Origin of the sequence: Polynucleobacter necessarius, from assembly GCF_900095175.1 — a bacterium.
GTDB classification, from domain to species: Bacteria; Pseudomonadota; Gammaproteobacteria; order Burkholderiales; family Burkholderiaceae; genus Polynucleobacter; species Polynucleobacter necessarius_I.
Genome location: NZ_LT606946.1, coordinates 1146050 through 1376735 on the forward strand (window position 1 = coordinate 1146050; position 230686 = coordinate 1376735).

Annotated in this window: 244 protein-coding genes, 3 tRNA genes, 1 other RNA gene and 18 pseudogenes (2 of these 266 cut by a window edge); 90 read left to right on the forward strand and 176 right to left on the reverse strand. The window is 46.3% G+C overall.

The annotated features are described in order from the left end of the window. From lpxA to rpsB, 14 genes are all read right to left on the reverse strand, one after another. Positions 1-152: the start of an acyl-ACP--UDP-N-acetylglucosamine O-acyltransferase gene (lpxA, locus tag DXE44_RS05960; RefSeq protein WP_114653446.1), read on the reverse strand. Its footprint begins 646 nt before the window's first position; the window shows 152 of its 798 coding nt (coding positions 1-152); the start codon lies at positions 150-152; the stop codon falls past the left edge of the window. Further along, a complete protein-coding gene (fabZ, locus tag DXE44_RS05965) occupies positions 149-601 on the reverse strand; it encodes a 3-hydroxyacyl-ACP dehydratase FabZ (protein WP_114653448.1) in 453 nt (150 codons plus the stop codon). Before fabZ ends, lpxA begins: the two co-directional genes overlap by 4 nt. A gap of 49 nt (positions 602-650) precedes the next feature. Then, positions 651-1706, reverse strand: coding sequence for a UDP-3-O-(3-hydroxymyristoyl)glucosamine N-acyltransferase (gene lpxD, locus DXE44_RS05970; RefSeq protein WP_114653450.1), 1056 nt, complete (start codon positions 1704-1706; stop codon positions 651-653). 5 nt (positions 1707-1711) lie between these two features. Next, complete coding sequence (locus DXE44_RS05975) at positions 1712-2239, reverse strand: OmpH/Skp family outer membrane protein (protein WP_114653452.1); 528 nt, start codon at positions 2237-2239, stop codon at positions 1712-1714. 17 nt (positions 2240-2256) lie between these two features. Beyond that, positions 2257-4605 (reverse strand): outer membrane protein assembly factor BamA, encoded by a 2349-nt coding sequence (bamA, locus tag DXE44_RS05980; protein ID WP_114653454.1) that lies wholly within the window; start codon positions 4603-4605, stop codon positions 2257-2259. Beyond that, positions 4602-5282, reverse strand: coding sequence for a M50 family metallopeptidase (locus tag DXE44_RS10690; protein WP_231970600.1), 681 nt, complete (start codon positions 5280-5282; stop codon positions 4602-4604). Before DXE44_RS10690 ends, bamA begins: the two co-directional genes overlap by 4 nt. A 20-nt stretch (positions 5283-5302) precedes the next feature. After that, on the reverse strand, positions 5303-5734 hold the full coding sequence (locus DXE44_RS10695; protein WP_231970601.1) for a site-2 protease family protein: 432 nt from the start codon (positions 5732-5734) through the stop codon (positions 5303-5305). Positions 5735-5745: 11 nt separating this feature from the next. Then, the gene (ispC, locus tag DXE44_RS05990; RefSeq protein ID WP_114653456.1) at positions 5746-6936 is read right to left on the reverse strand and encodes a 1-deoxy-D-xylulose-5-phosphate reductoisomerase; all 1191 of its coding nucleotides are present in this window, start codon (positions 6934-6936) and stop codon (positions 5746-5748) included. Then, positions 6936-7763, reverse strand: coding sequence for a phosphatidate cytidylyltransferase (locus DXE44_RS05995; RefSeq protein WP_114653458.1), 828 nt, complete (start codon positions 7761-7763; stop codon positions 6936-6938). The genes ispC and DXE44_RS05995 overlap by 1 nt, the downstream gene beginning before the upstream one ends. 16 nt (positions 7764-7779) lie before the next feature. Beyond that, positions 7780-8553 carry a polyprenyl diphosphate synthase gene (uppS, locus tag DXE44_RS06000; protein ID WP_114653460.1) on the reverse strand — a complete coding sequence of 258 codons (774 nt, stop codon included), beginning with the start codon at positions 8551-8553 and terminating at the stop codon, positions 7780-7782. A 30-nt stretch (positions 8554-8583) separates the two neighbouring features. Next, complete coding sequence (gene frr, locus DXE44_RS06005) at positions 8584-9144, reverse strand: ribosome recycling factor (protein ID WP_114653462.1); 561 nt, start codon at positions 9142-9144, stop codon at positions 8584-8586. A gap of 11 nt (positions 9145-9155) precedes the next feature. After that, a complete protein-coding gene (pyrH, locus tag DXE44_RS06010) occupies positions 9156-9866 on the reverse strand; it encodes a UMP kinase (protein ID WP_114653464.1) in 711 nt (236 codons plus the stop codon). A 189-nt stretch (positions 9867-10055) separates the two neighbouring features. Continuing rightward, positions 10056-10934, reverse strand: coding sequence for a translation elongation factor Ts (gene tsf / locus DXE44_RS06015; protein ID WP_114653467.1), 879 nt, complete (start codon positions 10932-10934; stop codon positions 10056-10058). Further along, positions 10934-11683: a 30S ribosomal protein S2 gene (gene rpsB / locus DXE44_RS06020; RefSeq protein ID WP_114654372.1), complete on the reverse strand. Its 750-nt coding sequence runs from the start codon at positions 11681-11683 to the stop codon at positions 10934-10936. The genes tsf and rpsB overlap by 1 nt, the downstream gene beginning before the upstream one ends. A 256-nt stretch (positions 11684-11939) precedes the next feature. Between rpsB and map the strand changes: the two genes are divergently transcribed. Together map and DXE44_RS06030 are read left to right on the forward strand one after the other, a co-directional pair. Further along, on the forward strand, positions 11940-12776 hold the full coding sequence (gene map, locus DXE44_RS06025; RefSeq protein ID WP_114653469.1) for a type I methionyl aminopeptidase: 837 nt from the start codon (positions 11940-11942) through the stop codon (positions 12774-12776). A 43-nt stretch (positions 12777-12819) separates the two neighbouring features. Beyond that, entirely contained in the window at positions 12820-15402 is a 2583-nt protein-coding gene (locus DXE44_RS06030; RefSeq protein WP_114653471.1) for a [protein-PII] uridylyltransferase, read from the forward strand. On the opposite strand, the gene DXE44_RS06035 is transcribed toward DXE44_RS06030, so the two are convergent. The 6 genes from DXE44_RS06035 to smc all read right to left on the reverse strand — a co-directional run bounded on the left by DXE44_RS06035 (position 15399) and on the right by smc (position 23790). Next, a complete protein-coding gene (locus DXE44_RS06035; RefSeq protein ID WP_114653473.1) occupies positions 15399-15872 on the reverse strand; it encodes an NUDIX hydrolase in 474 nt (157 codons plus the stop codon). The two genes, DXE44_RS06030 and DXE44_RS06035, sit on opposite strands and share 4 nt — an antisense overlap. Beyond that, a complete protein-coding gene (locus DXE44_RS06040; RefSeq protein ID WP_114653474.1) occupies positions 15872-16414 on the reverse strand; it encodes an MFS transporter in 543 nt (180 codons plus the stop codon). Before DXE44_RS06040 ends, DXE44_RS06035 begins: the two co-directional genes overlap by 1 nt. 3 nt (positions 16415-16417) lie before the next feature. After that, positions 16418-17101, reverse strand: a complete 684-nt coding sequence (locus DXE44_RS06045) for an MFS transporter (RefSeq protein ID WP_114653476.1) — start codon at positions 17099-17101, stop codon at positions 16418-16420. 71 nt (positions 17102-17172) lie between these two features. After that, positions 17173-19188 (reverse strand): NAD-dependent DNA ligase LigA, encoded by a 2016-nt coding sequence (gene ligA / locus DXE44_RS06050; protein WP_114653478.1) that lies wholly within the window; start codon positions 19186-19188, stop codon positions 17173-17175. A 9-nt stretch (positions 19189-19197) separates the two neighbouring features. Next, positions 19198-20250 (reverse strand): cell division protein ZipA C-terminal FtsZ-binding domain-containing protein, encoded by a 1053-nt coding sequence (locus DXE44_RS06055; protein WP_114654373.1) that lies wholly within the window; start codon positions 20248-20250, stop codon positions 19198-19200. Between the two features lie 18 nt (positions 20251-20268). Continuing rightward, positions 20269-23790, reverse strand: a complete 3522-nt coding sequence (gene smc, locus DXE44_RS06060; RefSeq protein ID WP_114653480.1) for a chromosome segregation protein SMC — start codon at positions 23788-23790, stop codon at positions 20269-20271. Between the two features lie 175 nt (positions 23791-23965). Here smc and dapD point away from each other — a divergent pair, with 175 nt between their 5' ends. The 3 genes from dapD to prmB are packed head-to-tail and all read left to right on the forward strand — an operon-like array spanning position 23966 to position 26887. Beyond that, positions 23966-24793 carry a 2,3,4,5-tetrahydropyridine-2,6-dicarboxylate N-succinyltransferase gene (dapD, locus tag DXE44_RS06065; protein ID WP_114653482.1) on the forward strand — a complete coding sequence of 276 codons (828 nt, stop codon included), beginning with the start codon at positions 23966-23968 and terminating at the stop codon, positions 24791-24793. 9 nt (positions 24794-24802) lie between these two features. Continuing rightward, positions 24803-25954: a succinyl-diaminopimelate desuccinylase gene (gene dapE, locus DXE44_RS06070; protein ID WP_114653484.1), complete on the forward strand. Its 1152-nt coding sequence runs from the start codon at positions 24803-24805 to the stop codon at positions 25952-25954. A 36-nt stretch (positions 25955-25990) separates the two neighbouring features. Then, complete coding sequence (gene prmB, locus DXE44_RS06075) at positions 25991-26887, forward strand: 50S ribosomal protein L3 N(5)-glutamine methyltransferase (protein WP_114653486.1); 897 nt, start codon at positions 25991-25993, stop codon at positions 26885-26887. A gap of 12 nt (positions 26888-26899) precedes the next feature. Here the strand turns inward: prmB and radA are convergent, their stop codons facing one another. From radA to DXE44_RS06090, 3 genes are read right to left on the reverse strand one after another with little or no spacing between them, the layout of a single operon-like run. Further along, positions 26900-28258 (reverse strand): DNA repair protein RadA, encoded by a 1359-nt coding sequence (gene radA, locus DXE44_RS06080; RefSeq protein WP_114653488.1) that lies wholly within the window; start codon positions 28256-28258, stop codon positions 26900-26902. A 45-nt stretch (positions 28259-28303) separates the two neighbouring features. Then, on the reverse strand, positions 28304-28795 hold the full coding sequence (locus tag DXE44_RS06085; protein ID WP_114653490.1) for a hypothetical protein: 492 nt from the start codon (positions 28793-28795) through the stop codon (positions 28304-28306). Positions 28796-28809: 14 nt separating this feature from the next. Next, on the reverse strand, positions 28810-30654 hold the full coding sequence (locus DXE44_RS06090; RefSeq protein WP_415065264.1) for a potassium transporter Kup: 1845 nt from the start codon (positions 30652-30654) through the stop codon (positions 28810-28812). Between the two features lie 254 nt (positions 30655-30908). Between DXE44_RS06090 and DXE44_RS06095 the strand changes: the two genes are divergently transcribed. Together DXE44_RS06095 and DXE44_RS06100 are read left to right on the forward strand one after the other, a co-directional pair. Then, positions 30909-30985: transfer RNA gene (locus DXE44_RS06095), tRNA-Met, on the forward strand. 178 nt (positions 30986-31163) lie between these two features. After that, complete coding sequence (locus tag DXE44_RS06100; RefSeq protein WP_114653492.1) at positions 31164-32132, forward strand: tripartite tricarboxylate transporter substrate binding protein BugE; 969 nt, start codon at positions 31164-31166, stop codon at positions 32130-32132. Between the two features lie 141 nt (positions 32133-32273). On the opposite strand, the gene DXE44_RS06105 is transcribed toward DXE44_RS06100, so the two are convergent. The 3 genes from DXE44_RS06105 to DXE44_RS10100 all read right to left on the reverse strand — a co-directional run bounded on the left by DXE44_RS06105 (position 32274) and on the right by DXE44_RS10100 (position 33626). After that, positions 32274-32555 (reverse strand): hypothetical protein, encoded by a 282-nt coding sequence (locus DXE44_RS06105; protein ID WP_162785890.1) that lies wholly within the window; start codon positions 32553-32555, stop codon positions 32274-32276. Positions 32556-32565: 10 nt separating this feature from the next. Continuing rightward, a complete protein-coding gene (locus DXE44_RS06110) occupies positions 32566-33099 on the reverse strand; it encodes a hypothetical protein (RefSeq protein ID WP_162785891.1) in 534 nt (177 codons plus the stop codon). A 176-nt stretch (positions 33100-33275) separates the two neighbouring features. Next, a complete protein-coding gene (locus DXE44_RS10100) occupies positions 33276-33626 on the reverse strand; it encodes a hypothetical protein (protein WP_162785892.1) in 351 nt (116 codons plus the stop codon). A 192-nt stretch (positions 33627-33818) separates the two neighbouring features. Between DXE44_RS10100 and DXE44_RS06115 the strand changes: the two genes are divergently transcribed. Continuing rightward, entirely contained in the window at positions 33819-34196 is a 378-nt protein-coding gene (locus DXE44_RS06115) for a glycosyltransferase (protein WP_114653498.1), read from the forward strand. Positions 34197-34237: 41 nt separating this feature from the next. After that, positions 34238-35344, forward strand: a complete 1107-nt coding sequence (locus tag DXE44_RS06120; protein ID WP_114653499.1) for an HAD-IB family phosphatase — start codon at positions 34238-34240, stop codon at positions 35342-35344. Between the two features lie 55 nt (positions 35345-35399). On the opposite strand, the gene DXE44_RS06125 is transcribed toward DXE44_RS06120, so the two are convergent. The 6 genes from DXE44_RS06125 to DXE44_RS06150 are packed head-to-tail and all read right to left on the reverse strand — an operon-like array spanning position 35400 to position 41343. Then, positions 35400-35792, reverse strand: coding sequence for a type II toxin-antitoxin system HicB family antitoxin (locus DXE44_RS06125; RefSeq protein ID WP_114653502.1), 393 nt, complete (start codon positions 35790-35792; stop codon positions 35400-35402). Then, the gene (locus DXE44_RS06130; protein WP_114653504.1) at positions 35789-35983 is read right to left on the reverse strand and encodes a type II toxin-antitoxin system HicA family toxin; all 195 of its coding nucleotides are present in this window, start codon (positions 35981-35983) and stop codon (positions 35789-35791) included. The genes DXE44_RS06125 and DXE44_RS06130 overlap by 4 nt, the downstream gene beginning before the upstream one ends. A 44-nt stretch (positions 35984-36027) precedes the next feature. Next, positions 36028-38517 (reverse strand): DNA internalization-related competence protein ComEC/Rec2, encoded by a 2490-nt coding sequence (locus DXE44_RS06135; RefSeq protein WP_231970602.1) that lies wholly within the window; start codon positions 38515-38517, stop codon positions 36028-36030. Between the two features lie 4 nt (positions 38518-38521). Next, entirely contained in the window at positions 38522-39382 is an 861-nt protein-coding gene (locus DXE44_RS06140) for a TatD family hydrolase (protein WP_114653505.1), read from the reverse strand. Beyond that, complete coding sequence (locus DXE44_RS06145; RefSeq protein ID WP_114654376.1) at positions 39379-40050, reverse strand: ABC transporter ATP-binding protein; 672 nt, start codon at positions 40048-40050, stop codon at positions 39379-39381. The genes DXE44_RS06140 and DXE44_RS06145 overlap by 4 nt, the downstream gene beginning before the upstream one ends. A gap of 30 nt (positions 40051-40080) precedes the next feature. Then, positions 40081-41343, reverse strand: coding sequence for a lipoprotein-releasing ABC transporter permease subunit (locus tag DXE44_RS06150; RefSeq protein WP_114653507.1), 1263 nt, complete (start codon positions 41341-41343; stop codon positions 40081-40083). A 67-nt stretch (positions 41344-41410) separates the two neighbouring features. On the opposite strand from DXE44_RS06150, the gene DXE44_RS06155 reads away from it, so the two are divergent. The 4 genes from DXE44_RS06155 (at position 41411) to lysS (ending at position 46830) form a co-directional block, all read left to right on the forward strand. After that, complete coding sequence (locus tag DXE44_RS06155; protein WP_231970604.1) at positions 41411-42370, forward strand: hypothetical protein; 960 nt, start codon at positions 41411-41413, stop codon at positions 42368-42370. Then, positions 42367-44112, forward strand: coding sequence for a single-stranded-DNA-specific exonuclease RecJ (gene recJ, locus DXE44_RS06160; RefSeq protein ID WP_114653511.1), 1746 nt, complete (start codon positions 42367-42369; stop codon positions 44110-44112). Before DXE44_RS06155 ends, recJ begins: the two co-directional genes overlap by 4 nt. Before the next feature lie 28 nt (positions 44113-44140). Next, positions 44141-45245 (forward strand): peptide chain release factor 2 gene (gene prfB, locus DXE44_RS06165; RefSeq protein WP_114653512.1). Its coding sequence is split into 2 segments (ribosomal slippage): positions 44141-44221 and positions 44223-45245, totalling 1104 coding nucleotides; the frame shifts between segments, so codons are not numbered across the junction. Between the two features lie 34 nt (positions 45246-45279). Beyond that, positions 45280-46830: a lysine--tRNA ligase gene (lysS, locus tag DXE44_RS06170; RefSeq protein WP_114653514.1), complete on the forward strand. Its 1551-nt coding sequence runs from the start codon at positions 45280-45282 to the stop codon at positions 46828-46830. 83 nt (positions 46831-46913) lie between these two features. Here lysS and DXE44_RS06175 read toward each other — a convergent pair whose 3' ends face one another. The 4 genes from DXE44_RS06175 to DXE44_RS06190 form a co-directional block, all read right to left on the reverse strand. Then, positions 46914-47042: a DUF3149 domain-containing protein gene (locus DXE44_RS06175; RefSeq protein WP_114654377.1), complete on the reverse strand. Its 129-nt coding sequence runs from the start codon at positions 47040-47042 to the stop codon at positions 46914-46916. Between the two features lie 176 nt (positions 47043-47218). Then, positions 47219-47575, reverse strand: coding sequence for an OsmC family protein (locus DXE44_RS06180; RefSeq protein WP_331851838.1), 357 nt, complete (start codon positions 47573-47575; stop codon positions 47219-47221). A 40-nt stretch (positions 47576-47615) separates the two neighbouring features. Next, positions 47616-47996: a rhodanese-like domain-containing protein gene (locus tag DXE44_RS06185; protein ID WP_114653516.1), complete on the reverse strand. Its 381-nt coding sequence runs from the start codon at positions 47994-47996 to the stop codon at positions 47616-47618. Between the two features lie 47 nt (positions 47997-48043). After that, positions 48044-48529 carry a methyltransferase family protein gene (locus tag DXE44_RS06190; protein WP_114653518.1) on the reverse strand — a complete coding sequence of 162 codons (486 nt, stop codon included), beginning with the start codon at positions 48527-48529 and terminating at the stop codon, positions 48044-48046. A 174-nt stretch (positions 48530-48703) separates the two neighbouring features. Here DXE44_RS06190 and DXE44_RS06195 point away from each other — a divergent pair, with 174 nt between their 5' ends. Then, positions 48704-49066: a sirohydrochlorin chelatase gene (locus DXE44_RS06195; protein ID WP_114653520.1), complete on the forward strand. Its 363-nt coding sequence runs from the start codon at positions 48704-48706 to the stop codon at positions 49064-49066. Here the strand turns inward: DXE44_RS06195 and cobA are convergent. The 4 genes and pseudogenes from cobA to DXE44_RS06215 all read right to left on the reverse strand — a co-directional run bounded on the left by cobA (position 48989) and on the right by DXE44_RS06215 (position 52610). Further along, complete coding sequence (cobA, locus tag DXE44_RS06200) at positions 48989-49849, reverse strand: uroporphyrinogen-III C-methyltransferase (RefSeq protein WP_114653522.1); 861 nt, start codon at positions 49847-49849, stop codon at positions 48989-48991. The two genes, DXE44_RS06195 and cobA, sit on opposite strands and share 78 nt — an antisense overlap. Before the next feature lie 20 nt (positions 49850-49869). Next, positions 49870-50307 (reverse strand): DUF934 domain-containing protein, encoded by a 438-nt coding sequence (locus tag DXE44_RS06205; protein WP_197712855.1) that lies wholly within the window; start codon positions 50305-50307, stop codon positions 49870-49872. Between the two features lie 118 nt (positions 50308-50425). Continuing rightward, a pseudogene (locus tag DXE44_RS06210) lies at positions 50426-52153 on the reverse strand (nitrite/sulfite reductase). Positions 52154-52337: 184 nt separating this feature from the next. Next, complete coding sequence (locus tag DXE44_RS06215) at positions 52338-52610, reverse strand: hypothetical protein (protein ID WP_114653524.1); 273 nt, start codon at positions 52608-52610, stop codon at positions 52338-52340. A gap of 151 nt (positions 52611-52761) precedes the next feature. Here DXE44_RS06215 and DXE44_RS06220 point away from each other — a divergent pair, with 151 nt between their 5' ends. Both DXE44_RS06220 and DXE44_RS10165 read left to right on the forward strand, forming a co-directional pair. Continuing rightward, positions 52762-53538 carry a ferredoxin--NADP reductase gene (locus DXE44_RS06220; RefSeq protein WP_114653526.1) on the forward strand — a complete coding sequence of 259 codons (777 nt, stop codon included), beginning with the start codon at positions 52762-52764 and terminating at the stop codon, positions 53536-53538. Positions 53539-53647: 109 nt separating this feature from the next. Further along, complete coding sequence (locus DXE44_RS10165; RefSeq protein WP_174221122.1) at positions 53648-53812, forward strand: hypothetical protein; 165 nt, start codon at positions 53648-53650, stop codon at positions 53810-53812. Between the two features lie 4 nt (positions 53813-53816). Here the strand turns inward: DXE44_RS10165 and DXE44_RS06225 are convergent, their stop codons facing one another. From DXE44_RS06225 to DXE44_RS06245, 5 genes are read right to left on the reverse strand one after another with little or no spacing between them, the layout of a single operon-like run. Next, positions 53817-54809 carry a YeiH family protein gene (locus DXE44_RS06225; protein WP_114653528.1) on the reverse strand — a complete coding sequence of 331 codons (993 nt, stop codon included), beginning with the start codon at positions 54807-54809 and terminating at the stop codon, positions 53817-53819. A gap of 5 nt (positions 54810-54814) precedes the next feature. Further along, a complete protein-coding gene (locus DXE44_RS06230) occupies positions 54815-55534 on the reverse strand; it encodes a GntR family transcriptional regulator (RefSeq protein WP_114653531.1) in 720 nt (239 codons plus the stop codon). Between the two features lie 9 nt (positions 55535-55543). Continuing rightward, a complete protein-coding gene (locus DXE44_RS06235) occupies positions 55544-56716 on the reverse strand; it encodes a UxaA family hydrolase (RefSeq protein WP_114653533.1) in 1173 nt (390 codons plus the stop codon). A 41-nt stretch (positions 56717-56757) separates the two neighbouring features. Beyond that, positions 56758-57039, reverse strand: a complete 282-nt coding sequence (locus DXE44_RS06240) for a flagellar biosynthesis protein FlgA (RefSeq protein ID WP_114653535.1) — start codon at positions 57037-57039, stop codon at positions 56758-56760. Between the two features lie 31 nt (positions 57040-57070). Then, on the reverse strand, positions 57071-58081 hold the full coding sequence (locus tag DXE44_RS06245) for an Ldh family oxidoreductase (RefSeq protein ID WP_114653537.1): 1011 nt from the start codon (positions 58079-58081) through the stop codon (positions 57071-57073). 301 nt (positions 58082-58382) lie between these two features. On the opposite strand from DXE44_RS06245, the gene DXE44_RS06250 reads away from it, so the two are divergent. Further along, positions 58383-59369 (forward strand): Bug family tripartite tricarboxylate transporter substrate binding protein, encoded by a 987-nt coding sequence (locus DXE44_RS06250; protein ID WP_114653539.1) that lies wholly within the window; start codon positions 58383-58385, stop codon positions 59367-59369. 62 nt (positions 59370-59431) lie between these two features. Here DXE44_RS06250 and DXE44_RS06255 read toward each other — a convergent pair whose 3' ends face one another. The 8 genes and pseudogenes from DXE44_RS06255 to DXE44_RS06290 form a co-directional block, all read right to left on the reverse strand. Then, positions 59432-59791 (reverse strand): TSUP family transporter, encoded by a 360-nt coding sequence (locus DXE44_RS06255; RefSeq protein WP_114653542.1) that lies wholly within the window; start codon positions 59789-59791, stop codon positions 59432-59434. A 29-nt stretch (positions 59792-59820) separates the two neighbouring features. Next, positions 59821-60132, reverse strand: a pseudogene (locus tag DXE44_RS11410) (sulfite exporter TauE/SafE family protein); the annotation flags it as partial. Between the two features lie 53 nt (positions 60133-60185). Continuing rightward, positions 60186-61904, reverse strand: a pseudogene (locus DXE44_RS06265) (L-aspartate oxidase). Next, a complete protein-coding gene (locus DXE44_RS06270; RefSeq protein ID WP_114653546.1) occupies positions 61901-62512 on the reverse strand; it encodes a fumarate hydratase C-terminal domain-containing protein in 612 nt (203 codons plus the stop codon). The pseudogene DXE44_RS06265 and the gene DXE44_RS06270 overlap by 4 nt, the downstream one beginning before the upstream one ends. An 8-nt stretch (positions 62513-62520) precedes the next feature. Further along, a pseudogene (locus DXE44_RS06275) lies at positions 62521-63371 on the reverse strand (fumarate hydratase). Between the two features lie 12 nt (positions 63372-63383). Then, positions 63384-63743, reverse strand: a complete 360-nt coding sequence (gene sdhC, locus DXE44_RS06280; protein ID WP_114653548.1) for a succinate dehydrogenase, cytochrome b556 subunit — start codon at positions 63741-63743, stop codon at positions 63384-63386. Further along, positions 63740-64090, reverse strand: coding sequence for a succinate dehydrogenase (locus tag DXE44_RS06285; protein WP_114653550.1), 351 nt, complete (start codon positions 64088-64090; stop codon positions 63740-63742). The genes sdhC and DXE44_RS06285 overlap by 4 nt, the downstream gene beginning before the upstream one ends. Beyond that, positions 64087-64818: pseudogene (locus DXE44_RS06290) on the reverse strand (succinate dehydrogenase/fumarate reductase iron-sulfur subunit). The gene DXE44_RS06285 and the pseudogene DXE44_RS06290 overlap by 4 nt, the downstream one beginning before the upstream one ends. Before the next feature lie 84 nt (positions 64819-64902). Between DXE44_RS06290 and DXE44_RS06295 the strand changes: the two are divergent. The 6 genes from DXE44_RS06295 (at position 64903) to DXE44_RS11205 (ending at position 67506) form a co-directional block, all read left to right on the forward strand. Next, entirely contained in the window at positions 64903-65811 is a 909-nt protein-coding gene (locus DXE44_RS06295) for a LysR substrate-binding domain-containing protein (RefSeq protein WP_114653552.1), read from the forward strand. A gap of 277 nt (positions 65812-66088) precedes the next feature. Continuing rightward, positions 66089-66511: a DUF3300 domain-containing protein gene (locus DXE44_RS11015; protein WP_162785894.1), complete on the forward strand. Its 423-nt coding sequence runs from the start codon at positions 66089-66091 to the stop codon at positions 66509-66511. Then, positions 66471-66851 carry a DUF3300 domain-containing protein gene (locus tag DXE44_RS11020; protein ID WP_269460675.1) on the forward strand — a complete coding sequence of 127 codons (381 nt, stop codon included), beginning with the start codon at positions 66471-66473 and terminating at the stop codon, positions 66849-66851. Before DXE44_RS11015 ends, DXE44_RS11020 begins: the two co-directional genes overlap by 41 nt. Before the next feature lie 90 nt (positions 66852-66941). Continuing rightward, positions 66942-67109, forward strand: coding sequence for a hypothetical protein (locus DXE44_RS06310; RefSeq protein WP_197712856.1), 168 nt, complete (start codon positions 66942-66944; stop codon positions 67107-67109). Positions 67110-67161: 52 nt separating this feature from the next. Further along, a complete protein-coding gene (locus tag DXE44_RS11025; protein WP_269460676.1) occupies positions 67162-67293 on the forward strand; it encodes a hypothetical protein in 132 nt (43 codons plus the stop codon). Continuing rightward, positions 67294-67506 carry a Rap1a/Tai family immunity protein gene (locus DXE44_RS11205; RefSeq protein WP_331851855.1) on the forward strand — a complete coding sequence of 71 codons (213 nt, stop codon included), beginning with the start codon at positions 67294-67296 and terminating at the stop codon, positions 67504-67506. It abuts the gene before it with no gap. A gap of 102 nt (positions 67507-67608) precedes the next feature. Here DXE44_RS11205 and fdx read toward each other — a convergent pair whose 3' ends face one another. The 8 genes and pseudogenes from fdx to uvrB all read right to left on the reverse strand — a co-directional run bounded on the left by fdx (position 67609) and on the right by uvrB (position 75280). Continuing rightward, positions 67609-67947 (reverse strand): ISC system 2Fe-2S type ferredoxin, encoded by a 339-nt coding sequence (gene fdx, locus DXE44_RS06320; protein ID WP_114653559.1) that lies wholly within the window; start codon positions 67945-67947, stop codon positions 67609-67611. A gap of 18 nt (positions 67948-67965) precedes the next feature. Continuing rightward, positions 67966-69831: a Fe-S protein assembly chaperone HscA gene (hscA, locus tag DXE44_RS06325; protein ID WP_114653561.1), complete on the reverse strand. Its 1866-nt coding sequence runs from the start codon at positions 69829-69831 to the stop codon at positions 67966-67968. Between the two features lie 18 nt (positions 69832-69849). Next, complete coding sequence (gene hscB, locus DXE44_RS06330) at positions 69850-70389, reverse strand: Fe-S protein assembly co-chaperone HscB (RefSeq protein ID WP_114653563.1); 540 nt, start codon at positions 70387-70389, stop codon at positions 69850-69852. After that, positions 70355-70678, reverse strand: a complete 324-nt coding sequence (iscA, locus tag DXE44_RS06335) for an iron-sulfur cluster assembly protein IscA (RefSeq protein WP_015421521.1) — start codon at positions 70676-70678, stop codon at positions 70355-70357. The genes hscB and iscA overlap by 35 nt, the downstream gene beginning before the upstream one ends. Before the next feature lie 19 nt (positions 70679-70697). Continuing rightward, a complete protein-coding gene (gene iscU / locus DXE44_RS06340; RefSeq protein WP_114653565.1) occupies positions 70698-71084 on the reverse strand; it encodes a Fe-S cluster assembly scaffold IscU in 387 nt (128 codons plus the stop codon). Between the two features lie 55 nt (positions 71085-71139). After that, entirely contained in the window at positions 71140-72399 is a 1260-nt protein-coding gene (locus tag DXE44_RS06345) for an IscS subfamily cysteine desulfurase (protein ID WP_114653567.1), read from the reverse strand. 38 nt (positions 72400-72437) lie between these two features. Further along, positions 72438-73007 (reverse strand): Fe-S cluster assembly transcription factor, encoded by a 570-nt coding sequence (locus DXE44_RS06350; RefSeq protein ID WP_114653569.1) that lies wholly within the window; start codon positions 73005-73007, stop codon positions 72438-72440. Positions 73008-73121: 114 nt separating this feature from the next. Then, positions 73122-75280, reverse strand: a pseudogene (gene uvrB / locus DXE44_RS06355) (excinuclease ABC subunit UvrB). A 182-nt stretch (positions 75281-75462) separates the two neighbouring features. On the opposite strand from uvrB, the gene DXE44_RS06360 reads away from it, so the two are divergent. The 5 genes and pseudogenes from DXE44_RS06360 (at position 75463) to DXE44_RS06380 (ending at position 79823) form a co-directional block, all read left to right on the forward strand. Next, on the forward strand, positions 75463-76662 hold the full coding sequence (locus DXE44_RS06360; protein WP_114653571.1) for an amino acid aminotransferase: 1200 nt from the start codon (positions 75463-75465) through the stop codon (positions 76660-76662). A 42-nt stretch (positions 76663-76704) separates the two neighbouring features. Further along, complete coding sequence (locus DXE44_RS06365) at positions 76705-78003, forward strand: polyhydroxyalkanoate depolymerase (protein ID WP_114653573.1); 1299 nt, start codon at positions 76705-76707, stop codon at positions 78001-78003. 55 nt (positions 78004-78058) lie between these two features. After that, the gene (rsxB, locus tag DXE44_RS06370; protein WP_114653575.1) at positions 78059-78751 is read left to right on the forward strand and encodes an electron transport complex subunit RsxB; all 693 of its coding nucleotides are present in this window, start codon (positions 78059-78061) and stop codon (positions 78749-78751) included. Continuing rightward, positions 78751-79407, forward strand: a complete 657-nt coding sequence (nth, locus tag DXE44_RS06375) for an endonuclease III (RefSeq protein ID WP_114654378.1) — start codon at positions 78751-78753, stop codon at positions 79405-79407. The genes rsxB and nth overlap by 1 nt, the downstream gene beginning before the upstream one ends. Continuing rightward, positions 79400-79823: pseudogene (locus DXE44_RS06380) on the forward strand (DUF1841 family protein). Before nth ends, DXE44_RS06380 begins: the two are co-directional and overlap by 8 nt. 9 nt (positions 79824-79832) lie before the next feature. Here DXE44_RS06380 and DXE44_RS06385 read toward each other — a convergent pair. The 5 genes and pseudogenes from DXE44_RS06385 to clpB form a co-directional block, all read right to left on the reverse strand. Further along, complete coding sequence (locus tag DXE44_RS06385) at positions 79833-80489, reverse strand: hypothetical protein (protein ID WP_114653577.1); 657 nt, start codon at positions 80487-80489, stop codon at positions 79833-79835. 23 nt (positions 80490-80512) lie between these two features. Continuing rightward, positions 80513-80953: an HIT family protein gene (locus DXE44_RS06390; RefSeq protein WP_114653579.1), complete on the reverse strand. Its 441-nt coding sequence runs from the start codon at positions 80951-80953 to the stop codon at positions 80513-80515. Positions 80954-81060: 107 nt separating this feature from the next. Beyond that, positions 81061-82359 (reverse strand): annotated as a pseudogene (aceA, locus tag DXE44_RS06395) (isocitrate lyase). 310 nt (positions 82360-82669) lie between these two features. Then, a complete protein-coding gene (locus DXE44_RS06400) occupies positions 82670-83899 on the reverse strand; it encodes an MFS transporter (protein WP_114653581.1) in 1230 nt (409 codons plus the stop codon). A 48-nt stretch (positions 83900-83947) separates the two neighbouring features. Then, entirely contained in the window at positions 83948-86542 is a 2595-nt protein-coding gene (clpB, locus tag DXE44_RS06405; protein WP_114653583.1) for an ATP-dependent chaperone ClpB, read from the reverse strand. Positions 86543-86657: 115 nt separating this feature from the next. Between clpB and DXE44_RS06410 the strand changes: the two genes are divergently transcribed. Then, on the forward strand, positions 86658-86900 hold the full coding sequence (locus tag DXE44_RS06410; RefSeq protein WP_114654379.1) for a GIY-YIG nuclease family protein: 243 nt from the start codon (positions 86658-86660) through the stop codon (positions 86898-86900). A gap of 54 nt (positions 86901-86954) precedes the next feature. Here the strand turns inward: DXE44_RS06410 and DXE44_RS11210 are convergent, their stop codons facing one another. The 7 genes from DXE44_RS11210 to DXE44_RS06430 form a co-directional block, all read right to left on the reverse strand. Beyond that, positions 86955-87164: a tetratricopeptide repeat protein gene (locus DXE44_RS11210; protein ID WP_331851839.1), complete on the reverse strand. Its 210-nt coding sequence runs from the start codon at positions 87162-87164 to the stop codon at positions 86955-86957. Then, complete coding sequence (locus tag DXE44_RS06415) at positions 87074-87424, reverse strand: hypothetical protein (RefSeq protein WP_197712857.1); 351 nt, start codon at positions 87422-87424, stop codon at positions 87074-87076. Before DXE44_RS06415 ends, DXE44_RS11210 begins: the two co-directional genes overlap by 91 nt. A gap of 17 nt (positions 87425-87441) precedes the next feature. Next, entirely contained in the window at positions 87442-88008 is a 567-nt protein-coding gene (locus DXE44_RS06420; RefSeq protein WP_114653585.1) for an RrF2 family transcriptional regulator, read from the reverse strand. 99 nt (positions 88009-88107) lie between these two features. Next, a complete protein-coding gene (locus DXE44_RS10705; RefSeq protein ID WP_231970605.1) occupies positions 88108-88362 on the reverse strand; it encodes a DUF2244 domain-containing protein in 255 nt (84 codons plus the stop codon). Next, positions 88331-88537, reverse strand: coding sequence for a DUF2244 domain-containing protein (locus tag DXE44_RS11415; protein ID WP_415065284.1), 207 nt, complete (start codon positions 88535-88537; stop codon positions 88331-88333). Before DXE44_RS11415 ends, DXE44_RS10705 begins: the two co-directional genes overlap by 32 nt. 32 nt (positions 88538-88569) lie before the next feature. Then, positions 88570-88722 (reverse strand): hypothetical protein, encoded by a 153-nt coding sequence (locus DXE44_RS10105; RefSeq protein WP_162785895.1) that lies wholly within the window; start codon positions 88720-88722, stop codon positions 88570-88572. Positions 88723-88793: 71 nt separating this feature from the next. Further along, positions 88794-88973, reverse strand: a complete 180-nt coding sequence (locus DXE44_RS06430; protein ID WP_114653588.1) for a hypothetical protein — start codon at positions 88971-88973, stop codon at positions 88794-88796. 91 nt (positions 88974-89064) lie between these two features. On the opposite strand from DXE44_RS06430, the gene DXE44_RS06435 reads away from it, so the two are divergent. Beyond that, positions 89065-89688, forward strand: coding sequence for an alpha-ketoglutarate-dependent dioxygenase AlkB family protein (locus DXE44_RS06435; protein ID WP_114653590.1), 624 nt, complete (start codon positions 89065-89067; stop codon positions 89686-89688). Between the two features lie 11 nt (positions 89689-89699). Here DXE44_RS06435 and moaE read toward each other — a convergent pair. The 7 genes and pseudogenes from moaE to DXE44_RS06465 form a co-directional block, all read right to left on the reverse strand. Continuing rightward, positions 89700-90158: pseudogene (gene moaE / locus DXE44_RS06440) on the reverse strand (molybdopterin synthase catalytic subunit MoaE). Position 90159: 1 nt separating this feature from the next. Then, entirely contained in the window at positions 90160-90276 is a 117-nt protein-coding gene (locus tag DXE44_RS11215) for a MoaD/ThiS family protein (protein WP_331851840.1), read from the reverse strand. Positions 90277-90294: 18 nt separating this feature from the next. Next, positions 90295-90417 (reverse strand): MoaD/ThiS family protein, encoded by a 123-nt coding sequence (locus DXE44_RS11220; RefSeq protein WP_331851841.1) that lies wholly within the window; start codon positions 90415-90417, stop codon positions 90295-90297. An 18-nt stretch (positions 90418-90435) separates the two neighbouring features. Next, positions 90436-91677 carry a molybdopterin molybdotransferase MoeA gene (locus DXE44_RS06450; RefSeq protein ID WP_114653592.1) on the reverse strand — a complete coding sequence of 414 codons (1242 nt, stop codon included), beginning with the start codon at positions 91675-91677 and terminating at the stop codon, positions 90436-90438. A gap of 17 nt (positions 91678-91694) precedes the next feature. Next, a complete protein-coding gene (gene thrC / locus DXE44_RS06455; protein ID WP_114653594.1) occupies positions 91695-93137 on the reverse strand; it encodes a threonine synthase in 1443 nt (480 codons plus the stop codon). A 9-nt stretch (positions 93138-93146) separates the two neighbouring features. After that, the gene (locus DXE44_RS06460) at positions 93147-94457 is read right to left on the reverse strand and encodes a homoserine dehydrogenase (RefSeq protein WP_114653596.1); all 1311 of its coding nucleotides are present in this window, start codon (positions 94455-94457) and stop codon (positions 93147-93149) included. Continuing rightward, a pseudogene (locus DXE44_RS06465) lies at positions 94454-95713 on the reverse strand (pyridoxal phosphate-dependent aminotransferase). Before DXE44_RS06465 ends, DXE44_RS06460 begins: the two are co-directional and overlap by 4 nt. Positions 95714-95792: 79 nt before the next feature. Here DXE44_RS06465 and DXE44_RS06470 point away from each other — a divergent pair. The 10 genes from DXE44_RS06470 to DXE44_RS06515 all read left to right on the forward strand — a co-directional run bounded on the left by DXE44_RS06470 (position 95793) and on the right by DXE44_RS06515 (position 105898). Next, positions 95793-96170: an Mth938-like domain-containing protein gene (locus DXE44_RS06470; protein WP_114653598.1), complete on the forward strand. Its 378-nt coding sequence runs from the start codon at positions 95793-95795 to the stop codon at positions 96168-96170. Further along, positions 96170-97864, forward strand: coding sequence for a glycosyltransferase family 39 protein (locus DXE44_RS06475; RefSeq protein WP_114653600.1), 1695 nt, complete (start codon positions 96170-96172; stop codon positions 97862-97864). Before DXE44_RS06470 ends, DXE44_RS06475 begins: the two co-directional genes overlap by 1 nt. Positions 97865-97879: 15 nt before the next feature. Further along, complete coding sequence (locus DXE44_RS06480; protein WP_114653602.1) at positions 97880-99052, forward strand: DegT/DnrJ/EryC1/StrS family aminotransferase; 1173 nt, start codon at positions 97880-97882, stop codon at positions 99050-99052. Positions 99053-99083: 31 nt separating this feature from the next. Then, a complete protein-coding gene (locus DXE44_RS06485; RefSeq protein ID WP_114653604.1) occupies positions 99084-100055 on the forward strand; it encodes a glycosyltransferase in 972 nt (323 codons plus the stop codon). Beyond that, positions 100056-100925 (forward strand): formyltransferase, encoded by an 870-nt coding sequence (locus DXE44_RS06490; protein WP_114653606.1) that lies wholly within the window; start codon positions 100056-100058, stop codon positions 100923-100925. 44 nt (positions 100926-100969) lie between these two features. Next, the gene (locus DXE44_RS06495) at positions 100970-102016 is read left to right on the forward strand and encodes a bifunctional UDP-4-keto-pentose/UDP-xylose synthase (RefSeq protein ID WP_114653608.1); all 1047 of its coding nucleotides are present in this window, start codon (positions 100970-100972) and stop codon (positions 102014-102016) included. Positions 102017-102028: 12 nt separating this feature from the next. Further along, the gene (locus DXE44_RS06500; RefSeq protein WP_114653610.1) at positions 102029-102946 is read left to right on the forward strand and encodes a polysaccharide deacetylase family protein; all 918 of its coding nucleotides are present in this window, start codon (positions 102029-102031) and stop codon (positions 102944-102946) included. A 47-nt stretch (positions 102947-102993) separates the two neighbouring features. Beyond that, complete coding sequence (locus DXE44_RS06505; protein ID WP_114653612.1) at positions 102994-103461, forward strand: peroxiredoxin; 468 nt, start codon at positions 102994-102996, stop codon at positions 103459-103461. Positions 103462-103695: 234 nt separating this feature from the next. Beyond that, positions 103696-105372, forward strand: coding sequence for a PhoH family protein (locus DXE44_RS06510; protein WP_114653614.1), 1677 nt, complete (start codon positions 103696-103698; stop codon positions 105370-105372). Continuing rightward, on the forward strand, positions 105329-105898 hold the full coding sequence (locus tag DXE44_RS06515; RefSeq protein WP_231970606.1) for a C40 family peptidase: 570 nt from the start codon (positions 105329-105331) through the stop codon (positions 105896-105898). Before DXE44_RS06510 ends, DXE44_RS06515 begins: the two co-directional genes overlap by 44 nt. 1 nt (position 105899) lies before the next feature. On the opposite strand, the gene DXE44_RS06520 is transcribed toward DXE44_RS06515, so the two are convergent. Next, positions 105900-107957, reverse strand: coding sequence for an autotransporter domain-containing protein (locus DXE44_RS06520; protein ID WP_114653618.1), 2058 nt, complete (start codon positions 107955-107957; stop codon positions 105900-105902). Positions 107958-108120: 163 nt separating this feature from the next. Between DXE44_RS06520 and DXE44_RS06525 the strand changes: the two genes are divergently transcribed. Both DXE44_RS06525 and DXE44_RS06530 read left to right on the forward strand, forming a co-directional pair. After that, the gene (locus tag DXE44_RS06525) at positions 108121-108855 is read left to right on the forward strand and encodes a mechanosensitive ion channel family protein (protein ID WP_114653620.1); all 735 of its coding nucleotides are present in this window, start codon (positions 108121-108123) and stop codon (positions 108853-108855) included. 30 nt (positions 108856-108885) lie between these two features. Further along, positions 108886-109152 (forward strand): hypothetical protein, encoded by a 267-nt coding sequence (locus DXE44_RS06530; protein WP_114653622.1) that lies wholly within the window; start codon positions 108886-108888, stop codon positions 109150-109152. A gap of 66 nt (positions 109153-109218) precedes the next feature. On the opposite strand, the gene dnaB is transcribed toward DXE44_RS06530, so the two are convergent. The 6 genes from dnaB to DXE44_RS06560 all read right to left on the reverse strand — a co-directional run bounded on the left by dnaB (position 109219) and on the right by DXE44_RS06560 (position 113372). Then, positions 109219-110658, reverse strand: coding sequence for a replicative DNA helicase (dnaB, locus tag DXE44_RS06535; RefSeq protein WP_415065292.1), 1440 nt, complete (start codon positions 110656-110658; stop codon positions 109219-109221). A 24-nt stretch (positions 110659-110682) separates the two neighbouring features. Beyond that, entirely contained in the window at positions 110683-111135 is a 453-nt protein-coding gene (gene rplI, locus DXE44_RS06540; RefSeq protein ID WP_114653624.1) for a 50S ribosomal protein L9, read from the reverse strand. A gap of 13 nt (positions 111136-111148) precedes the next feature. After that, positions 111149-111421, reverse strand: coding sequence for a 30S ribosomal protein S18 (rpsR, locus tag DXE44_RS06545; protein WP_011902267.1), 273 nt, complete (start codon positions 111419-111421; stop codon positions 111149-111151). Positions 111422-111434: 13 nt separating this feature from the next. Then, complete coding sequence (gene priB / locus DXE44_RS06550; protein ID WP_114653626.1) at positions 111435-111728, reverse strand: primosomal replication protein N; 294 nt, start codon at positions 111726-111728, stop codon at positions 111435-111437. Between the two features lie 59 nt (positions 111729-111787). Beyond that, positions 111788-112162 (reverse strand): 30S ribosomal protein S6, encoded by a 375-nt coding sequence (rpsF, locus tag DXE44_RS06555; RefSeq protein ID WP_114653629.1) that lies wholly within the window; start codon positions 112160-112162, stop codon positions 111788-111790. A 133-nt stretch (positions 112163-112295) separates the two neighbouring features. Next, positions 112296-113372 (reverse strand): asparaginase domain-containing protein, encoded by a 1077-nt coding sequence (locus DXE44_RS06560; protein WP_114654381.1) that lies wholly within the window; start codon positions 113370-113372, stop codon positions 112296-112298. 61 nt (positions 113373-113433) lie between these two features. Here DXE44_RS06560 and lexA point away from each other — a divergent pair, with 61 nt between their 5' ends. Then, positions 113434-114150, forward strand: a complete 717-nt coding sequence (lexA, locus tag DXE44_RS06565) for a transcriptional repressor LexA (protein ID WP_114653632.1) — start codon at positions 113434-113436, stop codon at positions 114148-114150. Positions 114151-114214: 64 nt separating this feature from the next. On the opposite strand, the gene DXE44_RS06570 is transcribed toward lexA, so the two are convergent. From DXE44_RS06570 to uvrC, 5 genes are all read right to left on the reverse strand, one after another. Further along, the gene (locus DXE44_RS06570; RefSeq protein WP_114653634.1) at positions 114215-114670 is read right to left on the reverse strand and encodes a hypothetical protein; all 456 of its coding nucleotides are present in this window, start codon (positions 114668-114670) and stop codon (positions 114215-114217) included. Positions 114671-114700: 30 nt separating this feature from the next. After that, positions 114701-114774, reverse strand: a tRNA-Cys gene (locus tag DXE44_RS06575). 49 nt (positions 114775-114823) lie between these two features. Next, positions 114824-114899 (reverse strand) — tRNA-Gly (locus DXE44_RS06580). A 117-nt stretch (positions 114900-115016) separates the two neighbouring features. Next, positions 115017-115592 carry a CDP-diacylglycerol--glycerol-3-phosphate 3-phosphatidyltransferase gene (gene pgsA, locus DXE44_RS06585; RefSeq protein WP_114653636.1) on the reverse strand — a complete coding sequence of 192 codons (576 nt, stop codon included), beginning with the start codon at positions 115590-115592 and terminating at the stop codon, positions 115017-115019. Between the two features lie 57 nt (positions 115593-115649). Then, positions 115650-117569 (reverse strand): excinuclease ABC subunit UvrC, encoded by a 1920-nt coding sequence (uvrC, locus tag DXE44_RS06590; protein WP_114653638.1) that lies wholly within the window; start codon positions 117567-117569, stop codon positions 115650-115652. Between uvrC and earP the strand changes: the two genes are divergently transcribed. From earP to DXE44_RS06605, 3 genes are all read left to right on the forward strand, one after another. Continuing rightward, a complete protein-coding gene (gene earP / locus DXE44_RS06595; RefSeq protein WP_114653640.1) occupies positions 117568-118647 on the forward strand; it encodes an elongation factor P maturation arginine rhamnosyltransferase EarP in 1080 nt (359 codons plus the stop codon). The genes uvrC and earP overlap by 2 nt on opposite strands. 87 nt (positions 118648-118734) lie before the next feature. Beyond that, a complete protein-coding gene (gene efp / locus DXE44_RS06600) occupies positions 118735-119295 on the forward strand; it encodes an elongation factor P (RefSeq protein ID WP_114653642.1) in 561 nt (186 codons plus the stop codon). 135 nt (positions 119296-119430) lie between these two features. Next, complete coding sequence (locus DXE44_RS06605) at positions 119431-120423, forward strand: GNAT family N-acetyltransferase (RefSeq protein ID WP_331851856.1); 993 nt, start codon at positions 119431-119433, stop codon at positions 120421-120423. On the opposite strand, the gene nagZ is transcribed toward DXE44_RS06605, so the two are convergent. From nagZ to DXE44_RS06690, 17 genes are all read right to left on the reverse strand, one after another. Continuing rightward, on the reverse strand, positions 120378-121454 hold the full coding sequence (nagZ, locus tag DXE44_RS06610) for a beta-N-acetylhexosaminidase (protein ID WP_114653646.1): 1077 nt from the start codon (positions 121452-121454) through the stop codon (positions 120378-120380). The two genes, DXE44_RS06605 and nagZ, sit on opposite strands and share 46 nt — an antisense overlap. A gap of 48 nt (positions 121455-121502) precedes the next feature. After that, positions 121503-121895 (reverse strand): holo-ACP synthase, encoded by a 393-nt coding sequence (acpS, locus tag DXE44_RS06615; protein ID WP_114653649.1) that lies wholly within the window; start codon positions 121893-121895, stop codon positions 121503-121505. 7 nt (positions 121896-121902) lie between these two features. Next, a complete protein-coding gene (gene pdxJ / locus DXE44_RS06620) occupies positions 121903-122667 on the reverse strand; it encodes a pyridoxine 5'-phosphate synthase (protein WP_114653651.1) in 765 nt (254 codons plus the stop codon). 12 nt (positions 122668-122679) lie between these two features. Continuing rightward, positions 122680-123414, reverse strand: a complete 735-nt coding sequence (gene recO, locus DXE44_RS06625) for a DNA repair protein RecO (protein ID WP_114653653.1) — start codon at positions 123412-123414, stop codon at positions 122680-122682. Between the two features lie 6 nt (positions 123415-123420). Next, positions 123421-124356, reverse strand: coding sequence for a GTPase Era (gene era, locus DXE44_RS06630; protein ID WP_114653655.1), 936 nt, complete (start codon positions 124354-124356; stop codon positions 123421-123423). A 2-nt stretch (positions 124357-124358) separates the two neighbouring features. Continuing rightward, the gene (gene rnc, locus DXE44_RS06635; protein ID WP_114653658.1) at positions 124359-125150 is read right to left on the reverse strand and encodes a ribonuclease III; all 792 of its coding nucleotides are present in this window, start codon (positions 125148-125150) and stop codon (positions 124359-124361) included. A gap of 4 nt (positions 125151-125154) precedes the next feature. Beyond that, entirely contained in the window at positions 125155-125961 is an 807-nt protein-coding gene (gene lepB, locus DXE44_RS06640; RefSeq protein ID WP_114653660.1) for a signal peptidase I, read from the reverse strand. Continuing rightward, positions 125961-127766 carry a translation elongation factor 4 gene (gene lepA, locus DXE44_RS06645; RefSeq protein WP_114653662.1) on the reverse strand — a complete coding sequence of 602 codons (1806 nt, stop codon included), beginning with the start codon at positions 127764-127766 and terminating at the stop codon, positions 125961-125963. The genes lepB and lepA overlap by 1 nt, the downstream gene beginning before the upstream one ends. Before the next feature lie 144 nt (positions 127767-127910). Beyond that, positions 127911-129356 carry a DegQ family serine endoprotease gene (locus DXE44_RS06650; RefSeq protein WP_114653665.1) on the reverse strand — a complete coding sequence of 482 codons (1446 nt, stop codon included), beginning with the start codon at positions 129354-129356 and terminating at the stop codon, positions 127911-127913. Positions 129357-129427: 71 nt separating this feature from the next. After that, entirely contained in the window at positions 129428-130675 is a 1248-nt protein-coding gene (fabF, locus tag DXE44_RS06655) for a beta-ketoacyl-ACP synthase II (protein ID WP_114653667.1), read from the reverse strand. A gap of 28 nt (positions 130676-130703) precedes the next feature. Next, complete coding sequence (gene acpP, locus DXE44_RS06660) at positions 130704-130943, reverse strand: acyl carrier protein (RefSeq protein ID WP_046330561.1); 240 nt, start codon at positions 130941-130943, stop codon at positions 130704-130706. 102 nt (positions 130944-131045) lie between these two features. Next, the gene (fabG, locus tag DXE44_RS06665; protein ID WP_114653669.1) at positions 131046-131789 is read right to left on the reverse strand and encodes a 3-oxoacyl-ACP reductase FabG; all 744 of its coding nucleotides are present in this window, start codon (positions 131787-131789) and stop codon (positions 131046-131048) included. A gap of 52 nt (positions 131790-131841) precedes the next feature. Then, positions 131842-132777, reverse strand: a complete 936-nt coding sequence (gene fabD / locus DXE44_RS06670) for an ACP S-malonyltransferase (protein ID WP_114653671.1) — start codon at positions 132775-132777, stop codon at positions 131842-131844. Positions 132778-132858: 81 nt separating this feature from the next. Beyond that, positions 132859-133845 carry a beta-ketoacyl-ACP synthase III gene (locus tag DXE44_RS06675; protein WP_114653673.1) on the reverse strand — a complete coding sequence of 329 codons (987 nt, stop codon included), beginning with the start codon at positions 133843-133845 and terminating at the stop codon, positions 132859-132861. Positions 133846-133847: 2 nt separating this feature from the next. Beyond that, positions 133848-134858, reverse strand: a complete 1011-nt coding sequence (gene plsX, locus DXE44_RS06680; RefSeq protein WP_114653675.1) for a phosphate acyltransferase PlsX — start codon at positions 134856-134858, stop codon at positions 133848-133850. Between the two features lie 81 nt (positions 134859-134939). Beyond that, complete coding sequence (rpmF, locus tag DXE44_RS06685) at positions 134940-135119, reverse strand: 50S ribosomal protein L32 (protein ID WP_011902241.1); 180 nt, start codon at positions 135117-135119, stop codon at positions 134940-134942. 105 nt (positions 135120-135224) lie between these two features. Beyond that, the gene (locus DXE44_RS06690) at positions 135225-135803 is read right to left on the reverse strand and encodes a YceD family protein (protein ID WP_114653677.1); all 579 of its coding nucleotides are present in this window, start codon (positions 135801-135803) and stop codon (positions 135225-135227) included. A gap of 43 nt (positions 135804-135846) precedes the next feature. Between DXE44_RS06690 and DXE44_RS06695 the strand changes: the two genes are divergently transcribed. Together DXE44_RS06695 and DXE44_RS06700 are read left to right on the forward strand one after the other, a co-directional pair. Next, on the forward strand, positions 135847-136440 hold the full coding sequence (locus DXE44_RS06695) for a Maf family nucleotide pyrophosphatase (protein WP_114654382.1): 594 nt from the start codon (positions 135847-135849) through the stop codon (positions 136438-136440). A gap of 18 nt (positions 136441-136458) precedes the next feature. After that, positions 136459-137232 (forward strand): SAM-dependent methyltransferase, encoded by a 774-nt coding sequence (locus DXE44_RS06700; RefSeq protein WP_114653679.1) that lies wholly within the window; start codon positions 136459-136461, stop codon positions 137230-137232. 34 nt (positions 137233-137266) lie between these two features. On the opposite strand, the gene DXE44_RS06705 is transcribed toward DXE44_RS06700, so the two are convergent. From DXE44_RS06705 to DXE44_RS06715, 3 genes are read right to left on the reverse strand one after another with little or no spacing between them, the layout of a single operon-like run. After that, entirely contained in the window at positions 137267-138226 is a 960-nt protein-coding gene (locus DXE44_RS06705) for a S49 family peptidase (protein ID WP_114653681.1), read from the reverse strand. 19 nt (positions 138227-138245) lie between these two features. After that, on the reverse strand, positions 138246-138938 hold the full coding sequence (locus tag DXE44_RS06710) for an HAD-IIIA family hydrolase (protein WP_114653683.1): 693 nt from the start codon (positions 138936-138938) through the stop codon (positions 138246-138248). Beyond that, complete coding sequence (locus DXE44_RS06715) at positions 138931-139950, reverse strand: RluA family pseudouridine synthase (RefSeq protein WP_114653684.1); 1020 nt, start codon at positions 139948-139950, stop codon at positions 138931-138933. Before DXE44_RS06715 ends, DXE44_RS06710 begins: the two co-directional genes overlap by 8 nt. A 460-nt stretch (positions 139951-140410) precedes the next feature. On the opposite strand from DXE44_RS06715, the gene DXE44_RS06720 reads away from it, so the two are divergent. From DXE44_RS06720 to DXE44_RS06740, 5 genes are all read left to right on the forward strand, one after another. Continuing rightward, positions 140411-143056: an Rne/Rng family ribonuclease gene (locus DXE44_RS06720; RefSeq protein WP_114653686.1), complete on the forward strand. Its 2646-nt coding sequence runs from the start codon at positions 140411-140413 to the stop codon at positions 143054-143056. An 82-nt stretch (positions 143057-143138) separates the two neighbouring features. Beyond that, positions 143139-144251 carry a GTP 3',8-cyclase MoaA gene (moaA, locus tag DXE44_RS06725; RefSeq protein ID WP_114653688.1) on the forward strand — a complete coding sequence of 371 codons (1113 nt, stop codon included), beginning with the start codon at positions 143139-143141 and terminating at the stop codon, positions 144249-144251. Next, complete coding sequence (gene mobA, locus DXE44_RS06730) at positions 144251-144865, forward strand: molybdenum cofactor guanylyltransferase MobA (RefSeq protein ID WP_114653690.1); 615 nt, start codon at positions 144251-144253, stop codon at positions 144863-144865. Before moaA ends, mobA begins: the two co-directional genes overlap by 1 nt. After that, complete coding sequence (gene moeA, locus DXE44_RS06735; protein ID WP_114653692.1) at positions 144853-146184, forward strand: molybdopterin molybdotransferase MoeA; 1332 nt, start codon at positions 144853-144855, stop codon at positions 146182-146184. Before mobA ends, moeA begins: the two co-directional genes overlap by 13 nt. A gap of 11 nt (positions 146185-146195) precedes the next feature. Then, positions 146196-146489 carry a hypothetical protein gene (locus DXE44_RS06740; RefSeq protein WP_114653694.1) on the forward strand — a complete coding sequence of 98 codons (294 nt, stop codon included), beginning with the start codon at positions 146196-146198 and terminating at the stop codon, positions 146487-146489. Between the two features lie 46 nt (positions 146490-146535). Here the strand turns inward: DXE44_RS06740 and DXE44_RS06745 are convergent, their stop codons facing one another. After that, entirely contained in the window at positions 146536-147549 is a 1014-nt protein-coding gene (locus DXE44_RS06745; protein WP_114653696.1) for a 2-hydroxyacid dehydrogenase, read from the reverse strand. A 119-nt stretch (positions 147550-147668) separates the two neighbouring features. Between DXE44_RS06745 and fdxA the strand changes: the two genes are divergently transcribed. From fdxA to DXE44_RS11040, 7 genes are read left to right on the forward strand one after another with little or no spacing between them, the layout of a single operon-like run. Further along, positions 147669-147992: a ferredoxin FdxA gene (gene fdxA, locus DXE44_RS06750; protein WP_114653698.1), complete on the forward strand. Its 324-nt coding sequence runs from the start codon at positions 147669-147671 to the stop codon at positions 147990-147992. Position 147993: 1 nt separating this feature from the next. Next, positions 147994-149040: an NAD(P)/FAD-dependent oxidoreductase gene (locus DXE44_RS06755; RefSeq protein ID WP_114653700.1), complete on the forward strand. Its 1047-nt coding sequence runs from the start codon at positions 147994-147996 to the stop codon at positions 149038-149040. Between the two features lie 38 nt (positions 149041-149078). Next, a complete protein-coding gene (locus DXE44_RS06760) occupies positions 149079-149873 on the forward strand; it encodes a thymidylate synthase (RefSeq protein ID WP_114653702.1) in 795 nt (264 codons plus the stop codon). 14 nt (positions 149874-149887) lie between these two features. After that, positions 149888-150385 carry a dihydrofolate reductase gene (locus DXE44_RS06765; protein ID WP_114653704.1) on the forward strand — a complete coding sequence of 166 codons (498 nt, stop codon included), beginning with the start codon at positions 149888-149890 and terminating at the stop codon, positions 150383-150385. Positions 150386-150445: 60 nt separating this feature from the next. Next, the gene (locus tag DXE44_RS06770; protein ID WP_114653706.1) at positions 150446-150643 is read left to right on the forward strand and encodes a hypothetical protein; all 198 of its coding nucleotides are present in this window, start codon (positions 150446-150448) and stop codon (positions 150641-150643) included. A 4-nt stretch (positions 150644-150647) separates the two neighbouring features. Further along, positions 150648-151625, forward strand: coding sequence for an amidohydrolase (locus DXE44_RS11035; protein WP_114653708.1), 978 nt, complete (start codon positions 150648-150650; stop codon positions 151623-151625). Between the two features lie 20 nt (positions 151626-151645). Then, the gene (locus DXE44_RS11040; protein WP_114653710.1) at positions 151646-152155 is read left to right on the forward strand and encodes an amidohydrolase family protein; all 510 of its coding nucleotides are present in this window, start codon (positions 151646-151648) and stop codon (positions 152153-152155) included. A gap of 88 nt (positions 152156-152243) precedes the next feature. On the opposite strand, the pseudogene DXE44_RS06785 reads toward DXE44_RS11040, so the two are convergent. Together DXE44_RS06785 and pmbA are read right to left on the reverse strand one after the other, a co-directional pair. Next, positions 152244-153352 (reverse strand): annotated as a pseudogene (locus DXE44_RS06785) (TRAP transporter substrate-binding protein). A 45-nt stretch (positions 153353-153397) separates the two neighbouring features. Further along, entirely contained in the window at positions 153398-154744 is a 1347-nt protein-coding gene (gene pmbA / locus DXE44_RS06790) for a metalloprotease PmbA (protein WP_114653712.1), read from the reverse strand. Between the two features lie 26 nt (positions 154745-154770). On the opposite strand from pmbA, the gene mog reads away from it, so the two are divergent. Further along, positions 154771-155394: a molybdopterin adenylyltransferase gene (mog, locus tag DXE44_RS06795; protein ID WP_114653714.1), complete on the forward strand. Its 624-nt coding sequence runs from the start codon at positions 154771-154773 to the stop codon at positions 155392-155394. A 74-nt stretch (positions 155395-155468) separates the two neighbouring features. Here the strand turns inward: mog and orn are convergent, their stop codons facing one another. Beyond that, a complete protein-coding gene (gene orn, locus DXE44_RS06800) occupies positions 155469-156056 on the reverse strand; it encodes an oligoribonuclease (protein ID WP_114654383.1) in 588 nt (195 codons plus the stop codon). 15 nt (positions 156057-156071) lie between these two features. Here orn and DXE44_RS06805 point away from each other — a divergent pair, with 15 nt between their 5' ends. Next, entirely contained in the window at positions 156072-157331 is a 1260-nt protein-coding gene (locus DXE44_RS06805) for a M48 family metallopeptidase (RefSeq protein WP_114653716.1), read from the forward strand. Positions 157332-157345: 14 nt separating this feature from the next. Continuing rightward, positions 157346-158359, forward strand: coding sequence for a ribosome small subunit-dependent GTPase A (gene rsgA / locus DXE44_RS06810; RefSeq protein WP_114653718.1), 1014 nt, complete (start codon positions 157346-157348; stop codon positions 158357-158359). Here rsgA and DXE44_RS06815 read toward each other — a convergent pair. The 6 genes from DXE44_RS06815 to rpsP all read right to left on the reverse strand — a co-directional run bounded on the left by DXE44_RS06815 (position 158304) and on the right by rpsP (position 162272). Next, positions 158304-159263, reverse strand: coding sequence for a CobD/CbiB family protein (locus DXE44_RS06815; RefSeq protein ID WP_114653720.1), 960 nt, complete (start codon positions 159261-159263; stop codon positions 158304-158306). The genes rsgA and DXE44_RS06815 overlap by 56 nt on opposite strands. Next, the gene (locus DXE44_RS06820; RefSeq protein ID WP_114653722.1) at positions 159260-159997 is read right to left on the reverse strand and encodes a CoA pyrophosphatase; all 738 of its coding nucleotides are present in this window, start codon (positions 159995-159997) and stop codon (positions 159260-159262) included. Before DXE44_RS06820 ends, DXE44_RS06815 begins: the two co-directional genes overlap by 4 nt. A 64-nt stretch (positions 159998-160061) precedes the next feature. After that, positions 160062-160460, reverse strand: a complete 399-nt coding sequence (gene rplS, locus DXE44_RS06825; RefSeq protein WP_114653724.1) for a 50S ribosomal protein L19 — start codon at positions 160458-160460, stop codon at positions 160062-160064. A gap of 126 nt (positions 160461-160586) precedes the next feature. Beyond that, the gene (gene trmD, locus DXE44_RS06830; protein WP_114653726.1) at positions 160587-161333 is read right to left on the reverse strand and encodes a tRNA (guanosine(37)-N1)-methyltransferase TrmD; all 747 of its coding nucleotides are present in this window, start codon (positions 161331-161333) and stop codon (positions 160587-160589) included. Positions 161334-161369: 36 nt separating this feature from the next. Then, complete coding sequence (gene rimM / locus DXE44_RS06835; RefSeq protein ID WP_114653728.1) at positions 161370-161933, reverse strand: ribosome maturation factor RimM; 564 nt, start codon at positions 161931-161933, stop codon at positions 161370-161372. Positions 161934-162026: 93 nt separating this feature from the next. Then, positions 162027-162272: a 30S ribosomal protein S16 gene (gene rpsP / locus DXE44_RS06840; protein WP_114653730.1), complete on the reverse strand. Its 246-nt coding sequence runs from the start codon at positions 162270-162272 to the stop codon at positions 162027-162029. A gap of 253 nt (positions 162273-162525) precedes the next feature. On the opposite strand from rpsP, the gene DXE44_RS06845 reads away from it, so the two are divergent. Together DXE44_RS06845 and DXE44_RS06850 are read left to right on the forward strand one after the other, a co-directional pair. Beyond that, positions 162526-163050, forward strand: a complete 525-nt coding sequence (locus DXE44_RS06845) for an META domain-containing protein (RefSeq protein WP_231970607.1) — start codon at positions 162526-162528, stop codon at positions 163048-163050. A 100-nt stretch (positions 163051-163150) separates the two neighbouring features. Continuing rightward, positions 163151-163540 carry a hypothetical protein gene (locus DXE44_RS06850; protein ID WP_231970608.1) on the forward strand — a complete coding sequence of 130 codons (390 nt, stop codon included), beginning with the start codon at positions 163151-163153 and terminating at the stop codon, positions 163538-163540. A 41-nt stretch (positions 163541-163581) separates the two neighbouring features. Here the strand turns inward: DXE44_RS06850 and DXE44_RS06855 are convergent, their stop codons facing one another. From DXE44_RS06855 to DXE44_RS06875, 5 genes are read right to left on the reverse strand one after another with little or no spacing between them, the layout of a single operon-like run. Continuing rightward, a complete protein-coding gene (locus DXE44_RS06855; protein ID WP_114653734.1) occupies positions 163582-165369 on the reverse strand; it encodes an acyl-CoA dehydrogenase in 1788 nt (595 codons plus the stop codon). Positions 165370-165413: 44 nt separating this feature from the next. Continuing rightward, positions 165414-166349, reverse strand: coding sequence for an electron transfer flavoprotein subunit alpha/FixB family protein (locus tag DXE44_RS06860; RefSeq protein WP_114653736.1), 936 nt, complete (start codon positions 166347-166349; stop codon positions 165414-165416). Further along, on the reverse strand, positions 166350-167099 hold the full coding sequence (locus tag DXE44_RS06865) for an electron transfer flavoprotein subunit beta/FixA family protein (RefSeq protein ID WP_114653738.1): 750 nt from the start codon (positions 167097-167099) through the stop codon (positions 166350-166352). It abuts the gene before it with no gap. Between the two features lie 58 nt (positions 167100-167157). Further along, complete coding sequence (locus tag DXE44_RS06870) at positions 167158-168810, reverse strand: acyl-CoA synthetase (protein WP_114653740.1); 1653 nt, start codon at positions 168808-168810, stop codon at positions 167158-167160. Between the two features lie 49 nt (positions 168811-168859). Continuing rightward, positions 168860-169780, reverse strand: a complete 921-nt coding sequence (locus tag DXE44_RS06875; protein ID WP_114653742.1) for a histone deacetylase family protein — start codon at positions 169778-169780, stop codon at positions 168860-168862. An 83-nt stretch (positions 169781-169863) separates the two neighbouring features. On the opposite strand from DXE44_RS06875, the gene DXE44_RS06880 reads away from it, so the two are divergent. Next, entirely contained in the window at positions 169864-171132 is a 1269-nt protein-coding gene (locus DXE44_RS06880; protein ID WP_114653744.1) for a lytic murein transglycosylase, read from the forward strand. 19 nt (positions 171133-171151) lie between these two features. Here the strand turns inward: DXE44_RS06880 and cysM are convergent, their stop codons facing one another. From cysM to gyrA, 15 genes and pseudogenes are all read right to left on the reverse strand, one after another. After that, a complete protein-coding gene (gene cysM / locus DXE44_RS06885) occupies positions 171152-172063 on the reverse strand; it encodes a cysteine synthase CysM (protein WP_114653746.1) in 912 nt (303 codons plus the stop codon). 41 nt (positions 172064-172104) lie between these two features. Continuing rightward, positions 172105-172500 (reverse strand): ComEA family DNA-binding protein, encoded by a 396-nt coding sequence (locus DXE44_RS06890; RefSeq protein WP_114653748.1) that lies wholly within the window; start codon positions 172498-172500, stop codon positions 172105-172107. Between the two features lie 97 nt (positions 172501-172597). Continuing rightward, entirely contained in the window at positions 172598-173617 is a 1020-nt protein-coding gene (gene rfaD, locus DXE44_RS06895; RefSeq protein ID WP_114653750.1) for an ADP-glyceromanno-heptose 6-epimerase, read from the reverse strand. Then, entirely contained in the window at positions 173614-174543 is a 930-nt protein-coding gene (rfaE1, locus tag DXE44_RS06900; protein WP_114653752.1) for a D-glycero-beta-D-manno-heptose-7-phosphate kinase, read from the reverse strand. The genes rfaD and rfaE1 overlap by 4 nt, the downstream gene beginning before the upstream one ends. 50 nt (positions 174544-174593) lie before the next feature. Further along, the gene (locus tag DXE44_RS06905) at positions 174594-175958 is read right to left on the reverse strand and encodes a UDP-glucose dehydrogenase family protein (RefSeq protein ID WP_114653754.1); all 1365 of its coding nucleotides are present in this window, start codon (positions 175956-175958) and stop codon (positions 174594-174596) included. 21 nt (positions 175959-175979) lie between these two features. Then, the gene (lapB, locus tag DXE44_RS06910; RefSeq protein ID WP_114653756.1) at positions 175980-177191 is read right to left on the reverse strand and encodes a lipopolysaccharide assembly protein LapB; all 1212 of its coding nucleotides are present in this window, start codon (positions 177189-177191) and stop codon (positions 175980-175982) included. A 108-nt stretch (positions 177192-177299) separates the two neighbouring features. Beyond that, positions 177300-177596, reverse strand: a pseudogene (locus tag DXE44_RS06915) (integration host factor subunit beta); the annotation flags it as partial. Positions 177597-177648: 52 nt separating this feature from the next. Continuing rightward, complete coding sequence (gene rpsA / locus DXE44_RS06920; protein WP_114653761.1) at positions 177649-179322, reverse strand: 30S ribosomal protein S1; 1674 nt, start codon at positions 179320-179322, stop codon at positions 177649-177651. A gap of 143 nt (positions 179323-179465) precedes the next feature. After that, positions 179466-180128 carry a (d)CMP kinase gene (gene cmk / locus DXE44_RS06925; RefSeq protein ID WP_114653763.1) on the reverse strand — a complete coding sequence of 221 codons (663 nt, stop codon included), beginning with the start codon at positions 180126-180128 and terminating at the stop codon, positions 179466-179468. A 15-nt stretch (positions 180129-180143) separates the two neighbouring features. Then, on the reverse strand, positions 180144-181463 hold the full coding sequence (aroA, locus tag DXE44_RS06930) for a 3-phosphoshikimate 1-carboxyvinyltransferase (protein ID WP_114654385.1): 1320 nt from the start codon (positions 181461-181463) through the stop codon (positions 180144-180146). 8 nt (positions 181464-181471) lie between these two features. Continuing rightward, a complete protein-coding gene (locus tag DXE44_RS06935; RefSeq protein WP_114653766.1) occupies positions 181472-182353 on the reverse strand; it encodes a prephenate dehydrogenase in 882 nt (293 codons plus the stop codon). A 32-nt stretch (positions 182354-182385) separates the two neighbouring features. Further along, a complete protein-coding gene (gene hisC, locus DXE44_RS06940) occupies positions 182386-183516 on the reverse strand; it encodes a histidinol-phosphate transaminase (RefSeq protein WP_114653768.1) in 1131 nt (376 codons plus the stop codon). Beyond that, entirely contained in the window at positions 183513-184607 is a 1095-nt protein-coding gene (pheA, locus tag DXE44_RS06945) for a prephenate dehydratase (protein ID WP_114653770.1), read from the reverse strand. The genes hisC and pheA overlap by 4 nt, the downstream gene beginning before the upstream one ends. After that, entirely contained in the window at positions 184607-185704 is a 1098-nt protein-coding gene (gene serC / locus DXE44_RS06950; RefSeq protein WP_114653772.1) for a 3-phosphoserine/phosphohydroxythreonine transaminase, read from the reverse strand. Before serC ends, pheA begins: the two co-directional genes overlap by 1 nt. Positions 185705-185735: 31 nt before the next feature. Beyond that, on the reverse strand, positions 185736-188459 hold the full coding sequence (gene gyrA, locus DXE44_RS06955; RefSeq protein WP_114653774.1) for a DNA gyrase subunit A: 2724 nt from the start codon (positions 188457-188459) through the stop codon (positions 185736-185738). Positions 188460-188618: 159 nt separating this feature from the next. Between gyrA and ompA the strand changes: the two genes are divergently transcribed. The 4 genes from ompA (at position 188619) to ssrA (ending at position 191088) form a co-directional block, all read left to right on the forward strand. Further along, entirely contained in the window at positions 188619-189188 is a 570-nt protein-coding gene (gene ompA, locus DXE44_RS06960) for an outer membrane protein OmpA (RefSeq protein ID WP_114653776.1), read from the forward strand. A gap of 98 nt (positions 189189-189286) precedes the next feature. Continuing rightward, positions 189287-189976 (forward strand): bifunctional 2-polyprenyl-6-hydroxyphenol methylase/3-demethylubiquinol 3-O-methyltransferase UbiG, encoded by a 690-nt coding sequence (ubiG, locus tag DXE44_RS06965; RefSeq protein WP_114653778.1) that lies wholly within the window; start codon positions 189287-189289, stop codon positions 189974-189976. Continuing rightward, positions 189973-190650, forward strand: coding sequence for an HAD family hydrolase (locus tag DXE44_RS06970; protein WP_114653780.1), 678 nt, complete (start codon positions 189973-189975; stop codon positions 190648-190650). Before ubiG ends, DXE44_RS06970 begins: the two co-directional genes overlap by 4 nt. Positions 190651-190729: 79 nt before the next feature. Then, positions 190730-191088: a transfer-messenger RNA gene (ssrA, locus tag DXE44_RS06975) on the forward strand. A 61-nt stretch (positions 191089-191149) separates the two neighbouring features. Here ssrA and DXE44_RS06980 read toward each other — a convergent pair. Then, a complete protein-coding gene (locus tag DXE44_RS06980) occupies positions 191150-192901 on the reverse strand; it encodes an IlvD/Edd family dehydratase (protein WP_114653782.1) in 1752 nt (583 codons plus the stop codon). A 113-nt stretch (positions 192902-193014) separates the two neighbouring features. On the opposite strand from DXE44_RS06980, the pseudogene DXE44_RS06985 reads away from it, so the two are divergent. Beyond that, a pseudogene (locus tag DXE44_RS06985) lies at positions 193015-193436 on the forward strand (VOC family protein). A gap of 37 nt (positions 193437-193473) precedes the next feature. On the opposite strand, the gene DXE44_RS06990 reads toward DXE44_RS06985, so the two are convergent. Together DXE44_RS06990 and DXE44_RS06995 are read right to left on the reverse strand one after the other, a co-directional pair. Further along, a complete protein-coding gene (locus DXE44_RS06990; protein WP_114653783.1) occupies positions 193474-194658 on the reverse strand; it encodes a 50S ribosomal protein L11 methyltransferase in 1185 nt (394 codons plus the stop codon). Between the two features lie 3 nt (positions 194659-194661). Next, the gene (locus tag DXE44_RS06995; protein ID WP_114653784.1) at positions 194662-195213 is read right to left on the reverse strand and encodes a carboxymuconolactone decarboxylase family protein; all 552 of its coding nucleotides are present in this window, start codon (positions 195211-195213) and stop codon (positions 194662-194664) included. Positions 195214-195316: 103 nt separating this feature from the next. On the opposite strand from DXE44_RS06995, the gene DXE44_RS07000 reads away from it, so the two are divergent. Then, on the forward strand, positions 195317-196084 hold the full coding sequence (locus DXE44_RS07000) for a sulfurtransferase (RefSeq protein WP_114653785.1): 768 nt from the start codon (positions 195317-195319) through the stop codon (positions 196082-196084). Positions 196085-196095: 11 nt separating this feature from the next. Here DXE44_RS07000 and DXE44_RS07005 read toward each other — a convergent pair. After that, positions 196096-196403 (reverse strand): annotated as a pseudogene (locus DXE44_RS07005) (antibiotic biosynthesis monooxygenase family protein). A 75-nt stretch (positions 196404-196478) separates the two neighbouring features. Here DXE44_RS07005 and DXE44_RS07010 point away from each other — a divergent pair. Genes DXE44_RS07010 through DXE44_RS10380 form a run of 4 tightly spaced genes read left to right on the forward strand, consistent with a single transcriptional unit; the run spans position 196479 to position 198462 of the window. Then, positions 196479-197453, forward strand: coding sequence for a D-2-hydroxyacid dehydrogenase family protein (locus DXE44_RS07010; protein ID WP_114653786.1), 975 nt, complete (start codon positions 196479-196481; stop codon positions 197451-197453). A 7-nt stretch (positions 197454-197460) separates the two neighbouring features. Further along, the gene (locus DXE44_RS07015; protein WP_114653787.1) at positions 197461-198000 is read left to right on the forward strand and encodes a chromate transporter; all 540 of its coding nucleotides are present in this window, start codon (positions 197461-197463) and stop codon (positions 197998-198000) included. Beyond that, positions 197997-198308, forward strand: coding sequence for a chromate transporter (locus DXE44_RS07020; protein WP_197712858.1), 312 nt, complete (start codon positions 197997-197999; stop codon positions 198306-198308). The genes DXE44_RS07015 and DXE44_RS07020 overlap by 4 nt, the downstream gene beginning before the upstream one ends. Then, entirely contained in the window at positions 198268-198462 is a 195-nt protein-coding gene (locus tag DXE44_RS10380; RefSeq protein WP_331851842.1) for a hypothetical protein, read from the forward strand. The genes DXE44_RS07020 and DXE44_RS10380 overlap by 41 nt, the downstream gene beginning before the upstream one ends. 84 nt (positions 198463-198546) lie before the next feature. Here the strand turns inward: DXE44_RS10380 and crcB are convergent, their stop codons facing one another. The 4 genes from crcB to DXE44_RS10110 all read right to left on the reverse strand — a co-directional run bounded on the left by crcB (position 198547) and on the right by DXE44_RS10110 (position 200073). After that, on the reverse strand, positions 198547-198846 hold the full coding sequence (gene crcB / locus DXE44_RS07025) for a fluoride efflux transporter CrcB (protein ID WP_331851843.1): 300 nt from the start codon (positions 198844-198846) through the stop codon (positions 198547-198549). 88 nt (positions 198847-198934) lie between these two features. After that, positions 198935-199714: a 4,5-DOPA-extradiol-dioxygenase gene (gene ygiD, locus DXE44_RS07030; RefSeq protein WP_114653788.1), complete on the reverse strand. Its 780-nt coding sequence runs from the start codon at positions 199712-199714 to the stop codon at positions 198935-198937. A gap of 9 nt (positions 199715-199723) precedes the next feature. Beyond that, positions 199724-199861 carry a hypothetical protein gene (locus DXE44_RS10170; protein ID WP_174221123.1) on the reverse strand — a complete coding sequence of 46 codons (138 nt, stop codon included), beginning with the start codon at positions 199859-199861 and terminating at the stop codon, positions 199724-199726. 44 nt (positions 199862-199905) lie between these two features. Continuing rightward, positions 199906-200073, reverse strand: a complete 168-nt coding sequence (locus tag DXE44_RS10110; RefSeq protein ID WP_162785898.1) for a hypothetical protein — start codon at positions 200071-200073, stop codon at positions 199906-199908. Positions 200074-200101: 28 nt separating this feature from the next. On the opposite strand from DXE44_RS10110, the gene DXE44_RS07035 reads away from it, so the two are divergent. Both DXE44_RS07035 and DXE44_RS07040 read left to right on the forward strand, forming a co-directional pair. Next, positions 200102-200764, forward strand: a complete 663-nt coding sequence (locus tag DXE44_RS07035; protein WP_114653789.1) for a site-2 protease family protein — start codon at positions 200102-200104, stop codon at positions 200762-200764. An 89-nt stretch (positions 200765-200853) separates the two neighbouring features. Further along, positions 200854-201292: pseudogene (locus DXE44_RS07040) on the forward strand (c-type cytochrome). On the opposite strand, the gene DXE44_RS10715 reads toward DXE44_RS07040, so the two are convergent. The 3 genes from DXE44_RS10715 to DXE44_RS07050 all read right to left on the reverse strand — a co-directional run bounded on the left by DXE44_RS10715 (position 201293) and on the right by DXE44_RS07050 (position 202952). After that, positions 201293-201676 carry a hypothetical protein gene (locus DXE44_RS10715; protein WP_231970609.1) on the reverse strand — a complete coding sequence of 128 codons (384 nt, stop codon included), beginning with the start codon at positions 201674-201676 and terminating at the stop codon, positions 201293-201295. It lies immediately after the preceding pseudogene. A gap of 65 nt (positions 201677-201741) precedes the next feature. After that, positions 201742-201972: a cytochrome b/b6 domain-containing protein gene (locus DXE44_RS10720; protein ID WP_231970610.1), complete on the reverse strand. Its 231-nt coding sequence runs from the start codon at positions 201970-201972 to the stop codon at positions 201742-201744. A 38-nt stretch (positions 201973-202010) separates the two neighbouring features. Further along, entirely contained in the window at positions 202011-202952 is a 942-nt protein-coding gene (locus DXE44_RS07050) for a 3-hydroxyacyl-CoA dehydrogenase family protein (RefSeq protein WP_114654386.1), read from the reverse strand. Positions 202953-203035: 83 nt separating this feature from the next. Between DXE44_RS07050 and DXE44_RS10385 the strand changes: the two genes are divergently transcribed. From DXE44_RS10385 to DXE44_RS07070, 5 genes are all read left to right on the forward strand, one after another. Beyond that, complete coding sequence (locus DXE44_RS10385; RefSeq protein WP_197712860.1) at positions 203036-203224, forward strand: hypothetical protein; 189 nt, start codon at positions 203036-203038, stop codon at positions 203222-203224. A gap of 5 nt (positions 203225-203229) precedes the next feature. Continuing rightward, on the forward strand, positions 203230-204048 hold the full coding sequence (locus DXE44_RS07055; protein ID WP_197712924.1) for a 2-hydroxyacid dehydrogenase: 819 nt from the start codon (positions 203230-203232) through the stop codon (positions 204046-204048). Further along, complete coding sequence (locus DXE44_RS07060; RefSeq protein WP_114653791.1) at positions 203984-204910, forward strand: dihydrodipicolinate synthase family protein; 927 nt, start codon at positions 203984-203986, stop codon at positions 204908-204910. Before DXE44_RS07055 ends, DXE44_RS07060 begins: the two co-directional genes overlap by 65 nt. A gap of 29 nt (positions 204911-204939) precedes the next feature. Further along, entirely contained in the window at positions 204940-205890 is a 951-nt protein-coding gene (locus DXE44_RS07065; protein ID WP_114653793.1) for a TAXI family TRAP transporter solute-binding subunit, read from the forward strand. Positions 205891-205960: 70 nt separating this feature from the next. Continuing rightward, complete coding sequence (locus DXE44_RS07070) at positions 205961-207973, forward strand: TRAP transporter permease (protein WP_114653795.1); 2013 nt, start codon at positions 205961-205963, stop codon at positions 207971-207973. A gap of 76 nt (positions 207974-208049) precedes the next feature. On the opposite strand, the pseudogene DXE44_RS07075 reads toward DXE44_RS07070, so the two are convergent. Then, positions 208050-209078 (reverse strand): annotated as a pseudogene (locus tag DXE44_RS07075) (mandelate racemase/muconate lactonizing enzyme family protein); the annotation flags it as partial. A gap of 37 nt (positions 209079-209115) precedes the next feature. Here DXE44_RS07075 and DXE44_RS07080 point away from each other — a divergent pair. Both DXE44_RS07080 and DXE44_RS07085 read left to right on the forward strand, forming a co-directional pair. Next, positions 209116-210042, forward strand: coding sequence for a 3-hydroxyacyl-CoA dehydrogenase NAD-binding domain-containing protein (locus tag DXE44_RS07080; protein WP_114653797.1), 927 nt, complete (start codon positions 209116-209118; stop codon positions 210040-210042). A gap of 71 nt (positions 210043-210113) precedes the next feature. Then, positions 210114-211574: a M23 family metallopeptidase gene (locus DXE44_RS07085; protein ID WP_231970611.1), complete on the forward strand. Its 1461-nt coding sequence runs from the start codon at positions 210114-210116 to the stop codon at positions 211572-211574. A gap of 93 nt (positions 211575-211667) precedes the next feature. On the opposite strand, the gene DXE44_RS07090 is transcribed toward DXE44_RS07085, so the two are convergent. Continuing rightward, entirely contained in the window at positions 211668-212108 is a 441-nt protein-coding gene (locus DXE44_RS07090) for a universal stress protein (RefSeq protein WP_114653799.1), read from the reverse strand. An 88-nt stretch (positions 212109-212196) separates the two neighbouring features. Here DXE44_RS07090 and DXE44_RS07095 point away from each other — a divergent pair, with 88 nt between their 5' ends. From DXE44_RS07095 to DXE44_RS10730, 3 genes and pseudogenes are all read left to right on the forward strand, one after another. Then, complete coding sequence (locus tag DXE44_RS07095; protein ID WP_114653801.1) at positions 212197-212598, forward strand: DUF2177 family protein; 402 nt, start codon at positions 212197-212199, stop codon at positions 212596-212598. A gap of 129 nt (positions 212599-212727) precedes the next feature. Next, positions 212728-213585: pseudogene (locus tag DXE44_RS10725) on the forward strand (SulP family inorganic anion transporter). After that, positions 213524-214252, forward strand: coding sequence for a SulP family inorganic anion transporter (locus DXE44_RS10730; protein WP_269460697.1), 729 nt, complete (start codon positions 213524-213526; stop codon positions 214250-214252). The pseudogene DXE44_RS10725 and the gene DXE44_RS10730 overlap by 62 nt, the downstream one beginning before the upstream one ends. On the opposite strand, the gene DXE44_RS07105 is transcribed toward DXE44_RS10730, so the two are convergent. Continuing rightward, entirely contained in the window at positions 214245-214976 is a 732-nt protein-coding gene (locus tag DXE44_RS07105) for a sulfite exporter TauE/SafE family protein (RefSeq protein ID WP_114653803.1), read from the reverse strand. The genes DXE44_RS10730 and DXE44_RS07105 overlap by 8 nt on opposite strands. A gap of 81 nt (positions 214977-215057) precedes the next feature. On the opposite strand from DXE44_RS07105, the gene DXE44_RS07110 reads away from it, so the two are divergent. Further along, a complete protein-coding gene (locus tag DXE44_RS07110) occupies positions 215058-215816 on the forward strand; it encodes a helix-turn-helix domain-containing protein (RefSeq protein WP_114653805.1) in 759 nt (252 codons plus the stop codon). Positions 215817-215825: 9 nt separating this feature from the next. Here DXE44_RS07110 and DXE44_RS07115 read toward each other — a convergent pair whose 3' ends face one another. From DXE44_RS07115 to DXE44_RS10740, 14 genes and pseudogenes are all read right to left on the reverse strand, one after another. Beyond that, positions 215826-216086 (reverse strand): hypothetical protein, encoded by a 261-nt coding sequence (locus DXE44_RS07115; protein ID WP_114653807.1) that lies wholly within the window; start codon positions 216084-216086, stop codon positions 215826-215828. Then, entirely contained in the window at positions 216083-216286 is a 204-nt protein-coding gene (locus DXE44_RS07120) for a FixH family protein (RefSeq protein WP_174221124.1), read from the reverse strand. Before DXE44_RS07120 ends, DXE44_RS07115 begins: the two co-directional genes overlap by 4 nt. A gap of 30 nt (positions 216287-216316) precedes the next feature. Next, positions 216317-217774 carry a cytochrome c oxidase accessory protein CcoG gene (gene ccoG, locus DXE44_RS07125; RefSeq protein ID WP_114653811.1) on the reverse strand — a complete coding sequence of 486 codons (1458 nt, stop codon included), beginning with the start codon at positions 217772-217774 and terminating at the stop codon, positions 216317-216319. Between the two features lie 3 nt (positions 217775-217777). Continuing rightward, complete coding sequence (gene ccoP, locus DXE44_RS07130; RefSeq protein WP_114653813.1) at positions 217778-218701, reverse strand: cytochrome-c oxidase, cbb3-type subunit III; 924 nt, start codon at positions 218699-218701, stop codon at positions 217778-217780. Further along, a complete protein-coding gene (locus DXE44_RS07135) occupies positions 218698-218865 on the reverse strand; it encodes a cbb3-type cytochrome oxidase subunit 3 (RefSeq protein ID WP_114653815.1) in 168 nt (55 codons plus the stop codon). The genes ccoP and DXE44_RS07135 overlap by 4 nt, the downstream gene beginning before the upstream one ends. Before the next feature lie 36 nt (positions 218866-218901). Next, positions 218902-219552 carry a cytochrome-c oxidase, cbb3-type subunit II gene (gene ccoO, locus DXE44_RS07140; protein WP_114653817.1) on the reverse strand — a complete coding sequence of 217 codons (651 nt, stop codon included), beginning with the start codon at positions 219550-219552 and terminating at the stop codon, positions 218902-218904. 11 nt (positions 219553-219563) lie between these two features. Beyond that, positions 219564-221006, reverse strand: a complete 1443-nt coding sequence (gene ccoN, locus DXE44_RS07145) for a cytochrome-c oxidase, cbb3-type subunit I (protein ID WP_114654388.1) — start codon at positions 221004-221006, stop codon at positions 219564-219566. Positions 221007-221180: 174 nt separating this feature from the next. Next, the gene (gene ccoS, locus DXE44_RS07150) at positions 221181-221351 is read right to left on the reverse strand and encodes a cbb3-type cytochrome oxidase assembly protein CcoS (protein WP_114653819.1); all 171 of its coding nucleotides are present in this window, start codon (positions 221349-221351) and stop codon (positions 221181-221183) included. A 9-nt stretch (positions 221352-221360) separates the two neighbouring features. Further along, positions 221361-223799 (reverse strand): heavy metal translocating P-type ATPase, encoded by a 2439-nt coding sequence (locus DXE44_RS07155; RefSeq protein WP_231970612.1) that lies wholly within the window; start codon positions 223797-223799, stop codon positions 221361-221363. Positions 223800-223827: 28 nt separating this feature from the next. Further along, entirely contained in the window at positions 223828-224748 is a 921-nt protein-coding gene (locus tag DXE44_RS07160; protein WP_197712861.1) for an MFS transporter, read from the reverse strand. Then, complete coding sequence (locus DXE44_RS10390; protein WP_197712862.1) at positions 224724-224888, reverse strand: hypothetical protein; 165 nt, start codon at positions 224886-224888, stop codon at positions 224724-224726. The genes DXE44_RS07160 and DXE44_RS10390 overlap by 25 nt, the downstream gene beginning before the upstream one ends. 168 nt (positions 224889-225056) lie before the next feature. Then, positions 225057-225811, reverse strand: a pseudogene (locus DXE44_RS07165) (2OG-Fe dioxygenase family protein). Between the two features lie 29 nt (positions 225812-225840). After that, the gene (locus DXE44_RS10735; RefSeq protein ID WP_231970613.1) at positions 225841-226548 is read right to left on the reverse strand and encodes a type 2 periplasmic-binding domain-containing protein; all 708 of its coding nucleotides are present in this window, start codon (positions 226546-226548) and stop codon (positions 225841-225843) included. A gap of 14 nt (positions 226549-226562) precedes the next feature. Further along, positions 226563-227144, reverse strand: a complete 582-nt coding sequence (locus DXE44_RS10740) for a TAXI family TRAP transporter solute-binding subunit (RefSeq protein WP_231970614.1) — start codon at positions 227142-227144, stop codon at positions 226563-226565. Between the two features lie 116 nt (positions 227145-227260). Between DXE44_RS10740 and DXE44_RS07175 the strand changes: the two genes are divergently transcribed. After that, complete coding sequence (locus DXE44_RS07175; protein WP_114653821.1) at positions 227261-228025, forward strand: SDR family oxidoreductase; 765 nt, start codon at positions 227261-227263, stop codon at positions 228023-228025. Here DXE44_RS07175 and DXE44_RS10745 read toward each other — a convergent pair whose 3' ends face one another. The 6 genes in view from DXE44_RS10745 to DXE44_RS07195 are tightly spaced (at most 53 nt apart) and all read right to left on the reverse strand, a layout consistent with a single transcriptional unit that may run on beyond the window. Further along, positions 228026-228577, reverse strand: a complete 552-nt coding sequence (locus DXE44_RS10745) for a tetratricopeptide repeat protein (protein ID WP_231970615.1) — start codon at positions 228575-228577, stop codon at positions 228026-228028. A gap of 15 nt (positions 228578-228592) precedes the next feature. After that, complete coding sequence (locus DXE44_RS10750; RefSeq protein ID WP_231970616.1) at positions 228593-228754, reverse strand: hypothetical protein; 162 nt, start codon at positions 228752-228754, stop codon at positions 228593-228595. 19 nt (positions 228755-228773) lie between these two features. Further along, complete coding sequence (gene ccmI / locus DXE44_RS10755; RefSeq protein WP_231970617.1) at positions 228774-229214, reverse strand: c-type cytochrome biogenesis protein CcmI; 441 nt, start codon at positions 229212-229214, stop codon at positions 228774-228776. Continuing rightward, positions 229207-229653: a cytochrome c-type biogenesis protein gene (locus DXE44_RS07185; protein ID WP_114654390.1), complete on the reverse strand. Its 447-nt coding sequence runs from the start codon at positions 229651-229653 to the stop codon at positions 229207-229209. Before DXE44_RS07185 ends, ccmI begins: the two co-directional genes overlap by 8 nt. A gap of 53 nt (positions 229654-229706) precedes the next feature. Continuing rightward, positions 229707-230231 carry a DsbE family thiol:disulfide interchange protein gene (locus DXE44_RS07190; protein ID WP_114653824.1) on the reverse strand — a complete coding sequence of 175 codons (525 nt, stop codon included), beginning with the start codon at positions 230229-230231 and terminating at the stop codon, positions 229707-229709. Next, positions 230228-230686 carry the 3' portion of a heme lyase CcmF/NrfE family subunit gene (locus tag DXE44_RS07195; RefSeq protein WP_114653826.1) on the reverse strand. It continues 1458 nt past the right edge of the window, so 459 of the gene's 1917 nt are visible here — the last part of the coding sequence; the start codon falls outside the window, past its right edge; it ends in the stop codon at positions 230228-230230. The genes DXE44_RS07190 and DXE44_RS07195 overlap by 4 nt, the downstream gene beginning before the upstream one ends.

Below are 230686 nucleotides of genomic sequence, written 5' to 3' on the forward strand. Positions count from 1 at the left end.
GTGGTGTAACCCTCGATCACAGTATGAGATCCGATCCTGCTACCAGCACCAATTTTGACATTTGGTCCAATAACGGAATATGGGCCAATCTCTACGTCGCTAGCGATCTCTGCCTTGCTATCAACTACAGCGGATGCATGAATCCGAGTCATTGCGCGCCTTTCGTACGAACAGCACAAGTAATATTTGCTTCAGCAGCAAGTTCACCGTCAACAGTGGCTTTTACTTGAAACTTGTAGATACCTGCACGTTCACGCTCTAGCTTAGCCGTCATGATCAGCTGGTCGCCAGGCAATACTGGTTTCTTAAAGCGAGCACCATCAATACCGGCAAAGTAATAGATAGCGTTTTCTTCGCGCACTTCTGAAAAAGTAAGAAGGGCAGCGGTTTGAGCAAGTGCCTCAATAATTAAAACACCCGGCATGATCGGAAAATCTGGAAAGTGTCCCTGAAAAAATGGCTCGTTCATAGTGACATTCTTAAGTGCAGTAATACTTTGGCGAGGCTCAATCTCCAACACGCGATCAACCAATAAAAAAGGATAGCGGTGTGGTAACAACTTCAAAATTTGATTGCTGTCGATAGCGATGGGTTTGCTCATGTATTTACCTACTGGATAAAGTTTTTAATTTTTTAATATGGTGACGAATTTATTTAGATTTATCTAATAAACGTAAGCGTTGACGTATTTTATCGAGGCCACGCAAAATAGCTGCATTTTTCTCCCAGGCGCCATGAAGCATTGAAGGGTAAACGCCCGTGAAGTGCTGGCCCGGCTCTGTGATAGAGCGAATAATGGAGGTATTTCCAGAAACAGTGGTTTTATCAGCAATGGTGAGATGACCTGCAAAATTGGCGGCACCACCAATGATGCAGAAGTTACCAATTTTGGTACTACCAGAGATAGCAGCACAACCCGCAATCACGCAACAGTTGCCCACCACTACGTTATGAGCAATCTGAACTTGGTTATCAATCTTAGTTCCATTGCCTATGATGGTATTACTCATGGCACCACGATCGATAGTGGTTGACGCACCGATTTCAACATCATTACCAATCACTACAGCACCAGTTTGCGGGATCTTGACCCACTCAGCACTAGTTGCAGAAAAATCAGGAGCGAAGCCAAAGCCATCCGCACCAATCACAGCACCACTATGAATAATACAGCGTTCGCCTATGGTGGTTTCTGAATAAACGGATACATTTGGGTAGATTAAAGCGTCATTGCCAATAGCGGAATTTCTACCAATAGAAGTATTGCCCAATAACACAACCCGCTCGCCCAATTTCACGCCGGGGCCGATTTGGACAAACGGACCAATGTGACATGAAGCAGGAATAGTTACAGAAGAATCAATGGCAGCGCTAGGGTGCACTCCAGGCGCATAAACGGGAGCCAAGGTCTTGGCAAAGTACTGCGCCATTCTGGCAAAAGTAGCGTACGGATTCTTGGAAACAAAATAGACGCGCCCTACTGAGCCACTCCCAGGATTTGCCTGAAGAAAATCCGCATCAGCTTGATTAACAATCAACCCACCAGCAACACTATCGCTAGCCTGTTGACGGTATAACGGATTTGAGAGAAAGGAGATCTGACTAGATTGAGCTCGCTCGAGCGGAGCGAGACCCTGAAGCGCGAGGGAGCCATCCCCCACCAAGCTTACTTGAAACTGTTCGGCCAGCTCGATGGCGGTGGGCATAAAACTTACTTGAGACTATTCAAAGCCTTGATGACATCATCAGTTACATCAACCTTAGGATTGGCATAGGCTGGATCTTGAATAATGACATCAATTTTTCTTTGGTCAGCGATTTGCTTGAGGGCTTGGTTTGCTTTTTCAGCAATCTTGGCACGCTCTTCAAAATTACGCTGATTCAGATCTTCCGTGTATTCGCGTTGTTTGCGTTGCAGCTCACGATCTTGATCAACTAACTCGCGCTGACGACGAACACGATCCGCCTCAGACATCACCGCTGAATCGCGATCTAATTTTTCTGCTGTAGCCTTAATTCTTTCGGCGCTACTACGAATCTCATTCTGACGCTTCAGAAATTCATTTTGTAACTTAGTCTGACTTGCTTTAGCCATATCCGATTCGTTGAATACTTTTTCAACGTTCACAGCCGCAACGCGAGTGCCGGCATCTTGCGCAAATGCCTGCGGCAAAGCGATTAGTGAAGAAACAGCAATTAAGCTGTATTGAATCCATTTTGAAGAATGATGAAGATTCATAAACTTTCCTTAAACAATTAAAACGCTGTACCAACTTGGAACTGCAAACGCTGGATATTATCCGTTGGTAACAACTTGATTGGAATACCGTAACTGAATTTTAGTGGGCCAAGTGGTGATATCCATGATAAACCTAAGCCATAAGAATATCGCAAGACGAGATTGATATTTTCGTTATAAACATTACCACCGTCTACGAAGCCAAATACGCGCAAGGTTTTATCAACGCCAGAGCCGGGAACTGGGACGGTGTACTCAACGTTGCTGACAATTTTGGACTGACCGCCGGTAGGTTGATTCAGACCGGTATAGGTATTGACGTAGGTAGGTCCAAGTGATCCTGGAGCGTAGCCTCGAACAGATCCAATACCACCCACATAGTAGTTTTTGGTAATCGGGAATGGGTACTTACCGCATGCTTCACCGTAGCCAACCTCTCCGTTAAAGGACAGGATATTACCCTTTGAGAAAGAGTGATATTTTTGATATTGACCAAACAGGCGGTAGAACATCATATTTCCAACCGGCGTACCCACTTCAGCATTCAGTTGCTGCAAAGAACCTGTTGATGGAATCAGCGCGCTATCTCGACCATCACGTGACCAACCAATTGTGATTGGAATGTTGTAAGTGTTGAGTGTTGCAGGATAGCCTGGGGCAGCAATGCCATAGTCCTGCATGTAATTCAAATATGGTGTTGGCGTGTTAATACTGGACTGGATTTGGAACACCTCAAAGCCAGCACCGAAGAAGACCCTGTCCACTTCGGTATAGGGAACGCCAAACTTGATATTGCTACCAACAGATTTGATTTGGTAATCAGGATCACCTGTGTAGTGCAGCGGCTTGGATGAGCGGTAGTACAAATCGGTGAAGAGGCTAATACCATCCTCAGTGAAGTAAGGGTCATAGTTTGATAAAGCCAAACTTTGATTAATCTTATCGAGGGAGATATTCAATCCGACTGCAGTACCGGTACCGAAGGCATTTTCTTGATTAATACCAGCGGAAAGAATCAACTTCTCAGTAGATGAGAAACCGGCACCCAGAGTAATTGCACCAGTGGGCTTCTCGGTGACCTTCACGTTCACATCAACCTGATCCGCAGATCCTGGAACATCTTGCGTAGATATATCAGTCTCCATGAAATAACCTAAGCGACCCAAACGCTTTTTAGACAGGTCAATCTTTTCGCTGTCGAACCAAGAGCTTTCAAACTGCCGCATCTCGCGACGAATCACCAGGTCACGAGTCTTAGCATTACCAGTAACGTTGACCTGGCGAACATATACGCGACGACCCGGATCAACCACTAAAGTCAAGTCTACTTCACTTAATTCACGACGAATGTCTGGTTGTGGATTAATGGTTGCAAACGCATAACCGTATGAGCCTAGAATTTCTGCAATGACTTTAGTACTCTCAGTCAACTTAGCGGATGAGAAGGTATCGCCTGGCTTAAGACTGACAAGCTGAATTAGCTCAGCCTCTTTGCCCAACAACTCACCAGCTAGACGAACATTTTTGACTGTGAACTTATTGCCTTCACGAATACTAATCGTGAGATAGATACCTTTTTTATCGGGGGTAATAGAAACCTGAGTTGACTCAATCACAAACTCAAGGTAACCGCGATTGAGATAGTAAGAGCGAATATTCTCTAAGTCAGCCGTGAGTTTTTGCTTGGAATACAAATTGTCTTTGCTATACCAAGAAAGCCAGCCACCAGTTTTCAACTGCACCTGGCTCTTGAGGGTGCTCTCACTAAACACGTTATTACCAATGAAATTGATCTCTTGGATCTTGGCTACAGGGCCTTCATCGATATTGAAATAAATCGCAACTTGATTGCGCTCTATTGGGGTAACGGTTGCAACTACCTCGGCTGCATACATGCCCTTGCCAACATACTGTCGCTTCAGCTCTTGCTCTGCTTTGTCAATCAAAGCTTTGTCATAGAAGCGAGCTTCAGCAACCCCGACAGCTTTGAGCGACTTCCGAACAACCTCTACATCAAACTCCTTCATGCCCGTAAACTCAATTCGGGAGATGGTAAGACGCTCTTCGACGATCACAATCAAGACGTTACCCTGAGCCTGAATTTGCACATCTCGGAAAAAGCCAGTGCTGTATAGCGCCTTAATGGCCTCAGCACTCTTCTCTTCAGAGAATGTGTCGCCTACCTGAACCGGCAGATAACTAAATACAGTGCCAGGCTCCACACGCTGCAAACCTTCAATTCGAATGTCTTTAATAACGAAGGTATCGGCTGCTTGTGCGTTTACACAAAAACCTGCCGCAACAATAAGAACGACTTGAGCAATAAATCGAGTTGCGGTGCGAAAAGAAGAGGTCAAAAAATTCAAGGTGAAAGGTAGCGTTGCAAATCGTTAAACAAGGCTAGCAAGGAAAGACCTATCAGCAGCAAAAAACCCACTTTTTGGAGCTTTTCCTGTAGAGATATTGAAATTCGCTTACCAGCAACCAACTCCCATGCATCATACAGGAGCTGACCCCCATCTAGCATTGGTAAGGGCACTAAATTCAAGAGTCCAATGCTGATGCTCATGAGGGCCAAAAAGGCTACAAATGGCTGCCAGCCGACCTGAGCAGACTTCCCAGCCATATCGGCAATACTAAGGGGTCCGCCAAGCTGTTTTAAGGTCGTTTTGCCGGTAAATAAACCCACCATGAGCCTCGCCGAGACCTTACTTATCAAATAGACCCGCTGACTAGCAAAGCCGAGGGCATCGATAGGACCCAATTTGAGCTGATTCCACTCTGAAGCCGGGTTGATCTGGGGAAACAAGCCCAGCGCTTGAAGTGGGTCTGATTCTGGTGTAACTGGCGGTAAATCACTCTGTCTAAAGGATTTAATATGACGCCCACCAGAAACATCCTGCATTTCCAGGGCGAAGCCCTGCTCTCCAGTTACGGCGTCTAAAAGCTGCCAACGCAGTGCATTCCAACTTGGAACTGGATCAAACTCCTCAAGAATTGGGGCGCCGCTATAGTCAGATGGCAGCGATTGCCAACCAATCACTTGATCGCCTGCTGCTACGCCTAGTTTGGCAGCAATCGATTGCTCAGGGGGGTCTGAAGTTTTGCCGGCAACTGAGGTACGCCTGTGACGTAAATGATCGAAAATAAGATGACTGCCAAAAGGCAATTAGCAAATGGTCCAGCAGCCACAATGACAGATCGTTGCCAAAGCGGCTTTACATCAAAAGAATGAAGGCGATCCTGCGCCGAAATACTTTGCTGACTATCGCGGCCATCCAATAATTTGACATAGCCACCTAAAGGGATTGAAGCTACAACCCACTCAGTACCGCTCCTGGCGCGAAAAGTAAATAATGGCTTGCCAAAACCCAAAGCAAAACGAAGTACTTTGACGCCGCATAAACGGGCTGCTAAAAAATGACCATACTCATGAAAGCTGACCAGCACACCTAAGGTGACTAAGAATGAAGCAAGAGTGATTAAAGCCTTCACAAATCGCCGATCTATCTTTTGATATCGCGAATGAAATCATTCGCAGTGCGACGAGCCAGAGCATCAGCCTCAAGAATCGTTTCCAGGGAGCTCGCAGCAACTGAAGGCAAGGCATTTAAGCAGTGCTCCACTACATTAGGAATGCTTAAGTATGGCAAGCCATCATCCAAGAAAGCGGCCACAGCAACTTCGTTCGCCGCATTCAAAACAGCGGGAGTGGTGCCCCCTGCTTTTGCCGCAGCAAAGGCCAAGCTAAGGCAGGGGAATTGAGCAAAATTTGGTTCAGTGAAACTGAGGCCACTCAACTGGGTCAGATTTAAAGGGGCAACACCAGCATCGATGCGTTCAGGCCAGGCAAGACCATAAGCAATGGGAGTGCGCATATCAGGCTGACCCATTTGCGCGAGCACTGAGCCATCACGATAATGCACCATCGAGTGCACTACGCTCTGCGGATGAATTAATACCTTAATCTTTTCTAGCGGCAAGCCAAACAACCAATAAGCTTCGATCACTTCCAAGCCTTTATTCATCATGGTCGCTGAATCAACTGAAATTTTTCTACCCATCACCCAGTTTGGGTGTGCACAAGCTTGCTCAGGTGTAATGCCGGATAAATCTACAAGCGGTCTATCTCTGAATGGTCCACCAGAGGCAGTTAACCAAAGCTCCTCAACGCCTAAATGCGCAGATGGATTTTTTGTAAAGCGATCTGGCAGACATTGAAAGATCGCGTTGTGCTCACTGTCGATGGGCAGCAATTCTCCGCCGCCAACTTGCATGGCTTGCATAAATAAATTACCTGACATCACCAGTGCTTCTTTATTAGCCAACAATATCCGCTTACCTGCTTTTGCCGCAGCCAGGGCCGGCACTAGGCCAGCCGCACCCACAATCGCTGCCATAACGGTATCGCATCCTGATTCGGTGATGGCTCTTGCTAATGCCTCAGGCCCATACAGAACTTGAGTCGCGATCTTTTTTGCTTGTAGGAGTTGAGTCAGCTTAGCGGCGCCCTCAGCGTCAGCCACCACTGCGATAGTCGGCTTGAACTCAATACATTGCTCAGCTAGACGTTCAATCTGCTTAGCAGCAGTCAAAGCGACCACCTCGAAGCGATCAGGATGAGCACGAATGACGTCTAAGGTATTAACGCCAATCGATCCCGTAGATCCTAGGATAGCAATCTGTTTAAGAGGCATCAAATCAATCCAGCTAGTAATGCGGCAATTGGCATTGTTGGGATGAGGGCATCAACCCGATCTAAAACGCCGCCATGGCCAGGCAACAAATGACTGCTGTCTTTGACGCCAGCTAAGCGCTTCAACTGAGACTCAAACAAATCACCAAAGATGCTGAACGCCGCTAATACGGTAACCATCAAGAACATTGGCACCCAACCAAATCGAATGGCCCAAGCACCAAATAAGGTATCACCTAGAGGCAAATAGACCACACATAAAAATGCATAGAGATAGCAAAGAACTAGGCCGCCTAGGGCTCCCTCAATCGACTTTCCAGGACTGATATTCACAGCCAACTTATGTTTGCCAAACGCTTTACCAACAAAGCAAGCACCAATATCAGCAATCCAAACCAAAGCCATGCTACTCAATAAAAAGACTAAGCCTAGCTCGCGTAAAAAGACCAAAGCAAACCAAGTGGCTGGAAGAATGATTAAACCCAGAATGCTATAGAAAGGTTTGAATTTTTGGAGCGAGAGGTTCATCCCCTTTGCCAAAATAAATGGTGCCAGAAAGAACCAAAATAGGACTGCCATCATGAGCAGAGAGAACTGCCATGAAATCGCCTGAGTAGCCAGCAAAAACAAAATGATGGCTAAACAAAAGGCAGCATAGAGCCATGCCGCCTTTTTTGCCTCGGGGGCAATCATGCGACTCCATTCCCAAGCAGCTGCAACTAACGCTACAAGAAAAAATCCGCCTAAGCAGATTGGGGGCAGTAAAAATAAGATGGGCAATAGCACTGCCATCAAGATGGTGGCAGTAATGATTCGGGTTTTTAGCATAAGAGGGTGAGAGTACTTAAACTGCGTCGCTCAAGGGCTCGGAAGCCAGTTGAGCACTAGTGCGTCCAAAACGACGCTCGCGCTGACTAAACCAGTCAAACGCTTTATGCAATTCAGCCTCATCAAAATCAGGCCAAAGGATATCCGTGAAATACAACTCGGTATAGGCCAATTGCCATAGCAAGAAGTTGCTGACCCTTTGCTCGCCACCAGTACGAATAAACAAATCTGGTTCTGGAGCATACGCCATGGATAAATGGGGTTGCAATAACTCCTCTGATACTTGCTCCGGCTTTAAACCAGGATTAGCAGCCAAACATTGGCGCATCGCCTGCAAAATATCCCAACGACCACCATAGTTAGCGGCAATCGTAAAAGTTAAACTTTTGCAGCCAGCAGTTTTTTCTTCAGAGAATTGCACCATTTCCTGAATCGCTGAGTCAAAGCGGCTAAGGTCACCAATGAGGCGTAAGGCAATATCGTTTTCAGCGAGACGAGAGACTTCACTTTTTAATGACTTGAGGAACAGCTTCATTAAAAAACCGACCTCTTCTGGTGGCCGGCGCCAATTTTCAGAGCTAAATGCAAATACAGTAAGGTATTCAACGCCGAGACGACGACACTCTTGAACAATCTTTCGTACTGCGCCCAATCCTTCTGAGTGCCCCGCTACCCGCGGCATGAAACGCTTACTAGCCCAGCGCCCGTTACCATCCATGATGATGGCAACATGGCGAGGAATAGCGCTCACCTCGGGAACAACTAAGGTTGAGCTAGTGTGCTGGATCATGAAGCGAATAATAAAAAATGAATCTGACGATTAAACCGTCATGATCTCTTTTTCTTTTTCAGAAACGATCTTATCGATTTCAACAACGGTACGATCGGTCATCTTCTGAATCTCATCAGTTGCACGACGCTCATCATCCTCAGAAATTTCTTTATCTTTAGTGAGGCGCTTGAGGTGCTCATTGGCATCACGACGTAAGTTACGTACGGCGATTTTGGCATCTTCACCCTCGTTCTTAACCACCTTAGTTAAGTCGCGACGACGCTCTTCTGTCAATGCTGGCATTGGTACACGAATCACCGTACCTTGGGAGGCGGGATTAAGACCTAAGTCAGAATCACGAATCGCCTTCTCAATAGCGCCAACCATGGTCTTTTCAAATGGTTGAACGTTAATTGTTCTAGCGTCAGCCAAACCTAAGCTAGCCACTTGGCTTAGCGGTGTTGGGTTACCGTAGTAATCCACTTGGATGTGTTCCAAGATTCCAGGATTTGCACGGCCAGAACGAATTTTTGCCAAATTGGATTTCAAAGCCTCAAGAGACTTCTGCATCTTTTGATCGGTAGTGGATTTAATTTCTGCTGCGGACATCAAGCCTCCTATTAAACGTGTACTAAAGTGCCTTCAGATTCACCCTGAACCACACGCATCAATGCGCCTGGCTTGAGAATTGAAAACACTTTGATGGGTAATTTGCGATCACGACACAATGCAAAAGCAGTTGCATCCATCACTTGCAAGTTTTTGATGATGGCCTCATCAAAAGTAATTGTCTTGTAAAGAGTAGCCGTTGGATCCTTCATTGGATCGGCGCTGTAAATACCGTCTACCTTAGTGGCCTTCAGAACAATCTCTGCCGCCATCTCAGCACCGCGTAAGGCTGCTGCCGTATCAGTAGTAAAGAATGGATTGCCTGTACCTGCAGCAAAAATCACTACCTTGCCTTCAGTCAATGCACGAATTGCACGAGGGCGAATGTAAGGCTCAACTACTTGATCCATTCTGAGAGCAGATTGCACTCGCGCTTCAACACCTTTTTGGCGCAAAGCATCTTGCAGTGCAAGTGAGTTCATCATAGTGGCAAGCATTCCCATGTAGTCAGCAGTTGCACGATCCATACCTGCCGCACCACCTGCTACACCGCGGAAAATATTTCCGCCGCCGATCACGATTGCCAACTGAACACCGCTATTCACTACATCGGCAATTTCTTTCACCATGGAATCAATAGTGACTGGATTGATGCCAAAAGCATCATCCCCCATGAGGGCTTCACCAGAGAGTTTTAAGAGAACACGTTTGTAGGCTGGCATCGTTTTATTTTCCGTAATTTGCCAAGCAATTTACTTGCTTAGCTTATTGATCTTTAAGTACTTTTTAATAACTTGCCCAAATTATAAAGGGCTTGGCATAGATCAAACAAAAGGGCATAGAAACCAAGATTTCCATGCCCTTTTGGGTATTACAGCCTTACTGGGCAAGCTCAGCAGTTTTTGAGCTAATTAAGCGCCTTTAGCAGCGGCAACCTGAGCAGCAACTTCAGCTGCAAAGTCGTCTTGACGCTTCTCAATGCCCTCACCCACAACAAACATGGTGAAACCCTTGATTGTGGTGTTGGCGGCCTTGAGCATTTGCTCAACAGTTTGCTTGTCGTTTTTAACGAAAGTTTGGTTCAACAAAGAAACCTCTTTGAGGTACTTCTGAATAGAACCTTCAACCATCTTCTCAACGATTTCTGGTGGTTTGCCAGACTCAGCAGCTTTTTGAACAGCAACACTACGCTCAACAGCAATTGCTTCAGCAGGAACATCAGCCATCGACAAAGCCACTGGCTTCATTGCAGCAATATGCATTGCCACGTCTTTAGCTGCAGTCTCGTCGCCTTCAAACTCAACCATCACACCAATACGAGTGCCGTGAAGGTAAGAAACCAACTTGTTGCTACCAGCAAAACGCTTGAAGCGACGTGGCATGATGTTCTCGCCGATCTTACCGATCAAGGCGCTACGAACTTCATCAACAGTTTGACCATTCATTGGCAATGCAAGTAATGCAGCAACGTCAGCTGGATTCTTTTCAGAAATCAGGTTTGCGCAGGCTTGTGTAAATGCCAAGAAATCATCGTTCTTTGAAACAAAGTCAGTCTCGCAGTTCACTTCAAGCAAAGCACCTGTAGTGCCATTAATAGATGAAGCAACAATACCTTCAGCAGTAACGCGGGATGCCGCCTTACCAGCCTTGCTACCAAGCTTTACACGCAAAATTTCTTCTGCACGAGCCATGTCGCCATCAGCTTCAGTCAATGCTTTTTTGCACTCCATCATCGGAGCATCAGTCTTGGCGCGTAACTCGCCAACCATTGCAGCGGTAATAGCAGCCATTATTCAGCTTTCCCTTCTTCAACAAACTCTTCTTCGCCTTCTTTAACAGCAGTCAAGATTTCTTGAACAGAGTTTGATTTACCTTCGAGGATTGCGTCAGCAATGCCACGAGCGTAGAGAAGAACAGCCTTGCTGGAGTCATCGTTACCAGGAATGATGTAATCAATACCTTCTGGTGAGTGGTTGGTATCAACCACAGCGATAACAGGGATACTAAGCTTGTTAGCTTCGGTAATGGCAATCTTATGATAGCCAACGTCCACTACGAAAATCGCATCAGGAAAGCCGTTCAAATCTTGAATACCGCCAAGCGCTTTTTGCAACTTGTCGAGATCGCGATCGTTAGTCAAAGCTTCTTTCTTAGAAAGCTTTTCCCAATCGCCAGCTTCTTTAGCAACTGCCATATCCTTCAAACGCTTGAGGGAGCCTTTAACAGTTTTAAAGTTAGTGAGCGTACCGCCCAACCAGCGGCTGTCGATGTAAGGCATACCAGCACGAGCAGCTTCTTCAGCAATGATCTCGCGTGATTGACGCTTAGTACCAACGAATAAGATAGTTCCACGATTAGCAGCAACGTGTTTTGCAAATTTCAGGGCGTCCTGAAACATTGGCAATGTTTTTTCTAAGTTGATGATGTGAATTTTGTTGCGATGGCCGAAAATGTAAGGGGCCATTCTTGGGGACCAGAAACGGGTTTGGTGACCAAAATGGCAACCGGCTTCCAGCATTTGACGCATGGTTACTGACATAACTTCTCCTAAGGGTTCGTTTCTAAGATTGAGTCCTAGCTGCGCTAAAAAACGCCACCCTGGAAGGCTCAACCCGCGATTTCAGATCTAAATTGACCTGAGAACGGAATTATAGCTTAAATATCAATGATCTAGACACCCCACCCCTAGTTTTTGACCAGAAAGGCTACTCAGAAATGCCGTTAAATGGTGCATCTGCCTATTAATTAGGCGCTACGACTCTGCCAAAAAGCCCCAAGTCGTTGATAATCAAGGCATGAATAGTGTATTTACCGCCGAAAAAGACATCCAAGGGATGCGCGAGGCTGGCCGCCTAGCCAGTGAAGTTCTTGACCACGTAGCCCCGCACGTTAAAGCCGGCGTGAGCACAGCTGAATTGGATCGCATTTGCCACGAGTACACGCGCGATGTCCAAAAGACCATTCCAGCCCCGCTGAACTATCAGCCACCAGGCTACCCACCCTTTCCGGCATCTATCTGCACTTCAGTCAATGATGTGATTTGCCATGGCATTCCTGGCGAGAAGATTTTAAAAACTGGTGACGTCGTGAATCTCGATATCACTGTGATTACGCCAGATGGCTACTACGGCGATACCAGCCGTATGTTTATGGTTGGTGAAGTTTCAGTATTAGCGAAACGTCTTACTCAAATTACTTTTGAATGTATGTGGCTTGGCATTGCCCAAGTTAAGCCTGGTGCATCGCTTGGTGATATTGGTCACGTCATTCAACAGCATGCAGAAAACGCTGGTTACTCCGTCGTACGAGAATATTGTGGGCACGGCATTGGCAAGGTATTTCATCAAGACCCTCAGATTCTTCACTATGGCCGCCCTGGCACTGGCGAAAAATTGAAAGAAGGCATGACCTTCACTATCGAGCCGATGATTAATGCTGGCAAGCGCGACATTCGCACCATGCCCGATCAGTGGACAGTGAAGACTAAAGATCGCAGCCTCTCTGCACAATGGGAGCACACGCTTTTGGTAACGGCTACTGGTGTTGAGGTACTCACTTGGTCAGAGGGTAGCAATCCCGCTCCTGATTGTGTGAAAGGTCTTTCATTTAGACCAAGCATAGCCAACGCTTAATTAATCAATTAGTTCAAACGCAATAGGTCAACCTCTCGCAGCGATGAAACCTATTGCAGACGTTGCTAGCTTAAGAGCTGCTCGAGAGTTGGTCTATGCTGATTTTCGTGAGCATCAAGTTGTTGGACGATTAACCAAGCAATTGAGCAAGCTCAGTGATGAACTCCTGATGAGTTTATGGAATTCATGTGACCTAAATACAGATGCTTCTCTGGTAGCGGTAGGTGGGTTCGGTAGAGGCGCACTGTTTCCCTACTCCGATATCGATATTCTGATTCTGCTGCCTGAGGATAAGAAATTCTTCGAAGAAGTATTAGTCGCCAAGATTGAAAAGTTTGTAGCGCAATGTTGGGATACTGGCTTAGAGATTGGCTCATCCGTTAGAACCGTTGCTGAGTGCGTCTCTGAGGCTGAGCAAGACATCACCGTTCGCACCTCCCTACTGGAATCACAACTCATTTGCGGTAAGAAAGCCCTCTTCAAAGAATTTGAATCTGTTTATGAAAAGACTTTAGATCCCAAGTCATTCTTTCAGGCCAAGCTAGCAGAGCAAATCCAACGTCATTACAAATACCAAGATACGCCCTACTCTTTAGAACCCAATTGCAAAGAGAGTTCTGGTGGACTGCGGGACTTACAGGTCATCTCCTGGGTCAGTAAAGCAGCGCACCTAGGCAATACGTTTAAAGATCTTAGCCTTGCTGGCCTGGTAACTCAACGTGAGTTAACTGAACTCAATCGCAACCAGCGTTTTTTAGAAACCCTACGCGCTAACTTGCATCTCCTTGCAAAGCGTAGGCAAGATGTATTGGCGTTTGACTTACAAGCGCCACTTGCCGCAGCGATGGGGATTAAAGAAGAATCCTCCAGACTAGCCAGCGAAGCCATCATGCGTCGCTACTATTGGGCAGCTAAAGCGGTTAATCAATTAAATGATGTGCTGCTACAAAATATTGAAGCACTTCTCTTCCCCCAAGAGTCCAAAACAACTCATGCAATTGCTGGTGAAGGTAATGAGTGCTTTATTGAACGTCAAGGTGTCTTGGATATCAACGACCCCGAACTATTTCAGAAGCATCCAGAGAAAATTCTGAGAACCTTTTTGGTGTTTGCACAAACAGCAAATGTTAAGAGCTTGTCTGCAACGATCTTTAGAGCGCTATACAACGCCCGCCAGAAGATGGATAGTAAATGGCGCAAAGATCCAGTCAACCGCGCACTATTTATTGAGATTCTGAAAGAGCCAGAAGGAGTGAGTCGGGCCTTCCAGCTCATGAATCGCACCAGTGTTCTCGGCCGCTATTTGCCCGCCTTTAGAAAAATTGTTGGTCAGATGCAGCATGACTTGTTTCACGTTTACACAGTCGACCAGCATATCTTGATAGTGCTGCGTAATGTGCGCCGCTTTATGGTGGTTGAGCATACCCATGAATTCCCTTTCTGCAGTAGCCTGATTGCCCATTTTGAAAAACCTTGGCTATTGGTGATTGCCGCCCTATTTCATGACATTGCCAAAGGACGTGGTGGTGATCACTCCGAGCTTGGCAAAGCAGATATGCGTAAGTTCGCAAAAGATCATGGTTTGGATAAAGCGGATACCGAGTTATTGGTATGGTTGGTTGCAGAACACTTGAATATGAGTCAAGTTGCTCAGAAGCAAGATATTACCGATCCAGAGATAGTCCAAGCCTTTGCTAAAAAGGTGGGTGATGAACGTCACCTTACTGCGCTATATCTTTTAACTGTTGCCGACGTCCGCGGAACTAGCCCTAAAGTCTGGAATGCCTGGAAAGGCAAACTATTGGAAGACCTCTATCGCGTAACCTTGCGAGTATTGGGTGGCGCAAAACCAGATGCTTCTTCCGAACTCGCTCAGCATCAAGAAGAATCCCGTGCCAAGCTACGTCTCTATGCAATTGAGGACTCTGCCTACGAGAATTTATGGAAGCAATTAGATGTTGCATTCTTCTTGCGTCAAGATACGGCAGATATTGCCTGGCTTACACGTCATCTCTACAACAAGGTGGATAGTGAAATTCCAGTTGTACGGGCTCGCCTCTCTCCAGTTGGCGAAGGCTTGCAAATTGCTGTCTACGTCAAAGACCAAGAAGATCTCTTCGCCAGAATTTGTGCTTACTTTGAGCGTCATGGCTTCTCGATTTGGGATGCACGCATTCACACAACAAAGCACGGGTATGCACTGGATACATTCCAAATCTCAGGTAGTAATTTGGTAGATGAAGGCGGCAGTTACCGCGACCTCATACAGTTAGTGGAATATGAACTGACAGCCGCGCTGCAAAACAATGATCCACTGCCCTCACCCAGCATGGGAAGACTCTCAAGACAGTCTCGTACATTCCCTATCCAGCCACGCGTTCATATGATTCCAGATGAACGTGGTCATTACTACGCACTGTCTCTCTCAGCCAGCGATCGCACCGGCCTACTGTATGCAATATCTAGAGTCTTGGCCAAATACCAAGTCTCATTACATACCGCACGCATTAACACCCTGGGTGAGCGAGTAGAAGACGTATTCCTATTGGATGCAGCTAACTTGAGCAAGAATCCAAAATTACAGATCTTGTTGGAAACGGATTTACTAGAGGCTTTAGGGGCCTAAGTCTGGCCTTGTAGTTTTAGCAATGCTCGCTGAATACGTGAGCTGCTAACTTGAGCAAAAGGTACCCATGCCTTTTTAATCTCTTCAGGAGATTCTTGCTCTTCAATCACCTGCAATGCAAATAAAAGATCGATGTGTAAATGTGAGTCTTCACCCTTCTTTGGATTCTCGGGAATCTCATGCAAATCAATATCTATAGGATCTAAGAATCCGCTGAGAGATTCACAAACCACACCAGTCTCTTCAAAGACTTCACGAATCGCTGCCTGAATGCCCCCCTCCCCATCATCAATATGGCCACCAGGCTGGAACCATTGCTTAATATAAGGATGAAAGATAAGGAGAATGCTTCCATCCCTGATAACCAGACCACTTGCTGTGATGTGACCCATCCGATTGGCTCTTGAGAATGGATTTTCAGAGGCAAGTATTTTCCGTGAAAGTGCTGCAAAAGTTAATTGGGGATCCATCACAAAATCTTTTTTGTACGGCGACCGATGAGCCTGAAGCTTGAAAACCGATCTAGACAAGTTATAGCAACAATCATGAGGGCGCCACATAGCATCAGCAGCGAGGTAGATACCCATGAGGCACTAGAAAAGCTCGAAAGAATAAAACTCGCAAATGCACCAAACATCATCTCAACAGAGTAAAACAATCCTGAAATTAATCCAATATCTGTTTTAAATGACCTCGTCACACCTGCTTGAGTAGCAGGGAAAATGATGCCAACTCCAAATAATGCAAGAAAAATGCAAGGCAATAATATAAGGAGTGAGTCTATATTTAGCAAAGAGAGTATGGCAAGAAAGGATGTTGAAATTAAAATTATGAACCCGGAAAAGCAAATCAAATCCTTAAGATCCATGCGCTCAATATTGCGACGAATAAAGACCGTACCAAGTATGTACCCACTAATCGATAGGGAAAAGAGATAGCTGTACTCCAAAGGGCTCAATTTGTAGATTTTTTGAATTAATCCTGGAGAGGAAGAGATAAATGAAAAGTACACGGTCTAGGCAAAGCTAATAACTAGTGTATGAAAAAGGAATTCATGGTATGTTAGCAGTTTTAAGTACTTCTTGAAAATATTACCGATCAACAAGTCACTACCACCGAGCTCAATCGGCTTAGACTCTTTCATAAACATATAAATAAGTCCGAATGAGATAAATGAAAATAATGTAAGCGCATAAAATACAGATCTCCAGCCATATTGCATGGTTAGATTCGCCCCAATAATTGGGCCCAAAATTGGAGATGCAATTAGACCTGCTGCCAAATAACTTAGAACTCGCACTTGAGATTTGAAATCATACAAATCCCTGACGATTACCCTAGCCAAAAGAGTGCTACATCCCCCACCAAGAGCCTGAAAAAATCGACACCAGGTCAACTGCTCGACTGAAGTAATAAAACAGCTTGCCAGGCTAGCCAGGGCAAATATTAAAATGCCGCACAGAATTATTAGTCTTCGCCCATATACATCTGAAAGCACTCCCGAAAGCAGTAGGCTAATAGAGTAACCAGCCATATAAGAAGTCAAAGTCAACATTAATGCGGAGTGGTCAGCAATCAGATCTTCTCCCGCAGATGAAATAGCAGGTAAATATATGTCGGTTGCTAACATAGAGATTACAACTAAAACCATTAGAAGTGGCAATAAAAAAGGATTTTTTGATTCAGAATATCGTGTCATTTTTTCCCCAAAGCCTTAAGCTTATCGACGGGAAACATAAATGCCTACCTGATGTTTATGTAGGAAATAGCCTACTTGAGGAGCGCTACCATAGCCGCTTCATCAATGACAGGAATACCCAACTCTTCTGCTTTAGTGAGCTTGCTACCAGCGTCAGCTCCAGCAACTACATAGTCGGTTTTCTTGGAGACTGATCCAGCAACCTTAGCACCAGCCTTTTCGAGCAAGTCTTTTGCTTCATCTCTTGTCATGGTTGGGAATGTGCCTGTGAGTACAAAGGTTTTTCCTGCTACAGCTGCACTGATGACTTTTTCTTCGACAGAGAGCTGCATTCCCGAGGCTAGGAGTTGCTCAATGACTTCGCGGTTATGGGCCTCTTCCATAAAGCTGGTAATGGAGTCAGCTACTACGGGGCCAACATCTTTAACTGTTAGCAAGTCCTCGAGACTGGCATCCATCAGGGCGTGCATGGATTGGTAGTGATTAGCCAAGTCTTTAGCGGTAGTCTCGCCTACATGACGAATACCTAAGGCAAAGATAAATCTCGCTAGCGTTGTGTTTCTGGATTGATTAATTGCCTGTATGAGGTTATCTGCAGACTTCTCACCCATGCGCTCCAGATTCGCAATGGCGGTAAAACCGAGACGGTAAAGATCAGCCGGCGTTCGAACTAAATTGTGATCGACTAATTGGTCAACGATCTTTTCACCCAAACCTTCAATATCCAATGCACGTCTATGAACAAAATGAATTAACGCCTGCTTGCGTTGTGCCCCGCAGAATAATCCGTCACTACAACGGGCAACTGCTTCATCAGCTAAACGCTCAATATGTGAATCACATACAGGGCAATGTGTTGGCATTACAAACTCTGCTGCATTAGCTGGTCGACGCTCTTTTACTACCGAAACCACCTCAGGAATCACATCCCCTGCTCTTCTAACAGAAACGGTGTCGCCAATACGTACATCTTTACGCTTCACTTCATCTTCGTTGTGGAGCGTAGCGTTGGTGACGGTAACACCTCCTACTTCCACTGGAGCAAGTCTCGCGACTGGAGTAATGGCGCCTGTGCGCCCAACCTGCACATCAATGCCGAGTACAGTAGTTAAGGCTTCTTGCGCTGGGAACTTATGGGCTAAGGCAAAGCGTGGAGCTCTGGATACAAAGCCTAACTTGGCTTGCTCTGCAAAGGAGTTGACCTTGTAGACCACACCATCAATGTCATAAGGCAAAGAATCGCGCTTTGCACCAACTTCGTTGTAAAAAGCCAAAATCTCTTCTACAAATTTGAGAACGCGGCGCTCTGAGCAAACTGGCAAACCCAGCTTGACGTAAGCGTTGAGCAACTCTTCATGGGTTTTTGGAAGCCAAGATTGTGGCTCCAGCGCTCCAAGTCCATAAGCAAAGAATGAGAGCGGTCTTTTGGCGGTAATTTTGGAATCGAGTTGACGTAAGCTCCCGGCTGCTGCATTACGGGGATTGGCAAACTCCTTCTCACCCTGGGCAGCAGCTTGTTCATTCATTTTTTGGAAGTCTTTGAGATACATAAAGACTTCACCACGCACTTCTAATACTTTTGGGATATTGTCCCTAGAGAGCTTAAGTGGAATAGCGCGAATTGTTTTTATGTTGGCAGTGACATCTTCACCACTAGCGCCATCACCACGAGTAGCAGCCCTCACCAATGATCCATCTTCATAGCGCAGAGAGATTGCCAAACCATCAAATTTGAGTTCGCCTGCGTAATCCACATGATCAGCATGCAAACCCTCACGACAACGTCGATCAAAGGCAATCAACTCAGCATCTTCAAACGCATTGTTTAAAGAAAGCATCGGCACGGCATGGGTAACTGAATCAAACTCTTTTAACGCAGTACCGCCCACCCTTTGTGAAAGCGAATCTGAAGTTACCCACTCAGGATGCGCAGCTTCGATATCAAGCAACTCCCGATAAAGTCGGTCGTACTCACTATCAGGAACTATGGGGTTATCTAAAACGTAGTAAGCATGCTCAAGGCGCGCCAACTCAGTTTGCAAGAATACGTAGCGATCCGCTAAGTTTGTCGGACTTGAAGACGACAAAGCGGTTCCTTAGCTAAAGAGTCTGCTAGCAGTAGAAGAGCCAGCTGCAACGCCGCCCTTCTCAAGATTGGCATACAAAACATCAAGATGCTGGCGAATATTGATCACTGCAGCTTCAGTCAGATTAATGCCGTTGTCATCTACCAAGCGACCGTGGGCAGCTTGGGCAATCTCAATACCTTCACCCAACATACGCTCAAAAGCACGCTCATCATGGGATACCAAAGGCACTTCCAACAATAGAGTCACTTGTTTGACAGGTGCATTAGGATCGATTTCTGCACTAGTAAAGATGAGCATGCCATTACTAAAGAACTCATAAGCTCGACCATTTCGAGAAAGTCTAAAGCCACGCTTGCGCATCAAGACATCGAAGTTAGCTCCAGGAGTTGGCTCATCGAACAATACATTGATACTCAATTGAATATCACTCTCAGCAGCCATAACATCAAGCTCTTTAGCGCTCTCGCGCATAGTGCTAACGCTTGGCATATCAATTTGAGAGCCCAGGGCGTCCGCAAGCGCTTGAGCCCGGGAACAAAAATCAGATAACTCTAGAACGCCAATCGGACCACGACGGCTAGCCAATTGAATTGCCAATTGCAACTCAGAATAAGACGCTTCTGGGCGCAAAGCTTCCCAATCTTCAGTGGCATCAACATCCGCATTTAAGCCTTCGCACATCCAACGAGCTGTTGAGCTAGATGGCTCATCAGCCCATGACCTCATTTCATCGAGAATTTCAACACCGCTAATACCCTCGTCGAAACACAGAGTGATAACGCAATCGATCCGAGGATCAATTGAAAAAGTTTCTGGGGCGGACACTGCCGGGAGATTTATCTCACCAAAAGAAGGCTCGGAACGCTCTCCAGCCTCAGCAAAACCCTGGCCAAAAGAAGGCTCTTTGGCAAAACGATCATCAGTAGAGTATTCACTAGCAGCTTTTGCCTTGCGGCGCGCGCGCGCGTATTTGAGATTGAGAACGGCTACTGAAATCAGAATCAGTAGGCCAATAACAGCCAAAGCGAACTGCAAATCAGACAAACCTAGCATTGCCATGAATTGCTCTAGATCCACTTAAGCTGCCTCCACCATAGATACCGCAGAAGAAATATCCACCGCCACAATACGAGATACACCCTGCTCTTGCATGGTGACACCAATCAACTGATGCGCAATTTCCATAGTGATCTTGTTATGTGAGATAAATACAAATTGAGTCTTATTAGACATTTTGGCAACCATCTGCGCATAACGCAAGGTGTTCGCATCATCCAATGGTGCATCAACCTCATCGAGCAAACAGAACGGTGCAGGATTGAGGAGGAATAAGGAGAAGACCAAGGCAATCGCGGTCAAGGCCTTTTCACCGCCAGAGAGCAAGTAGATAGAACTATTCTTCTTGCCTGGAGGTTGAGCCATCACTTGCACGCCAGCGTCGAGAATCTCTTCACCAGTCATTACCAACTCAGCATGACCACCACCGAATAGCTCAGGGAATAGTTTTCCGAAGTGGGTGTTGACCTGATCAAAGGTGCCTTGCAAGAGATCACGGGTTTCTGCATCGATCTTGGCAATCGCATCCGTCAAAGTCTGCATTGCCTCGTTCAAGTCAGCAGACTGTGCATCCAAGAACTGCTTGCGCTCACGTGAGCTAGATAACTCATCCAAGGCAGCCATATTGACTGGGCCTAAAGATTGAATCTCGGAATTTAAGCGGTTAACTTCGGTTTGCAATGCCCCCACTTTGAGATCAGGACTAAAGCTAGCTTCTAATGCAGTAAGGTCTGCTTCAGCATCTGACAGTAAGGTCGCAAACTGTTCAAAGTTCAAACGGGCAGCCTGTTCACGCAACTGTAAATCGACCACTTTGTCACGCATTGGCTGAAGGCTACGCTCAATCTGTAAACGCACTTCATCCGCTTCACGTAATTGATGTAATAACGCATCTTGTTCAGTACGGGCATTCGCCAAGGCGGCTTCGTGAGCACTGCGAGCCAATAAGAGACCTTGTAATTTATCTTGCGCTTCTTCATCACTGAGCGTCTCAAGCTCTTGCTCGAAAGTGGCCTGCTTATCCTGAATCTCCATAATCTGCACACGTGCAGTACTTTGATCGCGTTGCAAATCTGCAATACGTTGCTGCAAAGAACGGGTGGCAAATGCTGCCTCTTGAGCTGACATCTCGGATGAGCGCAAAGCTTCACGCAGACGATCACGCTCTTGAGTAGCTAACTCGAGTTTTTCTTGAGCAATCGCCAAATTTTCTTGTAGGCCTTGCTTAGATTCTTCTGACTGAGCAAGCTCTTCCGCAGACTGCTCTTGAGTTTGAGTCAATTGCTCCATCTGCTGACGCAACTCACTTAACTCACCCTGAATTTGTTCAGAGCGTTGGTTGTACTTTTCTTCAGCTTGAGTTAACTGCATTCTTTCTACTTCAAAGCCGTGTACTTCTTGGACGGCTTGCTCAGCAGCAATGCGGGTTTGTTCAGCAGCTTGGTGTGCAGCCTGATAGTTGGCAACAGATTGATCCAACTCACCTTGCAACTCACTTTGAATTAATTTCTGTGCGCGCAATTGCTTCTCGAGACCCTCCATCTCTTGAGCGCGTGCCAACATGCCAGCCTGCTCAGAGTCGGCTGCATACAACTGGACGCCCACACGACTGACCAAATAACCTTGTTGGGTAACAAAAGCACCGCCAGCAGGTAACTTTTCGCGACGATGCAATGCATCTTCCAAGCTATTGGCAATATAGATGTTATCTAACCACTCTTGTAATACGGCAGCAACACCCGGTGCCCCTGCGCTCTGAACACGAGTCAACAAAGGCGTGAAATCTGCTGGCACATTAGTGTGCGCAGGAGAAATATCTTCTGTTAACAAAATCGCTAAACGGCTCGGAGGAGCATCATTTGCTAAAGCTAAAGTTTCTTGAACACTCTTGGCTGTAACGGCAGCCAAACGCTCGCGCAACACAGACTCCAAAGCAGCTTCCCAACCACTCTCCACTTTGAGCTCTTGCCACAAACGCTTGCTCTCTTTTAAACCTTTGCTTTCAAGCCATGGGCCGATTTTGCCTTGAGCTTGAACGCTAGCTTGCAATGTAGTTAATGCGGTGAGCTTTGCTTCGGTTTGAGCCAGCTCTTGGTTAGCCGACTGAATTTGTTGTTGCGCAGTGTTGCGAGCCTCATCCGCAGCTGGAACGCGTTGTTGCGCTTCGCCTGCTTTTTGTCTTGCTTCGTCGACTTTGCGCTGAGCCATGGCATGGCGATCGATTGCCATTTGCAATGCTTCAGCATCAGGTCTGCGCATACCTGCAAGCTCAGCCTCAAGACGGGTATCGCGCCCTTTGAGCTCTTCTACTTGAGTAGTAATAGCTTTAACACGCTCACCTAAACTCGCCAAACGCTGATCAATCGTTGCTAAGCTCTCACGAGCATCATTGAGTTCGCGTGCATGAATTTGATAAGCCTCTTCACGCGCCGGCATTTGCTCTTGTAGGCCAGATAAATCGGCTACTAATGTTTGCTCTTTTTCAGCAGCTAGACTGAGTTCTTGCTCAGCAGTGCGTTGTGCTTGCGCAGCATCTGTTTCTTGAACAGTCCAACGCTGAAGTTGAGCCTGTAAATCTTGAGATTGCTGTTGCAAACGCTGACGCGCTTCTTGCACGTAACGAATCTGTGACTCTACTTGACTGACATCAGCATTGGTTTGATACAAATCACCTTGCGCCTCAGAAACCTTATCTTGCAATGCGTATTGTTGTGTGCGCATAGTCTCAAGCTCAGTTTCAGCATGACGCATTTTTGCTGTCTGCTCTTCCAGATTGACTTGAGTATCACGAATACCATTGGCATGACGCTCCTGCTCTTTACCGGCTTCGGTCTGACGAACAAACCAGAGCAACTGCTGTTGAGACTTCATCTCAGTAGACAGTTCAGCATGGCGCTCAGCTACTGTTGCTTGTTTCTCTAAGCGGTTGAGTTGCTGATCGAGCTCACGCAGAATATCCTCTACGCGAACTAAGTTCTCTTTTGTGTCCTCTAGACGTGAAGCGGTTTCTTTGCGACGCTCTTTATATTTAGAAACGCCCGCAGCTTCTTCCAAGAAAACACGTAACTCTTCTGGCTTAGCTTCCAAGATGCGGTTGATGGTGCCCTGGCCAATGATGGCATAACCTCTTGGACCCATACCAGTGCCCAAGAAAATATCTTGAATGTCTTTACGGCGTACGACTTGGTTGTTGACGTAATAACTGGGATTGCCATCACGCGTCAGAACACGTTTAATACCTAATTCTGTAAAAGCACTCCACTGACCTTGAGCGCGCCCTTCTGAATTATCAAAAATGAGTTCCACACTGGCACGGCCAGATGGTTTACGCAAACCAGAACCATTAAAAATAACGTCCTGCATCGATTCGCCACGCAACTCACTAGCGCGAGACTCACCCAAAACCCAACGTACAGCGTCAATAATGTTCGACTTTCCGCAGCCGTTAGGACCCACAACACCGATCAATTGACCTGGCATTTCAAAGTGGGTTGGATCGACGAATGACTTAAAGCCGGAAAGTTTGATGGATTTCAGTTGCACGGCGTACTTTGCAGGGAAAAAAGGGGTTCAAATAAGGGGGTAAAAAATTATTACTAAAGTGGGAAGATGATAGCAAGCTTAGGGCTCCTCACACGGGTTTTTGCCCCACCGATATAATGACTAATCTACTTCCAGGGGCAAAACCCCTTAACAATCTGATAGTTAACTGAAAAGCATGAGCCAATCACCACAAAGCATCATCGAACAAGCCTGGGAAAACCGCGCAAACCTCTCTCCTGAAGCCGTTTCTGGGGAAATCCGCAACGCCGTGAACGCCGTTCTCGAAGGCCTGAATACGGGCAGTATTCGTGTGGCTGAACGCCGTAGCGTCGGTAAATGGGAAGTAAACCAGTGGGTAAAGAAGGCAGTTTTGCTCTCTTTCCGCCTGGAAGACAACAAACCCATGAGTGCTGGTGGCTATACCCAGTTCTACGATAAGGTGCCTAGCAAGTTTGAGAACTACACCGCAGAAGACTTCGCCAATGGCGGATTCCGCATAGCTCCCCCTGCAATGGCTCGTCGTGGCTCATTTATAGGCAAAAACGCCGTTTTAATGCCTTCCTACGTCAATATTGGCGCTTATGTCGGTGAAGGCACCATGGTTGATACCTGGGCAACAGTAGGCTCATGCGCCCAAATCGGTAAAAACGTTCACCTTTCTGGTGGCGTTGGTATTGGCGGTGTTTTAGAGCCAATCCAAGCTGGCCCAGTCATTATTGAAGATAACTGCTTTATCGGCGCCCGCTCTGAGGTCGTTGAAGGTGTGGTTATTGAAGAAAACGCTGTGCTCTCCATGGGTGTTTATATTGGTCAAAGCACAAAGATCTATGACCGTGAAACTGGTGAGATCCATTACGGTCGCGTACCAGCAGGCTCTGTTGTGGTGCCAGGCTCCCTGCCTTCAGCTTGCGGTAAATACAGCCTGTACGCTGCGATCATTGTGAAGAAGGTAGATGCTCAAACCAGAGCAAAGACTGCCATTAACGAACTATTGCGTGATTAAGCTAGATCTATGAGCGCTACCCTTGAGTTAACTGAAGCCCTCATCTCCTGCCGCTCGGTAACCCCAGCGGACGGAGGCTGTCAGGAGCTCATTGCCCATCGCCTTCAAGCAATTGGCTTTCATACAGAAAGCGTTATCAGTGGTCCTGAGAATTTCCAGGTCACTAATCTTTGGGCAATCAAAAAAGGTACATCAGGCGATCAAGGTGAAGTCTTAATGTTTGCAGGCCATACTGACGTGGTACCTACCGGTCCATTGGAAAAGTGGACTAATGATCCATTTACCCCAACCATTCGGGATGGCATGCTCTATGGTCGTGGCGCTGCGGACATGAAGACCTCACTAGCTGCCTTTGTGGTCGCCACAGAAGAATTTGTCATTACCCACCCCAATCACAAAGGCTCGATTGCCTTTTTGATTACCAGTGATGAAGAAGGTCCAGCGAACGATGGCACCGTCATCATGTGTGATCGCTTACAAAAGCATGGACAACGTTTGGATTACTGCGTGATTGGTGAGCCTACCTCAGTTGATCAACTAGGCGATATGATTAAAAATGGTCGTCGTGGCTCACTCTCAGGCAAGCTTCGAATCAAGGGTATTCAGGCGCATATTGCCTATCCTCACCTTGGCAAAAATCCGATTCACATCTCCTCGCCAGCGATTCAGGCACTAGTCGAGACTGAGTGGGATAAAGGTAATGAATATTTCCAACCAACAAGCTTTCAGATTTCCAATATTCATGCGGGCACTGGTGCCAACAATGTCATTCCTGGCGAGTTGGTGGTGGATTTCAACTTCCGCTTCTCCACTGAGAGCAAGCCAGAAGAGTTACGTAGCCGCCTAGAAGCGATCCTTACCGCCGCTGGTCTTGAGTTTGAAATTGATTGGGTCTTAGGCGGCAGTCCATTTATCACCGGTGATGGCGCCCTTGCTGGCGCTCTACGCAAAGCCATCAAATCCGAAACCAAAATCGATACCGAACTCTCTACCACTGGCGGCACAAGTGATGGCCGCTTCATTGCAAAAATTTGCAAAGAGGTGGTTGAGTTTGGCCCGATTAATGCGACGAGCCACAAAATTGATGAGTGTGTAAATGTGGATGATGTTGTGCCACTCAAAAATATCTTCCGCAAGACTCTCGAGCAACTCGTTGCTTAAACGTATTCAGCTAATTACTTCCGACATCAATTCCTAATGGACCCTGCGCCCCAGCAATCTCTATCTCTTGATCAATGCATTGATCAAATTGCACAACGACTAGAAGCGGCAGATTTACATTACGGTCATGGCGCCATTGATGCCCAGAGCGAAGCTCTGTGGATTGTCAGCAAACAAGTAGATCTCAGCCCTTCTAATGCACTCGATCACCTAGAGCAGATCATGACTGCCGAGCAAATTGCTAGCACTTTTGAAGTTGCACAAACTCGCATCTCTACACGCAAGCCCTTGGCTTATATCTTGGGTGAAGCCTGGTTAATGGGTGTGCCATTTTTCTCTAGCGAGCAGAGTATTGTTCCCCGCTCATGGATTGCGGAACTTATCGCAGATGGCTCACTAGGGCCTTGGCTACCTGCCGATGGCAAAGCACTTGATCTTTGCACTGGCAATGGCTCTCTAGCAATTTTGCTGGCTTTATCCTGCCCAGATATTCATGTCAGCGCTTGTGATATTAGCCTGCCTGCATTAGCAGTGGCATCTCGCAACCTGGATCGCCATGGCCTTACTTCTCAAGTAGAACTTTTTGAAGGTGATCTCTGGGATGCGCTACCAGAGCCCCATGAAGATAATCTGTTTGACCTCATCATTTGCAACCCGCCTTACGTCAATGCGGATTCCATGAAGGCACTTCCAGCTGAATATCATGCAGAGCCTGCTCTCGCATTAGCAGGTGGTGATGACGGCATGGATCTCATTCGCAAGATTATTGCCGGCGCTCCTGACTACCTATCTGAGCGTGGTGCCATTCTGATTGAGATTGGCAATGAGTATGAGCACTTTAAAAAGGCATTCTTACAGATACCTGTCATTTGGATGGAAGTATCTGCGGGCGATGAGCAAGTCCTACTCATTCAAGCGGAAGACTTACGTTAACTTACTAAGGTCTTAGCTGAGCTCCGCAGCGGCAGAGATGGCTTGATCAATTCGCTCTACTGGTATCACCCTTAATCCCGGAATCTTTGGCATATTGGCCTTCGGAATAATTGCCACCGTAAAGCCAAGCTTAGCCGCTTCTTTCAGGCGCTCCTGGCCACGTGGACATGGTCGAATCTCTCCAGCCAAACCAACCTCACCAAAGACAATTAACTCTTTAGGCAAGGCTTTATTCCGAATTGAAGATTGAATTGCTAATAACACTGCCAAGTCAGCTGCTGGCTCGGAGATCTTCACGCCACCCACTGCGTTTAAGAAGACGTCTTGATCAAAGCACGCTATACCAGCATGACGATGCAAGACGGCCAACAACATTGCAAGACGAGCTTGCTCTAGTCCAACCGCCAATCTTCTTGGATTAGGGATATGCGCTGTATCTACTAAAGCCTGAATTTCTACCAAGAGTGGGCGACTACCCTCTTGCGTTACCAATACACAGGCACCAGGCACCATCTCCGCATGCTGGGATAGGAAAATGGCAGAAGGATTAGCAACACCACGCAAACCTTTTTCAGTCATGGCAAATACACCGAGCTCATTGACTGCGCCAAAACGGTTTTTAATCGAGCGCACCAATCTAAACGAAGAGTGAGTATCACCCTCAAAGTAGAGAACTGTATCGACAATGTGCTCAAGCACACGGGGACCAGCTAAGTGACCATCTTTTGTCACATGCCCCACCATCAAGACACAGATGCCACTGGATTTTGCAGCTCTCGTCAGTTGCGCAGCACACTCGCGCACTTGCGCAACAGAACCTGGAGCTGAACTCAATACTTCTGAATATAAGGTCTGAATAGAGTCCACCACCAAGACCTGCGGCTTCACCGTATCCATAATGGATAAGAGTTTTTCCAGCTGAATTTCTGCCAGTACTTCTAATTGAGGGGCATCCAATGCAATCCGTTTTGCTCGTAATGCAATTTGCGCAGCAGATTCTTCACCGCTACTGTAAAGAACATTCATGCCAGCAGCACTCATCTCTGCAAGCGCCTGTAGTAGTAAGGTTGATTTACCAATACCTGGATCTCCGCCTAACAAAACAACTCCACCAGGAACTAATCCACCACCCAACACACGATCAAACTCTTCGACGCCAGTACTAAAGCGCGGGAGATCTTCAGCACTGATAGCGGAAAGTTTTTGACGAGGGAGTGACTGCGCTAAACCCTGAAAACGGGTATTCGAGCTCACCTCAGGCAAACCTTCTTCTAGCGTATTCCATGCCTGGCATGAAGGGCATTGTCCTTGCCACTTAGCAGAGGTTCCACCGCATGACTGACAGATATAGATTGTTTTAATCTTGGCCAAAGTATTACCCAGTAATTAATAAGTGAGTGCAGCAGTAAAAATCAATTAATCGAGCTGTGTGCCCGCTTTATTCTCTTGAGCACGCTTAGGTGCATCTTTGCGACGTTGCTCTACATCTGCTGCACGAGCAGCTGCTGCCTTTTGCTTCTCTTCAAATTCTTTCTGATTGGCTACACGCTCAGCTGCTTTTTCAGCAGAGGCGCGCTCGGCGATCTTAGCGGCATCGCGCTGATCCTTAATACTGGTGCGTAACTTACGCTGGACTTCATGCAACTCCACCTCTTGTACGCGTATCGGATCAATCTCTTTACGATACTGGGCACGAGAATCTTTCAGGCAACTGTTCACCCAATACTTTTGATAGCACTCAGAGTTGGTTTTTTCCCAACGGTATTTAGCCCAATCGCGTTGCAACTCCAGTTTACGTTCAATCTTGTCGAGCTGCTCAAGCTGAGCTTCTTCAGCAGGGGTAGCCAGCACTAAAGCGCTGAAGGAGCACGCAAGCAGGAATGCCCCTAATGAAATCAGAGAGCGCAAGGTGACGGGCTTTATCAAATCTCGACCTTTGCGCCCAGCTCAACTATGCGATTGGCAGGAATCTTGAAGAAGTCAGATTGGCGACCGGCATTTTGATACATCCAACAGAACAGGCGTTCACGCCATATTGCCATACCCGGAATTGCTGATGGAACGATCGTATCGCGCGACAGGAAGAATGAAGTGTTCATTAAATCAAACTTCATACCGAAAGTTTTCTCAATCAAATCAATAATGGAGCCCATGTCTGGAGTTTCTTTAAAACCATAGATTGCACGCACTACATGGATGTTGCCACCAAGATCCTTCATGGTGATGCGCTCTTCATCGCTGACATAAGGCACATCCCAAATGCTGACCTTCAAGAAGAAAACTCGCTCATGTAGAACGTGGTTATGTTTGAGGTTATGCAAGAAAGAAACTGGCAAGTAATCAACATGTGCCGTCAGGAACACAGCAGCACCCTCAACCCGATGCGGCGGATGCTTGAGCAAGGACTCGATGAAGCTGCCCAGCTGAATACCCTCTTCCATAGCGCGCTTACGCAAAATCTGACGGCCCCTGAACCAAGTAATGAGGCAAGTGAAGCACAGCAAACCGAGCGCCAATGGGTACCAACCGCCATCTTTAATTTTAATTAAGTTCGCAGTCCAGAATGCAAGGTCAACTACAAAAAATGCGATCGTGACAAAGCTCACCAAAATGATGTTCATCTTCCATTCACGGAACATCACTACAGCTAGCAGAATGGTTGTAATCAGCATGGTTGTAGTTACCGAAATACCGTATGCCGCTGCTAGATTCATGGAACCTTTAAAGGAAACAACCGTTGCAACCACCATGAAGAGTAAGGCCCAGTTGACAATCGGAATATAAATCTGCCCCTGCTCAGAATCAGATGTGTGCAAGATGTTCATACGCGGCATAAAGCCAAGCAAGATAGCCTGACTTACCAGCGAGTAAGCGCCAGAGATAACTGCCTGCGAAGCAATCACAGTAGCAGCAGTAGCTAAACCCACTGTTGGCCACAAAGCCCAATCTGGAACCATTAAATAGAACGGGTTTTTAATTGCCTCTGGGTTAGACAAAACTAAAGCACCTTGACCCAAATAATTAATTAACAAGCTAGGCAGCACCACAAGCAGCCAAGCGTAACGCACTGGGGTACGTCCGAAGTGGCCCATATCCAAGTACAGTGCCTCAACACCAGTCACAACCAATACAACTGCACCCATCACAATATAAGCAGTGGTTGGATGGTCAATGATGAAACGCACGGCATACGCAGGATTAAATGCCTCAATGATCTGAGGTGCACCCCCGATATTAATAATGCCCAATACAGCGAGAGTTAAAAACCATGCCAAGGTAACCGGTCCAAATAACTTACCTACGGCTGCAGTGCCTTGTTTCTGTATCAGAAACAAGGCAACCAAAATCACCAATGAAATCGGAATAATGAATTTATGCAAAGCGGGTGCGGCAATCTCAATACCTTCTACTGCAGATAAAACAGAAATTGCCGGCGTGATAACAGACTCACCCAAGAGCATGCATGCACCAAACATGCCGATAATCATGAAGAAGAAGTAACTTTTTGATTTGCTATCGAAAGAGCGCAATGCAAGAGCCATCAGCGAGAGAACGCCACCCTCCCCCTTGTTATCTGCTCGCATAACGAACAAGACATACTTCACTGTCACTACCAAAATCAGGGCCCAGATCATCATGGAAATCACGCCAAAGAGCACTTCTGGTGTGAACGCAATACCATGCTGAGGATCAAAACATTCTTTCAGCGCATAGAGCGGGCTGGTACCAATGTCACCAAAGACGACACCAATAGCCGCAAGCATCATGACGCCGAGGCTTTTTTATGCTCGCCGCCCGTTCCATGAACCTCAACTGGGTTCAAAAGTGTGGAGCTAGAAAACTCTGGATTGCTAATGATGGACATCTCAAAACCTTAAGGTGATGTTGCATGGCAATATGTTACTCCTTATGCAGGTTGACTCAGGGAGGATATTTACCCCTCAAAACCGCTTATTTAAGCTCTATTTACAGGTATATCTCGACAAGGAGCCCTAAAAAATGGTAGAATTTTAGCTTCAGACGCGGGGTGGAGCAGTCTGGCAGCTCGTCGGGCTCATAACCCGAAGGTCGTAGGTTCAAATCCTGCCCCCGCAACCAAGAATTACAGCTCTAAGCCCTTATTTATAAGGGCTTTTTGCTTTTTTGGGGTTTCGAGTCCAATCCTCACCCCAAAATAGGGAAAAGATCCTTTTTGGATGAGCTCAGTTGTCTACTATCCTAAATACAGGGAATAAATCAACAATTCCCATGAATTGCCTATTTTGGAGAACAAGTGATGACATTAACAAGTAAATTGATTGCGATAGCCTGTGGTTCACTCATTAGTTTAGGAGCGATCGCTCAAAACTATCCTAGCAAACCCATCAAAATCGTTGTGCCGTTTGCCCCCGGTGGAAGCGCCGACATCATTGCACGCAGTATGGCCGAGCCTTTAGGTAAGCAACTCGGTCAATCTGTCATTGTTGAAAACAAAGCTGGCGATGGTGGCTCTCTTGGTGCACTAGAAGTGGTACGTGCCCCTAAGGATGGATACACCTTAGGCATGGCTACCATTTCTACTACAGCTTCTAATCCTGCAATTAATACCAGGATTGGTTACGACCCGCTGAAGGATTTCACAGCAATTACCAATATTGCGGCAACACCTAATGTGATTGTGGTGAACCCATCATTCCCAGCAAGAGATTACAAAACCTTTATCGAGGTCATCAAAAAGAATCCTGGCAAATATTCCTATGCGAGCTCAGGCACTGGTGGCATAGGTCATATGCAAACAGAATTATTTAAGAGTTTGACTGGAACCTATATTGTTCATATTCCTTGCCGTGGTGCAGGCCCCGGCCTCGTTGATGTTGTAGCTGGTCACGTGCCCATCATGTTTGACAACCTACCTTCTGCCCTTCCCTTCATCAAAGATGGTCGACTCATTCCGATTGTTATTGCTGCACCAAAACGCCTGGCGATCTTGCCAAATGTGCCTACATTTGCTGAGGTAGGCTTAGCACCAGCCAACAGAATGGCTTACTACGGTCTCTTAGGGCCTGCAGGCCTGCCTAAAGATGTTGTAGACAAGATTTATGCAGCTGCTCAAAAGGCAGTCTTAGATCCTGCCGTCAGAAAACGGATTGAAGATACTGGCTCCATCATTAATGTGAATGGTCCCGAGGCCTTCTCCAAGGAAATGGCTGCAGAGCTTGCGACCTACAAAGAAGTTGTTACTAAGCAGAAATTAGAATTAGAGTAATCACTAAATAATTAAGAGTCGCCTAAGAAAACTGCCCAAGAAAATTTGAGCAGTTTGGCTAAGCTAGATTAGGGATTGAGTGCGGCGATGAACTGCACCCAATCTTTTTTTCCATGGCCAGTTTTACATCATGGGGCCAGCTCAATTAAACCTATCAACATCTCTGCCAGATGCGTGCAAAGCCTTTTGACACAGCGGACAGGTAATGCCATCCCAATCTTGCAATGAGTCAGCCTCATCGCATTGACTGCAATTTAAACACTCACTCAATCCAATTGAGTTGGGAACCGTGTACTCAGCAACAGCATGGCACTTCTGGCAAAACTTGACGACATGGGTAAAGTAGACATCCTTCCCCATGCCAAAGGAGCCAATGCAATTAAACCCGCAGCCTCGACAAGCAAAGCGATATCTGGTCGTCATAGCAATGGGTTTATTTATTTAAGGTGTCAAGAAACTGCATCTTAAATTGAGTCATCAATAAAGAACGCTCCTGATTTGCAACGCCAGTCGTAATTTTTTTATAAATTAAGCCGTCATACACGCGATCTATTTTTGCGAAATAGTTTTGGTAGACCTTGCGAAGTGACGGATTTTGAATTTTCATTGCAATCTGCCTGCACTTTTGCGTTTCTCGCTTGAACTTTGCAAGCAACACCGTCTCATCTGTGCTTAATTTGTTTGGGGATGAGTACAAGAACTTAGAGCTTGGATTCGCAGGGTCTAAGGCAAAAATTGTGCCGTTAATAGATTGGGCAGTTTTACCTTCATTGACCGCCTGAATACACAGAGCAATCTCATTTTGAATGTCATCCTTTGGCTTTGGCGCAGAAGCACTCTTGGAGGGCGCAATTGATGGCTTAGATTGCATAGTTGCCACATTTGATTGCGTTGAAATATTTTCATTGCTAGCGCAGCCACCCAAAAGCCCTAAAGCAATAGAGCTAATTAATAATAGTTTTTTCATTTTTACCCAAATATCCAAAGCAAATAACTCAATTGGTGAAGTATTTGCTAGATTAGTAATAACTCTCGTATGCAGAATGAAGAATACGAAAGCCCTAAATACCTAATATCCATGCATTTGCATGACATATACCCTTGCTAGCAAATATCGCTAAACAAATGGCGGACTTTAAGGAATTAGGATTTGGGTGGCTTGTAAGGACAGTCGGCTATATCGCCAAGAATGAGCCTATCCTCAGATAGGTTGTACGCAGATCGAAAATCTGGTGATACTGGAAGCTCTAAAGATGCACTTCCCACATTTCCGGTGACGTGAGACATCAAAAATAAAGTGTATACAGGCTCTTCATCGCTTGCCACTTCAACTGCAGATAACGAATTTGCGCTGAGCTCAAGAGTAGTGCAGCCAGGCGAGTACAGACAGGCGCGCTCTACTGCGCTCTRAATAAAAATATTTCCCGCCATTACCTTGAAGGTAATAATGAAAATGCAAATAGCGAGAATTAAATTTTTCTTATTCAAGAACATTGCAAAGATTTTATACTTTTTGTCACATATGTAATTTCATCATACAAAAAATCAGCATCCACTCAATTGATAATTAATAAGCTGTAAAAAATCATGCACTTAGAGCCTTGAACAACAATTAGGAGCCAGAATCAAAGAGCTTCAACATTCACTAGGTATAATTTGACTTCAGATATCTCCACAGAGAAGAGCATGAAAGTATTTCTAATGCGTCTATGGAGAAAATTAAATTATTTTCTTCGCACTCAACCTCAAATTGCAGTTCAGTCAAGCAAAGAGGTTTTGCGCAGACAGGAAACATCTAATCACATAGATGCCCTACATCCAGCACTTTGTACTGTTGTCATTCCAGCGCTTAATGAAGAGAAGGCAATTGAGTCGGTAATTCAATACGCGCAAAAGGACGCCTTCACTGGAGAGGTGATTGTGATTGATGACAGTTCTATTGACAACACAGCTCAAATAGCCCGGGCCGCTGGAGCGCAAATTCATAGGAGCTCAATGCTAGGTAAAGGTGCCTCGATGCTTGACGGTGTTCAAGTCGCCATGCATGAGTACATTGTTTTTTAGATGGCGACCTATCTGGCCTAGAAGAAAATATCATTGCAAAAATGGTAGCACCACTGATTGCAGGCGATGCTGACTTTGTAAAAGCAAAATTTGGTAGGGGCGGTGGACGAGTTACCGAACTAACTGCCAAGCCCATGCTCAAAGTATTTTTCCTAGAATTGGCTGGGATTTCTCAACCACTCGGCGGAGTTATTGCAGCCAAAGCCTCCTTACTTAAAAAGCTTACTTTTGAATCTGGCTATGGTGTAGATATTGGCCTTCTTATTGATGCCCATCTTAAAGGAGCACGCATCTGCGAGGTTGATATTGGTTCTTTAGAGCACGATAGTCAGCCTTTAGTAGATCTTACAACCATGGCCAATGAAGTGGCTCGTGTTATTCACCACTACTCCCGTCATGCTGGAAGACTACATGTAGAGCAAATTTCTGAAATGCATGAGGAGCAGAGACTAGCTTCAGCCTCATTTGATTACATAATCAATCGTCGTAAGGATCGTCGCAAAGTAGTGCTATTGGATATGGATGGCACCATCACACCAAATCAATTTATCCAGGATTTGGCAAGCTTTACTCATACAGAAGAAGCTTTGGCAGTCATACTTGATCTTTATCAAAATGATGCTGGCACTCGCGAACAGAAGGTTGCAGAGATCTTTAAATTTACCCATCGAACTCAGTTTGAAAAAGTCGCAATGTCGATGCCCATCAAACTAGGCGTCGTTGAATTTGTAAACCAAATGAAGCGCAATGGCTTTATGGTTGGACTGATATCCGATAGCTACTTTATTGCTGCAGAAATCATGCACAAGAGAATTTTTGCAGATTTTGCAATTGTGCATACTCTAAAATTTAGAAACGATGTCTGCAGCGGTGAGTTAAATCTCAATAAAGATTTTTATCCTGATCGTAGTCATGGGAATTTACAACCTTGCAAAAGCAATGTGATTAAACAATTTCTCTCTAAAAACAATAAACCAAGTTTCACTGAAGTTTGGGCTATTGGGGATCAGTTAAATGATCTTGATATGCTATTACTAGCTGATAAGGTCTTTGTTATCGACCCCAAGTCCCCAGGGCTATTGAAGCACAAGCACATTAAACATGCTTCTTCGTTTGAGGATTTATCTCAAGTCGATGTCATCGTTTAAACGGCTTTGAGTTCTCTCAATTAGACGGGAGTGCTCAAGGATTCCAATTGCCAACTCAAGCAGTTAATGCCAAATGTGCAATGAATGCGGATCTGTTTTCTCCTGCTTTTTTTGCTTTTGCATCCAATCTAGCCAATACCCTTTTTGGAAGGGTGATATTTATTCGCTCTATTTCATCAGAAAGCAATGCTGGATCAATCTCTACAATTGCCCAAACCCACCCTTTAAATTCTTTCCGCTTTTGTAACTCTCTCAATGAACTTGGTTTTGGTATTTCTTGATTACGCTCTAAAGCAAGCTCAATCCAAATCTCTATAGCCTCTTTTGCGTTTTCTATAGCTTCATCAATGTCTCTATCTCCGGCTGAGAAACAGCCTGCCAAATCTGGCACAACGACACCCCAGGCTTCCTTGCTAGATCCCGGCTCAATTGCAATCGGATATTTCATTTATGGCCCCTCTTGATATCTGCCTGTTTTAATATTTTTTCCACTAAACCAAGACCCAAATCCTTTTTAGGATGAGGAATGCAAATATGCCCATCCTTTGTTCTGTGAGTGAAGATATGATGCGAACCCCTCGTCCTACTGAGTACCCACCCATCGCTACTCAATAGCTCAATTAGTTTTTTACTGTGCATCGATCTCCTTTTAAATTATACACACCATACACACTAAAATCGATCTAACTTCCTTTCCGATGCCATAGGCGCTGACTATGCTGGCGCCAAAATAGCGGTTCACTCTGATTTAACTCCCATTTGGCTGGAAATTCCCAAACCTGCGCACCAGTGCTTGGTGTTTGATAGAAAGGAATATTCATACCTTGATATCGGGCGGTGACTGTTGGATGTGGGTGCCCATAACGATTGCGATAGCCGTTTTGCGCAAATGCTTCATCAGGATTTAGTGACGATAGGAGATTTTGGGACGAGGATGTCTTGCTACCGTGATGTGGAGCCATGAATATCAGCGCCTTGTCTTGTAAGTCATTGAGTGCTTCTTGGGTTAAGCGCTCGGTGATATCAGCCTCACCCTGCTTTTCCACATCACCCGTTAACCAGAACGAAGTGCTTGAGTTACGAACCTCCAGAACACAACTGACTTCATTGGGCTTTCTAGGGTGTTGATCTTCAAAAACTGTATCCGCATGCGGATGCCAAATATGAAACTCCACCCCATCCCATGACCATTGCTGGCCGAAGCGACAGGGGATCGCAGGAATCTTTCTACTCCCTAAATTTGCGAGCAATGGATTAGTACTCGGCAAGGATCCCATCATCGAGTCAAACCGTATTTCTTTTAGAAGAGTTGCGGCACCTCCAATGTGATCACTATCACTATGACTAATCACCATACGATCAATATGATTAATCCCTCTTCCTCTCAGATACAGCAGGATGATTCTTTGGCCTGCATTATCTTTCCCTTGAATGGGCCCAGTGTCATATAGCAATCGCTTTGTTCTAGTTTCAATGAGGACTGCCGTACCTTGACCGATATCGAGTACCGTTGCACGAAACTCACCTAGAGATAAATTGGTGTTTTGACTTGGGTAGATAAATAAACTCGTAGTGAGTGCGAGCCCGACGACTCTAGAAAACCAACTCTCTCGAATGGATCCAGGGCGAATCGCCATGATGATGCCAACACTGGAGAGTGCTATCGCCCACCAAGCAGGCTGACTGGACCAGGCGACTGCCCATCTCCAGTTGGCCATCCAAGCCAACATGATAGCCAGGCAATCCATCGTGGTATGGGCTGATATTAATAGCCACTTACCGAGGAAGTCAGGCAATAAGGCACCCGCAATCGCCAGAGGCGTCACGATATAACTCACCACAGGAATGGCAATTGCATTTGCCAATGGTGAAACTATCGAGACTTGATAAAACCAATATAGAGTCAATGGCAAAAGTGCGATAGTAACAACGGCCTGTACACGACAAGCCTCTTTAAGCGCTTGAGACAATCTATATCGCCAATCAAGCTCCAACTCTCTGCCAGTGGGTAGTCCTAATAAACCATCCGAATCCTGCATGGCGAACAAAATTGCCGCTACCGCCCCAAATGAGAGCCAGAATCCCGGCGTATAGGGCGCCATTGGATCAATCAGTAAAACAACAAAGAGAGCCCACCACCAGATATCAAATGATCGGGGGTTTCTGCCAGACCATAGGGCAAATGCAACAACACCCACCATATACATCGTTCGCTGTGCCGGAATCTGAAATCCAGCTAACCAAGCGTATACAAATGCCGTTAGAAAACCGGCTACCGCAGCAAACTTCCCAACAGGGATCAATAACGGCAGATTATTACGACGCCATAAAAAGGTAGCGAGCATCGCACCGAAGCCAGCCAGCATCGTTACATGAAGGCCCGATATGGATATGAGATGCCCAATACCAGTGGCATTAAATACACGCCAGTCTTCTTGGTCTATCGCATTTTGGTCCCCCATGACCAGTGCTGCAATCACTCCACCATAACGTGCATCCCTTGGAAGTAGACGCTGAATTTTTTGCCTCAATTTCCAGCGCTGATATTCCATGGCTAGAGCGAACTCAGACATACCAATATCTTTTTCAAGAAGTAACTTGCCAGACCTTACTGATCCAATGGCACCAAAATCTTGATGAAAAGACCAGCGCTCAAAATCAAAGGTGTAAGGATTGAGTGACCCATACGGCCTTTTGATTTTGACTTTGAACTCCCAGCGCTGACCCGGAATAATTTGAGGGACATCTTGAGGGTTACGCCATGCTGGCTGCCAACTTAAATACACCTGCGTAGGAAATGAATCAATTGGCTCCTTGCCTAACCATGCCTGATCCAGCTCAAAAGAAAACTTGGCACCAGCGGACGAGCTTTGTGGCAAGGCATTGACTCTGCCTTCAAGAACAAGATCCTTACCCTCATACTCGACGGAAAGAACATGGGTCAGTCGACTTTGTGCGTAATGTATATTCCATGCAAATCCCAAAGCAAAACAGCATGTAGTGAGTAATGCGCTGCTTACATAGCAATATTGAATTAACGAGCGATTGATGCAGGCGCAGGATAGAGAAATGAAGATGGTTGTTATGCATATCCAATACCAATACTCTGGCACAGCAGGCAAAAATAGAAGAAGCGATCCCCCGGCGATGAACGCCGCAATATTGATACGCAAGCTCTTAAGAGGCGGATTGTGGGTTTAGTTTGTTAGCCATTAGTAATGACCAACGGGGCAATACCTGCATCGCGTTTTGCCAAACTACTTTTGAAAATACTTCTTCACTAATACCGCGAATGCTAGCTAATTGCTGAGCAATTCTGGGGAGTAAAGCGGGCTCATTGAATTGGCCACCCTCTTCCCTAAGCCATGCCGGCGGAATATCCGGCGCATCCGTTTCAGTGACGATACTTTCTAGCGGTAGATCCTGCAATAGACGGCGAATCTGTAATGCCCTATCGTAGGTTGCCGCCCCGCCAAATCCCAGCTTGAAACCCAATTCAATAAATTGCTCAGCCTGCTGATGACCCCCATTGAATGCATGCGCAATACCGCTGGGGACCTTTCTTTTGCGCAGAGCCTTCAAAATGGCATCCTGTGAGCGGCGAACATGCAAAATGACTGGCAACTGGAATTGTTGAGCCAAATCGAGTTGCTTATGAAAGAAATACTCTTGGCGCTGAGGATCAAGGCCCTCGACAAAATAATCTAAGCCAATCTCACCAATACCTACAAATCGAGGATCGTTCAATGATTGCTCAATTTGCTTCTGAAGAATCTCGATATCACTCTCTTGGGCTTGATTGATGTATAGCGGATGAATACCCAGGGTATAAACCAAGCCTGGAATTTGATTGCTAAATTGATCTGCTAACTCTCTAGCCTTAAGCCAATCAGACGATTGAACTGTAGGCAGCAAGATAGCTTTAACGCTTTTACTTGCTGCCCTTGAAACAATCTCAGGAAGGGAGCTTGAGAACTCCGGCGCATCTAGATGGCAATGGGTTTCAACCCATGCGAGCTCTTTGCCAACTTCGCTCATTGCGCGAAAGTCTTTAATACTCCGCGCTCTAAATGCAAAATCCGGTCACAACGTTTAGCGCGAATAGGATCATGGGTCACAATCACGAAAGCAGTACCCTGCTCACGAGTAATATCTAACATCAAGTCAAATACACCATCGGCAGTTTCAGTATCGAGATTGCCCGTTGGCTCATCCGCTAATACACAAGCGGGGTTACCTACTAACGCACGAGCAACCGCAACTCGTTGACGCTCACCACCAGATAGCTCACCTGGGGTATGTTGAACTCGCTTTGCTAGACCGACCGCATGCAACATCGTATTGGCACGTTCCATAGACTCTTCATTACTCAGCCCACGAATACGTAAAGGTAATGCGACGTTTTCAACAGCACTGAATTCATCTAAGAGATGATGGAACTGATAAATGAAACCCAAACTCTGATTGCGCAATTGATCCAGTTTTCTCACTGGCAATTGATGGAGATTTTCTCCAGCCAAGATAACTGTCCCTGAGTTAGGCGTGTCTAAACCACCCAATAAATGCAACAAAGTGCTCTTACCTGAACCTGAAGATCCAACAATTGCCACCTTCTCGGAAGCGTTTACCTGTAGATCAATTTCCTTAAGGACATCAACTGCTGTTGGTCCTTTGCCATAGGTCTTTGCAAGGTCAGATGCACTCAGAATCACGCCGTTGTTTTTTCATTCTTAAAATTATTCATAGCGCAATGCCTCCGCAGGCTGAACTTGGGCAGCACGTCTGCTTGGGTATAGCGTAGCTAATACAGAAAGGCCGAAAGCCATCAAGCCCACTGTAAGCACATCAGATAAACGCACATCCGAAGGCAACTCACTAATAAAGTACACATCGCGTGGCAAGAAGCGCACCCGGAAGATCGCTTCTATAGCGGGAACAATCACATCAATATTTAAAGCGATAAGGAGCCCCAAACCAACACCGGCTAGAGAGCCTAGCAAACCAATCACCAATCCCTGCACCAAAAAGATGCGCTGAATCAGCCCTGGGCTTGCGCCCATCGTTCTCAAGATGGCAATATCGGCCTGCTTCTCATTAACCGTCATTACCAAGGTAGAAACCAAATTAAAGGCGGCTACAGCAATGATCAGAGTGAGGATGATGAACATCATCTTCCTTTCAGTTTGAACTGCTGCAAACCAATTCCGATTCGAGCGTGACCAGTCGCTAACCCACAAAGCTTGCGGTACAACCTGGGCTAACTCAGCAGCAATTTCTGGCGCACGTTGCATATCATCCACCTTCACGCGCAAACCAGATGGATCTTGTAAACGTAATAAAGCGGCAGCATCTTTCCAGTGCATGATGGCAAGGGAGCTGTCGTACTCATAATGGCCGCTATCGACAATACCAACCACCTCTAGCGTGCGCATTCTGGGCATGGCGCCTGCAGGAGTGAGATCGCTTTCCGGCACGATGAGGTTAATGCGATCACCCACGCGTGCGCCAACAATATTAGCAAGCTGGGCGCCCAAAGCAACACCAAAAGCCCCTGGCTTGAGATCCTCAATGCTGCCGGTAACAAATTGTTTTGGTAAATCAGAAACCTCACCTTCCTCGCTTGGAAGCACCCCTCGGATCGCGACGCCACGCATCACACTATCGCGACTCAATAAACCTTGCGAGCTCACCATGGGGGCAACACCAACTACGTGAGGCTGAGCAGCCACCTTCAGTGCAATCGGCTCCCAATTGGCCAAACCATCTGGGGCAGTAATTTCAACGTGAGAAAGAACGGAAAGCATCCGATCGCGCACTTCCTTTTGGAAGCCATTCATTACTGAAAGCACCACAATCAGGGCGGCAACACCCAAAGCAATACCTGCGGTGGAGATTCCGGAGATAAAAGAAAGGAAGCCATCACGCTTACCCACGGTCTTCCGACGCTTGGATCGGGTGTAGCGCAGGCCAATTTCTAGCTCAATAGGAAGTCTCAACATACACACAGTTTAGTAAATTCAACGAGCAAACCGACGGATTCTGTAAATGCCACCTAAAATCAGGGGAATGACCGCCAATTTGACCTCCCCAGCAAGTGCTTTACAACGCTTTACCCTGATGGTGTCAGGGGAAGATGCTATTGACGCTGGACTGGACCAGAATGCCCCGCCAAGCGGACTGCCACAAGAGCGGTTTCTATTAGACGATAGGCTCCCGATAGCTCCAGTATTGTTGTTGGGTCAGAGTGACTTGGCGATCAATCCAAATGAAACCATTGCCTGCCTTCAACCGGTACATCTGCACGCTACCCGAGATCACTTGATTTTGATGGCACAAAGTCAGATAAATCTGACTGAAAATGAATCTGCCAGATTGCTAAATGTTGCCCTCCCATTTATTGAAGAGGATTTTGGCAGCAAAGTCTTATTCCAAGGGCAGCGTGATTGGTTTATTCCAGCAGGACCGTTTGCCAGTCTAGCTACTCACTCGATTGATCAAGCACATGGGCGCAATATTGATTGGTGGATGCCACGCGATACGAGTGAAATTGGAATTGCCAAGCTTTGGCGCAAACTCCAAAATAAAATTCAAATGCTCTGGCATATTGACCCGGTCAATGAAGAACGAGAGCAACGTGGATATCCCAGTATTAACTCGCTTTGGATCAGCGGCATTGGAAAACTAGCGGATATTCAGAGTCCTCAATTGTTTGAGAAAGTAAATCAGATATATGGAGATCATGCCCTTCTACCTGGGCTGGCAAAGTATCTTGGAATTTCCCAGCAGAACGAAATTGATTTCTCAAAACTTCAAAATGCTTTTGCTTGGATTGATCGCCCCGAGAGTATTTGGGATAACTTGAGAAGATCTCTCTTGAGCAATGAGTTAGACGAAATTGAAATCATTGATTTTCCAAAGGGGCAAGCCCGCCACAGAATCTTCACAGTAAAAGACTTCAATAAAAAGTCTTGGGTCTTCTGGAAAAAATCAGAACCCTTAACTTGGTCAGAAATTATTGCAACATGAGTGTATTTTCTCAGCGCCCCTTTTCTGATCGCACGGCCAACTGGTTGCAACAGAGTGGTCTACACCCACTGCTAGCTAGACTGTATGCAGCACGTGGCATTGATAAACCCGATGAGCTCTCATTAGATCTCAAGCAACTTCTCTCACCAGTGGAGTTGAAAAACTGCATCAGCACTGCCGCCCTACTCGCCGATATTCTCGAGCGCAAGGAAGCGATGCTGGTGGTAGCGGACTACGACTGTGATGGTGCCACCGCCTGTGCTGTTGCGCTCAGAGGATTAAAGATATTGGGTGGGCCAGATACCCCCATTCAGTTCTTGGTGCCGAATCGTTTTACGATGGGCTACGGATTAACCCCAGAAGTAGTTGACTTAGCGGCTCAGCAAATTCCTAGGCCTAAATATCTTATTACTGTAGATAATGGTATTGCTAGTGAAGCTGGGGTTGATCGAGCTCGCGAATTGGGCATGGAAGTCATCGTGACTGACCACCATTTGCCAGGCGATCGACTACCAAAAGCTACTGCAATTGTGAATCCCAATCAGCCTGGCTGCACCTTTCCAAGTAAAGCACTTGCAGGTGTAGGTGTGATGTTCTATTTACTAGTTGCTCTACGTGCAGAACTTCGCAAGCGCGGAAAATTTACTGCCGAGACTCAACCTAAAATCGAGAACTTATTAGATCTCGTGGCCTTGGGTACCGTAGCAGATGTGGCACAACTTGACCACAATAATCGCATCCTGGTTTCCAATGGCTTAAAGCGTATTCGGGCTGGCGTATCTCAGGCTGGTATTCAAGCCTTATTCCAGGCCGCGGTGCGCGATCCGCGCAAGGCGAATACCTTTGACTTAGGGTTCGCTATCGGCCCTCGCTTGAATGCCGCTGGTCGCTTAGCGGATATGACTCTAGGCATCCGCTTATTACTCAGCGATAAACCCGATGAGGCTATTGAACTAGCTTATGAACTTGACCGCATTAATCGCGAGCGACGTGTGATTGAAGGCGGTATGCAAGAAGCCGCCCTCGCCCACCTTGCAGAAGATCAATTGGCGGGCACCATGGCAGAACGATCAAGCATCTGCCTTTGGAACGCAGAATGGCATCAAGGCGTTGTAGGCATTGTTGCTTCCCGCCTCAAAGAGAGGTTCAATCGTCCTGCCATTGTGTTTGCTCCAGCAGATGGCGCTAGCGGTAAAGAGTTGCGTGGCTCCGGTAGATCATTGACTGGGTTTCATCTGCGCGATGCTTTAGATATTGTTTCTAAGCGCGCGCCGGGTCTGATTCTCAAGTTTGGCGGCCATGCCATGGCAGCGGGCCTGAGCATCAGAAAAGCGGATTTTGAAAAGTTTGATGCGGCATTCCAAGAGGTTGCTAATCAATTACTGAACGATGAACTACTAGAGCGTCGCCACATTCATGATGGCCCCCTCGATCTTTCTGAGTTCACACCCGAAACAGGCGATCTTCTTGCTGAAGAAATCTGGGGTCAGGGTTTTCCTCAGCCCATTTTTTATGAGGAATTTGAGGTCGGACAACAAAGTCTCATGAAGGAAAAACATCTACGCTTGCAGCTTCGTCCAATTGGGGATGGGCAGCTAGCTAGCAAGCCATTTACCGGCGTTTGGTTCAACCGGACTCAGCCCTTACCCGCCAAGGCCAAGCTGGCCTACCGCCTGGTAACCGACCGCTTTCAGGGGCAGGCTCGCGTACAACTCATGGTTGAGGCCCACGACGAGGGTTGAGTGGCAATAACCCCCTTATAATTAGGGGATGGAAGCCGAACAACTCAATACTATTTCAAATACCCTGTCCGATCTGCTCACTCGTGAGCAAGCACTTCGGGGGTATCTTTGACTTCGAAGTAAAATCACGACGCCTTACTGAAGTTAACTCTATTCTTGAAGATCCCACCATCTGGGACGATCAAAAAAAAGCACAAGCCCTCGGCAAAGAAAAGAAATTGCTTGATGGTGTTGTTGCCACCCTCACTGATTTAAATAGCAATATCACTGGTGCCATCGAGTTATTCGATATAGCCAAGGAAGAAAGTGATTTTGAAACTATTGCTGCTATTGAGCAAGATGTTGAGAGCTACAGCAAGATCATCCATGATCTTGAGTTCCGTCGCATGTTCCATAACGAGATGGATTCCTGCAATTGCTTTATTGACATTCAAGCGGGTGCTGGCGGAACAGAGGCTTGCGACTGGGCTAGCATGCTCTTCCGCCAATACCTCAAGTATTGTGAGCGCAAAGGCTATAAAACAGAAATTCTGGAAGAGTCTGATGGTGATGTTGCTGGCATTAAGAGCGCCACTATCAAAGTGGATGGTGAGTATGCTTACGGTCACCTACGCTCAGAGACTGGCGTTCACCGCCTAGTTCGTAAATCACCATTTGATTCATCAAACGGTCGTCACACCTCTTTTGCCAGTATTTATGTGTACCCAGAGATTGATGATTCGATTGAGATTGACGTTAACCCAGCTGATATTCGTACCGATACCTATCGCGCCTCTGGTGCGGGTGGTCAGCACATTAATAAAACCGACTCTGCTGTTCGCTTGACCCACCTTCCAACCGGAATTGTGGTGCAGTGCCAGAATGACCGAAGCCAACACCGTAATAGAGCCGAAGCCATGACGATGTTGAAATCACGTTTGTATGAGCATGAGATGCAAAAGCGTCGTGCAGAGCAAGACAAACTTGAAGCCAGTAAGACCGATGTAGGCTGGGGTCACCAGATCCGCTCCTACGCACTGGATCAAAGTCGCATTAAAGACTTACGCACTAACGTTGAGATATCCAATACACAAAAGGTATTGGATGGTGATCTTGATGCCTTTATTGAAGTCAGCCTGAAACAAGGCGTTTGATTTATTTCCCCTATTCCAGTTATTTATATTCCATATGAACGATCAAGTGAACTCCAATCCTAATCAAGCTACTGAAGCTGTTGATGAAAATCACATCATTGCAGAGCGTCGCGAGAAACTAGCTAAGTTACGTGAAGGTGGAGTAGCTTTTCCAAATGACTTCGTGCCAACCCACTTAGCTGCAGATCTTCATACCCACTACGATAGCCTCACCAAAGAAGAATTAGCTGCTAAGAAAGTGCATGTCAAAGTTGCCGGCCGCATGGTGCTCAAGCGTGTCATGGGCAAAGCCAGCTTTGCCACCATTCAAGATCGTAGCGGTCAGATTCAGTTCTATATCAATGATGAAATCAGTGGTGCAGATACTCATGGTGCATTTAAGCACTGGGATATGGGTGACTTTATCTCTGCCGAAGGCAATTTATTCAAGACCAATAAGGGTGAGCTCTCCGTTGAATGCAGTAATCTACGCCTCCTGAGCAAATCGTTGCGCCCTCTTCCAGATAAGTTCCACGGCCTCTCAGATTTAGAGACCAAATATCGTCAGCGCTATGTTGATTTGATTGTGAATCCAGAGAGTCGCAATACTTTTAGAGCGCGTAGCAATACGATCGCCTCCTTGCGTCGCCATATGCTGGATGCGGACTTCATGGAAGTTGAAACACCAATGCTCCACCCGATTCCTGGTGGCGCTACGGCCAAGCCATTTATTACGCATCACAATGCCTTAGACATGCAAATGTTCTTGCGTATTGCGCCAGAGCTTTATTTGAAGCGCTTGGTAGTAGGTGGTTTTGAGCGTGTCTTTGAAATCAATCGCAATTTCCGTAACGAGGGCGTTAGTCCACGTCACAATCCAGAATTTACGATGATGGAGTTCTATGCGGCCTATACCGATTACTGTTGGTTGATGGACTTCACAGAGGGCTTAATTCGTGCGGCAGCGATTGATGCGCAAGGCACTGCTGTTCTGACCCACCAGGGCCGTGAACTCGATTTGAGCAAGCCATTCCAGCGCTTAACTATTACTGAAGCTATCTTGAAGTATTGCGGCCAGTCCAATAAGAGCTATGAGCCAGCTCAACTGGAAGATGCTGCATTTATTCGCGCTGAATTGAAAAAAGGTGGCGAGAACCCAGATTCCCCTACCCTCAAGAATGCAGGTATTGGCGCCCTTCAGTTAGCTTTATTTGAATTGGTTGCCGAGTCACACCTCTGGGAGCCGACTTACATCATTGATTACCCAATCGAAGTAAGCCCTCTTGCCCGTGAATCTGATACACGCCCCGGCATTACTGAGCGCTTTGAATTGTTCATCACCAGTCGCGAGATTGCCAATGGCTTCTCCGAGTTAAATGATGCCGAAGATCAGGCCAACCGCTTCCGCAAGCAAGTGGAACAAAAAGAAGCAGGTGATGAAGAGGCGATGTACTTTGACCACGACTTCATTCGTGCGCTTGAGTATGGCATGCCTCCAACTGGTGGCTGCGGTATCGGTATTGACCGCTTAGTCATGCTACTGACTGATGCACCCAATATTCGGGATGTGATTTTGTTCCCGCATCTCCGTCGCGAAGAAGAGTAATTTACTCGAACTCTATTTCTAGAAATTAAAAAGCCGCAGCGATTACATTCTGCGGCTTTTTTAACTTCTGCGTATATCTTGACTTATTCGCCTGCAGCAATCTTCTTTAAGAACATACGGACAAAAAATACTGCCATGCCACTAATGAACAGTATTACTGCCAAGCTGAGCTGGCCAGCGAAAGTGCCAAACAATTCTTTAAATAAGACCATCTCCATCTCCTTTTAAATTTCCTAATACCACTTTAGGCTTTTCAAAAGGAGACTGTTTTGGCCCAAATCAAAGGAAAGCCTTATATCGCTGGATATAACTGCTGATTATTAGAGTCGATCACTGTCACATTAACTGGAATACCCAGGCTAACACTAGAAGATACGGTGCAGAAATCCTAAAACTGAGCCAATACTCGATCCAAATTTTCCAAAGTAGATCCTGGTACCCCAATATGAATATCAACGTAGATCGCCAGAATCCGCAAGCGGTTTTGTTCATTTCTACCAATCTCGCAACGTGCCTTGGTTTCTATCGGCTCTGGATTTTGCTTAAACTTTCTTAAAGCGAATAGCAAGGAGTCAGACAAGCAATTAGCTACTCCAGCCAATAAAAACTGAGATGGCGTAGCACCTTGAGACCTTCCAAGGGGTGGCGGCTCATCGCCATAAACCGGATCACGCTCCTCGTTGTAATAAATAGCAAATTGATAATCAGACTGTTGAACTAGTCTTACTGATGGGGATTCACTCATATGAACTCCTTAAATAACTGCTTTTTAACAACACTAATGACTAATCAAATACTACAGCTTCGGGCTTCGCAATTGGGTAACCTGCTTCGCTCCAAGCATCAAAACCGCCATCAATTGATTGAACATCTTGATATCCCATCTCATGCAAGGCCCTTGCAGCTAAGGCTGCTCTTCCACTAGTCTTGCAATAGAGCACAATCTTTAAATCTCGGGCGCTTAGCGCTGGATTACCGCTTAACTTAAATTCCAGCATACCTCTCGACATATGGATGGCTCCAGGAATATGGCCGCTCGCATACTCATCTGCCTCACGGACGTCCAGCAAGATGTCTGCATTTTGAATTGCCTGCGGTGCATCTGCCAAGCTAACCTCTTTAATGCTGCTCTTGGCGAGAGCGACTAAATCATGCGCTGTTTTCATCTGAATTCCTTTTATTTATATTAAATAACATTATATATAAATATATACTAATAACAGCCTGGAATCAACTTTTTGACTCTGCGCTGATACTCTTTATATGCAGGAAAGCGCTCTACCAGCCAAATCTCCTCCCTTCTCGCCTTGACATCAAATAAAACAAGCAAGGCAATTGCATAAGCCAAAACATAAACACCGGGGAAGATAAGCAACCAAGCAAAAGCTGCCAAAAGCACTCCAAAATATATTGGATGGCGGACATAACTATAGAGGCCAAACTGCACAAACTGCGCATTGTCTTTTGGGTATGGCAAGGGGGTAAGATTTTTACCAAGATTGATCACTGCAATAAACATTACCAAGATTGAAATCAGACCAACCGAAATACCACAGGACACAAAGATATTTTTGAGAGGCTCGGAAGTCAGTAAATCTGGCCCCCTAGGGCCGAATAAAATCAAGCCAATCAGAATTGCCTGAATGACGACATACCAAGCGCCGCGTTCAATAATAGATTTTGGAGTCAAGGTGTTCATTACTAAAGCCTTACGGGGAACATGTCACATGTCTACCCTTAACAGCAAGTGATGGCTATCTCAAATGTCTCGTTCGTTTTAAAGGCAATCACCCTGTTATCATGGTATTAAAGACACTTAATGAAATTCAGGGTAAGCTTTGAAACATAAAAGAATCTCAATCAGAAGGACTGCATGAAAGCTCTCATTTTATTTGGCCACGGCGCCCGTGATGTTCGCTGGCGTGAGCCATTTGACCGCTTAAAGGAAAAATGGGTAGCGCAGCATTCCAATATAGTTGTTGAGTTCGCCTTTTTGGAGCTGATGGGGCCAAGCCTCGTGGAAGCTGTGGGCTCTTTAGCATCTCAGGGGGCCAAAGAGATTACGGTTTTGCCCGTATTTTTTGGACAGGGCGGCCACTTACGTAATGACTTTCCTGCCCTGCTCACTGCTTGTCGTGAAATATTTCCTGAAATTACTTTAAGCGCTACGCTGGCAGTTGGTGAGGACGAGGCTGTTTTGCAGTCCATCATTGAGTACGCTGCAAGAGCCATCTAACTCCGAGGACAGCACTTGTGGCTTCTGTCTTAACGCTTCGCCAATCATAACTAAAGCTGGCGAAGCGGCATTAAACCACTCATTTGCTTCACCATTCGCCAATTGACCAAGAGTGCTGGACCAATGACGTTCATTCTTGGTGCTGACGGCCCCCAGAATATGGACAGGCGTCCCATCATCGTGCTTGGTATCACTCTCAATTAATTGCTTAGCAATGTTTGTTGCATCTTTACGCCCCATGTAATACACCAAGGTATCTGCATTGGGTTGCGCCAGAGAGGCATGTTCTGATTTTGAAGGATTGTTGTCACCTAGGTCTTGCCCTTGCGCTACAGTGACAAAAGCTACACTTCTGCTAACGCCTCGCAAGGTGAGTGATTGCTGCATAGAAGCGGCCCCAGCTAAAGCGGCAGTGATGCCAGGCACCACTTCCACTTCAATACCAGCTAGCTTGAGTGCTTGGATTTCTTCATCAGCACGACCAAACATCATCGGGTCGCCACCTTTTAACCTAATAATGATTTGATGGTTTTTTGCCGCATCCACTAAGCGCTTATTAATAAAATGCTGTGCGGAAGAAAGCTTGCCGCAACGCTTACCTACAGCCACTTTAGCTGCCTGAGGGCAAAGTTCCAACATTGTTGGATCCACCAAGGCATCATGAAACACGATGTCTGCCTGCGCCAATAATCTTGCACCACGCAAAGTGATGAGGTCTGCAGCCCCAGGGCCTGCCCCGACCAAAAAAACCTTACCAAGTTTTGGAGTATTAGTTGTAGACATTCGCCGTTTCTCTAAGGAGTTTAAGCAATAGTGGCGCGTTGATCGCGCCAGCTGTTTTGCGTCACTACCGAAAAAAGATCAAACTGCTTGAGGGCAATATCGAGGTTTTGATCGGGGCGTAATTCAAAGGCATCAAAGCCGACGCGTGCGCCTTGTAAGACTTGATCGATTAAGACGTCCCCAATTGCGCGGACTTCGCCTTGCCATTCAAAGCGATCTCTTAGCAGGGCTGCAGTACTGAAACTTCTACCATCTCTAAAAATAGGGAAATGCGCCCCAACCACCGGCCAGAGTGATTTGCCCTCTTCAATGATTTCAGAGTGCTTCAGAATGTCATCATCGGCAGCAAACCAAACACCAATCTCGCCTTTACCTGCTCTACCGGCTACATCAGCGTTCTTGTGATGCGTAATCCACCAGTGGAATGGCACTAGAACCTTATGGAATCCATGCTTCAAATCTGGAATACCACCTTCATCGCGTTCGCCATCCCATACCTACCAATCATTGGCAATCAAAGTTGGCTTTCCGCCTTTAGGGTAATAAATAATCTGTTGGTTCATAGCGTTTTTGTAATTAGACCGCTGCACCCTTGGAGTGTTTGCCATTATTTTTATAGGCAGCCTCCTTAAATGGAGTTACGCCCAATCTGCGATAGGTCTCAATAAATGGTTCGTCAGCCGAGCGCTGCTCTACATAAGTGTTGATGATGCTGGTCATCACATCCGGAATTTCATTAGCGTAAAAAGAAGGTCCAATGACTTTTCCGATAGAAGCATCATTACCTTGATCACCACCTAAAGTAATCTGATACCACTCTTCGCCATCCTTATCAACGCCGAGTACCCCGATATTGCCAACGTGATGATGGCCGCAGGAGTTGATGCAGCCAGAGATATTTAGGGTGATATCACCTAAGTCATGCAAATAATCCAAGTCATCAAATCGCTCTTGAATTGCTTTGGCAATCGGTAAAGATTTGGCATTGGCTAGTGAGCAGAAGTCACCGCCTGGGCAGGCAATGATATCTGTGAGTAAGCCAATATTAGGCAGTACTAAATTATAGTTTTTAGCGGCTCGCCAAAGATTTAATAACTCTGCCTGCTCCACATCAGCGAAAACCAAATTTTGTTCATGCGTTACACGAAGTTCACCAAAACTATATTGGTCGGCTAAGTCGGCGATGGCATTCATTTGCGCGCTAGTGGCATCGCCAGGAGCCGCAGTACCATGGGGCTTGAGCGACAGAATGACTGTGGCATAACCAGGCACTTGATGTGGCTTGACGTTGCGCTCTAGCCAGCAAGTAAATGCAATCTCCTCATTAGCATCTAGTTTAGATTCGGCATGAGACTGTAATTGCAAACTACTTAATGCTGGCAAGCTTTTATAACTTGGTTTGGTAAAGTGCTTAGCGACACGCTCCCACTCAGATTGTGTGAAGTTATCTTTACTTTGCTTGGTGTCGTTATGTAGTTGGGCCCACTCGCCCTCTACTTGGCGTGCGAATTCTTCTGGGCCTAGAGCCTTGACTAAAATCTTGATCCGAGCCTTGTACAGATTGTCACGCCGACCAAATCGATTATAGACCTGTAAAAGAGCTGTTAAGTAGCTAGGCAGAACTTGCCATGGAACATTCTGCTTGATGAGTGAACCCAGAATCGGAGTGCGGCCCATGCCACCACCAGCGTAGATATTTGCTGTTAACTCACCATTGTTGATGCTGGGATTTTTCTGGAACTCAATACCAACGTCATGACAAAGCAATACGGTGCGATCTTCTTTGGCACCATTAATTGCAAACTTGAACTTGCGTGGCAAGTGCGCAAACTCTGGATGGAGTGTTGACCATTGACGGAGTAATTCACAGATGGGTCTAGGGTCGATATATTCATCAGCTGCGACTCCGGCAAAAGCATCACTCGTAATATTACGAATACAGTTGCCTGAGGTTTGGATAGCATGCATCTCGACTTTGGCTAGCTCAGCCAAGATATCGGGAGTCTGTTCCAGCTCTACCCAGTTAAATTGAATATTTTGACGAGTTGTAAAGTGGTCGTAACCACGGTCATACTTATCCGCAATGAAAGCGAGGGTGCGTAACTGCCTGGAACTCAACAAGCCATATGGAATGGCAACGCGCAATATGTAAGCATGCCGCTGATGGTAGAGGCCGTTTTGTAGCCGGAGTGGGCGGAATTCTTCTTCAGCGAGAGTGCCGTTAAGGCGACGCTCAACCTGGTCTCGAAATTAGTTAACCGGCTGATCTACCAGCGTTTGGTCAATAGGGTCGTATTTATACATAGCCTGCACATGGTCTAGTTATAGTCATATTTCAACAAATAATTAAATGTAGAATCTATATATCTTTATAGAAACTTCCTGCTCAACTACCCAAAGGCGGCAGACAGGAAGACAGTCGAATTTAGAGTTAGACGCTAAATTCTGAGGAGTCGTTATGCATGGATAGGTCCACAACCTACTTCGATTAGTAAGTAATGGCCTTTTTAAAGGCCTCATCAACATCAGCTTGATCTTGAGCCAATACATGCTGAACAATCAAAAACACTCCCGAAAAAAAGCTAACGCAGACTAATAAACCAAAGGCATGGAATTGATTGAGGCCATTTTGATTAAGCACCTCAAGATAGCTAGCACTCTCCAGGGCAAGGTAAGTCGACAGACTCAAAAGAGCTAAACCCAGCAAAACTCTAGCTAAGGTTAAAAATAAAGATTTTTCACTCGTTGGCTTTGTGGACATAAGACTTCCTTCAAATAGGTACAAGAGGATCTTATGGGCTTGGCGTTTATAAGTAAAAGAATCCCTTTTTATAAGCTAAATACTTTTATATCTATAGAACCACGCTCAGAATGAGGATAATTAAGGTTTACACCTCACTCATCAAGCATTTATGGCAGCCTACAACACCGAAACCGTACTCACTGTTCATCATTGGAACGACACCCTCTTTAGCTTCACCACCACTCGTAACAAAGGCTTACGCTTTCGTAGCGGGCATTTTCTGATGATTGGCTTAGAGGTTGAAAGCAAGCCTTTGGTGAGAGCTTATAGCGTTGCCAGCCCAAATTATGAAGAGCACTTAGAGTTCTTGAGCATCAAAGTTCAAGATGGCCCCCTCACCTCACGCCTTCAGAAAATTCAGGTTGGCGATCCTATTTTAGTGAGCGAGAAATCTGTTGGCACCTTGGTCATTGATGACTTAAATCCAGGAAAACATCTCTACTTATTTAGTACGGGTACAGGCCTAGCGCCATTCATGAGCATCATTCGCGATCCAGATACTTATGAGAAGTTTGAAAAAGTCGCACTCATTCATGGCGTGCGTTTAGTGAGCGAACTGGCTTATGGTGATTACATTAAGAATGAGCTCACTCAAAATGAATACATTGGTGAAATAATTCGTGAAAAATTGATCTACTACCCAACCGTTACGCGCGAAGCATTCAAACACACCGGCAGGCTAACTACCGCCATTGAATCTGGCCAACTCTTTAAAGATATTGGTTTGCCGCCCCTGGATCCAGCAGTAGATCGCGCGATGATCTGTGGCAGCCCCTCTATGCTTAAAGAGACTGCAGAGATGCTCGATGCCAAAGGATTCAAAGTCTCCCCAAGCTTGGGGCAATTAGGTGACTATGTATTTGAACGTGCATTCGTAGAGAAGTAATCTATCTTATATAGCTAAAAGTAATTTAGTTATCACTATATATTCTTTGTGGATATATAGACCCCTTGGTAAATTATCTTTAACGAGATATTTACCAAGGAATAAAGAGATGTCCCCCGTACGCGAGCATTACAACCCAATCATTACTAAACTTCTGAAAGAGCACGATCAGTTGCCACATGAAAATGTAGCAGAACGGAAGCGCTTTCAACGCAGAATTTTATTCCTGATGACGACTATCAAGATGGCAGAGTTTGAGGATTCTTACGCCTAAGTTATTACAAAGTACTTGTAATAAAGATTAAGCCGATTGCCGCAATAAATAAAGTCTCAACAACCAACATCACTACAGGCTGCCAGCCTAACTTAGCCAACTCCTGAAAGTTTGTTTTTAATCCAGCTGCGCCAATAGCAATCACCAACATCCAGCGGGAAACGCCACTAATAGAGTGCGTAATAGAGCTTGGCAAAATCTGCATAGATGCAACGACTGAGAGCGCGACAAATCCCAATAGGCATGTTGGTATCAGGCGCAAGCTGCCCCAGCCCAAGCGCTGAGACGATTTCTCGGCACCAAAGAAAATAGAAATAAACAAAACCACCGGCAGAAGAAGCGCAACCCGAAATAACTTTACAACCGTAGCTACGTCCCCTGCCTCAGGCCCAAATAACATGCCTGCTGCAACTACCTGCGCCACATCATGAATGGTAGCACCTAGAAAGATCCCTGCAGGTAATGAGGTAATATTGAGCAGCTGTAGAGCGAAGGGGTAAACCACCATTGCAATAGTTGAAAGGACAGTTACCCCAACCACTACCAACAAAGTAAAGCGCTCATTCTCTTTTGTTTTTGGCAACACTGAAGCTACCGCTAAAGCAGCTGAAGCGCCGCAAATGCCAACAGATCCACCCGCAATCAAACCAAAGTCTGGCGAGAGCTTTAACAGCTTCGCGAGGAAAAATCCCAGAGATACCGTGGCTGCAACTGCAAGGATTACCATCAATCCGGTATTCAAGCCGATTGCTCCAATATCTGCAAATGTAATGCGAATTCCTAAGAACGCTACCCCTAAACGTAGAACTGTTTTTGCACAGAAATCAATCCCAGGTTTAACTGTCTCATTGAGATATAAAAAATGAAGTGATAAGCCGATCAATAAGGCATATAACAACTGCGGTCCACCATAATTCTCAGAGAGAAAACTAGTCGACATCGCGATGACAAGGCAAACTAACAGCCCTGGAATATTTTTTCGAGCGGCAGCGAACATCAAGACTAAGCCACTAACTCACTGAAATACTCGTGTTGAGTGGTATTCAAAGTGGACACACGCCATTCCAAGGGCTCATCTTGAATGCCAAGAGCTACCCGTCGAATTATTAATACTGGGGAATCTGGATTTAATCTAAGCCATTCTCCATGCTGCTTGCCTGCTAGTCCTGCACGCAGACGTTCACTACTACGAACAACAGTCTGACCGTATTCCATTTGATACATTTGATAAATACTGCCCTTGCGGTCAATAAAGTCCGCACGGGTTAAATCTTTAAATCGCTTTTTATCTAGCGTAATCTGATCGATCATGACACATTGCCCTTCCAATGAAAGGCGATTGATAATTCTCCAAACTGGAGAGCCCTCTTTAATTTGTAGCTTGCTAGCCTCTTCTTTATTGGCAGCTGCACTATTTAGGGAAACCAGCTCAACCTTGGGATAAACTTTTTTTTCAACATCATGCTTAACGACATGAAAAAAATAATACAAAAGTCTTTTAAGGTCATGCTCAACAACATAGGTGCCCCTGCCTTGGCGTCGGACCACGATACCTTCCGCGACCAACTCGTCCACAGCCTTGCGCAGGGTTCCTATCGATACATCTAACTCTTTGGATAAATCCTTTTCGGCAGGCAAAGCCTGCCCCATAGGATAACGACCCCTGACCAGATCCTCTGTGATCTTTTGCTTGACTTCTTGATAAGCGGTCAGGTTTCTCATGCTGGGGACTTAAGCTGATTCGTATAGACGAGTTAACACGAACTCACGATGGCCGAGAATCTCTGAAGCAGTCAATTCACCATCGGCTGTACGCTTTAAGCAATCCAATAGCTTGTTACCTGCATCATCCATGTTCCCTTCACGACGCAACAAGCCAGACACATCAACGTCAATATGCTCACCCATGGTGCGAACTGTCTTTGGATTTGCGCAAATCTTAATTACCGGAAGAATTGCATTGCCAATGACATTGCCCTGTCCTGTTGGGAAGAAGTGAGCTGCAAAACCAGCGGCTGCGCATAAAGTTACCATTTCAGCGGCAGCTGATGATGAATCCATAAAATGCAAACCAGGAATCTTTGGCTCCTCACCTTTATCAAGAACGCTATCCACAATACATTTCTTACCAATTTTTTGGATATTACCGAGAGCCTTCTCTTCGATGGTTGTTAAACCACCTGCAATATTGCCTTTGGTTGGCTGAGAATCAGATAAGTCACTTGTCTTATGGCGCTTAATCACATCTTGGTAGCGATCAAACATTTCGCGGAACTTTTTCTTTACCTCAGGAGTGCGGCAACGTGCCTCAACTAAATGCTCACCACCAGTTAGCTCGGTAGTCTCACCAAACACCAGGGTTGAGCCAATTTCATACAACTTATCAAAAGCATCCCCAACGGTTGGGTTTGCACCACAGCCAGAAGTCGTATCAGATTCACCGCATTTAGTAGAAACCCACAACTCTGACAAAGGAGCAGAAACTCGCTTTTGCTTAGATGCGTGCTTCATCATGCTGTAGGCAGCTTTACTAGCAGAAGCAATAGTTGCGGTGTCGCCATTACCTTCAATCCAGAAACCTTTTGCTAGCTTTCCTGAAGCTTTGATGCCATCTACAACAATCTTTGTCCACTGTGGCTCAATACCAATAACTACGACAGCAGCAACATTTGGATTGCAACCTGTTCCAATCAAAGTGCGGAAATGTAAATCTAAGTCAGCTCCGAACTGCAAACGGCCATAGGAGTGAGGAATCGCCATTGTTCCTTTGATGTTGTTTGCTACCGCTTCGCAAGCGGCGTTAGACAAGTCATCTAAAGGCAAAATCAATACATGATTACGAATGCCCATGCGGCCGTTTTCACGGCGGTAACCTAAAAAGGTCGCGTCTTTCAAATTAGTCATTTTTATATCTCTTTCAATGAATAGGTAAATAAGGTGCCGGATTACCAGCGCTTAGTTTTTACGTTTTGGACGTGAAGGTGCTCGCCTTTTTTGATTGGAGCTACCACCTTGCCAATATCAACGCCGTATTTCATCACCGTGTCACCTAGCTTGAAATCGTTCAATGAAATTTTGTGACCAATAGGAATATCACTTTCAGACTTAATGTTTAAGGTGAGATCGCCATCCATGACCCAACCAATTAAATCAGCTCCAGCTTTTACACCCTCAACTACTACTACACCTACGCCATCTGCTGGCTCATGCACGACAAAGTGGATCATTACTATCTCCTCAATAATCTCGTTTAAAAAACTACTTAGCCCATGACTGGCGAATACCAGCCTGAATTTCCTCTACAACAACATCAGAAACTGTTACACCGCCTTTAAACCCTGCTTTGCGCCGTTGAAAACGACGCTGGCCAGGGAGACGAATTCCCGCATCAGCACTCAATACTTTCAAGAAGTCTTGAATACGACTGGCAAAAACAGCTGGACCCGACAAACCAGGATCAATCGTTAATATCAACTGACCAATTCGCGGGCGATTACCCTTGGGGTCAAAAAAAGAATCTGCCTCATATGAAAACCGGCTACCCGAAAGTCCAACTACTAGCAACTCAACGATCAAAGCGAGCAAAGCGCCCTTATCTCCACCAAGCGGAACCATTAAGCCCTTTAGGCCTTCTTGTGGATCAGTGGTTGGCTTGCCCTCAGCGCTCAAAGCCCACCCCTCTGGGATCTGTTGGCCATTTTTTGCTGCAACCAATAATTTTCCACGGGTAACCGCAGAAAGCGACATGTCAATCACCAATGGATCGGCGCCAGCAATTGGAAAAGCCGCAGCCAAGGGATTGGTCCCGAAAATTGCTTTTGCGCCACCGACCATAGGCATTGCTGCTGGAGTATTCCCAAACAGCAAAGAAATATAACCAGCTCGTGCAGCAGCTTCAACGTAATGACCCGCAACCCCAAAATGATTGCTATTGGTGACTGCCACCAAACCCAAGCCATTGCCCGAGGCTAAATTCACCGATAAGTCGGTAGCAAAACGAAGTGCTGGAAAAGCCAACCCATCGCGCGCATCAACCAAAGCGGCGGAGGTCTTAAATGGCCTCACCTTTAACTTGGGAGCTAATTCAATACGCCCATTTTTAGCATGTCCAGCGTATTGAGCCACTCTCGTTAGACCATGCGATGCAAGGCCGTCTAGTTCAGCCAGAGCCAAAAATTGAGCTGTTTCATGCGCCGCTACCGCATCCATGCCGGCAGCTTTGAGGCCCGAATCCGCTAAAGCGAGTATTTCAGGGTATGTGAGATTCATGCTGGCGCTTTGCAATCAAGAACAATCAAAATCAATGCTGTAAAACACAGGGTTTTAGAGGCTTGACTTAAATGAATGTTAGGGATCAAAATAGGATACATATCTGAATCATATAGATGATTTAGATATCTTGCAAGAACCAATTCATTGTGCAGCGCAACGAATGTAAAGTGGTGCTACATGATGGGTGGGGGAGACAGTAGTGACGTATAAGCATATAACTAATAAATAGCAATAAAGCGTATTTATTGATAACAAAGTAGCTAAGATATAAAAATCAAATTACCACTGGAGGTCACCAATGTTTAAGATTGAAAAATATAAGTTAAGTCGACGTTTAGCTTTACTAGTCGGCGCACTCACCCTTGCACTACCGCAGCTAGCAACAGCACAATCTTGGCCCACCAAGCCAATTAAATTAATCATTCCCTTTAATGCAGGGGGAACTACTGATATTTTGGGCAGATTATTAGTGCAGCAATTAACTAAGGATTTAGGTCAAAATGTCATTGTTGAAAATAAGGGTGGTGCTGGCGGTAACATAGCTGCTGAGTATGTGGCACAGTCATCTGCTGACGGTTACACCATCATGCTCGCATCGGGCAGTATGCTGACGGTTAATCCCAACTTATATAAAAAATTGCCGATTGATTACAGCAAAGACTTTGTAAACATCACCAATGTTGCGAGCGGTCCAATGCTATTGTCAGTAAGCAATAAAATGCCTGTGAAAAATTTAACAGAGTTCATCACATACGCCAAAACAAAAGATCTCAATTTTGGCTCTGCAGGTATTGGTAGCCAAGCCCACATGGCAGGTGAAAATCTTACCTATACAGCAAACATCCCCGCTACCCACATTCCTTACAAGGGTGAGTCAGCCGCCATCAATGATCTGGTCGCAGGTCAAATTGACTTTATGGTTGGAAACCTCACTGCAGCCACTGGTTTTGCTAAAAATGGTCAAATCAAGCCAATTGCAGTAACCAGTCCACAGCGCGTGAAGCAACTATCAGAGGTGCCAACCGTTTCCGAGAGCGGCATCCCTGGCTTTCAGAGTACTGGTTGGTTTGGTTTAGTTGCACCAGCAAATACGCCTAAAGCCATCATTGAGAAAATTTACAACGCTACTGTCAAGGCAATGAACTCCGACTCCATGAAGAAAAGTTTGGGCTCAAATGGCTTAACAGCAGTTGTAAATTCCCAGGATGAATTTAATGCTCAAATTAAAGCAGAGTCTGCCAACTGGGAAAAAGTCATTAAAGGTCGTAATATTAGCCCTAAATAACGACTCAGTAAATAATAAAAAAGCGAGGATTCATCCTCGCTTTTTTATTTACTGCTATCGAATTATGCAATCTGCCTAATCAACAGAATTGCACCAGCAAATAGCAAGATTAAACCGTAAGCCAAGCGCATCATTGCATTACTCAACTTAGTATGGACATGTGTGCCAGTCCATATTCCCAAGAATGCTACTGGCATAAGCAGCACTGCCAAACCAATTACTTCCCAGCTTAATATCAATCCAGTTACCAGCATTAGAATCAATCGCAAGAAAGTCAACATAAAGATGGCAAATGCCATTGTTGCGCGTAATACTTTAGGATTATTAATACGAAGACCAAGGTAAGAAACGTAGAGGGGACCCCCGGTAGCAAAGAGAGCGGTAAATGCACCCCTAAGAATCCAAGGGGTAGCGCCCACCATTTACTAATGGGGTCCCTAGCTTCGACATTCCTTTGGATGAGAACCCTAATTCCATTGACCGCTGCAAATAATCCAAGAATCAATAGCAAGGGTTCGCTGGGGGATTTAACCAGCAAAAAAATCCCCAAGAACATCCCCATGACACTAAAAGGAAAGAGCCATTTAAGCTCTTGAATATCGGCATCACCTGAGGACTTCCTACCAACATACAAGGAGGCGCAGATGTCTACCAACACCATCATTGGCACCACTACCTTTAAAGGGTACATTTGTACCAATAAGGGGACTGCAACAATCGATGAGCCAAATCCAGAAACCCCGAAGATAAAGAATGTGCACAAGACTATGAGTACTGCCAGCGCAAATGAGAGCGGTTCTATTAAATCAAAAATAATTAGCTCTCAACCAAGATCGTCTCGCCTGGCTTAATCATGGTGAATTGGACTGGCCTCTTTTCAATTTTCAAACCCTGATCACTTAACTGCACCGCCGTGAAATAAGAGCTTTCCAATGGCCCCGGCTCCGGATAATCATCGCGATAGTGAGCCCCTCTAGAATTTTCTCTTGCAAGAGCCGCTTCGGTTACTGCCTTACTCACCAGAATTAAATTACGTAAATTCATCCAATCCTGCCATGTAATGCTGTACTGCCTCTGAATATCGCCAACGCCCATTTGATCTAGCTGTTGACCCAGCTCATCCAATTTAACTCGAGCCTGAATCAAATTATCTTTGCTACGGGATATTCCAACATCATCCCACATACACTCCGCCAGAGCATCTCGAATCATTTCAATATCACCCGCAGGCTTTATCAGAGGAGATTCGTGAGTTTCGATGCTGGCCAGCACCTCTGCCATATTGCACTCCTGCAAGGATTGTGAAGCCACCCATTTAGCCATCTCCTCACCCGCAATACCACCATAAACAGTGGAATTAGCTACTCCATTACCACCCAAGCGATTGGCGCCATGCACGCCTCCGGTATCTTCACCAGCAGCAAATAGACCTAGCAACTCAGTACTGCAGTCTGCCTTGAAAATTAAACCACCCATTATGTAATGCGCAGTTGGAACTACTTCCACAAGATCGCCCGCCAAATCAAAACCACTGTCAGCGCAGCGCTCAACCATCCCCTTAAATTGCTTGCGTACATTATCAGGACCAAGGTGGCTCATCTGAATATAGACACCGCCATTAGGCGTTGCTCTACCAGCCCGTATCTCTGAGTTAATCGATCTTGAAACAATGTCTCGTGTAGCACGCTCATTACGAGGATCATAGTTACCCATAAATCGCTCATGATTGCCATTGAGTAAATATCCGCCTGCACCACGCAAACCTTCCTCAAGAACAGTACCAGTCATCCTAGTGCCAGGCCCTGCTAACATTCCTGTTGGATGGAACTGCACCATCTCCATGTCACGCAAAGTAAGACCTGCGCGTAGCGCCATAGCCAAGCCATCGCAACTCTTATCACCTGAAGGGGTATGATACTTATACATAGTGGGTCCACCACCTGTAGCCAAAAGTACCGCCTTAGCTCTGACCAGCGTGAACTCACCAGTCTGCATATTGAGCATCAATACACCGGCTAGCGACTTTCCATCAGCACTATGAATCAGCTCAAGTGCCCTATGCTCCTCAAGACGATGGATTCCCCTAGCCCAAACTTGCTCAGCCAGCCGACTAATGATTTCAATACCCGTCAGATCACCCTTATGAACTATGCGATCAAAGGTTTGTCCTGCGAATGCTTTTTGATGAACCGTTCCATCTGGATTGCGATCAAAAAAACAACCGAGTTCATTCTCCAGTTCATGAATACGCTCAACCGCTTTATTGACTAAGGTCCAAGCTAGCTCCTGATCTGAAAGCTATTTTCCGCCCTCGATCGTATCCATAAAGTGACGCTCTACAGAGTCACCCTCAGCCAATGCTACGTTGTAACCACCCTGAACCATGCGGGTACAACCGCATTTACCAAGCAAACCCTTCACAGCAATAGTGATGTGTAGATCTGGATTAGTTTGATGAGCATGCAAAGCTGCAAACAGTCCTGCGCCACCAGAACCCAGAATCAGGATGTCCGTCTCAAGTGTGGCGATATTCATGATGTAATTCCTAGACTCTTCAATACAGCCTCTTTGTTACGAGCAACATCACTTTTAACTTCTTGATAAATACTTCCGCCATGACTATCCATCGCAACTAGCAGAGGGCCAAAATCTTTAATCTTGAAACGCCAGAGAGACTCTGGATTGAGATCATCCATGTCTACATCTTCAATCTGCTCAATCCAAGTTGTCTCAAGCGCTGCTGTACCACCAATAATTGCCAGGTACACACCGCCAAGCTCTTGAAAGGCTGCCGCAGATCCTTCGCGCATACCACCCTTACCAACAATCATACGAACGCCATTTTCAGTCATTAATGGGCGGGTAAACCGCTCCATGCGATCTGAGGTAGTTGTGCCAATACAGATTGGCTGATAGCCAGCTGGAAATTCTTCGCTGACGGGAACCTTACGCACATTTGGCGCTGTATGAATTACCGCATGTCCATTGAGATCAAAGCGGGTTTTTCTACCCTTATCAAATAAGTGAATCTGCGTAGCATCTCGGATACCAAACAAAGTATTTTGCAAAGTTACTGTGTCGTTAATGCGAAGTTTGCGAATATCAGATTCGCTAACGGGAGTTGGAAGGTAGTAGTGGGCCATTTGTACTCCTAGAATCCGAAAGTCACACCGTCAGGTGTAAAAGTTGCTCGCGCTCTACGCGCAGAATGGCATTGCATATTGACAGCCACTGGGTTTAAGGTGATATGCGTGTGAGCAAGCTCTACATGAACAGCAAACGCTGTTCCGTCACCACCTAAACCTTGGGGACCAATTCCCAGCTTATTCACAGCGGTAGTTAATTCCCGCTCTAACTTAGCACCCTCTTCATCACTGCATACACTACCCAATGCTCTTGTAGCAGCTCGCTTAGCCATCGCAACACATTGTTCGGATGTACCGCCAATACCAACTCCAACAATGGTTGGAGGGCAAGTCTTTCCTCCGGCAGAAACAACACTTTCGATAACAAAGGCTTTGACACCATTAATTCCATCAGCAGGAATGGCCATCTTTAAAAAGGAATTATTCTCCGAACCACTTCCTTTGGGGACCATCTCAATTTCAAGCATTTGATCATCATCACAGAAATCAATGCTAATTGCTGGCATATCAATACCACAAGAAGTGTGATTATTTTTTCTCGTAATGGGTATTCAGTGGTTGCACGCTCACAGCCTTTTCTAATGGCTGCCTTAAGCTCCATGCCGTCAAGCTGAACATTGCGACCAATTTTTATTTTGTAAATGGGCAAGCCAGTATCTTGACAGAGCAGGTTATCCTCGCGCTCAGCTACTGAAATATTGGTAATCATGGTTTTTAAGACAACCTGGGCACGCGCATCTGTCTCGCCTTGATTTAAACGCTCGATACCAGCCTTCACATCATCTGGTAGAACTTTTAATGCTCGGATATAAAGCTCCTTGCAAGCTTCTTCAACTGCTTTCATTTGTAACTGCATCACATTGCCCAATCAGTTTGCTAAATACAAAAATAGAAGACCACAAGCTATACCGAATAAGATGGCTGCCTGTGTCCAAGCCTTACGAAGGCCGCACCACGGACCAAACTCAATCATGAGCAGTCGAATTCCGCCAATCAAATGAATAGCCAACAAAATAACGAGCACCCACTCACCAAATTTGAATACCCCAAAATCGGTAAATCCCAAATAGCGCTCAAAGCCACTAGCTCCGCGCAAAGACTGAGAGAGCATTAAGAAATGCAAAGGAATAAAACAAGCTAGTAGCAAGCCAGAGAAACGATGACATACATAAGCAAAATAAGAGAGATGACTTTTTGCGCGTAAATCGAGTTTTGGTCTAGACCTCATGGAGTACCTCCGGTATAGACACCAATCACCGCTGAAGTTCCCAGAGTAATAATGAGAGCTCCCAAGATCCAAGATAGCGCCCTGGAAACAAATCCCTTGCAACACGCTTCTTCGAGGATATTAGCCAAGCCAATAGGTGCATGCACAAAACAGGCTAAGACAAAGATTTCATAAAAAATGGCAAACGCAATATTGCCTTGTGTGCGCCCAAGAATCTCCTCAGCAGTTAGGCCGCCGCGTATTGCGTAGAAAATAATGACGAGATGAATGCTGACACAGAGCCCCAAAATCATGGCGCTAATTCTTTGAGCATACCAAAGCTTCGCCTGTAATATTCCCTGACTCATAACTTACCCCATTTGCCGCCACGTACAGCAGCTCTGGCTACTAGTTTCTTAAGACCAGCAATGCTGGCTGTAGGCTCCAGCTTCTTCGGGCAGCGCTCAGTACAGGATCCTTGCGTGTGGCATGCATGACAACCTTCATCGCCAGCAACTGCACGCAGGCGATCCAAGTGCTGTACATCCCGTACATCATTGGTTAATGTCTAGGCGCGATTGAGTGCAGCAGGCCCCAAATATTTAGGACGCTTTTCAACCACCTCGCAAGAGGAGTAACAAACACCGCAACTAATGCACTCAATACCGGCATTCGCTAATTGACGCTCCGCTGAATTTGGCTCCACCTTTGCAAAATCATCATGGCGCGTTTTATCGCCCTTGAAAAACCCAACGGCACCCTTCCATTTATTAAAGAACTCTCGCATATCGGTGGCGAGATCTTTAATGACCGGGAGATTGTTCAAGAGCGCAATTTCTAATGAATCACCCACCACAATTTGAGAGACATGAGTGCGACAAGTCCAACGCGCAACCCCGTTTACAGTCATTGCACAAGACCCACACATTCCTACTCGACAAGCAAATCGATAGCTTAGGGTTGGGTCCAATTTACGCTGAATATAGGTCACCACATCCAAAACGGTTTGATTTGGATTTCGGGGCACCAAGTACTCAACAAACTCACCTTCTTGAGCACCGCGCCAGACTTTTACCTTGAGATCTGAATTTGGCATGGGCTCATTATATCGATAGATAATAAAAAATAAATCGAATATAATTTTCTTTGAGATAAATAATAATTTTAAATAAATATTGCCATGTCTAGCATTCGGATACTAAAAAACTTTCTAGTAATTACTAGGCACAAGAGTGTCGCGGCTGCAGCCAAAGAAATTGGGCTCACGGCTGCAGCAGCAGGCCAGCAGCTTGCGCAATTTGAGGCTGAGCTTGGTGTGGAGTTGTTTGATAGAACCAAGCGCTCTCTTAGCCTAAATCAACAGGGTAGATCGTTAATAGAGCCTATTCAAGATATTGTTGCGCGGTATGAAGCCCTAGGCTCTGAATTAAAGTCCGAACTCAGTGGAACCATTGTCTTGGGGGCGCTTGTCTCAACTCTAATGGGAGCCTTTGGAAGCACCCTCAATAAACTTAAGAAATCCTACCCCAGCCTTGAAGTAAAGCTAATAGCAGGCTTATCCAGCAACTTTTTAGACCAAGTGCTTGAAGGAAGTTTAGACGCAGCGATTGTTACTGAGTCCCCTTATGCGTTACCGCAAAATATTCAGTGGACGGAGTTGTATACCGAGCCCATGGTCTTGATTTACCCCACACTTAAAAATACAAAAGCCTCTGATCCTAAAAATATCGCACATGACTTACCGTTTATTCGCTTTGAGAGAAATACTTGGACAGGTCATCTTGTAGACCAAACCATTCGATCAAGTAAATTAAGCGTTAAAGAGGGCATGGAACTCAATTCAGTTGAGGCCATTATTGAGCTAGTACGCCAAGGGCTTGGTTACTCTATTGTTCCCAAGCTAGCCAATATCGCCTGGGAAAGCGACCGCCAACTCAAAATATCCGCACTACCCGGCAAAACAATTTACAGAAAAGTTGGTTTATTAGAAAAACGTAGGCACTCCCGTCAACACATGACTCAAGAAATAAAAAAGTACTTTTTAGAGCAAGTGGGTACAAAAGAAAAACCACCCCGCAGGGTGGCTTGAAAGTAAATCTATAGAGGTAAAACTAAAGAATGAACAACAAGTTCATCGTATTCCTCCAACCCCTCCCTCAATTATTAGTTTGCCTACTTTAAGTGCGATATGCTTCAATTTGGTGCATATAGCTCAAAAAGCTCCATTTAGTAGAATGATTCTTATTTATTAACACTTAATGAAGGAGTGTCAATGGTGGTATCAAAGAAAGCGGGAATGCCCTCTCACTTAATTGCAAGTCTTCTCACGGCTGCCCTAGCGCTTCCAGCTGTGGCACCAGTGGCATTTGCTCAAAATAAGCAGCCAACAGCAAGCGGCAAAGCTTTCACAAGCTCAATTAGAGGCCTTGGTAGCACCGATTGCACTCTACCCAGATGCGCTAGTTTCGCAAGTACTGATGGCGTCAACCTACCCTCTTGAAGTAGCTGAAGCATCTAATTGGATCAAATCCAATACCAACCTAAAAGGCGATGCTCTAAATAAAGCATTGCAACAGCAAAGCTGGGATGCTAGCGTCAAATCTTTAGCGTCATTTCCACCAGTGCTGGAGATGATGGGATCCCAGTTGAGCTGGACGCAGCAACTTGGCAATGCAGTATTGGCTCAGCAATCTGAAACCATGAGTGCGATTCAAGCATTGCGTGCCAAGGCGAAAAAAAGCTGGCACATTGGAATCAAATTCTCAGCAGACAGTGACAACGCAAGGTAGTGGCAGTAGTCAGACCATTATCATTGAGCCTGCGAACCCACAAGTTGTCTATGTTCCCACTTACAACCCAACCGTTGTTTACGGCGCATGGGCCTACCCAGCATACCCTCCATACGCATACTATCCACCTGGATACGTAGCGGGCACTGCCCTCCTCTCTTTTGGAGTTGGCATGGCAGTTGGAGCGGCACTTTGGGGCGGCTGCCATTGGGGAGGCGGTTATGGTGGTGGATCATTGACCGTCAATAACAATAACTTCAACAATTTCAATAAGAACACTAATAACAAGTGGAACGGCAATCGTGATGGTGGGTCTAGTGACTGGAAACCAGATCAATAACGCCGTAATGCAAACCTCGGTGGAGGTGCCGGTGGCGCGAACCGTAATGCAGAGCGAGATCAATTACGTCAGAACCTGCAGCGCGGGGATTTGAGCGGTAATCGTGCTGGCGATTGCGCGGGTAATACAGGCGGCGACCGTGGCGGCAATTTTGGTGGTGGCGATCGCAACGTCGGCGCTCGCTTTGATGGTAGCGGCGATCACTTTGGCGGTGGCCATGGCGGCTTTGGTGGCGGCGGTTTCCGCGGCCGTCGCTAATTACCCTCACACATCTACATTGATATATACAAATTTAATTAAAGGAATAAACATGAAGAAATTTTTAATTGCCGCTACCCTAAGCTTCGGATTGGCAACGAGTATGCAAGTAGCCAATGCAACGACTACTGATGAGTTATTGCAATATTGCAAAGTCGAAGGAAGTACAAACGTCACCTGCTAAATTTATGGCCAAGCAGTTTATGACACCTATCTCGCTACACGTAATCCAAAAACTGCCCCTAGCAAAATTTGTGTCAAGCAGCCTGCGCCATCTCGCATCCAGGTAGTTGATGAGTACATTGCTTGGGCGAATGCAAACCCAGCCAATGGGCCAAAGTCTGCAGCAGAGACTATGTTGAAGTTTTTAGAGGGTGTATTTCCTTGCGGGAAGTAATGCACTGCATCTCACTACTCAATCAGATGATTGAGTAACAAAAAGCCACCTTCTCAGGTGGCTTTTTTATTTCTTCAATCGCTCAAAGGTCCTTGAAAAAAATTAGTGATTTTCTTTTGCGTGATTGATTGAATATTTTGGAATCTCAATCACTAAGTCCTCGCGGGCAACAATCGCCTGGCAAGACAATCGAGACTGAGGATTGAGTCCCCACGCACGATCCAATAAGTCTTCCTCATTCTCATCGGGCTCATTAAGACTCTGATAACCCTCTTTCACAATCACGTGGCAAGTAGTGCAAGCACAAACCATATCGCAGGCATGCTCAATCGGAATATTATTTTCTAGCAGCGCTTCACAAATAGAAGTGCCGGGAGTTACCTCAACTACAGCACCCTCTGGGCAATATTCACTATGGGGTAGAACAACAATCTGAGTCATCTTGGTAATTTTCTTTGATTAAATTTCTGCAACATTCTTGCCAGCTAAAGCCTTCTGAATACTGGAGTTCATGCGCTTTTGAGCAAAATCATCGGTAGCCTTTGCTGCATGATCAACAGTCTTTCTGAGAACATCGCTATCCGTTTCTTCTGTAAGAATCTTTTGCAAAGTGGCCATCTCATGATCTACTGCAGCCTGCTCTTGAGGATTTAATAACCCACGATCAGAATTCAATGCAGTTTGAACAGCATCCAATAGTCGCTGCGCATTCACTTGTTCTTCACGCAAAGATCTCGCTAAAAGATCTACCTTTGCGGAAGCAAAACCGTCCTGCAGCATGCGAGCAATCTCAGCATCAGTCAAACCATAAGAAGGCTTAATATCAATCGAGGCTTGAACACCTGAGCCCTGCTCGGTTGCGCTCACTGAAAGTAAGCCATCGGCATCCACCTGGAAAGTCACTCGAATGCGAGCAGCGCCGGCAGCCATAGGTGGAATACCACGTAACTCAAACTTACCTAAAGAACGGCAATCCTGCGCCAACTCACGCTCACCCTGCACTACCTGAATAGCCAAGGCCGTTTGACCATCTTTAAATGTCGTGAAATCCTGAGCACGCGCTACTGGAATCGGCGTATTACGTGGAATAATTTTTTCTACCAAGCCACCCATGGTTTCAATACCAAGGGAAAGTGGAATGACATCCAATAAGAGCCACTCATCATCTTTACTTTGATTGCCGGCAAGCAGGTCTGCTTGCATAGCGGCACCTAGGGCGACAACTTGATCTGGATTGAGGTTGTTTAAAGGCTTAGTACCAAAGAGTTCGCCAACAGCGCGCTGGACATGGGGCATGCGAGTTGCGCCGCCCACCATCACCACACCCTTAACCTCATCCGCCTTGAGACCTGCATCGCGTAATGCCTTCTTTACAGCAACTAAAGTTTTATTGATGAGGTTCTGAGTAATCTCAAAGAACTGAGCTTGGCTAATGCCCACATTAACTACTGTGCCGTCGGCAAGAGTTTCGTGAACGCGAGCTAATGGGTTGTGACTCAATTGCTCTTTTGCATGCTTGCAAGAGAGCAAGAGCTTGCGATGATCCTGAATTGAGAGCGGTGGAAGTTTGGCTTGCTCGATCACCCAGCAATATAGGCGATGATCAAAATCATCACCACCCAAAGCGGAATCACCGCCAGTCGAGAGCACTTCAAATACCCCCCTGCTCATACGCAGGATAGAGATATCAAATGTGCCACCACCTAAGTCATACACGGCGTAGATACCTTCAGAGGCATTATCTAGACCATAGGCAATTGCAGCAGCAGTAGGCTCATTGAGTAATCGCAATACTTCAATTCCAGCCAACTTAGCAGCATCTTTAGTGGCTTGTCGTTGCGCATCATCAAAATAGGCTGGGACAGTAATGACTGCACCAACGATGCCATCATTAACCGAGTCTTCCACTAGCTGACGTAAACGCGCCAAAATTTCTGCAGACACCTCAATGGGGCTCTTGTCACCAGCCACTGTTCGTAACTTCAACATACCTGGCTCGTCTACAAAGTCGTAAGGCGTACTTTCAATATTTTCTACATCGACGATACTGCGACCCATAAAACGTTTGACAGAAACAATCGTGTTCTTCGGATCAGAAACAATACTTTCAATAGCTTCAAAGCCGGCTTGCGTTCTCCCATTTGGTAGATAACGCACAACTGAAGGGAGTAATTCTCGGCCTTCTGCATCTGGGAGTACTTTAGGCAACGCATCTCGCACAATTGCCACTAGGGAGTTGGTGGTACCCAGGTCAACACCCACCGCAATTCGACGCTGATGCGGTGCGAGTGATTTACCAGGTTCGGAGATTTGTAATAAGGCCATGGAGACTAGAGTGTAAAGCTATACCAAGACTGAGATAGCATCATCCAGCTCAAGTGCAAACTTATCAATAAAGAGCAGACCCCTGAGCAACTCAGCAGCACGCTCATAGTTCTTTGCCCTATCAATAGCCTGTGTAATTTCCACCAGGGTGTCACGCTTGGATTGATCGACTTCTTCAGCCAAAGCCTCGAGAGCTCCAAGATCCTCATCTTGATCCTCAAGACTCTCGCGCCATTCCATTTGCTTCATCAGAAAAGCCGCAGGCATAGCGGTATTAGTTTCCAGGCGAGCATCTACCCCATGGAGCTGGCAAAGATAGCGGCCACGCTGAATGGGATTCTTCAAGGTTTGAAAAGCGGTATTAGCCAGAGTAGCCATTTGCATAGCCAGCCTTTGTTCGGTATCGCTACCCCGGGCATGGCGATCCGGATGCACCTCTTTTTGAATTGCTAGATACGCCTGATCTAATGCAGACAAATCCAAGTTGAATTTCTGCTCTATGCCAAAGAAACGAAAGTAATCGTCAGACGCGGAAGGATTCACCACAACCACACTCATCTTTTACGTTTGGATTCTGGAACTTAAAGCCTTCATTCAAACCTTCGCGAACAAAATCCAATTCGGTGCCATCTAAATAGGCCAAGCTCTTAGGATCAACAAAGATGGTGATGCCATTGGATTCAAACTGAGTATCCTCGGGCGCAGCCTCATCCACATATTCCAGTTGATAGGCTAAGCCAGAACAACCAGTAGTGCGAACACCCAAGCGTAAACCGCAACCTTTTCCACGCTTATCTAGATTGCGCTGAACATGTTTCGCTGCTTTGTCGGTTAAGGTAATTGCCATGATGAAAGCCTCTTTATCTTTACTTGGCTGGGTGCTTATCTTTGTAATCAGCCACTGCGGCCTTGATGGCATCTTCAGCCAAAATTGAGCAATGGATTTTTACTGGTGGCAATGCCAACTCTTCAGCAATCAGTGAATTCTTAATCTCTAAAGCTTGATCCAAGGTTTTACCCTTGACCCACTCGGTTACCAAAGAAGAAGAGGCAATTGCAGAACCACAACCGTAAGTCTTGAACTTAGCATCTTCAATCACGCCTTGATCGTTTACACGGATTTGTAATTTCATAACGTCGCCACAGGCTGGCGCACCAACCATGCCAGTACCTACTTGGTCGTCGCCCTTTTCAAAGGAGCCGACGTTACGGGGGTTTTCATAATGATCAATTACTTTGTCGCTATATGCCATGGTATTTCCTCGTTATTTCTTTTGTCTTTTATCTTGTTTAAATAATCTATCTTGCTTAATGCGCGGCCCACTGGATGGTGCTGAGATCAATGCCATCCTTAAACATTTCCCAAAGTGGTGAGAGCTCGCGCAACTTAGCAATCTTCTCTTTAACTAGCTTGATGGTGAAATCCACTTCCTCTTCGGTAGTAAAGCGCCCTAAAGTAAATCGGATTGAGCTATGGGCCAATTCATCATTACGGCCCAGTGCGCGCAATACATAAGAAGGCTCTAAAGATGCCGAAGTACATGCAGATCCAGATGAGATGGCCAAATCTTTCAATGCCATCAACATAGATTCGCCTTCAACATAGTTAAAACTAATATTGAGGTTATGCGGAACACGATCATCCATGTCACCATTGACATAGACTTCTTCGATATCTTTCAAGCCAGTCAATAGGCGATCGCGCAACGCACGAATACGCGCATTTTCTTCAACCATTTCAATACGAGCAATGCGGAAAGCTTCACCCATGCCAACGATTTGATGAACTGCTAGGGTGCCAGAACGCATACCGCGCTCATGACCACCACCATGAATTTGCGCCTCAATACGAATACGAGGCTTACGACGGACAAACAATGCGCCAACACCCTTTGGACCATAAGTCTTATGAGCAGAGAAACTCATCAAATCAACTTTGATCTTTTCTAAATCAATTTCTACTTTTCCAGTGGCTTGTGCTGCATCCACATGGAAAATCACGCCGCGGGAACGGCACAATTCACCGATACGCGGAATATCTTGCACTACACCAATCTCGTTATTCACATACATCACTGAAGCCAAGATCGTGCCTGGTTTCATAGCTGCTTCAAGCTGAGCGAAATCAATTAAACCATCTGACAAAACATCGAGATAAGTTACTTCAAAACCTTCGCGCTCGAGCTCTCGACAAGTATCCAAGGTAGCCTTGTGCTCAGTCTTCACAGTGATGATGTGATTGCCGCGCTCTTTATAAAAATGGGCAGCACCTTTGAGTGCCAGGTTAATACTTTCAGTAGCGCCGCTAGTAAACACAATCTCTCTTGGATCTGCATGAACTAACTGGGCAACTTCTGAACGCGCCCACTCAACCGCCTCCTCCGTAGCCCAGCCGTAGGCGTGACTACGAGATGCTGCATTACCAAACTGCTCGCACAAGTACGGCAACATCTTGTCCACTACACGCGGGTCAATCGGCGTAGTAGCTGAGTAGTCCATGTACACCGGGAAGTGTTTAGGGCTAAACATCGGTACTGGCTGCTGAGGAATATCTTGTGGTGCGTTCATTTTTTACTTATCGATTAATAGGCTAAGAAGCTAATCTCTTAACTTTGCTGAGCCAGGTTAAAAACAGAATTCACGAGAGGTCGCTTCGGAGCGGCCTCTTTTGTTGCTGCGACTGCCGATGCCGGCTTTTCAGCCTTGACACTTTCAGTCTTGATTTTCTTGGGGCGCAAATCGTGCAATACGATTCCACGCCCTGATTGCTGCTGCACTAAATCACGCAAAGAAACAGAGCTGAGGTACTCCACCATCTTGGCATTGAGGTTTGACCACAGATCATGAGTCATACAGCGACCATGATTCTCTTCATCGCTATGGCAACTACCTTTACCGCCACATTGGGTTGCATCCAATGGCTCATCCACGGCCACAATGATGTCGGCTACGCTAATTTCTTCTGACTTGCGGGCTAGGGTGTAACCACCGCCAGGACCACGAGTGCTCTCAACAATATTGAAGCGGCGTAATTTGCCAAACAACTGCTCTAGGTAAGACAGGGAAATCTTTTGTCTTTGGCTAATTCCAGCCAAAGTTACAGGCCCGTGCGTCTCGCGCAGGGCTAAATCAATCATTGTGGTTACTGCAAAACGGCCTTTGGTTGTAAGTCTCATATGTCACCTTGGTAATGGATTGTTATGGACAGCTAATAGTCGGGCGGGTAATACCAGACTATTCCACTCAACTTTACCATATACCCCACTAATCTGCTCGGGATTAAAACAGAGCTAAATAGCGTCCCTGGAGCGTGCTCCAAAGGCTATCTCCTTAACCTTAGTAAGGCGATCACGGGTAGCTGCAGCCTTTTCAAACTCTAGATTCTTGGCCTCAGAGTTCATTTGCTTCTCCAAACGCTTGATTTCGCCCGCCAGGTCCTTCTCGCCCATGTCCTCATAGCGAGCCCGCTCCTGCTCCACCTGCATCTCAGAGCGCTTCTCCTGGACGTCATAGACCCCATCAATAATGTCTTTAATGCGCTTTTGGACGCCCCGTGGCTCAATTCCATTCGCCTTATCTTATTAAAGGCAATTTGCTTGGTTCGGCGGCGCTCGGTCTCTCCCATTGCCCGCTTCATGGAATCGGTAATCCTGTCAGCGTACAGAATGGCCTTACCTTTAATGTTTCGAGCCGCCCTACCGATTGTTTGAATCAAACTCCGCTCAGAACGCAAGAAGCCTTCTTTATCTGCATCCAAAATTGCGACGAGTGAGACCTCGGGAATATCCAAGCCCTCGCGCAATAAATTAATGCCCACCAAAACATCGAAGACGCCTAAGCGTAAGTCGCGCAAAATTTCTACGCGCCCTACAGTGTCAATATCTGAATGGACGTAGCGCACTTTCACACCGTTATCCGACAAGTAATCTGTCAGCTGTTCAGCCATGCATTTTGTGAGTACTGTTACCAACACCCGCTCATGTACTTTGACACACTCATGAATCTGACTGAGCAAATCATCTACTTGCGAACTTGCAGGTAAGACTTCGATTTCTGGATCGACTAGTCCTGTTGGTCTAGCCACTTGCTCCACCACTTGTCCAGTATGCGTATTTTCATAGTCAGCAGGTGTTGCAGAAACAAACACCGTCTGACGCATCTTCGTTTCAAACTCCGTGAACTTCAGTGGTCGGTTATCCATTGCTGACGGTAATCGGAAACCAAACTCCACCAAAGTGTGCTTGCGAGACTTGTCGCCGTTGTACATGGCATTGAGCTGCCCGATGAGCACATGGCTCTCATCTAGGAACATCAAGGCATCATTAGGTAGGTAGTCCACCAAGGTAGGCGGCGCCTCACCAGGCATAGCCCCTGAGAGGTGGCGGGAGTAGTTCTCAATACCCTTACAGAATCCCAATTCGTTCAGCATCTCTAAATCAAAGCGAGTGCGCTGCTCTAAACGTTGCGCCTCAACCAACTTTCCATCTTTAACAAATTCATCTAGGCGTGTACGTAATTCTGTCTTGATTGTTTCGATTGCTTTTAAAACAGTGTCACGCGGAGTGACGTAGTGTGAGCTTGGATAAACAGTGAAACGTGGAATCTTCTGACGAATTTTTCCAGTAAGGGGATCAAAGAATTGCAAACTCTCAATGACATCATCAAAGAGCTCAACGCGTACAGCCAATTCATTATGCTCAGCAGGGAAAATATCAATCGTATCGCCCCGCACTCGGAATACTCCGCGCTTGAAATCCGTTTCATTGCGGTCGTACTGCATCGCAATTAAGCGCATCAAAATATCGCGCTGACTCATCTTGTCACCGGGACGCAAGGTCATCACCATACTGTGATAGTCCCCCGGATTACCGATACCGTAAATTGCAGAGACTGTGGCCACAATGATGACATCACGTCGCTCTAAAAGGCTCTTAGTAGCAGACAGTCGCATTTGCTCAATGTGCTCATTGATTGATGAATCTTTTTCAATAAACAAATCACGCGTAGGAACGTAAGCCTCTGGCTGGTAGTAATCGTAGTAACTAACGAAGTACTCCACCGCATTTTTTGGGAAAAACTCCCGAAACTCGCTATAAAGCTGGGCAGCCAAGGTCTTATTAGGGGCAAAAATGATGGCGGGACGCCCTGTTCTGGCGATCACATTAGCCATCGCGAAGGTTTTGCCTGAACCAGTAACCCCCAAAAGAGTTTGGAAGGTCAGTCCGTCCTCAATTCCGGCCACTAGAGCATCAATTGCGGCCGGCTGATCACCAGCAGGCGGAAATGGCTGATACAGTTGAAATGGCGAATCTGGGAAGAAAACGAACTTAGCTGGATCCAGGTCATGACCCACCTCACCCAAAGGATCGGCCACAGGGCTTTTCTTGCTTTCTGCGACTTTGGAATTTGAGGAACTTTTAGGCAACTTAGGGGGCATCTCAGCTATCATTTCACCTGTGAGTTTTAGTTCACAGCAAATTTTGTACAAACATTGATTTTGCCGTTTTTATTTGGAAATAGTTGAATCTAGCCTCAAAAACAGCCATTTAAAGTAAATTTAACTGAATTTAACGTCAATTAACCCTGAAATACCCACTTTAAACACTTTTACCACCTATTTTTGACCCTCAAATGAACCTTTTTACTTCAGTCCAACTAGCCCCTAAAGACCCTATTTTTGGCCTCACAGAAGCCTATGTCGCCGATCAACGTGCTGACAAGGTCAACTTAGGCGTTGGCGTTTATTACACCGACGAAGGCAAGGTGCCTCTTTTGAAGGCGGTAATTAAGGCTGAAGAAGCAATTGTTGCGAAGCACTCTCCACGCAGCTACATTCCAATCGAGGGTCCTAACCCATACAACAGCGCAGTACAAAACCTATTGTTCGGCGCTGACTCCTCCCTGATTAAAGATGGTCGCGTTGTAACAGCAGAATGTCTGGGTGGTACTGGTGCGTTACGCGTTGGTGCCGACTTTATCAAGCGCCTCAATTTGAATGCGCCTTGCGCAATTAGCAACCCTACCTGGGAAAACCACCGCGGTATTTTTGAATCCGCAGGATTTGAAGTACTTGAGTACACCTACTTCGATGGTAAAACTCGTGGTGTTGATTTTGATGGCATGGTGAAATCTTTAGAGTCATTTCCAAAGTTCACCACTGTCTTGCTGCACGCTTGCTGCCACAATCCAACTGGCGCTGATATTACCGAAGCTCAATGGCGTCAAGTCATTGATATTTGCAAAGCAAAGCAACTCATTCCATTTTTAGATATGGCCTACCAAGGCTTTGCTGCCGGTATTGAGCAAGATGGTATCGCAGTACGCTTGTTCGCAGAATCTGGCATGTCTTTCTTTGTGTCCAGCTCCTTCTCCAAATCGTTTTCACTCTATGGTGAGCGTGTTGGTGCCTTATCTATCGTGACTCAAAGTAAAGATGAATCTACTCGCGTACTTTCTCAATTGAAGCGCGTGATTCGTACAAACTATTCCAATCCACCTACACATGGCGCCGCTATTGCGGCTGCAGTTCTCAATTCACCAGAACTCAGAAAGCTCTGGGAAGATGAACTAGCTGAAATGCGCGAACGCATTAAAGCAATGCGTCAGGGACTTGTAGAAAAATTAGCTGCTGCTGGCGTAAAACAGGACTTTGCTTTTATTAAAGCTCAGCGCGGTATGTTTTCTTACTCGGGATTAACTGCTGAGCAAGTAGAGCGTTTACAAAAGGAAGATGGCATTTATGCCCTCTCCACCGGTCGTATTTGTGTGGCCGCCCTCAATACCAAAAATATTGATAAGGTAGCCAAAGCAATCGCCCGCGTATTGGCGTAACAACGCGTAATAAGCGGTTACACTGCATTATCAGGAGGCAACATGCTATATCAGTTACATGAATTTCAAAAAGCTTTACTTCAACCAGTAAGCTCATGGGCTCGAGCAGCATCTGAGGCATTTATCAATGCCTCTAACCCTGCTTCAAAAGTTCCAGGGTCTAATCGTTTGGCTGCTAGTTATGAACTTTTATATCGCCTAGGTAAAAATTACAAAAAACCAGAGTTTGGTATTCGTGCGGTGCAGGCTCATGGTCGTGAAGTGGCCATTCATGAAAGAACAGTTTTAGCTAAACCTTTTTGCAATCTGATTCGCTTCAAGCGCTTTTCCGATGATCTTGATGTCATCAAGAAACTCAAAGAGGATCCAGCGGTATTGGTTGTTGCTCCACTATCCGGGCATCACTCCACATTGTTGCGTGACACTGTTCGCACACTCTTGCAAGACCATAAGGTGTACATCACCGACTGGATTGATGCACGCATTGTTCCTGCAGATGCTGGTGACTTTGGTCTTGATGACTATGTTCATTATGTACAAGACTTCATCCGCACTATTGGCGCCGAGAACTTGCATGTGATCTCCGTTTGCCAACCAACAGTGCCTACACTAGGTGCAATTTCCTTGATGGCCTCTGCTGGTGAAAAGACACCTGCCTCCATGATCATGATGGGCGGCCCAATTGATGCGCGCAAGTCACCAACTGCGGTGAATAACTTAGCTGACCAAAAGTCGTATGACTGGTTTGAAAGTCATGTAATTTACAAAGTGCCACCAAGCTACCCAGGCGCTGGCCGCAAGGTGTACCCAGGCTTCTTGCAGCACACCGGCTTTATTGCCATGAATTCTCAGAACCACTTACAGTCACACTGGGATTACTTCCAGAACTTAGTACGTGGCGATGAGCAAGATGCTGAAGCTCATATTCGTTTCTATGATGAATACAACGCGGTCCTTGATATGGATGCCAAGTTCTACTTGGACACCATTAAGACTGTGTTCCGAGACTACTCATTACCAAACGGTACTTGGGAAGTTGCTGGCGATCTAGTGAAGCCACAAGATATTAAGAAAACCGCCCTCCTCACCGTTGAAGGTGAATTGGATGACATCTCTGGTAGTGGGCAAACCCGTTCAGCACACGCCTTGTGCGCAGGGATTCCGAAGGCTGACAAAGACCATTATGAAGTTGCGGGCGCTGGCCACTACGGTATCTTCTCTGGCCGTCGTTGGCGCGAGAAAGTGTATCCAAAGATTAAGTCGTTTATTCGTGAGCACCAAGGTGTTCAGAAGAAAACAAAAGCTAGACCCCCAAAACTGGGTACTAAGAAAGCTGCATAAAATCAGCGGCGCGACTTTCGGGTCGCGCTTCTAGTTTTAGGGCTCGTAACTTGCAATGAACATCAAGCAGACGAAAGAACTTGCCAATCGTCTCGAGGACATCCTTCCTCAAACTCAATGCACTAAATGCGGCTACCCAGACTGCAGAGCCTACGCAGAAGCGATGGCGACAGGTGAGGCTCTGTCTAATCGTTGCCCACCTGGAGGCGTAGAGGGCATCCAGAGGCTTAGCACCATCCTGACACCCATCTTTCCTCAGGATGCATTTGAGCTTCATCCCAGAATCGATCCTGAATGCGGCATCGAGCGCCCTAGACCGGTCGCTTTTATTGACCCTAAGACTTGTATCGGCTGCACCTTGTGCATTCAAGCATGTCCTGTGGATGCCATTGTTGGCGCCTCTAAGCAAATGCATGTGGTCTTAAGCGATTGGTGTACTGGTTGTGATCTTTGCATACCACCCTGCCCTGTAGATTGCATCTCCATGATTGATGTTACTGGCGAGAAAACTGGCTGGGAAGCCTGGTCACCAGAATTAGCAGGACTTGCACGAGCGCGATATGAAGCGCGCGATCTACGATTGGATCGCGAGCAACGCGACAATAATGAACGGCTAGCGAAGAAAGCGGCTGCGAAATTGCAAGCAGTCAATGCAGAAAGTCCGAACTCAGAAGAGGCCATAAAAGAAAAAGAGAGAAAGCGCGCCATCATTGCCGCCGCCATTGCGAGAGCACAGCAAAAGAAATGATGAATCTTGAAAAGCGCCAGGCCTTCTTTGAATTGCTCAGGGAAAATAATCCCCACCCAGAGACTGAACTGGAATACAGCTCCCCGTTTGAATTACTCATCGCGGTTTTGCTCTCAGCACAAGCAACAGATATTTCAGTAAACAAAGGCACTCGTAAGCTGTTTAAGATTGCAAACACCCCACAAGCCCTTCTTGACTTGGGCGAAGAAGGTGTTAAGCCCTTCATTCAACACATTGGATTATTTAACTCTAAAGGCAGGCATATTCAAGAGACCTGCCGACTGCTCATAGAAAATCATGGTGGTGAAGTGCCACAAAATCGTGAGGAGTTAGAAGCGCTTCCAGGTGTCGGTAGAAAAACTGCGAACGTCATTCTCAATACCGCCTTTGGTCAACCCACTATGGCAGTCGATACTCATATCTTTAGAGTATCCAATCGGACAGGATTGGCACCCGGTAAAGATGTTGTAAAGGTTGAAGAGCAGTTACTTAAGCGTGTGCCAAAGGAGTTTTTGATGGATGCTCACCATTGGCTTATTCTGCATGGTAGGTATACCTGCAAGGCGCGCAACCCTGATTGCGAACAATGTATTGTTGAACCACTCTGTGGCTTCAAACAAAAAACTGGGAAAGGAAAAGTTCGTGGCAATATTTAACCCCACTCGTGAAGAAGTGCGTCGTTTTTTTTGACACCTGGAAAAAGAAAACCGAGGATCAAATCCTGACGTTAATGGAAATGATTGCTAGCGACTGGATGGTAGAGCACCCAGAATATCATGCAGTGTTGGCGGATCCAGAGAGCGCAGTTGCGCAAGACTACACACCAGAGCGCGGTGAGACTAACCCCTTCTTGCACCTCTCAATGCACCTCTCGATTAGCGAGCAAACATCCGTTGATCAACCGCCAGGAATAAAAGAGATTTTCGAATCCCTGGCAAAGAAACTGGGCTCTAAGCATGAGGCACAGCACGCCATGATGGAATGTCTTGGTCAGGTTATGTGGGAAGCGCAGAGAGAAGGTCAACCACTGAGTCCCGAGAAATACCTCGAGGCACTCAAGAAACTAAACTAGCAAATACAATTACTTGCTAATACCCCTGATATGCAAATTTTCAATGGCAGTAACCAACTTGCTCAAACGCTCTTTATCTGCAGTATCTAATGGCTGATCATTTTTTTGAGATTGCAGTGAAATCTCCGCATCCTCAAGATCCAATACTACCTCAGTAACGCGAATACTTTTATCTTTCTCAGTACCATCAATCAACTGATACAAATTAAAGTAGAGCGCGGAAAGACTTTGATTTTCCAAGTCAGGACTTAACGGAAACTTACTTTTAAATACCCCAGCTAAAGCTGCCCTGGCATCACCCACCGTTTTGGCATGCCGTAAAAAATATTTCATATTTTGAATGCGATTACCAATCTCAAATTGATACTCAATTAGCCGCGCCTTATTCTTTTGCTCGGCCTCATAGTGGTGTTGAATTTGCTGAAGTGTGGCGGCCCCGCCAGTAATAACAATTGACGATAAAAACCACATACCAACTGCTGAATTAAGAAACTCCATTAACTTAGTCGAGAATTTTTTCTCAACCTGTGCAATTTCTGTATCCAATTTATTCACGCCGGATTTTGCAGCGTTAGTCTCGGATTCGAGTTTTAACCTAAATTCATGACGAAATTTTTCTTCAGCTTCAATAATTTTTTTCTTTTCTTCGCTAAGCATCTGATCCATATTCCATTAGATTGAGATCCATATTAAGAGAGAGCCGCAATCGCAGCCTTAATTGCTGCCGGCAACTCTTGGGCTAATTTTTTTCTTGCCTCTAAATTTGTTACTGGGGTTAGCTGAGTCTTGATAGACCAAGCCGACCCCGGGAAGAATGCATCGTCTTTGTATCTCGGAATGACATGCCAATGTATATGCGGAACCATATTTCCGAGTGCGGCTATATTGACCTTATCTGGGCGCATTACATGACGTACCGCTTCCTCCACTGTAAATACCAAGGCCATGAGATGCTCACGCTCACCATAGCTCAGGTCAGTCATTTCTGCGACATGGCGATTCCAGATCACGCGGCAAAAACCCGGAAGTTCGGGATCATTTACGAGGATGATGCGGCAGTCATCACCGCGCCAAATCAACTGGCCCTCTTCAGGCTTAAGTTCGTCTTTACAAAGTATGCAATTAGTCATGTGAAGAATGTAAACGAAAACGGCACCTAAGTCACCCTTATGGGGTTATTTAGGTGCCGCGGCAGTATTAGTGTGCTACTGCTTGCTACATACTACTTAGGGATTTCTTAGTGGAACTGCTCTTCTTCTGTAGAACCAGTCAATGCTGTTACTGAAGACTTGCCACCTTGAATCACAGTAGTAACATCGTCGAAGTAACCAGTACCAACTTCTTGCTGATGGGATACGAATGTGTAACCACGATCACGAGCAGCAAATTCTGGCTCTTGTACTTTCTCGATGTAAGCAGTCATACCGCGCTGCATGTAGTCTTGCGCCAAGTCGAACATGTTGTACCACATAGAGTGAATACCAGCTAATGTGATGAACTGATACTTGTAGCCCATTGCGCCTAATTCGCGTTGGAACTTCGCAATCGTTGCGTCATCCAAGTTCTTCTTCCAGCTGAAAGATGGTGAGCAGTTGTAAGCCAACATCTTGCCTGGGAATTTCGCACGAATTGCTTCAGCGAACTGACGAGCAAAGTCCAAATCAGGCGTACCTGTTTCACATCAAACCATATCAGCGTATGCGGCGTATGCCAAACCACGGGAGATCGCTTGATCCAAGCCCTTACGTGTTTTGTAGAAACCTTCAGATGTGCGCTCGCCCGTCAAGAATGGCTTGTCATTTGCATCGTAGTCAGATGTCAACAAGTCAGCAGCTTCAGCATCGGTACGGGCCAAGATGATAGTTGGAACGCCCATTACGTCAGCGGCCAAACGTGCAGAGATCAATTTCTGAACAGATTCAGTAGTAGGCAACAATACTTTGCCACCTATGTGACCGCACTTCTTAACAGAAGAGAGTTGATCTTCGAAGTGAACACCAGCAGCACCCTGCTTAATTAATGCCTTGCTCAATTCAAATGCATTCAATACACCACCGAAACCAGCTTCAACATCAGCAACGATTGGAGCAAAATATTCAATACAACCAGCATCACCTTTATTGATGCCTTTAGCGGTTTGAATTTCATCAGCACGTTGGAATGAGTTGTTAATGCGCTCAACCATCTTTGGAACTGAGTCAACTGGATACAAAGATTGATCTGGGTACATCGCTGCGTATGAGTTACCGTCAGCAGCAACTTGCCAGCCTGACAAGTAGATAGCCTGAACGCCAGCCTTAACCTGTTGCATTGCTTGACCACCAGTTAAAGCACCTAAGCAGTTAACGTAAGCTTCGTTGTTAACCAATTCCCAGAGACGCTCTGCGCCATGCTTTGCCAATGTGTGCTCAATCTTCAATGAACCGCGTAAACGTACAACGTCCTCAGCTGTGTAGCCACGAGCAATACCCTTCCAACGTGGATTGGTATCCCAGTCTTTTTGTAGTGCTGCGATTTCTGCTTTGCGATCTGTCATGTTTTTCTCCCTAAGTTAAACAAGTACTTCAAATATTTGGACATTCAAGTCTTATGTCTTATATAAGAGTGTAAGTGTCTGAGAAAAGCATGCAAGAACTATTTCATAAATAAATAAATAAATAAATAAATAAATAAATAAATAAATAAATAAATAAAAATATTTAATTCAATTAATACAGTAACTTATAGAATGTATTTTATATTATGAAATTATTCACCAAGGGGTGATAGAAACCCCAGACTGAGATGTTGCACTGCATTTTGCGTATGGTAATATCTTTTCACATTATGAAAAGATAGAAGTTCTTTTACGCAGTTTTGGAAGTGCTGATGCTCGCAACCTTAAATCCAGTCAAGATAATCATCAACTGAAGGACTGCCACGCCTATAAATAAGGACCTTGGCAAGCCGATATCCAGGAAAATTCCGAAGATCAAGGGGCTTAAAGCTGCGCCAAGATCAATGCCGGAACAGACAATGCCGTATACCCTACCCGATGAGCCTGACGGCGTTGCAGAGCGAATCATCAAATCCCGTGATGGGGCAGCGATACCCAATCCAAGGCCAATCACAATAAAAGAAATCACAATCAATTCAAGTGGCACCAATCCAGTAGCCAACAAAAGACCCGTCGCGATATTCACCGTGAAGCAGATCGTAATAATGCGTTCGGGCACTTTTAATTTACTAGCTAGATAGCCACCTAGAAGCATTCCTCCAGCACCGCCCATAGACATCAGAGTGAGATAGTAATTTCCAGATCTCACGGCAATGTCATAGATTTTAAAAAGTGCCGTTGGTGCAAATGATTGCAAGCCAGTAGTTGCAGCCATACTAAAGAAAAAGAAAATCCAACAGAGCCAAACTACAGGCAACCTCAGAAAGCCAAAGGTACTCATCGGACCGCCGCCAGGATTACTTTGGGCATGGCTTGCCTGGGATTCCTCTCGCCTCGCATGAACATCATCAATTAAGCGTGCCCGGCCTAGCCACAGGGTTAGCAGTATCAAAGCCTCAAGCAATGCTGCAGATAAAAAGGCGATACGCCAATCAGCAATGCTAGCTACCGCCACCATAAATGCTGGGGCTGCAGCCCAACCGATATAATCAGCTACCCCGTGAATGGAGTAAGCGTAAGGCAAATTGGGCGGTGAAATTTTGTGATCGATTAGCGTGTAATCAACAGGATGAAATATCCCATTACCGCATCCTGCAATCACCGCACCCAGCAACAGCATGGCATAACCATTGCTCTGTGAATAAGTGAGCGCAGCCAGTGCAAGCAAACCCACTCCAGCAAACAATACAGGTCGAGCCCCAATGCGATCGACTAAAAATCCAGATGCCGCTTGAACAATGCAGGAAACCACAAAGAAAATGGTCATAAGCAGACCAAGCTCAGCATAATTAAAGCCAAACTCTGCCTTTAACCATGGGAACATGGGTGGCAGAATTAAATGGAAGCTACCGTGAGCCAGGCTAATAAGACCAACAACCCGGACATCACTGGCGCGCCTCATTACTAGGGCATCAGTCATGTACCGAGTTTACTGGCGCAGGAATATTCCTGCTGATTTTTCTAAGAATTACTTGCTAAAGCTGAAATCGCCGTTCTTATCGACGCCCACAGGAACAATGTCCTTAGGGCCAAACTTGCCTTCCAAGATCATCTTGGATACTGGGTTCTCGATATATTGCTGAATCGCACGCTTCAGAGGTCTGGCTCCAAATGCTGGATCAAAACCGACCTCTGCAATCTTGCTCAGAGCGGCATCACTCACTTCCATCTGCATATCGACCCTTGCCAGACGATCTGACAAATTCTTCAGCAAGATCTTCGCGATATTCGCAATATTGTCTTTATCCAAACCATGGAACACGACGATTTCATCAATACGATTGAGGAACTCAGGACGGAAGTGATTCTTCAACTCTTCAAATACTGCATCCTTGATTTCAGATTGCTTCTTATCTGTCATCGACTGAATGAGATGTGAGCCGATATTGCTAGTCATCACAATCACGGTGTTCTTGAAGTCCACAGTACGACCTTGACCATCGGTTAAGCGACCATCGTCCAATACTTGCAAGAGTACGTTGAAGACATCTGGATGCGCTTTTTCAATCTCATCAAATAAGATCACGCTATACGGATGGCGACGCACTTGCTCGGTTAGGTAACCACCCTCTTCGTAACCTACATAACCTGGAGGCGCACCGATTAAACGAGCAACGCTGTGCTTCTCCATGAACTCACTCATGTCGATACGGATGAGGTGATCCTCGCTATCAAACAAGAAACCGGCCAAGGCTTTGCAGAGCTCAGTCTTACCAACACCAGTAGGCCCTAAGAATAAGAATGATCCATAAGGACGATTCTCTTCGGCAAGACCAGCGCGGGAGCGACGAATCGCATCAGATACCGCACGAATTGCCTCTTCTTGACCAACCACGCGCTTATGTAAGAGCTCTTCCATCTTGAGTAACTTATCGCGCTCACCTTGCATCATCTTCGACACTGGAATACCTGTAGCACGTGACACGACCTCTGCAATCTCTTCTGCACCCACTTGGGTTCGCAAGAGCTTACTCTTCACTACGCCATCTTTATCGCCTTTAGCTTCAGCAGCCGCTGCAGATTTGAGCTTTGCTTCGAGCTCAGGCAACTTGCCATATTGCAATTCGGCAACTTGCTCCAACTTACCATCGCGTTGTAACTTGGCAATGTCGGCGCGGACTTTTTCAATCTCTTCTTTGAGATGAGCGGCACCCAGCACGGCACCTTTTTCTGCTTTCCAGATTTCTTCTAAATCAGCATACTCAGCACCTAAGCGCTTGATCTCATCTTCAATCAAACCCAGACGCTTTTGCGAGGCTTCGTCTTTTTCTTTCTTGACAGCTTCACGCTCAATCTTGAGCTGAATAAGGCGACGCTCAAGCTTATCCATTACCTCAGGCTTAGAATCAATCTCCATCCGAATACGTGAACCGGCCTCGTCAATCAAATCGATAGCTTTATCCGGTAAGAAACGATCCGTAATGTAGCGGTGCGATAGCTCGGCCGCTGCCACAATAGCAGGATCGGTAATCTCAATGCCATGGTGAAGCTCATAGCGCTCCTGCAAACCACGCAAGATCGCAATAGTCGCCTCAACGCTAGGCTCTTCAACCATAACCTTTTGGAAACGACGCTCGAGCGCTGGATCTTTCTCAATGTATTTACGATATTCATCTAAGGTGGTTGCGCCGATGCAGTGCAATTCGCCGCGCGCTAAGGCTGGCTTGAGCATATTGCCGGCATCCATCGCGCCATCACCCTTACCAGCACCAACCATCGTATGAATTTCATCAATAAAGATGATGGTTTGACCTTCATCTTTAGCTACATCGCTCAGAACAGCCTTGAGGCGTTCTTCGAATTCACCGCGGTACTTGGCACCAGCCAATAGCAATGCCATATCCAGCACGAGGACACGCTTATTCTTGAGGGTTTCAGGAACTTCGCCATTAATAATGCGTTGAGCTAAGCCCTCAACGATGGCAGTTTTACCAACGCCTGGCTCACCAATCAACACCGGGTTATTTTTACCGCGACGTTGCAAGATCTGTATGGTGCGACGAATCTCATTATCACGACCAATCACAGGATCAAGCTTGCCCATACGAACACGCTCAGTTAAATCGACGGTGTATTTCTTTAAGGCCTCACGTTGACCTTCAGCATCTGCACTATTCACTGAATCTCCTCCGCGCACTAAATCAATAGCCGCTTCTAACGATTTACGATTTAAACCATTCTCACGAGCAATCTTCCCGAGCTCACCTTTGTCATCAGCCACCACCAGCAAAAACAATTCACCGGCAATAAATTGATCATTGCGCTTGTTAGCCTCTTTTTCACATAAGTTGAGCCAGCTACTTAAATCACGACCAACCTGCACTTCGCCACTAGTGCCCTGCACTTCAGGCAGGTTACTAATGAGCTTTTCGGTAGCTTTCTCAAGACCAGGAACATTGACGCCTGCGCGGGTTAATAAACTCTTGGCACCGCCATCTGAATCACGCAACATAGCCAACAATAAATGGGCTGGCTCGATATATTGATTGTCTTTTGCCAAAGCAAGGCTTTGCGCCTCACTGAGTGCCTCTTGAAACTTAGTAGTTAATTTATCTATTCTCATTTTTAAGTCCTATCTACTTCAACTATTTTTAATACATATCTATCTATAAAATATAGGGGCATTATTGACAATTTCAAGTGTTTTAGAGCCCTTTTTAAGCGAATTTACCCTCATTTTGACCTGGCTTGTTTATCTCCTAGAGTGTTCTGATGGCAGCTATTACGCTGGCATTACCAACCGCCTAGAACATCGCTTGGGAGCCCATAATTCGGGGGAAGGCGCTCGATATACAAGGGCTCGTAGACCAGTCACCCTTTTGGCGACCCAAGAGCGCCCAGATCGATCTGAAGCCTCTAAGGCAGAGGCTAAATTAAAGAAGTTACCGAAATCGGAAAAGTTAGGCTTTTTTAAAACCTAGAACGGGGTTTCGGACACCCATCACCACACAGTGGCATGTGAGGGTACGGGGTTGCTATTTACCTTGATACTTCGCAATACTTGCCTTCAGATCGCTGTACTCCTCACAACTAAATAGGCAGGCCTTATCTAGCCTAGCCAACATAGCCTCAGCCCCAGGCAAATCCTTCTTCATCAACAACAACTCACCGTAATATTCCAATGCAGATCTATGGCTTGGATCAATCTTGAGTGCTGCCTGGTAATACTTTTCAGATGAAACCAAATCAGAGGTGGCTGCTTTTTGCGAAGACTGTATCCCATCCGGTTATTCCAATCCGCAGAATCGACATCATTGGCTGACTGCAACTGCTTCAATGCTTGGTCGTAATTGTTAGATTTGATGCTGGCGCGAGCATCCGTTAGCCAAGCAGGGTCAGATTTAGTTGGAGCACTATCAGCAACAACAGAAACTACCCATGGCGCTATTGCGATTGCTAAGGATGCAAGTATTTTACTAAGCGCATTCCAGTTCATTGCCTTCATCTTTTGGGGCCTTATCTTTATTCTGCTTTTTGTAGGTAGTCGCCAAAACTGAAAATGGAATTTGGCCCCAGTGGAACATCTTCTACTTTCTTAAAGTGGGTTTTAACTACCCTCTGCACTTCGCCCTTAGACGGCTTGCTCACCTTCAATTCTGGATAAGAAAAAGTCTGACGCTCAGGAGCAGTTTTGGCATCGCTAAATCGTGGCACATAATCTTTAATAGCATCGGAGAGATTCATATTAGCCATGCAACTGAGCATGTAAGTCTCCAAGGATTGGTAGAGCTCACTTGCAATATCGCAAGCTTCAACCTTACGCTTTTTAATGTAATTCATGGCCAACACAACATCCTTAATAGTGACCATTCTAGGATCACGTAAAAGCGTATAACCTCCGTTCCGACCCTTTGTGCCTTTGACAATTCCGGCGGCACGCAATGCACTGAGCAAAAGCTCGATTCGGCTAATCGATAATTTTTGGCGCTGCGCCAACTCTAGGCCAGTAACCGGATGGATAGCGGTTGAATGGGTTGCTATGTCAACCAGAGTATTTAGTGCGGCTTTAACAGCGGTATTAACGTTCATGTTGAATTTAACAAATATATTAAATTGAAATCAGTATCGGATTGAATGCCATATTTTGTTGAGCTAGGATCTTTAACCCTTTTTAAGTCATGGTTGCCATTATCCCAAATAAGCTCTTAACTCAGCAATCAGGCTTTTAATTTGCTCCGGCCTGAGGAACTGACCAAGTTCAATCTTCTGCCCCGTCTGCTCTACAAAAAATACCTTTTTATTGCCTTCTGGCTGAGACAACCTCACCCAGCGGGTATTAAATTCCATCACAGTCTCTTTATAGGCAATAAACTTTCTCACCAATAATTGAGTACCACTGATTTCGATCGCTTCAAAATCCAAGGCATGACGGCAGTAGATCAAAAAAACCGACGGTCACTGCGGTCAGGTCTATAGCAGTGAATATCAGGATAATTTTTACGCCAGCCAATAAAAAATCTGTGGCTACAGTTAAGGAAAGAACAACCAGAGCAATGTAGAACTTGAGCAGCTGACCGGGGGTCAATGCGCAATTTCGTCTCATCTTCCAGATTTTCATTTTGGGATGTGAATCGTCGTTAATCTTGCGATTTAACTATTCTCTGATTTGGCTTTTTTGGCCTTTTCAAGCTGTGCAGTGCTGCGCTCCTGAAAATCAACCATGGAGTGATAGCCCATTTGGTAGCAAGGACAATGTTTACCTAAAATCCAGCGCGCGAGCCTCACTCGCAGTTTTTGCGTCATATTTTTTCTCCTGTGAATATTATGTAACGTAATTGAAATTTGTCATTCCTGCCTGACAAACGAAAAAAGGCTTACTCCTCGGATGCGGTTTTTTTGACCTTAGGAGATAAAACGGATGCATGACTTTTTGCCGACATGAGGGGTGGTGCACTCATTTTCTCGCCATCCCATACTTGACCACACCAACACTCTCCAGCTTCATTGATGATGCAAACGCCTGAGCCACAGCAACGTTTATCTGGTGGTTTCATGTTTCACCTTTTAATCCCGAACAATTCATAATGAAACCTATTCTAGAGTTTTTATTGAAATAAGGTATTCACCCTGGCTAATAGACAACCCATGCAAAACCAGTTATTTGATCTGCCAAATGCGCCCGAGTCGGTAGTCCTGCTGAAGAAAGATGGGTTGACTGAATATCTCCATCATTTTTACGATACCGAAGAATCTGATCATCTTTATAAAAAATTGCTGAACTCTCTTTCCTGGGAGGTGGATGAGATCAAGATGTTTGGTAAGTTAGTAAAGACCGCAAGAAAAGTTGTCTGGGTGGGTGATCCAGAATGCGCATACACCTACTCTGGAGTTCAAAAAACACCTCAGGCCTGGACTAATGAGTTATTGCAAATGAAGCATAAGCTTGAACAATTCACTGGGTGCACCTATAACTCTTGCTTACTTAATCTGTATCACACTGGTGATGAAGGTATGGGATGGCATAGTGATGATGAGAAAGAGCTAGACAGTACAGCCCCTATCGCATCAATCAGCTTAGGTGCTCGACGCAAGTTTACGTTTCGCCATAAGCAGGACAAAACTACTATCCCAGTATTTCTTGATCATGGCAGTTTACTCATCATGCACCCACCCATTCAAGAACATTGGCATCACAGCCTCCTCAAAACAAAGACTGTTACAAGCCCCCGCATTAATCTCACCTTTCGAAAAATACTTCCCCGAATATGAGGGGTGGCTAATTAATTCCAGCGGGCCATTGCAGCATCGTCTGTGACACGGGCATCAACCCATTTACTACCTTTAGGGGTCTCTTCTTTTTTCCAAAATGGTGCTGCTGTTTTGAGGTAGTCCATGATGAACTCACTAGCAGCAAATGCCTCTCCTCTGTGCGCACTAGTAACCGCCACTAAAACAATTTGATCTTCAGGCAGAAGTGGTCCCACTCGATGGATGACTAGAGTCTTGTAAAGATCTCAGCGGCCTCTGGCTTGTCGAATGATTTCCTCTAGGGACTTTTCTGTCATGCCAGGATAGTGCTCCAGCGTCATGCCTTTAACTTGACTGCCGTCATTCATGTCTCGGACGGTGCCAACAAAAGTCACTACCGCTCCTACACGAGGATCATTCTTGCGCAGCGCCTTAACTTCAGTAGTGAGGTCAAAGTCTTGCTCTTGAATGCGGATGAAATCGTTCTGCATCTTAGCCACCAGTAACCCGGGGGAAGAAAGCCACTTCAGCACCTTCTACTAAGGGAGTAGATTCGCTCACCATCTCTTGATTTAAGGCGCAACGAATTACCTTGCCACTTGCCAGCACCTCAGCCCAAGGTTTTCCTCATTGGGCAAGATAACTTCTTAAGTCAGCAATGGTTTTGATTTCAGCTGGCACAGTGATGCTCTCGGTGGAAAGCCCTAGACCCTCCCTTAAAGAGGCAAAGAATCGTAATTCGAGTTTCATACTGAGATCGTAATACGATTAAGCGAGGAGCGCGTTAAATGGAATGTACTTCACCATATCGCCAGCCTTAAATGTTGCCCCAGGCGCGCAATCTACCAAACCATCACCCCATGAAGCGCTTGTGAGCACTCCAGAGCTTTGGTTAGGGAATAGATCTAAACCGCCCTGCGAATTGATTTTTACGCGTAGGAACTCATTGCGACGATCTCCTTTAAGCCAATCAAAGTCAGCTCGCATTGGGTAGGACTGTGGCATACCCGCATCTCGTCCTTGTAGCTTCAGAATAAACGGGCGAACAAATAGCAGGAATGTCACAAAACTAGAAACCGGGTTACCAGGTAGTCCAATAAACCAAGTTTCACCATCTTTGTTCTCGGTTGACTTGCGCACCGCACCAAAAGCCAAAGGCTTACCCGGCTTAATGCCAATCTGCCAAAGATCTAATCTACCTTCAGCAGTCACTGCCGGTTTGATGTGATCCTCCTCACCAACAGATACACCGCCAGAAGTAATAATCAGATCGTGATCTTTGCTAGCCTTGCGCAGCGTTTCTTTCGTAGCCTCAAGACTGTCGGGAACGATTCCAAAGTCTGTGGCATCGCAGCCCAAGGATTTAATGCATGCCAATAAAGTATCGCGATTGGAGTTGTAGATACCGCCCGGTTTGAGCGGCTCACCAGGAAGAGAAAGCTCATCACCAATAAAAAATGCAGCCACCCTAACCTTACGCTTTACATTTAAATGCGTTAAGCCAGCAGATGCTGCAACACCTAATTCTTGTGGGCGCAAAAAAGTACCCGCGCTGAGAGCCGTTTTGCCTGCAGTGAGGTCCTCACCTCTTCGGCGGATCCATTGACCTGATGTTGGTGCAATATTGATCTGCACTTGATCAGTTGAACCCTCTGGAATAGCGCAATCTTCTTGCATGACAACTGCGTCAGCACCCGGAGGAACTGGGGCACCAGTAAAAATTCTGGCAGCAGTGCCTGACTCTAGCTGCATACCCATAGATCCCGCCGGAATACGTTGGGCAATCTTGAGGATGCTTCCAGGAGTTTGGGTATCTGCAGTACGCACCGCATAACCATCCATGGAGGTGTTATCGAGTGGGGGCACATCTACCAAGCTGTTAACACTTTCAGCAAGCACGCGGCCAAGCGTAGCTTGCATAGCAACTGTCTCACTCTCACCTACAGCTTTTGCATTTGACAGCAAGTGATCTAAAGCCTGCTGAGCAGTCAACATCGGAGGCTTAGTCATGGCGCTTGATTTCTGAGTTAATTAACGTGGGCAGTAATGAAGTTTTTCACTTGATTGACATCGGCATCTATATTTTCAACGCGCTGCGGCTTTGACTTGATGTCTTTAAATGCCGGCGGGCATTCTGCAGGACGCCCCAATGCCACTTCAATCGTTTCTTCAAATTTAATAGGTAAAGCAGTCTCGAGAACAATCATCGGAATGCCTGCTTGCAAGTGCTCACGCGCAACCTTCACACCATCAGCGGTATGGGTATCAATCATGACGCCATACTGTGAGTCAATATTACGAATTGTCTCAAGGCGGTTTTCATGAGTACTGCGGCCGGATTGGAAGCCGTACTTAGCAATATCTTTAAAGACGGTATCTTTAGAAATATCAAAGCCACCCGCCCCATCAACCTGTTTAAACATGGCAGCGGTTGCCTTACCATCTTTACCCATTAGATCAAATACAAAACGCTCAAAATTACTCGCCTTGGAAATATCCATGGATGGGCTTGAGGTATGCAAAGTCTCAGCAGACTTACGCGCACGATACACACCAGTGCGGAAGAACTCATCGAGAACATCATTCTCATTCGTAGCAGCAATCAAATGCGCGATTGGTAAGCCCATCATGCGGGCAATGTGGCCAGCGCAGATATTGCCAAAGTTACCAGACGGCACAGTGAAAGATGCTTTTTCCTCGCTCGATTTGGTTGCTAGCAAATAACCTTGGAAGTAATACACAACCTGGGCAACTACTCGGCCCCAGTTAATTGAGTTGACGGTTCCAATGTGGTGGCTTGCCTTATAGCTATGATCGTTGCTGACTGCTTTGACAATATCTTGGCAGTCATCAAATACACCTGCAACCGCTAAGTTGAAAATGTTCGGATCTTGAAGGGAGTACATTTGCGCGGACTGGAAAGCACTCATCTTGCCGTGTGGAGAAAGCATGAAAACTTTCACACCCTCTTTGCCACGCATAGCGTATTCAGCCGCACTACCGGTATCACCAGAGGTCGCGCCCAAAATATTAAGCTTCTGACCTTTTTTCTTTAACGCGTATTCAAAGAGATTGCCGAGCAACTGCATCGCCATATCTTTGAACGCCAATGTTGGTCCGTTAGACAAACTCAGTAAACCAATACGTGTGCCCTGCTCTTCGCCCAACCAATGTAATGGGGTAATGTCTTTGGCGTTATCTTCAGTCCGGCCATTGCAATAGACTTGCTCCGTATAGGTCTTTCGTAATAAAGCATGCAAATCCGCTTCAGGAATGTCATCACAATACAAACTCAAGACTTCATAAGCGAGATCAGCATAAGACAATCCACGCCATGAATCCAACTGCTCTTTAGTGACTTGTGGATACTCAGTCGGCAGATACAAACCACCATCCGGTGCCAATCCACCAAGGAGGATTTCTAGAAAGGATTGTTGCGGGCTATTGCCACGAGTTGATTGGTAACGCATGTATTTATTTTAGGAAAGATTTTCTAAGCGGATCTTCACAACTTCGCCAGCAACAGTTTTCAAATTCTGGATTTCAGCAATCGCTGCCAGCATGTGCTTTTCTTTAGTCTCGTGAGTCAATGCAACCAAATCAGTCTGGCTTTCACCTTCGTCTGCTTCTTTTTGTAACAGTGCATCAATGGAGATGCTGTGAGACGCCAAAATCTTAGTGATGTCGGCTAACACTCCGGCCTGATCGGCCACACGTAAACGCAAGTAATAGCTGGTGATGATTTCGCCCATTGGCAGTACAGCGATATCGCGCACTGCATCCGGCTGGAATGCTAAGTAAGGAACGCGATTCTCTGGGCTTGCACCCAATAAACGGGTGATATCCACTAAGTCAGCGATCACAGCAGAAGCGGTTGGTTCTGAACCCGCACCTTTACCGTAGTACAGAGTGGTGCCAACGGCATCACCAAATACCTGAACGGCATTCATAGCACCTTCAACGTTTGCAATCAAACGCTTTGTCGGAATCAAAGTTGGGTGCACACGTAACTCAACACCAGTAGCTGTCTTCTTGGCGATACCGAGCAACTTAATGCGATAGCCCAATTGCTCAGCATATTTAATATCGATGGCATCCAGCTTCGTAATACCCTCAACATGGGCTTTTTCAAATTGCATTGGAATACCAAATGCAATTGCGCTCATGATGGTTGCCTTGTGTGCAGCGTCTACACCTTCAATATCAAATGTCGGATCCGCTTCTGCATAACCCAAACGCTGCGCTTCTTTGAGGACGGTAGCAAAGCCCAAGCCTTTGTCACGCATCTCAGAAAGAATGAAATTGGTTGTGCCATTGATGATGCCGGCGATCCACTCGATGCGGTTTGCAGTCAAACCTTCACGGAGTGCCTTGATGATTGGAATACCGCCAGCAACAGCCGCCTCAAATGCAACCATCATGCCTTTTTCATGGGCAGCTTTAAAGATCTCATTGCCATGCACGGCGATCAAAGCCTTGTTGGCTGTGACTACATGCTTGCCAGCGGCAATTGCCTCTAGTACTAAATCTTTAGCAATGCCGTAACCACCGATCAACTCAATAACGATATCGATTTCAGGATTATTGATTACTGCACGCGCATCGCTCACCACTTGAGCACGGTCTTTTACCAACTCTTTGGCACGTTCTACATTGAGATCAGCAACAGTGTTAATGCGAATACCACGACCAGCGCGACGGGTAATCTCATCCTGGTTACGCTCGAGAACAGTAAATACTCCACCACCTACAGTGCCAATACCTAATAGACCAACTTGAATCGGTTTCATGATGCCTTTGTTGCTGTTGAATTAGCCGCTTTACGACTATGTTTTTGACGATAACACTCTAGAAAACGTGCAAGACGACCAATCGCCTCTTTAAGCACATCTTCGTGAGGCAAGAACACTACACGGAAATGGTCTGGCTTACCCCAGTTAAAACTGGAGCCCTGCACTAACAACGCTTTTTCTTCTTTCAAAAGATCGGCAACAAATTGCTGATCATCCTCAATCGGATACATCTCCGGATCGAGCTTCGGAAATAGCTACAAAGCAGATTTTAGCTTGACGCAAGTCACGCCGGGGATCTCAGTAATCAGTTTCCAGGCAAGATCGCGTTGCTTGGCTAAGCGACCACCCTCATTTACTAAATCATTAATACTTTGATAGCCACCCAATGCCGTTTGAATGGCGTACTGACCTGGAACGTTGGCACACAAACGCATTGAGGACAGCATATTGAGACCCTCAATGTAATCTCGAATCATATCTTTATCCCCAGAAACTATCATCCAGCCAGCACGGTAGCCGCAGGAGCGATAGTTCTTGGATAAGCCATTGAAGGTAATAGTGACTACATCGGTGGAAAGAGATGCCAAAGAGATATGCTTCTCCTTGTCGTACAGCATCTTGTCGTAAATCTCATCAGCAAACAAAATCAATCCATGCTCACGGGCAATAGAAGTTAACTCTGTCAGCACTTCCTTCGAATAAATAGCGCCTGTTGGATTGTTGGGATTAATTACCACAATTGCTTTAGTGCGCGGTGTAATCCTTTTACGCAAGTCTGCTAGATCAGGAGCCCACTCTTTGGACTCATCACAGAGGTAGTGGACTGGGGTGCCACCAGATAGACTCACAGCAGCTGTCCACAATGGGTAGTCAGGGGCCGGCACCAAAACTTCATCGCCGTTATTAAGCAATGCATTCATTGCCAGAACGATCAATTCTGAAACGCCATTGCCGGTATAAATGTCATCCAAAGTAACGCCTTGGATGCCTTTTTCTTGGCAATACTGCATGATGGCCTTACGGGCCGCAAAGATTCCCTTGGAATCAGAGTACGCTGAGGCATTACCCAAATTGCGGATCATGTCCAACTGAATCTCTTCTGGAGGATCAAAGCCAAAAACACCCACATTACCGATGTTTAATTTGATGATTTTGTGACCCTCTTCCTCCATGCGCTGAGCAAGCTCCAGCACGGGTCCACGAATGTCGTAGCAGACGTGATTGAGTTTTTCGGACTTTAGGATTGGTTTCACAATAAATTAAAGGGTAAGTTCTTGAAAACTGGGGAAAAACAGCTAGCTATAATCCTCATAATTATGACAGAGAGTCCATGTGAAGCTTCAATCTGACCCCCATTCCGGAGCCAATACGATCACCGGTTACGGTGATGGCTACATCGAGATCAATAAGATCCCCTACAGTCACGCGGTTTTATTGAGCTCGGATGGCGAAATCCTAGAATGGGGCGTTAAATCCTTTGAGGAGCTGAGTTCGGCAGATTTCACTCAAATGGCCTCCCTCAAGCCTGAATTAATCATCATTGGCACCGGTAAGCGTCAGCGCTTTCCAAAGCCAGAGCTACTAAAGACCCTCATTGAGGCCAAGCTGGGCTTCGAAATAATGGATTCTCAAGCTGCCTGTCGCACCTACAACATACTTGTTGGCGAAGGTCGCCAGGTTCTACTGGCCCTTATCGTGGAAGCTATCTAATGCAGTTTGGCCAAATTCGGCAGTCGAGCGCCCTCAACCCGATAGCTATTTTGATTCTGGTGCTGATTTATGTCCTAGTGTGGTTTGGCACCCTGAACTACCGCCATCTCATTCCATCAGACGAAGGGCGTTACGCCGAAATTGCTCGCGAGATGCTCGTCACTGGTGATTGGGTTACCCCTCGTTATAACGGCTACAAGTATTTTGAAAAACCCCCATTACAAATTTGGGCTACCGTTACCGCCTTCAATCTTTTTGGCACCGGCGATTGGCAAGCGCGTTTATGGACTGCGCTCACTGGATTTCTAACAATTGTATTTATTGGGTTTACTGGTGCACGCATCTATAGCGCTCGAGCAGGCTGGTTGGCCGCTATCGCTCTAGCATCCAGCCCAATGTGGGTGATTGGCGGACATATCAACTCACTGGATATGGGCTTGTCAGCTTTTTTAGTTGCTGCACTCTGCAGTCTTTTATTGGCGCAAACGAGTCATAACCCAAGTGATACCAGAAGATGGATGTGGGCCTGCTGGGCCTTCATGGCCCTAGCAACACTATCTAAGGGCGTGATTGGGCTAGCCATACCGGGAATGGTGTTTATTGTTTACTCCATTACTGCTTGGGACTGGAAAGTCTGGAAGCGGTTGCACATCATTAGCGGCACGATTTTATTTTTAATCATTACTGCGCCTTGGTTTGTTCTAGTAGCCCAACGCAATCCAGAGTTTCTGGAGTTCTTCTTTATTCATGAACATCTGCAACGTTTTACGCAAACAGCTCACAGCAGAACGGGGCCGATTTATTACTTCATCCCACTTCTACTGCTAGGCTTTTTGCCATGGATTGCACAAACCCCTGGAGCCCTTGCTCAGGCTTGGCGGGAACGCAACCGTGAGTTCTCCAGCGGCTGGTTACTCACCTGCTGGTTTGCCGTGATCATGGGCTTCTTTAGCGTCTCTCAATCGAAATTACCTGGCTATATCATTCCAGTCTTCCCAGCATTAGCAATGCTTGTCGGTCATCGCTTGGACCGCAATCTGGGCTTTAGCAATTCACTGGGATTCCCTTGGAAGTTGCAAGCCCTCTTCTTTGCAATCTTGGGGGGTATAGGCTTTTTCTTTTTAGGTGAAGTTGGCAAGCAAGCAAGGCCAGATGAAATTGAATCCTATGCGCAATACACTTATTGGATCGTTGCAGCGCTGATCACATTAATTACATTTAGCTTGCTGGCATTCATGCAAAGCAAACGAAATGGCTTGAGCAGCATCACGAGTTTTGCGAGTGGCTTTTTTCTCTGCGCAATGATTGCGGGCACGGGCCATGAAACCCTAGGCCGGGCGGTATCTGGCATCGACTTAGTGGAAAAAGTGAAATCTGAGATCCCAGAAAAAGTGAATTTTTATTCCATCCGAATTCTGGATCACACCGTACCCTTCTATTTAGGTAGAACCATGATCATGGTGGAGTTTCCCGATGAGCTGGAGTTTGGTGTAAAAAAAGAACCCCAATTGTGGCTTCCGACCTTCGATGCCTTTATCGAGTGCTGGCAAGAAGACCAGACCGCTTATGCGTTAATGTTTCCAGAGCAATATATCGAATTACAAAAACTCAATGTCCCAATGCAAGAAGTAGGAAGAGATTCTCGGCGCGTCATCGTTAAACACCCAGAGCCGCAAAGCAGTTCTGCACAATAAATTCCTAAGGCCACTATGTCAGTCACCCAAAGTACCCTGCCTTTTATTCCATTTACGCGCCCACACTTCAATCAAGAAACGATTGATGCTGTTGCCGAAGTGTTGCGTTCTGGCTGGGTGACTTCAGGACCCAAGTTGGCTGAATTTGAGGCGACCTTGAGCGACTATTTTGGTGGTCGCCCTGTGCGCTGTTTTGCCAATGGCACTGCCACCATGAAAATCGCACTGCAAGTTGCAGGCATTGGACCGGGTGATGAGGTGATTACCACCCCAATCTCATGGGTAGCCACTTCCAATGTCATTCTGAGTGTCGGGGCATCACCTGTATTCGTGGATATTGATCCCATCAGTCGCAATATCGACTTAAATAAAGTGGCGGCAGCCATAACACCCAAGACGCGTGCCATCATGCCTGTCTACTTAGCTGGACTACCAGTCAACATGGATCAACTCTATGACTTGGCTAAGCAACGCAAGCTGCGCGTGATTGAAGATGCTGCTCAAGCCTTTGGCTCGCAATGGAAAGGTCAAAAGATCGGCAGCATTGGAGATCTCGTGAGCTTTAGTTTTCAAGCAAATAAAAATTTATCTACCGTTGAAGGTGGATGCCTTGTTCTTAACAATGCAGATGAAGTAAGACTGGCAGAGAAGTTTCGCCTGCAAGGACTCACCCGCCAAGGCATGGATGGAATGGATGTAGACGTGCTTGGTGGCAAGGATAATTTGACGGATGTCAATGCTGTTATTGGCTTACATCAACTGAAGCAATTACCAGGATTTCAGACACGCAGAACTGCATTAGCAAGGCAGTACTTTGATGCGATTCGCAGTGAATTAAAGTCAGCTGGTTTAGATAAACTCAACCTAGAGTTACCAGTAGAAAACTTTACCGACAGTAATTGGCATATGTTCCAAGTTGTTCTGCCGCTTGAGCAATTGAATGTAGATCGCACGCAGGTAATGACTGAACTCAAAGATTTGGGCATTGGCACTGGCATTCATTACCCCACTATTACTGGATTTACGCTTTACCAAAAACTGGGCTACAAAGTTCAAGCCACCCCAGTGGCTGAGCGTATTGGCCACTCCATTTTGACCCTCCCCCTCTTTCCAGACATGGCAGATCAAGATATTGGCCGTATAGCTAGTGCTTTGACTGGGATTCTGAAGAAACATCGCAAAAACTAGTACCGAGAGCGGAATCAGGCAAAATTGCAGCATGACTGCAAATTTAGCTACCCAAGCCTGCAATCCGACACTCAGCATTGTCATTCCCGTTTACAACGAGGAAGACGGTCTTCAAGCCCTCTTTGATCGCCTATATCCCGCGCTAGATGTCGTGGCTAGCAAGTGTAACATTGCTTATGAAGTGGTGTTTGTGAATGATGGCAGCAAAGATCGCTCCGCTGGCATCCTGGCCAAACAAGTTGAACTGCGCCCTGATGTCACAAGAGCGGTTTTATTTCACAGCAACTTCGGTCAGCATATGGCGATCATGGCTGGCTTTGAATACTCCCGTGGTGCATACATCATCACGCTGGATGCAGACTTGCAAAATCCCCCGGAAGAAATTGATGCCCTAGTCAATGAGTTACTCAAGGGTCATGACTACGTTGGCACTATTCGTGCCGATCGTCGCGATAGCTTCTTCAGAAAATTTGCTTCACGCGCTATGAATCATTTGCGCGAGAAGATTACTCGCATCACAATGACCGACCAAGGCTGCATGCTTCGCGGCTATAGTCGTCGTATTGTTGATCTCGTTCGTCAATGCGATGAAAGCAATACTTTTATTCCAGCGCTGGCTTATACCTTTGCATCCAACCCTACTGAAATCAGCATCAAGCATGAAGAACGTTTTGCAGGTGAGTCGAAATACAGCCTCTATCAGCTTATTCGCTTGAACTTCGATTTGGTAACTGGTTTCTCGGTCATGCCTTTGCAGATTTTCTCGATCCTAGGAATGCTCTTAGCCATGGCTGCAGGCAGCCTGTTTATATACCTCCTAGTCCGCCGCTTTGTTCTAGGCGCTGAAGTGGAAGGAGTGTTCACACTCTTCGCCCTCACCTTCTTCTTGATTGGTGTGATGCTATTTGGCCTTGGCTTGCTCGGTGAATATATTGGCCGCATCTACCAACAGGTTCGTGAGCGCCCACGCTATGTTGTGCAGACTGTTTTAGAGAAAAAATAATTGCACGCAGTCGTCTTTGCTTATCACGATGTTGGCGTTAATTGCCTCAAGACATTGATCAATGCAGGAATACAAATTGATCTGGTAGTAACACATCAAGATGATCCCAATGAGAATGTTTGGTTTGGAAGTGTTGCCAAGCTTTGTGAGGAGCAGCAGATTCCTTACATCACACCCAATGCAAATCAGCTGATGGATCTCGTGCCCCAGATTCAGAAACTGGCGCCTGATTACCTCTTCTCTTTTTACTATCGCCATATTATCCCGGCAGAACTCTTGGCCTGCGCCAAGATTGGCGCCTTAAATATGCATGGCTCTCTACTACCAAAGTACCGTGGACGGGCACCGGTCAACTGGGCCATTCTTCATGGGGAGACTGAGACTGGCGCCACATTGCACATCATGGAAGCCAAACCAGATGCCGGCGATATCGTTGGTCAATCAGCAGTCCCTATTGGACCCAATGAAACCGCTACTGAAGTCTTTGCCAAAGTTAGTCAGGCTGCAGTTACCGTAATGAACCAAACTCTCCCGGAACTTGTACAAGGCCGCATCCCCAAAAAACCCAATAATCTAGCTCAAGGAAGCTATTTTGGAGGTCGCAAGCCTGCGGATGGGCAAATTTTGTGGCATCAGACTGCTCAGCAGATTCACAACCTCGTCAGAGCCGTTGCACCCCCTTATCCCGGGGCCTTTACCGACTGGCAAGGTCAGCGCAGGATTGTGGCCCGTACCAGCCTAAAGGGGCCATTTCCAAGGCAACTGGATCTTCAGGCTCCCGGCATCCAAGTGGTTGATAATCAGGTATTCGGCGTTTGTGGCGACCAGAGAGCGGTAGCGATACTGGTCTGGTTCCCAGCAAACAGCTAACAAATTAAAAGCAGCACTCTTTAGATTAAAACGAGGCAGTAAAGATGAAAAAAGTACTCATTCTTGGCGTAAACGGCTTTATTGGCCACCACCTCTCAAAGCGTATCCTGGAGACAACCGATTGGGATGTCTATGGCATGGATATGCAAAACGATCGCCTAGGTGATTTAGTGAATCACCCCCGCATGCATTTCTTTGAGGGTGATATCACCATCAACAAAGAGTGGGTTGAATATCACATTCGTAAATGCGACGTGATTCTGCCTTTGGTAGCCATCGCAACACCAGCTACTTATGTTCAGCAGCCACTCAAAGTATTTGAGCTCGATTTCGAGGCCAACTTACCCATCGTGCGCTCTGCAGTTAAATACAAGAAACATTTAGTGTTTCCATCCACATCTGAAGTCTATGGCATGTGTGAAGATAGTGAATTCGATCCTGCCAAATCGAATATGGTTTATGGCCCAATCAATAAGCCACGCTGGATCTATGCTTGCTCCAAGCAATTGATGGACCGCGTCATCTGGGGTTACGGTATGGAAGGCCTGCGATTTACCCTCTTCCGTCCATTTAACTGGATTGGCCCTGGCTTAGATAGCATCTACACACCAAAAGAAGGCTCCTCACGCGTGGTGACTCAGTTCTTAGGCCACATTGTTCGCGGTGAATCTATCAACGTCGTTGATGGCGGCGCCCAGAAACGTGCCTTTACTTATGTTGACGATGGTATCGATGCCCTAATGCGCATCATCGATAACAAAGATGGTGTTGCTAACGGCAAGATCTACAACATCGGCAACCCAAAGAACAATCACTCCATTCGTGAGCTTGCTAATCAGATGCTTGAGATTGCTCGTAGCATTCCGGAGTATGCAAAAACAGCGAATGAAGTAAAGATTGTCGAAACCACTTCTGGCGCCTACTACGGGGAAGGCTATCAAGACGTTCAGAATCGCGTTCCTGCAATTGACAACACGATGAGTGAATTAGACTGGAAGCCAACTACCAATATGAGCGACGCGCTGAAGAATATTTTCGAAGCCTATCGCGAAGATGTGGAAAAAGCACGTCATTTGGTTGATAACGAATAAGCACAGAGGTTCATGGCTAAGATTGCACTCAAGGTAGATGTTGATACCTTACGCGGCACCAAAGAAGGCGTCCCCAATCTAGCGCGTACGCTTGAACGCTTTGGTCTTAAAGCCACTTTTCTATTTAGCTTGGGTCCCGACCATACTGGTTGGGCTCTCAAGCGAGTCTTTAAGCCGGGTTTTTTAAAGAAAGTAAGTCGCACTTCTGTTGTTGAACATTACGGCCTTAAGACCTTGCTCTACGGCGTCCTCCTACCCGGACCTGACATTGGAAAACAAGCTGCTGCAGAGATGCGCGCCATTGATACTGCCGGTCACGAGACTGGCATTCATACCTGGGACCACGTAGCCTGGCAAGATGCAGTGCGTAATCGCGACCCAGAGTGGACTAAAGCACAGATGCAAAAAAGTTGGGATCGCTTTGTAGAAATTTTTGGTCATCCGCCAATTACGTATGGTGCTGCCGGCTGGCAAATGAATGAGGCTGCTTTTGAGCAACTCGATCAATGGGGTATTAAGTATTCCTCTGATGGCCGGGCAGAACCCAATTTAATGCCCTATCGTTTTGCCCTGCCTTCCGGGAAAGCGAAACATGTGCAATATCCAACCACCCTACCAACGTTTGATGAGTTGATTGGGATAGATGATGCAGATGAGTTTGGCGCCGTGAAGAAGTTGCTTGAGATTACCCAAAGCAATCCAAATGACCAGGTATTTACTCTACATGCCGAGCTAGAAGGTCAAAAGCTGCTACCCGCTTTTGAACAACTGCTGGCCGGGTGGCTAAACCAGGGTCACGACCTAGTCACCATGGGCGAATTGCATCAATCCTGGGAAGCCACCAAGCAACTCGATAAAATAGCTGTACAACCCATCACTTGGGGAGAGATCCCTAACCGAAGCGGTGAACTCATTTTGCAAACAGTTTAATAAACCTCAGAATACCTAATACATAAAATTAATTAAGGGAGATCATCATGACAGTAGAAATTGGCAAGCCAATGCCCCAGTGCGCAATCCCAGCAACATCCGGATTAACCTTTACGCCAGATTCCGCTAAGGGTAAAAAGCTGGCCATCTACTTTTATCCAAAAGATATGACTCCTGGCTGCACTGCTGAGTCTGGTGAATTCCGTGACAACATTGATGCCTTCACTAAAGCCAATACTCTGGTGGTTGGCGTTTCTCGAGATAGCCTGAAATCCCATGATAATTTTCGCAGCAAACTTGAGTTGCCATTTGAGCTGGTTGCCGACACCGAAGAAACCCTTTGCCAACTCTTTGGCGTCATGAAGTTGAAAAACATGTATGGCAAACAAGTTCGTGGCGTTGAACGCAATACCTTCCTTTTTGATTCCTCAGGCAAGCTCGTAAAAGAGTGGCGTGGCCTTAAGGTTCCTGGACATGTGACAGAGGTATTACAAGCAGCCCAAGATACTAAATAATTTTTTAAAGAATTTAATCTAGGGTACTTGCAAAGCCCAAAATTTGGGGTAAAGTTGTTTATATGCACCGTAAACGACGGGAAAGTCTAACAATCCGTTTGACTCATCAGCCTGAATACTTCAGAACAGGCTCGGTAAACATCCCCCGCCGTTTTACAGATTGTTTTACACCCAGTTTTGTTATAAACCGTCAATGCAATCCGCTTGACGGTTTTTTCTTTTAGGAGAGTCTGCATGCCATTGCCCCCAATCCCAACTCAAATTGCTGGTCAAGTAAAAATTAGCAGTAAGGACACTCCAAACTTAAAAAAGCGCCCTGCACCAGCAAAAACTGTTGTGATGGAAAGTCATGCTCCAGATTGGGCGACAGATGCAGAAGAGGATTTATCTGCCGCTGAAGTCGCGCTCGAAAAAATCAAAAGTGATCGCAGTCCCGTTGCACCACGTAATGACCGCGGTGATAGGAAAGCGGCAAGCGTCCCAGAAAAGCCAAAGCGCATTGTTCGCACTGGCCCACCTAGCTTATTTGTCCTTGATACCAACGTATTGATGCATGACCCGAGCTCCCTGTTCCGCTTCTCAGAACACGACCTCTTCCTACCGATGACCACTCTTGAGGAATTAGATAACCACAAGAAAGGGATGACTGAAGTTGCACGCAATGCCCGCACCGTCAGTCGCTCATTGGATCAGCTGGTGGCTGGAACTAGCGGCACATTAGATGAAGGTATTCCACTCAACAAGCTAGGCAATCAGGATGTTTCTGGTCGACTGTTTTTCCAGACCAAGTTAACTACCCAAGCGCTTCCAGAGGGATTACCTGAGGGCAAAGGCGATAACTTGATCTTAGCGGTGGTTAGCGAGCTCCAAAAAACCCGTAAAGGCCAGGAAGTTGTCTTGGTATCTAAAGACATCAATATGCGCATTAAGGCTCGCGCCTTAGGCCTCCCTGCTGAAGACTACTTCAACGATCAAGTACTAGAAGATCGCGATTTAATGTATTCAGGCGTTATGACATTACCAGCAGACTTTTGGCATAAACACGGTAAAAACATGGAGAGTTGGGCTGACGGCAAATCTGGCACGATGTTTTATCGCGTTACAGGCCCCTCAGTTCAAAGCATGCTGGTGAATGAGTTTGTCTATCAAGAAAATCCTGATGGCTCGACACCTTTCTATGCCCAAGTCAAAGAGATCAACGGCAAAACTGCCCTCCTTCAAACTTTACGAGATTTTTCTCATCAAAAGAATAATGTATGGGGCGTAACAGCTCGCAACCGCGAACAAAACTTTGCCATGAATCTGCTCATGAACCCGGATGTGGATTTCATTACATTACTGGGCCAAGCTGGTACCGGAAAAACCCTGCTGGCCCTAGCTGCTGGCCTGGAGCAGGTGTTGGATAGCAAGCGCTATAACGAAATCATCATTACGCGCGCAACTGTTCCTGTCGGTGAAGATATTGGCTTTTTGCCAGGTACCGAAGAGGAAAAAATGCAGCCTTGGATGGGTGCTTTTGACGACAACCTTGAGGTCTTGCAACGCAATGAAGATGGTGGTGCTGGTGAGTTTAGTCGTGCCGCTACACAAGAATTGATTCGCTCACGCATTAAAGTGAAGAGCATGAACTTCATGCGTGGTAGAACTTTTGTGAGCAAGTTTGTGATTATTGATGAAGCACAAAACTTAACACCAAAACAAATGAAGACTTTAGTAACTCGTGCAGGCCCAGGAACGAAGATTATCTGTTTAGGCAATATTGCCCAGATCGATACACCTTACTTAACCGAAGGCTCTTCAGGTCTTACTTATGTAGTGGATCGCTTTAAAGGCTGGCGTCATGATGGGCATGTGACTTTGGCTCGTGGTGAGCGATCACGTCTTGCGGATCATGCTGCTGACGCACTCTAAGTCATCTCTCTTATGCCGCACTCTAATAGGGTGCGGCATTTTTATTTGCACCCTTCTCTCGCTATCGGGATGCGCTAGCTTTGGATCAAAAAATAATGCTGCCAAGGTTTCTCAATTCAAACAAGATACTAGCGTAGGCACTGAAGATATCTCCATTGCTGCAGTAGGTTTAGTGGGTGTGCCCTATCGCTATGGAGGCAATAATCCAAAGGGCGGATTTGATTGCAGCGGACTCATTGCCTACGTTTACAACAAGTCTGCCAATATCAAGCTACCGCGCACTATTCAAGAAATGAGTACCAAAGGTAAAAATGTTGAAAATCAACCACCCGCACCAGGGGACCTGGTCTTTTTCAATACTACCGGCGCAAAGTATTCACATGCGGGGATCTATGCGGGGCAAGGTAGATTTGTACATGCCCCAAGTGCTGGAGGAACTGTGCGCCTAGAGCACATCACTAAGCCCTATTGGGCAGCAAGATTTACTGAGGCAAGAAGACTGACTTCAGCAAGTCCGCAGAACTAAACTAAAGCCCAATCGTATAGGTAGCCATGACTGTAGTTGAAGTAATGGCCTGATAAGCCTCTTGCCGATAAATTGCCGAGAGTCCAATGCGCTCATTGACGCTTAAATCATGAAAAGCTCCCAAACTTGCAGTTGGCCTTGTGCTTCGATAATTATTATTCATTGCAATATTGAAATAACCATTGCCAGTTGTAACTAAATTGCCAACATTGGAATTGGTATCTTTTTCTACGCCAGCGCTCGCAAGTAAACTTGTTTTCTCGCTCAGCCTATGAACCTCAGAAACACCTGCGAGCACAGTGGTTGTGTAATTATTAATAGCGTCATACGTCAGCGGACTAGAAACCGTATTTGATTGACTCTCACCGTACCCGCCCATTCCACCAACCATATAGCGCATGCTAGCATACGGTGAAAGTATCGTTTTATTTCCCATACCAAATCCATATTTAAGCAAGCCAAGAACACCTTGTGAAGTCAGAGAGGTGGAGCCCGTGCCCGCCTCAGAGACACCAACCACTGGACGGGTTAAGCTTGCACCCTTGTTTGCATACCCCGCAGAAAGCTTTGCCTCTACACCCGTGCCATCTGGGTTTTGCAACCATACCCCAAATACACCAACCATTGGACTGCCATTATTTAATTGAGCAATTTCACCTGGAGTACTTTGAGATAGATTCTGATCTAGATATCCACCAAATCGAAGATTATTTGAGAAGCGGTAAGCCCCAATGATCAGCGCACTGCTATTGTTGTATGGATAAGAACTAACATTAGTAAATCGACCACCTGCCGAAATGCATACATTATTAGCACCAAATAGCGAGCAGTCATAGCTCATGCCATTAATCACACCTGCAGACTGCATTGCAAATAATCCTTGCAAGGTGTTAGCCATTGAATTGAGAGCAATCTCAGTATCGGGTCCAATCGGAACAATTAAAAGAGACTGAGCCGCAAGAGTCTCCTCGAGAGCAACTAAGGTTGGCTGCACAACCGCACTCAATACTAAGTCTGCCTGATCGGCAGACCCATTAATGCGATGTACCAGCGCCCACTGATACTCAGTTCCACCAATAGTGACCGTCCCATAAGAGTTAGCAAGATTATTAATTTTGATACCTGAAAGTGCTGTGGAGTATGTTGCTGGAGATACTGTTGAGTTGATTGTAATGCCAAAGTTCATTGCCCCAGTTACCACCCCATTACTAGCATCCAACTTTCCATAATTGGTCGCACTAGAAATCTTGGTGTTGTAATTACTTGGCAGCACTCCTGAGTATGTTAGCGGGTTCGATCCGCCTTGAGAATTGGTCAGCGTGGTGATATTTCCAGCACTATATATGCCAAATGAATTTACCCCATTAGCTGTGATCGTCCCAGTGTTTTCAATAGCTACTGTCCCAACCCCCGATACTTGAATACCATGAGCCGCTGAACCATTTGTCGTAATGAGGCCAGTATTAACAATGGAATTCAGCACAGAACCTGATGTGGCGCCAGAAACCAAACGCATGCCTGCGGCACCCACACCATCAGTCTGAATACGACCAGCATTAGTTAAGGCATTAGCAGCTGATGAAGCATTGGTAGCGCTAATGTACATACCTGCCGCATAAGTTCCACCGGTAAAAATCGTGCCATCTGATTCATTCGTGAAAGAGGTTCCCCCTGCTTGAGACCGGCCGTTTGCGCCGGAAGACATGCCATACCCGTAATAAAAAGAGCTGGTATTTAAATTTCCATGGTTACTAACACTTGCATTGCCGCCAAGCCCGATGGTTGAACCATTAATTACGAGCGAAGTTCCATTTGCAACATCTATCGTTACATTATTTCCAACTGTAGTTGAATTCTGAGTTGAAATGACGCCTGTAGTTGCTGCCGGAGTTACGCTACTAGTACAAGCAACCGTCTGAGAACTTCCGCTTACTGTATTCGGAGTGTAGGAGTCGCATCCTCCAGTAGATTGCGCGATCACAGAATTGGGCATGGTAGACAAAGCAACCGTCGCTGTAGTCAAAATTAAATAATGGCGGAAGAAACCTATAAATTGCATGGCTGGGTATGTAGAAGAAAATATTCAAATTTTCTCCAATAATAATTAGCTATAAAGTTAATATCTATTAACCCTTAAGCTAATATCCTTATATATAGTTATTAGAAATAATCACTATTAATGGGTTTTTATATTTTTGCTTAAACCACACAGGAATTTAGCAATGAATCAAATTGATTTAGATCGTATTCAGGAGATTTTGGTAGCTGCGGCTACGGATATTGGCCTCAAGATCTTGGCAGCCATTGTCTTTTGGGTTGTTGGCTCAGCTGTTTCCGTAACCTTGAACATTCTGCTGGTTATTGGAATTCTGGGTTATTTTGGCATTCAAACTACCAGCTTCGCCACTTTAATTGCTACCGCTGGTATTGCAATCGGTGCCGCATGGGCGGGTCTACTTTCCAATTTTGCAGCTGGTGTATTTGTGATTGTGTTGCGCCCCTTCAAGGTGGGTGACTTCGTTACTGCAGGTGGTGTAACTAGAACCGTTAAAGAGATTGGACTGTTCTCATCAACCATCTATACGCCAGACAATATTGCAACGATGGTTGGCAATACCAAAATTTTGGGTGACACCATTCAAAACTTTAGTAACAGCTCCTATCGCAGAGTCGATCTAAAATGCCAACTCTCTGGGGCTGCCGACCAAATCGCTGCGATGCAACTTTTACGTGAAAAAATTTCTGCAATACCAAATGCATTGCAAGATCCAACAGTTGAAGTAAATATTTTGGAGTTCAATTTAGTAGGTCCAGTATTGGCTGTTCGCCCTTACTGCAACAATGATCGCTACTGGCAAGTCTATTTTGATAGCAACCGCGTCATGAGTGAGGCTCTTACTACAGCTGGCTTTCCTGCTCCAGTAGCCACCCAGAACATGGCGATGAAACAGAGTTAATTTCGCAGCAACTAACCAGGAGAATTTCACATGAAGAAAATTATCATTGCTTTAAGCATTGCATTTAGTTTTGCTATTCCATCTATCGCTTTTGCAGATCAAGCTGCTTGCGAAGCTAAGGCAGTCAGTAAAGATGGTAAACCACTCTACGGGGCAGCTAAAGATGCATCTATTAAGAAATGTATGGGTGATGCCAAACCCAATGATTGCGAGGCTAAGGCAGTCAGTAAAGATGGTAAGCCACTATATGGTGCAGCTAAAGCAGCTTCTATTAAGAAATGCGAAGGCGGCAAGTAAATACCTTTTGCATCAAGTTAAAAAGCCTCGCATTGCGAGGCTTTTTTATTCTTAATTACTTTTGAATTAGAACGGCTCGTATCCACCAGAAGAATAGCCAACCGATCCCATAGCCAAGTTATCGAACTTGGTATACGGACCTTGCCAGCTAACACGCACAGTACCAATCGGTCCATTACGCTGCTTACCAATAATAATTTCAGCTATACCCTTATCCTGAGTTGTATCTGGGTGATACACCTCATCACGATAGATGAACATAATTAAGTCAGCATCTTGCTCAATTGCACCTGACTCACGCAAATCAGACATGATTGGGCGCTTATTAGGGCGCTGCTCTAGACCACGGTTTAACTGCGACAAAGCAACTACTGGGCACTGTAATTCTTTTGCGAGTGATTTGAGTGAGCGTGAAATTTCAGAAATCTCAGTAGCACGGTTCTCAGAACCTGAACCGCTCATTAACTGCAGGTAATCAATCACAACGAGACCAAGTGTTCCGCCAAAGTTACGAGCAATACGACGTGCGCGTGCGCGGAGCTCTAGACTGGAAAGGGCGCCAGTTTCATCAATCAAAATTTGAGTATTACTCAAGCGTGCAATGGCATCAGTAACACGCGGCCACTCATCATCTTGAAGCTTTCCGGTGCGCATGCGACTTTGGTCAACGCGCCCTACCGAACCCAGTAAACGAGCTGCCAGTTGCTCACCTGACATCTCCATCGAGAATATAACGACTGGTAAACCTTCTGCCAAGGCAACATTTTCGGCGATGTTTAACGCCATCGCGGTTTTCCCCATTGACGGTCTTCCAGCAACAATCACTAAGTCGCCTTTTTGCAGGCCGCTGGTTTGTTTATCTAGATCAATAAATCCAGTTGCAATACCGGTGATATCACTTCCACCCTGACGGTTGTATAGCTCATCAATGCGAGCGACAACGGTTTTGAGTAATGGTTCGATTTCGAGGTAATCAGCTTTACGACTGCCCTCTTCACCAATTTGCAAAATGCGGGACTCCGCTTCATCTAAAAGCGTTCTGACTGAACGACCTTCTGGAACAAATGCAGAGTTCACAATGTTGTCAGAAACTTCAATTAGGCGACGCAGAATGCTGCGATCGCGAACAATGTCGGCATAGCCTTTGATATTCGCTGCACTTGGAGTGCTTTGCGCTAAAGAATTGAGGTAATCAATCCCAACCAAAGCACCACCCTGCTCAGACTTAACAGCCTCATGAACAGTAATGACGTCAGCAGGATGATTGTCGCCAACTAAACGCTGAATGACCTTATAGATCAGAGCATGTTCAGGGCGATAGAAATCTTTATCAGTTAACACGCCACCTAGGCGATCCCAGGCTGTGTTATCGATCAGTAGACCGCCGAGCAAAGATTGCTCGGCTTCTACAGAATGCGGGGGTACTTTTAAGGCCTGCAAGGCTGCATCCCCAGAACCCATCATGCCAGGATTTGACATAAGGGAGCGAGAACGGGATTCAGCCATGAGGCTAGCTTACAGATCTAAAACTTAGGCTTGCTCGCCAACGACACGGATAGTGATGTCAGCCACTACATTGGTATGAACAGCTACCGCTACAGGGTGATCACCAACCATCTTCAACGGGCCAGTAGGCATACGTACAGAAGCTTTTTCGATTACAAAGCCTTTAGCTTTCAAAGCATCAGCAATGTCATGATTGGTTACAGAACCAAACAAACGACCACCAACACCAGCTTTTTGACCGATTTCGAGAACCAAGTCTTTGAGCTTTGCGCCAACCGCTTCAGCAGCGGCTAATTTCTCAGCAGCTAATTTTTCCAACTCAGCGCGACGTACTGCAAAGTCAGCGATAGCTGTTTCAGTTGCACGACGAGCTTTGCATTGTGGGATTAGGAAATTACGAGCGTAACCGTCTTTAACACGAACGATGTCACCGAGGTTGCCCAGGTTAATTACTTTTTCTAAAAGAATGATTTGCATTGAGGGCTCCCAATTATTTCTTGTGTTGATCGGAGAATGGCAACAAAGCCAAGTAACGAGCACGCTTGATAGCAGTGTCTAACTGACGCTGATATTTAGCTTTTGTGCCTGTCAAACGTGCAGGAGTGATCTTGGCGTTTTCGCCAATGAAGTCCTTCAATGTGTCTACATCTTTGTAGTCAATCTGTTCTACGCCAGCAACAGTGAAACGGCAATAACGCTTACGCTTGAACAATGGGTTCTGGGCTGGTTTCTTTTTGAAATCGGGTTTCTTTCCAAACGCCATGATGATTTCCTCTTTAATTTTTCAATTGAATATGGGTGATATGGAAAACAAGTCTTTGATTACGTAGAGTCTTGGGTGCTAAGAATCCCTCAAACACTGCCTCGGTTCCTAAATCCATTTGCTCCAAGCCCTTTTGTATCGGGCCAATCGCTATGGCTTCAACGCTCATCTGAATTTTCCTTGCATTTCCTACCTCGCTTACTTCGCCGCTATGTTCTAGCTGGCAATGCATCACTGGTATTCCTGCAGGTGTAAATCGAATTGCGTCTTTAGCTACCAAGAATGCAGTTAGGGTGAAATGATTCAACGCCGCTCCGTCACTCTGATACGTTTTCTAGTCTGTGTATTCCTCTTCAAATTTCTAGCTTAAGCCGCTGCTACAGGAGCGTCGGATTGAGCTGTTTTGCGCGCTTCTTCACGTTGCACTTCTTTCATCATGATGGAAGGCTCTGTTTCAGCTTTCTTAGTCTTGATGATGAGGTGACGCAAAACAGCATCGTTAAATTTGAATGCGTGCTCGAGCTCGTCCAGAGTTTTCTGGTCGCACTCAATGTTCATACAAACGTAATGGGCTTTAGCAAGTTTGTCGATCATGTAAGCCATCTGACGACGACCCCAATCTTCCATACGATGAATTTTGCCGCCAGCAGCAGCTAATGTCGCTTTGTAGCGATCGATCATCGCAGGCACTTGCTCGCTTTGGTCCGGGTGGACGATAAAGACGATTTCATAATGACGCATCTAACACTCCTTAAGGATAAAGTCACCTGGGCGTCTTGCTAACTTCCGATGGTTTTAAAGTTAGCGCCAGTGTGGCAAGGTGGCAACAAATTGTAGGTAAAACTAACTACACATATTTACAACTTTTAAGTCCTTACCGAATTTCAGGTAAGTCCGCTATTCTAGCAAAAAAATCCTGCCAAGTCAGGGGTTTACCAGCTTTATTCGCCTGCTTTGCCGCATTTAAAGCCAATTGGAGGGCAATTCTGGCTCTTGGAGCGGTGAATGATCCAGAGGCTCTGCATCCCGGGAGATCTAGCTCAGGAATATTAAGCAAAGTAGATCCAGCGCCAGTTCTAGTTGTCCTGACCAGAGCAATACCTTGAGCCATTGCCAGATCTAAGGGCTGTACCCATGCATCATGAAAGCCGCCATGCCCTGAACCAGCAAGCACAAAGCCCTGTACAGCACTACCCAGCCACTGCAAGATGGTTTCAGGACGTGCACCTGCATGACTAGTCAAAATCTCTACCCAAGGCCACTCACTCGCCTCAGGAATAGGCAAATCTTCACTCCAAGCTGACTGTACGGCCTTCACCCCGGATAACCAAGATGGATTAATCAGGCCTACTGAGCTTGATGGGGCATTTTGCAAAGGAGCATTCAGAGCCGTAGCGTGGCGCTTAGCCAAATCCATTGCCATACATCCACGCCCATCCATCACCGCATAGACGCCACCAGGACAGTTATCAATAGAAGTTGACGCCCAGCGTAAGGCATCCAGCAGATTTGAAGGGCCATCAGCCCCAGGTGCATTACTTGGCAACATTGCCCCTGTCAAAATAACCCGTTTATTCTGTGCCTGAGCCAGCTTTCCGCAAGTTGCCTGCAAAAATAAACCGGTCTCCTCAATCGTATCCGTACCGTGGGTAATCACAATCCCCCTTACAGCGGTATCCAACAGAGCTTCTCTTACTCCAAATCCCAGTGTGCTGAGATTGGCATCAGTCAAATTGCGACTATTGATGTTTGCCACCTGACGTGACACTAGCTTGACTCCCTCAGGCACAACTGATTGAACATGCGCCACCAATGCGTCAACCCCTACCTGTCCAGCCTGGTATTGGAGAGGGTTTTCTTCAGGGTTAGGCGCCAGGCCTGCAATCGTGCCGCCCATACCTAAAACTAAAAGATGGGGTGTATTTTCAGAAACGTTCGAAATTGAGCTCATTTCTCCATTATCCGCCTCTAAATTGCTTGAATATTCAAATAGTGCTGTATACAATCCCAGTATGGACATAAATACAGTCGATTTTCCAGAGGAGCTGACTGCCCTCCCCAAACTCACCTCACGTCAAAGTGAGATTTTGGAATTGATCACCAAGGCCATCGATGAGAGTGGCTCACCTCCGACCCGTGCTGAAATCGCTACGCAACTCGGCTTTGCTTCTGCTAACGCCGCTGAAGAGCACTTACGCGCATTAGCAAAAAAAGGATACATCGAACTGACGCCGGGAATCTCGCGGGGCATTCGGATTCCACAACGCTTTAACCAGACGCACAATCCAAACAAATATCGTCAGATGTCTTTACCCTCTGGCGCGCTTCAGCAACTTACGCTGCCACTCATTGGTCGTGTTGCTGCAGGCTCTCCCACAGCAATCGAACACATTGAAAAACAAGTGCCGATTGACCCAAGCTTGTTTAGTAAAGGTGCTGATTACTTACTCAAAGTAGTTGGCATGAGTATGCGCGATGCTGGCATTTTGGATGGCGACTATCTTGCCGTCAGAAAAACTTCTGAAGTACGCAACGGCGATATCGTGGTTGCACGCCTTGATGATGAAGTTACAGTAAAGCGTTGGAACCAGAAGAAAACTGCAGACGGCATGGTGCTTGAACTACAAGCCGAGAACCCAGACTTTAAAAACATTTTGGTAGACAGGCGTCAACCAAACTTCGCTGTAGAGGGCCAGGCTGTTGGCTTAATCAGGGCTGGCGGACTCTAAGCTGCCTCACCCGGCAAAGAGGCCTCGTTAGAGGCCTTTTCTATTGCTAACTGTTGCAACTGATTTATTTTTTGGTCGGTGCAACTACGTTTGCATTTTTTGGTGATGCCGTAATAGTGATGATTGTTTTAGGCCCACCAAATGAACCTTCATTTAATTCAATAGTTGATGTGCGGTCGCCTTTAGTGAAAACCAAAATACTGGTTTTTGATTTCACGGCACTAATCGTGGTCCAACCAGCTCTTGGATATTCAGCCTGGAAAAAAGCGTAAATATCGGTTGGGGTTTGTACGCCAGATAAAACTACGCGACCTACCCAGTTATCACCACGGCCAATGATTAAAGAATCTGAGCCAATAATTTTTGATGCCGCAGGCAATGGCATATCACCTAAGAGTTGTGACTGAATTTCTTGAACTTCACTAGGGGTGCCTGTAGGAGAGTCGCCAGAAGATGCGCAAGCAGCTAACAGTAGAGATAGCGCTACCGCTGATGTAAATATTTTGAGTCGGATCACCATGTTCTTGCCCTGGTAATCAATCTAAATTACTGGAGGCGCGTGAGGGAATCGAACCCCCGTACGAAGCTTTGCAGGCTCCTGCCTAACCACTCGGCCAACGCGCCATATGCTTGAATCAAAAATGGGAAGCTTTTTAGGGCTTCCCATCGAACTTGGAGCGGGAAAGGAGGTTCGAACTCCCGACCTATACCTTGGCAAGGTATCGCTCTACCAGCTGAGCTATTCCCGCATAACAGGGCAGTAGTTTAACAAACAATTTGAGAGAACGCATTATTTCTGGGTAAGACTAAAAACTGACAGCCTTTATGTTTACACCAAACCCTTATCGGCATTGGGTTTGTGGACTTTATTTAGCCTTCTCTACGAGTTGAGGCAAAGCTTTTTTCATATAATAGAACATCGACCAAAGCGTTAAAAAAGATGCGATCCAGATTAACCAAGTCCCTACTTGAACACAATTTAGCCACCCAAATAAAGTGTCGTTTAGCAATAAAAATGGAATGGCCACGAGTTGAGCAGTAGTTTTTAACTTACCCACCATGTGAACCGCAACGCTTTTTCCAGCACCTAAAAGCGCCATCCACTCTCTTAATGCTGAGATAGTAATTTCGCGACCAATAATGATTAATGCCACCCAAACTTGGACGCGATCCATATTCAGCAAAACGAGTAATGAGGCGGCGACAATTAATTTGTCTGCTACCGGGTCTAAGAATTGACCAAATGCTGACTCTTGTTTCATTTTGCGGGCCAAGAAACCATCCAGCCAATCAGTCACTGCCGCAAAAACAAAAATCACGGTAGCGGTGAGATTCTTATCAAAAGGAGTTAGCCAGCTATTAGGTAGATAGAACACTGCAACCACGAGCGGGATTGCGGCTACTCGCAACCAGGTCAGGGCAATAGGCAGATTAAATGGCATGACTCAAGCATAAACTAATGTGCATGCGCTGGGCAATCAATGGAGCTGCCTGTAGATTTACTCAGCCAATGCCGTAGATATTCCCTCAACGCTGGAAAGCTCTTCAATGGAGGCATTAGAAACGCCACGTAATCCACCAAAACGAGCCAGTAATTTTTGACGGCGTTTTGCGCCAATCCCCTCAATCTCTTCTAACTGAGAAACCGTTCTGGCTTTTGCCCGCTTTGCACGCATTCCCGTAATCGCAAAGCGATGCGCCTCATCACGGATTTGCGCCACTAACAGCAAGGCGGCACTATCAATACCCAGCTCGAGCGACTGCCGTCCATCTGCAAAGATCAGAGTCTCAAGACCCACCTTACGCCCCTCACCTTTAGCGACACCCACAATCAATCCGATATCCATACCGAATTCAGAGAGAACTTGCCTTGCCATTTCAACCTGGCCTTTGCCGCCATCAATCAAAATCACTTGCGGCATCTTCTCAACAGGAAGTTCCTGGAAGTTCGCATAACGGCGTTGCAAGACCTGACGCATGGCTGCGTAGTCATCACCTGGGATAATGTCATTGATGTTGAAGCGGCGATATTCACTAGGCTGCATCGCATTTTTGGAATACACCACACAAGAAGCTTGCGTAGCCTCACCAGAAGTGTGGCTAATATCAAAACACTCGATACGCAACTGCTCAAGACTTTCTAATTCCAAAGCCAATACATCTGCTAATGCTCTTGCTCTTGCTAGTTGACCACCCGTCTCTACCAAACGCTTTGCTATCGCAATCTTGGCATTGCCTTCAGCCATAGCCAACCAATGTCGTCTCTGTCCTTGCGGCTGGTGAAGGAAGGTAATACGCTTACCAGCTTGTGCATTGAGTAAATCGTGCAAACCTTCCGGAGCTGATTGCTCGGAAACATCTTCAGCACTCTCTTCCGGAGCTGCAATATCATCCACTAGCTTTCTCAAGGGATGATTCAGAATCAGCACAGGCGGAATTAAATTAGTAGTCGCTTCACCATCACCAGACTTCTCCTCCAAATAATGCTGAGCAATAAAGGCTTCCAAAATTTCTGCAGGCGGCGACAGCTCTCCCGAACTTGAGCGCAAGCCTTTCGGGAAATAAGCGCGGTCGCCTAAATGGCGGCCACCACGAATCATTGCCAAATTGACGCAGACCACGCCCTCCATTTGAGCGACGGCAATCACGTCAACATCACCTTCGCCATCAGCAACAGTGTCCATTGATTGCTGTTGCAACACGCTTGAGAGATCTGCAATGCGATCCCTTAGCACTGCAGCCATTTCAAATTCCATGGCATTGCTATAGGCGTGCATCTTCTTTTCAAGCTCAGAAAGTACGCGACTATGGTCACCTTCTAAAAACCGAGTTGCTTGGGCTACGTCCTGCCCATACTGCTCAACACTCAGACGCCCAACACAAGGTGCGCTACAACGATGAATTTGATGCAGTAAACAAGGACGGCTACGATTTTTAAATACAGAGTCCTCACAAGTTCTCAGGCGAAAGACTTTCTGCAGAATCTGCACGCTATTGCGAACTGCCCATGAATTCGGGAATGGTCCAAAGTAATTGTTGCGCTTATCCGTTTTACCGCGATAGAAGGCCAAACGTGGGAACTGGTGCCCCGTCAACATCACATAGGGATAGGACTTATCATCTCGAAAGAGAATATTGAATGGGGGAGCCAACTCCTTAATGAGATTGTTCTCTAGAATTAAGGCTTCGGTTTCTGAGCGTGTTACTGTAGTTTCGTAGCGGGCAATTTTTCCCACCATCAGCTCTATTCGTGGTGAAAGCTGGGCTCGCTGAAAGTAACTTGATACACGCTTTTTGAGGTTGCGCGCTTTACCGACATACAGAATATGTCCCGCCTCATCAAAGAGGCGATATACCCCCGGCAATCCGGGTAGCCGTTTAACATCCTGCTGAAGGGTTTCAAAAAGCGAATTGCTCATGCGTTGGGATATTTTCTGTCAAATCGTAGACAACTATGGTGATGCCGGTGTTTGCTGGCGTCTAGCAAGAAGCTTAACAAGTCTTCACGGCCAAGACGTGCGCATTTTCTGTGACGATCTGCCAACCCTTAATTTACTCGCTTCCGGAGTGGACTGGGAAATCAAAGATCGCATTGACATCCAGCCCTGGGAAGCTAGTTATAACAATAACCGCCATCCCGTAGAAGCGCCTGACGTGGTGATTGAGGCATTCGGGTGCGACCTTCCCGAACGCTATCTTGCGGGCCTGCTGATTGCCCCTAAAAAACCCATCATCATTAACCTAGAGTACTTAAGCGCAGAGCCCTGGATTGTGGACTTTCATCAAAAGGCATCCCCACAGGCACATGGCATTCCGAAGTACTTCTTCTTCCCAGGCTTCCAGGAAAATGTGGGCGGCATTTTGATTGACCCAACACCTATGCAGCAATCACTCACCGAGCAACTGATTTCAGACAGTCTCAAAGCGAGCTGGGCACTCCTGCGACCCAACACCAAACGCATCAGTGTTTTTTGTTACCCAGGTGCACCACTTCTGAAATGGTTAGAAGATCTGGCAACATTAGATGAGAACTTTGACATCGTGTTGACACATGGTCAACGTGAGCAATTGCAGTTTAGCTCTGCCCACCCTACTCAGCAACTTGCCCTACCCGACTCTATTCAGTTGGTCTCCATTCCATTTGTTTCTCAAGATGAATACGACTGGGTACTTTCACAATGTGACTTCAATATCGTTCGAGGTGAGGATTCTTTTGTCAGGGCACAGTTAGCTGGAAAGCCCTTCATTTGGCATATTTACCCCCAAGAAGATGGTGCTCACAAAACCAAGTTAGCCGCCTTTTTAGACCTCTATCTTGAAGACGCATCACGGGAGCTTAAACACGCTGTAATAGCTGCAATGACTTGGGCAATGCCTAGCGAGTGGCATCAATCAATTGATGAATGGGGCGTCCATTCCAAGGCTTGGCGAGGAGATTTGCTTGGAAAACAAGCTGATGGTGGCCTGGCTGCCCGTCTAATGAGGTTTGTAGCCTGATCTAGAGCGAAATCAGCCTGCGGGCGGTTACAATCTTGTTTTTGATAAAAACCGCAGAAAATCAGCTCTGCACCCAGGAATAGCAAGATGAAAACAGCACAAGAACTCCGCGTTGGTAACGTAGTAATGATCGGCACCGATGCCATGGTCGTTTTAAAAGCAGAATACAGCCGCTCAGGCCGCAACTCTTCAGTTGTAAAAATGAAATTTAAGAACTTGTTAACCGGCGCACCTAATGAAGGTGTTTACAAAGCTGATGACAAGTTCGATGTAGTGATCCTCGACAAGAAAGACTGCGCCTACTCTTACTTCGCAGATCCAATGTATGTATTTATGGACGGCGACTACAACCAGTACGAAGTTGAAGCTGAATTCATGGGTGATGCATTGCATTACCTCGAAGAAAGCATGCCTTGTGAAGTGGTGTTCTATGAAGGTAAAGCACTCTCAGTAGCAATGCCAAACTCTTTGGTTCGTGAAATCATTTACACAGAGCCGGCAGTTAAAGGCGATACCAGCTCAGGCAAAGTATTGAAGACTGCAAAATTGGCTACTGGCTATGAATTGCAAGTGCCATTGTTCTGCAACACTGGCGACAAGATCGAGATTGATACTCGTACCGGTGAATATCGTAGCCGTGCTAACTAATTAGCTCGCTCGATAGCAAAAAGCCCGGTTCGCCGGGCTTTTTTCTTTCCCAAGTACAAGTCATAATATCCAAACTATGACTAATACCACCCCCCAGAAATCACCAGATTAAAGCCAGCCAATCTTCCTCAGCTGATTGACTGCGTTCGCCGCTGTTATGGTGAAAGCTATCCAAACAAGGTGATGTATGACATCAATCAATTAGAAGAAATTATCGAGAATAAGTTGATGCACTCAGTGGTAGCAAAACTCGGTAGCGGTCAAATCATTGGGCATTGCGCACTTACATTTGATGGTACTCATAATGTTTCGCCTGAAGCCGGAAAGATGATGGTTGATCCAAATTTTAGAGGTCAGCATATCGCCGAAATCATGGCAAAGGAGCGAATTGAGATTGTCCAAGAACTTTCTTTGCCGGGGTTTTGGACTAAGTGCGTAACAAACCACCCATATAGCCAACATGAAATGATTGCCTTTAACGCCAAAGAAGCGGGTTTGTTTATTGGCGATACCCCAGCAACCATCTCTATGAAAGGCCTAGAAAATCATCCTGATACTCGGATGTCACTGCTAGCTTTTTATTTGCAGCTAAATGATCGCCCGCACACCATTTTTATGCCAGTCCAACATGCTGAGCATGCAAAATCATTGGTGCAGAATTTAAATATTCAACGCAATACTGTAAGCTCGAATATAGCGGCTAGCGGAACAACGACTTTTCATACCATTATCAATTCCAATATTCAAACAGCCAATATTGCAATCGATCGCATTGGCAGCGATTTAGTCGCCGCAGTCAAACATGAACTCGCTAAATTAGAAGCCCTCAATCTGGCATCTATTTATTTAGATATACCAATTGAACAAGAAGCGGCAGCCCATGCTTATCTTGAGCTAGAGAGTATTGGATTTTTCTGGGGATCCTGGATGCCAAATTTTTCAACTAAAGGTGACATGCTAAGACTGCAAAAGATATATCAGCCGGTCGATGTAGAAACTATTGTCTGCGCCAGAGAGCAAGGTTACAGCATTAAAAAATTTGTTCTCGCTGAATGGGAAAGAGTCTCAAGAAAAGAGAAGCTCTATCCAATCAAATTCAGTTGCTGGAGCAAACCTTTGGCATGTTGATATTGGGCTTCAGACTGCAACTCATCCCAGGTTGGAGCTGTGGCAGTTGGCATCAAACGATTTAATCGAATAGCAGACTCCGCTTGTTTTGCTTTTGAGACTTTCAACTGACTGAGCAATTGATCTGCAAGGTCTGGACGATTGCAAATCAGCACTGCATCACATCCCGCTTCAAGCGCCATATCTGCACCTTTCACTACAGAGCCGGCAACACTGGCACCTTCCATCGAAAGATCATCACTAAAGATCACGCCTTCAAATCCCAACTCTTGACGCAAAATGGAATGGAGCCAAACTTTAGAAAAGCCTGCAGGGTTTTTATCTACTTTTGGATAGATTACATGGGCCGGCATGACTGCAGTTAGACTCAGGTCCAACCACTCGTAAGGCTTAGCATCCTCATTCAGAATTTCTTTCAAAGGACGCTCATCCACCGGAATAGCCACATGAGAATCTGCTTCAGCCCAGCCATGTCCAGGGAAGTGTTTACCGCAGTTCGCCATACCTGCAAGACGCAGACCTTCATTCAAACTCTTAGCTAATGCAAAGGTAATTTGTGGATCACGACTAAATGCACGATCTCCAATTACACCGCTACGACCAAAATCGAGATCCAGCACTGGGGTAAAACTAAAGTCCACACCGCAAGCACGCAACTCGGCAGCCAAAACATATCCACAAGCTGTTGCTGCTGCCATCGCAATAGCAGCCGATTCTGCACTATGTTTTGACTTATTTTCAGATCCCCAGAGTTCACCAAGCTTACGCATAGCAGGCAAATGGGTAAAGCCATCAGTCCTACAGCGCTGAACACGCCCACCCTCATGATCAATTGAGATCAATACATCGGAACGCAGTTTTTTAATTTCTGCAGTGAGTTTGGTGAGTTGCTTGCGATTGCTAAAATTTCTGCCAAACAAAATTACACCGCCAGTCAGTGGATGAAAGATGCGACGACGATCTTCTGCATTTAACTCAAGGCCCACAACATCTAAAGTAATTGGGCCTGGGCTCATAGTCGACTTACTCATATTTTCCTCGGTATGTAGATAGTGTATTGCTGTTATTTATTACTGTGTTTATCTTTGCGTAACAATGACATGGGCAATTGCCATATCTTGCTCATCACTGACCGTGACATGCGCTTCCCAGTTCTTTTCTTGCATAAATTGGGCCAGAGCACCTAAATAAGAAGTGACCGGCTTACCGCTGGGCTCATTTAAGGTTTGCAAAGAGCGCCAAGTCATAGGCATTCTCATGCCCAGGCCAATTGCTTTGGAGAAAGCCTCTTTAGCAGCAAAGCGTGTTGCCAAGAAAGCAATGCTCCGCTTGTGATTTCTGGCTAAGCGATGCTTGAAAACCAGCATCTCATCTGGCCCCAGGATTTTTTCAGCCAGGCGACCATTAGTACGATCGTAAGCAGCTTGAAGCCGCTCAATCTGCAAAATGTCTGTGCCAATACCAATGATCATGTTTATATTACTTAGCTGATTCTGGTTTGGAAGCGTTAGCCCTACCCTGATCCATCAGAGCTTTCATATCGGTAATTGCTTTTTGCCAACCCTTAAAGAGCGCCTCGGCAACAATGGCGTGGCCAATATTGAGTTCGGAGAGTTCGGTAATGGCAGCCATCGGCATCACATTACCCTCGTGCAAGCCATGACCTGCATTAACTCGCAAGCCAATACTTTTTCCAAACTGCGCTGTTGTTCTTATGCGCTCGAGCTCTTGCTTCTGTTGATCGCCAGCCAGGTCTGCGTAGCGACCAGTATGTAATTCCACAACGGTTGAACCAACATCTTTAGCTGCCTGAATTTGCTTTTCTTCTGGATCAATAAAAAGTGAGACTCTGATACCTGCAGCTTTTAACTGCGCAGTGGCTGCTTTGACTGCATCAAAATGTCCCAGCACATCCAAGCCACCCTCAGTGGTCACCTCCTCACGCTTTTCTGGAACCAGGCATACGTCATGAGGTTGCACTCTACAAGCAATATTGATCATCTCAGGCGTTACGGCGCACTCCAAGTTCATACGTGTCTGAACCAAAGGTCGCAAAGCCATCAAATCCGAATCTTTAATATGACGACGGTCCTCACGCAAATGTAAGGTAATTAAGTCAGCACCCGCCTCTTCGGCTAATCGTGCAGCCTTTAAAGGGTCTGGGTAAACCGTGCCACGCGCATTACGCAAGGTAGCGACATGATCGATGTTGATGCCAAGCTCAAGCTTTGATTGGGTATTCATTAGCTTAGATTACTAGATTTTCTTCAGATCAATCAAAATCTGACGGGTGGTGAGCACTTGATCCTGAAGATGCAATCCCAATAAGAAGCGCATGAGCTGTTTACTCTCAGAAAGCGTCTCTTGATCAGAAAAATCTCCCGCTGCAATAGCTAGCAGGGATTTGCCACTCAAGACCGGCCAGTGTCCCGGATCGTCCCCTTGAGCAGGCCTCACGCCACGCTCTGGCTGATAAACATATTGCTCATTCGAGATGGGGGCGCTATTGGTTTCGACACAGCGATCCAGCGCTGCTGCATAACCAGTTTCTTGTAAGAGCGTTAATTCAAAAGGACGTAGAATTTCTTCTAAGCCTTTGGATTCAAATTCAAGATTAGATAAAGCAGATATCGTATCGGTGTAATGATCATAGAGTTTTTCGTAGTCATCCTCACGAGCAAGAAATTTTAATAATAACTCATTGAGATAAAAACCGCATAAGAGTGCATCCCTAACTAGAGATGGCGTGCCGCCAACCCACTCTGATTTCGTTAAAGTACGCAGCTCGGACTTGCCACTCCAAGAAACCAATAGCGGTTGAAAGCGCTGCAATACTGGACGGAGGGTTGAGTGCGGACGCTTAGCTCCCTTAGCAATCAAGGCCATTCGGCCATATTGCCGAGTAAAGACGTCCAGAATTAAGCTGGTTTCCTTATAAGGAATGCTGTGCAATACAAAAGCAGGTTCGTCAGCAACACGAATGGAGGCCATGAATGATTACTCTAGACTTTGCGCCCGTAATTCAGCACGATCATCTGCCCAGCCACGCTTAACCTTGACCCAAGTCTCCAGGAATACCTTCCCATCAAAAAGCTTTTCCATATCAATGCGGGCGTCAGTTGAAATCTTCTTGAGTCGCTCACCCTTGGCGCCAATAATCATCGCCTTATGGCTATCGCGATCAACCAAAATGGTTGCTGCGATACGGCGCATCTTGCCATCCATCTTGAACTGATCAATGACTACTGTGCTGGTGTAAGGCAATTCCTCGCCAGTAAAGCGGAAGACCTTCTCACGTAGGATCTCAGCAGCCAAGAAACGCTCGCTGCGATCGGTGATGGTATCGCCATCATATACAGCCGGCGCCTCAGGCAAGTAGTCCTCGAGCACATCTAATAATCTTTCAACATCTCCGGGACTCTTAGCGCTCATCGGGACGATTTCAGCGAACTCACACTTCTGATCTTCATGGCCACCTAATTCACACCAAGGACGGGCCATCTCTTTGATAAAGTTGAGTAATGCTTGATCACGCTCAGAAGGAGTCTGAAAACGACTATTAAATAAATCCAATTTATTTAATACCAAAACAACAGGCAGATCATCTGGCAGCAACTTCAAAACTTTCTTGTCATCCTCACCAAAGCAACCTGCTTCAACTACAAAGCAAGCTACGTTCACATCCTGCAATGCTGTAGTTACAGTACGGTTTAATGCCTTGTTGAGGGTGTTCATTAAACGAGTCTGAAAGCCTGGCGTATCAATGAAGATAAACTGCGCTTCTTCGCGATTCTGAATACCTAAAATACGGTGGCGCGTAGTCTGAGCTTTACGGGAGGTAATACTGATCTTCTGACCAACCAAAGCATTCAAGAGAGTCGATTTGCCCATATTGGGACGACCAACAATGGCGATAGTGCCGCATCTAAACACGATTAACCCTTCAGCTTAAGATTTAACTGCTCTTCGGTAGCTACTTTTTTTGCCGCTTTCTTTTTCGCTGACCGAGTCTTTTTAGGTTTACCCAATTCTTGCGGCAAAGCTTTTAGTGCGGCAATTAAGGCAATTTTCGCGGCTGCCTGTTCTGCTGCACGTCGAGATGCGCCCTCACCCTTAACCGATACCTTGAGATTCGGTATTAAGCATTCAACCTCAAATTGCTGGTTGTGGGCCGTACCACTTGTACCAGTAACGTTATAAGCAGGTAGTGGCAACTGATAACTCTGCAAACACTCTTGCAACAAAGTCTTATCGTCTTTACCCAGAGTCTTAGGGTCAACGTTAGCCAAGATGATGGAATACAGCTTACGAAGACACGTCTTAGCTGCGTCAAATCCACCATCCAAAAAGATTGCACCGGTGACTGCCTCAAGCGTATCCGCCAGAATAGATGGACGACGGAAGCCACCGCTCTTCAACTCGCCCTCGCCTAAGCGTAGATAGTCTGATAGAGATAAGGTTTGAGCAGTTTCATAGAGCGCTTGCTGTTTGACTAAATTAGCTCGAACACGAGAAAGGTCACCCTCATCTAAATCGGAATAACGCTCATAGAGCATTTCAGCAACAACACAATTCAAAATCGAGTCACCTAAAAACTCAAGGCGCTCATTATTTTTCTTGCTGTGGCTTCGATGCGTGAGAGCTTGATTCAGTAGCTCTAGCTTTTTAAATGTATAGCCCAGTTGTGCTTGCAGTGGTGCAGTTTCGATGACGGCGCGGGCATTCATAGCATTACTCGAAGCCGCCAATGCGACCAAGATCTCCGAGATTCAACCAAACAAAGAATGCTTTACCTACGATATTTTTATCCGGCACAAATCCCCAGTAACGAGAATCCGCACTATTGTCTCGGTTATCGCCCATAGCAAAGTAATGGCCAGCAGGCACCTTGCAGGTAAGTCCAGCATTAATGTATTGGCAGTTTTCAAATCCAGGAAAACGTTCTGTAGGGAACATGCCAACAGGTCGATCAGGATGATTCAAGATCTCATGCTGGTTGCCACCCAAGTCTGCAGGAAATGTTTCTGAAAAGCGCTTGGCATAACGCATATTTTCTGGGTCAAGGTAAGGCTCGCCGCCGCTGTATTGCAATGGCTGATTATTTACAGTTAAACGCTTATCTTGATAAGTAATAGTGTCGCCAGGTATGGCCACCACGCGCTTGATGTAATCAATGGATTCATCGCGCGGATAGCGAAATACCACAACATCACCACGTTTTGGAGATCCTAAATCAATTACCTTCTGATTGATTACTGGCAAACGAATACCGTAGGTAAATTTATTCACCAGAATAAAGTCGCCAATCTGCAAGGTTGGAATCATCGAGCCCGATGGAATTTTGAATGGCTCTACGAGAAATGAGCGCAATACAAATACCGCGCAAATTACTGGGAAGAAACCGGCTGTATATTCCAACCACAATGGCATGCGATCGATACCAGCCACACGTCTTTGCGGGGCAAAGTAATAACGGTCAGCAATCCATGCAATACCTGAGATCACTACCAAGATAAAAAGGATGAGGGCAAAATTCATTAATCATCTACCTGCAAAATAGCCAAGAAGGCTTCCTGTGGAATCTCCACGTTTCCAACTTGCTTCATGCGCTTCTTACCTTCTTTTTGCTTCTCTAATAATTTACGTTTACGAGAAATATCGCCGCCATAACACTTAGCCAATACGTTTTTACGTAAGGCCTTCACGTTTTCACGGGCAACAATATTGCTACTGATCGCCGCCTGAATAGCGACATCAAACATCTGACGTGGAATAATGCCGCGCATCTTAGCAACCACTTCGCGCCCACGATGCTGACTATTGCTACGGTGAACAATTACCGACAGCGCATCAACGCGCTCGCTATTAATGAGGATGTCGACTTTAACCACATCAGCCGGACGATATTCTTTAAACTCGTAGTCCACTGATGCATAGCCACGCGAGATGGATTTCATCTTGTCAAAGAAATCCAAAACAATCTCAGCCATTGGCAGCTCATAGGTTAACTTCACCTGCCGACCAAGGTAATTCATATCCATCTGAATGCCGCGCTTACCAACACATAGTGTAATGATCGAACCCACATACTCTTGTGGCATGTACAGATTGACCGTCACGATCGGCTCAAGAATCGTATTGATCTTGCTAGCCTCTGGCATCTTCGATGGGTTATCTACCGACAAGATGGTGCCGTCAGACTGCTCAACCTGATACACCACCGTTGGTGCAGTAGTGATGAGGTTCATGCCGTACTGACGCTCTAAACGCTCTTGCACAATCTCCATATGGAGAAGGCCCAAGAAGCCGCAGCGGAATCCAAAACCCAGTGCTTGTGAAACCTCAGGCTCATATAAGAGTGAAGCATCATTTAGCTGTAGCTTCTCTAAAGACTCTCGGAGTTGATCATATTCACTAGACTCAACTGGGTATAGACCCGCAAAGACCTGCGGCTTTACTTCTTTAAATCCAGGAAGTGGTTCAGTCGCAGGCACTCGACCTTGTTGCCCAGGTGTATGCGTAACGGTATCGCCCACCTTGGCAGCTTTTAACTCTTTGATGCCAGCAATCACGAAACCTACCTGACCAGCAGATAACTCTGGGCGATCTACGGACTTCGGACTAAACACACCAACATGCTCGACCAAATGACTTGAGCCATTTGCCATCAAGGTAATTTTTTCTTTTGGCTTTAAGGTGCCGTTCACAACGCGCACCAGCATTACCACGCCAACGTAGTTATCAAACCAAGAGTCAATGATCAAAGCCTGCAAAGGATCTGCTGCATTGCCCTTCGGTGGGGGTACGCGCGCAATCATTTCTTCAATGACATCCTGCACACCTAATCCTGTCTTAGCAGAACAAGTTACTGCGTCTGATGCATCAATACCAATGACATTTTCAATTTCTTTTTTGGCGCGCTCTGGATCTGCCTGTGGCAAATCAATCTTGTTGAGTACTGGCACAACTTCAACACCCAACTCCAGCGCCATATAGCAGTTAGCAACTGTTTGAGCCTCAACCCCTTGACTCGCATCCACCACCAAAAGTGCACCTTCACAAGCAGACAGTGAGCGACTCACTTCATATGAAAAGTCGACGTGCCCTGGCGTATCAATCAAATTGATGTTGTAGGTTTTGCCGTCCTTAGATTTATAAGTTAACGCGGCTGTTTGCGCCTTAATGGTGATACCACGCTCACGCTCGATATCCATCGAGTCGAGAACTTGGGCTTCCATTTCACGACCAGAGAGACCACCGCAAAGCTGAATAATGCGATCAGCAAGCGTTGATTTGCCGTGATCAATATGGGCGATGATAGAAAAATTGCGGATTAAATCCATAGCGTCTTATTTGGTCTTCAAAAAACGCCTTGTCAGAACGCACCACAATGATGCGCTGCAAAAAGCCGTCTTAAAGTGATTGTAATGGGTGGCGCCAAAATAGCGCCAAACCCGTTTATTTCGTCCAAAAACCCTGGTTTTGGCTTATTTTGACCTTACGGGAATAATCATGGTGCTATCAGCCCGACGGACAAAAACTGGGACTGACTTATTAGAATCCAAGCCCTTTACCAACCTCTCAAACTGCTTTACTCCGGTAATGTCAGTATCCGCAATCCGAATGATCACATCCCCAGGACGCACTCCTGCACGCGCCAAAGGACCGTCGCCCAAACCGGTAACCTCAACGCCCCCACGGATATTCAACTCTTTCTTCCTGCTATCTGAGAGCTCAGCAACTGCCACTCCAAGAGAATTGGCATTTCCATTGGAGGACCCAGATTTATCAGCATTCTTCACAGCAGCAACAGCTTCAGTATCGGCTACAGTTACCATCAAATCCCTAGAGCTTCCTTTACGCCAGACCTGCACTGACGCGCTGGTTCCCGGCTTAGTTTCTCCAACAGCTCTTGGCAGGTCAGTAGACTTTGCAATATCACGGCCATTGAAACTGAGAATCACATCGCCAGACTCAATCCCACCTGCAGCTGCCGGACCACCTGGCTCAACGTTCCGAACATAAGCACCGCGCGGCTTACCTAAGCCTAAACTTTCAGCAATCTGTTTAGTCATCTCACCTAAAGCAACACCAATACGACCACGCGACATTTTTCCATTGGTACGCAATTGATCTGCAACGCGCATCGCTTCATCAATTGGGATGGCAAAGGAGATACCCATGTATCCGCCAGAGCGACTAAAGATTTGTGAGTTAATGCCAATCACCTGTCCAGCGGTGTTTAACAAGGGGCCACCAGAGTTACCTGGATTGACCGCCACGTCAGTCTGAATGAAGGGCAAGTAATCACCAGTATCACGACTCTTGGCGGACACGATGCCAGCCGTCACGGTATTTTCTAAGCCAAATGGAGAGCCAATCGCTAATACCCACTCACCCACTCTCACGCGAGAAGAATCGCCGAGTGGCAACTTAGGCAAATCACGCGCATCAATTTTGACCACCGCCACATCGGTACGCTTATCCATACCCAATAATTTGGCCTTGTACTCCCACTTATCGGTCAAAGTCACGTAAATGGTGTTCGCACCCTCAACCACGTGAGCATTTGTCAAAATCAAGCCATTGGATTCAATAATGAAACCGGAACCTACGCCGCGATCAGCCTCTTGCGGCTTACCGGGATTTGGTTGAGCTTGTTTAGGTCCGTTAGGCATTCCTGGAATAGGTACACCAAAGAAACGACGAAAGAATTCCGCTTGATCCTCTGGCATTCCCGGGATACCACCCTGGGCTTGCTGCTGCATTACTTTTTCAGTAGTTCGAATATTGACTACTGCTGGACTAGCACGTTCCACCAGATCAGCAAAATCTGGAATAGAAACCCGAGGACTCTGAGCGGAGGCCTGAGAAATGAATGCAAATTGCCCCAAGCTGAAGATAGCCAAGAGCCTAATAAGGTACTTTTTCATAATGCTATAGACCTACTTGGTAAAAACCAACAAATGAAGATACAAAGAAAGGTGGAAACCCAGTATGTATATTAGGTCAATTTGCCAAAAATCAAGGTACCGTTAGTACCCCCAAAGCCAAAGTTGTTTTTGACGGCATGGTCAATCCTCACATCACGAGCAGTATTGGCGCAGTAGTCCAAATCACACTCAGAATCTTGATTGAAGATGTTGATTGTCGGTGGAGACTTTTGATTGTGTAAAGCCAGAATGGTAAAGACAGATTCCAAGCCGCCAGCGCCACCCAGGAGGTGACCAGTCATTGACTTGGTGGAGTTAATCAAAGTCTTCTTGGCATGGTCGCCAAGAGCCGCTTTAATAGCCCCGGTTTCATTCTTATCACCCAAGGGCGTAGAAGTTCCGTGCGCATTGATGTATTGAATCTGATCGGCATTTAAGCCGGCATCACGCATGGCATTCACCATACAACGACGTGGACCATCCATATTTGGGGCAGTCATGTGATACGCATCACCACTCATACCAAAGCCCAAGAGCTCGCAGTAGATTTTTGCGCCACGGGCTTTAGCGTGCTCGTACTCTTCAAGCACAACAACGCCAGCACCCTCCCCTAGAACGAAACCATCACGGTCCCTATCCCATGGACGAGAAGCAGTAGCAGGATCATCATTGCGAGTAGACAGAGCTCTCGCAGAAGCAAAACCACCAACACCCAATGCAGAAATCGTAGATTCAGCGCCACCAGCAACCATCACATCGGCATCGCCGTACTGAATTAAGCGAGCTGCTAAGCCAATGCTATGCAAGCCAGTAGTACAAGCCGTCACTGCAGCAACGTTTGGACCTTTGAGACTGAACAAGATGCTGAGATGACCAGAAATCATATTAATGATTGAACCTGGTACAAAGAATGGCGAGATGCGACGAGGTCCACGAGCCAACAACTCAGCGCCGGTCTCTTCAATCATCGGCAAACCACCGATACCTGAACCAACCATAACGCCAACGCGCTCGGCGTTCTCTTCTGTTATCTGTAAACCACTGTCACGAATTGCTTGCGTACCAGCAACGATGCCATAATGGATAAAGGTATCCATATGACGCGCTTCTTTGGCAGAAGCATATTCTTCGACATTGAAATCTTTCACCTCGCCGGCGAAATGCACGCTCAGCGGAGTGTGGTCAAACTTTGTGATGGTAGCAATGCCTGATTTGCCCGCGAGCAAATTAGACCAAGCTACATCAACCGAGTTGCCAACTGGTGAAATAAGGCCAAGGCCGGTAACTACAACCCGGCGGCGGCCATTTGATGCTGACACAGTAATAGCTTTTAACTAAGCTAGGGAATTAACCCTGAGCTTTTGACTGAGCAAAATCGATAGCGAGCTGAACAGTAGTAATTTTTTCAGCTTCTTCATCCGGAATTTCAATCCCGAACTCATCTTCCAAAGCCATTACCAATTCAACAGTGTCAAGAGAGTCTGCGCCTAAGTCATTCACAAAAGAAGATTCATTCTTGATCTCTGCTTCTGCGACGCCCAATTGCTCAGCGACGATCTTCTTAACGCGTTGTTCGATGTTATCCATTAATTCCCCCAAGGGTTGTAAAAAAACGATGAAAAGGATTTTATCAGCTTGGCGAGCTAAATTAGTAAATCCGCCCAAAAATGATCAAATTTTTGCCTTATTTTAGGCCAAATAGAGGCCGCCATTAACGTGTAAGGCGTTACCCGTAATGTATCCAGCGGCTGGAGAGGCTAAAAATGCCACTGCCTGAGCCACATCTTCCGGACTACCTAGGCGAGCTAAAGGAATGTTCGCTTTTAGCGAATTTTGCTGCTCTTCGCTCAAAGCGCGGGTCATATCGGTATCAATAAAGCCAGGAGCTACACAATTGACAGTGATGTTACGGCTACCGATTTCGCGTGCCAAAGCACGAGTCATGCCAGAAACACCTGCTTTAGCAGCGGCGTAATTTGCCTGTCCAGGGTTGCCCATATGGCCAACAATCGAGGTGATGTTAATAATGCGTCCACCGCGAGCTTTCATCATGGGGCGCATTACTGCCTGTGACAAACGAAAAACAGCGCTTAAATTGGTATCGATTACATCGGTCCATTCATCTGTTTTCATGCGCATGGCTAAGTTATCGCGGGTAATACCTGCGTTATTCACCAAAATATTGATGCCGCCAAAATCCTTCACGATTAAATCAATGATGTCTTCGCAAGCCTTTGGATCGGTCACATTTAATACCTCGCCACGACCACCACTCGCTTGTAAACGCGTATTGATTGCTTTAGCGCCATCCTCAGACGTGGCAGTACCAATTACTTTGGCACCACATTTCACTAACTCATCTGCAATAGCCTGACCAATACCGCGCGATGCGCCCGTCACCAGTGCAATTTGTCCGCTTAAGTCGAGATTCATAATTATCTTCCGTTGTTTCTTTGTTATTTCTTTTGATTTCTTATTCGTATTTTTACTTAACCGCAGCCAATGCCTCGTTGAGACTGACTTCATCAAAAATAGGCAAGCCAACCACATTCTCATTGATGCGCTTAGTCAGCCCAGCCAATACCTTGCCAGGGCCACACTCAATCACTTGAGTGATGCCTTGTTGTGCCATGGCATTGATTGTTTCTTGCCAACGAACTGGCTTAGCAGCTTGACGCACTAAGGCATCCTTAATCGCGGCTGGATCATTGAGAACATTCACACCAACGTTGTTGACCACAGAAATAGTGGGGACCTTAAATTCAATATCAGCCAAATAGCCTTTGAGTTTTTCTGAAGCGGGCTGCAGCAATGATGAGTGAAACGGTGCAGATACGGGTAATGGCAAAGCGCGTTTTGCGCCAGCTGCCTTGAGCAATTCGCAAGCCTTAGTCACTGCATCGCTACCACCTGCAATAACCACTTGCCCTGGCGCATTGAAGTTCACTGCTTCCACTACGCCACCAGATGCAGCAGCAGCTTCGGCGCAAACAGTTTTCACAATTGCATCATCCAAGCCCAAGATCGCAGCCATGCCGCCAGTACCAACTGGTACCGCTGTTTGCATTGCTTCAGCACGAAAGCGCACCAAAGGCACTGCATCCTTAAAAGAGATTACGCCAGCAGCAACCAAAGCGGAGTATTCACCAAGGCTATGACCAGCCATCATCTGAGGAACGGCGCCACCAGAGGCCAACCAAGCGCGATAAAACGCGATCGCTGCAGTCAACATCACTGGCTGAGTGTTGGTAGTTAAGGACAATGCTTCAGCAGGGCCCTCAGCAATGAGTTTTGCAATATCTTCACCCAAAGCTTCTGAAGCCTCTTGAAGGGTCGCACGCACTTCAGGGCGATTAGCAATCATGTTGAGCATCCCCACTGATTGGGAACCTTGGCCAGGGAATACAAATGCAAATGTCATATGAATAATCGCTGAATAATAGTTATGAATATATTTTTAGCTTTAGCGCTTTGCTTTAGTGTTTTACTTTAGTGCTTTGCTTTAGTATTTAATAACTGCCGCACCCCAAGCAAAGCCTCCGCCCACACCCTCTAGCAAGAGGTGTTGACCGCGTTGAATTTGACTAGAGCGCACGCCCGCATCTAAAGCAAGTGGAATAGACGCGGCAGAAGTATTGCCGTGCTCGTGGACAGTCACAATCACTTTATCCATCGACATGTTCATCTTGCGGGCCGTACTCTCCATAATGCGAATATTGGCTTGATGGGGAACCAGCCAATCAATTTGTTCTGGCTTGAGATTAGCTTTTTCTAGCGCCTCATGTGCAACTTGCTCGAGTACTTTGACTGCCAACTTAAAGACTGCGGGACCATCCATAGTTAAGTAAGCAGAGCCATCTACACCACCCTGCTTTGCGCGTCCTGGAACACAGAGGATATCGCGCTGGCTACCATCAGCATGTAAAGCGGTTGCCAAAATGCCGGGCTCTTTCGAAGCTTCAAGAATCACTGCCCCAGCACCATCACCAAACAAAACAGAAGTAGTGCGATCCTGGAAATCCAAAATACGGGAGAATGTTTCTGCGCCCAGAACCAAGACTTTTTTGTAAGTCCCTGTACGAATAAAGGCATCTGCAATCGCGAGAGCATAAGTAAAGCCAGCACATACTGCCTGAACGTCAAATGCAGCGCAATTCGTATGAGCGCCCAACTTATCTTGCACTACGCAAGCTGTACTTGGAAAACCACCTAAATGATCTGGTGTAGAGGTTGCCAAAATAATCAGATCAAGATCTTCTGAAGTGCAACCAGCAGCCTCTAATGCCGCTTGAGCAGCCTTGACCGCCAAGTCACTGGTGAGTTGATTATCTGCAGCAAAGTGACGTGCAGAAATTCCACTGCGAGACACAATCCATTCGTCACTCGTCTCAAGACCAATCTTGGCTAAACGATCAACAAGATCGTGATTGGTTAAACGCTGCTCCGGAAGATAACTTCCAGTTCCCGCTATCCGTGAATAGGTACTCATGATTATTTTGTCTCCGCCACAAAAGCCTGAGCAATACGCTCTACCATGCGATTCTTTGCCGCTTCATATGCACGATCAAGTGCAAAACCAAATGCAAAACGATCTGCTGAGCCGTGACTCTTGATCACGCAACCGCGCAAACCTAAGAGTACTGCTCCGTTGTAGCGACGATGATCAACACGCTTGCGAACACGCAAGAGCGGCACCATGGCACAGATCGCCATGAGCTTAGTAAGCCATGATCGATTAAATTCTTGTTTAATTAAACCACTCATCATCTTCGCCAAGCCTTCGCTTGCCTTGAGGACTACGTTGCCAACAAATCCATCGCACACCACGATATCCGTAGTGCCTTTAAAAATATCATTACCTTCTACATTGCCATAAAAGTTTAAGTTGGTTTGGCGCAGCAACTCACTCGTCTGCTTCACCATCTCATTGCCTTTAATAACCTCTTCGCCAATATTCAGTAAACCGATTGAAGGGTTTTGTGTGCCATCAACTACCTGAACCATGACATTCGCCATTTGTGCAAACTGCACTAAATGCATAGGCTCGCAATCTGCGTTAGCACCGAGATCAAGCATGGTGGTACCGCGCCCCTTTTCACTGGGAATCGCAGTAGCAATCGCAGGACGATCAACACCATCAAGGGTTTTGAGAATGTAGCGAGAGATCGCCATCAGGGCGCCCGTATTGCCAGAGGAAATGATCGCGTCAGCTAGACCCTCTTTAACTTGCTCGATAGCGACGCGCATCGAAGAATCTTTTTTACGACGTAGTGCCACCTCAATGGGGTCATCCATCAAGACAACTTCGCTAGCGGGAATAATTTGAATGCGCTCCATTGGCGCTTTAGGAAATTTACTCAAAGCTTGCTTGAGCACTTCCGGATTGCCAACCAAGGCAATCTTCACATCAGCATGTTTTTCGAGAAAATCGCAACAAGCGGGAACCGTAACAACTGCTCCATGATCTCCGCCCATGGCATCGATAGCAAGAGTGACACTCATAAAATCAAGTATTGTTGCAAGTGGTTTTATCCAAGAAAAAAGCGGCTATGTGGGCCGCTTCTATCTTTTTAGACTAAAGAATTAGTCGTTTTTGGTTTTAACAACTTTACGACCACGATAGTAGCCGTTTGGTGAAATGTGGTGGCGCAAATGAGCCTCACCAGTTGTGGCTTCAACAGCCGTAGCAGGTGCGGTCAAAAAGTCGTGCGCACGGTGCATGCCACGTTTGGATGGGGATTTTTTATTCTGTTGGACGGCCATATTGAACTCCTACGCAAGGCGATATTCTAGCATGTAAATTGAGCTAAATGCTTGATTAATTGATAAAACAGGTTTGAAATGCAAGCCCTGAAATATCGGGTCAAATCAATTTTTCTTCATATTTTTCAATATGTTAAAGGGATTCTGAGGCTTTTCAGAGGCATCGGCAGACTCATCACCCCCTCCAAATGAGGAGGCATGTGGCTGACAAGTGCCCTCTGGATGCTTTGGAATTAAAGGGAGGGAGAGGAGGATTTCGTCCTCGATTAGCCCCAAAAGGTCAAAGTGCTGGCTTGCTACCAAAGGCTCCTGTTGGTCATCCTCCATAGGAAAGGCATCCGCTGCCTCCTCGGTGGCAACCAGGACAAATCGGCTCTCTTGAGCTAAATCTAGGCAACAGTTCTGCAAACAGCTCTGACAAATAAGGTGAATCCGCCCTTTTACGGCCAATTCCAGAATTTGCTGGGCTTCAGAGCCTGGAGAATCAGCAAAATGGGTCTTTACCTGCCAATGGAAGCCATCACCCGGCTCAATACTAGAAGCCTCTTCAGCCACTCGCGGCAAGGCTTCAATCTCCAGAAATCCAGCCCCTTGATAGGACTGAGGGGCGCAAAAATCGATCCGACTCAAAGCCTTGGGATCGGTGGATAGCTCAACTTGAGGTAAAACTTGATTACGATTCATGACATCAGTCTAAATGAAGGCTTCAGCGAAAGTACAAGTAGCGATGAGTAATTCTGCAAAAAAACTAATTCTGGCATCCACCTCGGTCTATCGTCGAGAGCTCTTAGAGCGCCTACGCATCCCTTTTGATGTCATCTCATCCAAGGTTGATGAAACCCCTCTGCCTGGTGAAGGCACCGTTGATCTAGCCTTACGCTTAGCCAAAGCAAAAGCTACTGCAGTAGCCAAAGATCACCCCGAGGCCTGGGTCATTGGCTCTGATCAAGTGGCCGACCTTTGTGGTGCAGCAATTGGTAAACCAGGAAACTTTGAGCGCGCCATGGCGCAACTACAACTCATGCGCGGTGCAACGGTGACTTTTCAAACAGCGCTATGTCTGATGCGGGGTGATGCAGAAACAACTGTCAATATTCCTACGCAAGTTACCTTTCGCAAACTATCGGATGATGTTCTTCAGGCATACCTTCATGCCGAAGAACCCTATGACTGCGCTGGTAGTGCCAAATCTGAAGGCTTAGGAATCTCACTCTTAGAATCCATTCAGAGCGATGATCCCACTGCATTAATCGGCTTGCCATTAATTGCGCTGAGCGGGCTCTTGCGTGATGCGGGTTTTGTCATTCCAGTAAAGAAATAAAAGAACGAAACTAAATAAATGAGCTCAACCTTAGGCGCCCTCTTTTTAATTCCCAATACTTTGGGTGATGATTCTTGCGTTGAACAATTGCCGTGGGTGCTGCCCAATGAAACCATTACCCAAACAGCCAAGCTCACCAACTGGATTGTTGAGGATGCAAAAACCGCCCGTGCGTTTTTAAAGGCAATCAATAGCGTTTCACCTTTAGCTTGCACCATTCAAGAAATGCAGATGAGTGAGTGGCGTGGTGTTGCACGCAATGCTAAGTACGGTGATGCCGTTAAACCAATAGACCTACTCAAACCCCTCATCGCTGGTAAAGACATGGGGCTCATGTCAGAGGCTGGCGTTCCAGGAGTTGCAGACTCAGGTGCAGAGCTTGTATTGGCAGCGCATAAGTTAGGCGCCAAAGTGAAACCCTTGGTTAGCCCAAGCTCTATTCTGTTAGGTCTGATGGCTAGCGGCTTAAATGGTCAACGCTTTGCGTTCCAGGGTTATGTACCGCATGATGCGCAAGACCGCATTGCACGATTGAAGCAACTGGAAGTGGAGTCTAGAAAGTTACAACAGACACAAGTCTGGATTGAAACGCCGTATCGTAATACCGCCATGTTGATGGCTTGTTTGAGTGCACTGTCACCGCAATCATTATTGTGTCTTGGCATGGATCTCAGCCTACCAAGCGAAACCATTACAACGCTTTCGATTGCGGACTGGCGTAAGCGCTTCCCAAATGAAGCTGCCTGCGCCCCACTACAAAATAGGCCAGCAGTATTTCTATTGCTGGCCTAGGTGTTTGATCTACTACTTTATTGATCTATCGTTTTTACTTTAGATCAGGCGTCTTAATTAAAGCCTTGCCAGCTGCAGCGCCAACCTCAGCACCGAAACGTTTAGCAACACGCTCTGCGAAATTCTCTTTCATGGTGTAGTCCAGAATGTCCGGCGCTTTAAAGATATCGCGCGCTACAGTCTCTACCGTGCCATAGCCATCCACTAAACCAATGTTGATTGCTTGCTCACCATTCCAAACGCGACCCGAGAACATTTCCGGAGTTTCTTTGAGACGATCACCACGACCTGCTTTAACCACCGCAATAAATTGCTGATGAATTTCATCGATCATGGTCTTAATCATCTCTACTTGCTGTGGATTTTCTTTGGAGAACGGATCCATCATTCCCTTGTTTGAGCCAGCAGTAATCATGCGACGAGTCACACCCAACTTATCCATCAAGCCAGTGAAACCAAAACCTTCCATGATCACGCCGATAGATCCCACCAAACTCGCCTTATCAACCAGAATTTGATCTCCCGCGACGGCCACATAGTAACCACCTGAGGCACAAATATCTTCCACGACGACATACAGTGGTTTAGTCGGATAAAGCTTGCGTAAGCGATGAATCTCATCATTCATCATGCCAGCCTGCACTGGAGAACCGCCAGGGCTATTAATACGCAAGACAACACCTACGCTATTCTCATTTTCGAATGCAGATGTGAGTGACGAGTTGATGTCTAAGGCATTTGCCATCGAGCTTGAGGAAATCTCCCCTTCGATCGTTACCAAAGCGGTGTGCTTCTCTGTACCCATACCGCGACCAGGTAGATTGAAATCAAATACTGTCAGCACTACGCCAATAAAGATGATCAGAGTGAGGATGCGAAAAACTGCTTTCCAGCGACGCGCCTTACGAGTCTCTTTTAAATTCTCCAGCAATAAATGCTCAAGAGCTTGACGCTCCCAATTTTGATTCGCGTTCTCGGATTGATTTTGATCCATCTTTTTTAATCCTTAATGACTAACTAGTTTTTTTAACAGTGAGATTGTCGCTAAGCCATTGACTTAGCTGTGAGACATCATCTACATGCATTAATGATGGCGCCTCTTTTAAAGTGCTCGGAGGGTGTGCGCCATAAGTTACTGCTACCGCATCAACGCCTGCATTAGCCGCCATATCTAAATCATGGGTGGTATCGCCAATCATCAACATCCGACGCATCGGAACTTGCATGACATCAGAAAGCTCCAAGAGCATTCCAGGATGGGGCTTTGAGAAAGACTCATCTGCAGTGCGTGTCTCATGGAACATCTGCCCTAACTGATGATGCTGTAGAGATCGATCCAAGCCCACGCGGGATTTACCTGTGGCAACACCTAATAGGTAGCCATCCTCACGCAAGCGATGCAGTAGCTCACGAATACCTGGGAATAAATCCAACTCGTGATCTTTAGCGAGATAGCGATAACGAAAGCGCTCAGTCAACCTGGGGAAATGTGCTGGCTCAATCCACGGCACTGCCCTTCTGAGTGAATCCTGAATACCCAAACCAATAACTGAACTCGCAAGAGTGTCGTCCGGCTCTTTGAAACCCAAATCCCGACACGCCTGCTGAATACAGTTCACGATCGTCGGCGTGGAGTCCATGATGGTTCCATCCCAGTCCCACACGATCAGGTCGTAACGTCTATCGGGTATTTGCTCTTCAGGCATTGCTAGGCACTTCAAAGGTTTTTATCATGGCAGTAAATTCAGCAGGTAGTGGTGATTCAATGCGCATTTTCTCGCCAGTACGGGGATGCGTAAAGCCAGCCAAGTGGGCATGCAGATACAGACGTTTGGATTTCACAATCTTGTCTTGGTCTTCAAAGCCGTATTTATTGTCACCCAAAATCGAGTGACCCAATTTTTGGAGATGTACGCGGATTTGGTGAGTACGTCCGGTTTTGAGCTGAGCCTCGGCCAAGGTGATTGCCGTATCTCCACGCTTCATTACTTTGGTAACACGCAAAGCGGTATGGCTTGGCAGACCATCTGGGTCAACGCGAACACGACGCTCACCGTTGGCCAATAGGTATTTATGTAATGCGAACTTCAGTTGCATAGTGCCCACACCTTGAGCAATCTCGCCATGGGCTAGCAAGTAGTAACGCTTGTCTGTTTGACCTTCGCGGATCTGGCGATGTAATTCTACTAAAGCGCTGCGCCTTTTAGCTAAAAGTAGGACGCCGGAGGTATCTCGATCCAAACGGTGCACCAACTCCAAAAATTTGAGCTCAGGCCGTGTAATACGCAAGGTCTCAATCACGCCCAGGGCAATGCCTGAACCACCATGAACTGCCAAACCTGCTGGCTTGTTCACTATTAATAGAGCCTCATCCTCAAACAAAATAGGCATTTTGTCGGAATAGCCCTGCGCCCGATTCTTAGTTTGGGCGGTATTGACTGCCGCCATTTGGGCAGGCTCCGCAATCCGAACTGGTGGAACTCTGACCACATCCCCCTCAACCAATCGCGTAGTTGGTTCAGCCCTTTTCTTATTCACCCGAACCTCGCCAGAGCGAATAATCCGATAAACGTGGCTTTTAGGAACCCCTTTGGCCCAGCGCAAGAGATAGTTATCCAAGCGCTGGCCAGCCTCTTCTGGACCAATGATCTGAAGATGAACGGCGGCCGGAGCACTGGTTTTTGCCTGCAAAGACTTGGAAATGGGTTCGGATTTCATGATTTATCTCTCTTGCCACCCCGACGGAGGTCGACAAGGGACTTAACAATACCCCATTGTCCTTCAACTTGTGCCGTATAATCAATGCTCTAGCCAATTTATTGGCCCGAGACTAGCCTGATTCAGGCTCGAATCGTGGAGCTTGGAGTCGCCCTTAATAGACTCCCGGGGTTGCCCCTCCCCCGTTGTAATGAGGCGCAGGGTTGGTGTGCCGTATGCCGCGACCCGCGATTAGAAGACAGTTTTCAGGCGCGCGCCTGCATTGATGACCTAAAGGAGGTCTCTGCGGCGATCGTCAAGTGTGGCACCGGTTTAACAACATTGAACTTGGTGTACTAGGCAATAAATGCCTGGATTTGCTTGATCCACACTCCAAAGCCGCCAATGGGCTATGCCCCAAGCGGCATCTAACCTGTCCCTAACGCAGCGCGCAACGACGCACTCCCAATAGGAGAGTGTTATGAAACGCATGTTATTTAATGCAACTCAACAAGAAGAGTTGCGAGTTGCCATCGTCGATGGTCAAAAACTCATCGATATCGATATCGAAGCTGCCGGTCGTGAACAACGCAAAGGCAATATTTACAAAGGCGTTATTACCCGCATTGAGCCTTCGCTCGAAGCTTGTTTTGTAAATTATGGCGAAGAACGCCATGGCTTCCTGCCATTTAAAGAAGTTGCCCGCACCTACTTCAAAGAAGGTATTGATGTCCGTAATGCCTCCATTAAAGATGCTTTACGCGAAGGCCAAGAAATCATTGTTCAGGTAGAAAAAGAAGAGCGTGGCCAAAAAGGCGCTGCTCTCACCTCTTTTGTCTCCCTAGCAGGCCGCTATTTGGTATTAATGCCAAATAACCCACGTGGAGGCGGTGTTTCTCGTCGTATTGAAGGTGAGGATCGTCAAGAACTCCGTGAAGCAATGTCCCAATTAGAAGTGCCAGATGGTATGAGCATCATTGCTCGTACAGCCGGTATTGGCCGTGACGCTACTGAATTGCAGTGGGATTTAAGCTATCTCATGCAGTTGTGGACCGCGATTGATGAAGCCGCTAAAGGTAATTCAGCACCATTATTGATTTACCTCGAATCCAGCTTAGTGATTCGTGCGATTCGTGATTACTTTCAGCCAGATATCGGTGAGATTCTCATCGATACGGATGACATCTACGAGCAAGCTGCAGCCTTTATGTCTCTAGTAATGCCGGATAACTTGCCTAGAGTGAAGCGTTACCAGGACGATGTTCCACTGTTCTCCCGCTTCCAAATCGAGCATCAGATTGAAACTGCTTACTCACGTACCGTGCCATTGCCATCCGGCGGCGCGATCGTGATTGACCATACTGAAGCTTTAGTTTCAGTGGACGTCAACTCTGCGCGCGCAACCCGCGGCTCTGATATTGAAGAGACTGCAACCCGCACCAACTTAGAAGCTGCCGATGAAATCGCTCGTCAAGCACGTTTACGTGACTTGGGTGGCTTGATCGTGATCGACTTCATTGATATGGAATCGAGTAAAGCACAGAAGGATGTTGAGAATCGTTTACGCGATGCTCTGCGCCACGACCGTGCTCGCGTTCAAATGGGCAAGGTCTCCAAGTTTGGTTTGATGGAAATGTCACGCCAGCGTTTACGCCCTGCTCTATCTGAGGGTAGCCATGTAACCTGCCCACGTTGTAACGGCACAGGCCATATCCGCGATACTGAATCTTCTGCATTGCAAGTCTTGCGCATCATCCAAGAAGAGGCAATGAAAGAAAATACTGCTGCTATTCATTCGCAAGTTCCAGTCGAAGTGGCTGCATTCTTGCTCAATGAAAAGCGCGCTGAAGTCATCAAGATTGAGACACGCTTCAAAGTTAACGTCTTAATGATTCCAAACAAGCATTTAGAAACTCCGCATTACAAGCTCGAGCGTTTACGTCATGACGATCCACGTCTTGATGACCAAAAAACAAGCTATGTGATAGCTGAAGAAGCTGCTGCTGAACTCGAAACAGATACCGCAGTAAGTCGCAAAGATGCCGACGTCAAAGTTCGCCCAGAAGCTGCTGTTAAAGGTATTACGCCAAATGCACCAGCACCTGTAAGTCAGCCACGTCCTGCGCGTACTGAAAAAGCCAGCACTGAAACTGCGAGCTCCGGTGGATTCTTCGGATTTATTAAGAGCCTATTCTCTTCAACACCTGCGCCAGAAGTGAAGCCTGCTCCAAGCGCACCACGTGGTCGCAATCAAAACAACCGTAACGGCAATAACCGCAACCGCGGCCGTCGTGGCGAACGCAATGATCGTGGTGAGCGTTCAGCCGAAGGTGCAGCAAGCGCCGAAGGTACAAATGCTCCACGCGAAGCGAGTGCAGGTAGAGGTCGTCAAGATGGTCGCAACCGCAATGGCAATAACGGCAATCGCAATCAAAATCCAAAATCAGAAAACCCAGCTGCGGTAACTCCAGCTACTGAGGCTGCTCCCGGCACTGATGCAGCACCGAGTGCAGATGGTGAAGAGCGTCGTGGTCGTGGTCGCAACCGTCGTGGTCGTGGTCAACGTGGTGAGCGCACCGAGTCTACCGGTGATGCAGCGATTGCTTCTGTTGTTGCAGTAGCCACTTCATTCTCAGGTCCTCCAGTTGGAATGGCTGGGGCATCCGCTTCCATGCCGATCCAGAACCTTGCCCAAAGTTTTGGAAACACGGTTGCAACTGTAGCCCCTAAGGAATCGAAAGATCGTGCACCACGCACACCTAGAGAACCAAGAGAGCAACGTGCACCGCGTCAGAACAATCGCCCTGATAACACTACTGCAACACCTACCCCACAGGTAGCGGCTACAGTCGTAACAGCAGCAGCGATTGAAGTGATTGCGAAGCCAGTGCCTGAGCTCCCTAAAGTTGCCTTCCAGGCATTAGAGGAAACTCCATTGCACAGCGTAGTTCAATCTGCTGGCATGGTCTGGGTAGCAACAGACTCTAGCAAGCATCAAGAAGCGCAATCGCAAATCAAAGCTGAGCCAGAAGTTTTACCTATGGGTAGAACTCCAAAGACTCCTGTTAACTTGCAAACTGGTCCAATGGTTTTAGTTGAAACCGGCGGCCAAGAAAAAACGGTTTAATCCAATTTCTCCAGACTGCTATTTATCCCACAAGGATATTTGGCGGTTTGGCAGAAACACCGTTTCACAGCCATAATGAGACATGGTTGAAAAAGTCATTCCCATACGTGTAGATGAAGGCAAAGGCCTTACGCCGTCCATTCCTGGGCAGCTTGTTGCCGCCAATACTTCAACCAAAGATACTCGGAGGCGCCCATTAAGGGATTTACGAATCTCCGTAACTGATCGATGTAATTTCCGCTGCACCTATTGCATGCCTAAGGAAATCTTCGACAAAGACTATCCCTACCTCTCTCATAGTGATTTGCTGAGCTTTGAAGAGATTGCTCGCCTAACAACTATCTTTGCGTCTCTGGGCGTAGAAAAAATTCGCCTTACCGGTGGTGAACCATTACTGCGAAAAAATCTTGAAGTGCTTGTTGAAATGCTGGCCAAAGTTCGCACTACAGCGAATCAACCGCTTGATTTAACACTCACTACCAATGGCAGCATTTTGCGCAAAAAGGCAGCTTCATTAAAAGCGGCAGGCTTGCATCGCCTCACCATTAGTCTGGATGGCCTAAATGACGACATCTTCAAAAAAATGAATGATGTCGACTTCCCGGTGACAGATGTACTGGATAGAATTGCTGCGACTCAAGAAGTAGGCTTCACTAATCTCAAAGTCAACATGGTTGTTAAGAAGGGTACAAACGATCAAGAGATTATTGGCATGGCCAAGCACTTCAAAGGTAGCGGCATTACGCTACGCTTTATTGAATTTATGGATGTGGGCAGCTCGAACGGTTGGGATATGTCACAAGTGCTCCCCTCTCAAGAAGTTGCCAATCGTATTAATGCCGTCTTCCCAATAGAGCCAATTGAGGCCAACTATCCTGGTGAAGTAGCGCAGCACTGGCGCTATCTTGATGGCTCCGGTGAAATTGGCTTTATTTCTAGCGTGACGCAAACTTTCTGTCATGAGTGCACGCGCGCTCGCATTTCCACCGATGGACAGATGTATCTCTGCCTATTTGCAAACGAAGGTTTTGATTTCAAAACTCTCTTGCGTTCTGGTAGAAGTGATTTAGAAATTGCCAACGCCATCATGTCCACATGGTCCGGACGCAATGATCACTATTCAGAAATTCGGGGATCCAATACCGCTGGATCGAAATCCTCGCGCAAGGTAGAAATGTCTTACATCGGCGGCTAATGATTACCTCAGAACACATTACTGGACTCATTTTGGCAGGAGGTCGCGCTCAGAGAATGGGTGGCATCGATAAAGGTTTAATCCCTTTTCATGGCAAGCCCCTGATTGAATCTGCCATTAGTCGACTCAAGCCTCAAGTCAGCATCATTCTGATTAATGCCAATCGCAGTATTACCAAGTATGCACACTACGGTTATCCAGTACTCATGGATGAAACTCCCGACTTCTCCGGCCCCTTAGCTGGTTTTTCAGTAGGTCTCAAGCACTGTAAAACACCTTACTTACTTACATTACCCTGCGACTCCCCTTTATTGCCGGACGATCTTGCCCAAAAAATGGCAGCTGAACTGGAGAGCAATAATCTAGAGCTCGTCTTTGCCTCCTCAAAGGAAGAAGATGGCAAGATTTGGTCTCAGCCTGTTTTCTGCTTAATGAAAAGTCACTTGCAGGAATCCCTGGATACCTTTTTAAGTAAAGGCGAATTAAAAATTGATCGCTGGTTTAAAGAGTTGCGATCTGGCACGGTAGTTTTTGAAAATCCACAAGCGTTTGCCAATGTGAATACACCAGAAGAGTTAGCGGTTTTAGAAAAAATATCTTCATGTCGAACTTAAAGCATATACCTCCAAGCGATCCAATTTATATCAGCGGCTCACTGCATGTTGCCCAAGCTCGCATAGCGATCTCCGATCTAGTAAAAGACTTAATCACCGAATCACATGAAGGTGCTGAGTCTGGCGCTATTGAATGCATCACGTTAGATCAAGCTATCGATCGCATCCTGGCGAAAGATTTGCTCTCACCGATTGATGTTCCTGTTGCCGATAACTCAGCAATGGATGGCTTTGCATTTAATGGCGATTGCTTAGGTCAAAGCGAAGATCTTATTAACCTCAACGTGATCGGCACTGCCTTTGCTGGCAGGCCCTATGAAGGTAGCATTGCTCCAGGGGAATGCATCAAGATCATGACTGGCGCCCTAATGCCAAATGATTGCGATACCGTGATCCCCCATGAATTTACAGAACCCCAAAGTCCTGGTGATGACTCGATCGTGTCATTCAAGGCAAACCGAGTGAAGTGTGGTGAAAACCGACGCTTGCGTGAAGAAGACTTACAACAAGGTAAGCCAGCAATTGCTGCAGGGCGATTATTGCGTCCTTCTGATCTCGGTCTTGCTGCCTCCCTCGGCATCTCCGAACTTGAAGTCCATCGAAAGTTAAGGGTCGCCATACTCTCTTCAGGCGATGAATTACGCCCATTGGGACAAACATTAGAAGCTGGCAATATTTACGATAGCAATCGCTATAGCTTGATCGGATTACTCAAGCGCCTGGACTTAGAAATCATTGATTGCGGAATTGTGCGTGATGATCCCGCGTCACTGAAAGCTGCCTTTATGGACGCTGCCTCAAAAGCAGATGTCCTCATCTCTTCTGGTGGCGTCTCTGCTGGTGAAGCGGACTTCACTAAGCAAATCATGCAAGAACTCGGTGATGTGGGTTTTTGGAAAATCGCTATGCGGCCGGGTCGCCCCATGGCTTTTGGGATGCTGAGGCCAGTTCAAGACTCCAGCCGTAAAACCCTCTTCTTTGGCTTACCCGGAAATCCAGTAGCAGTCATGGTGACCTTCTATCAATTTGTACGGTCCGCCTTATTGCAACTCAATGGCGCAAGCCAGACTGAGCCGCCAATAATGCAGGCGATTGCCGAGGCACCCATTAGAAAGCGCCCAGGCCGGACAGAGTTTCAACGTGCCATTTTGGAGCGCGGCACAGACGGAAAGCCTATAGTCAAACTGACTGGCAGCCAAGGTGCGGGAATTTTGCGATCAATGAGTGAGGCCAATTGTTTTGTGATTCTGTCTCATGAGCAAGGAAATGTGGCTGCTGGGGACTGGGTAGATGTGGCGCTTTTCGATGGACTGCTTTAAGATTGCACCTCATGAAACTCACCAAAAAAGAAATTGTCTTCCTAGACCCAATGCATACCGCCAAAACTCTGGTTTTGGTTTACCTGTGCTTCTCGGTTCCTATTGTGTTGTTAGCCTTATTTGTGGCATTCATTCGTGATGGTGCGATACCTGGATTTACCGTACTATCAGCACTGATACTGAATGCCATACTTGGCTTCGCACTGCTGTGGATTGCCTGCAAGGTTTACAACTGGGTAGCAGAAAAATTTGGTGGGATCGAACTGGCTCTTCGTGAGCTTCCAGAAGAAATTGAAGCCGACTAATTTCTTAGTCGATTTCATTTTTCCAGCTTATTTGACTGTCTCTTACTTAAGCACTTAATACTTCAGTATTAATTAAGCTTGGTGGTTTTTTTCCATCAAGTGCTGCTCGTAAATTTTGTACTGCGAGATCAACCATCGCTCTACGCGTTTTTTCTGTAGCGCTGGCAATGTGTGGAGCCAACACAATATTGCTGCACTTGAGTAACTCCGGATGCACTTGAGGCTCACCTTCAAAAACATCTAAGCCTGCCGCAAATATTTTTCCACTTTGCAATGCTTGCGCTAACGCTGCATCATCCACAATACCGCCGCGAGCAATATTAACCAGGGTTGCAGACGGTTTCATCATGGCGATTTCTGCAGCGCCAATCGTGTGATGATTTTGAGCTGTGTACGGTAGAACCAGTACAACATGGTCAGCAGTGCGGAGTAACTCTTCTTTCGACACATAAGTGGCACCGCACGCTTTTTCATCAGCCTCAGATAAAGGGTTGCGATTGTGATAAATCACCTTCATCCCAAAACCTAAGGCACGCTTAGCAATACCTTGACCAATACGGCCCATACCGATAATTCCAAGAGTACTGTGATGCAAATCCATTCCCAGTGGGTTAGTCACAATCGACCATTGCCCCCACTTACCAGCTCGCACCCAATGCTCCGATTCCGTAATCCGCCTTGCAGTTGCCATTAACAAAGCAAAGCCAAAATCAGCCGTTGTATCCGTAAGAACATCAGGGGTATTAGTGGCCATGACACCAGCAGCAGTAATCGCTGGGACATCAAAATTGTTATACTCGACAGAAATATTGGCGACCACCTTCAAATTTTTAGCTTCGGAAAGGGCGGTAACATCAACCCTCTCACTGCCCGTTACCAAAGCCCCTTCAACCTCTGAAAGCGCTTTTTTTAGCTCCTCAGGGGTCGTTACTTTATCGAGCTGGTTAGAGAGAACCTCATAGGACTCCTCCAATTTGGCTAGCGCCTCAGGAAATATCGCCCTGGCGACCAAAATCTTAGGTTTGGAGGAAGTTGTGGAGTGATTTGCTGGAGTGTTCATAGCGTAACTGTACCTCATCTAAATTGCGGATTTTGCCTGAAAGATAGGCTGATTCAGCTAAAATTGAGTTTTTATAACTTGGCAGTCCATTGGTATGGACGCCTTACCAGCACACCATCATGACTTACGTTGTTACCGAAGCTTGTATCCGCTGCAAATACACTGATTGCGTTGATGTCTGCCCAGTCGATTGCTTTCGTGAAGGCCCTAACTTTTTAGTAATCGATCCTGATGAGTGCATCGATTGCGCGGTATGTGCACCTGAGTGCCCAGTCAATGCAATTTATGCAGAAGATGATGTGCCTGGTGATCAGCAGGCCTTCATCAAACTCAATGCTGAATTGTCACCTTCATGGACATCGATTACCAAATCTAAAGCTGCACTGCCAGAGGCAGAAGAGTGGAAAGACGTTATAAATAAACTTGACCAACTGGTAAAGTAAATTGCACTCCCCCATTGAAACCGATGCAGTCATTATTGGCGCCGGTCCAGTGGGACTCTTCCAAGTCTTCGAACTTGGACTTCTAGAAATTAAAGCGCATGTCATTGACTCTCTTGCTGAAGTAGGCGGTCAATGTATTGAGCTCTATCCAGATAAACCAATCTATGACATTCCGGCAATTCCGGTTTGCACTGGTCGCGAACTGATTGGCAATCTACTCAAACAAATTGAGCCATTCAAGCCACAGTTCCACTTAAATCAAGAGGTCTCCACCCTAGAGAAGCAAGCTGATGGCCGCTTTCTGATTCGGACAAGCCAAGATCAGCAATTTTTAACTAAGGCTATTTTTATAGCTGCTGGTGTTGGTGCATTTCAACCACGAACACTCAATCTGGATGGCATTGAGGCTTTTGTAGATAAACAGGTCTTCTATCGCGTCACAAACCCTGAACAATTTGCAGGCAAGTGCATGGTCATTTGTGGTGGCGGAGATTCCGCGCTAGATTGGGCCTTACATTTTGTTGATCATGCTGCAAGCGTCACACTAATTCACCGAAGAGACGAATTTAAAGCGGCTCCTCAATCAGTGGCCAAGATGCGCGCTCTTTGCGCCGCCGGGAGGATGCAACTCATCATCGGACAAATTACCGGTCTTGAAACCTCTCATGACAAACTCACTGAAATTGCTGTCACCAATATTGATGGTGAAATTCAAAATATTGGCTTAGATGCACTCTTATTGTTTTATGGCCTCTCCCCCAAGTTGGGCCCTATTGCTGACTGGGGTCTCGATATCGATCGCAAGCAAATTGCTGTGGATACGACGGCCTGCTTTCAGACTAGCACTCCTGGTATTTACGCTGTCGGAGACATCAATATCTACCCCGGCAAGAAAAAATTAATTCTGTCTGGCTTTCATGAGGCGGCATTAGCAGCCTTTGCTGCCGCAGCCTATCTGGCCCCAGAAAAGCAGATTCAGCTCCAGTACACCATCACTTCCCCAAAGCTCCATAAAGCGCTTGGGGTAAGCCCACCGACATTCGAGTAAGCTCTTAATATCACTGAATCATTTAGCTGAATAAACCTATGCGTCAATATCACAACCTCATGAAGGAAGTCCTCGAAAAGGGCGTCCAAAAGTCTGATAGAACCGGAACTGGCACCATTTCCATCTTCGGTCACCAGATGCGCTTTAATCTGGCCGAAGGCTTTCCGATGGTCACCACCAAGAAACTCCATCTTAAGTCCATCATCTTAGAGTTGCTATGGTTTCTCAAAGGCAGCACTGATAACAACTGGCTCAAAGAGCGTGGTGTTTCTATTTGGAATGAATGGGCAGCCCCTGATGGTGACCTGGGTCCAATTTATGGCTACCAGTGGCGTTCATGGCCTGCGCCCAATGGTGAGCATATTGACCAAATCGCTGAAGTTGTAGAGACCCTTAAAAAAAATCCTGACTCACGTCGCATTATTGTTTCTGCGTGGAACGTGGCTGATATTCCTCGCATGGCTTTAGCGCCTTGCCATGCTTTCTTTCAGTTCTATGTTGCTGAGGGAAAACTTTCTTGCCAGCTATACCAGCGCAGTGCCGATATCTTCTTAGGCGTACCTTTCAATATTGCTAGCTATGCCCTACTGACCCACATGATGGCGCAGCAGTGTAATTTAGAGGTAGGTGGCTTTGTCTGGACTGGCGGCGACTGCCATCTGTATAGCAACCATTTAGAGCAAGTAGATCTTCAACTATCGAGAGACTTCTTCCCGCTACCCAGGCTCAATATTTTGCGCAAGCCAGATTCCATTTTGGATTATGAATTCGAAGATTTTGAAATTGCTGGCTATGAATCCCATCCCGCCATTAAAGCTCCAGTAGCTGTTTAAGAAATGAGAAACTCATGACTGTAGCCAAATACCCCGCTATCTCGATGATTGTTGCCCGCTCACGTAATCACGTGATTGGTCGTGACAACCAAATGCCTTGGAAGATTTCTGCTGATCTACAGTTCTTTAAAAAAGTGACCATGGGTCATCCAGTCATCATGGGTCGCAAGACTTGGGAATCTATTGGTCGCCCGCTTCCTGGACGTCGCAATATTGTGGTGAGTCGCAATGCTGACTTACAGCTCACAGGCGCAGAAGTCGTCAACTCACTCGATGCAGCACTCACTACTTTGAATGAATTCCCACGCGTATTTGTGATTGGCGGAGAGCAACTCTTCACCCAAGCATTCCCGAAAGCAGATCGTCTTTACATCACAGAAATTGATATTGATATTGACGGTGGCGACACCTTCTTTGAAGTTCCCAATCCAGAGGAATGGAAAGAGATTGAGCGCACCCCAGCGTCTGAGAGGGAGATTGCATTTAATTTCATTACGCTTGAGCGCAAATAAAAAATCATCCCTCATTAAAAGCTATTTTTATTAAATTACCCTCAACATCAAGGTTAGCAAATGCACCTCTTAAGCCGTATTACTTTTGCATCAATCTGTTTACTTTCCGCCAGCCAAATAGCTAATGCTGCCGGGAATGCCGACACCATTTTCTATGGCGGTGATATTGTCACAATGAATAAGGCGCAGCCTGCAGCTGAAGCTGTGGCTATTCAGGGCGGGAAAGATTGCCAAGGTCGGCTCTTTATCCCAAGTTAAAAGCTTGCAAGGAAAAGATACCAAATTAATTAACTTAAATGGCCAAACATTAATGCCGGGCTTAGTTGAACCCCATGTGCACATTATAGGAACGGCATTCTCAGAAGAGATTTTTCTAAATCTATCCAACTTCACAATGCCCCATGACACCCTGGATAGCTTGGTAGCAAAACTGACTGCATATAGTAAAAACTTTAAAGACGGTGAGTGGGTCAATGCATTTGGAGTTGATCCATCCAGAACCGATCCTTTTATGTCCGAACTAACAGCGGATATCTTAGATAGAGTATCGACGACGAAACCCGTATTTGTATTAAATCAAAGCTTACATATTGCCTATGCCAATCACAAAGCATTGGAAATGGCTGGACTCAATGATTCAAGCCCCAACCCCAAGGGCGGCACGCTTTTAAAAGATAGCAAGGGACGCCTAACGGGTGTGGTCTATGAAGTTCCAGCTTTCGAATTATTTCTAAGCAAGATGCCTTTGCCTACTCAAGAAGTTATTGAGCAAGCTGTGGCTAAGGTTGGTCAAAGACTGGTTAGCAAGGGCGTCACCCCTTCAGCAGAAATTACTGTTAGCAGTTATCTTGGGGTTGATAAAGAATATGCTCTATTCAACACCATGACGCGCAATGGTAAGTTGCCTGTCAGGGTTAGGGGTTATATGTACTCAAGCGCATACCCAACCTCGAATAAGAGCTATAAGCCAGGGCAAGGTGATGACACGTTTAAATTAATCGGTGTCAAAATTGTGGCTGATGGCTCCAATCAAGGCTTGACCGGTGCGATGATCAAGCCATACGACTATCCAGCTGGGACAAGCAATACAGGTACCCTCAACTTTACGGAGCAGGAACTCTACGATCTAGCTAAACCAGGGTTTGATGAGGGCTGGCAAATCTCGGTTCACTCAAATGGCGACAAATCAATTGAACAGACTTTGAATGTTTTTTCTAAGTTAGTCAAAAAAACCATCTGATGCCAAATCAAGATTAAGAATTGAGCATTTCACAGTACCAACCTGAGACGCAAATTGATAAAGCAGCAAAGCTTGGGGTTGTTCCTGGTTTTACCATTGGGCACACCGACTATTGGGGCGAGGCGTTTCATAATCATCTAATAGGGGCAGAAAGAGCTGATCGAATTGATCCTAGCGCAACTATGATTAAAAAAGGTATGCATTTTGCGTACCATAGCGATTCCCCAGTCTCACCAATTCACCCCCTCAAGTACGCTTCCGAAGGCGCATCTCGACTATGGCAAGTTGCACCACAAAAGGTATTAAATCCAAGCCAAAAGGTGTCTATTAATAATGCTTTAAAAGCCATCACAATTGATGTCGCCTATCAACTAAAGATGGATGACAAGATTGGATCGGTTGAAGTGGGCAAATATGCTGACTTCGTCATCGTGAATCAGAATCCGATGAAAACGGACGCATACAAAATTAGAGATATTGAAGTTAATGAAACCTGGGTTAATGGAAAACAGGTATTTAAGAAGCAGTAAACATTTTTATATCTGCCCCATAAGAAAGGCCACCCCAAGGTGGCTTTTCTTTATCTGCAATTAATATCCTACCCTTGGCACCCTGGCCTTAAAACTTCTTCGCAAAACTGTATTGCGCAAATGCCTGTTCTGCGACATTAAACCACTGCACTTCCATGTTTCTGAATACGCGGTAATCTTCAAAGATCTTCTTGAACTGAGGGTTCTTAGCCGATTCTTCAGCATAGGTTTCTTGGCTAGCCTTGAAGCAGGCATCCATAACTGAGGTGTTGAACTTGCGTAATACTGCACCACCTTGAACCAGGCGTTGCAACGCTGGTGGATTCAAAGCATCGTACTTGGCACACATATCAGTGTGAGCCTCAAAACAGGCTGCTTGCCATGCAGCTTGGTATGCAGGCGGCAATGAATCCCACTGCTTTTTATTCACTAGGAATGAAAGGCTAGCCGCACCCTCCCAGAATGCGAGGTAGTAATAATTTTTAGCAACCTTAGCTAAGCCCAACTTCTCATCATCATAGGGACCCACAAATTCTGCAGCATCAATCGTACCTTTTTCTAATGCTGAATAAATTTCGCCAGCAGGCAACTGCTGTGGCACCACACCTAACTTCGCAAGCACTTGGCCCGCAAATCCAGCGATACGGAACTTGAGCCCCTTGAGATCTTCTGGTGATTTAATTTCTTTGCGGAACCAGCCACCCATCTGAGTACCAGTTTGCCCACCCAAGAAGTTGACGACGTTATAGCTAGCGTAGAGCTCGCGCATCAGCTTCATGCCATTACCATGCAACATCCAAGCAGATTGCTGGCGCGCCGTCATGCCAAATGGTGCTGCAGTATCAAAGATAAAAGCGCTGTTCTTACCTATGTAGTAATAGCTGGCAGTATGGCCACACAGTAATAGCTGGCAGTATGGCCACACTCCACCGTACCATTTTGAACCGCATCCAATACTTGCAGGACTGGAACCACCTCACCCGCAGCGAACACTTTGACATTGAACTTGCTATCAGTTGCTTTGCGCAAGGCGTTGGCAAATACTTCCGGCGCACCAATTAAAGTATCTAATGATTTAGGAAAACTTGAGACCAAACGCCAATTCAAGGTTGGCAAACTCTGTACAATAGACGGGGCAGCTAATGCGGCTGCACCCGCACCAATAGTTGCCTTCTTTAAAAAGGAACGTCTTTGCATCTTCTTCTCCATAATATTTTTACTTTATAAGGTTGTTTCGTATTTTTATTTACCGCCAACAGTCATTGATCCAATTAAGATGGAGCCCGTTTCTTTGGTTCCACGAATCAGTGAATCACTACCAATCATCTGAATATCCATCAGCATATCGCGCAAGTTGCTCGCAATCGTAATTCCCTCAACCGGGTGCTGGATCTCACCGTTCTCTACCCAATAACCAAAAGCGCCGCGAGAGTAATCGCCGGTGACGTAGTTCACGCCTTGGCCCATGAGCTCAGTAACTAAGAGGCCCGTGCCCATTGCCTTTAAGAGTGCAGGCAATCCACCTTTAGGTGTCTTGCGACTTTGCAATGTCAGGTGATGGGAGCCACCAGCATTACCAGTAGTTTTCATGCCGAGTTTTCTGGCGGAGTAAGTGGACAAGAAATAACCTTGTAAGACACCCATATCAACCACTGTTCTCGCTTTAGTTTTCACACCTTCTTCGTCAAAGGGTGCACTACCTGTCATCGATTTTAGGTGCGGGTTTTCAAAGAGGCTGACGTGCTTTGGTAATACTTGTTTACCCAGACTATCCAACAAAAAACTCGAGCGACGATATAGAGCACCACCAGAAACGGCCTGCACCAAACCACCTAAAAGTCCAGCCGCTAAGGGCGCCTCAAAAATAACGGGGCAACGGCGGGTCGTTAGTGATCTTGCCTTAAGGCGTGAAAGTGCACGCTCTGCCGCGTACTTACCAATCGCAGCTGGGTCAGCCAATTCTTCTGGGATACGCGAACTGGAATACCAATCATCTCTTTGCATCAGTGACTTCTTGCCGCCCTCATTTGCAATTGGTGCACATGAAATGTAGTGACGAGAGAATGGATAGCCACCCATAAATCCATGGCTAGTCCCCATCATGAAATGCGCATGATGTGCAGATACCGAAGCCCCATCGCTATTTTGAATTTGCTTGCTCACTGCAAAAGCAGCGCCTTCAGCAGCACGCGCAATATCAATTGCGGTTGCCGAATCCAAGTCCCATGGATGAAATAAATCGAGATTCAGAGGATGATTTTCGAGAAGTTCTTTTTCAGCAGGGCCAGCACACAAATCTTCCGCCGTATGTTGGGCGATATGGTACGCAGCCTCAACCGTAGCCTTTAAAGACTCCTTGGTGAAATCACTGGTACTAGCATTGCCACGGCGATGGCCCAGGAAGACCGTTGCCCCAACCTGCTTATCCAAGCTTTGCTCAATGGTCTCAACCTCACCCTTGCGGACGGTAACTGAAAGACCCTGCCCTTCGGATACCTCTGCCACCGCATCTGAGGCACCCCGCCTTTTGGCTTCCGTGAGCATGAAATCAATGATTTCTTGAAACTGATTTGATGAGTATGTAAACATGTCCTAATAATAGCTAGAATAGAAACATGAAGCATACTGAAGCCTGGAAACGATCCTCCCCTGACGAAATCAAAATTGGCCTAATCTCGATCTCTGACAGAGCGAGTAAAGGGATATACACGGATGAAGGGGTTCCCGCCCTCCGAAGCTGGCTAGAAAGCGCCCTCAGCACACCCTATATCTTTCATGAACGCCTAATTGCCGATGAGCGAGAAGTAATCACTGAAACCATCGTGGAGCTCACCGATGATCTTGGCTGTGATTTAGTCCTCACCACAGGCGGCACAGGCCCTTCTCGGAGGGATGTAACCCCTGAAGCCACTATGGATGCCGGAACCCGGGAAATGCCCGGATTTGGCGAGCAAATGCGTCAAATTAGCCTACGCTTTGTACCTACGGCGATTTTGTCCCAGCAAACCGCTGTTTTGCGAGAAATCGAAGGGCATACCGCCCTCGTCATCAACTTACCAGGTCAACCCAAATCCATCAAAGAGACGCTCGAAGGACTGAAAGACGCTGAAGGCAAGTCCGTTGTGCAGGGTATTTTTGCCTCAGTACCCTACTGCATTGAGCTGTTTGGCGGTCCCATTATCCAAACTCATGAATCGGTCATTAAAGTCTATAGACCCAAAAGTGCCGTCAAGAAGTAAGGCATCCTCTTGGTTGAATAAAAAAGGGTCTAGTAATAAGACCCTTTTTACATCGCTCATACCAAGAAGCCGAATTACTCCGGTAAAGGCACGATGAATTTTTCTCGGTAGTACTTGAGCTCTTCAATAGACTCTTCGATATCCGCCAAGGCGGTATGAGCCTGCTTCTTGGTGAAGCCCTTTACCAACTCCGGATGCCAGCGCTTGCAAAGTTCCTTGAGGGTAGAGACATCGATATTTCGATAATGAAAGAATGCCTCTAGTTTTGGCATGTACTTCGCCATAAAACGGCGATCCTGACCAATCGTATTGCCACACATTGGCGCAATTCCAGGTTTGATGTATTTCTTCAGAAAAGCGATGCATTCTGCTTCAGCGGCCGCTTCATCCATAGTTGATGCCCTGACCTTATCAATCAGTCCAGAACGTCCGTGGGTGCCCTTATTCCAAGCATCCATGGCATCCAATAGGGCATCATCTTGATGAATCACCCAAACAGGGGCGGTGGCAATGGTGTTGAGATGCGCATCGGTGACAATCACGGCGATTTCCAAAATACGCTCTTTTTCAGGGTCTAGGCCGGACATCTCCGTATCCACCCAAATCAGGTGTTCACTGGGTGACGCTGTCTTAACTGCTGGGATAACTATTTTTTCACTCATATCTATAATCATCTCATGACATTCACAATTGTTTTTCTAATCGCCTTCATCGCCAGCTTTGGTCTACGCCACTGGTTATCCCAACGCCAAATTCGTCACGTCGCCCTTAACCGCGATGTGGTACCCGCCGAGTTTGCCTCTCAGATCTCCCTGGCCGAACATCAAAAAGCGGCCGACTACACCATCGCTAAATTACGCCTCGGTATTTTTGAAAACGGTGTCAGCGCAATTATCTTGATCAGCTTCACACTCTTGGGTGGTCTGCAAATTTTAAATCTATCCCTTCTGCAACTATTGGGGGAAGGCATTGCGCAGCAAATGGCTTTACTTATATCCATCGTCATCATCTCCGGAATTATTGATCTACCCTTTTCCTGGTACAAACAGTTTTATCTGGAAGAACGCTTTGGCTTTAATCGCATGAACGCCAAACTATTCTTTAGCGATATGTTCAAAGGTCTAGGGGTTGGTGGTGCAACTGGTGTTCCCCTCCTCTGGGTCATTCTGAGTTTGATGGCTCAAGCAGGAGACCTTTGGTGGCTCTGGGCCTGGGGTGTTCTTACTGCCTTCAGTTTATTAATGCAGTGGGTATTTCCGACCTTTATCGCACCGATCTTTAATAAGTTCGAAGTACTAGAAGAAGGCGCACTCAAAGCACAAATCGAAGCCCTACTAAAACGTTGTGACTTTGCAAGCCAAGGTCTATTTGTAATGGATGGCAGCAAACGTAGTGCACACGGAAATGCATTTTTTGCCGGCATGGGTAAAGCAAAGCGCATTGTCTTTTTTGATACCTTGATTGAGAAACTCAATCCAGGCGAAGTAGAGGCAGTACTGGCTCATGAACTCGGTCACTACAAGTGCAACCATATTCGCAAACGCCTACTGGTTTCTTTTGCCTTGAGTTTTGTCACTCTTGCACTACTAGGCTGGGTCAGCACTCAGCCATGGTTCTACAGCGACCTTGGTGTGATGCCCAATCCGAATGGGTATAACGGCGGCTTGGCTTTAGCGCTCTTTATGCTGGTATCACCAGTATTTAGCTTCTTCCTCACCCCGCTATCTAGTTTGGCATCACGTAAACATGAATACGAAGCAGATGGTTTTGCTGCAGATAAATCCTCTGCAAATGATTTGATCTCTGCCCTGGTCAAGCTCTATCAAGACAATGCTTCGACTTTGACGCCCGATCCGATCTACACCGCTTTTTATAGCTCGCATCCTCCCGCACCATTGCGCATTGCCAATCTCAAACGATTCAACCAAGCTACCTAGAATTGATGGAGTTAATGGAACAATTTCATGCGCTATTGACTGCCTCCTATGGAAGACATTATTTAGCGCAGCGCTTAGTAAAAGATGAGTGCGGCAATGAATCCCCTATCGGTGAATTAATTCAGGTAAGCACACCAGCAAAGCAGCACATCGGCGCGGTAGGTGATCGCATGTTATTGGAGATGACTTCAGCCGATCAAGCGCGCATTATTCGCATCGAGCCACGAGAAAACTTACTCTATCGATCCGATGCCTTTAAAAGCAAACTCATTGCCTCAAATGTTGATCAAATATTGGTGGTGCTAGCTACACAACCCGCATTCTCTCCTGACCTACTAGGAAGAGCGGTTGTTGCTGCTGAGACTAATCAAATTGGTTTACATATTCTGCTCAACAAATGTGATCTCAAAGATAATTTAGAGCATGCCCGCAAAATCATTGCGCCCTATGCGCGTATGGGCTACCCCGTAACAGAGGTATCTGCCAAGTTTGATGAAGCCTCTATTGAAGCGTTGCACCCGGCTATCTGCGGCAAGGTGTCCGTGTTTGTAGGTCAATCCGGTATGGGTAAATCTAGTCTCCTCAATGCCTGGGTTCCCAATGCAGCAGCGATTACTCAAGAGTATTCAGTTCGTTTAGATACCGGTAAACACACCACAACAGCTTGCCGCTACTTTGAGTTGCCTGAGGCTTGGGGACGTAATGCTAACGGTAAATTGGGCGCTTTGATTGATTCTCCAGGTTTTCAAGAATTTGGCTTAGCCCACATGTCGGCGAGTGAACTAGAGCATGCCTTTAGGGAGTTTCATGATCTGCTCGGCAAGTGCCGCTTTCATAACTGCGCACACCAATCCGAGCCAGATTGTGCAATACGAGAAGCAGTCGACAGAAATGAAATAGCGCCAGAAAGACTGGCGCTATTTAGACAATTGCGTTCTGACTCAAAAACCGCTGATACGCAGATTCAGGGGATTAGCCAAGCCAAAGAGCGATGGTCAGCATTAGCAATAAAGCCATCCAAGCAATAACCAAACGCCATACTAAGCCAATTGCAGATCGCATCGTGCGCTCATTCGGCTCAAGACCTACTTCGTAAACAACAGACTCACCTGCTTCAGCCATACGTAAAGCCTCATCGCTATCAGGCTCGCTCATAGGCTCACCAAGTCGCACCCCTAAAGCACCACCGCCTGATGCCAAGATCACTGCTGACAAGGAGTCAGACCATTTGCCAGTCAAGTGGCGCCATGCATACACAGCGCCTTCGAAGTTGCCAACAATCGCAAAGCCCATTGCTGTGATGCGAGCTGGCACCCAATCCAATACGTAGAAAAAATGACGAGCGGCTTCGCTGAGATTGAAATCACCTTTTTCTGACCAACGCTGGGCAGCTGTATCAGCCAAGCGATACAAGACCACGCCTGCTGGCCCCATTGGCATTAAGAACCAGAACAGCACACCAAATACATGGTGATGTGCGCCAATAATGGCACGCTCTAGCGCAAGTGAAATGACTTCAGTCTCGGTGAGATTGGAAGTATCTAATTCGGGGCCGTACCACTCCCCCAAGGCTGCACGTGCTGCCGGCAAATCATGATTTGCAATTGCCTCATGAACCAGCGTAAAGGAGTGGCTAAATTGGCGGAAGCCAAAAAATAAATAGGCAATGATTACGTTCCACACAAATCCCAAAATTGGGAAGGTCACCATAAACACAACATAAATAATGAAGACCAAGAATGTTGGTAGTATGAATGCAACTAGGCAGGCCATACGAGCACCAACCGGGCTTGCACCCTCCTCAGTCTTGCCGCCGAATTCGCCAGCAACCCAATCCAACCAGCGAGCACTCATGCGGACACTCCAATGGCTCGAAGTTACTGGTCGGTATTGCTCAGCAATGAGGGCGAAAAGAATAGAAAAGAAAGTCATACTTTTAATAAATGATAAAGGTTACGCAACATTCCAGCAGTAGCACCCCAGATAAAACGATTTTCATAGAGCATTGAATAAAACCGACGACTACCCTGATCACTCTCCCAGATCCGCACTTGATGATTTGCGGGATCCATTAAAAAATGTAAAGGCACTTCAAACACATCTGCTACTTCAAAAGCATCTAAGACATATTCTGCCTGAGGTTTTACAAATCCAACAACTGGCGTCACACTATAGCCCGAAACCGTTAAATACTGAGGTAAATGGCCGATGATCTCCACTGCAGCTCGATCAAGCCCGATTTCTTCTTCACTCTCCCGCAAAGCAGTGTCATGAGGGTCAGCATCACCCGGGTCCATGCGACCGCCTGGAAAGCTAATTTGACCAGCATGATCATGTAAATGATCGGTTCTCTGGGTTAGCAAAACAGATAAGCCTTCACTCCTCAGCAACAAAGGAATTAAAACTGCTGCCTGAGTAATCTTCCCAGCCGCCTGACGCTTGGCAATAATATCGGCAGCAATCACCTGGCGATTTTCATCGGTAATCTCTGGATGCCAAACTGGGGGGCTCTGAAAGCGACTTTTCAAAGCCAAAGGATCCAGAACATGCTGGGCTACCTTAGCCTGATCGTGACACACCTCATGAATCGGAATAGCCTGCGCATCAAAACCCAGTGGAGCTGCGGCACTCAATCTTTGATCTTGGGGTTTGGACTTTTGTGTCATTCGCTTATTTTAGGGGAATAAAAAAGGCGGCCTAGGCCGCCTTCTTTTTGGATTAAAGCAAACCTTATTCCGCTGCTGTCTCAGCAACTGCTTTAACTTTGCGTGCAGGAAGTTTTTCTTTAATACGTGCAGACTTACCTGAACGATCACGCAAGTAGTACAACTTCGCGCGGCGCACATCACCGCGACGCTTAACTTCAATGCTAGCGATCAATGGTGAGTAAGTTTGGAATGTACGCTCTACACCTTCGCCAGATGAAATCTTGCGAACGATAAAGCTGGAATTGAGTCCGCGATTGCGCTTAGCAATCACAACGCCTTCAAAGGCCTGGGTACGCTTACGTGTACCTTCAACTACGTTTACACCAACAACTACTGTGTCGCCAGGAGCGAAAGTAGGAAGTACTTTGTTAGCACTTAAGCGAGCAATTTCTTCTTGCTCAATTTTTTCGATCAAATTCATTATTAATCCTTAAACATCTTGTCAGCGTTTAATCCCGAGATTTTCATCAACGGACCAGACAGAGGATGCAGTTAAAACCATTTCACTAAATCAAAACACGAACACTTCATTCAAAACCATAATCACTTACAGCGTTCGAAGAAATTGCTCATCTTCTTTACTTAGCAACCCATTTGCTCTTGCTGATTTAATTAAATCAGATCTAAGCTTGAACGTCAGCTCTAAAGACTTCTGCCGACGCCAATCCGCTATTTTAGCGTGATGTCCGCCCAAAAGCACGTCTGGAACAGCTAAATTTTCATATATTTCAGGGCGGGTGTAGTGCGGATAGTCCAAAAGGCCATTAATAAAGCTATCTTGGACTGCAGATTCTCCATCCCCCAAGGCTCCTGGAATGAGGCGAATTACCGCATCCATCATGGTCATAGCGGGTAATTCACCACCAGAAACCACAAAATCACCCATCGAAAGCTGTAAATCGACATTTCGATCAATAAAACGCTGGTCAACAACCTCATATCGACCGCAAATAAAAGTTAAATTGCCGTAATTGAGGATATCTGTTGCTATCTTCTGAGAAAAGACCTCACCTTGAGGTGCCAGTAGGCAAATGGGACCAGATTGAATGTTTTGCGCCTGATGAGCTGCTTTAACAGCAGATATCGTGTCTTCCAATGGTTTTGCCATCATGACCATACCGGGACCGCCGCCATAGGCACGATCATCCACAGTCTTGCGGGGATCAGAACAATAATCCCGAGGATTCCAGAGATTGACCTTAGTGAGACCTTGCTCACAGGCGCGCCCAGTGATGCCCCACTGCGTTAAGGCAGAGAACATTTCAGGAAATAAGGTGACTACATCAAAGCGCATATTGGAAATGAAAGATCAGTTACTTTTTTGAGCCCACTACCAGTCAAGCTGCCAATCTAGAGTAATGAGTCTATTAGCTAAGTCAACGTTTTGCACCACTTCTTTTACGAAAGGCACCAACTGTTTTACTGTTTTAGCTTCTGGATCGCCAAGAGCAATGATTCCATGCGCCCCGTTATCGTTGACGTCAATCACCTCACCCAGACTCTCGCCTTGAAGATTAATTGCTTTACAGCCGATCAGATCAACCCAGTAATAACTATCACTTTCTACCTTCGGAAATACTTCACGTGCAACTAATATGCGAGCACCTTTTAAAGCCTCGGCCTGATCACGATCAGTGATGCCATCTAAGGCAATCACTACGGTACCGCTATGCATCTTGGCCTGTTTTACTTTGTATAGCTTTAATGAAGCTTGCTCATGAGACGCAGCAACACCCGCACTCCGACGGGGAATGAGAGATAACCAAAGTTCTTTGCTAGATAAGAGGGCTACGGGATCGGCGGAATGAGGGCGAACCTTAATCTGACCTTGTAAGCCTTGAGCATCTTGAACTGCGCCGAGCTCAATCAAATCATCTAGGGAAAGTGTATTCATATTGAAGCTACCTCAACTCCCCAAATAACACTACCAGTAAATTCTGCTACCAAAGACTTCATCATTAAGAGAAAGTCTTTGGATTTGAAGTCTTTAGACTGCAGGATTGTTTTTGATCAAACGAACTACTGTTGGAGAGATCTGCGCGCCAACACCAGTCCAATAGGTCAAACGATCTTGAGCAATACGCATTGCTTGCTCACTCGCTGCTGCCTGTGGATTGAAGTAACCAATACGCTCGATAAAGCTCGAGTCGCGACGATTGCGCTTGTCTGTAGCCACGATGCTATAAAAAGGGCGCTTCTTTGAACCGCCGCGTGCCAGTCGAATGACGACCATACTTATTCCTTAAAGTCTAAAATGAAAACAGGTTGATTACAACCCAATGAAATTACTACAAAATCTTGGGCTCCAACTAACTGAGCAAATTAACAAAACAAATGCACGGTATAGCGGAAAATCTCATATTCTAGACGAAAACCCCTACTTGATCCACCTATTTAAGCGGGCACCCTTTTAGCTTCAACAGTAGAATAGATTGCAATCAAACCTAAAATAATTATTAAAAACAATCACTTACAGAAATATCGAGATGAAAACTGCCATTTTTAGACCCTCCAGAGGCCCTATAAAGCGCTTTTTTCTCATTCTTTCCTGCCTCAGCTTAGGTTTTTTGACTGCTTGCGCCAACGTGATTCCACCCTGCACCGCCAAAATTAGTCCTCCCAGCACTGAATTCCGAAACACCAAATGGGAGCTAGTTCGCTGGAATCTAGCGCCCAATGCCAGAGGCGAGGTGCGTGCCAGACAAATCCCTCAGGGTGACAATAGCAACCCAATCCAAATTATCTTTGACGCTAATGGTGAACGTGTGAGTGGGTCTACAGGATGCAATCGATTTACCGCTCGCATTACTGAAGATGCCAGAGGCTTCACACTTGATCAAATAGCAACTACAAAGATGGCCTGCACACCACAACGCATGGAGCTAGAGAATGACTTTCTCTATGAATTAAATGATTACCGCTCGATTGTGCGCAATGGCGATCAACTATTGATGATTGGCGCGGATCGTCAAGTCTTAAGCTTTATGCAAAAAAGTAGTTCGCCAAAATAAAATATCTCATTATTGAAATTAAAGTTCATCACTGAAAGTTTGAATGAAAAAATACAAACTCCTATTCTGCTCGCTCGGGTTATTTTTTCCCGGGACCGGCTTGAACTGTTTTTATTTGCAAGGACTTAAATCCTTCTGGGGCTGGGCTCAACTATTTTCATTTATTGGTGGAATTGCTGGTTGGCTCATCCTTAAAGACTCGCAATTTAATTCTGCGCCTGGATGGATTCTCATCACTTTTGGCTTTATCAGCTTCGAAGCGAGCTGGCTAACCACCATCGCCTATGGTTTGCGCGCTGATGAAAAGTGGGATGCAGAATTCAATCCAAACATAGATCCGAGCAAAGCCACCAAATCAGGCTGGCCAGTCGTATTAACTGTAATCTTTTCTTTAGTATTTGGCGCAGGTGTAATGATGACCTTCCTCGCCATTGCCTTTGAGCAATTCTTTATTTCGCAGCTTCAGGAAGCAAAAAAGCTATCCCAGTAATACGGATAGCTTTTAGAATGGCGGTGACAGTTTTTTAAATCCTAAAATTGCTCCGCTGTCAGCGCATTAGTGGAATGACCGCTCTCTAGAATCGAGGTTGCTAGAGCTTGAGATTGTGGCAATAGATTTTCCGCAAAGAAGCGAGCCGTAGCAATCTTGGCATCATAGAAACTAGGGTCACCCGCACGCAACTCTTGGGCAGCGAGTAAGGCGCGCGCCATTTGCCATGCGCCCAATACCAAGCCGCATAAACGTAAATAAGCAAAGCTACCGGCGTACACAGCCTTAACATCTGTCTTTGCATTTGCCACAATAAACTCAACAGCAGATTCAAAAGCAATACGTGCCGCGGTTAATTGCTGCAGCACTGCCTTTGCATCGGCAGTACCGCTGCTTGCGAGATCTTTTTCAGTTTGCTGAATTTTTTCAGAGAATAGTTTTGCAGTTGCGCCACCATCACGCACCGTTTTTCTACCAATCAGATCATTTGCCTGAATAGCTGTAGTGCCCTCATAGATTGTCAGAATACGAGCATCACGGTAGTGCTGCGCCGCACCCGTCTCCTCAATAAAACCCATACCGCCATGCACTTGCACACCGAGGCTAGCTACCTCAATCGACATTTCAGTTGAGAAGCTTTTCACAATCGGCACCAGAAATTCATAAACCGCCTGACTCTGCTTGCGAGCGGCTTCATCAGGGGATGCATGTTGGGCATCATATGCAGCCGCAGCGTAATAAGCCAAGGCTCTAGATGCCTCAATATAGCCGCGCATAGTCATCAGCATCCGCTTTACATCTGGCTGATGAATAATTGCTACAGGGCCTGGAGAGCCGGCTAGATCGCGACTCTGCACTCGGTCTTTTGCATACTGCACCGCCTTTTGATATGCACGCTCTGCAACCGCAATACCCTGCATACCAACTGCAAACCGAGCTGCATTCATCATTACGAACATGTATTCCAGGCCGCGATTTTCTTCGCCTACTAAATATCCAGTTGCGCCACCATGATCGCCAAACTGTAAAACTGCAGTTGGGCTAGCCTTGATGCCAAGCTTGTGTTCAATCGAGACACAGTGAACATCATTACGCTCACCAAGTGAGCCATCTGCATTCACTAAGAACTTTGGCACCACAAATATAGAAATGCCTTTAACGCCTTCTGGCGCATCTGGCGTTCTAGCTAATACGAGATGGGCAATATTCTTTGCCATGTCGTGCTCACCATAGGTGATATAGATCTTGGTGCCAGAAATTTTGTATGTGCCATCAGCTTGGGGCATAGCACGAGCACGCACCATTGATAGATCAGAGCCAGCTTGAGGCTCTGTGAGACACATGGATCCAGTCCACTCTCCAGAAATCATCTTAGGCACATAGCGCTCTTGCAACTCAGGGCTTGCTGCAGTTAACAAAGCCTCAATTGCACCATCGGTCAGCATTGGGCACAAAGCAAACGATAAGCTAGCTGAATGAACCATCTCAAAACAAGCTGTTGCAATGAGCTTTGGTAAACCTTGACCACCGAACTCTGCAGGATGAACAACGCCCTGCCAACCTGCTGCAGCAAATTGCTCAAAAGCATCTTTAAAGCCAGGTGTAGTTGTAACGATGCCGCCCTTTAAAGAGCTAGGATTTTGATCACCAGCCCAATTAAGGGGGGCTACAACGTCTTGATTGAATTTGGCAGACTCCTCCAAAATTGCTGGTGCTAAATCGACATCAGCTCCAGCCTCAGCATAGGAAGGGTAAGAAACAACCTGAGATAGCCCCGCTAGTTCGTTCATCACAAATAGCATGTCTTTTACTGGGGCTACATACGGCATAAGTATTCCTATGGATTAGGCCTAAAGATAGTTAAAGGGGTGTCCTAGCCAAGCAAGTTAGTCAGTTCAGGTACAGCAGTATTTAGGTCGGCAACGAGACCGTAATCAGCAACGCTAAAGATTGGCGCTTCAGGATCTTTATTAATTGCTACGATCACCTTGGAGTCTTTCATGCCAGCTAAATGCTGAATCGCACCAGAGATACCTACTGCGATATACAGCTGTGGAGCAACAATCTTGCCAGTCTGGCCCACTTGATAATCATTTGGGACATAACCGGCATCTACCGCAGCACGGGAAGCACCCAAAGCAGCGCCTAGCTTATCCGCCAAGGGTACAACAATCTCTTGGTACTTTTCACCAGAACCTAAACCGCGACCACCGGATACGATGATTTTGGCAGCAGTCAGCTCAGGACGATCTGACTTAGTCAGCTCGCGACCCACAAAAGAAGATTTGCCAGAAACCTCAGTAGCCGCTTGCTTGTCTACTGCAGCAGATCCGCCGCTTGCAGTAACCGGATCAAAACCGGTTGTACGAACAGTAATCACTTTGACGGGGTCGGTGGATTGCACAGTAGCAATCGCATTGCCGGCGTAAATGGGGCGCTCAAAAGTGTCAGGTGAGACAACCTTAGTGATATCCGATAACTGTGCAACATCTAACTTTGCAGCTACCCTTGGCAATACATTCTTACCATTGGCAGTTGCTGGTGCCAAGATGTGGCTATAACCATTAGCAATCGAAAGAATCTGCGCGGCTAAAGGTTCAGCGAGTTGATCTGCTAAAGATGGGGCATCCACCTGAATCACTTTACGCACTCCAGCAATTTGAGCAGCAGCAGAAGCGGCAGCATCTGAGCCACTACCAGCCACCAATACATCTACTTCTGGGGAGCACTGCAAAGCAGTTGCTACCGCATTGAGTGTGGCTGCTTTTAAAGATTGATTATCGTGTTCAGCAATAACGAGTGCGGCCATTTAAATCACCTTCGCTTCATTTTTAAGTTTATCTACTAAAGCCGCTACATCAGCCACCATCACACCAGCAGAGCGCTTTGGGGGCTCTTCCACTTTGAGAGTTTTAAGACGTGGAGCAATATCTACGCCAAGCTCTTCAGGCTTCACAATTTCCAAAGCCTTCTTCTTTGCCTTCATGATGTTTGGCAAAGTTACATAACGCGGCTCATTTAAACGCAAGTCAGTAGTAATAACCGCAGGCAAGGTAATCGCGATTGTTTCTAAACCGCCATCTACCTCGCGAGTCACACTTGCTTTACCGTCTGCAACCACTACTTTGGAAGCAAAAGTTGCTTGCGGAATATCCATCAAGCCAGCCAACATCTGACCAGTCTGATTACTGTCGTCATCAATTGCCTGCTTACCCAAAATCACGATCTGAGCTTGCTCTTTTTCAGAGAGCGCCTTGAGAATTTTTGCAACTGCTAAAGGTTGTAATTCAGCATCGGCTTCTACCAAGATGGCGCGATCTGCACCAATCGCTAATGCAGTACGCAAGGTTTCTTGACATTGCGTTGGGCCAGCAGAAACGACCACCACCTCAGTTGCTACACCAGCCTCTTTTAGTCGAACAGCTTCCTCAACTGCAATCTCATCAAATGGGTTCATGCTCATTTTGACGTTTGCCAAATCGACACCAGAGTTATCCGACTTCACCCGAATTTTGACGTTGTAATCAACAACGCGTTTTACTGCCACTAAGATTTTCATGCTGAATTCTCTATTTTTGAGTAACTTTTCTAGTTTATCCGTCTAGCAAGAATTAGAGCTAGACGTCGATTGCTGAAGCGGATCCTGCCTGCTTACGCAATTCAAACTTCTGGATCTTGCCGGTAGAAGTCTTTGGTAGCTCACAGAACACAATTGCCCTTGGAACCTTAAAACCAGCCAGATGCTGCTTGCAATGGGCAATGATGTCAGCGGGCGACACCTCCATACCGGGCTTGATCTCCAAAAAGGCGCAAGGTGTCTCGCCCCACTTCTCGTCGGGCTTAGCAACTACTGCGGCCGCCATCACTGCTGGGTGACGATAGAGAATATCCTCAACCTCCACAGAGGAAATATTTTCACCGCCAGAAATGATGATGTCCTTGCTGCGATCCTTCATCTTGATATAGCCATCAGGGTTCATCACCGCTAAATCACCAGAATGAAACCAGCCTCCCTCAAAGGCCTCTTTAGTTGCCTTCTCATTTTTGAGGTAACCCTTCATGGCGATATTGCCTTTAAACATAATCTCGCCCATGGTCTCGCCATCAGCAGGGACAGGCTTAAGAGTCTCAGGATCAAGAACGGCAATTGCTTGTTGCATGTGATAACGAACACCTTGACGGGCATTGAGGCGAGCTCTCTCACCAATATCCACCTCATTCCACTCATCTTGCTTCACACAAACTGCTGCGGGACCGTAGACCTCAGTTAATCCGTAGACGTGTGTCAAATCAAAGCCGAGCTTTTCCATACCTTCAATAATCGAGGCTGGAGGTGCGGCGCCTGCGATTAAACCCTTAACGCCAGGAGGTGCGCCCTCTTTTAATTCATCGGAAGCATTGACTAATAGGTTATGCACAATGGGAGCTGCACAGTAATGCGTAACACCGTGCTCTTTAATGGCAGCAAAAATATGTTGCGCATCAACGCGACGTAGACAGACATTAATACCTGCACGAGCAGCTATCGTCCACGGGAAGCACCAACCATTGCAATGGAACATGGGGAGTGTCCAGAGATAAATAGGGTGCTTATTAATATCCCAATCCAAGATATTCGAGACAGCATTAATCGCTGCGCCACGATGGTGATACACCACGCCTTTTGGATTGCCGGTAGTTCCAGAGGTGTAATTGAGGCAAATAGCTTGCCATTCATCCGCGGGGACTTGCCATGCAAACTGAGGATCGCCCTCAGATAAGAGCTTCTCATAAGTCAGAGTGCCCAACTTTTCACCAGGAACATCAAACTCTTTTTCTTCAACATCAATCACCAAAAACTCGCGGCCACTTTCTTTCTTGGCGATTTCAAGAGCTTTTTTCATCACTCCCGAGAATTCTGGGTCCACCATGACCACTTTTGCTTCACCGTGATTCAACATAAAGGCAACTGACTCTGGATCAAGGCGTGTGTTTAGGGTATTTAATACAGCTCCAGCCATCGGGATTCCGAAATGTGCCTCAACCATTGAGGGTGTACTGGGCAACATCACGGCAACGGTATCGCCCAAGCCAATTCCATGCTTTTGCAGAGCGCTTGCTAGGCGACGACAACGTTCATAAGTCTGACTCCAAGTCTGGCGTAGCTTGCCATGAACGATTGCCAAGCGATCTGGATACACCTGGGCCGATCGCTCAAGAAATAATAGTGGGGTAATCGGAGTGAAGTTGGCTGAGTTTCGCTCTAAACCCTGCTCAAAAATATTAGCCATATGCGCCTTAAATATTGGTCATTTTTTAAATCTGAATTTCTAATTCTGCTTAGATATCTGCGAGTGCTTTCACATGCGCAACCACGCTGCGGCCTAAAGCAGAAAGGTTATAGCCACCCTCTAGGCAACTGACAATTCGACCTTGAGCATATTGGTTTGCAATGCCTTTAAGCTGCCTAGTCATCCAAGCATAATCATCCTCTACTAAACCCATCTGCCCTAAATCATCCTCACGGTGAGCATCAAAGCCTGCAGAGATGATGATGAGCTCTGGCTCAAAGTCTCGTAAACGTGGCAACCACTGCTCTTCCACTATCGAGCGAACAACATCACCACGTGTAGATGCAGGAAGCGGAACATTCACCATATTGCTTGCCCCATCCAAGCCGCTGTAGGGATAAAACGGGTGCTGAAAGAAGCTGCGCATCAGCACATTGGGATCATTAAAAAATGCCGCTTCAGTACCATTTCCATGGTGGACATCAAAGTCAATAATAGCGACGCGCTCAATACCGTACGCTTCCATCGCATATCGTGCTGCTACAGCAACATTATCAAAAACACAAAATCCCATAGAGCGTGTTGGCTCCGCATGGTGACCTGGCGGGCGCACCGCACAAAACACATTTTCAACCTCACCCTTCATTACGGCGTCCACACCAGCAATAGCAGCGCCCGCAGCTCGCAGAGCGGCACTCCAGGTATGAGGGTTCATAATAGTGTCACCATCGAGCATGAAGTAACCGCTAGCAGGCGAACGCTCTTTAACAAAGGCAATATGATCTGGGCTGTGAACTAACTCCAATTGATCTTCAGTTGCTAGTGGCGCATCTAAATGATGCAGAAAGTGATCTACACCACTGCGAATCAGTTGATCATTAATTGCCTGAATGCGCTCTGGGCATTCAGGATGATGACTACCCATCTCATGCTTTAGAAAGTCTGGATGAGTTATGTATCCTGTTGTCATTACTAGAAATCCTCAATAACAAAACTATTATTTTTATAATTTAATCAAACCTAGCAAAACATCAAAAACCCAATTTCTTATCCATGAATTTTCGCGTCTCCTACCTCACCTCAACATTCCTCATAGCGCTTCTACTTGGCGCATGCTCTAGCATCCCTACTCAGCAAGTTAGCCCTACAGAGACTATCGTAAATCAGTCTGAAGATGTCGCAACAGAAGCCCGTTTTAGCCAAAATCTCAATCAATTAATCACTCAAATTGCCCAAACCCAGGGAATCCCTCAGACCAGCCTGGAATTAGGCTTCTCCGATGCTAAAACGATTCCTTCCATACGCAAATTGGTGTTACCCCCATCGGGCAGCTTTAAGAAGAATTGGGTCGCCTATCGCAAGCGTTTTATAGAGCCAGTTCGCATTAGGGCTGGCAAGGCCTTTTGGGAACAAAACCAGGCATTCTTAAGCACGGTTGAACAGGAATCAGGTGTCCCAGCCGAAATCATCGTCTCCATTATTGGTATTGAAACCATCTATGGCCGTCAAACTGGAAACTTCCGGGCCAAGGATGCACTTTCTACATTAGCCTTCAGCTACCCAGATACACCTAACAAAGCCAGTAGAGAGCAGCTCTTTAAAGACCAGCTTCAAGAACTTATTCTGATGTGCTGGACCGAGGGGGGTGGTAACTTGCCTGCCAACAATAGCAAGCAAGGATTGAACCAGGCACGGTTTAATGCCTGCCTAAATCAGAACAGCTCCTATGCTGGTGCCATTGGCTTACCCCAATTCATGCCAAGCAGTATTCGCAGCTTCGCAGTAGATGGCGATGGTGATGGGCGTATTGATCTCAAACAAAGCCTTCAGGATGCTATTGCTAGCGTAGCTAACTTTATGAGAAAACATGGCTGGCAGCCTGGCATGCCGATTTACTTCCTCGTACAGGTAGGAGCAATCAGTGAGGCAAGAGCCCTAGCCGATGGAGAACCTAAACTGAAGTACTCGGTTCAAGAACTCATCGCAAAAGGCATCCTCACTAAAGAGCAAGGTGACCTTCAGTTAGGCGGGGTTGAGCCGCAAAGCAAAGCCCATATTGTTGATCTACCCTACCCGGATAAAGATGGTAGCGATCAGGTTCGTTACGTCGTTGGACTCAATAATTTTCTGACGATTGTGCAGTACAACCGCAGTTACTTTTACGCGCAAAGTGTTGCTGAGTTTGCAGAAGCACTGGGATATAAAAATCAAAGTGTAGTTCCTACTACCGGAACCAAAGCAAAGTCCGAAACAAAGTCAGTAGAACCGGCCAAATCTAAACCGAAGAAGTCTGCCAGTAAGAAAAAACAAAAGCAGGCTTAATGCACTCAGACTGAATGTCTTACGCTGGGAAAACTCCAGTAGAAAGATAACGGTCGCCACGGTCGCAGACAATAAAGACAATCGTGGCATTTTCCACTTGGCGAGCAATGCGTAAGGCAACAACCAAAGCACCGCCAGCTGAGATACCGCAGAAGATACCCTCTTCAGCCGCCAGGCGGCGGGCCATTTCTTCAGCATCCGCTTGGCTCACATACTCAATGCGATCAACCTTATCACCCTGATAAATCTTTGGCAGATACTCTGGGGCCCATTTACGAATTCCAGGAATCTGTGAACCCTCTTCCGGCTGCGCACCAATAATCTGAATATCGGGATTCATAGACTTCAGATAAGTTGACACTCCGGTAATTGTTCCGGTGGTCCCCATCGCGGAAATGAAGTGGGTAACTTGACCATCAGTATCACGCCAGATTTCTGGACCAGTAGTCTCGATGTGGGCACGAGGGTTATCTGGGTTCGCGAACTGATCAAGCAATCTACCGCGCCCCTCTTTTTGCAATTGCAATGCATAGTCTCGGGCAAATTCCATACCGCCAGATGCTGCTGTCAGGATTAACTCTGCACCGTAAGCAGCCATACTTTGGCGGCGTTCAATGCTTTGATTTTCAGGCATCACTAAAACCATCTTGTAGCCCAACATCGCAGCAGTCATCGCCAAAGCAAGGCCAGTGTTACCACTGGTAGCTTCAATCAGAGTGTCGCCAGGTTTAATTTCACCACGCTCTTGAGCGCGTAGGATCATCGACAGCGCAGGCCGGTCTTTAACCGACCCCGCTGGATTATTACCCTCTAACTTTCCTAAGATCAGATTATTTTTAGTATCGTTTTCAGCGCCAGGAATACGTTGCAAACGAACCAGGGGCGTATTACCCACGGTCTGTGAAATAGTTAAGTAAGAAGGTGTGCTCATGAAACCATTTTAGCCATAAGCCAGGCTAGACGTAAAAGGGTTTAATTTCGGCGATTTGCTTCCGCACGATCCTGATTATGGCGAGAGCCACTTTGACCGCGTAAGCCACGTCTGCTAGCCTTGGAGCTCTCTTTATTGGTTCTACCATGCGGTTCACGAAATGAGCTAGGTGCCTCAATGGTTAAGCCGTTATCCACCATCTTTTCAACCGATTTCATACCAATGCCACGCACGCGCTTTTGCAGGTCATTGGCATCCTGAAAATGCCCACCATCCAAACGCTCAGCAATGATTGTTTTCGCTTTGGATGGCCCAATACCCTTAATACTCTCCAACTCAGACTGGGTGGCCGTATTGACGTTGACTGGCGAGGCCGAAGATAAAACCGAGACAGCTACTAATACCGAAAATACTAAGGACTTTAATAATTGATTCATGTAATCTCCATCGGTTAATAAAAAATCCACTTACACGATGTGCAAGTGGATCAGTTACAACGAATAGAAATCCAGTCGGTTGACTGTTTTTAACTACCTATAGCGGGCTTGCCAAGAAATCTGCATTGGCTGATAGCCAGGCGATATAACGGCTGACACCCTGCTCCACGTTGAGGAAGGGCTCTGAGTATCCAGCGGCACGCAACTTAGTTAAGTCAGCCTGTGTAAAGCACTGATACTTCCCTTTAAGCGCATCTGGGAAAGGAATGTACTCAATCGCTTTTTCTTTAACCAACTCTTGAAGACTAGCAGGATTGGCATTATCGATTTTGCGCATGGCATTTGCTACCGCATGAGCAACATCATTAAATGGTTGCGCGCGACCACTGCCAAGATTAAAGATGCCACTGATTTCTGGATGATTCAGGAAATACAAATTCACTTTCACCACGTCTTCTACAGAAACAAAGTCACGACTTTGCTCACCGGCGCCATAACCACCATATTCGCCAAAGAGTTTTACCTTACCGCTGGCTTTGTACTGATGGTATTGATGAAAGGCTACTGAAGCCATGCGACCCTTATGGGATTCACGTGGGCCATAGGCATTGAAATATCGAAAGCCCACAACTTGTGCTGTATTAGCCTTCTCAGCAAAACGCTTACGCATCACCTGATCAAATAAGAATTTAGAATAGCCATAAATATTCAATGGCTTCTCATGCTCGCGACTTTCAACAAAAATGTCTGAGCCACCATAAGTAGCAGCGGATGAAGCGTAGAGCAACTGCACTTTTTGTTCTGTACAGATATCAAGCAGGTCCATGGTGTAGCGGAAGTTATTTGCCATCATAAAGATGCCATCAGCTTCCATCGTATCGGAGCAAGCACCTTCATGAAACACCGCCCTGACCTTACCAAAACGACCGCTTCTAAATGCTTCTAGAAACTCATCCTTATCAAGGTAATCAATGATGTCTAGATCAGCCAAATTACGATACTTATCCGCAGGACGTAAATCATCTACGGCAATAATATTTTTCTCGCCTCGCGCATTGAGCGCCTGAACAATATTGGCACCGATAAATCCAGCGGCGCCAGTTACGATAATCGTCATTGCAATTCCTCAGAAGTAACGGTGGCTGTTCCTAACTTGCCAACCACAATACCACCAGCTCGATTAGCTAAAGCCATGGCTCTTTCCAGGGGCCAGCCAGCTGCCAGCGCCACTGCAAGCGTACCAATCACTGTGTCACCTGCGCCAGACACATCAAATACTTCGCGCGCCTGTGCTTTTACATGACTCACACCAGCCTCAGTAAATAAACTCATACCCTCTTCAGAGCGTGTCAGGAGAAGTGCTTCAAGATTTAATGATTTTCTAAGATCTTGCGCTCTCTTTGTGAGATCTTCTTCGCTGGCCCATTGACCAACCACCTGACGTAATTCACTACGATTAGGTGTCAGTACGGTTGCGCCACGATACTTAGCGTAGTCATCACCCTTAGGGTCCACCAAAATCATCTTCTTCTGAGCACGAGCCTGCTCGATCATCAAAGCCACTTGTCCCAATGCACCTTTGCCGTAATCAGACAAAATCACCACATCAGCATCACCCACCAGCTTCTCATAGCGCTCTAGCTTATGCGCCAAAGCAGTCTCACTAGGAGTCTCTTCAAAATCCAAACGAATCAATTGCTGTTGTCTTGCGATGACACGTAGCTTCACAGTTGTTGGTACTTTGACATCAACCTCAAGCCGGCTATCAACGTGACTAGATGTCAGCAATTCAGAAACACGGCGGCCTGGCTCATCATCGCCAATCACACCCAAGATCGTTGTCTTTGCACCAAGAGCGGCTACGTTGCGAGCCACGTTGGCAGCGCCACCTAAACGCTCATCAATCTTGCCCACCTGAACAACGGGCACCGGTGCCTCGGGAGAAATCCGATTCGTATCACCAAACCAATAGCGATCTAGCATGACATCACCCACCACTAATAAACGGGCTTTAGAAAATTGTTCTCGGTTGGCTTTTTCCACGGTGTAACTGATCTCTCTAATCTCTCAAATAGATTCTTTTGTACTGGTAATTAATTATGACGACCAATACCTTGATACTCAATACCCAATTCTTGCATAGCTTGTGGCTCGTACAGATTGCGGCCATCAAAGATGATGGGGTTCTTTAAATTGGCTTTGAGCAGGTCAAAATCGGGGCTACGGAAGGCTTTCCATTCAGTCACGATGACTAGAGCATCAGCACCTTGGGTAGCTGTCATGGGGTCATCGACCAAAGTCACTTGTTTGAGACCTTCTGGGTTGCCTTTAAAGTCCATCTCGAGGCAGTGTTTGGTTTCTGGCATCGCTACTGGATCGTGAGCCACTATCTGTGCACCACGTTTGACTAACTCCTGGATGATGACCCGACTAGGCGCTTCGCGCATATCGTCTGTATTCGGTTTAAATGCTAAGCCCCAGAGGGCGAACTTCTTACCCTTCAGATCCGCACCAAAGCGCTTTTCAATCTTTTCTACCAAGATGTATTTTTGGGCTTCGTTCACGGCCTCTACGGCATCGAGGATCTTGAGATCGCGGCCATGCTCAATTGCGGTCTTGGATAGAGCCGAAACATCCTTCGGAAAGCAAGAACCACCATAACCAGTGCCAGAGTACAAAAAGCCATAACCAATGCGAGAGTCTGAACCAATACCTTGGCGCACTGCTTCAATATCCGCTCCAACTAAGTCCGCCAAATTGGCCAACTCATTCATAAAAGAGATGCGGGTAGCCAACATGGCATTGGCTGCGTATTTAGTTAGCTCAGCACTTTTGACATCCATGTAATAAGTGCGCTCATGGTGACGATTAAATGGTGCGTAGAGTTTACGCATTTGCTCTTTAGCGCGCAGGCCCGCTGGGGTATTTTGCGTACCAATCACAATGCGATCTGGACGCATAAAGTCTTCTACTGCGGCTCCTTCTTTAAGGAACTCCGGGTTGGAAACTACGGAGCACAGTTCTGGTGAGAGACCTCTTTTAGTAAGTTCCTCTGTAATCGCAGCAGAAACCTTATCGGCAGTGCCGACAGGTACAGTTGACTTATCGACGATCACTTTAGTTGTGGTCATATGACGGCCAATATTACGAGCCGCTGCTACTACGTACTGAAGATCAGCTGAACCATCTTCATCAGGAGGGGTACCAACGGCAATAAATTGAATATCGCCATGGGCAACAGAAGCAGCAATATCGGTAGAAAACTGCAAACGGCCAGCAGCGCGATTGCGCTCAATCATCTCTTTAAGGCCGGGCTCATAGATTGGCACACCGCCCGAGTTCAGAATCTCAATCTTTTTAGGATCAACGTCCACACAAAAAACGTTATTGCCCTGCTCTGCTAAGCAAGCACCGGTAACAAGACCAACGTAACCGCTTCCAATGATGGTGACTTTCAAGATATCTCCAAGTGATTCAGATTACATTGAAGGGCCGCTAGGAACGGCTCCTTCACTGCGCCTCGGGGAGTATGCCTCCCAATGATTGCATCCTGGGCACTGCCAGTAAAAACGTCTCGCACGGAAACCACAATTGCCACAGGTATAGCGAGCCAGGCTCGTCGTGCGCTGCTTCAATAAACTGAGTGTTGCCTGTAAATCCAAAACTCGCTCTGGCGTGCCATTACTTTCCGCCAAAGCCAAACGGGTTTCAGCCAACTTAGAAAGCGCACTTAAGCTTGGTGAGTGCTGCATCACCTCAACCAGCATCACTTCAGCAGCTTGTGCCCCACGAATTTGAGTCATATGCTTTTGAACAATATCGAGCAACTCACCAGAAGCTTGGGTTTTTAATAGCTCACAGAGCGCACTTAAACCTTCTTCCGCTTTATTCAGCGCAGTATGTGCGGTCATCCAACGATCTGCAAGCAAATGCATATAGGCGGGGTGCGTTTTAGCAATCACTGCCCATACTTCGATTGCCTGGGCTGGACGATCCATGGCAATTAAATAGTCACCTTGCAAAATGAGTGCACGAGCATGATGCGGAACTGCTTGCAAGGCTAATTGAACAGATTGCTCGACCTCTGGCAAATCCTTGCGACGCAATGCTTCTTGACCCAACTCACAATGAAATTGCGCAATCTCAGTGTGATGCGACTTACCTTGTAAGCCCTCAAGCTCGCTGGCGGCAATAATGGCTTTCTTCCAATCTCGCTCGATCTGATACATCTCGAGCAGACTCTCTTTTGCAGGAGCTGCGAGCTTACCCTCACCCACACGATTTAATGAGGCTTCGGCACGATCTAATAATCCTGCGCGCAGAAAATCTCGACCTAATTCATATGCGGCATGATCACGATCACGTGGCTTCAAGTCATCGCGATTAGCCAAGTGTTGGTGAACTCGAATTGCACGCTCAGTCTCACCACGGCGACGGAATAAATTACCTAAAGCAAAATGAAGTTCAATGGTTTCAGGGTCAAGCTGAGCAATCTTGACTAGAGTTTCAATCGCCTGATCTAGCTGCTCATTCAGCAAAAGGCTTAAGCCTTTGAATGTCGAACGTTGCTGACGCATACGCTCCCGCTCATCCATGCGATTCTCAAGACGTAAATCCCGGCGCGAAGCCAGCCAACCAATACCAAACATGACTGGTAATAACAGTAGCCAAGCGGTTGCAATCTGAATCATGCTGTGCAGAACTTAAATAAAAAAATGGTCCGAATGGACCACTGGATATGCGCTATGTGACTAGGCACCAGAACCCTCTTTAGGGCTCACTTGCTTTAGAGGCTTGTAGTCAACGCGCTCACGTAATTCTTTACCAGGCTTGAAATGGGGCACCCGTTTTTCTGGAATCAATACCTTCTCACCAGATTTTGGATTGCGGCCAGTACGCGCAGGACGGTGATGCAAAACAAAACTACCAACACCGCGCAACTCAATTCGTTTGCCTTCGGCTAAAGCGTGAGTCATGGTGTCTAGCAATGTTTTTACTGCCAACTCCACATCTCTAGGCAGTAGCCGGGGGAATTGTTCCGCCAAGCTCTCCACGAGTTCGGAGCGAGTAATTGCTTGTTGCTCTTGATCTGACATGATCTATCAATAAAAAACCGCCGCTCTCCTAGTGGAAAGCGGCGATATTGATTTAGCCTTGATTGTCCAACTTCGCTTTTAACAAAGCACCCAAATTGGTAGTGCCGGACTGCGCATCACCTTGGAGCTTGCTCATAGCGTCTTGTTGGTCAGAGCTGTCTTTAGCTTTGATTGAAAGATTGATTGCGCGTGACTTACGATCAATATTAATGATCATGGCAGTCACAGTGTCGCCTTCTTTCAATACATTGCGTGCATCTTCAACGCGATCTGTTGAGATCTCAGAAGCACGTAAGTAAGCTTCAACTTCATCAGTCAAGTGAATAGTTGCACCCTTAGCATCAACAGCCTTCACAGTACCAGTTACAAGGCTACCCTTGTCGCTGACAGATGTGTAGTTATTGAATGGGTCACCAGACAATTGCTTGATACCGAGAGAGATACGCTCTTTCTCAATATCAATGGCCAATACAGTAGCTTCAACTTCATCGCCTTTTTTGTATTTCTTAACAGCTTCTTCTCCTGGCTCATTCCATGAAAGGTCTGAGAGGTGAACTAAACCGTCGATACCGCCAGGCAAACCAATGAACACGCCAAAGTCAGTAATAGACTTGATTGCGCCAGTCAACTTGTCGCCTTTTTGTTGGCTACGTGAGAACTCTTCCCATGGATTTGCTTTGCACTGCTTGATGCCCAAGCTAATACGACGCTTGTCTTCATCAATATCCAGAACCATAACTTCAACTTCGGTTCCTAATGCAGTAGCTTTGCTTGGAGCAACGTTCTTGTTAGTCCAGTCCATTTCAGAAACGTGTACCAAACCTTCGATACCAGATTCGATTTCAACGAATGCGCCGTAGTCAGTCAGGTTAGTTACCTTACCGAATAAACGGGTGTTTGGTGGGTAACGACGAGCGACACCAACCCATGGATCATCACCAAGTTGTTTCACGCCGAGTGAAACACGGTTCTTCTCTTGATCAAACTTCAAAATCTTAGCGGTAACTTCTTGACCAACAGTCAACATCTCGCTTGGGTGACGCACACGACGCCATGCTAAATCGGTAATGTGCAAGAGGCCATCGATACCACCGAGGTCCACGAATGCGCCGTAGTCAGTGATGTTCTTAACGATACCTTGAACAACGCTACCTTCTTTGAGGTTAGACATCAACTTCGCGCGCTCTTCACCTTGGCTAGCTTCAACAACTGCACGACGTGACAACACTACGTTGTTACGCTTACGGTCAAGCTTGATAACCTTGAACTCCATCGTCTTACCTTCGTAAGGGCTGGTGTCTTTGATTGGGCGTGTATCAACGAGTGATCCTGGCAAGAATGCGCGGATACCGTTAACCATGACTGTCAAGCCGCCTTTAACCTTACCAGTAACAGTGCCGGTAACGATCTCAGCTTGCTCGAGAGCTTTTTCCAAGTTCATCCATGATGCCAAGCGCTTAGCTTTGTCACGGGAAAGGATTGTGTCGCCATAGCCGTTCTCAAGAGCGTCAATAGCAACAGAAACGAAATCGCCAGGAGCTACTTCAATCTCGCCAGCGTCGTTATGGAATTCTTCAACGGGAATAAACGCTTCGGATTTCAATCCAGCGTTAACAACGACGAAGTTATGGTCGATGCGAAGTACTTCAGCCGAAATAACTTGGCCGGTCTTCATATTCGATCGGGTTAATGATTCTTCAAATAGTTCTGCAAATGATTCAGACATTTATATATTCACTTTGTGCCGCCAGAAGGCCTGACGGGTTAGGTTAAAAAAGCTCCAAGAAACACGCTAAATTAGAAAATCGCGTTGTAGAGTTTCTTAAGACGCCAAAACAACTTCTTCTACTGTTTACTGCCCACCAAAAACTAAGCTATTTTCGATTGATACCAATCCAAAACCGTCTTAACCGCTTGATCTATCGATAATTCTGATGTTTCAAGCACTTTAGCGCCGTCTGCAACTAACAAAGGTGCGGCACCTCGACTACTGTCTCTGACATCGCGCTCTTGTAAATCTTGCAGCAAGTCGTTAAGTTTAGCAGAAATTCCCTTAGCTATCAATTGCTTATACCGACGTTCGGCCCTAGCTTCAGCCGTTGCCGTCAGGAAAACCTTCAAAACCGCATCGGGAAATATGACGCTTGCCATGTCACGACCATCGGCCACTAGACCTGGAGAAGTCCTAAAACCATGCTGAACCCCAACCAAAGCCTGTCTAACCTCTGGATGCACTGCAATTGCAGATGCACGCAATCCAATCTCCTCAGTACGAATAACATCAGTGACATCTTCAGAATTGAGCAGAATTTGGCCATTTTTGAAGGAAATCACTAGCTTTTTAGCCAAAATACCCAGTTCTGAGCCATTTTTGGTATCAATCGATGCTTTTTGACTTCCCAGGGCAACCAGTCGATACAAGGCCCCACTGTCTAGGTAATGAAAACCCAACTTTTCTGCCACCAAGGAGGCAGCCGTCCCTTTACCAGAGGCGGTAGGTCCATCAATCGCGATAACTGGAGGAGGACTCATCAAAAAAATGATTTTTTAAGAAACGATCTTTGCAAATTCTGCAAAGTAAGTTGGGAAGGTCTTAGCAACGCAATTAGGATCATTAATCTTTAGCACATTGGGGCCAAAAGCAGCCAATGAGAAACACATCGCCATGCGGTGGTCATCATAAGTATCAATGCCCTCCGCAGGAGACTTCCAGTCAGACAGTAACTGGGGGGCTTGCACCGCGATGTAGTCCACACTCTCCTCAACGATAGCACCCACTTTTTTCAATTCTTTTGCCATCGCTGCAATACGATCAGTTTCTTTCACGCGCCAACTGGCAATATTGTTTAAGCGGGTTGGGCCCTCAGCAAACAATGCGGCAATTGCTAGAGTCATGGCTGCATCCGGAATTTCTGTGCAATCGATCGTGATGCCATTCAGTTTGCCATTGGCATTCGCAACACCAGCAACTTCAATCCAATCTTCACCAGAAGAAATCTTGGCGCCCATTAAGGCGAGTGCATCAGCAAATGCAACATCGCCTTGAATACTCTCGCTACCTACACCCAAGACGCGTACCGGTCCACCACCAATGGCGCCAAGCGCCAAAAAGTAAGAGGCCGAAGATGCATCACCCTCAACAGAGAAGACGCCAGGACTTTGATAGACCGCGTCAGAAGTTTTGGCAGGGATTACAAATGACTGCGCATCAGGACAGGATACTTTGACGCCAAAGCGCGCCATGAGCTTGAGCGTGATGTCGATATAAGGGCGAGAAATCAATTCATCAATGACTTCAATCTTGACCGGCTCTTTTGCCACCAAAGGCAAAGCCATCAACAAAGCAGTTAGGAACTGGCTAGAGACATCACCGCGGACCTTTACAACATCTGTAATTCGAATATCAGCAGCAATAATTTTGATCGGCGGATAGCCTTCTTGCAATTGGTAGTCAATCTTCGCACCCACTTGACGCAATCCATCCACTAGGTCACGAATAGGACGTTCATGCATGCGGGGCACGCCAGATAAACGATAGTTACCACCTTGCATTGCAAGCGCTGCTGTGAGGGGGCGAATTGCCGTTCCCGCATTACCCATAAAAAGATCTGCGTTTTGTATGGGGAACTTGCCGCCGCAACCCTTGACCACACAGACTTTGTCCGCTTGATCAGTGACCGACAAACCCAATTGACGAAGCGCATTACGCATCACCTGAGTGTCGTCAGCATCCAATAAATTTTTGAGAGTTATTGTGCCTGAAGATAAGGCAGCCAATAACAAGGCGCGATTCGAAATACTCTTAGAGCCTGGCAACACAATCGAGCCGTGCGCTCGTTTGAATGGCCCAATCTTAATATCAGACAAGCCGCTCATCAAAGTACATCCAAATCTTGACGTGCTTTACTGGCTTTATTAAATAATTTTTCTAGCCCGGCACCATCATTATCAGCAATCAATTTACGCATGTGATTGACGATGAGTAAATATTGATCAAGTTCTTTTAGCACTGCCGCGCGATTACCCAAGCAAATGTCGCGCCACATTTCTGGACTCGATGCAGCGATGCGGGTGAAATCCTTAAAACCTGCGCCAACATGACTTAGCTTTTGATCGGCATCTTCAGAATTCACAACGCTGGCCATTAATGCATAAGACAGAATATGTGGCAGATGAGAAACGGCTGCGTAGATCGCATCATGTTGTACACAAGAAATCTTTTTCACAACAGAGCCAACCGACTGCCAAAAGCCTTCGATTAAATCGGTATCTTGCGGAGAATTTTCTTGTAGCGGGCAAAGAATTGTTTGTTTACCCACAAATAAATCAGCTTTAGCAGCGCTCGCACCATGTTGCGCGCCGCCAGCTATGGGGTGTGCAGGAACAAATTGGCAAGCCTTCTTACCTAATACTTCCTTAGCAGCCAAAATCACATCGCCTTTAGTGCTGCTAGCATCTGTCAATATAGTCCGGGGCTCTAAGTGTGGCTCGATGACTTCAAAAGCAGTGCGCATTTGGGCAACCGGTACACACAAGACAATCACATCAGATTGATTTGTAGCTTCAACCAAATCGACCACTGCATCAATCGCACCCATCTTGAGGGCTTGATCTAGATTCTGCGCACTACGCCCAACACCCAAGACCTTATTGACTACGCCCGCTTTTATTAATGCCAACCCTAATGATGCGCCAATCAAGCCAACACCAACAATAGTGACGGTACCGTAATTACTGGATGGATTAATGATGGCCATTGGGCTTTTTAAGTTTATCTATTTGTTTTGAATTACTGCTGCGCCAAAATGTCTTTAAGAGCAGTAATAAAGGCGGCATTTTCTTGGGACAAGCCAATGGAAATGCGCAACCATTGAGGCAAACCATAGTTACCAACTGGGCGAACAATAATGCCGCGCTTCAGTAACTCTAGATTAATGCGAGCACCGGCACCATCATCCTCACCCACCTTGACCAACACAAAATTGCCAGCCGATGGGAGATAAGTCAGGCCTAGCGCATCAAATGCCTGAGTTAACTGAGCAAAGCCAGCACGATTTAATTCAAAGCCTTGTTGTAAGAATGCAGAATCCTGAAATGCCGCAATCGCTGCTGCTTGTGCAAGGCTATTCACGTTAAATGGCTGACGAATGCGATTCAGTAAATCGGTCAATGCAGGCTGGGCAACCCCATAACCAATGCGTAAGCCTGCTAAACCATATGCCTTAGAAAAACTGCGCGATAAAATCATATTGGGGAAACGTTTCACCCAAGCGATTGCGTCATAGCGCTGCTCTGGAGTGAGGTACTCGTTATAAGCTTCATCTAAAGCTACCACCACATGCGGCGGCAATGCAGCCAAGAAATCTTCGATCTCTTTTGCAGTTAAGTAGCTACCAGTAGGATTATTTGGATTCGCCACAAATACTAACTTAGCTTTATCACCTGCAGCTTTTACCGCTTGCAGCATCGCAGGCAGGTCATGGCCATACATTTTAGTGGCAGGCACTTCAACTGCCTTAGCACCAACAGCCTGTGTCGCAAGCGGATAGACCGCAAAAGCATGTTTAGAGAAGATAACTTCATCTCCAGCCTGAGCAACTGCACGCGCAGCCAACTCCAAAATGTCATTACTACCGTTACCCAATGTAATCCAATCCGCTGGAACACCTAAGCGCGCAGACAAGACATTTTTAAGTTCAAAACCATTGGAGTCTGGGTAACGACCTAAATCTGCCGCTGCCTTAAGCATCGCATCTTGCGCGGACTTTGGCATACCCAATGGATTCTCATTGGAGGCGAGTTTCACAATCTTGTTTTCATCAAGGCCATATTCGCGCGCAACCTCGCTGATAGGTCGCCCACCGACATAGGGCGCTATCGCATGAATATGCTTTAAACCGATATTAGATTTTGATGTCATGCTGAATGAGGATAGGAGCCAAGATTTTTATAAAAAGCGGCTGTGGTTTTTAACTCTTCCAATGCTTTGGCTACTTTTGCGTCTTCAGCATGACCAGCAACATCGATATAGAAGTGATACTCCCACGTACCCTTGCGAGCAGGGCGAGATTCAAAGCGATTCATAGAAACGCCGTGCTTGGCCAAGGGCTCCAAAAGGCGATGAACAGCGCCCGGCTGGTTATCAACCGATAGCACTAAAGAGGTTTGATCTGCACCAGTGGGCTGACACTCGTAAGTGCCGACCACAACAAAACGGGTACGGTTATGTGGATCATCCTGAATCTGTGCAGCCACTGCCTGCAATCCGTAAGCTTCTTGTGCGGGATCGCCAGCAATCGCTGCAAGCGTTGGGTCAATCGAGGCCATACGAGCTGCCTCAGCATTGCTGCTGACCGCCTGACGCTTTAATTGAGGTGCATGCACGCTTAACCATTGTTGACATTGAGCCAAAGCTTGGGCATGTGCACATACGGTTGTGACACCATCTAGATTGCCACTCTTCGTCAAAAGATGGTGGCGAATTGGCAGCACCACCTCGCCGCTAATACGCATTGGAGAATCTAGAAGTAAATCTAAAGTGCGAGAGATAGCCCCCTCGCTAGAGTTCTCAACCGGAACAACGCCAAACTGTGCTGCACCCTTCTCTACCGCCTTAAATACTTCATCAAGGCTATTGCAAGGTAAGCCAGCAATCGAGTGACCAAAATAGGTTTGCGCCGCTTGCTCTGAAAATGTTCCCACTGGTCCGAGATAAGCAATTGTCTGACGAGCCTCTAAGGCGCGACAGGCAGACATGACTTCACGCCAAATTGCGGCGATGCCATCCGCTAATAGCGGGCCCTTACTGAGTTCTTGCAAGCGCGCAACAACTTGACACTCACGTTCCGGTCTAAATACCGGCGATGAAAAACCACCTTTGATATGACCAACCCCTTGAGCTGCTTTTGCACGCTGCGATAACAAATCCAAAATCTGCGCATCTAGTGCATCGATCTTGTCGCGGATTGGCGCTAAGCGCTGTTCTTCAGCACTCTGGTCACTGGAGCTCATTAGGCACACCTTTCAAAGTCACGCATAAATTCGACTAAGGCCTTAACACCTTCAATCGGCATTGCGTTGTAAATACTGGCACGCATACCGCCAGCAGCCTTGTGACCACGCAGAGCAACTAAGCCTGCTGCATTGGATTGCTCTAAAAACTGAGCATTTAAATTCTCATCCCTCAGGAAGAAGGTGACGTTCATGCGGGAGCGATATTCTTTAGGAATGCGATTCTCATACAAGCCACTTTGATCCAAGAAGTTGTAGAGCAAATCCGCTTTTTCTTGATTGCGTTTCTCAATTACCTTTACACCACCCTGCTTGAGTAACCACTTAAACCCGAGGCCAGTCATATAAATCGAAAAAGTTGGTGGTGTGTTGAGCATCGAGTCAGTCGCTGCTTGCTTAGACCAATCCCAAATCGATGGGGTGATCATCATGCTGTGACCCATCAGATCTTTGCGGACAATCACAATCGTCACACCAGATGGGCCAATATTTTTCTGAGCTCCACCAAACCAGACGCCGCACTTAGTGACGTCCATCTCTTTGGAGAGAATATTGCTAGAAATATCTGCGACCAATAACTTGCCATTGACATCAGGCACATCTGGAAACTCTACGCCACCAATAGTTTCATTGGCACAGTAATGAATGTAAGCGGCATCATCCGATAGTTGCCAAGAAGATCTCGCAGGAATCGTATTAAATTTTTCAGATGCAGAGGATGCAGCTAAGTGAGAAACACCATACTTCTCCGCTTCTTTAAAAGACTTTTCAGACCAAACACCAGTCACTAAAAAATCTGCCTTAGGACCATTCTTGGCCAAGGGCATGAGGTTCATTGGAATAGCGGCATTTTGACCTAAGCCGCCACCCTGAAGCATCAAAATTTCATAGGAATCTGGGATATTCATGAGGGTGCGTAAATCTTGCAGCACCTCTTCATAAAGCGCCATGAACTCTTTGCCACGATGACTGACTTCCATCACGCTTGCGCCTAAGCCCTGCCAGTTAAACATCTCCGCGGCAGCCTGCTTTAATACTTCTTCCGGCAAAGTAGCAGGCCCCGCAGCGAAATTGAAAATGCGGCGGTCAAACGTCATGATGAGTTAATTAACCTTGTATGAATGCCAATTAGGCATCACCAGCTTCATCAGAATTGGAGTCAACTGCTGGATCGGCAGAAACATCTCCACCTTCACCGTCCTCACCATCATCCAAATCATTCTCATCATCCGAATCGCTTTCAGCAATGCGCTGTAAGCCAGACAAACGTGTGCCTTCATCGACGTTGATTAATGTGACGCCTTGTGTTGCGCGACCCATTTCACGAATCTCTGAAACACGGGTGCGCACCAAGATTCCGCCCGTAGTGATCAACATAATTTGATCCTCAGGAGATACCAAAGCAGCAGCAACTACTTTACCGTTACGCTCAGTTGTCTGAATCGCGATCATGCCTTTAGTACCGCGACCATGACGGGTGTATTCGCTAATTGGAGTGCGCTTACCAAAACCATTTTCAGTTGCAGTCAGTACGCTACTTGGGATAGCCAAGCCATTCGCGTCAACGACAGCAGCTTCCACACCTTCAGCAGCTTCCGCTGGAGCAACTAACATGGCGATCACCTGATGACCTTCACCCAAGTTCATGCCACGCACACCACGTGCTGTACGACCCATTGGACGAACATCATTCTCGTCAAAACGTACTGCTTTACCAGTGTCAGAGAACAACATCACGTCATGCTGACCATCAGTAATAGCCGCGCCAACTAAGAAGTCGTTTTCATTTAAATCGACAGCAATAATTCCAGCCTTACGTGGATTTGAGAAGTCAGACAAACGTGTTTTCTTCACGGTACCCAGGCTGGTTGCCATAAAGACGTAATGATCATCTTGATATCCCTTGATTGGGAGAATCACTGTAATCTTTTCGCCTTCAATCAGCGGGAACATATTGACGATCGGCTTGCCACGTGAGTTGCGGCTACCTTGCGGAACCTCCCACACTTTGAGCCAATACATACGTCCACGATCGGAGAAGCACAGAATGATGTCATGCGTATTTGCAACGAAGAGAGTTTCAATCCAATCTTCATTTTTCGTAGCGGCAGCTTGTTTGCCACGACCGCCACGTTTTTGCGCACGGTATTCACTCAGAGGCTGACTCTTCATATAACCAGTATTCGAAAGCGTGACCACTATATCTTGCGGAGTGATTAAATCTTCTGTGAACAACTCAGTGGCATTCATTTCAATAAATGAACGACGACCCGTATCGCCACCAGCAATACCAAACTCGGCTTGCACTTCTTTCAATTCAGACTCAATGACTTGAGTGACACGCTCTGGCTTAGCAAGTAAATCGAGCAAATCAGAAATCTCTGCCATCACATCTTTGTACTCATTCACAATCTTGTCTTGCTCAAGGCCAGTCAAGCGTTGCAAACGCATCTGCAGAATTTCTTGCGCTTGACTATCAGACAAACGATAGAGACCAGTAGATTGCATGCCGTACTCAGGCAATAAACCCTTAGGACGATAGGCATTGCGACCGCCCGGGGTATCCGTCTCTGCGCGCGCCAACATCTCGCGCGCCATAGAAGAATCCCATGCCTTACTCATCAACTCTGACTTAGCCACCACTGGATTTGCTGCCGCTTTAATGATGGCAATAAATTCATCAATGTTTGCCAATGCAACTGCCAAGCCTTCTAAGACATGGCCGCGTTCACGTGCTTTGCGTAATTCAAAAATCGTACRACGCGTCACTACTTCACGACGATGCTGCAAGAAGTATTCCAGCATTTGCTTCAGATTCAATAGGCGCGGCTGGTTATCTACCAGGGCCACCATATTCATACCGAAGTTATCTTGCAGTTGAGTGCTCTTGTACAAATTATTGAGAACTACTTCAGGCACCTCACCGCGCTTAAGCTCAATTACTACGCGCATACCTGACTTATCAGACTCATCACGCAGATCAGAAATGCCTTCTACTTTTTTCTCATTCACCAACTCAGCAATACGTTCGAGCAAGTTCTTTTTATTCACCTGGTAAGGCAACTCGTCAACAATGATGGCCTGACGAGCACCCTTATCAAGGTCTTCAAAGTGGATCTTGGCGCGCATCACGACACGGCCACGGCCAGTGCGATAGCCTTCACGAACCCCTTGAACACCATAAATAATGCCGGCGGTCGGAAAATCCGGAGCAGGAATGATCTCAATGAGCTCATCAATCGTGCATTCTGGGTTGTGTAATACATGCAAACAGGCTGTAACCACCTCATCCAAGTTATGGGGAGGGATGTTGGTTGCCATGCCCACAGCGATGCCTGAACTGCCGTTAATCAGCAAATTAGGCACTTTTGCAGGAAGAATTAAGGGTTCTTTCTCACTACCGTCGTAATTTGGCCCGAAATCCACGGTTTCCTTATCCAAATCGGCCAATAACTCATGGGCGATCTTTCGAAGGCGGATCTCGGTATATCGCATCGCAGCAGCGTTATCGCCGTCTACAGAGCCAAAGTTACCCTGTCCGTCAACCAGCATATAGCGCAGAGAGAAGTCCTGGGCCATACGAACAATGGTGTCATACACCGCAGAATCGCCATGTGGATGGTATTTACCGATCACATCGCCAACTATACGGGCAGATTTTTTGTAAGCGCGGTTCCAATCGTTGTTTAATTCATACATAGCGAATAAAACACGTCTGTGGACCGGCTTAAGGCCGTCACGCACGTCTGGCAGGGCTCTGCCGACAATGACGCTCATTGCGTAGTCCAAATAGGACCGCCGCATTTCGTCTTCGAGGGATATTGGTAGTGTTTCTTTAGCGGCTTGTTCCATTTAGAAATAATATCATTTTGATGACTGATAGCCCCTATGCTAAGATTCCGTCAGTTTGTACGAAATTGAGATGTGTCGCTTTGCGGTTTTTGCTTCAGAGTAGGGCGAATTACATTTAAGTTTGACTTTAATTAAAAAAGAGATTTTTGAGGACTAAAAATGAACAAAACCCTAAAAGTGTTGTTAGCTTCTGTTGTTACTGTTTCTGCTTCTGCAGCAATGGCTTCTGATAACTGGGAAAACAGCGCTGGCTTGAATTGGAAAAACGGCGACGGCACATTGTGCTGGCGTGATAACAGCTGGACCCCTGCTACTGCAGCTCCTGGTTGCGATGGCTACCTGACTAAGAAAAAAGCATCAGGCGTAAGCCAAAGCAAGATCACCTTGCAAGCTGACACACTTTATGACTTCAACAAGTCTGACTTGAAGCCAGAAGGTAAAGCTACTTTAGACAAAATCGCTGAAGACTTAAGCAAGATCAAATTAGAAGTAATTATTGCTGTTGGTAACACTGATAGCGTTGGTACTGATGCTTACAACATGACTCTCGGCCAGCGTCGTGCTCAGTCCGTTAAAGCTTACTTAGTAAGCAAAGGTGTTGATGGTAGCCGTATTTACACAGAATCAAAAGGCAAGAGCAATCCAGTTGCATCAAATGCAACTGCTGAAGGCCGCGCTAAGAACCGCCGTACTGACATCGAAGTTGTTGGTACAGCTAAAGTTAAGTAATTCTTTTTACTTGTAAAAAAGCCCGGTTCTGCCGGGCTTTTTTATTTCCGCTATATTCGTAATTCCTTTATCTCCGGCACACATTGTGCTCTCACCCTATGAACGTCGATCAATCCGAAATCGCTAAATTCAGCGCCCTAGCCCATCGCTGGTGGGATCCCGAGAGTGAATTCAAACCCTTGCATGCCATCAACCCATTGCGCCTGAACTGGATCAAGACCTTTGTCGACCTTAATGGCAAGAAAGTATTGGATGTAGGTTGTGGTGGCGGGATTCTGGCGGAGTCTATTGCCCAATCAGGCGCCGATACCTGCGGGATTGATTTGTCAGAAAAAGCTCTCAAAGTAGCTGAATTGCATGCACTTGAAGTAGGCACCACCCTCCAATACCGCTCTATTTCTGCTGAAGCGCTCGCTGAGGAAGAGCCAGGGCAATATGACGTTGTGACTTGCATGGAGATGCTAGAGCATGTCCCTGACCCGGCTTCAGTCGTTCAGGCCTGTGCAAAGCTCTGTAAGCCAGGTGGCACCCTCTTTTTTAGTACCCTAAACCGCAGCCCTAAATCCTACTTATTTGCCATTATTGGCGCCGAATATGTCCTCCGCCTGCTACCAAAAGGGACGCATGAGTATGCAAAATTCATTAAACCTTCTGAGTTAGTCGCATTTACGCGCCAAGCAGGCTTAGAAATGATTGGCATGAAAGGTATGAGCTACAACCCCCTCACTCAAGTCTATAGCTTGGGTGATGATGTTGATGTGAACTACATGATTGCCGTACGTAAATGAGTAGCAGGTTAGCAAGTCCTTACAAGGGCATCTTTTTTGACCTGGATGGCACCTTAGTTGATACCGCCCCAGACCTTGTGGCAGCAGCCAACCAGCTTCTCATCGCCCGTAATCTTCCTCCCAAGCCATATGAGGTCTTACGCCCCTGCGCCTCTGCAGGAGCCCGTGGCTTAATTGGGGGTGCATTTGGAATCAACCCTGAGGATCCAGACTTTATTCCGCTGCGAGATGAATTTTTCAGTAATTATGAAAAAGCACTCTTGGTCAATAGCGTCATTTTTGACAGTGTTGACCACCTCTTAGATCAATTGGATGAAGCAAAGCTTCCTTGGGGCATTGTGACCAATAAAAGTGAACGCTTTACTCATCCCCTGACAGACCTCATGGGACTTCGTCAAAGAGCAGTCTCTACGGTTTGTGGTGACACCACCCCGCACTCAAAACCCCACCCAGAACCCATTCTTCATGCAGCTAGAATTGCCAATATCGATCCCAGCAAGTCAGTCTATGTTGGCGATGACATCCGGGACATCATTGCGGGTAAAGCTGCAGGCATGATGACTATCGCAGCAGCTTACGGCTATTGCGGCTGTGAGGAACCTCCAGAAGCCTGGGGTGCAGATTATCTTGTACGCCACCCAAAAGAATTACTCCAAATCATCTTCCCGCAGTAGGGCTTAATTAGCAATCTGCAAGATATCCAACAATTTAAGGCTAAGAGCCTTAAAATAGAGCTTCCAATGCATGAACTCCGGGGTCGACGTGGTTTCGACGTGGATTACAAAGCATCAAGGGCATACCGAGGACCCGTTATCTCGTAAATCAATGGGAATGTAATAACTGCAAACGACGAACGTTTCGCACTAGCCGCTTAATTGCGGTTGCCCCTGAACTGACTCTCTCTTGGGTCAGCTAGCGCAAGCTAGATCAGGGTCATTTACAAGAGATAAGATCATTTCATGTCACGGGGAATGGTTCGAAAACTTAGTGAATCGCCAGCGTGGAACATGTCAGTCTGTGACTAGCTAGCTAAATTAAATGACATGACTAAGTATGTAGAACTTGTTGTAGAGGATTTGCGGACGCGGGTTCGATTCCCGCCGACTCCACCATTTTGTAGTTAATTGATTTACTGAACAGTCAAGCGCCACCTTCATAGGTGGCGTTTTTCTTTTAGCGCTTCGGTGTTTTACCAACCATCTTCACTGCTCTTAAGAAATCAAAGTCCACACCTTTGTCTGCTTGCGTGACTGTATCCAAGAATAGTTTTAGATAGCCACGCTCTGCAGTGGGCTCGACTACTGGATTCTCTTTCACGCGCTTAGCTAATTCCTCTTCGGAGACTAGCAAACTAATCTCACGATTCTTCACACTCAAACGAATGCGGTCACCATTCTCAACATATGCTAGTGGACCACCAACTGCAGCCTCTGGTGTCACATGCAAGACGATTGTTCCGAATGCCGTGCCACTCATTCGGCCATCAGAAATACGCACAATATCTTTTACGCCAGCACGAGCAAGCTTCATCGGAATCGGAATATATCCTGCTTCAGGCATACCTGGCGCACCTTTGGGGCCAATATTTTTCAGTACCAAAATATCATCTGCAGTGACATCTAAATCAGGACTATCAATTCGACCGGCAAGATCTTCAGAGTTTTCAAAGACAACTGCTCTACCCTCATGCTCCATCAATTTTTCATGAGCAGCTGACTGTTTGATGATGGCGCCACCAGGCGCTAAATTGCCATGCAATACAGCGATACTGCCACGGGGGTAAATTGGGTTACCAAACGGGCGCACTACATCTTGCTTAAAGCTTGGTGGGGCAGCATCAATTTCTTCACCCAAGGTACGGCCAGTGACTGTCATAGCATCCAGTTTCAGTAAAGGCTTTAGCTCACGCAGCAAAGTAGCCATACCACCAGCGTCATGGAAGTTCTCCATATAGTGATCACCAGAAGGCTTGAGATCAACTAGAACTGGGGTTTCATCGCCCATCTTATCCAAGGCATCCAAATCAATCTCCAAACCCATGCGACCTGCAATTGCAGCCAAATGAACAATGCCATTCGTTGACCCGCCAATTGCTAATAACACACGCATGGCGTTTTCAAATGCATCGGCGGTGAGCACCTTATCAATAGTTAAGCCATCTTTTGCCATTTGGACTGCACGCGTGCCCGTCTCTTCTGCAATCCGAATTCGGTCTGCAGTGACCACAGGTGGCGTTGCACCGCCCGGCACAGTCATTCCCAATGCTTCAGAGATACAGGCCATCGTGCTGGCTGTACCCATCACAGAGCAAGTGCCAACGCTCGCTACCAATTGATCATTCACCTCATCTTTTTCAACTTCATCAATTTCACCGGCACGGAATTTTCCCCAATAGCGGCGGCAGTCTGTACAGGCACCCACACGCTCACTACGATGAGACCCTGTCAACATTGAACCGGTGATTAACTGAATTGCCGGCAAGCCTGCGGAGGCTGCACCCATCATTTGAGCAGGCACAGTCTTATCGCAACCACCAATCATGACCACCGCATCCATCGGTTGAGCCCGGAGCATCTCTTCTGTATCCATGGACATGAGATTGCGCAAATACATACTGGTTGGCGCAGCAAAACTCTCATGAATGGAGATGGTTGGGAAGTCCATTGGCAATCCGCCCGCCAACATCACGCCCCGTTTCACAGCCTCAATCAATTGCGGCATATTGCCATGACATGGGTTGTAGGAACTTCCCGTATTAATGATGCCAATGACAGGACGATCCAGGGCGCCGTTCGTATAGCCTGCACCCTTAATGAATGCTTTACGCAAAAATAAAGAGAAGTCTTTGTCACCATAACTTGTTAAGCCCTTACGCAAGCCGCTTTCAGGAGCTTGATTTTTGTCTTTATTGTTATTGCTTGTCATAGGTGAATGTCTCTTATTTGGCACAATATTTTTATATCGCAAATATACTAAACTTTGCCTTAATTAACCTTTTAAGCTTTAAAACTACAGCCAAAACAAATACAAGGACATCCATGTCAACCATCCAACCCTTTCACCTTGCCTTTCCAGTTAATGACTTAGCGGCAGCGCGCAGTTTTTACGGCAATACCTTAGGCTGTCCAGAAGGGCGCAGTTCAGATGAATGGATCATTTTGATTTCTTTGGGCATCAACTCGTTGCTCATCTTGCCCCTGAAGAATCCGGCCATGCGAGCTCAAATGAGGTTGACGGACATCAAGTTCCAGTAAAACATTTTGGGGTTGTTCTCACGATGCCAGATTGGCATGCATTGGCTGAAAAATTAACTCATAGCGGCATCAAATTCATCATCGAGCCGCAAATTCGCTTTAAAGGCAAAGTTGGTGAACAGGCCACCATGTTCTTTTTAGACTCTGCTGGCAATGCCCTGGAATTCAAAGCATTTGAAGATCCAAGCCAGCTATTTGCAAAATAAGTAAAGCTGGATCAATAGCCACTCTAAGTGGCTAGTTTTATTGAATTGCTAGGCGCCACAGAGAAGTGGTTTCGGCAGACCTTGCAAAGTGCAGAAGATCGGATTGATCAAAAGGCTTATGGTGCTTTGGCTTAGTATCAATACGACTAATTACTTTAAGCCCTCCTGCCTCAATCCACTCCAGTAATTCTTTTCTTGCTCTTAACCCGAGATGTTCGGCTAAGTCAGACAAAATTAGCCAACCTTCTCCATCGGGTAGTAAATGGTTTTTTAGTTCGCCCAAAAACCCTTTCAGCATTTGGCTCTCAGGGTCATAAACAGCATGTTCCAAAGTGGAACTGGGTCTTGCGGGTATCCACGGAGGATTGCAAACAATCAAAGACGCTTTCTCTTGCGGAAATAAATTAGCCTTAATGACTTGGATGCTGGAATCCAAGCTCAATCGTTCAATATTTTCTTTAGCACAAGCAAGCGCTCGATCATCTTGATCGGTGGCAATAATCTTTTGCACGCCTCGCATCGCCAAGATGACTGACAGCACCCCAGTCCCTACTCCGATATCAAAAGCGATAGATTCTTTATCGAGTAATTTAGGCAACGGAACGCTACAAACTAACTCGAGATACTCCCCGCGTATCGGCGAGAAAACACCATAGTGGGGATATATAAAAATAGGTTCGCCTTCCTCATCAGCGAGAACGGGTACACCATTTTTACGCCGCTCATGCGCACTGATCACTCCCAAGAGCTCACGCAAGGAAATTACATAAGGCTCAGTAGTTAAGCCATAGGCCTCAAGGCATGCCACCGAAACATCAGGCGCTCTTCGCAATGGAATGGCGTGATCAGAGTTGCATTGAATTAGCAACATGCCAAGGATTCGAGCTCTTTGTGACTGGATCAAACGATGCTTGTAAAATAGATCAATCGAACTTGGCAATTGAAGATCGCCGGAAGATTGATCTACTCGCTTACCAGCGCGCTTGGATTTCTTAGAGGGCTTATCAATGCGCCTTACCAAGGCCTGTAATAACTGACGGGCATTCTGGAAATCACCCTTCCATAAGATCGCAGTTCCCTCGCAGGCTAGACGATAGGCGTCGTCCGCCGTAAGGGTGTCATCAGCAATGACTACCCGTTTATGTGCAGCAATGCCATTTTCAGAATGCCATTGGGCAGAGAGCAGCTCTCCACCCTCCTCCCAATGAATTCTCTGGCTCATGAATTACTCAGGAGGATGCTCCTCAGGATTAACATCCAAGGCAATCAAAAATCGAGAAACCATGTTGTAGGCTGCCACCACAGTCACAAGCTCAACAGTGTCAGTATTACCAAGCGCGGTTTGCAAACGCCTCATCAGCGCACTATCAACCTGAATATTGCGTGTCATCTGAAATGTCAGCTCTATCGCATCGTTTTCAAGGGTAGAGAACAAGGCGGCTGGGAAGTTAGGCCGGCCAATTAAACGCAGCGCCTTCACTTGCTCCTCAGTACCGCCTGCTTTGATAAATGGAGGAGCATGATGAAAAAACTCGTACTCAGCACCATTGAGAACAGCTACCCCACACATTGCAAGTTCACGCAGCTTTGGATCCAAGGAGAGGTTATTGCGTATCTCACCAACAAAATGATTCCAACCCTCAGCAATAGGGGTGCTGTGTAACAGCATGCGGTCTAAATTGATAAATTGGCCACCTCGACGCTGGCGAATCGCGGCGACTAGCTCGGCCGGCTCTGCCAAATCCATATGCTGGTAAGGAATTAAGCGTTCAGACATGGGTGCTCTTCGGGTTTTAATGGGATTGGGTATGTAGGATCGTAGATTATCACTCGAATACCATCTTCCTCGATAATGTCGCTATCGACACAAAATACTTGCCATGAAACCGATTCTGAACATAGCCGCCTACTTATTTGTCAGTATAGACAATCTGATTGAATTGCGCGCCAAAATTCTTGAGGAGTGCAACGCCCGGCAACTTAAGGGAACCATCCTCTTAACGGGTGAAGGCATCAATATGTTCTTGGCCGGTAGCGAACCAGAGTTACGGGGCTTTTTGGATTGGCTTCGATTAGATCCACGTTTCAAATTATTGGAATCAAAAGATAGCTGGTCCCAAACACAACCATTCAAAAAAATGTTGGTCAAGATCAAGAATGAAATCATTCGGATGAATCATCCTACGATTCGCCCTGAAGAGGGTCGTGCAAATTTCATTACACCGAAAAAATTACAAGAATGGCTTGATCGCGGAACCGACGACTTGGGTCGCCCTGTAGTCATGGTGGATACGCGCAATGCATTCGAAGTTGAATATGGGACTTTTGAGAACGCACTGCATTTCAATATCGAGAAATTTACAGAATTTCCAGCGGCAATCACTGCGCATAAAGATGCGCTAGCCGATAAAACATTGGTGAGTTTTTGCACTGGCGGAATTCGCTGCGAAAAATCCGGTCTCTACATGCGTGAGATTGGTATGGAGCATAGCTATCAGCTAGAGGGTGGCATCCTTAAATACTTCGAGGAAGTTGGCTCAGCCCACTACACTGGGAGCTGCTTTGTATTTGATGAGAGAGAGGCCCTAGAGCCCAACCTGGACTCTATCCCACTAGAGCGCTCTATACGGAAAAAACAAACCGCCTAAATACTAAAAGCTCAGTCGGATTTACCTACCAAAGTCATGTGCTCAACAAAAGGGTTTTTTGCAAAGAAAGGGCCAACAATGGCTCGCCAATCAGCAAATGCTGCCGACCCCCGAAAATCCACTGTGTGATTTTCCAAGCTATCCCAATAAATTAGATTAGTAATAAGTAACGCGCTGGGCTCTCAATAGTACGATTTACCTTAAATCCTCGAAACCCTTTAGCTTTGGAGATCACGGTATTGACGCCACGCAAAATGGCCTCTTCAAACTCGGCAGACTTACTAGGATCAATTTCTATATCGCAGTGTTCCAAAATCATGGGTATTCCTTTATAAAAATCAATAAAGATAGATAGTAAACTCAAACAGCATAATTTAATAACGATTCGAGAGACATGGCTAATTTACCTAACGTTGTCATTCTTGGCGACTATGAGCACGCCCTCCGTCGCTTTTCCAATTGGGACAAAGTAGATCGGCAGTGCCATATCACCATTCACCATGAACCCCTTCATGGTGAAGCCCTATATGAAGCAGTTAAAGATGCGGATGTGATTGTGCTGGTGAGGGATCGCACCCCTTTTAATGAAGCCCTGATTGCTCACCTCCCAAAGCTGAAGTTATTCCTATTTACCGGCAAGCGTAACGGTACCCTAGATGCATCTGCCTTGATATCACGCAATATTCCGGTTGCCTGCACGCCAGGAGGCCCCTCCAAGGAAACCACTACCGAGCTGACTTGGGCTTTAATCCTAGGTGCTTCAAAACACTTAGTTCGCCAAAATAACTTGTTGCACTCTGGTGGCTGGCGCGATGAGCTCTCTGTTCCACCAATGCTGTCCGGTGAGCGTCTTGGGATTATCGGTTTAGGTTCAATCGGTAGTGCTGTTGCCAAAGTGGGGCAAGCCTTTGGAATGGAGCTTGTTACTTGGAGCCCCAACATGACAACTAAACGCGCTGCTGCCCAAAATGTCAAGTCGGTCGGTCTAGAAGAGCTTCTGAAAACATCTAAGGTTATTAGCCTGCATCTGGTAGCCGGACCAAAAACAAAGGGGTTAATTGGCGCCCAAGAATTAGCGATGATGCGGTCCGACGCGCTGCTAGTGAACACCTCACGCTCCGCCCTCATTGATACACAGGCCCTGCAAGACGCGCTAGCCGCTGGTAGGCCCGGTCAAGCAGCGATTGATGTGTTTGAGATTGAGCCACTCCCCACAAATGATGCCCTAAGAAACATCCCCAATTTACTCACCACGCCTCACCTAGGATTTGTGGCTGAGCCTGTTTTTGCAATGTTCTCCAAAGGAATTGTTGATACTCTAGAGGCATGGCTCGAGCACAAGCCGCTACCGTATCCATTTGAGCCTTAATCATTCTTTGAAGACACTTACCCCAACCGAATTATTCATTAGCTTCAGCAAAATCGGTATGTCTGGTTTTGGTGGCGTCCTGCCATGGGCACGACGCACACTAGTTGAGCAAGACAAAATTCTCACATCTGAAGAATTCAGCTCCATCTTGGGTATTTGCCAGATTGTTCCTGGCCCAAATATTGTCAACCTAGCAGTGTGTATTGGCTCACGCTTTGGTGGAGCCAGGGATGCTTTTGCAGCAGTTGCAGGTCTAACACTAGGGCCAATTTGTATCGTCATGCTGCTGGCACTCTTGTATACCCACTATAGCTATTTGGAATCGGCTCAAGGAGCACTCCGAGGAATATCTGCCGTTGGGGTTGGTTTAATCGCCTCTACTGGCATCAAGATGTTACGTGATGAGTTGCGCTTTCCGGCAATGCTCCTAGTGGTGCTTGTGACTGTAATTGCTGCCAGCTATTACCAGCTGGGTCTTGGCTGGGTGGTATTAATTGCATCACCACTTGCTTGGATTTTGGCGCAAAAGAAAGCTCGCAAACTATGAGTATTTTTCTAAGCCTGTTTCTCAAGCTATCGACTTTTTCGCTCATTGCCTTTGGCGGAGTAAATGCGCTACTTCCCAGCCTGCTCAATTTATCGGTTTACCAAGAGCATTGGATAGACCTTCAAACTTTTGCTGATTATTTTGCAATTGCTCAAGCCGCTCCAGGGCCGAACTTCATGACAGTCACACTGATTGGCTGGCATGTCTATGGAGTTTTAGGGGGGGCTGATTGCAACTATTGCTATTTCATGGCCCTCCTCTATCTTGGTGTATCACTTGCAGCGTCTTATCCTAAGAATGAGAGATGAGCACAAAAAGAAGTCTATTCAATATGCAGCGGCAGCTCTTGCCATTGGCTTAGTGCTTTCTTCGGCATGGCAAATTGCGCTACAAATTAATCACAGCTATGCGGCGTATGCACTCACACTCATCACCATTGGGGTTACTGCTTTTACTCGCTAGCACCCTTTATATTTAATCGGGCTCGGTACAATCTTGGGCGCCATAGGGCTTGTTTAACCACCAGAATTAGCCCATTCGAAAAGCTTACTTCAGCGCCTGGTAGGTCAAAATACCCAAGAATGTTAAGGCGAGCGAGCCAAACAAATTTAAGAGTGCAGTACCTAGCGCCCACGTCATTTCACCGCGCTGCATAAAGCCGACAACATCAGCAGAAAAACTAGAGAAAGTTGTGAGGCCGCCCAAGAACCCAGTAATGATGAATAACTTCCATTCAGGGGAAAGGCTGGGGTTATTGCCAAAAAAAGCTACCGCAATGCCAATTAAGTAACCACCAACCATATTAGAAATAAAAGTTCCCAAAGGAAGCGTCGCTGCAAGGCTCACTGTTGCAAGATTAAACCCCGCCCCTCAGCAAGGCTCCGAGACCAGCACCACAGAAGATTGCAAGAATAGATAGCCACATGATAATTATTTATTGAATTGAAAAAGTAAGCATACCGATGGAACCCATTTCTACTCCATCCACTAATACTTTAGGCGCCTCATCGCGTTCTTGCAAAGCAAGGATATACAAGGCAGGCCAATAATGTTCCGGGGTCGGAATAGACAAATGAGCAGAGTCGCCAAATTGCTCCCAATGAATTAAAGTCTCATGGTGACCAACCTTCATCTCTGAAACAAAGAAATCATTGAACTCTCTAGCCCATGGATAGGGTGTTACACCCTCCCCCCAATCAATAGTGCGTAAGTTATGCACAACATTGCCACTCGCCAAAATCAGAATATTCTCATCACGCAAAGGACGTAACTTCTTGGCAAGTTCGTAGTGCTCACCCGCAGACATTGAGCCATCTAAACTCAACTGAACTATAGGAACATCAGCATCGGGATAAAGGTATTTGAGGACAGACCAGGCACCATGATCAATACCCCATTCATTCTCCTCAAGAACAACAGGAACATCGAGTAAGTCTTTAACTCGATCAGCTAACGCGGGACTGCCAGGTGCTGGATATTGAATATCAAACAAGGCCTGGGGAAATCCGCCAAAGTCATGAATTGTTTTAGGTTTAGGCATTGCGGTAACCCATACTCCCCGGGTTACCCAATGGGCCGAGATGACTAGGATGACATCTGGGCGTTTAAGCGATTTACCAAGACTGGCCCATGCCGCTGTGTAGCGATTGGGCTCAATAGCGTACATCGGACTGCCATGGCCTGCAAATACTGCAGGTTGGCGATGGCTAGTCATTAATGCAGATTAGCCGAATACGTAACCAGTATGAGCTGCAACCAATGCAAACAAAATAGCCAAGCTAGTGGCGGCTGCCAACATCACGATCAAAGTGATGATTTTCTTATTGACTTCGTCTTTCGACTCTTTATGCCATTCGTTCATGCTAAATCCTCATTAAACACATTAATTAGTGTTGCAATTATCCACTATCGGCCGCGGCCAGCCTTACGCATCACGCCTTTTCCGCCGCCAAAGCCTGCTTGAGGCCTTCCGCCAGGACCAGATGGGCCTTTTGGGGCTGGTGGACGGGCTACCGGCTTAGCTACTACTGGCTTAGCCGGGGTTTTTGATTCAGGTTTTTTATCATCAGTCACTTTTTGCTCCTATGGATATCATATTGCCATGATTACTGACTATTCTATCCAAGCTATCGCTATTAATGCGATTCCTTTGATTTTTGCCATCACCATCCATGAGGCAGCACATGGCTATGCAGCCCGCTACTTTGGTGACAATACCGCATATATGCTGGGCAGAGTCAGCTTGAACCCCATTAAACATATAGATCCAGTGGGCACCATCCTGATCCCCCTGATGTTGATTTTGGCAAGCTCACCATTTTTAATCGGCTACGCCAAGCCAGTACCGGTGAACTTTGGGCGCTTGCGCAACCCCCGAATTGACTCAATTTGGGTAGTCCTAGCAGGACCTGGCTCAAATTTCGCTCAAGCCCTCATTTGGGCCATTTTCTTGATTACTCTCATTGGATTTGGAGTTAATGAGCGGTTCCTATTGGGAATGTCACAAGCTGGCATTACTTGGAATTTAGTGCTCATGGTGTTTAATCTGTTCCCCCTACCACCCTTAGACGGGGGTCGCATTCTATCCAGCCTTTTGCCGGCGCGCCAATCGATTGCCTTGGGCAAGCTGGAGCCCTGGGGCTTCTTCATTGTTCTTGGGCTTGTATTTACCGGTGTCATTGGCAGTTTTTGGATGGAGCCTTTGATCGCCTTCTTTAAGTCCATCCTCTACTTCGTAACGCTGCCATTACAGATGGTTTTCTAAATAAACTCCAACTGCAAGGATCGGCATTCGAGAGTATGCTGAGCAGATAGAACCTCACCCCCATATTTAATGAAATGACTGGAGCCCTTATGAAACTCAAGCACCTTGTTTTAGCAACGCTTGCACCAACATTATTGGTAAGCGGAATCGCGTATGCGCAGTTCAAAAAACCAGAAGATGCCATTAAGTATCGCCAAAGTGTTTATACGGTGATGGCTAATTCTTTCGGAAAAATTGGCGCAGTAGTCAAGGGTGAAGCGCCATTTAATAAAGATGAGGTGACCAAGAATGCAGCGGTTGTTGCTATGCTCTCCACTTTGCCATGGCAAGCATTTGGTCCCGGCACTGAGGGCGGCAACGCACTTCCAGGCGTTTGGTCAGATAACGCTAAATTTAAAGCTGCCGGAGAAAAAATGCAGCTTGCCGTGGCGAACCTCAATACTGCAGCACAGTCAGGCGATCAAGAAGGCCTTTGGTGCAGCTGGTGCTACCTGCAAAGGTTGCCATGATGACTTTAAGAAAAAGTAATCAGCCCTTGATGAAGTAAACCAGAATTAACGCGAGCAGGCTCAGCAGCAATAAAGCCAAGCCGCGTTGCAGTCCTCCATCCCTGGAGGCTTGACCCAAGTCAGATGGCAGATACTTTGCCTGCTCGCTTGGGTCAATTTCTTTATCACCCACTAGCATGGGTTTGATTAAATTCTCGCCTTTGAATTTTTGGTAATACACAATCGCACAAAGATGGAGTGCGATCAATATGATGAGGATGTTCTCATTGATGTGGTGAATTGAGGTTAGTAGCTGAACCGTATCATTCGAAACATATTTTGCAAACGGTCCCTCAAAAGCGATATCGTCATTTGCAAATAAACCAGTTACAGCCTGAAGGCCAACTGAAAAAAGTAAACCCAAAACGGATAAAGCGCCTAGAGGGTTATGACCAAGACCAGCCTTGGTTTTACCTAATAGGTAATCAATTAGCTCTTTAGGGCTTGGAACAAAATAAATAAGCGAGCATGGTATGAACCAATCAAGCCCCAACAGAATCGAAAAATAATTAAGCTCAGAACGCAGTAACCGACTAGCGCATGGAACTCCATAGCATTGCCGCCAATCTTGACGGTAATAAAGCTCAGAACAATGCAAATCACCAAAAGCCAATGAAACAGGCGAATCGGCAAATCCCATACACGAATGATTTTTTTCATCTGTGCAGAATAAATCAATGCAGGCACCACCACCTGATTTATTTAATTTCAGGAATATCTTTTTGAATAATCTTGAGGCCTGCACGTAAAGCCTCTTGATAACGCTCTCGCTCTGCTTTCATAGTCTCTGCAGTCCAAGAATAGAATCCCTCGCCGGTTTTCATACCTAACTTACCGCTAGCAATCCGGTCACTTAAGCATTTTGCAATATCAGGCGAGTTGTTCAGGGTTGGATATATCGTTGCCCCGCCTGCACCATGAACATCCAGCCCCGCATGGTCTCTCTGCATTGCAGGGCCTGCGGCAATGTAACGAAAGCCAAAGTCAAAGCGAACAGCCTTGTCGATGTCTTTCAAGCTAGCGATGCCAGCATCGACCATGGCAAAAGCTTCGCATGATAAAGCATGTTGCAAACGGTTAGCCAGAAAACCTGGTAGATCTTTTTTCACGGTAACGGGAACCATGCCACAAGCTGTCATCAGACGAGAAAGGCTTTCGCCAACCATGGGAGAAGTCTTCTCCCCATAAACTACCTCAACGCAAGGCACTAAATGCGCAGGCATGAAGAAGTGCAAACCAATCATTCGTGCAGCTGTCTTTAATCCTCTTAAGATATCACTAATTGGAAAGCTGGCGCTGTTACTGACTAGGACTGCTTCTGGTTTTGCGTACTGCTCCAGCTTGGCAAATAACTCTTGCTTAATATCCAAGCGTTCGGGGACGCACTCAATCACCAAATCAATCTCAGACCAATCTATTTCTTCCAAGGAGCCAGCAGTTGACAGCAAATGCAGGCGACGCTCGTAACCCAAGTCAATCATGGTGTTAGCAAAGTAGTCTGGCAAAAGTGCTCGACGCTCTGTGGTTGGCTCCAACACCTGCACAGCGCAACCCCCGCGTGCGCATACGGCTGCTACATCAGCACCCATAGTGCCGCCACCGACAATGACGACCTTTGTTTCAGACGGGGTAAACAACATTTCCATTTCTCCTTCGGTGTAAGATAAGGATTACAAATCTTCTTACAATGATTTCATTATTCCAATAAAAAAGTAATTGAGGCATGATCCCAGTCAATTCAGTACTGCAGGTCGGACAATTTCCTGAGGTAATGCAAGCGGTAATTGACCAGCGCATTACCCCAGTTCGATATCCAGACCTCAACTCCAGCATTCCGCCCGGCTCTTACGAGAGCATTTTGATTCGCTCAAACACCCAGTTACCTGTCGAATTACTCGAGAAACTCCCCTAGTAAAGATGGTGGCTACTTGTGGGGTGGGCTACGACAACCTTCCATTGGATTACCTCAAGGCGAAGGGAATCAAAGCCAGTAATACCCCAGGCGTTTTAAATGACGCTGTTTGTGAACTGGCGATCGGCATGATGTTTGGCTTATTGCGTCGTATACCCCAAGCGCATGAATTTGTTAAAAGTGCAGCCTGGTCAAAAGGTTTATTTACGGTTACCACCACTCTTGCCGGCAAGAGCATCGGCATTGCAGGAATGGGCCGCATCGGACAAGACCTGGCTAAGCGCCTAGAAGCATTCAATGTCAAGATTGCCTACACTGGCCCAAGCCGTAAGGAAGTCCCATATGAGTACTTCCCCGATATTCAATCTTTAGCCAAGGCATCTGACGTCCTTTTTCTGGCCTGCCCTGTCACCCCAGAAACAGAAAAAATGATCGACGCTGAAGTCTTAGAGGCCTTAGGCTCTAAGGGCTACCTCATCAATATTGCACGCGGGAGTGTAGTGGATGAGGCTGCACTTTTAGTTGCACTGCAGCAAAAAGTCATTGCTGGTGCAGCGTTCGATGTATTTGAAAATGAACCAAACCCAAACATCGGGTTTCTAAATCTTGATAATGTCCTATTAACACCGCATATTGGAAGCGCCACTTCTGAAACGCGACAATTGATGACAAATTTAGCAATAGATAATTTAGAAGCTTTCTATAATAAAAAATCACTTCTCACTTCTGACAGAAGTAAAAAATTAAAACGGAGTAAGCATGACAATTTCCCTACACCCTTCTACACTACCTGCGGTGCTCTCGCCTGTATTGACTCCATTTAAAGAAGATGGCAGTCCCGATGCCCAGAAATTACTGAAACAATGTCAATGGCTTGAGGCCAATGGTGTTGGCCAAGCGATCTTCGGGACAAACTCTGAAGCTAATTCCATGTCTGCCCGCCAAAAGATGGCTACATTGACAACGCTGGTGGAGGGTGGCTTAAACCCAGCGCACATGATGCCAGGTACGGGCGCTACGTCTATTGATGCCACAGTCAATATGACACGTCACGCTCTTGACCATAAATGCGCGGGCGTATTGATGCTGCCACCGTTCTACTACAAAGATATTACTGATGATGGTCTCTTTGCCTACTTCTCAGAAGTGATTCAAAAGGTTGGTAATGCAGCATTGCAAATTTACATTTACAGTATGCCCCCAGTCACCAAAATTAATCTAAGCCTTTCTTTACTTGAGCGCTTAGCCAAAGAATATCCAAAAACTGTTATTGGCATGAAAGACAGCTCTGGCGATTGGGCTTATACAGAATCCGTCATCAAGTTATTAGCGCCATCAGGCTTCCGCGTGTATGCTGGTAGCGAAGTCTTCCTCATGCGTGCCCTTCGTGCAGGAGGGGTTGGTTGTATTTCAGCTACTGCTAACGTAAACCCTAGGGCTATTGCTGAATTGGCAGCCCATTGGAGAGAATCTGACGTAGATCAACGCCAAGCAGCCTTAGATCAAGTACGCTCTAAATTCGCTCAGTATCAAATGGTTGCCGGTATGAAAACTGCAGTTGCCCATTTCAGTAAGGATCCAGAGTGGTTACGCGTACGCCCACCACTCATGCAACTCAGCGCGGACCAGCAAACAAAGTTACTAAGCGAGCTACAAAAAATCAATTTCAGCATGCCAGGCCTTTAATTACATAGACGTAAAACAGGAGACAAAAAATGAAGCTTATTAAAGTAATTGCAGTATCTCTCGCCATGTTGTTCGGTGCCGCACAAGCACAGAACCTCTCAATTGCAACCGGTGGTACTGGTGGCGTTTACTACCCAATGGGTGGTGGCTTAGCCTCAGCGCTTTCTAGCAAAGTACCAGGCATGTCTGCGACTGCCGAAGTTACCGGCGGATCAGTTGATAACTTGAACCTAGTTGGCTCAGGAAAACCTTATGTTGGCTTCTCCATGGCTGATGCTGCTAAAGATGCTGAGGCTGGCCAGGGGAAATTCAAGGGTAGGCCAATTGATTTGAGCACACTACTCGTTCTCTACCCAAATCTCATGCACGTTGTCACAGTTGAATCAACTGGCATCAAGTCTATGAAGGATCTCAAAGGTAAGCGTGTCAGCACCGGCTCACCTGGTAGCGCAACTGAAGTAATGGCCTTTCGCCTACTTGAAGCAGCTGGACTAGACAAAGACAAAGATGTTCAACGTGAGCGTTTAGGTGCCGCAGAGTCTGTTAATGTGATGAAAGACCGTAAGATTGATGCCTTTTTCTGGGAGGGCGGCTTACCAACCTCTGCAGTGACTGACTTGGCTAATAGCCCTGGTATGAATATTGTCATGGTTGATAATGCTGATGAAGTGGCCGCTATGAACAAAAAATATGGCAATCTCTACTTCAAAGCAGTAATTCCTAAAACTACCTACAAAGGCATGGCCAAAGACAATCAAGCTGCCGGTGTTGCCAACATTTTGGTTGTTAACGCAAAAATGCCAGATGACGAAGCATACAAAATTGTTAAAGCGGTATTCGATAACAAAATTGATTTAGTTCGCACTCATAAGGAATACATTAACGTAACCCTTGAAAATCAAAAGCAAAGCTCCTCTCCAGTGCAGTATCACCCTGGTGCTTTGAAGTATTTCAAAGAAAAAAACATTAACGTAAATTAATGTAGTTAAAAAGAGCGGGGCATGCCTCGTTCTTTTTTTTGCAACCCCAATAAAAAATATAAGTAGAGACATGACTCAAAACGTAATAGACAACGAGACCCAAGCCAAGCTAGATGCCTTCATTAAAGAAGAGGAAGGTGATTCCAATGACTACAAAGGATTGCTAGCAAAATTTATTACCCTGGTGACGGTGGGCATGTCACTCTTTCATCTCTATGCAGCATATTCAATTGTTCCAACCCAAGAGTTACGTGTTATTCACGTTGCCCTTGTACTCTTTTTGATCTTTTTAAGTTTCCCCATTGCATCTCGCTTTAAGAACCGACTTATGTGGTGGGACGTCATATTTGCAGTTGGCTCGCTATTAATTGCGTACTACATGCTGAGTAATGCGGATGACTTGTTTGACAGAAATACGTTTCCAACCCAATTTGATGTTTTTGTGGGGATTTGCCTAATTCTCATGATTCTCGAAGCGGTACGCAGAACCAATGGCTTAATTTTAGTTACGGTAACCGTTCTATTCCTCTTGTACGCCTTGTATGGCAATTACCTTCCCGCTCCATGGACCCATAAAGGCTACGATCTCGATCGCTTGGTGGGCTACATGTACATGACGCTTGAGGGCATTTATGGCACCGCAGTAGACGTGTCAGCAACCCTAATTATCCTCTTTACAATTTTTGGTGCCTTCTTGCAGTTCACTGGCGCAGGTAAATTCTTTATTGATTTTTCGTTTGCAGCTATGGGCGGCAAATCCTCTGGTGTTGGCAGAACCATTGTGATGTCTTCATTCCTATTGGGCGGACCATCTGGTTCTGGTGTAGCTACTACCGTCACTGTGGGTTCCGTTGCTGCGCCTATGTTAGAAAAAGTCGGCTATGAAAGAAATGCTGCCGGGGGATTATTGGCTGCAGGTGGTTTAGGCGCCATCATTTCTCCGCCAGTTCTAGGGGCGGCAGCATTCTTGATTGCTGACTTCCTCAAAATATCGTATTTAGATGTCATTCTGATGGCTACCATACCAACCATCTTGTTTTACCTTGGATTATTTGTCATGGTAGAAATTGACGTTCGTAAATATGGAATGAAGAACCTGCAATTCAAGGCAGCTGAAACCGCCTGGCAATTAACCAAAAAATACTGGTTCCACTTTTTCTCGCTAATCTCAATCGTTGTATTTATGATGATGGGATTCTCACCAATCACGTCTGTCTTTGCCGCAACAATCGTGTCGGCATTCTCAAGTATGTTGCGTGAAGATACCGCCATCATTCCTTGGGCCTGGTTTAGAGATAAAGAGCCATTTTGGTCAGGCCTTTATCAATCCAACCTAACAAAATCTCTTGCCGCTGGATCAACTGGGGTATTAGCAATCACCGCTACTTGTGCTGGCGCCGGTCTGATTGTGGGTACGGTTACTTTAACGGGCTTAGGACTTAAATTTAGCTCTATTGTGATTCAGTATGCTGGCGGTTCGTTACTGCTAACTGCCATTTTTACCGGCTTAGTTGTCTGGGTGGTTGGTCTTGCAGTGCCAGTTACGGCGTCATATATTATTTGTGCTGTGATTGCCGCTCCTGCCCTAATTAACTTAGGTGTACCTGATTTTGCGGCGCATATGTTCATCTTCTACTACGCTGTGCTCTCTGAGGTTTCCCCTCCAACAGCCCTCTCGCCATTTGCGGCGGCAGCGATTTGCAAAGGTAATCCTTACAAGACAACACTGCAAACCTGGAAGTATGTTGCCCCCGCCATCTTGGTGCCATTTATGTTTGTTTTAGATAAGTCTGGTGTCAGCCTTTTATTAATGGGATCAACCACTGCATTAGCTCAGGCTGATTGGAGTCAAATTGCCTGGATCTCCTTTACTGCAGTCATGGGCGTTATTTGCCTTGCAGGTGGATTGCAGGGTTGGTTTATTGAAAAAACCAATGTATTTGAGCGAGTGGTGATGGTGGCTTCAGGTGTTGCTCTCGCCTACCCCGCAAATGAAACTGATTTATTAGGCTTTGCAGGATTTGGCATCGTGCTCATCACGCAAGCGCTCAGAAACCGTAGGCTTCGAAGAATTTTGCCGTAAACTAAGCGTCATAAGCCAATAAAAAATCCCGCATTATGTGCGGGATTTTTTATTTTCTAGCAAGCGACTAATCACATTAGGTAATCTTGGTCCAGGCCACTTTACCGGCATATTTTTTAATCGCAGCTTCATCAAACTCAAAACCTAATCCTGGGGTTTTATGCAGAATTAAATCGCCGTTCTTAAAGGCCAGCTGTTTGTTAATTAATCTACGGAAGTTCAAGACCTGATCGTCCAAGAAGAATTCTACAAAGCGCGCATTGGGAGTTGCGGCCACCAAAGGCGCATGTAGGTCATGCATCCAATGCGGGCAAATAATTACACCCTTTAAATCTGCATAGGCTGAAATACGACGCCATTCGGTAATGCCGCCACACACCGCTGCATCCGACTGCAGAATAGCTGCGCCACCAGCATCAATCAACTCCCGAAAACGCCAGCGCCCAGCCTCCATCTCGCCGGTAGCAACGTTGATCTTGGTTTGGCGAGCCAGCGCCGCATGCAGGTCAATCGCATCTGGTGAAAATGGCTCCTCAATCCAGTATGGGTTGTAAGCCTCAAAGCGACGGATGTATTCCAGAGCAGTTGGCAGATCACGCCAAGCATTATTGGCATCCAAGGTCAGTAAAACATCCTCCCCTACAGCCTTACGAGCAGCCTTAACGCGCGCTTCTTCTTCTCTTAGGGATAGACGCCCCACCTTCATTTTGACTGCCTTAAAACCCTGCTTAACGTAAGACTCCATCTCCTTGCCCAGCTTGGCAGGTGTTTTGCCATCTAAATAATATCCACCACTGGCATAAGCTGGCACACGATCATCTACAACTGAGCCTAAGTAATGGTGAAGAGGTAATTTTGCGGCACGGGCATTTAAATCCCAAAGCGCGGTATCCAAGATGGAGATGCCACGCATGACTGCACCAGCGCGCCCTTGCAAAATAGACTCGTTATACATATCCATCCACAAGCCTTCGCTGCGATGACTGTTTTGACCAATCAGTTTTGGGGCCAGCAATTGTTCCACTGCAATCTTAGCAATATCCCCGCCAGCACTACCAACATAGCAAAAGCCAATACCCTCATTACCATCCTTACCACGCAGTCGCTAATTAACATGCATCATTTACAAATTTGGGAAAGTTATGAGTAAAGTCATTGTGATAGGTACAGGCACCATGGGCGTGGGTATTGCCGCCGGCTTTCTGGCATTTGGTGCCAACACGATTCTGCTGGGCAGAGATCTTGAGAAAGCAGAGCTAAGTCTCTCCAAAGTGGAGGCATGTGCTGACTCCATTAATCCAACATGGCGAAAAAGTAGCGCACAACTCCTTGCTGGCACCATCGCAGACTGGTCGGATTGGGAGAGTACCGATCTCGTTATTGAAACTATCTCTGAGCGTCTAGAGCTTAAGCAGGCAATATTTAGCGAGCTTGATCAGCGTGTACCGCCCAGCATTCCGATTGGTAGCAATAGCTCGAGCTTCCCTATAAGCGATATTGCACAAGGCCTTTCAACAAGTTGCCGTATGTTCAATACCCACTACTTCATGCCCGCCCATATCGTTCCTTTGGTGGAGGTGGTGTTGGGTGCAACATCAGATCCTCAAATGGCAGAGCAGGTTTGCAGCCTCTATCGCGCCCATGGCAAAAAACCCGTGTTGGTCAAGCGTGATATCCCGGGATTTCTGGCTAATCGAATTCAGCATGCCTTAATGCGCGAAGCACTCTCTCTGGTGCAAGAAGGAATCGCCTCGCCAGATGATGTTGACACTGCGGTGCGCTACAGCTTTGGCTTTCGTTACGCAGCAGTTGGCCCAATGACTCAAAAAGAAATCTCCGGCTGGGAAGGTATGGCACTAGCTGCAGAGATAATCTACCCCTCTCTCTCCAACATTAGCGCACCACCTGCTTGCGTTATGGATCTAGTGAGCAGTGGAAAAACGGGTATGGCCAAGGGCGCAGGTTTTAGAGAGTGGTCACCAGAAGAGGCAAGGGAGATGAAACAAGTCTATGAAATGCGCCTCAAGGCAGCGTTTGAGGTACTAAAAATAGCTCTCGAACTAAATTAAATCGATATTGTTGCGGCACAGCATATTCCAAAATACTCAGATCTTTCGCAACAATATTGGATAATTGATTAGTGAAGAAAAAAGTCTGTGAATGGCCCCTGTTTTTTAAAAGGGCAATCAAAGTAACTGGATTTGCCCTTGTAGGGTTTATTCAACTGCCAGGGGTAGAGCTCGTCTCTAGCGCTCTAGCGCAAACTACAACCCAAAATAGTAAGGCCAGCAAAGCACCTCAAGTCAAGCAAAAGGCAGCGGTACAAAAAAGTAAGCAGGCTGGGCTTCAAGTGAAGAATGACCCTTTAAGTCAACCCTCCAAAAGCATGAGTTTAAATCCCGAGTTATTCAAACGAATTGAGGGGGCACCTAATAATCAAGATATAGCAAACCTGGATTACCGCGTCCAGCGTGGCTGTCTACGTCGCAGCGATAACCAAGAGAATCTCCCAGCCAATTTAGGCTTGGAAGATCCCAACTTTAATGATTTTTTTAAATCTCAGACTCAAGGGTTTTTTGATCGAATGCGTGGCAATTGCATTCCTTACGCCCTAGCGCTTGGAAGTCGCAATCGCTTTGAATCACTCAGCATCATGAATGGCCCCATACAAGATGCTAAGACAGAGATTTGGACTTTTACACCTTCGGCAGCTGATAGCTTCTTGATTCAACAAGACTACCTCAGGGATGAGTTCAAACGCTTTACAGAGATTCAATTACCACTGAGCGATGTTTTGTATGGCCCTAAAAAAGTAGGCGATAAATTACCGGTTGAACTGGTTTGGGAGCTGAACTCGGTCATCAAGCAAATTTATCCTGAAGAAAATAATGCGCTTGAAAACACCAATAGCGTTGTTCGACTGATTGTGGACTTTGGCGATAAAGAGCGCTGGGCGCAAATTTGGGCTGCAGAAATTATTGATCCAGCAGGCGGCGAAGTTTTTTCAAGTGCATTTTGGGTTGAGAGGAATGATATTCCGGGTGGTTTTTATACCGCTAGCGGAGAATCTATTGAGCGCACTTTTTGGACCAATCCTTTAAGCTATCGACGCATATCCAGAGGTGTCGGCAGCGTGCGAGCATCCAGCAAGAAAGCGGCACCGTCCAAGAATGGTGCCCCTGTAGCAGCACCTAAACAGCGCTATCGAACTCATATGGGTATTGATTATTCAGCGCCAAAAGGCACGCCAGTTTTTAGTGTAGCTACAGGCAAGGTAGTCCATCTCGGCTATAGCGGCGCGTTTGGCAACCTTATCATCATCGAACACCCTGGAAACTATCGTACCTACTATGCGCATTTAAGTGCCTACAACGTTGAGCTACAAGTGGGCAATGAAGTCCGACGCGGTTTAGAGATTGGCTATGTTGGATCAACTGGTCGCTCTACTGGACCCCATCTACACTTTGAATTAAGAAAAGATGGGGTCTATGTCGACCCCTACGCCTCAAAAACACAATTAGATTTATGGAATATGCGCGATAGCGATAGCGGCTTACTTACTAGAGAAATTCTATTGCTAGGAACGCCTGTATTAAATTAATTTTGTGAATTTATTTGCTGAATTTATTTTTAGAGGGTGCAAATGAATATAGAAAGGGGTCCATTTGGACCCCTTTGTTTGACGCCATCGATATCAACCGATAACTAAAACTGGCAACTTGGAGTGCACAATCACCTCATGCGTTTCGCTACCCAATAAAACACTCTTAATACCAGTGCGCTTATGAGAGGCCATCACGATGACATCAGCTTTGGCTTTCTTGGCGCTATCCAAAATACCTTCGGATAGATTGCTATTGGCAATATGCAGGGTATTAGCCTTAATAGCGGCACCCAATGCAACTGCTGACTTTTTCAGGATATCCGCAGCAAATGCATCGCATACCTTTTTATGCTCTTTTAGAGAGATGCCATACCCCATAGTGCTATCGGAATACATCATCGGCGGCATTGGATCAGATACATAAACTAATGTCACCGCGGCCTTATCCATCTTAGCAAGCTCGGCCACCCTCTTTAAGGACTTTTTACTGACATCCGAACCATTAACCGGTGCTAATAAGTGCTTGAACATATTGACTCCTGTTAAATTAAGCCTTGATGGCTTTCATTACATCATAATCCTTAATACTCTCGTATAAAAGCATAAAAAGGAAACTGAATTGCTCAAGTACTTAGCGGTGTATTTTTCATTTTTAGTGTCATTCGTCATCATTGACTTCATTTGGCTTCTTGGTATCGCCAAAAATCTCTATCGCGATGACATGGGCTCGCTCATGACCAGCGAACCTAAGCTATTAGCTGGACTTGGTTTCTATTTACTCTATGCACTTGGTGCATCTATTTTTGTCATCCTTCCAGCAATTTCAAAACAGTCTTGCTTATATGGGGTGCAATATGGCGCCCTATTTGGTTTCTTTTGCTATATGACTTACGATCTCACTAACCTTGCTGTAGTCCGTGATTTCCCTATGCGACTGGCATTTGTAGATATCGCTTGGGGCTCAACGGTAACCGCGGCATCCAGCGCTCTAGCCTACTGGCTTGGTAGTAAGATAGCCTGAAAATCTTTTTCCCATGAATCTCTTTCACCCAAAACTACTTGATTCCTTTAGGGGCTATAACGGCGCCCTTTTTTTGCAAAGATATATTGGCGGGTATCACGGTTGGTGTAGTTGGCACTACCTTTAGCAATGGCCTTTGCAATTGCCAGTGGACTCAAACCAGAAGCAGGCATTTTCACAGCGATTATTGCTGGTGGACTCATTTCTGTATTAGGAGGTAGCCGCGTACAAATTGGTGGGCCAGCGGGCGCTTTCATTGTCATCGTTTACGGCATTGTTGAGCATTACGGTCTTGCTAATTTGCTGTTGGCAACTGCCAAGTCTGGGGTGTTCTTATTTTTGATGGGACTCTTTCGACTTGGAACTTTAATTCGCTTTATTCCAATTGCCGTCATTATTGGATTTACTAATGGTATCGCCGTCCTAATTGGTCTTTCTCGAGTCAAAGAGTTTTTTGGCTTACAAATTACCAAGGTGCCTGCTGAATTTTTTCAAGCAATCGAAGCTTTGTATGCTGCCGCCGATACAGTAAATCCCATTGCCCTTATGTTATCCATAGGCAGCTTGGCTCTTTTAATTGCTTGGAGAACTTTTCAGAAACGCCTTGGACACCTAAGCCATATCCCAGCAACAGTCATTGCAATGACTGTTGCCACCATCATCACAAGCATCTTTAACCTGCCTGTCGACACCATTGGTAGTCGTTTTGGCGGCATTCCGTCAGGACTACCCAGCTTTGAATGGATTCCAGTGAGCTGGAGTACTGCATAGTTTGTCATTGCGCCTGCTATCACATTAGCCGTGCTTGGGGCCATTGAATCGCTGCTATGCGCACGCATTGCAGATGGACTGATTCATGATCGCCACAATTCTAACCAGGGGCTGATGGCGCAGGAAGTAGCTAATTTAGTCACTCCATTTTTTGGTGGCATGCCCAGCAACAGGAACTATTGCAAGAACAGTTACCAACATACAGAGTGGCGCTAGCACACCGATTGCCGGCATAGTTCATGCCTTGACATTGCTGGTGATTGTTTTGTTTGGAACTCCACTTGCAACCAATATTCCTTTAGCTAGCCTAGCTGCGATTCTCATGTTTGTTGCTTGGAATATGGGTGAGTGGAGAAAGTTTGCTGATCTCAAGCAATTCCGCATGCCTTATCGCTTAACAATGTTGAGCGTGTTTTTCCTAACCATCGTCTTGGATCTCACTGTTGCAATACAGGTGGGTCTGTTATTAGCATTCATTACTTTTATTTATCGAATCTCGAGCCTCTCTCGCTATGAAGCAGCAAGTGCAATTGATTTTCCAGAACTACAAACACATCAAGGAAAAATTGCTGTTTTCAGAATCTATGGTGTCATCTTTTTTGGCGCAGTTAAGCTTCTAGAAAATATTGAGAAGGAATTGCCATCACAAGTTTTAGTCTTGGGCATGAAGAACGTGATCTATATCGACGTTTCCGGAATGGATGCCCTGCTTGAGCTTGAGAGTGTTTGCAAATCCAAGGGTGTCAAGCTTATGATTTGTGGTCTAGTACATCAACCCCATGATATGGCAGCACGTGGAGGTCTATTTCAGAGGGTGCCTCAGGATTACATCCAAGCTGATCTGCAGCAAGGCATTCGCACTGCAGTCAGTCACATTAACTGATACAGAAACCACCTTTTAGTAAAGCTTCAGGTAAATACCAGGCGCGATAAAGGCCGAAGATTCCTGCGGACAATAGCAGGCCTGCAGCAATATATCTCACCCAAACATATTGCCTAAACTGCGTCAAAGCGGCTGAGAATTTAGAAATCAATAAGAGATTGGGTAAGGTGCCCAATCCAAACGCCAGCATGAGTGCGGCACCCGTCAAGACATCTCCAGACAAAAAAACTAGCGGCAAAACACTATAGACCAAGCCGCAGGGAACTAAACCCCAAACCATTCCGCTAAACCAGCGAGATGAACGACCCGTGAAACTCCCTAAATATTTGGCCCAATAGTTAGCCATCCGTGCACCAAGCCACTTGCCGACCAATAAGGGACTATTTGATCTCTGTCGCAAAAGACGCAAGCCCATCACCAGCAAAATCAGTGAAGTCAAAGCGAATAATGGTCGTTGAATAGGCACTACGTTTTGCTGCCACAGTACAGCGCCTACCCACCCCGCAACAGCGCCTAGCAAAACATAGGTCGTCAAACGCCCAAAGTGCATGATGAGCTGGAGATGAAAGAGCTCAGACTTGCTTTGCAATGGGATGCAGGTCGCCTCCTGCGTATTGCCTTGGCACTCAATTGCCGCAGCTATACCGCCGCACATTAAGGCGCAATGCCATCCACTGACTAAAGCCCCCAAAAATACCGCTAGCAAAAGACTAGTAGTCAGCATTTAGGCATCCAGCGCTGCAGAGAAATATTGAAATTGCACATTATCCGAGTAGAATAAACTGAACTGGTAACTTGATCCAATATGAATTACACCAACTCAGATGTCCCTAGTAGCAAATGCTCGGTCTGTGTATTGGGTCAGTTTTGTCTGCCAGTCGGAATCAGTCCGAGCGATATTGCCAAGATTGATACCCTCGTCAAAGAACGTGTCCACCTAAAAAAGGGTGAAAGCCTCTACCGTCATGGAGACCCACTCTCTGCGGTGTTCAGCGTGCGTTTTGGGACTCTCAAAACTGAATATGGCCTCGAAGATGGACGTCAACAGGTAATTGACTTTCATTTACCTGGCGAGATCTTGGGGCTGGATGGTATTGGTGAAGGTAGCTATCAATCTGAGGCCATTGCCCTAGAGGAAAGCGAAGTCTGCATCATTCGCTATGACGCATTTGAGGATTTAGCACGCCAAATTCCAGTACTGCAAAAGCAGTTTCACCGCATTCTAAGCCGTAAACTCACGCAAGATCAACGTCACCTACTCTCGCTCGGCAGCTTGCGTGCTGAAGAGCGTTTAGCAGCATTCTTATTGAATCTTTCTCAACGCCTAGCCGCTCGTGGCTATCAAAACAATGAATTTGATTTACGCATGAGTCGCGTAGAGATTGGTAGCTATCTGGGAATTCAGATTGAAACGGTTAGCCGCATGCTCTCACGCTTTGCTGAATCAGGCTTGATTCAAATTAAGCAGCGTCATATCAAACTGATAGATATGGATGGGCTTTATGAATTGGCCAGCATTCCCAACCCAGACCGCACACTTCAACTCAAGCCAATTAGCGCTTAAATACCTGGCTTAAATCAAGCCCTGATCTGACTCTTTACTAGTGTCCTCGCTGATGCCAGGCAGAATATAAGCAGTTAAAGCGCTCGAGAATGAGCAAAATATCCAGATGATAAAAAATCCGATGGTGTAAATACCTTCATCTGAAATATTCGGATGGTAGCCAAAGAATAACAGTTCAGAGGGATGCACAATACTGAAGAGCAAGCCTTCAGCCAGGATCGAGACCAAAAATGATGGCCACATAATCCAAATGAATAGGCGGTACTTCATTTACGATCCTGATCTACTTTAAGCTGCTCAACCTTGAGTCCACGCTTGACTACGCCATCACGAACCGGCTTATCTGAGTAAAGGTTTACAGCCAAATAAATAGTGATCACACAACCAATAGCCGCCACAGCGGGGCCGCTAATCAGTAGCCATGGCCAGAGCTGCTTAAACCAAGGCTTATTTATTTCGTGTTCTGACATATTCATCCTCTCCATCTTTCGCTATCTAGCTTAGCGGGGAACAATAAAGCTTGATTTTTCATCGCGCGTCCTGGTAATCAATTCATTACCCGACATCTCGTGACCAATTACATCAAAATGAATTGAGTAATTACCAGGCTCGTGCGCACCAACCGTAGTGCTTACTTTAACCGGAATCAGCAGATTACTGGCAGGGCCCACTTCAATTTCAGTAACAACTTGTCCCTGGGAATTGAGGATTTTTAAATCATCTAGGCCCGCTGCTTTTACCTGAACATTCATATTATTTTCTGAGGCATTCATGATCTGAATACGGTAGATATTCTCTATCCGAACCCCATCCACCTCGCGAGCTAGTGCGCCACGGTCCCGCATCACATCCACTCGTAATGGGTTTCGGGTAACTAAAGAAATCAAGAAAGCGCTAGTAAGCACCGTAATGAAAGCGGTATAAATCAACACGCGAGGACGCAAGATATGGCGTATCGCACTTTGGTTAGTCTCTTTTTCTTCAATGGCTCGCTCAGTCGTATACCGAATTAAGCCTTTTGGATAATCCACCTTCTCCATCACTTGATCGCAAGCATCAATACATGCCCCGCAACCAATACACATGTACTGAAGGCCATCACGAATATCAATACCAGTTGGGCAGACTTGTACGCAAATACTGCAATCAACACAATCACCTAAGCCCAAGGTCGTATGATCAACTGACTTACTGCGACTCCCTCTTGGCTCGCCACGCACTTTATCGTAGGTCACCAGGAAGGTGTCTTTATCCACCATCACGCTCTGAAAGCGTGCATATGGGCACATGTATTTACAGACTTGCTCGCGCATGAAGCCAGCATTACCCCAAGTTGCAAAGCTATAAAAACATAGCCAGAAGGTTTGCCATGGGCCAAGCGAAAAATGCAGAATAGCAGTACCTAAGGTTTCAATTGGGGTGAAGTAGCCAGTAAAGGTAAAGCCAGTCCAGAAGGCGATCAGGAGCCACAAGAAATGCTTGGTAATTTTGAGGCGCCACTTACGAATACTCCAAGGCCATTCCTCTCCATCCAAACGAATACGCGCGAATCGGTCACCTTCGACCTTGCGCTCGATCCACATAAAGATTTCGGTGTAAACAGTTTGTGGACAAGCGTAACCACAAAATAAACGGCCAGCAATTGCAGTAAAGAGGAATAGCGCAAGCGCGGAAAGAATTAATAGGAGCGTGAGATAGATCACATCCTGTGGCCATAGTACGACGCCAAAAATGTAAAACTTACGCTGAGTTAGATCAAACAGAACTGCTTGACGACCATTCCAGCTAATCCATGGAAGACCATAAAATAATATTTGCGTCGCAAATACTAAGATAAAACGCCAGCGGGCGAATAGTCCAGTAACAGAGCGTGGGTAAATCTTTCGCCGGACCTCATAAAGAGATTCCTCGATAACATCTATAGGAATGGGCTTCCCAACCGGCGAATTATCTGACACTGATTACTTAGCTGCCGCAGTCTTATTGTTAGATAAACCCCAAACATAAGCTGTCAAGAGATGAATCTTTTCTGGACTCAACACTTTATCTTGGGAAGGCATCATCGCCATACGACCCTTAGTGATAGTCTCAACTATCGCTGCCTCTGAACCACCATACAACCAGGTTTTATCAGTCAAGTTAGGAGCACCTAAAACAATATTACCTTTGCCATCCGCACCGTGACAGGCTACGCAATTTGCTTTAAATACTTCTGCGCCACGAGCAGCTTTCAAATCATCCGACGATAAACCTGAAAGGCTACGTACATAGTTAGCTACATCCACGATTTGCTTACTATCAAGCTGTGGGAATGGAGGCATTACACCAGCGCGACCATTAATCAATGTAGTTTTGATATTTTCTGGGGAACCGCCATAGAGCCAGTCCTTGTCAGTTAAATTCGGGAAGCCTTTTGCACCACCCGCATCTGAACCATGACACTGAGCGCAGGAATTCAAGAGCAAACGTTGACCCATCTCGCGCGCTTTTGGATCAACAGCAACTTGCTCAATATCCATCTTCACGTATTTCGCGTAGACCGGCTTCAATTCATCATTAGCCTCTGTCATAGAGCTCATCAGAGCACCATCAGTGGAGTACCCCACCACGCCTGGATATGAACCCAAACCAGGGAACAGAACTAAATAAACCAATCCAAAGATACAAGAGAGCAAGAACATCCACATCCACCAACGTGGTAGTGGATTATTGAGTTCACGCAAGTTGCCATCCCAAACATGACCAGTATCTGCCACTGCGCCATCAGCCGTATGAACAACTTTAGTCTTACGCTGAGAAAACAAGAGCCAGATACACCAAACAATACCGACTAATGAAACAAGCGCGATGTAATTACTCCAACCGCTATTAAAAAAGTCACTCATGATTTGTCCTTACTAAATTCATCTGGAAGATCAAATGGAAGCTCTGCCGACTCTTCATTGGCTGACTTTCTGCCAGGCGACCAAGCCCACCAAACAATCCCAACGAAGAAGACGAGTCCAATTACTGTTGAAAAAGCGGAGAGATAAGCTGTGATCTGTTCCATTTGATTTATATAGTTTTAAATTAATAACCTTGGTGATTACTTCGCTACCACTTCATCAACCATGATGTAGCGACGATTGACACCCAAACCTTGTAGGTAAGCAATCAAAGCATCTTCTTCGGTCTTGCCTTCCAACTCCTTAGGAGCTTCTGCAATCATTTCATCGGTGTAAGGAACACCCAAACGACGCATTGCAACCATATGAGACTGAATTGAGGAGGTTTCAGCAGCATTTTTCTGCAACCAAGGATATCCAGGCATATTGGACTCAGGAACCACATCACGCGGATTGCGCAGGTGAATACGATGCCAATCATCAGAATAACGAGCACCAACACGAGCTAAATCAGGACCGATACGCTTACTACCCCACAAGAATGGATGATCAAATACTGACTCACCAGCTAAGGAATAAGGACCGTAACGCTCGACTTCAGAACGCAGTGTACGAATCTGTTGTGAGTGGCAACCAACACAACCTTCGCGCTGATATACGTCACGACCAGCTAAACGTAATGCTGTATATGGCGCTACGCCAGGACTCGGTTCAGTTGTCGTGCGCTGAAAGAACAATGGAACAATTTGCACCAAGCCAGCAATCGAAACCACAATAATCGTGGCAATAATTAACCAACCAACGTTTTTCTCAAGCGTTCCGTGGGAAAAGAATTTATTTTCGTTAGACATTTTTCTTCCCCTTAGTGAGCAATTGCAGATGTTTGTGGAATTGGGGCATTCACGAATGTCTTACCAATCACTGTCTTGTAAACGTTGTATGCCATCAAGAACATGCCACTCAAGTAACAGAGGCCACCTAATAAACGAATTACGTAGAAGGGGAATGTTGCTTTTACAGATTCAACGAAGCTGTATGTCAAAGTTCCGTCTGGCTCAAAAGCCCTCCACATCAGACCTTGCATCACTCCAGCAACCCACATCGCAGCGATATACAGAACAACACCGATCGTAGCGATCCAGAAATGCACTTCAATTAAGGGTGTGCTGTACATATCCTTTTGACCAACTAAACGTGGGATCAGATAGTACAAAGAGCCGATCGTAATCATGGCAACCCAACCAAGAGCGCCTGAGTGAACGTGGCCAATAGTCCAGTCTGTGTAATGGGACAAACTATTCACAGTCTTGATCGACATCATTGAGCCTTCAAACGTAGACATACCGTAGAAAGACAGTGCTACTACCAAGAACTTCAAAATTGGATCGGTGCGCAATTTAAACCAAGCGCCAGATAAAGTCATGATGCCGTTAATCATGCCGCCCCATGATGGAGCCAATAAAATAATGGAGAACACGGTTCCCAATGACTGAGTCCAGTCTGGCAGGGAAGTATGTTGTAAATGGTGAGGACCCGCCCACATGTATGTGAAGTTCAAAGCCCAGAAGTGAACGATGGACAAACGATATGAGTAGATTGGACGCTCTGCTTGCTTAGGAATGGAGTAGTACATCATGCCCAAGAAGCTGGTAGTTAAGAAGAAGCCAACTGCATTATGGCCATACCACCACTGAACCATGGCATCTTGTACGCCTGCATAAGCAGAATAAGACTTCCACATCGTGGCTGGCATCTCTAAATTATTAAAGATATGCAAAATAGCAATGGTAAGAATGTACGCACCGAAGAACCAGTTAGAAACATAAATATGCTTCGTTTTGCGTTTCATGATGGTGCCGAAAAACACTACTGCATAGGCAACCCAAACTAAAGTAATGAGGATGTCAATTGGCCACTCAAGCTCTGCGTATTCCTTAGAGGTTGAGATACCTAAAGGCAAGGTTACTGCGGCCAATACGATAACGAGTTGCCAACCCCAGAAAGTGAAGGCAGCTAGCTTGTCACAAAAAAGTCGCGCCTGACAGGTGCGCTGCACAATGTAATAAGACGTTGCAAATAAGGCCGATCCACCGAATGCGAAAATTACCGCATTGGTATGCAAAGGACGTAAACGACCATAGCTTAACCAAGGGATATTGAGTGTGATATCAGGCCAAATAAGTTGCGCAGCGAGGACAACCCCCACCAGCATGCCCACAATTCCCCAAAGTACCGTAACGATGGCAAATTGGCTGACAACCTTGTAATTGAAGGTATCTTGATTGCTCCCCACGGTAATTCCCATGGCCTCTCTTTTTTTGTGGCCAAACAGCGACATAATCCAAATAGACTGAGGTCATTATCAAAGTAAGGCAGAGAGCGTGTTTTGATCTATGTCAAAAAGGATGCTTGCATTTACGATTTACAGAAACTGCTGTATTAAGGCGTAATTGCTAACTAATAAATAAAGATTTTTTAGTTAGCTATCACTAACATTTTTAGATTTAGGCGTATCGTCATCCATCAAAATCGCCTCACCCGGCCCCTCTAGATCATCAAACTGACCTGCCTTCACAGACCAGAAGAAAATCCAGGCCAAAAGACCAATTAAGAGCAATGAAATGGGGATTAAGAGAAAAAGGCTTTCCATCCCTGTAGTCTAGGCCTTTCTGAGTCGCCAGGCATTTAATGTGACTGCCAGGGAAGATAAGGACATGCCGATACCCGCAATCCACGGATTGGCCCAACCCATCATCGCCGCCGGAATGGCCAAGAGGTTGTACACCAAGGCCCAAATCAAGTTTTCTTTAATAATCATTTGGGTTTTATCTGCCAGCAATAGGGACTTAGCTAAAGGCGCTAAGGAGCTCGCCGTCAAAATTGCATCCGCACCCGCAGTGGCGAGCGGCGCGCCTGCACCGACTGCAATCGAAACATCTGCTTTTGCTAATAGAGGTGCATCGTTAATGCCATCGCCAATCGCCCAAACAAAATGGCCTTCTTTTTGCAAACGCCCAATGTAGTGATATTTATCTTCTGGTGAGCAAGCGCCTTGGAAGTGATCAATCCCAACGTGATGAGCCCACCATGACACTGTTGCAGGATCATCTCCAGAAACCAAATGCACGGTGATCTTGCGAGATTTTGCGGCAGCTAATAATTTCTCAAGTCCCGCTCTCGGTGTATCTAAGAATAAAAAGCTTGCAATCAATCCTTTGTTATCAGCCAGATGCACTTGTCCATATTGCCCTTCTTGTGCAATCTGTTGAGCGCCTACCCATGCCGCACTTCCCAATCGGTATAAACCTGAGCTCAAGCCTTTACCCAATTGATTGATAACGGGCTCAGGTAAGTTTTTCAATGGGCAATTTTCAGTTTCAGCTGCACGCAATAATGAAAGTGCCAGAGGATGTTTTTGCCCAGCCTCCATCGATGCAGCAATACCAAGTACATCTTCTCTAGAAAACTCTGAGCGCGCAATCAGCACCTCTTTTAATTCTGGCTGCCCCATGGTGAGGGTGCCAGTCTTATCCAACACCAAGTCGGTAGCTTTGACTAAACCTTCTAGGACATGGCCGCGCACAATTAATAAACCCAATTTGGTTACCGCACCTTGGGCCGCAGCCATGGCGGTTGGGACAGCCAGCGATAAAGCGCATGGACAACTGGCAACGAGTACCGAGACTAAAACTGTCCATGCTCTACTGGGATCGAAATACCACCAAATTGCTGAAGATAGAAATGCTGCGATTAACAAGAAGCCAACAAAATATCCAGCCCATTTTTCTGCTAAACTGACCATGATGGGTTTAGCTTGTAACGCTTGGTCCAGTAATGAGGCAATGCCTGCGATACGAGTAGATTGACCAACTGCATCAATTCTCATGAGCATGGGATTCAAAATATTATGTGTACCTGCATACACACGATCACCAATCTTTTTATCAATGGGTTTTGATTCACCAGTCAGCAGTGACTCATCTAAAGCACTCTCACACTCAATCAAAATGCCATCGGCTGGGACCACATCACCAGGTGGAACACGAAGCACCTCACCAGGGTTGCAATTAATGACTGGAACAATCTCTACTTGCTGAGATGCGGGATAGTTCGGCACTCTCTCGCAGGTCGCAGGCAACTGTTTTGCTAAAGCCTCTGCACCACCCTGCGCATCTTGACGTGCTAATAACTCCACATAGCGTGCCGCTAAGATGAAGACGACAAACATGGTGATGGAGTCAAAGTAACCTTGGCCTGAGCCAGTGGCAAGGTTCATGGTACCCGCAGAAAATGCTAGAGCTAAGGCTAGGGCAATAGGGACGTCCATACCCAACACATGCGTCTGACGAAATGAGGCAATACTTCGCCATGCAGCCTGAAAAATTGGACCAGCTGAATAAACCATCACTGGAACAGTAAGAGCCCAACTAGTCCAACCTAGTAAGAGATCATACTCAGCGGTAATATCACTATCACCAACGTATGTTGGCCAGGCATACATCATGACTTGCATCATGCCTAATAAAGCAACTCCAAGTCGGGTGAGTAATTGACGACGTTCTTTCTTGGATTTTTCAATTGAGAGCGAAGGTTCAAATGGCCAAGCCTCATAACCAATGCGTTCCACTTCAAATAGCAAACGCGCTAAGCTCGTTTGCTCAGGAGAGAACTCTGCCTTGACCTTTTGACTTACGTAATTAATCTGCACATCTTTCACACCAGGAATGCGCCTGAGATGTTGCTCACATAACCACACACAAGCAGCACAGCGAATCTTCTCAAGTCGTAAAGTCGTTTCTAGATTACCCTCCTCACCACTGGATCGAGTGTATCTTCCCAACAAAGAGGGATCGTCATAAGGAGTAAGGCTCTCTGGAATTTCATTGGAAGCAAGGTAAGCGGCAGGCTTATCGCTTGACTGTGCACGACGTGCGTAGAACACTTCCAAACCTTCACCATGAATAGTTTGCGCAATTGCCATACAGCCAGCACAACAGAATTTTCTATTGATGCCACCTAACTCAATCTCATAAGAGTCGTTTGGAAGAATAAAACTTCCACAGTGATAGCAGCTATTAGTTGGCATGCTAGAGCTCATGAATGCGCCATTAATTGCGATTGAGGGACTAGCTTACCCAGCCATTACGGCGTTCATATAGAAGAACAAATAGAACACCCCAGATCACTATAGCGAAATATGCCCAAACCCAAGCAATTTGCGAGCTACGTGAACCCGTTAAATCAAGCACAAATCCAAAAATCGCCGGACCCAACAAGCCGCCACCAAAACCCATTAAAGAATGGAGACCCATTGCAGCACCTTTAATATTTTCTTGCGCACTCACCACCAAACCCGCAGTTAAAGTAGCAGAATCGGCCATAATAAAAATCGCGTGCCCCGTGGCCAAAGCAACAATTAACCACCAAGATTGTCCGGTTGATAGAGCCAGCGCCATACCAAATGCTGCACTAGTCAGCATGACAAAGAAGATCCATTTTTGACGCCCTATTCTCAAGGCAATCTCATTTCCCGTAATGGATGCTGGAACACCAAAAAAGTTAATGACACCAGCAAGGGTGGTAGCGGTTAAGAGAAAAGAGTCACCAGTCGTGATTGCACAGAAAGCAAAAAAGGCAACCAACCAACTACGAGAAGCAAATAATTCGATCGAATGTACGGTGCATCCAAAAATAAAGCCTGAAGCTGTTTTATCTTGTAAAACTAAGCGCCATTTATCAACCGGAAAAATATCGTGCAATCGAATATGAATAGGGCCGTGCCATTTTTCATGAGTGAGTGCAGGGATAAATATCAGCACAATCAATAATGCGGTAAATGGGCCTAAGGCAATGATTCCAAAAACATAACGCCAACCCAATCCATCCAATATCCAGCCAGAGCAAAGATATGAAAAGCCAGTACCAATACCAAAGAAAGCGGTATAAAAAGCAATGTGGCGACTCAATTCTCCAGTCTTAATACGATCAGAAAGAATCTTTAAGCCAGGCATATAGGTGCCCGCTAAACCAGCCCCATTAATCGCCATAAGATCAGGGCAGTCCAGAAGTTATAAGCAAGGATGCCCATGCCAAGCAATCCACAGGTGGCTAAAAGACCGCCTACAAGATAGACTTTTTTTGCGTCGACACGATCTGTCAACGCTGTTGCCAAAGGAACCATCAGCATATAGCCGAAAAAAAGCGCTCGCAATTAAACCCGATTGCAAATTACTGAGATGCCATTCGTCTTGCAATGTTGTTAACACGACAGCGTAGCAAGCGAAACCTAGCAGCGCGCAGGTTTGCGCCATGAGCATGAAGGGGGTGTAACCGGTAGGTTTAAAGCGCATAGGGCTTACTGCTGACTACGACCCGGTGAATCCTGGAAGCCATTCGAGCGGAAAGTGAGAACGAGAGTATCTCTATAGCCGTGAGACCCTAAGGGCTGAATGGGGGTGGATTCATGAATCATGCGTTCATCATTCATTAACAATAAAGACCAAGGCTCAGAAAGGGTAAATCTCAAACCAGCAGAACCATTCGCATCAAAGATGCGAGTCTCACCACCCTTAATATCAACCCGGTTGAGTAAAAAGACGGCTACAAAATCTACGCCATCGCGATGCGCACCTTCTGGTGTTGGTCGACCAATTCCATCAGTCGTATCAATCCGAAATTGGTATGCCTCAACAAACCAAGTATTCACCTGCTTAACGCCACTTAATATGTTGGCCAGTCCTAGCAAAAGAGATTGCCAGGCAGGATTATTTGTGAGCTGAGCCTGCGAGGGTTCAAACCAACGCTCGATACCTCCATGCAAGGCGTTGTAGTCAACAGACTGCCAATGGGCGCGATGCGGTACTATGGTCAGACTATCGCCCTTCATCTCGAAGCTTGAATGGCGTCGAAAGCGGTAGCGCCCCCATCCTTTAGATAAGGATCGCGTGGCAAACCTTCCCAAAACTGGTTGAGACTTAAGAGCTGCTCTAGATCCACATGCGCTATTTTCGCCACATCCTGTGAGGACAGGACTGCATAACCCTGCTCTCGCAAAGATTGGGGCAATTCTTTAACGGGAGTCAGCGGGGGCAACAGGCTTGAGAGATTCATGGGTTTATTTTAGGCGTTTAGCAATCAACTTAGGAATGCAAATTCAAACGGCTACGCACCTCTCCTACATGCCCCTTTAAGTCGTATAGCTCTTTTGCGTCCAGCATAGAAACCTTGATATTGCCTACCCTTCTCTCAATATCCGTTAATTCCTTAAAGTTCTTTTCCATCAGGTCTGGATTAGCAGCGTTTTTCCCTATCACCTTCAGCTCTTCATAAACTCTAGATAATTTGAGTCGTAATAACAAGTTCTTGGCTGCAGGAATATACGTAAACAAGGGAATAAAAATCACCAACAGAGGGATGACGATTTTTGCGAATCGCCCAATCCAGATTGCAGTCCAGAAAGGCAAATGGCGATGCAATAAAGAAGGTCCATCTTTTAAATAGATTTCTGCATCCACATGCAAAGGAAAATCAAGACCGGTGCCCGATGGAAACTCTCCTGGCTTTTGTAAATAGGCATAGGATTTCAGAATATCATAAGTATCGCCAAGCAATAATGTCGCCAAAGCAGGACTAATGTCTTCCTTGCCCACTAAAGTAGCTGTTGCTGCTAATACCTGAATATCTTGGCGTGGCAAGTCATACTCAATACTTACCACTCCACGCGGCACTGTTACCTTAGAAAGAAATGGGAATAAATGAACATAAGCTTCAGTCTGCTCAAAACTCATTAAGCGGATGCCGGGAGTTTCATAAAAATTTTTAAGTAAAGGTGCCTCAGCAGCGCTCACCAAAAAAATGGCGTCTAACCCCCCCTTTTTTTGAACTTTTCTAATGCCTCCAGCAGCTTGAGCTTTTCAGCGTGGATATCGTTCATACCGATTCCGCTTGCCTCGAGCAATTTCGAGGCTAAATTTAAGGTACCACTTCCTTCATTGCCGATGGAGACGCGCTTGCCTTTCAGCTGGCTCAGCAGACCCAAACGTCCAGACTCATTAGGAAAACTAGCCTCTCGATACCAAACCCATACAGGCTCATAAAACAGCCCTGCAATAGAAACCAGGTTGGGATGTTGAGATAAATCTGCCACTCCACCTTGAACCATTGCAAAATCGACACCTGAATGCGGATCATTTAATAAGGCCAAGTTATCACTTGTGCCACCAGTAGTTCTCAAGCGCAGAGAAATTCTTTCCTCAGCAAGCTCTTTCTGAAGTCTTTCACCAAACTGCTGATACAAGCCAGTAGGAAATCCTGTTGCCAATTCGATGGACCTAGGTGGTGGTGGCACCAAAACCCACAAGGTAGCAAAAAGTGTCGCCACTAGCACTAAAAAGGCTACGCCAAATGCGATAGGGTTATAGATATTTTTACGTATGAAGTCCATAAGAATTCTTCTTGTTTTTGCCATTATGCCCCGAGCCCATAGATCAAGAGCGGAATGAATTCATCTGGATTCATTTAGGATAAGATGAATGTTTTCAAAGAATCCTTAGGATCGAAATGAACTCAAACCTCAATAAGGTAGCTCTGGTTACAGGAGTTGGAACGGGTATCGGCAAGGCGGCTGCAAAAGCGCTGCTCAAGGGCGGCTTTCAAGTTGTCTTAACTGGCAGAAACCTTGAGAAGCTGAATAAAGCTATTCAAGATATTGGCGGGAATAGCCAAAACTGCTTAGCTCTTGCCTGCGACGTGGGTAGGCCAGAACAAGTAAAGCAGTTATTTTCAGAGATTCAAAAACACTTTGGCCGCATTGATGTGCTCTTTAATAATGCGGGTATGGGTGCTCCAGCAATCCCGATGGAAGAAATCAGCTACGAACAATGGATGAACGTGGTCAATGCCAACCTTTGCGGGGCTTTTCTTTGCTCGCAAGAAGCAATTCGCATGATGAAGGCACAATCACCTCAAGGTGGCCGCATCATCAACAATGGTTCCATCTCAGCACATGCGCCACGCCCAATGTCTGCTCCTTACTCATCTACCAAGCATGCCATCACTGGACTAACTAAGTCCATTGCCCTAGATGGTCGGCCGTTTAATATTACCTGCGGTCAAATCGATATTGGTAATGCGGGTACTGAAATGACTATCCCTATGGCTGCCGGAATTTTGCAAGCCGATGGCTCAAAGAAGGCTGAGCCATTAATGGACGTCGTGGATCATGTTGGGCAAGCCGTACTGCACATGGCTCAACTGCCTCCAGAGAGCAACATTCTGACGATGACCATCATGGCAAGCAATATGCCATTTGTTGGACGAGGCTAATTAAGGTCTAACCTGATCGATCAACAAGCGGGCATCTGTCGTGCCCACTTTGATAGTTTGTGCAGAAGAAATCAGGTCGCCAGATTCTGGCATTGCCATACCCGTTTTGGAAATACGCACCTCAACTGATACCTCAGGTAATTGAGAGATCAAGGCATTTGGGCTCATTGCCAAAGCATCATTTAAAACAAAGCTTACTGGGAATGTAGTCACTGGGGTTTTAAGAACTGCTACTGGCATACGTTCACCAGGCTTACGAGCAATCACCATCAAAGTATCACCCGCCTTGACTTTAGATTGCAGTGCGGAGGATATTCCCACTCGCCCACTCACCCCTCGATTATTGATTGCTGGTGTAGTAGCAGGTGCTAGCCCACCCTTGCTGCGTGCTTCAGCAATAGAACCGGCAATTGCACGCGCCTCATCTGTTTCAGGGGGCAATTGCTTTTCTAGTTTTTCCCAAGACTGCACTGCGACTTTGTAGTTTTGCGCATTAAAAGCTGCAGTTCCAGAAAGCCACAAGGCCAATAAATTACTTGGATCCAGCGTCAAAGCTTTATTGAGTAATTACTGTGGTTTACCAGCGAAGTTACCATTCGCATTAGCTGCTAATACATCGGCATAGTCAGCCAATAGCTGTGGATCAGCGTCCACAAAAGAGCCTGCACGAGCATAGGCTTTTGCGGCCTCAGCATTCCGACCCAAAATTCGGTAGGAGCGCGCTAGCATGGCCCAGCCCTTTAGGTTGTCAGGCTCTCTCTATCTTGGCAGCAAACTCAGCCACCATCTTTTCAACAGCCTCTTGAGTCATTGGCTGCTCAGCACTCTTTTCAGCAATTCGAGTGGCGTCACCAAGATAGAAATAAAAACCCGCTGAAAGCACCGCTACAAACAGACAAATCCCAACAATAGTTTTCTTTGAGGAACCCAATACAGCGAGATCATCCGCCTCATCCGTATCTTGAAAAAGGCGTTGACGCATTTCTGCATGAGCTTGCTCATAATTATCAGCATCAACCCTGCCCGCCAAACAATCAGCTTCGAGCTTATCGAGCTCCTCCCGATAAATAGCGGCATTCATCTGACGACGAGAAGTTTCCGACTCTTTGGCCGGGAAAAATAATGGGCGTAGCAATAACACCAAGACCAAGATCAACAAAAGGAGAGCGGATATTAAAAAACTAGTCATGTGCATTTTCTGTTGAACTGGATTTTGTATCCCGAAGTAATGCATCAATACGACGATTGTCCTCTGCGGACAGCGTAGTACTTGGCACATTTTGATTTCTGCGGCGTAGATAAATCAATAGACCAATAATGCCAGCAAGCAAAATCACAAAAGGGCCAATCCATAAAAGCCAAGTGATCGGCTTTACAGGTGGGCGATATAAGACAAAGTCGCCGTAGCGCTCCACCATAAATTCCCGAATTTGTTTGTCGGTTTTACCTTCGCCAATCAAAATCCGAATTTCTTTACGCAAATCATTCGCTAAATCAGATCGTGATCCCGCAAGGGATTCATTCTGGCAAACCAAGCAACGCATTTCTTCTGAAATGGTAATGAGGCGCTGCTCGGTAACTGGATCATCCGCAAGCGGGGTTGCATCTTTAGCTAAAGCAACATTCATCGTGCAAGCAATCACAATACTTGTAAAAGTCGATAGGATTAGCCTATGCAATATCACTTGAGCTCACCCAATAGAGGAATAATCTTCTTGTTCAATAGCTCCATTGTGATTGGGCCGATATGCTTGAACCGAATCACCCCGGCCTTATCAATAACATATGTCTCTGGAACACCATACACACCATAGTCAATACCAACGCGGCCGTTAGCATCAAAGGCAGATAAAACGTAGGGATTGCCTTGGCGAGCAAGCATCGCCATCGCATCCTCACGCTTGTCTTTGTAATCCAAGCCAATAATCGGCGCAACACCCAACTTACCTAACTCAACCAAAACGGGATGCTCTTCACGGCAAGCAACACACCAAGAAGCCCATACATTCAAAATCCAAGGCTGACCTTTCATGCTATCTGGCGAAAAGGTTTTTTGGGAATCAGCCAATTGAGGCAATTCAAAAGCCGGGGCTTGCTTACCAATCAGTGGCGAAGGTATTTCATGTGGATCGCGATTCAAGCCTATCGCTAAAAATCCAACCAAAATTACAAACAAGAAAAGTGGAATTATAAACTTGGCTTTCATGCTGCTGCCTTGCGTAATTTCATACGATAGCGCTTATCGGACATTGCCAAAACGCCACCCAGAGCCATTAATAGACAACCACCCCAAATCCAATCGACAAAAGGCTTGCAATAGACGCGTACAGCCCATGCTTTATCTTCGAGCTCTTCACCCAAGGAGACATAGATATCTCTAGTGAGGCCTGCATCAATTGCAGCCTCAGTCATTGGCATAGTTGAAGAAAAGTAGCTTCGTTTTTCTGGGTACATCGTAGCTTCCAACTTGCCATTACGAGAAAGCAAGAAAGTGCCTCGCATTGCGTTGTAGTTTGGGCCAGGCACAGTGGCAACGCTTTGAAGTTGAATTTGGTAACCACCAACACTGACACTTTCACCAGGAAGCATGCGTACGTCCTTTTCTTCTTGGTACGCACCCACCATGGTAACGCCAATAACGAACACTGCTATCCCTAGATG

Coding starts and splice junctions, on each gene's coding strand:
- DXE44_RS06570 (WP_114653634.1), bottom strand. CDS start 114,670: ATGGTGATCCGACTCAAAATATTTACATCAGCGGTAGCGCTATCTCTA.
- rsxB (WP_114653575.1), top strand. CDS start 78,059: ATGAACATCAAGCAGACGAAAGAACTTGCCAATCGTCTCGAGGACATC.
- DXE44_RS06875 (WP_114653742.1), bottom strand. CDS start 169,780: ATGACAACAGGATACATAACTCATCCAGACTTTCTAAAGCATGAGATG.
- DXE44_RS10740 (WP_231970614.1), bottom strand. CDS start 227,144: ATGGACTTCATACGTAAAAATATCTATAACCCTATCGCATTTGGCGTA.
- DXE44_RS07160 (WP_197712861.1), bottom strand. CDS start 224,748: ATGGCGATTAATGGGGCTGGTTTAGCGGGCACCTATATGCCTGGCTTA.
- DXE44_RS07060 (WP_114653791.1), top strand. CDS start 203,984: ATGACAATTTCCCTACACCCTTCTACACTACCTGCGGTGCTCTCGCCT.
- DXE44_RS06845 (WP_231970607.1), top strand. CDS start 162,526: ATGAAAACTGCCATTTTTAGACCCTCCAGAGGCCCTATAAAGCGCTTT.
- trmD (WP_114653726.1), bottom strand. CDS start 161,333: ATGCGCTTTGATGTAGTCACCTTATTTCCTGAAATGTTCTCTGCCTTA.
- DXE44_RS06560 (WP_114654381.1), bottom strand. CDS start 113,372: ATGAGCTCAATTTCGAACGTTTCTGAAAATACACCCCATCTTTTAGTT.
- DXE44_RS06760 (WP_114653702.1), top strand. CDS start 149,079: ATGCGTCAATATCACAACCTCATGAAGGAAGTCCTCGAAAAGGGCGTC.
- rpsA (WP_114653761.1), bottom strand. CDS start 179,322: ATGTCTGAATCATTTGCAGAACTATTTGAAGAATCATTAACCCGATCG.
- DXE44_RS10720 (WP_231970610.1), bottom strand. CDS start 201,972: ATGAAAAAAATCATTCGTGTATGGGATTTGCCGATTCGCCTGTTTCAT.
- tsf (WP_114653467.1), bottom strand. CDS start 10,934: ATGGCTGCTATTACCGCTGCAATGGTTGGCGAGTTACGCGCCAAGACT.
- recJ (WP_114653511.1), top strand. CDS start 42,367: ATGAGTGTATTTTCTCAGCGCCCCTTTTCTGATCGCACGGCCAACTGG.
- rpmF (WP_011902241.1), bottom strand. CDS start 135,119: ATGGCCGTCCAACAGAATAAAAAATCCCCATCCAAACGTGGCATGCAC.
- DXE44_RS06720 (WP_114653686.1), top strand. CDS start 140,411: ATGAAACGCATGTTATTTAATGCAACTCAACAAGAAGAGTTGCGAGTT.
- DXE44_RS06815 (WP_114653720.1), bottom strand. CDS start 159,263: ATGACTTTCTTTTCTATTCTTTTCGCCCTCATTGCTGAGCAATACCGA.
- DXE44_RS06250 (WP_114653539.1), top strand. CDS start 58,383: ATGTTTAAGATTGAAAAATATAAGTTAAGTCGACGTTTAGCTTTACTA.
- DXE44_RS06245 (WP_114653537.1), bottom strand. CDS start 58,081: ATGAATCTCACATACCCTGAAATACTCGCTTTAGCGGATTCGGGCCTC.
- DXE44_RS07010 (WP_114653786.1), top strand. CDS start 196,479: ATGGCTAATTTACCTAACGTTGTCATTCTTGGCGACTATGAGCACGCC.
- pmbA (WP_114653712.1), bottom strand. CDS start 154,744: ATGTTTACATACTCATCAAATCAGTTTCAAGAAATCATTGATTTCATG.
- DXE44_RS07000 (WP_114653785.1), top strand. CDS start 195,317: ATGAAACCGATTCTGAACATAGCCGCCTACTTATTTGTCAGTATAGAC.
- DXE44_RS07020 (WP_197712858.1), top strand. CDS start 197,997: ATGAGTATTTTTCTAAGCCTGTTTCTCAAGCTATCGACTTTTTCGCTC.
- DXE44_RS06240 (WP_114653535.1), bottom strand. CDS start 57,039: ATGATCCACTTTGTCGTGCATGAGCCAGCAGATGGCGTAGGTGTAGTA.
- DXE44_RS06650 (WP_114653665.1), bottom strand. CDS start 129,356: ATGAAAAAGTACCTTATTAGGCTCTTGGCTATCTTCAGCTTGGGGCAA.
- cobA (WP_114653522.1), bottom strand. CDS start 49,849: ATGTCTACAACTAATACTCCAAAACTTGGTAAGGTTTTTTTGGTCGGG.
- ubiG (WP_114653778.1), top strand. CDS start 189,287: ATGAACGTCGATCAATCCGAAATCGCTAAATTCAGCGCCCTAGCCCAT.
- ccmI (WP_231970617.1), bottom strand. CDS start 229,214: ATGACTAGTTTTTTAATATCCGCTCTCCTTTTGTTGATCTTGGTCTTG.
- DXE44_RS06255 (WP_114653542.1), bottom strand. CDS start 59,791: ATGGTGGGCGCTACCCCTTGGATTCTTAGGGGTGCATTTACCGCTCTC.
- DXE44_RS07035 (WP_114653789.1), top strand. CDS start 200,102: ATGATTACTGACTATTCTATCCAAGCTATCGCTATTAATGCGATTCCT.
- DXE44_RS06055 (WP_114654373.1), bottom strand. CDS start 20,250: ATGGCAATGCTAGGTTTGTCTGATTTGCAGTTCGCTTTGGCTGTTATT.
- rpsF (WP_114653629.1), bottom strand. CDS start 112,162: ATGCGTCATTATGAAATCGTCTTTATCGTCCACCCGGACCAAAGCGAG.
- DXE44_RS07080 (WP_114653797.1), top strand. CDS start 209,116: ATGAGTAAAGTCATTGTGATAGGTACAGGCACCATGGGCGTGGGTATT.
- efp (WP_114653642.1), top strand. CDS start 118,735: ATGAAAACAGCACAAGAACTCCGCGTTGGTAACGTAGTAATGATCGGC.
- DXE44_RS07175 (WP_114653821.1), top strand. CDS start 227,261: ATGAACTCAAACCTCAATAAGGTAGCTCTGGTTACAGGAGTTGGAACG.
- DXE44_RS06360 (WP_114653571.1), top strand. CDS start 75,463: ATGAACCTTTTTACTTCAGTCCAACTAGCCCCTAAAGACCCTATTTTT.
- DXE44_RS06970 (WP_114653780.1), top strand. CDS start 189,973: ATGAGTAGCAGGTTAGCAAGTCCTTACAAGGGCATCTTTTTTGACCTG.
- hscB (WP_114653563.1), bottom strand. CDS start 70,389: ATGAGTGTGGTTGTGGTGAATCCTTCCGCGTCTGACGATTACTTTCGT.
- rplS (WP_114653724.1), bottom strand. CDS start 160,460: ATGAATTTGATCGAAAAAATTGAGCAAGAAGAAATTGCTCGCTTAAGT.
- DXE44_RS06150 (WP_114653507.1), bottom strand. CDS start 41,343: ATGTTGAGACTTCCTATTGAGCTAGAAATTGGCCTGCGCTACACCCGA.
- DXE44_RS10165 (WP_174221122.1), top strand. CDS start 53,648: ATGTCCCCCGTACGCGAGCATTACAACCCAATCATTACTAAACTTCTG.
- DXE44_RS06350 (WP_114653569.1), bottom strand. CDS start 73,007: ATGAGACTTACAACCAAAGGCCGTTTTGCAGTAACCACAATGATTGAT.
- DXE44_RS06475 (WP_114653600.1), top strand. CDS start 96,170: ATGCAGTTTGGCCAAATTCGGCAGTCGAGCGCCCTCAACCCGATAGCT.
- uppS (WP_114653460.1), bottom strand. CDS start 8,553: ATGATCCAGCACACTAGCTCAACCTTAGTTGTTCCCGAGGTGAGCGCT.
- dnaB (WP_415065292.1), bottom strand. CDS start 110,658: ATGGCTGAATCCCGTTCTCGCTCCCTTATGTCAAATCCTGGCATGATG.
- rpsR (WP_011902267.1), bottom strand. CDS start 111,421: ATGGCGTTTGGAAAGAAACCCGATTTCAAAAAGAAACCAGCCCAGAAC.
- prmB (WP_114653486.1), top strand. CDS start 25,991: ATGGACCCTGCGCCCCAGCAATCTCTATCTCTTGATCAATGCATTGAT.
- DXE44_RS11415 (WP_415065284.1), bottom strand. CDS start 88,537: ATGAAAATCTGGAAGATGAGACGAAATTGCGCATTGACCCCCGGTCAG.
- sdhC (WP_114653548.1), bottom strand. CDS start 63,743: ATGAGGTCTAGACCAAAACTCGATTTACGCGCAAAAAGTCATCTCTCT.
- DXE44_RS06090 (WP_415065264.1), bottom strand. CDS start 30,654: ATGATGCTTGCGGCTATTGGTGTCGTCTTTGGTGACATTGGTACCAGC.
- orn (WP_114654383.1), bottom strand. CDS start 156,056: ATGAGTGAAAAAATAGTTATCCCAGCAGTTAAGACAGCGTCACCCAGT.
- DXE44_RS06035 (WP_114653473.1), bottom strand. CDS start 15,872: ATGGATCCCCAATTAACTTTTGCAGCACTTTCACGGAAAATACTTGCC.
- lpxD (WP_114653450.1), bottom strand. CDS start 1,706: ATGCCCACCGCCATCGAGCTGGCCGAACAGTTTCAAGTAAGCTTGGTG.
- DXE44_RS07090 (WP_114653799.1), bottom strand. CDS start 212,108: ATGTTCAAGCACTTATTAGCACCGGTTAATGGTTCGGATGTCAGTAAA.
- DXE44_RS06270 (WP_114653546.1), bottom strand. CDS start 62,512: ATGGCCCACTACTACCTTCCAACTCCCGTTAGCGAATCTGATATTCGC.
- lepA (WP_114653662.1), bottom strand. CDS start 127,766: ATGGATTTAATCCGCAATTTTTCTATCATCGCCCATATTGATCACGGC.
- DXE44_RS10385 (WP_197712860.1), top strand. CDS start 203,036: ATGATCCCAGTCAATTCAGTACTGCAGGTCGGACAATTTCCTGAGGTA.
- DXE44_RS11220 (WP_331851841.1), bottom strand. CDS start 90,417: ATGAAACTCGAATTACGATTCTTTGCCTCTTTAAGGGAGGGTCTAGGG.
- DXE44_RS06045 (WP_114653476.1), bottom strand. CDS start 17,101: ATGACACGATATTCTGAATCAAAAAATCCTTTTTTATTGCCACTTCTA.
- DXE44_RS06510 (WP_114653614.1), top strand. CDS start 103,696: ATGCCATTGCCCCCAATCCCAACTCAAATTGCTGGTCAAGTAAAAATT.
- earP (WP_114653640.1), top strand. CDS start 117,568: ATGCGTTGGGATATTTTCTGTCAAATCGTAGACAACTATGGTGATGCC.
- DXE44_RS06230 (WP_114653531.1), bottom strand. CDS start 55,534: ATGAGAAACCTGACCGCTTATCAAGAAGTCAAGCAAAAGATCACAGAG.
- ccoO (WP_114653817.1), bottom strand. CDS start 219,552: ATGTCTAACGAAAATAAATTCTTTTCCCACGGAACGCTTGAGAAAAAC.
- fabD (WP_114653671.1), bottom strand. CDS start 132,777: ATGACATTTGCATTTGTATTCCCTGGCCAAGGTTCCCAATCAGTGGGG.
- hscA (WP_114653561.1), bottom strand. CDS start 69,831: ATGGCCTTATTACAAATCTCCGAACCTGGTAAATCACTCGCACCGCAT.
- pgsA (WP_114653636.1), bottom strand. CDS start 115,592: ATGCCATTTAATCTGCCTATTGCCCTGACCTGGTTGCGAGTAGCCGCA.
- DXE44_RS06530 (WP_114653622.1), top strand. CDS start 108,886: ATGAAGAAAATTATCATTGCTTTAAGCATTGCATTTAGTTTTGCTATT.
- DXE44_RS07065 (WP_114653793.1), top strand. CDS start 204,940: ATGAAGCTTATTAAAGTAATTGCAGTATCTCTCGCCATGTTGTTCGGT.
- rnc (WP_114653658.1), bottom strand. CDS start 125,150: ATGAATGCCCGCGCCGTCATCGAAACTGCACCACTGCAAGCACAACTG.
- DXE44_RS11025 (WP_269460676.1), top strand. CDS start 67,162: ATGAAGAAATTTTTAATTGCCGCTACCCTAAGCTTCGGATTGGCAACG.
- moaA (WP_114653688.1), top strand. CDS start 143,139: ATGGTTGAAAAAGTCATTCCCATACGTGTAGATGAAGGCAAAGGCCTT.
- DXE44_RS06215 (WP_114653524.1), bottom strand. CDS start 52,610: ATGTCCACAAAGCCAACGAGTGAAAAATCTTTATTTTTAACCTTAGCT.
- lysS (WP_114653514.1), top strand. CDS start 45,280: ATGAACGATCAAGTGAACTCCAATCCTAATCAAGCTACTGAAGCTGTT.
- DXE44_RS06195 (WP_114653520.1), top strand. CDS start 48,704: ATGAAAGCTCTCATTTTATTTGGCCACGGCGCCCGTGATGTTCGCTGG.
- DXE44_RS06935 (WP_114653766.1), bottom strand. CDS start 182,353: ATGGCCATCATTAATCCATCCAGTAATTACGGTACCGTCACTATTGTT.
- DXE44_RS06805 (WP_114653716.1), top strand. CDS start 156,072: ATGACATTCACAATTGTTTTTCTAATCGCCTTCATCGCCAGCTTTGGT.
- DXE44_RS06860 (WP_114653736.1), bottom strand. CDS start 166,349: ATGGCCGCACTCGTTATTGCTGAACACGATAATCAATCTTTAAAAGCA.
- DXE44_RS10750 (WP_231970616.1), bottom strand. CDS start 228,754: ATGCTAGCGCGCTCCTACCGAATTTTGGGTCGGAATGCTGAGGCCGCA.
- DXE44_RS05975 (WP_114653452.1), bottom strand. CDS start 2,239: ATGAATCTTCATCATTCTTCAAAATGGATTCAATACAGCTTAATTGCT.
- DXE44_RS06235 (WP_114653533.1), bottom strand. CDS start 56,716: ATGACTAATTTGAAAGACGCGACCTTTTTAGGTTACCGCCGTGAAAAC.
- rplI (WP_114653624.1), bottom strand. CDS start 111,135: ATGCAAATCATTCTTTTAGAAAAAGTAATTAACCTGGGCAACCTCGGT.
- acpS (WP_114653649.1), bottom strand. CDS start 121,895: ATGATCATTGGTATTGGCACAGACATTTTGCAGATTGAGCGGCTTCAA.
- DXE44_RS06185 (WP_114653516.1), bottom strand. CDS start 47,996: ATGAAAACAGCGCATGATTTAGTCGCTCTCGCCAAGAGCAGCATTAAA.
- pyrH (WP_114653464.1), bottom strand. CDS start 9,866: ATGCCAGCCTACAAACGTGTTCTCTTAAAACTCTCTGGTGAAGCCCTC.
- DXE44_RS06345 (WP_114653567.1), bottom strand. CDS start 72,399: ATGAACGCACCACAAGATATTCCTCAGCAGCCAGTACCGATGTTTAGC.
- dapE (WP_114653484.1), top strand. CDS start 24,803: ATGAGCGCTACCCTTGAGTTAACTGAAGCCCTCATCTCCTGCCGCTCG.
- DXE44_RS06980 (WP_114653782.1), bottom strand. CDS start 192,901: ATGACAAGCAATAACAATAAAGACAAAAATCAAGCTCCTGAAAGCGGC.
- DXE44_RS06715 (WP_114653684.1), bottom strand. CDS start 139,950: ATGAAATCCGAACCCATTTCCAAGTCTTTGCAGGCAAAAACCAGTGCT.
- iscA (WP_015421521.1), bottom strand. CDS start 70,678: ATGGCAATTACCTTAACCGACAAAGCAGCGAAACATGTTCAGCGCAAT.
- DXE44_RS06130 (WP_114653504.1), bottom strand. CDS start 35,983: ATGCACAGTAAAAAACTAATTGAGCTATTGAGTAGCGATGGGTGGGTA.
- DXE44_RS07050 (WP_114654386.1), bottom strand. CDS start 202,952: ATGTTGTTTACCCCGTCTGAAACAAAGGTCGTCATTGTCGGTGGCGGC.
- DXE44_RS06990 (WP_114653783.1), bottom strand. CDS start 194,658: ATGAGCCAGAGAATTCATTGGGAGGAGGGTGGAGAGCTGCTCTCTGCC.
- ccoN (WP_114654388.1), bottom strand. CDS start 221,006: ATGGGAATTACCGTGGGGAGCAATCAAGATACCTTCAATTACAAGGTT.
- DXE44_RS06115 (WP_114653498.1), top strand. CDS start 33,819: ATGAAAGTATTTCTAATGCGTCTATGGAGAAAATTAAATTATTTTCTT.
- DXE44_RS06480 (WP_114653602.1), top strand. CDS start 97,880: ATGTCAGTCACCCAAAGTACCCTGCCTTTTATTCCATTTACGCGCCCA.
- ygiD (WP_114653788.1), bottom strand. CDS start 199,714: ATGACTAGCCATCGCCAACCTGCAGTATTTGCAGGCCATGGCAGTCCG.
- acpP (WP_046330561.1), bottom strand. CDS start 130,943: ATGGATAACATCGAACAACGCGTTAAGAAGATCGTCGCTGAGCAATTG.
- fabZ (WP_114653448.1), bottom strand. CDS start 601: ATGAGCAAACCCATCGCTATCGACAGCAATCAAATTTTGAAGTTGTTA.
- DXE44_RS06705 (WP_114653681.1), bottom strand. CDS start 138,226: ATGGATCAAAATCAATCCGAGAACGCGAATCAAAATTGGGAGCGTCAA.
- plsX (WP_114653675.1), bottom strand. CDS start 134,858: ATGAGTGTCACTCTTGCTATCGATGCCATGGGCGGAGATCATGGAGCA.
- DXE44_RS07110 (WP_114653805.1), top strand. CDS start 215,058: ATGAATTACACCAACTCAGATGTCCCTAGTAGCAAATGCTCGGTCTGT.
- DXE44_RS06870 (WP_114653740.1), bottom strand. CDS start 168,810: ATGGCTAATATTTTTGAGCAGGGTTTAGAGCGAAACTCAGCCAACTTC.
- DXE44_RS06225 (WP_114653528.1), bottom strand. CDS start 54,809: ATGTTCGCTGCCGCTCGAAAAAATATTCCAGGGCTGTTAGTTTGCCTT.
- DXE44_RS05995 (WP_114653458.1), bottom strand. CDS start 7,763: ATGCTAAAAACCCGAATCATTACTGCCACCATCTTGATGGCAGTGCTA.
- ompA (WP_114653776.1), top strand. CDS start 188,619: ATGAACAAAACCCTAAAAGTGTTGTTAGCTTCTGTTGTTACTGTTTCT.
- DXE44_RS06890 (WP_114653748.1), bottom strand. CDS start 172,500: ATGAATCAATTATTAAAGTCCTTAGTATTTTCGGTATTAGTAGCTGTC.
- DXE44_RS06295 (WP_114653552.1), top strand. CDS start 64,903: ATGTCTAGCATTCGGATACTAAAAAACTTTCTAGTAATTACTAGGCAC.
- DXE44_RS06690 (WP_114653677.1), bottom strand. CDS start 135,803: ATGAATCGTAATCAAGTTTTACCTCAAGTTGAGCTATCCACCGATCCC.
- DXE44_RS06855 (WP_114653734.1), bottom strand. CDS start 165,369: ATGCCGTATGTAGCCCCAGTAAAAGACATGCTATTTGTGATGAACGAA.
- DXE44_RS06675 (WP_114653673.1), bottom strand. CDS start 133,845: ATGAGTACCTATTCACGGATAGCGGGAACTGGAAGTTATCTTCCGGAG.
- DXE44_RS06485 (WP_114653604.1), top strand. CDS start 99,084: ATGACTGCAAATTTAGCTACCCAAGCCTGCAATCCGACACTCAGCATT.
- DXE44_RS06820 (WP_114653722.1), bottom strand. CDS start 159,997: ATGACACAAAAGTCCAAACCCCAAGATCAAAGATTGAGTGCCGCAGCT.
- pheA (WP_114653770.1), bottom strand. CDS start 184,607: ATGAGCTCCAGTGACCAGAGTGCTGAAGAACAGCGCTTAGCGCCAATC.
- rpsP (WP_114653730.1), bottom strand. CDS start 162,272: ATGGTCGTCATTCGACTGGCACGCGGCGGTTCAAAGAAGCGCCCTTTT.
- DXE44_RS06460 (WP_114653596.1), bottom strand. CDS start 94,457: ATGAAACCGATTCAAGTTGGTCTATTAGGTATTGGCACTGTAGGTGGT.
- hisC (WP_114653768.1), bottom strand. CDS start 183,516: ATGACATCAAAATCTAATATCGGTTTAAAGCATATTCATGCGATAGCG.
- fabG (WP_114653669.1), bottom strand. CDS start 131,789: ATGAATCTCGACTTAAGCGGACAAATTGCACTGGTGACGGGCGCATCG.
- DXE44_RS06710 (WP_114653683.1), bottom strand. CDS start 138,938: ATGCCTGAAGAGCAAATACCCGATAGACGTTACGACCTGATCGTGTGG.
- DXE44_RS06880 (WP_114653744.1), top strand. CDS start 169,864: ATGAATTTTCGCGTCTCCTACCTCACCTCAACATTCCTCATAGCGCTT.
- DXE44_RS06110 (WP_162785891.1), bottom strand. CDS start 33,099: ATGAAAAAACTATTATTAATTAGCTCTATTGCTTTAGGGCTTTTGGGT.
- DXE44_RS06770 (WP_114653706.1), top strand. CDS start 150,446: ATGCACCTCTTAAGCCGTATTACTTTTGCATCAATCTGTTTACTTTCC.
- ccoP (WP_114653813.1), bottom strand. CDS start 218,701: ATGAGTGACTTTTTTAATAGCGGTTGGAGTAATTACATCGCGCTTGTT.
- DXE44_RS07155 (WP_231970612.1), bottom strand. CDS start 223,799: ATGAGCTCTAGCATGCCAACTAATAGCTGCTATCACTGTGGAAGTTTT.
- map (WP_114653469.1), top strand. CDS start 11,940: ATGAATAGTGTATTTACCGCCGAAAAAGACATCCAAGGGATGCGCGAG.
- DXE44_RS06500 (WP_114653610.1), top strand. CDS start 102,029: ATGGCTAAGATTGCACTCAAGGTAGATGTTGATACCTTACGCGGCACC.
- DXE44_RS07105 (WP_114653803.1), bottom strand. CDS start 214,976: ATGCTGACTACTAGTCTTTTGCTAGCGGTATTTTTGGGGGCTTTAGTC.
- iscU (WP_114653565.1), bottom strand. CDS start 71,084: ATGGCATATAGCGACAAAGTAATTGATCATTATGAAAACCCCCGTAAC.
- DXE44_RS06100 (WP_114653492.1), top strand. CDS start 31,164: ATGACATTAACAAGTAAATTGATTGCGATAGCCTGTGGTTCACTCATT.
- DXE44_RS07070 (WP_114653795.1), top strand. CDS start 205,961: ATGACTCAAAACGTAATAGACAACGAGACCCAAGCCAAGCTAGATGCC.
- DXE44_RS07135 (WP_114653815.1), bottom strand. CDS start 218,865: ATGGAACAGATCACAGCTTATCTCTCCGCTTTTTCAACAGTAATTGGA.
- uvrC (WP_114653638.1), bottom strand. CDS start 117,569: ATGAGCAATTCGCTTTTTGAAACCCTTCAGCAGGATGTTAAACGGCTA.
- rfaD (WP_114653750.1), bottom strand. CDS start 173,617: ATGACGATTATCGTAACTGGCGCCGCTGGATTTATCGGTGCCAATATT.
- rimM (WP_114653728.1), bottom strand. CDS start 161,933: ATGAATACACTTTCCCTAGATGATTTGATTGAGCTCGGCGCAGTTCAA.
- DXE44_RS06435 (WP_114653590.1), top strand. CDS start 89,065: ATGCAAAACCAGTTATTTGATCTGCCAAATGCGCCCGAGTCGGTAGTC.
- lexA (WP_114653632.1), top strand. CDS start 113,434: ATGGACATAAATACAGTCGATTTTCCAGAGGAGCTGACTGCCCTCCCC.
- moeA (WP_114653692.1), top strand. CDS start 144,853: ATGTCGAACTTAAAGCATATACCTCCAAGCGATCCAATTTATATCAGC.
- rsgA (WP_114653718.1), top strand. CDS start 157,346: ATGGAACAATTTCATGCGCTATTGACTGCCTCCTATGGAAGACATTAT.
- DXE44_RS06450 (WP_114653592.1), bottom strand. CDS start 91,677: ATGACTAAGCCTCCGATGTTGACTGCTCAGCAGGCTTTAGATCACTTG.
- ccoS (WP_114653819.1), bottom strand. CDS start 221,351: ATGGAAAGCCTTTTTCTCTTAATCCCCATTTCATTGCTCTTAATTGGT.
- nagZ (WP_114653646.1), bottom strand. CDS start 121,454: ATGAGTAAGTCGACTATGAGCCCAGGCCCAATTACTTTAGATGTTGTG.
- DXE44_RS07190 (WP_114653824.1), bottom strand. CDS start 230,231: ATGAAAGCCAAGTTTATAATTCCACTTTTCTTGTTTGTAATTTTGGTT.
- clpB (WP_114653583.1), bottom strand. CDS start 86,542: ATGAGAATAGATAAATTAACTACTAAGTTTCAAGAGGCACTCAGTGAG.
- DXE44_RS06495 (WP_114653608.1), top strand. CDS start 100,970: ATGAAAAAAGTACTCATTCTTGGCGTAAACGGCTTTATTGGCCACCAC.
- serC (WP_114653772.1), bottom strand. CDS start 185,704: ATGACGTTTGACCGCCGCATTTTCAATTTCGCTGCGGGGCCTGCTACT.
- DXE44_RS06140 (WP_114653505.1), bottom strand. CDS start 39,382: ATGAGCGAAGTTGGCAAAGAGCTCGCATGGGTTGAAACCCATTGCCAT.
- DXE44_RS07185 (WP_114654390.1), bottom strand. CDS start 229,653: ATGAATGTTGCTTTAGCTAAAGATGCAACCCCGCTTGCGGATGATCCA.
- DXE44_RS06220 (WP_114653526.1), top strand. CDS start 52,762: ATGGCAGCCTACAACACCGAAACCGTACTCACTGTTCATCATTGGAAC.
- DXE44_RS06505 (WP_114653612.1), top strand. CDS start 102,994: ATGACAGTAGAAATTGGCAAGCCAATGCCCCAGTGCGCAATCCCAGCA.
- DXE44_RS06415 (WP_197712857.1), bottom strand. CDS start 87,424: ATGAAGGCAATGAACTGGAATGCGCTTAGTAAAATACTTGCATCCTTA.
- DXE44_RS06175 (WP_114654377.1), bottom strand. CDS start 47,042: ATGGTCTTATTTAAAGAATTGTTTGGCACTTTCGCTGGCCAGCTCAGC.
- DXE44_RS07115 (WP_114653807.1), bottom strand. CDS start 216,086: ATGAAGTACCGCCTATTCATTTGGATTATGTGGCCATCATTTTTGGTC.
- mog (WP_114653714.1), top strand. CDS start 154,771: ATGAAGCATACTGAAGCCTGGAAACGATCCTCCCCTGACGAAATCAAA.
- DXE44_RS06745 (WP_114653696.1), bottom strand. CDS start 147,549: ATGAACACTCCAGCAAATCACTCCACAACTTCCTCCAAACCTAAGATT.
- fdxA (WP_114653698.1), top strand. CDS start 147,669: ATGACTTACGTTGTTACCGAAGCTTGTATCCGCTGCAAATACACTGAT.
- mobA (WP_114653690.1), top strand. CDS start 144,251: ATGATTACCTCAGAACACATTACTGGACTCATTTTGGCAGGAGGTCGC.
- DXE44_RS06740 (WP_114653694.1), top strand. CDS start 146,196: ATGAAACTCACCAAAAAAGAAATTGTCTTCCTAGACCCAATGCATACC.
- dapD (WP_114653482.1), top strand. CDS start 23,966: ATGAGCCAATCACCACAAAGCATCATCGAACAAGCCTGGGAAAACCGC.
- DXE44_RS06120 (WP_114653499.1), top strand. CDS start 34,238: ATGGTAGCACCACTGATTGCAGGCGATGCTGACTTTGTAAAAGCAAAA.
- DXE44_RS06155 (WP_231970604.1), top strand. CDS start 41,411: ATGACCGCCAATTTGACCTCCCCAGCAAGTGCTTTACAACGCTTTACC.
- DXE44_RS06400 (WP_114653581.1), bottom strand. CDS start 83,899: ATGACTGATGCCCTAGTAATGAGGCGCGCCAGTGATGTCCGGGTTGTT.
- DXE44_RS06285 (WP_114653550.1), bottom strand. CDS start 64,090: ATGAGTCAGGGAATATTACAGGCGAAGCTTTGGTATGCTCAAAGAATT.
- pdxJ (WP_114653651.1), bottom strand. CDS start 122,667: ATGAATACCCAATCAAAGCTTGAGCTTGGCATCAACATCGATCATGTC.
- DXE44_RS06365 (WP_114653573.1), top strand. CDS start 76,705: ATGCTATATCAGTTACATGAATTTCAAAAAGCTTTACTTCAACCAGTA.
- frr (WP_114653462.1), bottom strand. CDS start 9,144: ATGTCCGCAGCAGAAATTAAATCCACTACCGATCAAAAGATGCAGAAG.
- DXE44_RS06525 (WP_114653620.1), top strand. CDS start 108,121: ATGAATCAAATTGATTTAGATCGTATTCAGGAGATTTTGGTAGCTGCG.
- DXE44_RS06190 (WP_114653518.1), bottom strand. CDS start 48,529: ATGAACACCTTGACTCCAAAATCTATTATTGAACGCGGCGCTTGGTAT.
- DXE44_RS10105 (WP_162785895.1), bottom strand. CDS start 88,722: ATGACGCAAAAACTGCGAGTGAGGCTCGCGCGCTGGATTTTAGGTAAA.
- recO (WP_114653653.1), bottom strand. CDS start 123,414: ATGGCCTCCATTCGTGTTGCTGACGAACCTGCTTTTGTATTGCACAGC.
- DXE44_RS06765 (WP_114653704.1), top strand. CDS start 149,888: ATGACTGTAGCCAAATACCCCGCTATCTCGATGATTGTTGCCCGCTCA.
- DXE44_RS06865 (WP_114653738.1), bottom strand. CDS start 167,099: ATGAAAATCTTAGTGGCAGTAAAACGCGTTGTTGATTACAACGTCAAA.
- DXE44_RS06125 (WP_114653502.1), bottom strand. CDS start 35,792: ATGAAATATCCGATTGCAATTGAGCCGGGATCTAGCAAGGAAGCCTGG.
- DXE44_RS06180 (WP_331851838.1), bottom strand. CDS start 47,575: ATGAGTGAATCCCCATCAGTAAGACTAGTTCAACAGTCTGATTATCAA.
- DXE44_RS07120 (WP_174221124.1), bottom strand. CDS start 216,286: ATGTCAGAACACGAAATAAATAAGCCTTGGTTTAAGCAGCTCTGGCCA.
- DXE44_RS06430 (WP_114653588.1), bottom strand. CDS start 88,973: ATGAAACCACCAGATAAACGTTGCTGTGGCTCAGGCGTTTGCATCATC.
- DXE44_RS07055 (WP_197712924.1), top strand. CDS start 203,230: ATGGTGGCTACTTGTGGGGTGGGCTACGACAACCTTCCATTGGATTAC.
- DXE44_RS06105 (WP_162785890.1), bottom strand. CDS start 32,555: ATGACGACCAGATATCGCTTTGCTTGTCGAGGCTGCGGGTTTAATTGC.
- fdx (WP_114653559.1), bottom strand. CDS start 67,947: ATGACTCAGATTGTTGTTCTACCCCATAGTGAATATTGCCCAGAGGGT.
- DXE44_RS06390 (WP_114653579.1), bottom strand. CDS start 80,953: ATGACTAATTGCATACTTTGTAAAGACGAACTTAAGCCTGAAGAGGGC.
- DXE44_RS06420 (WP_114653585.1), bottom strand. CDS start 88,008: ATGAACGTTAATACCGCTGTTAAAGCCGCACTAAATACTCTGGTTGAC.
- lapB (WP_114653756.1), bottom strand. CDS start 177,191: ATGATTCAGATTGCAACCGCTTGGCTACTGTTATTACCAGTCATGTTT.
- DXE44_RS06995 (WP_114653784.1), bottom strand. CDS start 195,213: ATGTCTGAACGCTTAATTCCTTACCAGCATATGGATTTGGCAGAGCCG.
- ispC (WP_114653456.1), bottom strand. CDS start 6,936: ATGCCTCTTAAACAGATTGCTATCCTAGGATCTACGGGATCGATTGGC.
- DXE44_RS10390 (WP_197712862.1), bottom strand. CDS start 224,888: ATGCTGATGGTTCCTTTGGCAACAGCGTTGACAGATCGTGTCGACGCA.
- DXE44_RS06700 (WP_114653679.1), top strand. CDS start 136,459: ATGAGCTCAACCTTAGGCGCCCTCTTTTTAATTCCCAATACTTTGGGT.
- DXE44_RS06695 (WP_114654382.1), top strand. CDS start 135,847: ATGAGTAATTCTGCAAAAAAACTAATTCTGGCATCCACCTCGGTCTAT.
- nth (WP_114654378.1), top strand. CDS start 78,751: ATGAATCTTGAAAAGCGCCAGGCCTTCTTTGAATTGCTCAGGGAAAAT.
- lepB (WP_114653660.1), bottom strand. CDS start 125,961: ATGAATTTTGCCCTCATCCTTTTTATCTTGGTAGTGATCTCAGGTATT.
- DXE44_RS06030 (WP_114653471.1), top strand. CDS start 12,820: ATGAAACCTATTGCAGACGTTGCTAGCTTAAGAGCTGCTCGAGAGTTG.
- DXE44_RS06385 (WP_114653577.1), bottom strand. CDS start 80,489: ATGGATCAGATGCTTAGCGAAGAAAAGAAAAAAATTATTGAAGCTGAA.
- cysM (WP_114653746.1), bottom strand. CDS start 172,063: ATGAGCACACCTTCTTACTTAACTATTTCACAGACCGTGGGTAATACG.
- DXE44_RS10170 (WP_174221123.1), bottom strand. CDS start 199,861: ATGAACGAATGGCATAAAGAGTCGAAAGACGAAGTCAATAAGAAAATC.
- rpsB (WP_114654372.1), bottom strand. CDS start 11,683: ATGTCAGTAACCATGCGTCAAATGCTGGAAGCCGGTTGCCATTTTGGT.
- cmk (WP_114653763.1), bottom strand. CDS start 180,128: ATGAGTCCTCCTCCAGTTATCGCGATTGATGGACCTACCGCCTCTGGT.
- DXE44_RS06520 (WP_114653618.1), bottom strand. CDS start 107,957: ATGCAATTTATAGGTTTCTTCCGCCATTATTTAATTTTGACTACAGCG.
- thrC (WP_114653594.1), bottom strand. CDS start 93,137: ATGCGTTACCAATCAACTCGTGGCAATAGCCCGCAACAATCCTTTCTA.